The sequence below is a fragment of the Cryptosporangium arvum DSM 44712 genome (assembly GCF_000585375.1).
Lineage (GTDB): Bacteria > Actinomycetota > Actinomycetes > Mycobacteriales > Cryptosporangiaceae > Cryptosporangium > Cryptosporangium arvum.
Map to the genome: position 1 here is coordinate 4,315,018 of NZ_KK073874.1, position 225,277 is coordinate 4,540,294.

Consider the following 225,277-nt stretch of genomic DNA (forward strand, 5'->3'; position numbering starts at 1 on the left):
GTCCAGCGGCGTGCCGCGGAACGTGACCGCGCCGGTCGTCAGCGGCAGCAGCCCGGCGATGCACATCATCAGCGTCGTCTTGCCGCAGCCGGACGGGCCGACGACCGACACGAACTCGCCCGGCCGCACGTCGAACGTGATGCTGCGGACGGCGGGCACGTCCCCGGCGCGGGAACGGTAGGACTTGCCGAGGCCGGCGACCTCGAGAACCGCGGATGTCATCGACTTCTCCCCTCCGATGGTGGCGGTCATCGCGACTCACCGCGGGCCGCGTGGTGCCAGCGCAACGCCGACCGCTCCAGGGCGGCGAACGCGGCGTTGGCCAGGATTCCGATCAGCGCGATCAGCAGGATCGCCGACCACAGCTGCGGGAACCGGAACAGCCGCTGCTGCTGGGTGAGGTAGTACCCCAGCCCGGACGTCGCGGCGTACAGCTCGGAGACGACCATCAGCACCATCGCGGTGCCGACGCTCACCCGCATGCCGGCGACGATCGCCGGGCTGGCCCCGGGCAGCAGGACGTTGAGGAAGTACCGGCGCCGGGACAGCTGCATGCTGCGCGCGGTCAGCGTCATCGTGCCGTCGATCCCGCGGGCGCCGTCGTAGGCGTTGATCAGGATCGGCCACAGGCAGCCGAGCGCGATCAGGAACACGTTCATGCTGTTGGTGATGCCGAAGACGACGATGGCCAGCGGCAGCAGCGCGGTCACCGGCACCGACATGCCGAGCCGGATCAGCGGATTGAAGAACGCGCCGGCCGGGCGCCAGACCCCGAGCAGGATGCCGCCGCAGATCCCGGCCACCGAGGCGATCGCGTAGCCGGCGGCGATGCGGCCGATGCTCGGCAGCACGTTGGTGCGGAACTCCTCGCTCAGGAACAGCGTGGACGGGGTCGCGGCGAACCAGCTGTCGCCGAACGTCCGCAGGATCTCGCTGACCGGCGGGACGAACAACGACCGGGTGACCGTCCGGGTGAGCAGTTCCCAGACCAGAAGCACGACGACGAGCAGCCAGACCCACTGCAGCGGGCGCAGAACGCGTCTCATCGGGCCCCTCCTCGCTGGGCGTTCGCCCACGGCAGCAGGGCGCGTTCGGCGAACGTGAACGCGTAGTACACGACGACCCCGAGCAGGCCGGTGAGCAGGATCCCGGCGTAGACGAAGTCCGGGCGCTGGGCCTGCTGGTAGGTGGTGATCACGGTGCCGATGCCGGTGGTGGCGCCGAGCAGCTCGGTGGAGAGCACCACGATCAGCGCGATCGAGCTGGCCACCCGGATGCCGGTCGCGATCGCCGGCGCCGCCGAGGGCAGCACGATCCGGGTGAGCAGCCGGTAGCGGTTCCAGCCCATGCTGCGCCCGGCCGTGAGCATCTGCGGCTCCGCGTCCCGGACGCCGTACATCGCGTTGAGCAGGATCGGCCAGAAGATCGCGTAGATCGCCAGCGCCAGCTTCATCTGGAAGCCGAGCCCGAACATCAGGATCGCGACCGGCAGGAACGCCGTCGACGGGATCGAGCGGGCCGCGTGCACGACGGTGGACGCGGGCCGGTAGAGCGTCGCGAAGTAGCCCATCAGCAGACCGAGGGGCACCGCCACCGCACCGGCCAGCGCGAGCGAGGCGAACCAGGCCCAGAGCGTGTGCCCGGTCTGGGTCAGGAACTCACGATCGACGAGCAGGTTCCCGGCCCGGGCGAGCATGGCCGCCGGGTACGGGAGAGAGTCCTCCGAGACCGCGCCGGTGCGGACGGCGAGGTCCCAGACGACGAGCAGGGTGACCGCCCCGGCGGCGCCGAGCACCCAGTCGGGGACGGGACGGCGCCGCCGGCGCACCCGGGTGGGTGCGCCGACGGGCCGAACGGGGGTCTCGGTCGTCATGACCGGGCGAACCCGGGGACGAACGCGTCGAGGTCGGGCTTCTTCGGCAGGATCTTCTGCTCGACCATCTGGTCGGCCATCGCGTTCAGCGCGGTGAGGTCGACCGACGGCGAGAGCGCGTTCTGCGGCTGGGCCTTGAGCACGTCGGCCGGCACCTTGTTGCAGGCCGAGAGGAGCGCGAACGACTCGTCGGTGTTCGCCGGCTCACCCAGCGCCGCCATGGTCTCGACCATCGCGTCGTGGAAGCGCGAGGCGGTGTCGCCCTTCGCGACGAACGCCTTGGACGCCACGTAGGTGGCGATGTAGACGGTGCCCGCGGTGGCGAACGGGTCGGCGAGGCTGCGCACCTTGCCGTTGTTGTCGCCGAGGAGCGAGTAGCCGAGCTGGGCGGCGTCGACCTTGCCGGAGAGCAGCGCGGGGACCTGGTCGGAGAACGGCAGCGCGACGAACCGGACGCCGGAGACGTCGACACCGTTCTGCTTCAGCCAGGTGGACGTGACGATCTGATTGAGGCCGTTGAGCTCGTTGACCGCGATCGTCTTGCCCGCGAGGTCCTTCGCGGTCTTCAACGGGGAGTTCGTGCCGACGAAGACACCCTGCGCGGGCTTCGCCGGCGGCAGCGCGTTCGTGTTCGCGCCGGCGACAATCTCTATCGGGAAGCCGGTGTTGTACGCGTTGATCGCCGAGAACCCGTTGACGTACCCGAGGTCGGCGGCGCCGGAGAGCACCGCGGCGACCGCGGCGGACCCACCGGTGGACTTGACCAGCTCGACCTTCAGGTCGTGCTTGGCGAACACACCCTTGGCCTCGGCCCAGGTGTTCCAGATCTCGCAGCCGAACGACGTGACCTTGATCGTGGCGGGACCGCTCGCGGTGTCGGTACCGCCGTCACCGCACGCGGTGGCGGCGAGGGTGAGGACGGTGAGGGCGGCGGCGAGTCCGAACCGGCGTCTGTTCATGACGATTCTCCGTAGTCGTGCAGTGGGGGAGCCCCGGCCGGCGGTGCCCGGCCGGGTGGGATCGGTGGCGGTGCTGGTTACTGGCCCCAGTCCTGGCGGGGGACGACCGCGTCGGCGATGTGGAAGTGGCCCCGGGAGTCGTCCTCGGTGCGGGCCTCCTCGCGGCCGGCCACGACGTGCTTGCCGAAACCGGGTACGAGCGGGCGACCGACGTCCCGCTGGAGCCAGAGGCGGAGCAGGTGGCGGCGTCGTCCGGGTTCGGGGTGGTCGACGAACGACGTCCGGGAGTGCAGGGCCGCGTAGTTGAGCAGCCACTGGACGTCGCCGGGGCGGAAGTCCATGTCCAGCGCGATACCGGGCTCGTGGGTGATCGCGTCGAGCAGGTCGAGGGCCTCGTTCTGCTCCGGGCTCAGCGCCGGTACGCCCTCGTGGCGCTGCGCGGAGCGGATCATCGACGTACCGGCGTACATGCTGAAGACGCCGCCGGTCCAGCTGACGATCGGCGAGGTGTAGTAGTCGGCCGGGGCGTCCGGGTCCTGTTTGCGCCAGTCGAAGTACCAGGGCTCGAGCAGCAGCGCGGCCAGGTCCGGACGCCGGGCGAGCATCTCGTTGACCAGCGTCGCGCCGCTGACCAGGCTGCTCGCGCCGCCCGCCTTCGCCGCACGCAGGCACATCAGCGCGACGACGTCGGAGGAGTCGGAGTGGAAGTCCAGCCGGTCGCGGACCCGGGAGGGCAGGGCGTCGGCCTCGGCGAGCGTCTTGTCGGACGTGGCGATGACGTGGTCGAGCAGGTCGCCGAGCTCGTTCTGGCGCATCGGGACACCGAGGTGCAGGCCCATCACGTAGAAGATCGCGCCGGCGAGCGCGTCGTCGTAGGTCTCGGTGGGCAGGCCCCGGACCAGGACGAACCCGCGGCCGCGGTCGAGCGCGTCGCCGAAGGCCGCGACCGCGTCCGCGCAGTGCGGGAGCGGGTAGTCGGTGGCGGTGACCGTGCGGAGGTCGGGGTCGTCCTCGACGAACCGTTCGCCGACGCTCCGGAGCTCCTCGACCTGGGCCGCGGTGAGCTCGACGATCCAGTCTTTCCGTTCCGCCAGGTCCGAACCCCGCCAGGCGAACGGGCCGTCGATCGGTTGCATGGGTCTCTCCTCCTGGGTGTGCGTGAACGGCAGGGCGCACGCCATGGGCGGAGACGCGGACGGGCCCCGGCACGCATGGCGTGGGCGGGGCGTGCGTCCGTCAGCGGACGACGACGGACAGACTTCGGCCCCGCGGCTCCGGAGCCGGCTACCAGCGGCAGGTGGTCTTGCCCGCCGCGGTGCCGAGGCGCATCGAGCGGTGACGCGGCTCGGGCGCGAGACGGACCGAGCGCTCGAACACGGCCGAAGCGCCGCAGGCGGCGTTCTCCGTGGTCATGAGGGCTCCCAGGGTCCGTAGGACGTCGTTTGGGAGAATGTAAGGACCGGCGACCGTCACGTCAATAGAGATGCCGTTTCTTATCGCGGAACGTTACAGCCGCGAAACGACCACCCCGAGCAGGTACTCGGCGTGCACGTAGCCGAACTGGCGGGAGTCGGCGCTGGCCGCGACGTTGTCGCCGAGCAGCAGGAACCGCCCGGGTGGCACCTGCAGGTCGGCCACCTTCGCGCCGATCGTCTCCGGCACCGGGTCGCCCGGGCCGGCCACCATCCGCTTGACGACCCACGGGTCGATCGTCGGCGGCTCACCCGCTACCGGCTCCTCGATCACCAGCGGGCGCGGCCCGCCCGGCACCGGCGTGCCCCAGGCCGCCACCACCACCTGACCGGTACGCGTCCGCGCGAGCGGCGCCCGGCGCACCAGCACCCGGTCGCCGTGCGCGAAGGTCGGGACCATGCTCTCGCCGAGCACGGTGACGACGACGTAGCGCCGGCGCGCCCAGTACGCCGCGAGTCCGATCGCGACCCCGGCGGTGACGAGCGCGACGAGCGCGGCGCTCATCCCTCGGACCCGGTGCGGGTGTAGCCGCTGGCCTGCAGGGCGAACAGCCGGGCGTAGGTCCCCCGGGCGGCCATGAGTCCGGTGTGGTCACCCTCCTCGGCGACGACGCCGTCGCGGAGGACCACGATCCGGTCGGCGTCGGCCACCGCGCCGAGCCGGTGGGAGATGAGCAGGCTGGTGCGCCCGGCCCGGTGCGCGCGCAGGCGGGCGTGGATCTCGTGCTCGGCCTCCGCGTCGAGACCGGCGGTCGGTTCGTCGAGGACGAGCAGGTCGCGTTCGCCGCGCATGAGCGCCCGGGCCAGCGCCACCCGCTGCCACTGCCCGCCGGACAACATCGTCCCGGTCTCCGGGTCGTCGGGGTCGTCACCGACGGCGAAGATCTGCGAGAGCATCGTGTCGTAGCCCTGGGGCAGCCCGGCGAGCAGGTCGTCGATGCCGGCCAGCCGCGCGGCCCCGGTGATCCGGTCCCGGTCGTGCCGGGCGGCCAGGTCACCCAGCCCGATGTTCTCGGCCGCGGTGAGGTCGTACTCCATGTAGTCCTGGAACACCGTCGCGATCCGCCGGCGCAGGTCGTCGATCGGCACGTCACGCAGGTCGACGCCGTCCCAGTGGATCGTGCCCATGGTCGGGTCGTACAGGCGGCACAGCAGTTTGACGATCGTCGTCTTGCCGGCGCCGTTGTGTCCGGCGAGAGCGACGCTCAACCCGTGCGGGATCGTGAACGTGACCCCACGCAGGACCCACGGTTTGTCGTCGGCGTAGCGGAACCAGACGTCACGCAGTTCGATGCCGCGGTGCAGGACGGGCACCGGGCGCGGCGCGACCGCGAGCGGCAGGTCCGGAGCGGTCGCGAGTACCGCACGGTGGTGCGCGAACAGCAGCGCCGACGCGTGGGCGCCCGCGAACGAGCTGACCAGCCCCGCGAGCGCGGCCTGCAGGCCGGCGACGGTGACGACGAACATCGTGACGTCGCCGACGCCGAGGCGGCCGTCGCGGGCGGCGAACACGGCCCAGATCAGGCCGCCACCGGCGACGCACGCGCCGAGCAGCGCGAGCCCGCCCTGGGTGGCCAGCGCCCGCCGGTCGACCCGGCGCTGCGCGACGTCGATCGCGCGGTGCTCGGAGAGCATCCGCTCCCGCAGGAACCCGGCCAGGCCGAACAACCGGACCTCCTTGGCCGCGACCGGGTGGCCGAGCAGCTGGCCGAAGAAGAACTCACGCCGCGCGGCCGGGCTCATCCGCCACAGCACCGCCGCCCGCTGCCGGGCGAGCGTCAGCTCCATCACCAGCACCGGTACGGCGGCGGCGAGCACGACGACGGTCATCAGCGGGCTCACCAGGGCCAGCGCCGCGATCAGGCCGACGGCGCCGAGCAGGCCGGTGCCTGCGCCCAGCACCGCGCCGCACAGTTCGCCGGGTGCCCGCCCGCCCGAGCCGGCCATCCGCAACCGGTCCAGGAACGGAGGGTCCTCGAACCTGCGCAGCCCCACCTGACGCTCGACGGCCCGGTACAGCTCGTCGAGGGCGTGCACGGCGCTGCGCCGGCCGAGCTCGGCGCGGGCGTAGGTGGCCGCGTGCGGCAGCACCCCGACCGCGATTCCCGCCGCGGCCAGCCCGCCGACCAGCGCGAGGAGCTCGCCGGCGCCGGCCCTGGCGATGATGCCGTCGACCGTCGCCCTGGTCAGCCAGGCCGTCGCGGCCGGCGCCGCCGCGCTCGCCGCGGCCACGGCGACCGCGCCCGCCAGGTACCGGGGTGCGGCCCGCCCGGCCAGCCGGAACGCGGCGCCGACGGTCGTGCGCACCGGTTCGGCGGAGGTCGTGCTCATGCCGCCGGAACGGCCAGCCGGTCCACCGACGCGTCGCTGAGCAGGATCCGGCCCTCGCCGTCGAGCTGGAACACGGCCGGGTAGCCGGTGACCGCGAACGCCGCGGCCACGACACCCTGGCCGGGCTCCTCGACGACCACGCGAGCGACCGGGGCGAGCAGGGAGACGTACTCGGCCGTCTCCGACGGCGGACCCACGACCACGGCCACCACCCCGTCCCGGCCGCCGGGCCGGGACTCGGCGTGCGCCACGAACTTCGGCCGGAGCACCTCGCACGGCGCGCAGCCGGGGCTGAAGAAGGCCACCACGGCACCGTCGGGCAGCGCGTCGCGAGCCAGCGTGCGCCCGTCGGTGTCGGTCGTGGTGAACGCCTCGATCGGGGTGCCGACCGGCAACGACGCCGGGCCGGGCCGCCCCGGCGGGACGGGATTGTTCTGCTGTTCACGCAGCCGCCGGATGACGCCGAAGAGCAGCAGCAGGTTCAGGAGGGTCAGGACGTTCGTGACGACGAGCGCGGCGACGACGTAAGCCATGTCCGGAGTTGCCTTCCACTCGGTGGGAGACGAAGAGGCAGGCCCGGCCGGTGCCGCCCGCGGACACCACCGGCCGGTGGGTTCAGCACGCCGCGAACTTGCATTCACCCCGGTACCACGGGCTGCAGCCGCTGGAGCAGTAACGCCAGTCCAGCCGGGTGTACGGCGAGCCGCAGCTCTCGCACTTGTACTCGTAGCCGGCCATCGCGGTGGTGCGCGGTGCGACGGCCGACAGCAGGCGGTCGGCCAGTTGTCCGATGGTGCGGATCATGAGCCTCTCCCCTCTCAGCAGGTCCCGCACGTGTCGCAGTACCAGGGACCGCAGTTGCCGAAGCAGTACTGCCGGCACAGCGCGTTGGTGCCGCCGCACGGCGTGCACTTGTACAGGACCTCGGCGGCCGCGGTGGTCTGCGGCACGAAGGCGGACAGCAGGCGGTCGGCCAGCTTTCCCATGGTTCGAGTCATCGGGGGTCTCCCATCGACGATCCACTTAGTCCGGACCGGATCGACACTGGCAGGGGAATTGCGGAAATGTCAACGAAATCTTCCGTACACACCGTCCACAAAGGCGTACTGTCCGTCATGCGGCCGTCGCCGGGTACGGGGCCCGGCGTCGCACCGTTGCGCCGTGCCTCCGCCCCGGGATGGGACCGGCTGATGCGCGTCGCGGTGGTGGGCCTGATGGCCGCGCTGGTGGTGGTTTTCGGAGTCTCCGCGTTCGGCAAGGCGCGGAGCCGGGCGGCGCTGCGCGGCTTCACCGCGTCGCTGCGGGGCTGGCGGGTCGTGCCGGGGCCGCTCGTCGCCCCGGTGGCGGTGGTGGTCGTCGGGCTCGAGGTCACGATCGTGGCCGGTGCCCTGGTCTCGCTCGTCGTGCCGGGCGCGGCCGGGCGTGTGTGCGCGGCCGTCACCTCGGGGCTGGCCGCGGTCCTGCTCGCGGCACTGAGCGTGGGCATCGCGCTGGCTCTGCGCCGCGGCCCCGGCGCGACCTGCGCGTGTTTCGGCGCGACCGAACGCCCGTTGACCCCGGGTCATCTCGTCCGCGACGTGGTGCTGGCCACCGCCTGCGCCGCCGGGGTCGCGCTGGCGCTCGCGGCCGGGGACGCCCCGGCCGAACCGGCGGGCGTGGCGGTCGCCGTCTTCGCCGGCGCGGTGGCCGGTCTGCTGGTGGCCCGCCTCGACGACCTGATCGACCTGTTCAGCCCCCGACCGGCCGGACGGGGGCGGTGAGCACGGCGCGGCCCCGGCGCGGGGTGACCGCGGGCCGCGTGCGCGTGGGACGGTGAACCCATGCTGAGCACGCGTGCGCTCAACCGCGCGACCCTGGCCCGTCAGCTGCTCCTCGAGCGGGCCGACGTTCCCGTCCTTGACGCCGTCGCGCACCTCGGAGGGCTGCAGGCGCAGGAGCCGCAGGAACCGTTCATCGGGCTCTGGTCGCGGCTGCGTGGCTTCGACCCGGCGGCGCTGTCCGGGCTGCTCGTCGACCGGCGGGTGGTGCGCACCCACCTGATGCGGCGCACCGTGCACCTGCTGCCCACCGACGACGTCCTGGCCTGGCGCTCCCGGTTCGACCCGATGCTCCGCCAGCGGCTGCTCGGGGTCTACCGCCGCGACCTGGACGGGATCGATCTCGACGCGCTCGCCGCCGAAGGCGCGCGGCTCCTGGCCGACGGGCAGCCGCGCACGACGGCCGAGGTCGGCCGCCTGCTGTCCGAGCGCCGCCCCGGCCCGGCCCCGGGCGCGGCTCCGAGCCCGGCCCCGGCCCCCCGGATCCTGGGAGAGACCGTCGTCACCGTGCTGGTCCCGACCGTGCAGCTACCGCCACGCGGGCTGTGGGGCGCCACCGGCGGCGTCCGTGTCGTTCCGCTGGAAACCTGGGTGGGCCGGGCCGTCGCCCCGGACACCGAGGCGGTCGGGGAGGCGCTGATCCGGCGCTACCTGGCCGCGTTCGGCCCGGCCGCCACGGCCGACCTCCGCGCCTGGTGCGGCCTCGCCGGCCTGCCCCGCGCGGTCGCGGCGGTGCGGGACGCGCTGGTCTCCTTCCGCGACGAGCGCCGCCGCGAACTGCTCGACCTGCCCGACGCCCCGCGGCCGGACCCGGACACCCCGGCGCCGGTGCGGTTCCTGCCCGCGTTCGACAACGCGATCCTCGGCTACGACGACCGCACCCGGATCGTCGACGACGCCCACCGCGGCCTGTCGGTGGCCGGGGAGCGCGCGGTGCTCGTCGACGGGCGGGTCGCCGCACTGTGGACGGCTCGGGACGCGACCGTGGAGGTCACCCCGCTGCGCCGGTTCTCCCGCGCCGAACGGACCGCGGTCGCCGAGGAAGGACGGCGGCTGGCCACGTTCCTCTCCGGTGGGAAGAGCTCCCGGGTGCGGGTGAACGCCTCACCCCGCTGAGCGGGGCGGCGCGAGCAACTGGGCCAGGTGCACCGACGGGCGGTCGCGCAGGTCGGCGACCTGGGTGCGGCAGGAGAAGCCGTCCGCGAGGACCACGGCGTCCGGGTCGGCGTCCAGGGCCGGCAGCAGCTGCTGCCCGGCCACCGCGACCGACACGTCGTAGTGGCCGAGCTCCACGCCGAAGTTGCCGGCCAGGCCGCAGCAGCCGGACAGGGTCCGGACCGTCGCGCCGGTACGGGCCAGCAGCCGCGCGTCGGCCTGCCAGCCCAGCACCGCGTGGTGGTGGCAGTGCGGCTGCGCGACGACCGTCGTGCCGGTCAGGTCCGGCGGGGTCCACCCGGGCGTCCGGTCGAGCAGTTCGGCCAGCGTCACGGTCGCCCCGGCCACCGCCTCGGCGTCCGCGGAGCCGAGCAGCTCCAGCGCGTCGGAGCGCAGGACCGCGGTGCACGACGGCTCGACGCCGACGATCGGGATCCCGTCGCGCGCGGCCGCGGCGAACCGGCTGACCGTGCGGCCGAGTATCCGCTTGGCCGCGTCGAGCTGGCCGGTGGTGATCCAGGTCAGGCCGCAGCACGTCCCCGGGTCGGGCAGCGTCGGCTCGTACCCGGCGTCGCGCAGGACGTCGACGACGGCGCGCGCGGCCTCGGGTGAGAACGCGTCGGAGAACGAGTCGACGAACAGCAGCACGGGGGTGCGGGTGCCGGCGACCGGGCGCTGCCGGCTCCACCAGCGGCGGAACGACGTCGACGCGAACTCCGGCACCGAGCGGCGCGCGTCGACCCCGGCCAGCGCCAGCGAGAGCCGCTTGAGGCCCGGCAGCCGGGTCGCCGCGTTGGCCACCCGGGCGGTGAGCGCCGACCGGCCGGCCAGGCGGGCCCAGCGCGGCAGCCACCCCAGCGTGTAGTGCGACCGCGGCCGCACCCGCCCCCGGTAGCTCTGGTGCAGCGCCTCGGACTTGTAGGTGGCCATGTCGATGCCGGTCGGGCAGTCCGAGGCGCAGCCCTTGCAGGACAGACACAGATCCAGCGCGTCGTGGACGCCGGGCGCGCGCCAGTCGAGCTCGCCGCGCACCACGTCCTGCAGGACCCTGGCCCGGCCGCGAGTCGAGTCCTTCTCCTCGCGGGTGGCCAGATAGGACGGGCACATCACGCCGCCCGAGGCGGAGTTGTCGGCCCGGCACTTGCCGACCCCGGTGCAGCGGTGCACGGCCTCGGCCAGGTCACCGCGGTCGTGCTGGTAGAGAAAGGCCAGCTCCCTGCGGTAGCTGACGCCGGCCGGCCGCACGTCGGCGTCGAACGGATCGGGGTCGACGAGCACCCCGGGGTTGAGCAGATCGCCCGGGTCGAACGCGTGCTTGACCGCGCCGAACAGCGCGATCGCGTCGGGGGAGTACATCAGCGACAGCAGCTCGCCGCGGGCCCGGCCGTCGCCGTGTTCGCCGGAGATCGAACCGCCGAACTCGGCGACCAGCCCGGCCGCCGCGGTGAGGAACGCACGCAGCACGTGGGTGCCGTCGGCCCGGTCGAGCGGGAAGTCGAGCCGGACGTGCATGCAGCCGTCGCCGAAGTGCCCGTACGGCGCCGCGGTCATGCCGTACTCGGCGACCAGCCCGTCGAACCTCGCGAGGTACGCGCCGAGCCGCTCCGGGGGCACCGCGGCGTCCTCCAGGCCGGGCCAGGCCGGGCGACCCGACGGGGCCCGGCCGGCCAGACCGGCGCCGTCCTCGCGGATGCGCCACAGCCGGGCCTGCGCGGCCGGCTCCTCGACCAGCAGGGACTCCACCCCCAGGTCGGCCGCGGCCAGGCGGCGGGACCGGTCGAGGACGTCGGCCCTGTCGTCGCCGGCGATCTCCACGAACAGCCAGGCGCCGCCGCGCGGCAGGGGCGGCACCGCGGCGTCCCCACGCCGGTTGCGCAGCACGTCGACGAGCCGCTCGTCCATGCCCTCGCACGCGGTGGGGGAGAACGTGACGACCGTGGGCGCGGCCTCCCCGGCGGCGACGATGTCGCGGAAGCCGATCGCGACCAGGATCCGGTGGGCCGGGTCGGTCACCAGCCGGACCGTCGCCTCGGTGAGGACGCCGAGCGTGCCCTCCGAGCCGATCAGCGCCTGGCCGACGTCGAACCGCTCGGGCAGGAGGTGCTGCACGGCGTAGCCGCTGAGCTGGCGGCCGAACCGGTCGAACTCGGTCCGCGCGCTGGCCAGGTGGCGCCCGGTGGCGGCGCGGAGGTCGGTGAGCAGCTGCGCGGGGCCGTCGACGGTGGGCGCGCCGGCGGCGTCGTACCCGGTGCGCAGTGTCTGGCCGTTCGCCAGCAGATGGGTCATCGCGAGCACGTTGTCGGAGGTGCGCCCGTAGCCCAGCGCCCGGTTGCCGCACGCGTTGTTCCCGATCATGCCGCCGATCGTGCAGCGCGGATGGCTGGACGGGTCGGGGCCGAACCGCACGCCCAGCGGCAGCGCCGCCTTCTGCAGGACCGCGTGCACGGTGCCCGGCTCGACGACGGCGCGCCGCGACCCGGCGTCGATGTCGAGGACGCGGCCCAGGTGGCGGCTGAAATCGACGACGATGCCCCGCCCGATCGCGTTGCCGGCGATCGACGTGCCGCCGCCCCGGCTGGTCAGCGGCACCCCGAGCGCGCGCGCGACCTCGAGCGTCGCCGCCACCTCGTCGACGTGGCGGGGGCGGACGACGGCGAGCGGCGGGATCCGGTACAGCGAGGCGTCGGTGGAGTACATCGCCTTGGTCGCCGCGTCGTCGCGGAACTCCAGCCCGGCACGCGTCAGCGCCCCGGCCACGTCAGTCATCTGGGCAGTCACATGTAGCATGCTACTCATGCTCGAGCGCGCGCCGCTGTTGGCCGACAGTGTGGTCACCGAGGTGCGCGACCGCATCCGCACCCACCGCCTGGTGCCGGGGCACACGTACTCGGTCTACCAGCTCGCCGACGAGCTCGGCGTGTCACGCAGCCCGGTGCGTGAGGGCCTGGTGAAGCTGGCCGAGGCCGGCGTCGTCCGGTTCCGGCGCAACCGCGGGTTCCAGGTGCTGCTGCCGGAGCCCCGCGACATCGCGGAGATCTTCGCGGTCCGGGTGGCGCTCGAGGTGCCGGCGGCGCGGCGCGCGGCCACCCGTGGGAGCGACGACGCGCTGACCGCGATCGCGGAGTGCATGAGCGAGCTGGAACGCACCACCGACCCGGCCCCGTTCTGGGAGCGGGACCGGGCGCTGCACCGGCTGATCCTGCTCGCGTCCGGCAACCGGCGCGCCGCCGCCACCGTCGACGAACTGCGCGCGATCACCAGCCTCCTCGACGCCCCGACCGACCGCACCCGCGCCGCGGTCTGCGCCGAGCACCGCCCGATCGTCGACGCGCTCGTCGCCCGCGACGCCGGCGCCGCCGCCGCGGCGATGCGCGCCCACCTGAGCTCCACCGCTCTCCTGCTGATGGCCAGGGCCGCCCCCGGCGACCCGGCGATCACGACCGTGTGGGCCGACCTCAGCGCCGAAGACGGTCGTTGACGATCGACTCGAACACCGGGCGGAACGGTGTCGCCTGGTCGTCGGCCCGGTCGTGGAGCACGGACAGCTGCACCATGGTGTGGCCGATGACGACCCAGGTGATCGTCAGGTAGCCGTCTCCGGTGACCGTGTACCGCACGGCGAACTGCTTCTCGCCGACCGGCGGCGGGGTCAGCCGGTCCAGCGTCACCGGATACCCCTTGCCGACGCCGTCGTACGCGACGAACGACCGGCACCGGTCGACGAGAGCGGCGGTCTGGTCCAGGTCGAGCCGGTCGGCGACGTTCGGCCAGGAGGCGATGAAGAACTTGGCGTCGAGGGCCTGGGGATCCTTGGTGCGGTACGTGACGGTTTCCAGGACGTCCGGCACGCCGGCCTGGACGAGCGGGCCGCGGTGCCCCACCTGGCCGCACTCCTCCGGCTTGGTGGGAGCGACGGGATCCTCCCGGCTGGGAGGCGACTCCCAGTTCCTCCCGGGCAGCGACGATTCGTCGGGAAGCGCGGCCCTGGCCTCCTCGGCGGTCAGGTGCCGCCCGGGCTCGACGGTGGGAGCCACCGGCGGAGCCGACCCGGTCGAGGACGCGGACGGCTCGGCGCCGGCGACCACCCGCGTCACCACCGGTAACTGACCGTCGCACCCGGCCAGGACGAAGCTCAGGGCGACCAGCAGGGCGATCCCGGTCCGGCGCATGCCCCGAGCCTCCCACGGGCGACACCCCGGTCAGGCGGCGGGCACCGACTCCTCGGCGGCACGCCCGGCGCTCTTCTCCGCGGCGAGCAGCGCGTCGATCTGCCCGTGCCAGCCGCTGCCGGGCACCGCGAGCACCGGCACCGGCCGGGCGGCGGCCCGGCGGCGCACCGTGCGGCGGTGGAACTCGCTGAGGATCGTGCGCAGCACCCGGGCGCCGTCCCGGAACGTGTTGAGGTTGCTGGTGCCGTGGATGCGCAGGTGCTCGATGCTGGAGACCTCCTTGACCCGGACGCCGCTGTCGGCCACCCGGATGTTGATGAGCGTCTCGATCTCGAAGCCGTCGCCCCACCGCTTCCTGCCGTCGGCCCGGGCCGGCAGGTCGGTGGAGGGCAGGTCCATCACCGGCACCATCCGCCGCCAGAAGGCGTTGTAGCCGTAGCAGAGGTCGGTGAACCGGGTCTTGAACAGCGTGTTGACGACCAGGTTCAGCCCTTCGTTGCCCACCCGGCGCAGCGGCGTGATGTCCTTGCTGTGGCCGCCCGGACCGAACCGCGAACCCTTGGCGAAGTCGGCCCCGGTGATCAGCGTCTCGACGAACCGGGTGATCTCCGCCGGATCGGTCGACCCGTCGGCGTCGATCATCACGATCGCGTCGCCGGTGCAGGCGGCGAACCCGCTCGCCAGCGCGTTGCCCTTGCCCGTGCGGGTCTGCCGGACGACGACCACGTCGGGCCGCAGCCCGCGGGCGACCTCGACGGTGTCGTCGGTCGAACCACCGTCGACCAGGACGACCTCGTGCAGGCCGGCCGGCAGCGCCGCGAACACGTGCGGCAGGTTCAAGGCCTCGTTCAGCGTCGGAATGACGACACTGACGAGGGGCGCGCGCCGCGGCGCGCCCCGCGGGGTGCTGCGGCGGTCGCGGGGACCGGCGGTCTGCGGTGCGACGCGGCGCTCGGAGCGGTCTACCGGCATCGGGGGTGCCTTTCGTCGAGAGGACTCGAACGATGCTGTCGGCCGCCGCGCGCCCGATCTGAGAACTGCCGCTGCGTTAGCTCGCTAACACCAGCCGTTGCGCTCCGTCGCTAGAGTCGCCCTCGTTTCGACACTTTCCGACCTATGCGGACAGCGAGGGTCAGGTTGGCGACTACATACCGCATTCATCCGGCGATCGGCGTCGCGCGGCTGGGCAACAGCCCCGACGCCTACTTCGTCGGCCCCGAGCGGCCCGGCGAACGGCCGTCTCCGGGCACGTTCAAGGACGAGCAGTTACGGATCAAACGGCAGGCCGCCCGGTTCCGGATCTTCGCCCACCACGACGACGGGAGCACCGAGGAGATCACCTCGGCGCAGGCCCGGATCGGCTGGACGGTCCACCTGGCCAACCGGAAGGCCACGAACCCCGCGGCGCGCAACGACGAGCCGGACGCCGACCTGGTCATCGACCCGGGCCCGCGCACGGTCGAGGGCCCCGACCAGCGGGCCGCGTTCGACACCGGCGTGATCCGGTTCGCCGGCCAGCGCCCGGCCACCGTGCCGCTGGGTGAGGTCCGCACCGAGCCCGACGGCCGGTTGCTCGTGCTCGGTGGCTCCGGCACGTCCGCCTCGCCGGGCGGCAACCTGGTCGGCTCGCTGTGGAACCCCGGCTGGTACGACGACGCCGCCGACGGCCCGGTCACCGCGACGCTCACGCTGCCCGACGGTTCGACGCCTCCGGTGGAGGGCGCGTGGGTGATCGTCGGGCCGCCGAAGTTCGCCCCGCACCAGGACAGCGTGGTCTCGCTCTACGACCGGCTGCTCTCCCGGATGGTGGCGCTGAACCTCGTCCCGGCCCCGGCGGCGACGTCCTACACCGCCGACATCTACCCGATTCTCCAGCGGGCCGCCGACGTCCGGTGGGTGCAGAGCGTCGGGCGGGCCCACGGCTGGGCGCACCCGGTCACCGAGCAGCGCCTGGTCGACCGGATCGTCGGCCGGCTCCGCCCGGCCGGAGACATGCCGCTGCTGGCCGGGGACGACTCGGCGCTCACCGACGTGCAGACCGCGCACGTCGCCCGGTGGAAGTCCGGTCAGTACGCCAAGGACTGGAACGGCGTGCCCGCGGTGGCCGCCGAGGTGACGCCGGACGGGCTGGACCGCGCGGCGCTCGAGGCCTGCGTCGGCGGGGCGTTCGCGCCCGGCATCGAGGCCGGCGGCGAGAACGACCAGCCGATCCTGCTCTCGACGTACACGGCGGCGTTCCGGCTCGACCACACCACGCTCGCGCCCGGTGCGCTCACCGTCGGCATGTCGCTGCCCTGGCAGGACGACTTCAGCGCGTGCGGCCAGAACTGGTGGCCCGCGCCGCGGCCCAACGACGTCTTCGAGCGGGTCGGCGCGACCGCCGCGGTGCCGTGGGACCGGGAGGTCGGCAGCGGCGACGAGATGGTCGTGCACTGGCACACGCTCGGCTTCGTCGTCCCGCAGGGCGACCAGCAGGTGGAGACCGAGCACACCGACGCCCCGGCGATCACGCTGCTGACCCCGCACCTCGACTTCGCCGACGTCGAACAGGGGCTGCTCGGCATGATCCGGGAGGAGGTGCTCCCGATCCGGTTCTCGGTACGCACACCGACGACGCTGGTGCTCACCGCCCCGGCGCACCCGCAGCTCACCGCGGTGGTCGCCGAGGTCACGGTCGACCCGGAGCAGGACCCGACCGCCGAGTTCCCGATCGCCTACCGCACCGGCGTCGCGCCCTCGGCGGTGCCCACCCAGACCTTCACCGTCACCGAACCCTCCACCGGGCGGACCTGGCCGATCAGCGTCGACGCGAACACGGTGGCCCGGCGTCCGGCCGCGACCGCGCTGGTGCTCGACCGGTCGGGCAGCCTGACCGCCGCCGGCCGAGGCACCCAGCTGCGCAAGGCCGCCCAGTCGCTGGCCAACCTCCTGCCGGACGGCGACGGCGTGGGGATCGTCGGGTTCGCCGCCGACGCCGAGGTGCTCCAGCCGGTGCTCCCGCTCGATGCCGCGACCCGGGCCGCGAGCCTGGGCGTGCTCACCGGCCCGGGCCTCGACCCGAGCGGGAAGACGTCGGTGGGCGACGGGGTGAGCGCCGGGCAGAACCTGCTGGAGGCCGCGACCGGCTTCGGCCCGAAGGCGCTGGTGCTGCTCACCGACGGCGTCGAGAACGCGCCGAAGCCGGTGGAGGACGTCATCGGCGAGACCACCGACCCGGTCCACGCGATCGAGATCGGCCCCCCGAACTCGATCGGGGTGCCGGTGCTCGGCGCGCTGGCCGGCAACACCAACGGGACGTTCCGCACCAGCACCGACACCGCGCTGGGGGCGTCGACGATGCAGGTGCTGGCCGAGGTGACCGGGAGCCAGCCGGTGACCACCGCGAACGGGCGGCTCGCGCCGGGCGCGGTGCGGCGGATCCCGTTCCAGCTCACCGAGGCCGACAGCGGCATCGACGTCCTGCTGCTCACGCCGACGCCGGACGCGGTCGACTTCCGGCTGCAGACGCCGATCGGCGAGCTGATCGAGCCCTGGCAGGCGATCGCGGCCCCGAGCATGCGGTTCGGGATCGCCGGCGGCGTCACCTGGTACCGGCTCGCGCTGCCGGTGCAGCAGCGTCCCGGCCGGTTCGAGCGGGCCGGGACCTGGCACGTCGTGATCACGCCCGGCCGGCCTCGCACCGAGCCGGCGCCGGGCACGGACCGCTCGGTCCTGCGGGGAGCAACGGCCACCCGCCGGACGGCGATGGCGGCCGTACCCGAGCCGGCCTACCGGTCCGAGCTCGAGCGGGCCTTCGCGGTGATCTCCGCCCCGGTGGCGACCCAGCGCGCGGCCGTCGCGCCCGCGCCCGGTCTCGCGTACGCGCTCCGGGTGCACGCCTGGTCGTCGCTGTCGCTGCTGGCCGACGTCACCCAGTTCGAGTTCGCACCCCGGTCCCCGGTGGAGCTCTCGGCGCGGCTGACGCAGTCCGGCCGGGTGCTGAGCACCGGGGTGAGCGTCTCGGCCGAGATCACCCCACCGACCGGCGCCGTGACCCGGACCGCCCTGACCGGGGACGGCGGCTTCTTCACCGGCAACTTCACGGTCACCGCGGCCGGGTCCTACCAGGTGCGCTTCGTCGCCCAGGGCAAGGCGGCCAACGGCCAGCCGTTCACCCGGGAGCGGCTGAGCAGCGCCGCGGCCTGGGTGGGGGAGACGAGGCCGCCGGCGGAGGGCTGAGCGCCGGCGGCCGTCGCCGGATCACACCGCGGTGAACGCGTTGTCGACGAAGAGCTGCGCGCCGTTGACGAACGAGGCCTCGTCGCTGAGCAGGAAGAGCGCCGCACTGGCGACCTCTTCCGGGGTGCACATCCGCCCCTGCGCGGCGGCGATGGCCTCGTCCGAAACGTCCACACCGTACTTCGTCAGCAACGCGACCTCGTTCCGGCCGTGCGGGGTGTCGATGAAACCGGGGCAGACCGCGTTGCAGCGGATGCCCCGGTCGCGGAACTCCACCGCGACGGCCCGGGCGAACTGGTGCACGGCGCCCTTCGTGACGTCGTACAGCACCTCGGCCGGCGTCGCCGCGACCGCCGAGATCGACGAGGTGCAGACGATCGCACCCCGCCCCGCCCCGAGCATCCCGGGCAGCACCGCCTGGGTCATGACGAACATCGAGCGCACGTTGACGTCCATCAGGAAGTCGTAGTCGTCCATGGTGGTCTCCAGGAACGGCTTCACGACGAGCGTGCCGGCGTGGTTGAACAGCAGGGTCGGCGGGCCGAGGGCGGCGGTGCCCGCGGCGACGGCGGCCCGGACCTCGTCGGGCCGGCCGACGTCGGCCCGGGCGAAGAAGCCGCCCACCTCGTCGGCCAGGGCCCGGCCGAGCTCTTCCTGGCGGTCGACGACGATCACCCGCGCGCCCTGCTCGGCCAGGAGGCGCACCGCGGACGCGCCCGCGCCACCGGCCCCGCCGGAGACCAGCGCCACCCGCCCCGCGAAGCGGCTCACGCCTTCTCCCCGACGGCTTCCTCGGCGGCCCGGATCGCACCCTCGCGGGCCGCGATGATGTCCCCGGTCGGCGGGCCCTGGAACCGGCGTCGCTCGACGGCGAACCAGATGACCAGCGCCAGCACGACGAACCCGATCGTGATCTCGAGCGCGTAGTCGTTGGGCGGCTGCACGCCGATGAAGAACAACAGCGCCATCGCGACGATCGACAGCACCGCGACGATCCGGTAGCGCGTGATCCCCATGTTCCACGGGCCCATGTGCGGCCATTTCCGGCCACCGATCGCGACCAGGCCGAGCGCGATCGGCACCGTGAACGACAGGAACAGGAAGATCACCGTGCACGAGACGACGATCGAGTAGGCGGGCGTGCCCTTGATCGTGATCGACGAGGTGAACCAGACGAACAGCGTGGCCAGCGTCGCGGCGACCCAGATCGACCCGATCGGGACCCGCCGCCTGGGGCTCACCCGGGCCAGGACCTTCGAGGCCCCGGGGATGCCGCCGTCGCGCGAGAACGCGAACAGCATCCGGGAGACGCTGGTGACCGTGGCCAGCCCGCACAGGAACTGGCAGACGAAGATCAGCACGTAGAGGACGTCGCGCACGACGCTGTTCATCCGCTCGTCCATGGCCCAGAAGAAGACGTTCCAGCCCTGCCGGGCCGCGTCGTCCATGTCGGGGATCATCAGCACGAACGCCGAGAGCATCACCCAACCGGCCAGACCCGACCACAGCACCGAGGACACCATGCCCGACGGCACGTGGTGGGCGGCCTTCACGGTCTCCTCGGACGTGTGCGCGGACGCGTCGTACCCGGTGATCGTGTAGACCGGCAGCAGCAGGCCGAGCAGGAACGCCATGCCGATGCCGACGGTCTTGGGCCAGACCGCGTCGGAGCCTTCACCGCCGGTGTAGTCGTGGAAGGTCCACAGCCGGGTCACGTCGATGTCGCGGGCGGCGACCAGGCACGCGATCGTGAGCGCGATCGCGGTCGCGAAGATCAGGTAGCCGGACAGGTCGGTGAGCTTCGCGGTCAGGCCGATGCCGAAGTGGTTGATCAGCGCCTGCACCCCGGTGATCAAGGCCATGAAGAGCACGCGGGTGGTCAGCGTGTCCTCGATGCCGAGGCGCTCGCCGAAGGCGCCGAACACGAAGTAGAACGTGCCGATGTTGATCGCGCCGAGCACCGTGACCAGGCCGAGCAGGTTGAGCCAGGCCGAGAGCCAGCCGGTGAACCGGTTCCCGAGGATCGAACCCCAGTGGTAGAGCCCGCCCGCGGTCGGGTAGGCCGATGAGATCTGGGCCAGTCCTAACGCGAACACGCCGGAGATGAGCACGCCGATCGGCCAGCCGATGCCGATCGCGGCCCCGCCGACGCCGGACGTGGCCTGCCCCAGCGAGTTGATGCCGCCCGAGACGATGCAGATGATCGAGAACGAGATGGCGAAGTTGGAGAACTTGCTCATCCGGCGCTCGAGCTCCTGGGCGTACCCCATTCCGTGGAGCGCCTTGGTGTCCTCGTGCCGGTCGTCGTCGGTGTATTCCGTGGTGGCGGGTTTTCTGCGACGTGTCGATGCCATGCGCGCGCTCCCCAACGAATGGTCAGACCATTGAGGGATCGTTTTAGAATGCGACATGCCCGCTGTCAAGGGTCGAGAAGGTGTCCGGTCGGGTGCCCGTCGCGCGCGCTCGTTCGACGACGTGGTGGACCGGGTGCGCGGCGCGATCCTGGCGGGCTCGATCCCCGCCGGTGAACGCCTGCCGAGCGAACGTGAGCTCGCCGAGCAGTTCGGGGTCAGCCGGGCGACGCTCCGCGAGGCGCTGCGCGCGCTGGAGGCGCTCGGGCTGATCGAGATCCGGGTGGGGGCGCACGGGGGCGCGTTCGCCACCGAGGGCGGCTCCGGGCGCACGGCCGACGTGTTGCGCCATGCGTTCGACGTCGAGTTCGCGACCCGGCCCCGCCACGCCCGGCAGTACCGGGCGGCGGCCCACGCCGACAGCGTCACCTGGGCCGTGCCGGACCAGGAGCGGCTCGAGCGGCTGCGTGCGGCGATCGAGCGCGGCGAAGCGGCGTTCCTGCGTGCGCTGGCCGAGGCCACGGGGTCGCCGGTCCGCGTCGCGGTGGCGGTGGCACTCGAGTCCGGCCACGCCGCCGGGGCGCGCCCGTCGCTGGAGCCGGACGACATGCGCGAAGTGCTCGACCTGCTGCAGCGCGGCGAGCGCGACCGGGCCCGCGCGCTGCTGCACCAGCGCCTGGGCGGTACGGCCTAGCGGTTCACTTCGCCAGCATGCCCGCGTCGACGGGGATCGCACCCCCGGTCAGGTACCGCGCGTCGTCCGAGCAGAGGAACAGGACCAGGTTGCTGACGTCCTGCGGCTCGATCCATCCGACGTCGAGCAGGTGGATGTCGCCGTAGCTCGCGCCGGCGTCCGCGAACGTCGGGTGGTCGAGGTCGGGCCGGAACATCTTCGCCACGCCGTCGTTCGTCAGCATCGGGGTGTTGCAGTTGCTCGGGTGGATCGAGTTGACCCGGATGCCGTGCGGTGCGAGCTCGTTCGCGAGTGCCTTGGCCAGCCCGGTGACCCCGTGTTTCGCGGCCACGTAATGGCCGATCGCGTTGAGGTTGCGCAGGCCGGCGGTGGAGCTCGTCAGTACGATCGAGCCACCGTGGCCGGCGTCGATCATCGCGCCGACGCCCGCGCGGACGGTCTTCCAGACGCCGGTCAGGTCGATGTCGATCATCTCCTCGAACTGCTCGACGCTCATCGTGGCCAGGTCGCCGTAGCTGCAGACGCCGGCGTTGCCGAGGATGATGTCGAGTCGGCCGAACTCGGCGACGCCGGCCTGGACCGCCGCGGTGAGAGCCGCCAGGTCGCGGACGTCGGCCACGCGGCTGACGATCCGGCGGTCTAGGGCCTCGACGAGCGCGACGGTCTCGTCCAGATCGGCCGGGGTGGCCATCGCGTAGGGCGCCGAGCGGACCGGGGCGCAGAGGTCGACCGCGATGATGTCGGCGCCCTCCTTCGCCAGCGTGACGGCGTGCGACCGACCCTGACCGCGCGCGGCGCCGGTGATGAACGCGACTTTTCCGTCCAGCTTGCCCACGGTGCTCTCCTTCAGTCGGGCGGGGGTGGAGCCTCGGTGGGGGTCTCGCCGTAGACCAGGCGCAGGATCGCGTCGGTGAGCGTGTCGAGCAGGGCGTCCTCGTCGTACCCGCCGGGATCGGCGTAGACCTCGGCGAACATCGTGCTGCGCAGGCGGACGGCCAGCTGGGCGATCAGGTCGGGTGGACCGGCCAGTGCCCGGCCGGCGCGCGCGTCGCGCTCGATGCGTGCGCTGAACAGGTTGCAGCCCTGATCGATCAACCGGTCGCGGACGTGGGCGACCTCCGGCCCCGGGTCGGGCGTGATGAAGGCCTCGCGCAGCCAGCGCCCGTCGACCTTCCAGCGCGCGAGCCCCGCGGCCAGACCCCGGCGCAGCTCGGCCCGGCCGAGCCCGTCGGCGGCGAGCCACTCGGACATCTCGACGTCGGCCTCGGCGATGCCCTGGTCGACGACCGCGGCCAGCAGCGCCTGCTTGGACTCGAAGTAGAAGTAGAACCCCGAGCGCGCGATACCGGCTGCCCCGGCGAGCTCGTCGATCGTCACCTGGCTGATCGGCCGGTCCCGGAAGACGACCCGGGCGGCGTCGATCAGAGCCTGCTCGCGCTGGTCGCCTTTCGTGGGGGCTCGACGGCTCCTGATGGCTGGCACGCGACCCACCGTAACAGCGTTCGACGCCACGTCGCTGATTTTTGACACGGTGTTGAAAATTCTCGTCGGCGCGTCTACGTTCGGGTCCATGTCCTTCCGAACGCGCCTGGCGTTACCCGTCGCCTGCTACGTGGTGTTGCTCGTCTCGGCGCTGCAGACCCTGGTCGTGCCGGTCGTCGCCGACATCCGGGCCGACCTCGGGGTCTCGACCAGCGCGGCCAGCTGGGTGGTCACCGCGAACCTGCTCGCGGCCGCGGTGCTCACCCCGGTGCTCGGCCGGCTCGGGGACCTCTACGGCCGCCGCCCCGTGATGCTCGGCGTGCTGGGCGTCGTGCTGGCCGGCTCGGTGCTCGCCGCCGCCACCTCCAGCCTTCCGCTGCTGCTCGCCGGCCGGGTCGCCCAGGCGGCCAGCTTCGGGCTCTTCCCACTGGCCATCGGCATGCTCCGGGAGGAACTGCCCCCGCGGCGGCTGACCGGGGCGATGGCCCTGGTCAGCGGGATGCTGTCGGTCGGAGCCGGGTTCGGTCTCGTGGTCACCGGCCTGCTGATGCGCGGCGGTGGCGACTACCACCAGCTGTTCTGGCTGGCCACCGCGATGGCGGCGATCGGGCTGGCCGGGGTGTGGCTGCTTCCGCGCCGTGCGGGCGCGGCGACCGGCCGCCTCGACTGGGCCGGCGCGGGGCTCCTCGGCCTCGGCCTCGTGCTGCTGATCCTGCCGCTGGAGGAGGGCAACGGCTGGGGCTGGGGTTCGGCCCGGGTGATCGGTTCGCTGGTCGCCGCGGTCGTCGTGCTCGGTGCGTTCGTGCTCCTCGAGCGGCGGATCACGCATCCGCTGGTCAGCCCGCGGATGCTCACCTACCGCCCGATCGTGCTGGCCAACGTCGTCGGCCTGTTCCTGGGCTTCGCGATGTTCGCGGTGTTCCTGGCCGTGTCCGCCCTGGTGCAGACCCCGCCCGAGGTGGCCGGTTACGGCTTCGGCGCGTCCGTGCTCGCGGCCAGCCTGGTCTACCTGCTGCCGGGCACGGCCAGCGGTGTGCTCACCGCGCCGCTCGGTGGTCGGCTCGTCGTCCGCTTCGGGGCGAAGGCGACGCTGCTGATCGCGGCGGTGCTGGCCGCCGCCGGGTTCGGGATGCTCGCGGTGCTGCACGCGGCCACCTGGCAGATCGTCGTCGGGGCGCTGGTGGTCAACACCGCGGTGACGTTCGGCTACGCGGCGCTGCCCCCGCTGCTGATCGCGAACGTCGCGCCGGCCGAGACCGGCATCGCCAACGGCGTCAACTCGATCGCCCGCTCGGTCGGGATGTCGCTGGGCACCGCGTTCGTCGTCACGATGATGACCCGCAACCCGATCCCCGGGGCGGTGCCGCTTCCGCGCGAGGCGCAGTTCGTCACCACGTTCGTGGTCGGTGCGGTGCTGGCCGCGGTCGCGGCGGCGCTGATCGCCGTGGCGCTGCCCCGGGAGCGCGCGGCCGGGCTCACCCCGGCCGAGGTGGCGGCCGACGACGTGCTCGGGGCGGCCGGACTGCCGGTCCCGGCGCCGCGCTGACCGATCGGCCGCGCGCGGCCGGACGCCCCGCCGCCCGCGCGGCCCGGAGGACAGCGGACGGCGGGTGGCGGTCAGGTGACCAGGATGCCACCGTCGACGTACAGGTCGTGGGCGTTCATGCCGGTGTTGCGCAGGAGGAACTCGGTCGCGTCGGCGATCTCGGCCATCGTGACCAGCCGCCCGATCGGCGTCCGGTCGGCGTGCGGCGGGTTCGGCACGTCACGCCACTTCGGACTGTCCCCGATCAGCCCGGAGTGCAGCGCGTTGACGCGGTGCGGCGCGATCTCGATCGCGAGCGTGCGCACCAGTCCGGTGATGCCGGCGTTGAACGTCGTGACGACGGTCGAGCCGGGATACGGCCGCTCCTTGGCCAGGCCGCCGAACAGCACGACGGCGGCGCCCGGGGTGAAGCGGTCACGCAGCACCCGGACGGTCTCCGCGTAGCCGACGAGCTTCATCGTCACGGCCGCGATCGCGTCCGGCACGTTGAGGTTCGCGAGCGTGTTGGGGGCCTGGCCGACCGCGGTGATCACGAGGTTGTCGACCGCGGTCACGCCGGCCAGCGCGGCCTCGATCGTCTCCGGCCGGGCCAGGTCCAGCGCCAGCGTGCCGGTGCGGGGCCCGACCTCGGCCGCGGCCTCGTCGGCGCGCGCCTTGTCGCGGCTGGTGATCACCACGTCGTCGCCGCGCTCGGCGAACCGCCGGGCGATGACGCGGCCGACGCCGCCGCTTCCACCGATGACGAGCGTGCTGGTCATGAACCGAGACCTTTCAGGGTGGCGCGAGCCTGCTCGCGCAGGACGGGGACGGCGGCGAGCGCCTCGGGCGGCAGGTTGGCCGCCACGGCGGCGAGTTCCTCCGGGGTGCCCACCCGCTCGAAGAAGCCGAAGTTGAGGTGGAGCCCGACCGGTGGGGCGGAGGCGATCACCGCGCTCGAGAACGCGGCCCACTCCTGGTCGCTCAGGTGCGCGGCCAGCGCCGGGAAGAGCACCGGCTCCTCGTGGTCGAGGTGCTGGTGGACGAGGTCGCGGACATCGGCCGCCGCCGCGGCCAGCTGCGGGCCCGGGACGGCCGCGGCGGCGAGCCGGTCGAGCGCGGCGTCGAGGACGTCGTGCTCGGCGCTGAGATCGGCCAGCGGGGCTCCGGCGGCGGCCAGGCGCGGCCAGAGCACGTCGTCCTCGCTCTCGTGGTGGTGGCGCAGCGCCGCGACGAGGAAGTCGCGCAGCTCGGTGAGCGCGGCCGGCGCGCTGGTGTCCCGCGTCGCGGCCTCCGCCAGCAGGGAGGTCGCGGCGCGGTGCATCGTGTGCAGTAACCGGGTCTCGGCGATCGCCACCGGCTCCGGGGTCATAGTGGTCTCCCGTGTGTTCGTTAATATCCAGCTGGATATTAACTCTACTCCAGGAGCGACGATGAGCGAGGTGCGGCGCCGGAACCGCCGTGATCCCGAGGGCCACCGGGCCGCGATCCTCGCGGCCGCGCGGGAGGCCTTCGGTGAGCGCGGTTACGCCGGGACGACGCTGCGCGAGATCGCGCGCCGCGCCGGGGTCACCCACGGGCTGATCACGCAGCAGTTCACGTCCAAGGAACAACTGTTCCTGGCGGCCGTCCCGGGCAACAGCGACCTGGCGGCCGTGGCCGCCGGCGACCCCGCCACGCTGCCGGAACGGATCGCGAGCGCGTTCGTGCGCCGGATGGAGGCGGGTGCGAGCGGCGACCCGCTGATCATCCTGCTCCGCAGCACGGCCTCGGACGAGCGGACCGCCACCACCCTGCTCGCCGCGATGCAGCAGCACAGCATCGACGTCTACCGCGACGTGCTCGGGCCGGACCTGGCCGACGACCTCGACACCCGGGTGACGCTGGTCGGGGCGCAGCTGATCGGCGTCGCGTTCATCCGGTACATCGCCAGGGCCGAGCCGCTGGCATCGATGCCGCCGGAGGAGCTCACCGGCCACGTCGCCCGGATCCTCCGCCACATTCTCGTCGACTAGTGTCAGGATCCGAGATGGCGTCTTGACTTACGCGATGACACGGGTCGAGTATCGCGCTCATGAAGATCACGTCGGTCTCGCCGCTCCCGGTGACCGTGGAGCTGGGGCGCGAGCCCATGTCCTTCTGCTTCCTGCGGATCGAGACCGACGAGGGACTCGTCGGCTACGGCGAGGCCTGCGACAGCTTCGGCGCCAGCTACGCCGGGGTGATCGGCGAGATCGTCTCCCAGGTGCTCGCGCCGCTGCTGATCGGTCGCGACCTCGTCGCGGCCGAGCCGCTGGCCGAGCACCTGCGCCTGTCCACCCGCCGCCGGCTCGGCGACAAGGGTGTCGCGGCCCAGGCCCGCAGCGCCGTCGAGATCGCCCTGCAGGACCTCGTCGCGCAGGCCGTGGGCCGGTCGGTGAGCGCGCACCTCGGCCAGGTCCGGGACCGCGTCCGGATCTACGCCTCGTCGACGTTCCTGGACGAGGGTCCGGCCGGGTTCCACGCCGACCTGCTCGCGCCGCTGCTCGAGCGCGGGGTGCGGCTGGCGAAGGTGCGGATCGGCCCGGAGTGGCAGCAGGACCTGCGCACGCTGACCGAGCTGCGCGGCCTGCTCCCCGACGACGTGGAGCTGATGATCGACGGCAGCGACACGTTCACCCTCGCGACCTCGATGCCGATCGCCGCGCGGCTGGGTGAGCTCGGCGTGCGCTGGTTCGAGGAGCCGATCCCGCAGGCCAACCGGGCGGCGATCGCCGCGCTGTCGGCGCGGTCGGCGGTGCCGATCGCCTACGGCGAGCACCTCTACGGGCGGGAGGACTTCCTCGACGCGCTCACCCACGACGGCATCTCGGTCGTGCAGCCGGACGCCGCGACCGCCGGCGGCATCGGTGAGTCGCGGGCCATCGCCGGGCTGGCGACCTACTACGGGGCGCGGGTCGTGCCGCACGTCTGCGCGGGCCCGATCGCGCTCGCCGCGAACGTGGCGCTGGCCGCGACGGTCCCGACGATCAACCTGATCGAGTACCCGCTCTTCCTGGCGCCCGCGTGGGAAGCGCTCGGAGCGGGCGACCAGTTCGGGATCCGGGCGATCGAGGACGGCGCGCTGCCGGTTCCGTCCGGGCCCGGGCTCGGCGTCCGGCTGGCCGACGACGTCGCCACCCGGCACCCGTACCGGCTCCCGGGCGCGCGGATCGCCGGCACCGTCGGCGGTGTGCTCGACCGCTTCGTCGGCGACCGCTAGCCGGCGGGGGAGGCCGCCGCGTCGCCGTCCTGGTAGGCCGGGGCCCGGCGGGGAGCCGGCCGCGGTGCGCTCTCGAGCAGCGGCAACGCCCGCGGCGCCACGACCACGGACAGGATGACGACGCTCGTCGAGCGGCTGACGCGCGCCGACTGGTTGATCGTCAGCAGGTGCCGCTGCAGGTCCTCGTGGGAGGACGCGACGAGGCGGCAGATCACGTCGGCCGACCCGGTCGTGGCGTAGGCCTCGACGACGGCCGGGTGGGCGGTCAGCTCGGCGGTCACCTCGTCCAGCGCGCCCTGCGCGATCTCGAGCGTGACGAACGCCTGCACGACGTACCCAGCGACGGCCAGATCGACGTCCGGACCGTGGCCGGTGAGGACACCGGCGCGTTCCAGCCGGTCCAGGCGGGCCTGGACCGTTCCCCGCGCGACCCGGAGCGTGCGCGAGAGCTCGAGAACCCCGACGCGGGTGTGATCGCGCAACGCGGAAAGCAGGTCGACGTCGAGCGCGTCGAGATCGATGGCCATGTGAGCAGACTGTATAGCTGACCCGCGATCCCGGTGACGGGAGATGGACATCCGGACGAGTTCAGATGCGCGCGATTGCCATCCGGGCGCGATCGAGGTGTCCTCGGTGGCAGCGATATCCGGATCCGGGAGGCACTCGTGAGCATCGACGAACTCGTCGGCCTGGTGGAACACGACGCGAAGAACGACCCGTTCCCCGTCAACGGCTGGGACGCGGTGGTCTGGTCGGTCGGCAACGCGACCCAGACCGCGCTGTTCTACCAGCTCGTGTTCGGCATGGAACTCGTCGCCTACTCCGGGCCGGAGACCGGCAACCGGGACCACCACGCCTACGTCCTGCGCTCGGGCGGCGTGCGGTTCGTGTTCAAGGGCGGGGTGGACCCGGCCAGCGCGCTGCTCGACCACCACCGCCGCCACGGCGACGGCATCGTCGACATCGCGCTGGAGGTTCCCGACGTCGACCGGTGCGTGGAGCACGCCCGGGCCGAGGGCGCGACGATCCTGGAGGAGCCGCACGACGTCTCGGACGAGCACGGCACGGTCCGCGTCGCCGCGATCGCGACCTACGGCGAGACGCGCCACTCGCTGATCGACCGGTCGGCCTACCGCGGCCCGTACCTGCCCGGCTACGTCGCCCGCACGTCCGGCCACCCCAGCCCGAAGCGGGTCTTCCAGGCGCTCGACCACGTCGTCGGCAACGTGGAGCTGGGCCGGATGGACGAGTGGGTCGCGTTCTACAACCGGGTCATGGGCTTCACGAACATGGCCGAGTTCGTCGGCGAGGACATCGCGACCGAGTACTCGGCGCTGATGAGCAAGGTCGTGGCCAGCGGCAACCACAAGGTGAAGTTCCCGCTCAACGAACCCGCCGCGGGCAAGAAGCGCTCCCAGATCGACGAGTACCTCGACTTCTACGGCGGCCCTGGCGCGCAGCATCTCGCGCTGGCGACGAACGACATCCTGCGCACGGTCGACGCCCTCCGGGCCCGCGGCGTCGAGTTCCTCGCGACGCCCGACTCGTACTACGAGGACCCCGAGCTGCGCGCCCGCATCGGTGAGGTGCGGGTGCCGATCGCCGAGCTGCAGTCGCGGGGGATCCTCGTCGACCGGGACGAGGACGGCTACCTCCTGCAGATCTTCACCAAGCCGCTGGGGGACCGCCCCACGGTGTTCTTCGAGTTCATCGAGCGGCACGGGTCGCTGGGCTTCGGCATCGGCAACTTCAAGGCCCTGTTCGAGGCGATCGAGCGGGAACAGGCCCTCCGCGGCAACTTCTAGGGTCGCCGGCTGCGGTCACTCCGGCGGCCGGTACTCGCTGATCAGCGTGCGGACGTCGTCCACCGGCTGGTCGACCGCGGCCCACTTGGCGCGGATGCGGGTCAGGTACGAGCGGACGGTCGGGATCGTCACGCCCATGCGGCGGGCGGTCGCGGCCAGCGTGCTGCCGGTGCCGTAGAGGTAGAGCGCGCGTTCCTCCTGCGGGGACAGCTCGGGCGGGTCGTCGTTGATGAGGCTCATCAGCTCGGCGGTCAGCGCGGGCTGCCCGTGGTGGACGCTGCGGATGGCGTCGGCGAGCTTGCCGGCGTCGTCGTCCTTCACCAGGTAGCCGCCGGCGCCGGCGCGCACGGTCGCCCGGACGTCACGGCGTTCGCCGTGCACCGAGATGACCAGCACGCGGACGCCGGCGCGGCGCAGCCGGGCCACGTTCGCGGCGGCGTCGGTGCCGTCCTCGAGCCGCAGGTCGAGCAGGACGACGTCGGCCGGGGGCGCCGCGGCGAGGTGCGCGTTGACGGTGGTCGCGGCGTGCTCGACCCGGATGTCGCCGGCCTCGGCCAGCAGGGCGCGCAGGCCGGCCGGCACCAGCTTGTCGTTGTCGATGATCGCGACCCGGATCACGCCGGCCACCGCAGGTCGACCCGGGTGCCCTCGCCGGGGTGACTGTCCACGCTGGCCGCGCCGCCGACCTCCACCATCCGCGCGGTGATCGACTGCTGGATGCCGTACCCGAGCGCGGTCGTCTCCGGGTCGAAGCCGGTGCCCTGGTCGACGACGGCCACCGTCACCGCGGCGGACGGACGGTCGGCCAGCGCGGTCAGCCGCACCCGGCTGCTCCCGGCGTGCCGGGCGACGTTCGCCAGGGCCTCACCGGTCGCATGGCGGAACGCGTGCAGCACGTCGGACGGCAGCGTGTCGGGCAGGTTCGCGAAGTGGTACTCGACCCGCAGGCCCTGGGCCGCGCTGTCGTTGCCGGCCTCGATGAGCGCGAGCGAGAGTTCGGTGAGGGTGCCGTCGGCGTCGTCGGGCGTCACCCCGCGCAGCACGTTGGCGCTGATCGCGGCCTGCCGCCGGACCCGCTCGTCGGGGTGGCCCGCGGGGCCCTGCCCGGCGATCGCGGTCAGCAGGCGCAGCGGACCGTCGTGCAGCGCGCGGTGACGGCGCAGCTGCTCCTGGAAGTGGCGGATGCGTTCCTCGTTCTGGCTGCGCCGGGCGGCCAGCCGTTCGCGGGCGGTGATCACCTGCTCGGTGGCCGTGTCGACGGCGTCCGCGACCGCGCGCAGCCGCCGGATGAACAGGCAGCAGCAGGCGGCGGTGACGACCTGCCAGCCGATGATGTTGGCCGTGGACGCCAGGTCGGGGTAGTCGTGCGGGGTGGGCAGCGCGTAGCCGGCCGCCAGTGCGGTGCACCCGCCGACCGTGGCCGGCCAGGACGCGCTGGCGAGGGCGACGGCCACGCCGGAGGAGACGGCGACCGGTTCGAAGTCGGGCACCGCCACGGTGGCGAACGCCTCGGCGGTCAGCGTCCAGGGCAGCACCGCCGCGGCGGCCGAGGTCACCGCGACGTCTCCGGCCAGCACCGCGCGGGGGATCGGCTCGCACCGGGCGACGGCGGGCAGGAACACCACGTTCCACCCCGCGACGACGAGGTAGACCGCGGTGGCCAGCGGCCGGTTCACGAACCCGTCCGCCTGCGCCAGCGACGCGATGCTCAGCGCCACCATCACGAGCGTGCCGAGCCGGGCGAGCAGGATCACGCCGGTGGTGATCGCCCTGATCCGCCGGTGCAGATCGACCGCCAGCGCGCTGTCCACGCCCGCAGTCTGGCACGGCCCCGGAGGCCGGTCCATGCCGCACCGATGCGGCATGGACGTGCTCCGATCTCGACTCCCACACTCGCGGTGAACACCGTCTGCCGACGTCGAGGAGGCGTTTCACCGTGCACGACGCCACTGTTCGGAACCGTCCCGAGTCCACCCGGCCGCGCCGAGCGACGCTGTCGTCGGTGCTGATCCCGTTCGTCGGCGACTCCACCGATCACGGCCTCCGATCGTGCTGAGCCCGCTCGCCGACGAGGTGCGCTCGCGGTGCGACCGATGACCCCGCACGGGTACTTCGGGTACGTCCTGACGCACGGAGACCGCGGCCTGCTGTTCCGGAGCGACGGAGCCGACCGGGAACCCGCCCGCCCGCGGCCGGCGCCCCGCCGGCGCCGTCGAAAATAACAAGCCCAGACGGCGGAGCCGGTCGGCCGGGCACGCGCCGACCGCGCCGACGTGGACCAGCGCCGATCCCGCTGTTCCGCGCCGAAACAAACCAGCGCCGAAGCGATCCGAACGGAGCGGTGCGGAACGGAACGGAGGAGCGGACCCGCTCGGAGATCCGAGCGGGCCGTCGGTCGTGGTACGAGCGCGGCGCGCTCGTCAGTTCAGGCGGGTGACCGCGGCTTCGACGTCGGCTTCGGTGATCGGGAAGCCCGGGAAGCGGGAGAGCCGCTGCAGCGGGATCGCGCGCAGCATCTGGCCGTTGCGCTCGTCGAAGAGGAGCGCGCCGAACCCGTGGTCGCCGAGGGCCCCACGGAGCCACTCGCCGCCCGACGGGTGCGCCAGCCAGGCGTCCACGGTGGACTCGGTCGTCACCGGCGGGGTGATCGCGTCGCCCTTGAGCTCGACCGTGGCCTCGCCCCGGATGTCCCGGGACGACGCGCCGACGCGGACGCCGAACACCCCGCCCTCGACGACCCAGTCGCCCGCGGCGACGTGCCAGAAGGCGAACGCGCGCCGGTCCAGCGTGAGGCTCACCGGTGCGCTCAGCCCCGGCTCGAGCGTCACCGTCGCGAACGCGCGCAGCTCCTGGTCGGGCCGGTAGACGGTGGCCTCCGGGTCGGTCACGTAGACCTGCACGGTCTCCCGGCCGGCGTGGCCGCCGGTGTTGGTGACCGTGAGCCGCACCTCGACCGTGTCGCCCTCGGCGGTGACCGACAGGTCGTCGTAGGCGAACGTGGTGTAGCTCAGGCCGTGGCCGAACGGGTAGGCGACCGGCAGGCGGTGCGCGTCGTACCAGCGGTAGCCGATCAGCAGGCCTTCCCCGTACCGGACGTGCCCGTGCTCGCCGGGGAACGCGCCGAGCGCCGGGTTGTCCTCGTAGCGCACCGGGATCGTCTCGGCGAGCCTGCCGGACGGGTTCGCCGCGCCGAGCAGCAGATCCGCGGTCGCCGAACCGCCGGCCTGGCCCAGCAGCCAGCCCTCCAGCAGCGCCCGCGCGTCGTCCTGCCAGTCCGCGACCGACACCACCGAGCCGTTCGACAGCACGACGACGACGTTCGGGTTGGCGCCGGCGACCGCGCGCAGCAGCTCGAGCTGGTGCGCGGGCAGGTTCATGTGCGCCCGGTCGTAACCCTCCGACTCGTACGAGGGAGGCAGGCCGAGGAACACCACGGCTACCTCGGCCGCTGCGGCGGCGCGCACCGCCTCGGCGATCAGCGCCGGGTCGGCGCTCTCCGACTCGACGACGAACCCGGCCGCGAACGTCACCTCGCGACGGCCCTCGAGCGCCGCGCGCAGTGCGTCCAGCGCCGAGTCGACGCGGGTCGGGTTGACCTGCGAGGAACCGGCGCCCTGGAAGCGGGGCGAGCGGGCGAACTCCCCGATCACCGCGATCGCGCCCCCGGCCGAGGGATCGAGCGGCAGCAGCCCGCCCTCGTTCTTGAGCAGCACGGCGCTCGCGACCGCGGCCTCGCGGGCCAGCGCGTGGTGGGCGTCGACGTCGAACGAGCCGCCCTCGGCGAGCGCGGGCAACGAACGGTCGACGAGCGTCAGCACGCGCGTGACCGCCCGGTCGACGTCCTCTTCGCTCAGCTGGCCGGCCGCGACCGCGTCCAGGATTCGGCGTGTCCCGCCGCCTCCCGACGAGGGCATCTCCAGGTCCAGGCCGGCCGCCACCGCGGCCTCGCGCGCGTTCACCGCGCCCCAGTCGGAGACGACCAGGCCGTCGAAGCCCCAGTCGCCGCGCAGGACGTCGGTGAGCAGCCACGGGTCCTCGGAGGCGTAGACGCCGTTGATCCGGTTGTAGGAGCACATCACGGTCCAGGGCTGCGCCCGGGTGACCACGCGCTCGAACGCGGGCAGGTAGATCTCACGCAGCGTGCGCTCGTCGACGTCGGCCGAGACCGTCATCCGGTCGGTCTCCTGGTTGTTCGCCGCGAAGTGCTTGAGCGACGTGCCGACGTCGTTCTCCTGGATCCCGTCGACGAGGGCGACCGCGAGCTCACCGGCGAGCAGCGGGTCCTCGGAGAAGTACTCGAAGTTGCGCCCGCACAGCGGCGTGCGCTTCATGTTGACGCCCGGGCCGAGGAGCACCGAGACGCCGGACGCGCGGCACTCGGCGGCGAGCGCGGAGCCGACGCGGTGCAGCAGCCCGGTGTCCCAGGTCGACGCCAGCCCCGCGGCCGGCGGGAAGCAGGTCGCGGGGACGCTGGCGGTCAGCCCGAGGTGGTCGCTCTCCTGAGCCTGTTTACGCAGGCCGTGGGGACCGTCGGTGACCATGATCGCCGGAACGCCGAGCCGTTCGACCGGCTGGGTGTGCCAGAAGTCCGACCCGTCGAGGAGGGAGGCCTTCTCCTCCAGCGTCAGCGCGGTGAGCACAGCGGGCACGTCCAGCCGGTTCGTCATCCGTTCACGGTACCTTCGAAAACCGAGTGCACCTTAGGTATTGAGGAACCGCTCCAGCTGGGTGACGACGAACCGGTGGTCCTCGACCTGGGGCAGCCCGGAGACCCCGACCGAGCCGATCGCGCCGCTCCCGGCCACGATCAGCGGGAATGCGCCGCCGTGGGCGGCGTACTCCCCGGTGTCGAGCCGTGAGTCGACGTCGAAGTCGCCGCCCTCGGCCCGGAACCGGCAGCCCACGTAGTACGACGAGTGGCCGTACCGCTCGACGACCGCGGCCTTGCGACGCAGCCAGCCGTCGTTGTCGGCCGACGCCCCGGGCAGCGCGGTGTGGAACAGCAACGCCGCGCCGCGCCGGATCGCGATCGCCACCGGCAGCCGCTCGGCCAGCGCGGCGGCGCGCAGGGCACCGCCGAGCTCCCAGGCGGTCTGCTCGTCGAAGCGGGGGAAGACCAGCCGGTCCTCCTGCGCCAGCAAGGTCTCGAGCGCCTCGTCGCTCATCGGGGCTTCACCTCCACGATCGCGCCGGTGCCGGCACTGGTGCGGGCCGCGTCGAGCACGACCGCGGTCGCGATCGCGTCGGCCGGGTGGACCGGTGGGGAACCCTCGCCCCGCACGGCCGCGGCGAAGCGGGGATAGAAGGTGTCCCAGCGTCCGCGTTCGGTCGGATGACGGCGCGCGGAGCCGCCTGCGTACACGGTGCCGTAGTTCTCCTCCGGTTCGGTTCCCCAGGTGTCGGCGCCGGCGACGAGCTGCTCCTCCTGGCTGTCGCCCGCCGCGACGACGTAGGTGCCCTCGGTGCCGGTCACCCGCCACCGGGGACCGGGCGCGGACTGGCTCCAGCTGCCCCACAGGTGCGAGCGGGCACCGGACTCGTGGGTGAGGGCGAGGAACACGTCGTCGTCCAGCCCCGATTCGCGCTCGCGCCACTCCGCGTAGACCGCGCGGACCGGCCCGAGCAGGAACAACGCCTGGTCGACGAGGTGGCTGCCGAAGTCCAGCAGCGTGCCGCCGCCGGAGCGCCCCGGCCCGTCCTGCGGGGCGTAGCGCTCGAACCGGGACTCCAGCCGCGTCACGGTGCCGAGCACACCCTCGTCGACCAGGGCCCGCACGGTGCGGAAGTCCGAGTCCTCCCGGCGGTTCTGGTACGGGCTGAGCACCAGCCCGAGCCGCGCGGCCAGCTCCACCGAGGCACGCGCGGCCGACGCGTCGAGCGCGAACGGTTTGTCGCAGACCACCGCCATCCCCAGCCCGAGCGCCTCCTCGGTCAGCGCGCTGTGGGTGTCGGCCGGGGTGGAGATCGCGACCGCCTCGACGCCGAGCCCGGCCAGCTCGGCCAGGCTCGCCACCGTCGCCGCGCCGGGCACCTCCCGCTCGACCAGGGCCCGGCGCTCGGGCGCGGACGTGAGTACCGCGACCAGCTCGCACTCCGGCGCGGCCCGGAGCAGCGGCGCGTGGAAGTACCGCCCTCCGAACCCGTACCCGACCAGGCCGAACCGCACAGGTGTCGTCATTCGCCTGATTCAACCAGGGTGGTCGCGCCGGTCATGATCGCGACCGCCTCCGACATCGAGTGCGAGTCGGGGGTGATCACGCCCGCGCACCGGCCCAGGCGCTGGATGTGGATGCGGTCGGCGACCTCGAACACGTGCGGCATGTTGTGGCTGATCAGGATCGTCGGCAGCCCGCGCGAGCGGACCTCCCGGATCATCCGGAGCACCTGGTTGGACTCCTTGACCCCGAGGGCGGCCGTGGGCTCGTCGAGCACGATGACCTTGCTGCCGAACGCGGCGGCCCGCGCCACCGAGACGGCCTGGCGCTGGCCGCCGGAGAGCGTCTCGACCGGCTGCGCCATGTTCTGCAGCGTGCCGATCCCGAGGTCGGTGAGGGCCTTGGCGGCGTCGTCACGCATCCCCGGCTTGTCCACCATCCGCAGCACGCTCCCGAGGAACCCCGGGCGGCGGCGTTCGCGGCCGAGGAACAGGTTGCTGGCGATGTCGAGCGCCGGCGCGACCGCGAGTGTCTGGTACACGGTCTCGATCCCGGCCTCGCGGGCGTCCTGCGGGCGGCGGAACTGCACCGGCTGCCCGTCGACGTGGATCTCGCCCGCGTCCGGCACCAGTGCCCCGGTCAGGCACTTGATCAGCGTCGACTTCCCGGCGCCGTTGTCCCCGATGATCGCCAGCACCTCACCGGGGTACAGGTCGAGATCGACGCCGTCCAGCCCGACGACGCGCCCGAACGTCTTCACCAGCCCTCGCGCGGAGAGCACCGGATCAGTCATGCCTTCACCCTCCGGATCCACTGGTCGACACCGACCGCGACGATCACCAGGAGGCCGACGGCCAGCACGCGGTACTGGTCGTCGACGCCGGCCAGCGACAGGCCGCTGCGGAACGCGCCGACGATGAGCGCGCCGAGCAGCGTGCCCAGCAGCGCCCCCCGGCCGCCGAAGAGGCTGGTACCGCCGATGACCACGGCCGTGATGCTCTCCAGGTTGGCGTCGGTGATGGCGTTGGGGCTGGCCGCCCCGGCCCGGCCGATCAGGATCCAGGCGGTGAGGCCGTAGATCGCTCCGGCGACCGCGTAGACGCTGAGCAGGACGCGGTCGACGCGGATGCCGGCCAGGCGGGCGGCCTCCTTGTCGTCGCCGACCGCGTAGACGTGCCGGCCCCACGCGGTGTTGGCCAGCGCGAAGCCGACCCCCAGGTAGAGCAGGACGACGATCACCACGCCCCAGGTGATGCGCCACCGGCCGACGCCGAACGACTCGCCGGTCCAGTTCAGCAGCGCCGGGAGTGCGTCGGCCTGGACGCTCTGCCCGCTGGTGTAGAGCAGGCCGATCGCGGTGAAGACGCTCAGCGTGCCGAGCGTGACGATGAACGGCGGGAGCGAGATCCGGGTGACCAGCGCGCCGTTGATCAGCCCGGCGACGACGCCGAGCGCGAGCGCGACGAGCACCGCCAGGACGCCGGGGATCCCGCCGTCCTCGGCGAGCTTTGCCGCGACCATCATCGCCAGGATCGTGACCGCGCCGACCGACAGGTCGATTCCCGCGGTGAGGATGATCAGCGTCTGGCCCACCGCCAGCGCACCGATGACCGCGACCTGCTGCAGCAGCAGGGAGAGCGACGCGGGCTGGGCGAAGCGGGGGTTGAGCGCCGAGAACACGGCGAATGCGATGACCAGGACGATCAGCGGGCTGAGCGAGGGGTGGCCGTGCAGCACGTGCTGCACCCGTTGCAGCGGGGACTGCCGGCGCCGCGCGAACTCCTCGGCGGCCGTCGTGGTGGCTATCCCCAGCACAGCTCGGCGCCCTTGGTGGTGTCGATGCTCTCGACGCCGTCGGCCGGCTTGTCGGTGACCAGCGCGACGCCGGTGTCGAAGAAGTCCTTGCCGCCGGTGACCGACGGCTTCTTCCCGTCGGTCGCGATGTCCTTGATCGCCTTCACGCCGAGCTCGGCCATCTTGACCGGGTACTGCTGGGAGGTCGCGTTGATGATGCCGTCCTTGACCTGCTTCACGCCGTCGCAGCCGCCGTCGACCGAGACGACGAGCGCGTTCGTGATGCCCGCGGCCTTCAGGGCCTTCTGCGCACCGACCGCGGCCGGTTCGTTGAGCGTGTAGACGACGTTGATGCCCGGGTTCTTGGTCAGGCAGCGTTCCATCGCGGTCCGGCCGCCGTCCTCGGCGCCCTGCGTGGGCTCGTTGCACACGATCTGGTAAGTGCCGCCGGAGTACCGGCCGGTCTTCGCCTCGTCGCCGTTCTTCATCTTGTCGCCGGTGGGGATGCCCATGCCGGTGAGGAAGCCCTGGTCGCGGTTGTAGTCGACCGAGACGATCTTGTCGTTGAACAGGTCGAGCAGCGCGATCGTCGCCGGTTTCCCGGCGAGCTGCACCGCGGTCCACTTGCCGATCAGCTCACCGGCGCGGAAGTTGTCGGTGGCGAACGTGATGTCGACCGTGTCGGCGGGGTCCGGGGGAGTGTCCAGCGCGATGACGTAGAGGCCGGCGTCGCGCGCCTTCTTGATCGCGGAGTTGACGCCGGGTCCGTTCGGGGTGATCAGGATGCCCTTGTCGCCACGGGCGATCGCGTCCTCGATGGCCTGCACCTGGGTCTGCTCGTCGCCGTCTTCCTTGCCGGCGGCCAGGGTGAGCTTGACTCCGTTGTCGGCCGCGGCCTTCTTCGCGCCGTCCTGCATCGTCACGAAGAACGGGTTCGTGGAGTTCTTGGTGATCAGTGAGACCGAGACCGAGTCGCTGCTGCCGCTGTCACCGCATCCGGCGGCGGCCAGGGCCAGCGCGACCGCGGTGAGAACGCCTAAGACTCTGCGCTTGTTCATCGCCTGCTCCTTTGCTGACAACGTTGTCGGGGAGTGTTGACCCTCTGAACCGATGGAGTCAATAGCGGGCCGGAGATGATGCAGACTCGTTGACAACGTTGTCGAAGTTGGGACAGGATCCAGCCCATGAGCCGGGCGACGCTGCGTGACGTGGCGCTGTTGGCCGGCGTCAGCCCGAAGACCGTCTCCCGGGTGGTCAACCGCGAACCGGGGGTCACCGAGGCGAAGGTCACCGCGGTCACCGCGGCCATCGAGAAGCTGGGCTACCGCCCGAACTTCACCGCGAGCAGCCTCCGGCGCGCCGGCGGCCGTACGGCGACGATCGGCGTCGTGCTCGAGAACGTGGCCAACCCGTTCTCGTCGAGCCTGCACCGGGCCATGGAGGACGTCGCCCGCGAGCACGGCGTCTCGATCCTGGCCGGCAGCGTCGACGAGGACCCGGCCCGCGAGCGCGACCTGATCAACATCTTCGCCGGTCGGCAGGTGGACGGGTTGGTGGTCGCCCCGGCGAGCGGCAACCAGGGGTACCTGACGACCGAGCTCCTCGCCGGCACCCCGGTGGTGTTCGTCGACCGGCCGCCGGTGGGGATCCAGGCCGACACCGTGGTGATCGACAACCGCGCGGGCGCCCGGCGGGCCGTCGAGCACCTGATCGCGCACGGCCACCACACGATCGGCTACCTGGGTGACCTGCGCTCGATCGCGACCGCCCGCGACCGTCTGCAGGGCTACCGGGACGCGCTGGCCGACCAGGGCATCCGGCCCGGACCGGTGGTGGAGGACGTCCACACCGAGCGCGAGGCCGAGCAGGCCGTCCACCGCATGCTCGCCGGCAGCCGGCCGCCGACCGCGCTGTTCACCGCCCAGAACCTGGTGACGATCGGCGCGATCCGCGCGCTGCGCGCACTACGTCGCCAGCACGCGGTGGCGCTCGTCGGCTTCGACGACTTCCCGCTCGCCGATCTCCTGGAACCCGGCGTGACCGTCGTCGCGCAGGACCCGACGGCGATGGGGCGGCTCGCGGCGTCGCTGGTGTTCCGGCGGCTGGCCGGCGAATCCGGGGAGCCCGCGGTGCACGAGATCCCGACCCGGCTCATCCCCCGGGGGTCGGGGGAGATTCAGAACGTCGTGTAACCGCCGTCGACGACGAGCACCGAGCCGGTCATGAACGACGACGCCGGGCTGGCCAGGAACACCACGGCCGGCGCGATCTCGTGCGGTTCCGCGGCCCGCCGCATCGGGGCGTCGCCGATCCAGTGGGCGGCGAACTCGGGGCGGTCGATCGGGGTCATGTCGGTGCGCACGTAGCCGGGCGCGACGGCGTTGACCCGCACCCCGTGCGGGGCCCACTCGGCGGCGAGCGACTTCGTCAGGTGGTGCACCCCGGCCTTGGACGCGTTGTAGGCCGGCTGCCACTGGGGCCGGTTGACGATCTCGCCGGACATCGAGCCGACGTTGACGATCACCCCGCCGCCGGCGCGCACCATGCCCGCGCCGAACGCCTGGCAGCCGTACCAGACCCCGGTGAGGTTCACCGAGATCACCTCGTGCCAGTCGGCCTCGGTGACCTCCAGCGCGGGCCGGTGGATGCAGGTGCCGGCGTTGTTGACGAGCACGTCGACCGGCCCGAACGCCGCGGTGATCTCCTCGGCCGCGGCGAACACGGCCGCGCGGTCGGCCATGTCGGCGGTGAACGCGGCCGCGCGGACGTTGCTGGCCGCCAGCTCGGCCACCACGCGGGCGCTGGCCTCCGCGTCACGTGCCAGGATCGCCACCGACGCCCCGGCCTCACCGAGCGCGTGCGCGAACGCCCGGCCCAGGCCACGATTGCCGCCGGTGACGACGGCGACCTTCCCGGGTAGCGCGAACGTGTCCAGAACCGTCATGGCACCGATCCTCGCAGAGCCACCCACACGAGCACTGAACAATCCGTACACCCCGGAGTTACGCCGTCCGGGTATGCCTCTGTTCGACCAGATCAGCGCGACGCTCACCGGCGTCGCCGACGACCGGCCGCCCGTGGTGCTCGTGCACGGGCTCACCTACGACCGGCGGCAGTGGGGACCGCTCACCCGCGAGCTGGACGCCCTGGACCCGGGCCGCCGGACGTTCGCCCTCGACCTTCCGGGCCACGGCCAGTCGCCGCCCCGCGACGCGTACGGCAGCGACGAGACCGCCGAGGTGCTGCACCGCGCGATCACCGCGGCCGGGCTGGACGCCCCGGTCGTGGTCGGGCATTCGCTCGGCGGGATCCTCGCGACCGTCTACGCCGCCCGCTACCCGACGCGGGGAGTGCTCAACCTCGACCAGCCGCTGCGGCTCGGCCGGTTCGGCGCGGTGGTACGCGACGTCGAGCCGGTGCTGCGCGGGCCGGACTGGCGGGCGGTCTGGGACCGGTTCGTCGCCGGGATGGGCACCGACGGGCTCGCCCCCGACGCGCGGGCGCTGGCCCGGGACGCCTCCGCACCCCGGGCCGACCTGCTCCTCGGCTACTGGGCCGAGATCCTGGGGTCGACGGACGAGGAGATCGACGCCCGGCGCGCGCGGGAGCTGGCCGAGATCGCCGCCCGTGGCGTCCCGTACGTGCTCGTCACGTCCACCGAGCCCGAGGTGCGGCTCCCCGGCGTGGAGCAGGTCGTGCTCCCCGGCGGCGGGCACTTCCCGCACCTCGCGCACCCGCGTGCGGTCGCCGAGCTGCTGGCTCAGAGCGTCCAGCGGGTAGGGCCGCCGGGAGCCGGCTGGTAACGCAGGAACCGGCCGGTGCGCAGCGACGCGCCCAGGTGCGCACCGGCCAGCGGGGCCTGGGCCGCGATCCGCGCGACCGTCGCGCGGAGCGCCCGGGTGGTGTTGACCCGGGCGCGCTCCGCCTCCGCCGCCGACGTGCGGGGACGCCCGCCGAGGCCGGTGGCGGCGCGCAGCTCGGCGACGAGCGCGCTCCGCTCGGCGTCGGCACCGGCCGCCGCGTCGGCGTCGCCGGCACGGTCGGCTTCGGCGAGTGCGGCGTCCAGTTCGGCCAGTCGTCGCCGGTAGGCCCGGCGCGCGTCGGCGTCGAGGATCGGCTCGGCCGCGCCGACGACCAGCCCGGCGCCGCCGGCCGCCAGGTCCAGCGCGGCGATCTCCTGCCCGGGAGCGGCCAGCAGGGCCCGGAGAAAGTCCACGCCCCGCCCGTTCCGGAGCCGGGCGGTCTCCGCTCCGGCGCGCAGTACCCAGTCCTCGCCGTCGCGCACCAGCGTCCACCCGGGGTCGGCGGGGGCCGATCCCAGCCTGCCGGTGATCGCGGCGGCGCGCTCGGCGTCGCCGGGTGCGTTCCGTCCGGCCAGCGTGGCGGCGAGCCAGGGCAGCGCGCCGAGCCGCTCCTCGAGGGCGATCGCCCGGTCGAAGTGCCCCGCGGCCTCGGTGGTGCGGCCGAGGCGGGTGGCCAAGCGGCCGAGCACGTCGTCGACCGGGCCGGTGACCGTGTTGGCACCGCCCCAGACGACCAGCCGCCCGGAGAACGGTCCCAGCGTCTCGTACAGCGCCTCGACCGCGGGACGCTCACCCACGCGCGCGGCGACGACGCCCAGGTCGGCCACCGCGCCCAACCAGCGCGGCCCGCCGCCGGCCAGCACCGACGGCAGCGAGCGGGTCAGCTCCAGCGCCGCCTCGGCCTCGGCGCCGCTCTCGACCAGCACCCGGGCCGCGGTCGCCTCGAAGTACTGGCCGGGGATGCGCCGGGCCAGCGCCCGCAGCCCGGTGACGTCCGGGTCCGCCGTACCCCGCACCAGCGCCAGGTTCCCGGCCAGCGTGGCGACCAGCCGATCGGTGTCGGGCAGCCCCGCCGCCCGCCCCCGCTCCGCGACCAGCGCGGTGAGCTCCTCGGCGAGGTCGAAGCGCCCGCGGACGAGCGCCAGCACGGCCTGCCGGGAGAGCACGACGACCGCTGCTTCGGCGTCGCCGGAGAGCTCCGCGGCCCGGCCGTAGGCCACCAGCGCCGCCTCGGCCGCGTCCAGGTCGGCCAGCTCCACCAGCGCGGTGAAGCGCCAGAACAGGCCCCGCAGCTCGGTCGGCAGGTCACCGGCCCGGCAGGCCTGCGCGACGATTTCCGCCGCGACCTCCAGACGTTCCCCGGCGGCGGCCGGATCCCAGAGCGCGTGCAGCCGGTCGTCGAGCACCGCCGCGATCGTGCCGGGATCGTCGCTCGCGCGGGCCAGCACCAGGGCCCGATCGGCCAGGTCGCGGCGGTGCGCGGCGGCCGAGGCGTCGCCGAGCAGCGCACGCGCCAGGCGGGCCACGGCCCGGGCCCGCAGCGCGGTGGGGAGCGGGCGCTCGGCGGCGTCGCGCAGCAGCCGGACCAGCCCGGCGTCGAGCTCCAGGAACCCGGCCCGCGACGGGGTGGCCAGCGCGGCCCGCACCACCGCGTCCAGGTCGGTGCCGTCGAGCCCGGCCGCGAAGTCCAGCGCCGGGCCGGGAAGCCCGCCGGAGACCAGCCAGACGGCGTGCGCGGCGTCGGGGGAGAGGCCGGGCAGGAGCGGAGCCAGGTCGGGTTCCGACAGACCGCCCAGGTGTACCTCGGGCGGGAGACCGAGCGGAGCGGCGGCGGTGATCAGCACGGCGGCGCCGTCGGCGGAGAGCCGCGCGACCAGGTCGGGGAGCGGGTCGGCGCCGTCCAGCACGACCAGGCGGGGCGACCCGGGACGGTCGGTCGGCGTCCGGGTGACGGGCAGCCCGCGGGCTGCGGCAAGCGCCGCGGCGGCGTCGGCGAGCGCCGTCTTGCCCGCACCGGCCGGCCCGGTGACGACGAGATGCCCGCCGACGCCGGCCGTCGCGCCGTCGAGCAGCCGGGCGACCGCGCCGAGCTCGCGCCGCCGCCCGGCGAGCGGCGGGCGGGCGATCGGGGGCCCGGTCACATCGAGGTGACGCCGCGGACCCGGTGGCCGACCGCGATCGACTCGCCGGAGATCGCGCCCGCGCGCGGTGACACCAGGAACGCGACCAGGTCCGCGATCTCCGTGGGGCTCGACTCGCCGGGCCGGCCCGCCTCGACCGCGGTGGCCGGGGCCGCCGCCACGATCCCCGGGCTGACCGTGTTGATCGTGACGCCCGTACCCGCGACGCCGTCGGCGAGGTTCTTGGCCGCGACGATCAGCGCCGCGTTGCGCACCGACCCGGTGACCGAGCCGGTGAGGAACGCGTTCTGGCCGCTCACGCCGACGATCCGCCCGTACCCGGCGCCGGTCATCACCGGCAGCACCGCGTTCACCAGACGCAGGAACGACAGCGCTTTCGCGTCGATCGCGTCCAGCACCTGCTCGGGGTCGGCGTGGCGCGCCGGGTCGAGCGTCCGCGCGCTCGGTGCGGCCGCGACGACGAGCGCGTCGAGCCGGCCGTGCGTGTCGAGCACGGTGGCCAGGCCCGCGGCCACCGAACCGGGGTCGCGGGCGTCGAGCGGAATGCCGTCGTCGACGGTGCGCGCGGCGGCGATCGCGGTCGCGCCTTCGTTCCGGAGCCGCTCGACGATCGCCCGGCCGATGAAGCCGGTGCCGCCGACCACCAGCGCGATCCGTCCGTTCAGTTCAAGGTCCACGGGTGGAGAACTTACCCAGCCGCAGCAGCAGGAGGACCTGGAGCAGGCCCAGCAGGTAACCGCCGACGCTGTCGGTGAGCCAGTGCCAGGCCAGACCGGTGGTGCCGACGAAGACGAGGACGCCCGGCACCCAGCGCAGGAGCTGCCGGGCGAGCGGAGGCAGCACGCCCGAGAGCAGGACCGCCAGCACCGCGTAGTACACCAGCCCGTTGCTGACGTGCCCCGACGGGTACTCCACGGCGGGATCACCGCTGAACATCTCGATCGACCCGTGGTGCGGCGCGCCGCGCGACGTCCACCGCTTGAGCACCTCGACGACGACGCTGTTCACGCCCGCGGCCACGACGGCCAGCACGAGGGGACCGACCGCGCGCCGGCGGACCGCCAGCACGCCCGCCACGACCAGCACCAGCGGCAACACCAGCGCCCGCTGCCCGAGCAGATCGAACCCGACGAGGACCGTGTGCAGCCACTGCGGCCGGTGCGCGTCGCACCAGTCCCGCACCGCGCGGTCGAGGTCGAGCAGCGGAGGCCACCAGACGAGCGCCGCGGTGAGCGCGACGAAAGCGGCCGCCAACGACGCCTCGGCCCACCAGTTCCGCAGCACCCGGATCACCGGCCGACGCTACCTCGCCCGCCGATCGAATTTCGTCATGCTCCCGTAATACTGTCCACAGTGGCGTACCGTGCGCTTGTACGGTTTTAGTCGGTTACGGGGCCCGACGTCGTACCGGTTCGTGCTGTTTTCGCCTCGTGATTCGCCACCGTTACCCCATCGAAGGGACTGTGCGATGACCAGGGCATTCGAGAAAATGGCCGACCGGTTCGTCTCCGCGTTCGTACCGAAGACGACAGCCGGCGCGTGCGAGTGCAACGACTGCTACTACACCGGTTGCACGAACGGGTACTGCAAACGCTGCTGCACCAACTGCCACTGCACCTCCACGACGTGCTCGTCCTGCACGTACCGGCCGGAGTACTGCTGACCCGACCGCATCGCGACACCGATCGCCGTCGTGGCGGGCGCACCGCCCGCCACGACGGCGGCGGTGCCGACTCGACTCACAGACGGGGAGCATTCATGGCTGTCTTGGTGGCCGCGGTCGTCGTGGTCGGAGCGGTGGCTCTGGCCAACCTGGTGTTCACGTTCGGCGTCGTGCGCCGCCTGCGTGAACACACCGAACTTCTCAACCGTCTCGGGGAGGGTGGCCTCAGCGGCCGGAACCTCCTCGGCCCGGGCCGGCAGGCCGGTCCGTACACCGCGACGGCGGTGGACGGCACCCGGGTGTCCGGCGACGGCCCGGACTCGCCGACGCTCGTCGGCTTCTTCTCGCTCGGCTGTGAGCCGTGCACCGTCAAACGCCCGCTGTTCGCCGACGCCGCCCGCGAGCACCCCGGCGGCCGGGACCGGGTACTCGCCGTCGTGGTCGGCGACGACGGGGACGGCGACGTGTCCGCCTACCTGGACGAGCTGACGCCGGTGAGCCGGGTGGTCCGCGAGCTGCCGACCGGCGAGCTGCCCACCGCGTTCCGGGTCGACGCCTACCCGGCGTTCGCGCTCGTCGACGCGGACGGGACCGTGCTGGCCAGCGGGTCGGCGGTGCCGGACGCAACCGCGATCGGAACCCAGGTCTGACGTGCCGGCCGACGGCGCCGGAGCGCGGCGCACGCTCGGCAACGCCGGCCGCGCGATCCGGCTCGGAATGCGTGCCTCCCGTCCGTGGCTGATCGGCGACGTCGCGGCGATGCTCGTCGCCGCGGTCGTGCCGGTCGCCACGGTCTGGTTGCTCAAGACCGTGCTCGACGCGGTGGCGGGCGGTCGTGGTCTCGCGGCGGCGACGCCCGCCGTGGCCGGGCTCGTCCTGACCGGGCTGGCGGCGGCCGCCCTGCCCGCGCTGTCGGACTACTCGCACCAGGAGATCGGGCGCCGGGTCGGGCGCCGGGCACAGTCGGAGATCTACACGGCGATGGCCCGGCTGCAGGGCCTGGGGCGGCTGGAGGACCCGGTCTTCCACGACCGCCTGCGGATGGCCCAGGCCGCGGGGCGGTCGAGCCCGGGCCAGGTCATCAACGGGGTGCTCGGTACCGGTCAGCTGGCGATCACGTGCGGCGGGCTGGTCGTCGTGCTCGCGACGATCAGCCCTCCGCTGGCCGCGGTGAACCTGCTGGGGCTGGTTCCGGCTCTGCTGGCCGAGATCCGGCTCAGCCGGGTGCGTGCGGACATGGTGTGGCGGATCAGCCCGCACGAGCGGCGCGAGTACTTCTACGCCGAGCTGCAGAGCAGCCTGCCCGCGGCCAAGGAGATGCGGCTGCTCGGCCTCTCCGAGCTGTTCCGGCAGCGCATGCTCGACCAGCTCGCGGTCTCCGACGAGCACCGCAGGCGCGTCGACGGCCGGCAGGTGCGGGCTCAGCTCGGGCTCAGCGTGCTGTCGGCGGGCGTGCTGGCCGGGGGACTGGTGTGGGCGGTCGGGGCGGCGACCGGCGGGCGCCTCTCGGTCGGGGACGTGGCGGCGCTCGTCGCCGGGATCGCGGCGTTGCAGGGGACGCTCGCGTCACTCGTGGGCCGGGTGTCCTCGATGCACCACGCGCTGCTGATGTTCGACCACTTCCGCGCCGTGCTGGAGGCCGAGCCGGACCTTCCGGCGGCCGCCGACCCGAGGCCGGTCCCGGCGCTGCGTCGCGGCATCGAGCTGCGCGACGTATGGTTCCGCTACGCCCCGGACCAGGACTGGGTGCTGCGCGGGGTGAACCTGCACATCCCGCACGGCACGTCGGTGGGGCTGGTCGGGGTGAACGGCGCCGGCAAGAGCACGGTCGTGAAACTGCTGTGCCGGTTCTACGACCCCGACCGCGGCGCGGTGCTGTGGGACGGCATCGACCTCCGTGAGCTGGACGTCGCCGCCCTGCGCGCGCGGATCGGCGCGCTGTTCCAGGACTACATGAGCTATGACCTGTCCGCCGCCGAGAACGTCGGCCTCGGCGACGTCGCGGCGCTGGACGACGAGGAGCGGATCCGGGCCGCCGCCCGCCGGGCCGGCATCGACGCGGCGCTGGACGGGCTGCCGCACGGGTACCGGACGATGCTGTCGCGGACGTTCTCCGCCGATCCGGACGACCGGGAGGACACGGACGACCGGGAGGAGGCGGGGGCCACCACCGGGGCGCTCCTCTCCGGAGGCCAGTGGCAGCGCCTCGCGCTGGCCCGCACCTTCCTGCGCGACCGCCGGGACCTGCTCGTGCTCGACGAACCCAGCTCCGGGTTGGACGCCGGGGCGGAGTACGCCGTCCACCACGGCCTGCGCGAGCACCGCGCCGGTGCGACCAGCCTGCTGATCTCGCACCGGCTGGGCGCGATCCGGGACGCCGACTGCATCGTCGTCCTCTCCGGTGGGGTCGTCGCCGAACGCGGCACCCACCGGCAGCTGCTGGCGACCGGGGGTACGTACGCCGACCTGTTCCGGATGCAGGCCGACGGCTATCGCGACGAGGAGCTGCCCGCGTGAGGGCGGTGCTCACCGGCGTGGCTGTCGCCGGGGCGGCGGCCGGTGCGGGGTGGTGGGTGCTGCGTCGCGGGTTCGTGGTCGTGGCCGTGTCCGGCGAGAGCATGCTGCCGACGTTCCGGCCGGGCGACCGCGTGCTGGTCCGGCGCCGTCCGCTGCACCGGGTCCGGCGGGGACAGGTGGTCGTCCTCGCGCCACCGGCCGAGCTGCGCGCGCTGCCGGGGAACCCGCCGTGGCTGATCAAGCGCGCGGTGGCGCTGCCCGGTGATCCGCTCCCGGCCGGCGTCGGCACGCCGGCCGGGCATCGCGGCGACCGGGTGCCGCCCGGCCGCTTCGTGGTGCTGGGCGACAACGCCGGGCACAGCTACGACTCCCGCCGGGCCGGGGCCTTCCCGGCCGGGAGCCTGCTCGGGGTCGTACTCCGCGTGGTGCGTCATTGACGTGTCCTCGTCGAGCGACGAACGTGGAGACGCAGCTGAGTACATGAAACAAGGGAGTCTCATGTCTCGAACGGCGTCCGACACGATCACCGACTGGCTCAACGACTTCGAGAGCGCGCTCGCCGCCCGCGACGCGGACCGCGTGGCCGGGCTGTTCGCGCCGACCAGCTTCTGGCGCGACATCGTCGCGTTCAGCTGGAACATCACCACCGTGGAGAACCGCGACGGTGTGCGTGGCCTGGTGGCCGCCACCGCCGCCACCACGGACGCGTCGAACTTCCGGGTCCGTGAGGAACCCGAGGAGGCCGACGGCGTCACCACCGCCTACTTCACGTTCGCGACCGCCGTGGGGCGCGGGTCCGGCCTGTTACGGCTCACCGGAGAAGGCGCCTTCACCCTGCTCACCACGCTCGACGAGCTCACCGGTCACGAGGAGAAGCGGCCCAAGGGCGTGGAGCACGGCGCCCGCCGGGACCGCGTCACCTGGAAGGAGCGGCGGGCGGCCGAGATCGCGGACCCCGACCCGTACGTCGTGGTCATCGGCGGCGGGCAGGGCGGGATCGCGCTCGGGGCCCGGCTGCGTCAGCTCGGCGTCAACCACGTGGTGCTGGACACCCACGAACGCCCGGGTGACCAGTGGCGCAGCCGCTACAAGTCGCTCTGCCTGCACGACCCGATCTGGTACGACCACCTGCCCTACCTGCCGTTCCCGGACAACTGGCCGGTGTTCGCGCCGAAGGACAAGATCGGCGACTGGCTCGAGATGTACACCCGGGTGATGGAGGTGAACTACTGGGGTTCGTCGACGGCACGCAGCGCCACCTGGGACGACGTCGCGAAAGACTGGACGGTCACGGTGGACCGGGCCGGCGGGGAGGTCGTGCTGCGTCCGAAGCAGCTGGTCTTCGCGCTCGGCGTGTCCGGCAAGCCCAACGTGCCGGTCATTCCCGGCCAGGACGTGTTCGCCGGCGAGCAGCACCACAGCTCGCAGCATCCCGGCCCGGACGGGTACAAGGACTCGACGGTCGTCGTCATCGGGTCGAACAACTCGGCGTTCGACATCTGCGGTGCGCTCTGGGAGGTCGGGGCCGACGTCACGATGGTGCAGCGCAGCTCGACGCACATCGTCCGGTCGGACTCGCTGATGGAGATCGCGCTCGGCGACCTCTACTCCGAGCGCGCGGTGGCGGCCGGCGTCACCACCCACAAGGCCGACACGATCTTCGCGTCGCTGCCCTACCGGATCCTGCACACGTTCCAGATCCCGGCCTACCAGGCGATCGCCGAGCACGACAAGGATTTCTACGCCCGCCTGGAGAAGGCCGGCTTCCGTCACGACTGGGGGGAGGACGGGTCCGGCCTGTTCCTCAAGTACCTGCGCCGCGGCTCCGGCTACTACATCGACGTCGGCGCGGCCGACCTGGTCGCCGACGGCGAGATCACGCTCGCGCAGGGCCAGGTCGTCGAGCTGACCGAACACGCGGTGCGCCTGGACACCGGGGAAGAGCTACCGGCCGACGTGGTCGTCTACGCCACCGGCTACAGCTCGATGAACGGCCTGGCCGCGGACATCGTCGGGCAGCCGATGGCCGACCGGGTCGGCAAGGTGTGGGGGCTCGGCTCCGACACCACGAAGGACCCGGGCCCGTGGGAGGGCGAGGAACGCAACATGTGGAAGCCCACCCAGCAGGAGGGGCTCTGGTTCCACGGCGGCAACCTGCACCAGTCGCGGTACTACTCGCTCTACCTCGCGCTGCAGCTCAAGGCCCGCCAGGAGGGCATCCCGACCCCCGTGTACGCGCTTCAGGAGGTGCACCACATCAGCTGAGCGCCGCCAGCGCGGTACGCAGCTTGTCCCGGAACTCGGCGACGCGCGCGAGCTTGATGTCCTCGTAGCCGCGGACGACGTCGGCCAGGTCGGCGACCTCGACGACCTGGTCGGCGTTGCCGGCGTCCAGGTGCCGGACGGCCCGGTGCACGGCCGACCGGTACTCGGCGACGAGCTCCCGTTCGACCCGGCGCACGTGGGCGTACCCGAAGACGTCGAGCGGGGTACCGCGCAGCCGGCGCCCGGCGCGCAGGGCCAGGAACGCGGGCCGGGCGGTGCGGCGCAGCCGGATCTTGCGGTTCACGCCCAGCGCGCGGAGCACCGGCGGGTGCAGCAGCACCGACACGTCGGCGTCGGCGCCGAACTCGGCGTCGCGGCGGGCCTGCTCGACGGTGTCGAGGTGCAGCCGGGCGACCTCGTACTCGTCCTTGTACGCCATGAACCGGTGCAGGCCGCGGGCGTAGGCGAGCCCGATCCGCTCCCCGGCCGCGGCGCCGGCCCGCTCGGTGGCGGCGGCGGTGATCCGGCGGACGTCGTCGGAGTAGCGCTCGGCGTACCCGGCGTCCTGGTAACCGGTGAGGTCGGCGACCCGGAGCGCGAGCACCTCCTCGAGCGAGGTGGCCTTGGGGGCCGGCCGGGTGGTGGTGAGCGCGGCCAGCACCGCGGCGCGGTCCACGACGGCCGCGCGTCCCCACCGGAACGCGGCCAGGGTCGCCTCGACGGCCGACCCGTTGAGCCGGATCGCGTCCTCGATCGCCTCGGCCGAGATCGGGAGGCAGCCGTGCTGGTAGGCGGCCCCGAGCAGCAGCATGTTCGCCGGCATGTGGTCTGCGAACAGCGCCTCGGCCAGGCCCAGCGCGTCGACGTGCACGTTCGCCTCGGACCGGGTCACCGACGCGATGCGCTCCAGCGCGTCGGCGGGGCTGTCGGGCAGCACCACCCGGCCGGTCACCATGTCCGCGGTCGGCACGATCGCGGTGTTGAGCACGGCGATCGTGTGCCCGGCCCGCGCCGTGTCGAGGTTCGGCTGCGCCGCCGCGCCGAGCAGGTCGAACCCGATCAGTACGTCGACGGTGCCGCGCGAGGCCCGCAGCGCCCCGGTGAGCGGCGTCTTGGACAGCCGCACGTCGCTGACGACCGGCCCGCCCTTCTGCGCGAGCCCGGTCTGCTCGAGCCCGGCCGCGTGCCTGCCGTCGAGGTGCGCGGCCATCTGCAGGATCTGCGACGCGGTGACCACGCCGGTGCCCCCGATGCCCGGCATGCGCAGCAGGACGTCGTCGCCGCCGAAGCGCCGTTCGGGTTCGCTCAGCGCGACCGGGAGGTCCGGTACCGCGCGTCGCTCCGGCGTGCCCGGCTCGACCAGCAGGAACGACGGGCAGTCGCCCTTCAGGCAGCTGAAGTCGGAGTTGCAGGACGCCTGGTGGATGTGGGTCTTGCGGCCGAACTCGGTGTCGACCGGCTGCACCGAGAGGCAGGTGGACTGGTCCCCGCAGTCGCCGCAGCCCTCGCAGACCCGCTCGTTGATCACGACCCGCTCGGCCGGGGTGGGCAGCTGCCCGCGCTTGCGCAGCCGGCGTTCCTCGGCCGCGCACCGGTCGTCGTGGATGAGGACGGTGACGCCGTCGACGGCGGACAGCGCGCGCTCGACGTCGGCGAAGTCGTCGCGGTGGCGTACCGAGGCGATCGGGTCGAGCCGGACGGTCCGGTAGGAGCCCGGGTCGTCGGTGGTGACGACGACGCTGCGCACGCCCTCGGTGGCCAGCCAGCGCGTCAGCGTGGGGATGTCGAGCCGGCCCTCGGCGCGCTGCCCGCCGGTCATCGCCACCGCGTCGTTGTAGAGCAGTTTGTAGGTCATCGTGACGCCTGCGGCCACCGCGGCGCGGATCGCCAGCGACCCGGAGTGGTGGAACGTCCCGTCCCCGAGGTTCTGGACGAAGTGCCGGTCGTCGGTGAACGGGGCGAGCCCGATCCACTGTGCTCCCTCGCCGCCCATCTGGGTGAGGCCGACCTGGTTGCCGCGGCCGTCCGGGGCCAGCGCGACCATCGCGTGACAGCCGATGCCGACGCCGACGAGCGTGTCGTCGCCGGTGCGGGTCGAGGTGTTGTGCGGGCAGCCGGAGCAGAAGAACGGGGTGCGCGCCGAGATCGTCGGCAGCGCCAGACGTGGGCGGCCGGCGGTCGCGGTCTCCCGCGGCGGCAACCCGGTCCGCAGGGCGAGGGCGCGGGCGACCTCGTCGGCGCCGAGCGTCCCCCGGGCGGTGAGCAGCGGGCGACCGGCCTCGTCGAACCGGCCGACGACCACGGGTGCGTCCGCGCGCCGGTACAGCGCCTGCTTGAGGTGGCCCTCGAGGAACGGGTACTTGTCCTCGACGACGAGGACCTCGTCGAGCCCGGCGGTCAGCTCGGCGAGCATCTCGTGGTCGACCGGGAACGGCATCGCCAGCTTGATCAGGCGCAGGCCGAGCGCCTCCTGCGCGGCCTCGTCCAGGCCCAGGTCGTCGAGGGCCCGCTGCACGGCGGCGAAGCTCGTACCCGAGGCCAGGACGCCGAGCTTCGCCTCCCGGGCGCTGAACACGACACGGTTGAGCCCGGCGGCGCGGGCGTACTCGCGCGCCAGGTTGAGCCGGCGGGTCAGCATGTCGTGCTCGGCGTCGAGCGACGCCGGGCCGACCAGGGCCGGCGACGCGGCGCGGGGTGTGCCCGGCGGCACCGGCACGCCCGCGGACAGGCCGGTCACGTCGACGGTCGCCGAGGCGTCGGCCACGTCCGCGACCACCTTCAGGCCGACCCAGAGGCCCGACGCGCGGCTGAGCGCCACCGCGTGCAGCCCGTACTCGACGATCTCGGCGACGGTGCCGGGCGCCAGCAGCGGCATCGACAGGTTCTCGCACATCGGCTCGCACGAGCTCGGCACGGTCGAGGACTTGCTGCCGGGGTCGTCGCCGATCAGCGCGACCGCGCCGCCCAGCGTCGTCGTCCCGGCGACGTTGCTGTGCCGGATCGCGTCGGCGGCGCGGTCCAGGCCCGGGTTCTTGCCGTACCAGAAGCCGACGACGCCGTCGTGGCGCGCGCCCGGCACCCGGCCGAGCATCTGGGTGCCGGCGACCGCGGTGGCGGCGAGCTCCTCGTTGAGGCCGGGCCGGAACACCACGCCGGCCGGGTCGAGGAAGCGGTGGGCGCGCCCCATCTCCAGGTCCAGGGTGCCCAGCGGGGAACCCTGGTACCCGCTGACGAAGACCCTCGTGTCGAGGCCGCGGACGTCGTCGAGACGGCGCTGCTCGAGCATCAGGCGGACCAGCGCCTGCACACCGGAGATCAGCACGCGACCGTCGTCGGCGGTGTACTTGTCGTCCAAGGTCACCGTCACGGACCTCTCCTCACCGCTCGGAGCCGGATAGAACCCAGGAGACCTGCGTCACTGGTTCGAAGCAAGCACGTTGCGGGAAAGACGCTTCAGAACGCAAAATCTTGCGGCAACATCGACGTCGAGCTGCGTTCATTTGCGTTGGGGAGTGGGCCGGATGACTGTCGACGACATCGACCAGGAGCTGCTCCGGCTGCTGTCGGCCGATGGGCGGCGCACGTTCTCGGAGATGGCCGGCGAGGTCGGCCTCTCGGTCGCGGCGGTCAAGCGACGCGTCGACCGGCTGCGTGAGATCGGGGTGATCACCGGCTTCACGGTCAAGGTCGACCACACCAAGCTCGGCTGGGGCATCGAGGCGTTCACCGAGCTGCGCTACGCCGGCGCCACCCCGGTGAGCGCGATCATCACGTCCGCGTTCGCGGTGCCCGAGGTGCAGGCCGTGTACGCGATCGCCGGGGACCCCGACGCACTGGTGCACCTGCGGGTACGCGACATCCGGCACCTCCAGCAGGCGATCGACCGGATGCGGCGCACCGGACCGGTGGTCGGCACCAAGACGCTGATGGTGCTCGGGTCGTGGAACCGGGACGACCCGGCGCCGGGCCCCGTCAGCGACGAGCGGTGAGCGCCCGGCTCACTGGCGGCGCCACCGCTGGTAGTCGCCGTCGTTGGCGTCGAACGCGTACACCTGGCCGTCCCCGTTGCTGTCGAGCACGAAACCGGTGGCCTTGTCGGTGAGGTTGAAGAACGAGTCGCCGTTCTCGGTCACCGACCAGACCTGGTAGTCGCCCTCGTTGCACGGCATCGCGTAGACGTTGCGGGCCGGGTTGCTGTCGAGGCAAAGGCCGGTGGCCTTACTGGTGAACGTGAAGCCGCCGTCGACCTCCTTGGGGATCCACTTCTGGTAGTCGCCGTCGTTGCACGGGAACGTGTAGACATTGCCTTCGGCGTTGCCGTCCAGGCAGCGTGACGTGGCCTTGTCGACCCAGGTCACCGTGGCGGCGCCGGCGGGGTCGGGGGACTCCGAGGCGGCCGGGGTCGCCGGGTCGGGGGAGTCCGGCGCCGCCGGGGACGCGGCGGCGCTCGCGGTCGCGGAGGGGGTGGGGACGGCCGCGCTCGGGCCCGGGACGGCGGCCTTGGTCGTGGTGTCCTCGTCGGAGCCGAGAACGGAGAACGCGAACGCGCCGCCACCGAGCAGGACGACGAGCGCGAGGACGGCCGCGCCGACGATGAGGGCCACCCGGCCCCGGCGCGGGCCGGGGCCGTTCGGTGCCCCGGGGCCGTTCGGTACCCCGGGCCCGTTCGGCGGTCCGAACGAGGGCGGTACGCCGTGGGGGCCACCGAACGCGGGCGGGGCGCCGAAGGCCGGCGGTGCGCCGAACGCGGGCGGCCCGGAGTGCGGGGCAGCCGAGTGCGGGGCAGCCGAGTGCGGGGCACCGGAGTGGGGCGCGCCGGACACCGGTGGGCGGGGCGGGGCGGGGACCGCGCTGACGACCTCGGTCGGTGCGGCCGGGGCGCCGCCCACCGTCGGCGCGGTCGCGGTGCCGGAGAACGGGGTCGGGTACGTCGGCGCCGTGGTCGGCGCGGGGGGACCGCCCGGCGCCGGGGGCGCGCTCGTGACCGCGGTGACCGCGCCGGCGTCGACGGGTTGGAAGGCGGGGATCTGCGCCCGGCAGGTCTCGATGATCTGCTCGGGGGTGGGCCGGTACCCGGGCTCCACCGCGACGCACGCCCGCAGGAGCTCGGCCAGCCGCGGCTCGACCCCGGACAGGTCGATCTCGCCGCTCATCGACCGCATCATGATCACCGCGCCGGTGCCGTCCCCGAACGGCTTGCGTCCGGTCACCGCGAACGTCGTCGTCGCGCCGAGTGCGAACACGTCCGCCGGCGGCGCGACCTCGTTGCGTGAGAGCACCTCGGGGGCCGCGTACCCCGGCGACCCGATCGCCGCCCCGACCTGGGTCAGCGCGACGTGCTCGGTGCCCCGGGCGATCCCGAAGTCGATCAGCTGCGGCCCGGTCGAGGCCAGGATGACGTTCTGCGGCTTGATGTCCCGGTGGCAGATGCCGTGCTGGTGGATGTCGGTCAGGCCCTCGGCGAGCGCCGCGAGCAGCCGGTACCCCCCGTCCGGAGGTAACGGGCCGCGCTGGGCGATCGCGTCGGCGAGCGTCGGCCCGGGTACGTACTCGGTGGCGAACCAGTACGGCGGCTGCTCGAGCTGGCAGTCGATGAGCGCGGCCGTGTACGCACTGCGGACCGTCCGCAGCACCTCGACCTCGCGCCGGAACCGCGCGAGCGAGTCCGAGTTGATGCCGAACCGCTCGTTGATGACCTTGATCGCCGCGGGCCGCCCACCCGGTGACTGACCGAGGTAGACGATGCCCATGCCGCCGGAGCCCAGTCTGCCCTGGATGCTGTAACGGCCGATCAGCTGAGGGTCACTGGGCAGGAGGGGCGTCACCACGTCGCAAACATTAGCGTCCATAAGCCACTCGGTCCTCAGGGCTCCGCGATGTCGAGCCTGACCGTGGAGAGTGGGCAGCTCACGCAGGCCAACACGTAGCCGTCGGCCCGCTGCTGCGGGGTGAGGCAGTTCGGCTCGCTCTGGGCCACGTCGCCGTCGACGAGTCGCACCAGGCAGTCGCCGCAGTTACCGACCGTGCAGGAGTGCGGCATCGCGAAACCGGCGTCGAGCCCCGCCTCGAGCAGCGTCCGGCCGGGCGCGACCACCACCGAGCCGACCGGCCGCCCGTCGTTCTCGACCACGAGCTCCTGCGGCCCGGTCGCGACCGTCGGGTCGGCGCCGCTGCGGAAGCGCTCGCGCCGGACCCGTCCGGCCGGCACGCCGAGACCGGCGACCACCGCGTCCATCAGCGGCTCGGGGCCGCAGACGTAGTACCCGGCGTCCTCGGACGGGGCCACCGCGCTGATCCACCGGCGTACCCCGGCCGCATCGAGCCGGCCGTCGCGGGCGGTCAGGACGTGGGTGACCGACAAGTGGTCCGGGTGCCGCGCCGCCAGGCGGTCCAGCTCGGCGGCGAAGATGACCTCGTCGGCGGTGCGGCTGCTGTAGAGCAGCGAGATCCGGCCGGTCCCGAGCGTCGCCCGGATCATGCTCATCATCGGCGTGACGCCGCTGCCCGCCGCGACGAGCACCAGCTCGCCCGGCTCGGCGTGGAACGACCCGGACGGGCCGCGGAGCTCCAGCCGGTCGCCGACCCGCAGGTCCCGGTGCACGAACGCGGAGAACCGGCCGCCCTCGACGCGCTTGACCGTGACCTCCAGCCGGGACGTCCCCGGCGCCGACGACGCCGAGTAGGCGCGCCGCAGCGGGCGTCCGTCGACGTCGGCGACGAGCGTGAAGAACTGGCCGGGCCGGAAGTCGAACGGCGCCCCGTCCTCGAGGACGAGCGTGACCGCGCTCGGCGTCTCCCGGCGGATCCCGGTGACCCGGACGCTCCGGAGCGGGTTCGCGGCCTCGCCCCCGACCGCGAACGAGACGTCGTCGTAGCCCTCCTTGCGCAGGCCGGACCGGTAGGCGCGGTTCATCACCCCGCGCAGCACCCGGCCGAGCCCCGGCATCGCGGCGACGGCACGCAGCAGCGCGGACGGTGCTCCCCCGGTGCCGGCGGCCAGGTGGCGGCTCCCGATCGCCGCCAGGTCCGGTGCCGTCCGGCGGTCGAGGTGCGTGCCGGGCGACCAGAGCCGCGCCCGGGTGAGCACGCCGCTGCCGACGAGTCGCGCGTCCTCGACGTCGACGACCAGCGCCAGGTGCGGGGGCATCCCGCGCAGCGCCATCGTCGCCAGCAGCGCGGGATCGTCGGTGATCAGCGCGCGACCGCGCACGTGCAGCACCGCGTCGCGGCCCGGGACGAGCGCGGCCAGCGAGAGGCGGTCGTCGCGCAGCAGGTTGTGGAGCGTGTCCGCGCGCCTGTTGCCCTTTCGGTCCGGGATGACGAGCGTGCGGGCGTCCCGGATCCGCGCCACCGCTCCCCGGTCCCCGCGCGGGCTCGTGTCGCTCCCGCCGTCGGCGTCCCAGGTGGACAGCGCGAGGAACGGCGCGGCGGCCAGGAACCCGGCGACCCCGGGCCGGGCCAGCGGACCGTCGCCCGGCGCACCGTCGCCCGGTACGGCGTCCGCGTCGACCGGCGGGGCCGGCGGCTGCCACAGCCGCGACCGGAGCACGGCCTGCGCGCAGTGCACGTAGGCCTCGGTGACCTCGACGACGACCCGCCCACCGGTCCGGGCGACGACCGAGCCGTTCACGCGTAACAGCTCACCGACGCCGGGCAGCAGGAAGAACAGCGACGCCGGGCCGTGCGGCGCGCCGGGCTCGGAGAACCCGAACGAGATCCGCGTCGGCGTGTGCACCCGGGCGAACCCCGGGCGGCCGCCGACGAACGTGGTCCGGCTCGCCCCCTCGGCGTCCCGGTAGCCGAACGCCGCGACCGGGCTGGCTCCGAGGATCGTCCGGCAGCCGTCGTCGAGGGCGCCGAGTTGTTTGAGCATGATCACCGCGGCCGGCTTCCCGACCGCCCCCTCGACGTCGGCGACCGTCGTCAGGACATTGTTTTTGCTGCTCACAGCGCTATTGTGAGGGATAGCTCAGTTCTTTGACTACTCGCTTCCGGGAGCGCAGCCATGCCGTCGGCCGACCGTCGTCTCCAACCACGTCGCAGGCCCCGGCAGGTGCGCGCGGAGCTCACCCGCGAGCGCATCCTCACCGCGGCTGCTCACGTTTTTGTCGAGTTCGGGTACGCCGCCGGCACCACGAACCGCATCGCCGAACGCGCCCGGATCTCGATCGGCTCGCTGTACCAGTACTTCCCGAACAAGGACGCCGTCCTGGCCGAGCTGCTGATCCGGCACGTCGACCGCGGGGTGTGGCGGGGCGCCGACCAGCTCGACCTGTCGCCGGGGAGCCTGGAGGCGACCGTGCGGGCGCTGGTCCGCGACGCGATCGACAACCACCAGGACGATCCGCAGCTGCTGCGGATCATGATCGAGGAGGCGCCGCTCTCGCAGGAGCTGCTCGACACGATCGCCCGGCACGGGACGCAGCGGGTCGCCCAGGTGCGCGACGTGCTCGCCCGCCACCCCGACGTCGGGGTGGCGGACCTCGACACCGCGGCGGAGCTGATCCTGACCACGGTGGAGCTCAACACCCACAAGGTGATGGCCGACCCGCGCACGATCGGCGTCGACGCGCTCGAGCGGGAGCTGGTCGGCATGGTCACCCGCTACCTGCGCGGCGACTGACTACCGCAGCAGCGGCCCGCTCCCGCCGTCCACGTAGACCCAGCGGCCGCCGACCCGGCTGAACGTGCTGCGCTCGTGCTGGACGTGCCGCTCGCCGCCGGCCGTGCGGGCGACCGCCCGGAACTCGACGATCCCGGAGTCGTCGCCCGGCCCGCCGTCCACGGTGTCGACGATCTGCAGGGCCCTCCAGGTGATGCCCGGGTCGAGCTCCAGCTCGCCCGGGCGGGTGCGGGGATGCCAGGTGCTCAGCAGGTACGGCGCGAGCCCACGGGCGAAAGCGCTGTAGCGCGAACGCATGAGCGCTTCCGCGGTGGGCGCCGCGCCACCGCCGTGGAACGGCCCGCAGCACTCGTCGTAGGTCCGGCGGGAACCGCACGGGCAGACACTCACCCGGGCAGGTTACGTGTTCTCCCTCGCGACGCGGCCACCCCCCGTCACCTCCTCGTCCTTCGCGACCCGGGCCCCGGCGCCGACGAGGACGACGTCGTCGGTGCCGTCGAGCGAGGCGCCCGCCCCGATCTCGGCCCCGGTGTCGACGATCGCGCCGCGCACCCGCGCCCCGCGCCGGACCACCGCACCGTGCAGCAGCACCGAGTCGGTCACCGAAGCGCCCGGCTCCACGATCACGCCGGGGGAGAGCACCGACCGCTCGACGCTCCCGGCGACGTCGCACCCGGCCGAGAGCAGCGAGTCGGCGACCTCGGCACCGCGGGCCAGCCGGGCCGGTCCGTGGTGGCCGCCCCGAGTCAGCATCGGCCAGGCCGGGTCGTCCAGCCGGATCGCCGGGTCGTCCCCGACCAGCTCGAGGTGCGACTCCAGGTACGCGGGCACCGTGCCGACGTCACGCCAGTAGGCGTCGAACCGGTACTCGCGCGCCGCGCCCGCGTCGACGAGCTGCGGGAGCGCGTGGTCGCCGAGGTCGCCGCCGTCCTCCTCCAGCGAGCCCAGTACGTCCAGCAGCGCCGAGGGCCGGAAGACGAAGACCTCGTTGGCGATCAGGTCGGTGGCCGGTTCGTCGGGCTTGTAGACGTAGTTCGTGATCCGGTCGCCGTCCCCGGTCTCGACGACGCCGTACCGGCCGGCCTCCTCGATCGGGCGCCGGGTGGTGACCATCGTGACGTCACCGCCGCCCTCGGCGTGCGCGGCGACCACGGTGTCGTAGTCCAGCGCGTAGATGGCGTCCGCGCTCACGACGACCAGGTGGTCGGGGTCGAACTCGCGGATCAGCGGAGCCTGCCGCCAGAGCGCGTCGGCGGTGCCCTGGTGCCAGCCCTCCCGCTCGGTGCCCAGGTGCGGGTGCAGGGTGAGCAGGCCGCCGTGGGTGCGGTCGAGGTCCCAGGGGCGTCCGTTGGCGAGGTGGTCGGTGAGCGAGACCGGGTGGAACTGCTCGATCACCCAGACGTCGTCGATGCCGGAGTGGTGGGCGTTGGAGAGCGACACGTCGATCAGCCGGTAGGAGCCGCCGTACGGCACGGCGGGCTTGGCCCGGTGGTCGGTCAGCAGCTCCAATCGCCCACCGGCGCCTCCGGCGAGAACGAGAAGCAACGTGCGTGGCCTGGCCATGGGTCCTCCTGGGCGAACGTCGTCGTCCACAGAGAGGTCCCCAGCCGCAGGATCGGCAACCCTGGCCCTCAGCGTGCTCTCAGCCGCCCGCGGTCAGACCCCCGGGACGGCACCTCCGGCCGACGACCTCACGGGGCTCCGATGTCGGCGGGGGGCAGGAGGGCGCGCGACAGGGCCTCGGTGAGCCAGGCCTCGGACTCGTCGAGCGACCAGCCGAGGTCGTCGGTGCGGATGAAGTACGCGGAGTTGCACAGGTGCAGCCACAGGAGGTCGGTGGCCTTGGCGACGTCGACGTCGGCACGCAGGGCCCCGAGCGTCGCGAGCCGGCCGGCGGTCACCGACAGCCCGTGGCGCATGCCGGCGTGCGCGATCTCCTGGATCTCCCGCACGGTCGGCTCCTGCGGGGCGGCCGCGGCGACCTGACGCATCAGGTCCGACCACTGCGCGAACTGCTCACGCGTGGCCCGGACGACGAAGCGGATCAGGTCGCCCGGGTCGCCGGCCTCGGTGATCCGGGCGAGGATGCGGGGCACGTCCTCGGAGTTCGTCCCGGACTCGATGAGCGTCCGCAGCAGTCCGTGTTTGCCCCCGCCGACCGCGTAGACCGTGGCCGGTGCGACCCGCGCCGCCCGCGCGATGTCGTCGACCTTCGTGCCGAAGTAGCCCTTCTCGACGAACAGCGTGCGCGCCGCGTCCAGGATCGCCTCGCGGGTGCGCTGGGCGTACTCGGCCCGCCGACTGGTCTGCACAGGCTTCGACACGCTCGAGATGGTACGTGGCCCGACCGGCCACCTCCTGCCGATGCTTCCGCTCGCCCGGGCGGTCGTCGACGACCTGGAACTGCTGCGGTCGGCCGTCCGCGCGAAGCGGTGTGGGCGACGCTGTGCGAGGCCCGCGCCGGGAGGTAGCCCGCCCGACGAGCCGGTCCCGCTCGCGCCATCCGGCCGCGACCATCGCGGCGGAAGCCCGGCCGCGCCTCGTCCGAGCTGGCATCATTCGGCAGATGACGGACGTGGTTCGGGTCACGGTCGACGTGGACGGCGGGATCGCCGACGTGCGGCTGGCGCGGCCGGAGAAGCGCAACGCGCTGGACCCGGCGATGTTCGAGGCCCTGGTGCGCACCGGCGAGCGGCTGCGTACCGAGCCCGGGCTGCGCGCGGTGGTGCTCTCCGGCTCCGGCCCGGACTTCTGCGCCGGGCTTGACCTCGGGGCGATGAGTGCGCTGGGCCGCGGGGACCGGCTCACCGCGGTGGTGGACCTGCCGCCGGGTGACGGTCCGGCCGCGGCGCTGGGGCAGCGGGCCGCGTACGTCTGGGCGCAGGTGCCGGTGCCGGTGGTCGCCGCGGTGCACGGGAACGCGCTCGGCGGCGGGTTGCAGATCGCGCTCGGGGCCGACATCCGGATCGTGGCGCCCGACGCGGTGCTCTCGGTGATGGAGGTCCGCTGGGGGTTGGTGCCCGACATGACCGGCACCCAGCTGCTGCCCCGCCTCGTCGGCCCCGACACCGCGCGGGAGCTCGTGTTCACCGGCCGGACGGTGACCGGCACCGAGGCGGCGGCGATCGGTCTGGCCACCCGCACCGCCGACGATCCGCTCGCGGCGGCGTTCGCGCTGGCCCGCGAGATCGCCACCCGCAGCCCCGACGCGGTCCGGGCGGCCAAGCGGCTGCTCGACCTCGCCGAGCGGGTGGATCTGGCGACCGGTCTCGCGGCCGAACAGACCGAGATCGCCGCGCTGATCGGCACGCCCAACCAGGCCGAGGCGGTCGCCGCAGGCCTGGGGAAACGCGCCCCGAACTTCACCTGACCGGGGTCCGGTCCGTCGCGATGCCGGCGCAGAGCAGCCGGATGCTGGTGCGGAACAGCGTGTCCGGGTCGGAGCCGGCCCCGGCCACCGTCATCGGGTAGCGCTCGGCCAGGTCGGCCGGAGGCTGCACGTCGGCCGGTGGTGCCTGTTCCTGCAGTACGAAACCGGTGACGTAACTGAGCAGCGTGTCGGCGGCGACCGGACGCGTGTCCGGGGCCACCCCGGCGGCGTCGAGAGTCCGCAGCAGACGTTCCATCAGCGCGAGCGCGGCCGGGCTGAGCACCGCCGGGCTCGCGGCGAGCAGCGCGGGGGCGCCGGTGCGGGCCAGGAGGCTCGCGCGCAGGGCGACGAGCTGGGCCTCGATCCGCTCCTCCCACGATGCGGCCGGGGACAGCGCGCCCAACGCGGCCGTGCCCGCGTCGTAGGCCTCGCCGGCCACCCGGTCGGCCAGCAGCGCCAGCAGCTGCTCCTTGTTCTTCACGTGGTAGTACAGCGACCCGGCGTGGACGCCGAGCGCGTCGGCGATCTGGCGCATCGACAGCCCGACGTAGCCACGCTCGGCGAACGCCCGCATCCCGGCGTCGACGATCAGCTCTCGGTTCAGCTTCACCCCCGCAGCCTAACTCCCTCTTGAACGGTGTTCGAATCCGAAGTACCGTTTTGAACATCGTTTGAATCGAGGGAATCATGGCGGTGATCCTGTACAGCGTGTCCACCGCGGCGCTGTTCGTGTTGCTCGGCAAGGTCGGGAGTCTCTTGGTCGCCGAGCGTCGATCGGTGCCCTGGCTGGCGATCGCCGGCGTCGCGGCCCTGTTCGGCGGCCTGGTGCTGCAGGCGGTGTGGGGTGGGGCCGAGGCCGCGCTCGCGCACGACCCTGCGCGATCGGGGTGGTGGCGCCCGTTCACCAGCGTCCTCCTGCAGAACGGGGGCCCGTTCGGCGACGTGTTCAATGTGGTCACCGCCGCGATCGCGCTTGCGCTGGCGCAGTGGCACTGGGGCGTCCGGCGGGCACTCGTCCTCGTGGTCGCCGCGGTGCTGGTGCCCGACGTGCTCGACCTGATGGTCGGCGGCGGCGACCTGGGCGGGCAGGCGCGGAACTACGTCGGCAGCTCCGGGGTGGTGTATTTCCTGGCGGCGACACCGGCCGGGGCGCTGCTGCTCGCGGGTCCGGGCGTGCGGCGGCGGCTGCTCGCGTCGGCGGTGCCGGTGGCCGGTCTGGCGCTGTGGTTCCTGCAGTCCAACGGGCACGGCCTGGTGAGCGCCGAGGGGTTCGTCGTCGGTGTGCTGGCGGCGCTGGTGTCGAGCCGGGTCAGCGGCGGCGCAGGCCGTCGAGCAGGAGTGCGAGCATGCGTGGCGCGCGGTCCTCGGGCTCGGTGGCGGCGCGCCAGAGCGCGGCGGTGAACTGGAGGAAGTCAGCCGGGTCGGCGTCCACCCGGACGACGCCGGTCCGCTTGCCGGCGTCGAGGAGCTGGGTGATCGCGGCGATCACCGGGCCGTAGGACTGCTCGGCGATCGCCTGGTGCGCGCCGGGGCTCAGCGCGTCGCCGAGGCCGTGCTTCTGACGCATCGCGTCGACGAGGTCCAGCGTCCACCGCTGGAGCGCCTCGATCGGAGGGTGCGCGGCGAGCAGCGCCGGCACGGTCTCCAGGATGCGCTCGAGCTCGTGCTGGTAGACGGCGAGCACCAGCGCCTCGCGCGTCGGGAAGTTGCGGTAGAGCGTGCCCGCCCCGACCCCGGCCCGCTGCGCGATCTGGTTCATCGACGGGTCGCCGTCGCCGGCGAACGCCTCGCGCGCCGCGGCGAGGATGCGGACCCGGTTCTCCCGGGCGTCGGAACGGACCATGGGACCTCACTAGCTAAATGGAGAACTCTCCATTACTGTAAATGGAGAATTCTCCGCTTACTCTAGAGGAGCGTCATGCGCTACATCAAGCTCGGGACGACGGGTCTGGACGTGTCGTCGATCGCCATCGGCGCGATGACCTACGGCGAGCCCGACCGCGGACACCCGGTCTGGTCGAAGGGCGAGGAGGACGCACGGCCGCTGATCAGGCACGCGCTCGAGGCCGGCATCAACTTCTTCGACACCGCGAACATGTACTCGAACGGGTCGAGCGAGGAGATCCTCGGCCGGGCGTTACGGGACTTCGCCGACCGCGACGAGGTCGTGATCGCGACGAAGCTGCGTCACCCGATGCGCCTGGGACCGAACGGCCGGGGCCTGTCGCGCAAGGCGGTGCTGACCGAGGTCGACCATTCACTGCGCCGGCTCGGCACCGACTACATCGACCTGTACCAGATCCACCGCAACGACCGTTCGACCCCGTGGGAGGAGACGCTCGAGGCGCTCAGCGACCTCGTGACCGCGGGCAAGGTGCGTTACCTGGGCGCGTTGTCGATGCACGCGTGGGAGTTCGCGAAGGCGCTGCACCTGCAGAAGCGTCACGGGTGGGCGCGGTTCGTGTCCATGCAGGACCACTACAACCTGCTCGCCCGCGAGGAGGAGCGCGAGATGATCCCGCTCTGCCTGGACGAGGGGGTCGGCACCGTGGTCTGGTCGCCGCTGGCCCGGGGCCGCCTCGCCCGCGCCTGGGACGACGCGCGCGCGACCGCACGCTCCGCGACCGACGGGTCCTACGCCGACCTGCTGTACCCGCCGCTGGAGGAGGCGTCCGACCGGGCGATCGTCGACGCGGTGGGCCGGGTGGCCGGCGCGCGCGGCATCCACCGGGCCCAGGTCGCGCTGGCCTGGCTGCGGCATCAGCCGGTCGTGACGGCTCCGCTGGTCGGTGCCGGCTCGATCGCCCAGATCGACGACGCCGTGGCCTCGCTCGACGTCGAACTCACCGACGACGAGGTGCGTGCCCTGGAGGCTCCGTACACACCCCGCCACGACTGGCAGGGAATCTCCGACGAGGCCGAGCTCGAGGCCGTCCGCCGACGCGTGCCCGGTATGGCGCTCAGCGCACGCGGTTAGGGGCGAGCAGCAGGTACGTCATCAGCAGCAGGATGGCGGCGATCGCGAGCCACTTCGCCGGTGGGAGCACGATCCCGTTCGCGACCCGGTCCATCACCACGACGCCGACCTGCAGGATCACGATCCAGCCCAGGGTGACGGTGGCGAGCTCGGCGTACTCGAGGCTGGCCGCGTAGACCGCGAACAACACGACCATGCCGGCCGCCCCGGCCGACCACCATCCCCAGTGGCCGGTACGCAGGTAGCGCACCGCGCAGTAGGCGGCGGCCAGGTCGAGCACGGCGAGCGCGAACATCGCGCCGACGCCGACCAGCGAGAGCCCTCGCGCCGGTCCGGTCGCGATCGGATCGTGGGTGAGTAACTCCATCGGTGACGAACCCCCGTACGTCGTGTGACCCCCGAGGGTAGGAGCGTAACTACGCACGGTGACTCTCACTGTCCGTAATCCGATGATCCGACAAATCTGTCGCCATCCCGACGAGCCCGTCCATAGTCGAGTGATCTACTCCCGATGCACCAAAGAGAACATCCATCTGGGGGAGAGATGACCGACATAGAACCGGTTCTGGAACAGACCCGCGGCTTCCGGTGGGGCGAGGTGCCCGCCGACCGTCACCGGCGGCGGGCCGCCGTCGAGATCGCCGACCCGGACCTGGGTGGCATCGCCGGATTCCGCGGCACGTTCCGCGGGACCGGCCTGAACACGATCTTCCGGCCGCAGAACTTCGGGGCGACGCCGACGCCGCTGCTGAACCCCGCCAGCGGTCCCGACGACAACGTCCTCGAGATCAACCTGACCGAGGAGACCCTGTCGTTCTCCCAGCCGCTCGGGTCGATCCCGAACCGCGGCATGGTGCAGGGCGACATCTTCCTCAACGGCATTCCGTACCTGCAGTCGATCAACGACGTCACCGACCCCGGCCAGGCGGTCGGCATCCACTTCGAACCGGGGATCTGGCTCAGCGTCCCGGCCACCACGGTGCCGGCGCTGCCGCCCACCGTCGCCCGGATGGCCTCGATCCCGCACGGCACGACGATCGAGGCGCAGGGGACCACGTTCACGGTCGCCGGTGGCCCGACCATCGCCCCGGTCGACATCACGCCGTTCCCGGTGGGCTCCCCGGGGACGCCGATCAAGTTCCCCAGCCAGACCGCGGCGGCCACCGACACGTTCCGGATCCCGCAGGACCTGAGCCCGTTCATCGCCGCCGGCACGATCACCCAGGAGATCCTCGACAACCCCAACGTCGTCCTGACGAAGCGGGCCGACGCGCAGACGATCACCTCGACCACGGTGATCGTGGTCAGCACCGACCCGGCCAGCCCGGTCTTCGGCGGCGGCGCGGACAACATCGCGTTCCTGAAGGGCGACACGGCCGGCCGGAACCCGAACGCCGACGCCGTGACGATGTCGTCGATCTTCTGGGTCGAGACCGTCACCGAGACGATCACGGTCCGGCCGCCCGGCGCCGGGTTCCCGGTGATCGTGCGGGGCAGCGGCCCGGACCCCGCGCCGTCGTTCCGGGTGAACTCGGCGGCACCGATCACCCGGGAGACGACGGTCGAGGTCAGCTACGTCCAGATCCAGTACACGCAGACCGTCCTGCTCAACTTCAACGGGCTGAGCTGGCCGCACGTCTCGGTGGCGACGCTGGTGCCCGCCGAGCCCGTCCCCGTCACGATCTGACGGGTCACTTCGCAGCCGGGAAGGACCGGACGCCGGAGCCGCCGGTCGGCGGCTGCCCGATGCCGACGTACTCGTTGACGACCATCGGCGCGAGACCCGGCGACACCTCGCGGTCCTTCCCGGAACGCGCGTCGAGCACCACCGGGCCGTTGTCGGTGCGGCCGTAGACCGCGCCGTGCCAGACGGCGGTGACCACCGGTGCCACCCGGGTGTTCGCCTGGTCCGGCAACTCCCACAGCGTCTTGCCGGTGGTCGCGTCCAGCCCGGCCGCCCAGCCGGGCCGGGCGCAGACCGTCACGTCCTTGTCGTCGAACCGGCACCGCACGTCGGTGTAGTCGGCGGTGGACTGCTCCCTCGCCTTGCCGGTGGCGACGTCGAGCACGGCGACCTTGCCGGTGCCCGACGCGATGAGCGCGGTGGGCCCCAGGCGGGAGACCGACGTCAGCTGCGGCGCCGTCCACCGCTGCTTGCCGTCGGCGAGGTCGAGCGCCAGCACGGCCGCGGTGTCGGAGCCGACGACGACGCCGGAGCTCACCACGTCGGGCCGGAAGTCGGCGCGCGACCACAGGGCCTTGCGGGCCGGCAGGTCGACCGCGATCACACCGTCGCTGCTCTGGTAGCTGACGCCGACGGCCAGCGTGGTGCCGTCGATGCCGACCGGGTTGGCGGCCAGCCCGGCGAAGCCACCGTCGAGCCCGGCCGGCACGTCGACCTGGGCCGTCCACAGCGACTTGGCGGTCTTGGCGTCGACCGCGACGACCTCGACCGCGCGGCCGGCCTTCTGCGTCCCGCTGGCCGGCTTGTCGACGACGAACGTGGCCAGGATCGTGGCCCGCCCGTTGTCCGACCAGAGGACCGGGGCCTCGGCGGGGTTGGTGCCGACCCACGGGCTGTCCGGGGTGGTGCCGGGCGCGCCGACCGTCGGGGTGATCGTCGCCAGCGTGCGGCCGGTCCCGGTGTCCACCGCCAGCAGCGACGCGGTCGAGGCGATGAACGCCGTGGTCCCGTGCAGCGTCACCGGGAGCGGCTCGGTGTTCGTGCCGCCCGCGCTGATCTTGTTCTCGCTGGCCTCCGGCGGGAGTGCGACACCTTGCGCGGCGAACCGCGTCGGCGGGTCGAACGCCGGTCGGGGCGCGGCGGCGCTGGGCGCGGCCGACTTCGGGGCCGACGGCGACGGTGACTTTTCCGGCTTCGCGTCACCGTCGTTGCTGCACCCGGCGAGCACCAGTAGGGAGACCGCTCCGATGGCGGCGTAGCTGCGAAGCAACGAAACTCCCTTGTGGACGAGGCGAACTACGCCAGCGGCAGCACGACGGTCACCTTCGTGCCCTCGCCGATCTCGCTGCAAACCTGGAGCGTCCCGCCCATCGCCTCGGTGAGCCCGCGGGCCAGCGGGAGACCGAGCCCGACGCCCTCCTCGGAGTCCGCGCCGAGCCGGTCGAACGGGACGAAGAGCCGGTCGAGGAACTCGGGCGCCAGGCCCGGCCCGGTGTCGTCCACGGTGATCGCGGCGCGTCCGCCGTCGAGCGCCCACCCGATCCGGACCACGCCGTCGGCCCGGTTGTAGCGCACCGCGTTTCCCACCAGGTTCAGCAGCACCTGCCGGAGACGCCGTTCGTCGGCGAGCAGGTCGGCCGGGCGGCCCGCGAGCACGTGCAGGCGGACCCGCTCGGCGCTCGCGAGTGGATCCAGCATCGCGAGCACGTCGTCCACCACCGGCGCGAGCGCGACCGGGGCCACGGTGAGCGGCAGCGCGTTCGCCTCGATCCGGGCGACGTCGAGGACGTCGTCGACGATCGCCAGGATGTGGTCGGCGGCCGCGCCGATGTGCTCCAGCGCCGCCGCCCGGCGATCGCGGTCCAGCTCCAGCGTGCCGAGCAGCTCGGTGAACCCGGTGATCGCCTGCAGGGGCGTGCGCAACTCGTGCCCGAGCGCGGCGACGAAGTCGGTCTTGGCCCGGTCGGCGGCCTCGGCGGCCTGCTGCGCGAGCTCGGCGTCGACCCGCCGGCGGCGTTCGCGTTCGGCCCCGTCGTGGTCGATCGCCACCGCCGCGAGGTGGGTCAGCCGTTCGACGAGATGGCGCTCGCGTGACGTCGGCCGGTGCGGGGCGGGGTGGTACACGGCGAACGTGCCGGTGACGCCGTCGCGCCCACGGATCGGCGTCGACCAGCAGGCCCGCAGGCCGAACCGGTCGGCGAGCGAGCGGTAACGCTCCCACCGGGCGTCCACCCGCACGTCGACGGCGACGACCGGCCGGCCGGTGTAGGCCGCCGTGCCGCACGACCCGGCGCTGGCGCCGATCGTCAGCCCGTCGATCGCGTTCAGGTACTCGGCCGGCAACGACGGGGCCGCGCCGTGACGCAGCGTCGCCGCGTCGGGGTCCACCAGCAGCACCGAGCAGCAGCAGCCCGGCACCAGGTCCTCGAACGTGGTCGCGATGCCGGTGAGCACGCCGGGCAGTGTGACCCCCGTGGTGATCTGCTCGAGGATCCCGGTCTGCCGGTCGAGCAGCGCGACGACGTCCGCGTGGTCGAGGCTCATGGTTCCAGCCGGTAGCCGACGCCCCGCACGGTGACCAGGAACCGATGGCCGAGCTTGTGGCGTAACCGGTGCACGTGCTCGGTGACCGTGGCCTCGCTCTGCCAGGCCTGCGAGCTCGACCAGACCTGCTCGAGCAGCTGGGCCCGGGTGAACACGTGCCGGGGGTGCCCGGCCAGGAACGCGAGCAGGTCGAACTCGCGGGCGGTGAGCGGCACCGGCTCGCCGTCGAGCTCCACCTCGCGGCTGGCCGGATCGATGCGCAGACCGGTGCGCGGCGCCGGGGCGACCGGCGCCGGGCCGGTGCGCCGCAACACCGACCGCACCCGCGCGGCCAGCTCGCCCGGGGAGAACGGCTTCACCAGGTAGTCGTCGGCGCCGAGGTCGAGGCCCAGGATGCGGTCACCCTCGCCGCTACGCCCGGAGAGCACGACGACCGGTGTCCGGTCGCCGTTCTCGCGCAGCCGCCGGAGCAGGTCGAGCCCGGACAGGCCGGGCAGCGACAGGTCGAGGACGACGAGGTCGGGGCGCTGCTCGACGATGCGGCGCCAGGCCGTGGCGCCGTCCGCGGCCACCTGGACCGCGTACCCCTCGGACTCCAGCTGCCAGGAGACGACCGTGCGCACCCGGCTGTCGTCGTCGACCACGAGTAACATGTCGGCTCCCAGTGCCGGTGCGGCCTCGTTGCCGCGTCGAGGCGAACCTAACCCGGCGGCGCGGCCGGGAACAGGGCCCTGACCTCGGCGGGTTCCGGGCCGCCGGGGTCGATGAGCACGACCGCGTCGTCGAAACCGGCCTCCGCGTAGCCCCGCAGCGCGGCGGCGGTGGCCTCGAGGTCGGTGGTCGGCACCGCGCACACGATCGCGCGCCCGCCCCCGGCCGCCCGGAACCGCTCGTGCGCGGCCCGGATCTGCCCGGCCGTGCGCCGGTAGCCGGACGCGAGCCACCCGTCGTAGTCCCGGGCGGCCCGCTCGACGTTCGCGCCCCACGACCCGAGCAGGAACGGCGGCCGCTCGGCCAGCAGCTCACGCAGCCGCGCGACGTCGCGGTGCAGGGTCGTGAACCGGCTCCCGAAATCACGGTCCAGCAGCGCGAAGTCGGTGGCCGTCGACCCCGGGCTCACCCCCAGCGTCAACCGGTTCCCGCAGACCGCGAGCAGCGACGCGACCCGGTGGGCCAGCTCCGCGGGGTGGTGCAGCGGCACCTGCACGGTGGCGGTCCCCAGCTCGACGCCCTCGGTCGCGGTGGCCGCCACCGCCAGCGTGACGAACGGGTCCGGCACGAACGACCCGCGCCCGATGATCTCGGGGGTCCACAGGCTCTCGAACCCGGCGGCGACCAGGCGCTCGGCCCAGCGGGCGACGTCGCGCGGGGGAGCGTCGGACCAGTGCGCCAGCGTGGCTCCCAGGCGCACGGCTCAGCCCCGCCGCTCGGCCGCGAAGCGCTCGTACCAGCGCAGCACCGCCGGATCGTCGACCGAGGCCGGGTTGGCCGCGCGCTCCAGCGGCGTGCCCCGCAGCAGTTTCTTGACCGGCACCTCGAGCCGCTTGCCGGTCAGCGTGTGCGGCACGCCCGGTGCCTCGACGATCTCGTCCGGTACGTGCCGCGCGGTCAACCGGGTGCGCAGCGTGGCCACGATCGTGCGTTTCAGCGCGTCGTCGAGCGTGTGGCCGGGCGCCGGGACCACGAACAACCCCAGCCAGTAGCCGTCGTCGGGTTGCTCGACGCCGATCACCAGCGTCTCGGCGATCTCCGGCAGCGCCTCGAGGACGTCGTAGAAGTCGCCGGTGCCGAGCCGGACGCCCTGCCGGTTGAGCGTCGAGTCGGAGCGGCCGTGGATCGTGACGCCGCCGTCGGAGTGGAACGTCACCCAGTCCCCGTGCCGCCAGACCCCGGGCCAGGTCTCGAAGTACGACTCGGTGTACCGGGTGAAGTCCGGGTCGTTCCACAGGTGCACCGGCATCGAGGGCATCGGCTGCAGGACCACCAGATCACCCACGTCGTCGACGACCGGCACGCCGTCCTCGTCCCAGGCCGCGCAGTCGACGCCGGCCAGACGCCCGCCGATCCGGCCCGGCCGCACCGGGCTGTCGTCGTTGGAGCCGACGAACGCGCCCGAGACGTCGGTGCCCCCGCTGGTCGAGTCGATCCGCACGTCGGCGCCGACGTGCTCCCACACCCACCGGTAGCCCTCGCGCGGCAGCGCCGATCCGCTGACCAGCAGGTGCCGGAGCCGGCGCAGCGGCCGCGGCGGCGGCACCGACGCGGTGATCACGGCCGCGCCGAGCATCATGACGTCGGCCCGGGTGCGCTCGGCGATCTCCCAGACCACCCCGGCCGGGCTCCCCTCGTACAGCACGATCGTCGCGCCGTGGCTCAGCGCGCCCAGCTGCATGTTCCACAGCGCCCAGCCGGTGGAGGTGTAGGTGAACATCCGCTCACCCGGGCGCAGGCCGCAGTACAGCCCGGCCCACTTCAGCCCCTCCAGCGTGATGCCGCCGTGGCCGTGCACCAGGCCCTTGGGCAACCCGGTGGTACCGGAGGTGAACAGCACCCAGAGCGGGTGGGAGAACTCGACCGGCGCGAACTCCGGCGGCGCGTCGGTGGCGAGCAGCTCCTCCCACGGGGTGGCGCCGGCCGGGACCGGGTGGCCCAGGTAGGGCACGGCCACGAACCGGCGCAGCGTGGGCAGCGCGGCACGCAGCCGTTCGACCACCTCGCGCCGGTCGATCTCCCTGCCGTTCCAGTGGTAGCCGTCGGCCGCGACGAGCACGGTCGGCTCGAGCTGGGCGAGCCGCCCGATCGTGCCGTCGGCGCCGAAGTCGGGCGTGCAGCACGACCAGACCGCGCCGACCGCCGCGGCGGCCAGGCAGGCGATGACCGCGTGCTCGGTGTTCGGCAGGTACGCGCCGACCCGGTCGCCCGGCCGCACGCCCTCCCGGCGCAGCCAGGCGGCGGCCGCGGCCACCGACCGGCGGAGCTCGGCGTAGGTGAGCACCCGCGGGTCCGCGCCACCGCCTTCGGAGACGCACAGCAACGCGGGATCGCCGTCGGCGCCCCGCCGCAGCGCGTGCTCGGCCCAGTTCAGCCGGGCCCCGGGGAACCAGCGGGTGCGGGGCATCGGCTCGGCCGACCGGACCTCGCTCCACCGTGCGGAGAACGCGACGTCGTAGTACTCGGCGATCGAGAGCCAGAACCGGTCGAGGTCCTCGACCGACCAGGCCCACAGCGCGTCGTGGTCGCCGAACCGGCGGCCTTCGCGCTTCTCCAGCCAGTCGAGGTAGGCGCGGAGAGCGGTCATGCGCCGAACGTAGCGGCGGGGACCGACAGAACCGCACGGTTGAGCGAGCGTTGATGCTCAGGTGTGAGCGGGTTGAGCAACGACCACCACGGTGAGCGTATGAAGCTCGCTCTGTACCTCCCGAACTTCCGCGACCACGTGACGCTCCCGGAGCTCGAGGACCTCACCGCGCTGGCCGAGGACCTCGACTTCGACTCGGTGTGGACGCTCGACCGGATCGTCGTCCCGGAGGCCTCGGACCGTGCCGAGCTGCAGTTCCCGTTCGGCATGATGACCGAGTTCCCGAAGGGCATGCCGGTCGTCTCGCGCGGCAAGTGGTTCCAGGGCATGACGCTGATCCCGTGGCTGGCCGCGAAGACCACCCGGTTGCGGATCGGCATGAGCATCATCGACACGCCCTACCGCGCCCCGGCCGTGCTCGCCGCCGAGCTCGCCACCCAGGACCACCTCGCCGGCGGGCGGCTCAACGTCGGCGTCGGCTCCGGCTGGATGCCCGAGGAGTTCGCCGCCGCGAGCGTGCCGCACCTCTTCGCGCGCCGCCACGGACACGTGCGCGAGACGATCGAGATCATGCAGGGCATCTGGTCCAACGAGCTGTTCGAGTACCACGGGGAGTTCGCCGACTTCCCGCTCTCCGGCTTCGGGCACAAGCCGATCCAGCAGCCCGGCCCGCCGATCTACTTCTCCGGCCTGAAGGATCCGCGCCGGTCGGCGAAGCGCATCGCGAAGTACGGGCTCCAGGGCTGGATCGGCATCCAGGACACCCCCGAGGAGATCGCGCGCTGGCGCGGCGAGATCGAGCGCGAACTCGGCGAGCTCGGCCGGGGCTTCCCCGACGGCTTCGACGTCTGCAGCATGATCTGGTTCGTCATCACCGACGAGCCGATGGACCAGAGCCCGGCCGGCAAGGGCACGAACCTCCTGGCCGGCACCGCGCAGCAGATCGAGGACATGCTGAAGCGCTACCGCGACGCGGGGCTCACGATGCCGCTGCTGTGGCCGCCGTTCCGGGACGTCCCCACGGCCAAGACGCTCGACGACCTCAAGCGCCTGCGTCACGAGATTCTGCCGAAGATCACCTGACTCCTCAGATCGGCGCGGCGACGGCCGATCGGGTCCGCGGTGAGAAGTCTCGGCGACCTGGTGACCCGGCGCTCGCTGCGCCCGTCCGTGGTGGCGACGCGACGCGCGATGGCGGTGACCGCCGCGGTCGCCTGCACGGTCGGCGGTCTGATCGGCCTGCTCGGCATGCTGGTGCGCCCGAGCAACGAGACCGACGACGTGATCCGGCTGGCCTCGGTGGCGTCGATGCTCGCCGGTCTGGCGCTGGCGAAGTGGGGCCAGCGGCTGCCGCCGCTGGCCTTCTACCTGCTGGCCGAGAGCGCCGCGCTGCTGATCGCGGTCAGCGTGTGGCTCCAGCGCGACCGGCCGGACGCCGCCGCCGTCGCGGCTCTGCTGCTGCTCGTCACCGTGTTCTTCTTCGCGTTCTTCGATCCGGTCGCGTCGTTGCCGGGGCTGGTCACGGTCCTGGGTGCGCTGGCGGTCATCCAGGTCGGGTGGGGCGCGCTGCCGTGGAGCACGGTGCTGGTGCTGGCCGGGCTCAACCTGCTGATCGCGGCCGTGGTGGGCTGGCTCGTCCGCGCGGCCGCCGACTCCGGTCTGGACGTTCTCACCGGCCTGCCGAACTGGCGCGGGCTCGAGCGGGCCGGCCACGCCGCGCTGCAGCGCGCCCGGCACCGCGGGCAGCCGCTCACCGTCGCGCTGCTGAACATCGACGGGTTCGCCCGGATCAACTCCACCAGCGGGATCGCCGAGGGAACACGCATCCTGCGGGCGTGCGGACAGGCCTGGGCGACCGCGGTCGCCCCACCGGCCGTCCTCGGCCGCACGGCCGGGGACGACTTCGTCCTGCTCGTGCCGGGTCTGGGCCTGGGGTCGGTCGGGCCGCTGCTGGACGCGCTGCGCGCGGTCGCGCCGCCGTTCGTCCGCTTCTCGGTCGGCGTCGCCGGCTACGCGCCCGGCGACGCGGTCCGCACGCTGCTCAACCGGGCCGACGGCGCGCTGCGGCTGGCCAAGGCCGGGGGCGGCGACCGCACGGTCTACGCCCGCGACGACTCGGCCGACGCGCAGGCGTTGGTCTCCGGCCTGGACGCCGACGAGTTCCGCGTCCTGTACCAGCCGATCGCGGACGCGCGCACCGGCCGGGTGACCGGCGCCGAAGCGCTGGTCCGCTGGGTGCGTGCCGGACACGGCCCGGTACCGCCGGACGAGTTCATCCCGCTGGCCGAGCGCTGCGGCTTCATCACGACGCTGGGGGAGTGGGTGCTGCGCACCGCGTGCCGGGACGCCGCGGCCTGGCCCCGCACGCTGCCGTCGAAGGTCACGGTGAACGTCTCCGGCCAGCAGATGCAGCGGCCGGACTACGCCGACCACGTGCTCTCGGTGCTGGCCGAGACCGGACTCCCCGCCGACCGGCTGGTCCTCGAGGTCACCGAGAGCACGCTGCAGGCGGACTCGCCCTGCGCGATCGACGCGCTGCGTGCGCTGCGCGAGGCCGGGGTCCGGATCGCCATCGACGACTTCGGCACCGGCTATTCGTCGCTGAGCCGGCTGCAGCACCTCCCGGCCGACATCCTGAAGATCGATCAGTCGTTCGTCGCCGCGCTCAAACCGGAGGACCACGCGGCGCCGCTGGTCGCGGCCGTCACCGCGCTCGCGCACGCGCTGGGGCTGCGGACGGTGGCCGAGGGCGTCGAGGAGCACTACCAGACCGTCCTGCTGGCCCACCACGGCTGCGACGAGGTGCAGGGCTGGCTGCACGGACGCCCCGGCGAGCCGGCCCGCATCGGCGAAGCGCTCGCCGAGCAGGAACGGTCGGCCCGGGCCGCGCCGACGGCGGTCGAAATCTAGCTTGCGACGGGTGGGCAAGCTCGGGGCGTGACCACTCGGCTTGATCTTCGTCTGCTCGGGCCGGTGAGGCTGGTGGGCGCCGCGGGCGAGCACGCGGTCAGCGGGGCCAAGGGCCGGGCGGTCCTCGCCGCGCTCGGCTTACGGGTCAACCACGTCGTGCCGGTCGACCAGCTGATCGACGACCTCTGGGCCGACTCGCCGCCGGCCACCGCGCGCAACACCGTGCAGGTGTACGTGTCCGCCGTGCGCCGCGGCCTGGAGGCGGCCGGCTCCGCGCTCCGGCTCGACCGGCTGCCGGCCGGGTACCGGCTGGCCGGGCGGCGTGAGCAGATCGACTGGCACCTGTTCGAGACCCTCAGCGTGCAGGCGCGCCGCTGGACCCGCGACGGCGACCAGCCGACCGCCGCCGAGCTGCTCCGCCGGGCCCTCGCGCTGTGGGACGGCACCCCGCTGGCCGACGTCGGCGCCGGCCCGCTGCACGACCTGTTCGTGCCGCGGATGGAGTCGGCGCGTGTCTCCGCGCTCAGCGACCGGCTCGCGGCCGACCTCGCGCTGGGCCGTGGCGGCCTGGTCGGCGAGCTGACCATGCTGGTCCGGGCCCACCCGCTGGACGAGCGGTTCGCCAGCCAGCTCATGCACGCGCTCCATCAGGACGGCCGGCGCGCCCAGGCGCTCGCGGTGTACCGCGAGACGCGTGACCGGCTGGTCGAGGAGCTCGGGGTGGAGCCGGGCGAGCGGCTGCGCCGCATGCACGCGGCGGTGCTCGCCGACGACCGCGGGCTCCGGCCCGAGCCCCGCGACCAGCCCGGCGTGCTCGGCGCGACCTGGTCCGGCGAGTTCGTCGGACGCCACGCGGAGCTGACCGAGCTGGTCGCGCTGCTGGCCCGGCCCGGGCTCGTCACGCTGACCGGGCCGCCCGGCGTCGGCAAGTCGCGGCTGGCCGCCGAGGTCGTCACCCGGGCGCGCGCGGTGCGGGTGGTCGTCGTCCGGCTGGAGGGCACCGCCACCGGCGGCGAACTGGTGGCGAAGGTCGCCGACGCGGTGCGCGCGACCGACACGCCGATCGTCGACCGGCTGCTGGGACAGTCGGTGCTGCTGGTGCTCGACAACTGCGAGCACCTGGCCGAGGCGTGCGCGCAGCTCGTCGACCAGCTGCTCGCCGGCGCCGACGACCTGCGGGTGCTCGCCACCTCGACGGTCCCGCTCCGGGTCCCGGGCGAGTCGGTGCACCGGCTGGCGCCGCTGACGCTGCCGGGCGAGGTCGCCGGCGCCGCCGACGCGCTGGCCAACGACGCGGTCGCGCTGTTCTGCGCCCGGGCCCGCGCGGTGCGCCCGAGCTTCGAGCTCTCCGACGCGATCGCCCCGGCGGTCGCCGAGATCTGCCGGGCCGTCGACGGCCTGCCGCTCGCGCTGGAGCTGGCCAGCGCCCGCACCGCGGTGCTCAGCCCGGCCGACATCGCCACCCGCCTCGCCGACCAGCTGCGGGTGCTGCGTCCCGTCGGGGGCGCGACCGGAGGGCGCCACGGCTCGCTGGCCGCCGCGCTGGCCGCCGCGGTCGACCGGCTCACCCCGGCCGAGCGCGTGTTGTTCGCCCGGCTGGCGGTGTTCGCCGACACGTTCCCGCTCGCGGCCGCGGAGGCGGTCGGCGGGCCGGAGGCGCTCGACGTCGTGCACCGGCTGGTCGACGCCTCGCTCGTGGTCGCCGACGTCACCGGGCCGGAGACCCGGTTCCGGATGCTGGAGTCGGTGCGTCAGTACGGCCGGTCGCTGCTCGATCCGGCGGACGCGCTCGACCGCCGCGACGAGTACCTGGCCCGGTTGGCGGCCGACGCTGTCGCCGAGCAGTCCGGGCCGGACCGCCTGCGCTGGCAGCGCCGTCTCGACGCGGCCCGGCCCGACCTGCTGAGCGCGCTCGACCGGACGCTGCGCGGCGGGCGGCTCGAGCTCGGCCTGCCGATGATCGCGGACCTGCGCTGGTGGTGGAGCAACTCCCCGCGCGCCGGGCTGGAGTGGTACCGGCTGGCGCTGCGGGCGGCGTCGTCGGGCACCGTACCGGCGGAGCTGCTGTTGCGGGTGCAGCTGACCGCGGCGGTCGTCGCCTCGTACGTGACGCTGCCGGAGGCGATGGAGTACGCGGCCGCCGCGAGCGTCACCGCCACCCGGCTCGACGACCGGCCCGGCATGGTGCGCGCCGCGCAGCACGTCTCCGACATCGCGCTGGAGCTGGGCGACCTGGAGACCGCGCGCCGGACCGGCGAGCTGGCCTGGCGGCTGGCCGGCGAGAGCGGCGACTCGTTCGCGATCGGCCGGTGTGGACTGTCCGTCGCCTACAACCACTTCGCCGACGCCGCCCTGGACGACGCCGAGCGCTGGGCGGACGAGGCGGCGGCCGTGTTCGCGCGCGACGAGGACGAGGCCGGTCAGGCCGACGCGCGGTTGCTGGTGGGGGAGATCCTGCTCGAACGCGGGGATCTGGACCGGGCCGAGCCGGTGCTGAGCCGGGTGCTCGCGACGTTCCGCCGGCACGAGAGCTTCGAGCAGGCGGCGCGGGCCGCGGTGCTGCTCGCCGCGGTCGTCGGCCGGGACGGGCGGCACTCGGACGCCGCCGACCTGGTGCGCGAGGCGTTCGACCGGCACGGCGCGATCGCCCACCCGTGGGCGGTGGCCCACGACCTCGAGGTCGTCGCCGCCGAGGTCGCCGCCGGGGTGGCTCGGGGCGGCGCCGGCGAGGCGCGGCGGGCCGCGACGTTGCTCGGGGCGGCCGGAGCCGTGCGCGCGGACGCGGGGCTGGTGCCGCTGCCGCGGGACCGGCGGGTACGCGCCGAGGTGGAGGCGCGCAGCCGCACCGTGCTGGGCGACCGGGCCTACCGGGCCGCCGCGCTGGCCGGCGCCGCTCTCGACCTCCCCGGCGCGATCAACCTGGCCCGCGCCGTCGACTGAGCACACCGCCGACTGAGCGGCGGGATGGTGCGTCGGCCGACGGCCCCCGCAGGTCGGCCGACGCGAGGGCCACGCTACGCACCGGGTGGCCGGGCCGGTACACCTCGAGGTCTTCAGGAAAACTTCAGGGCCACTTGTTCGGGTTGCCGTGCTGGTCGTCGCACCACTTCGTCGGATCGGCGCCGGGCGGCATCGGCACACCGCAGTCCGGCGGCGGCATCGTGGCCGCGGCGGACGCGCCGCCGGGAGCGACCCCGAACGCCAGCAGTACTCCGAACCCGGCGGCCACCACCAGCCGCGCCCCTCTCCGGCCAACCATCCGCACTCCTCACTCTTCAGGAAACCTTCAGCGCGGCCGGCCACGATGGCGCGACCTACGACGAAGGAGTTCGGTCATGACCAGGACGCTCCAGCGGATCGCGCTCGTCCTCGCCGCCGCCGCGGTGGCCGCCGCCGCGGCCGCCCCCGCGTCGGCCGCCGACGACGCCACCATCCAGAAGCCGGTACGCCTCTACTAGGGCCACTTGTTCGGGATGCTCTGGTCGATCTCGCACCGAGGCTCGACGTCCGGAGGAAGCGGAAGGGTGTAGCGCACCCCGTCGCAGACGATCTCCGGTGGCACCCACGCGCGTGCGGCGGTGGCATCCACGCCGAGGAGCGCGAGCCCTCCGAGCACGACGACCAGAGCCACCCGCCGTAGCCGAACCATGTGTTCTCCCCGTAGCTGAACCGACTTGGCGTGGCCACGCTACGCAGCGGGGGCGTGCGCCGGAACGCCTCGGAGCCTTCAGGAAGCCTTCAGGGTGGGGCGACAGGGTGCGGCCGTGCGAACGATTCGAGAACTCGGTCAGCTGTCGGGGGTCGTCGGGCGGCGGGCCGCGCTGAGATACGCCGGGCTCGGCCTCGCCGCCGCGGCGCTCGGCGCGTGCGGCGTCGACCTGCCGGGCCGCCACCCCCGGGCCGCCCTGGTCACCGCGTTCGTGAGGGGCACCTGGCGAGTCACCGCCGACGGCGGCGCCGGCTTGCTCACCATCGGCGACGACACCTGGGCCCTCTCCGGCGGCACCCCGCCGCCCGGCCGGAAACACGGCCTGCTCACCGACGCGAGGAACGGCACCTACCGGATCGACGCCGGTGTCCTCACCGTCGAGGTGGCCGGCGAGGGCGCCCCCGACCGCGGCACCGCGATCGCGCTCCCGGCCGAGGTGTCCGGCCACGAGGACTTCAGCGCCACCTGGAGCTACCGCGGCGACGCGTTCACGGTGCCGGTGGCCTGGGACGGCACGAAGCTCGTCGTCCAGATCGTCCACCCGCGCCACGGCGGCCTGATCCTCTACACCGCCGAACGCGCCTAACCGATCACGCCCTCGGAGCGCAGTTGTTTCTGGGCCTTGCGGAGCGTGCGGGTCGCGAAGTCGGCCAGCTCGGGGCCGTTCGGGTGATCGTCGATGAAGTCCCGCCGGCCGATGGCCCAGCCGGCCGTCGCGCTGAGCCCCGGCCGTGACGACTCGAGGGACAGGAACTTCCGGAACGCCTCCCCGACGTCGTCGCGCCGGTTCATCGACAGGTCGCCCGCCCGTTCGGCGACCGCCCGGAACCCGTGCTCGACCACGATGATCGCGTCGCTGCCCGGGAACGTGACGTCGTCGAACTCCATGCCGTCGAACTCGGCGTAGCGCAGGTTGTCGGAGAAGAACGACACCCCGCGCAGGACGGCGGGCGCGCGGTCGTCGCGGGTCTGGCGGCCCAGGAAGCGCACGCCGGACAACCCGCCGAGGAACCGGCACCGCTCGAACGAGCAGCGCGTGAACCCGACGCTCGCCAGCGCCGGGAACGTGGTGTGGGTGAACGTGACGCGCTCGGCCGCGAAGTACGCGAACTTGCTCCCGACCAGGTCGACCGACTCCCACGAGGAACCGGCCACGGACGTGTCGCGCAGGTCGGCCCGGCGCACGGTCGACTCGGCGAGCGACCCGCCGACGATCACCGCGGCCGACAGGTCGACGCTGTCGAAACGGCACTGCCTCCATTCGACGTCGGTCAGGCGCGCCTCGGGGAGCGAGGCGTAGCTCAGATCGAGCCCGGTGAGGCGCGCCCCGGTGACGACCAGCCCGGCCGCGGGTAATCCCCGCAGGTCCAGCAGGCCGTCGACGGTCGCCAGCCCCAGGTCGTCGAGCGAACGTCCGGCGGCTAGCCGTTCGACGACGTGGCGTGCGGACTCGGAATGCCAACGGCGCACGCACGGCAGCATGCCAGCTCCGCGCGCGGGTCGCCGCTCAAACCGTGAGATAGCGACCGGAGAGCAGCAGCATCACCTGGAGCTGAATGGTGTCGCCGTAGTAGTTGCCGCGTTCGACGTCGTTCTCGGCGAGCTTGGTCCAGAGCGCGTCGAGCCAGCGCTGGCCGCCCGGATCGGTCATCGCGCTCACCGCGAGCGGCGCCCAGAACGCGTTCGACTCGTCGGCGTCCTCGCGGGTGCCGTCGAGGCGGTAGCCCGAACCGACCCGGCCGGGGTCGCCCCCGGTGGTGGACCGGAACCAGGCATCGATCGTCCGGGCCGCGGACGTGGACGACGCGTCGCCGGTGAGCAGGGCGTCGGTGCCGAGACGCCACGGGACCCGGCACGCGTTGAACGAGTAGTCACCGTCGTTCGCGGTCTCCAGCACCTTGCCGGTGACCGGCTCGATCCCGTCGCCGCCGGTGCGGGCGAAGTCGGGCAGCAGGCCGGTGTCCGGATCGCGCAGGTCGGCGACCGCGCTCCGGTGGGCGTCGGCGATCGCCGACCACGCGGTGTCGCCGGTCGCCTCCTGGAAGACCCGGAAGTAGTACGGCATCCAGTCCGAGGTCCTGGTCGTGGCGTAGAGCTGCGGGTCGACGGTCGTGTCCCAGTCGCCCAGCAGCATCAGCTCCGACGAGGGGTTCACGGTCTTGTCCTTCACCGCCCGGATCCGTTTGACGGCCAGGTCGCGGTAGTCGACGTCGCCGTCGCTGCCCCACAGCCGGTCGGCGAGGAGCAGGCCGTAGGCGACGTCCATGTCGCCGTCGGTGGCCGAGTCGCCGCCGGCCTTGTCGACGCAGTCGGCGTCCTGCTCGGCGGCCATCAGGTCGGGCGTGCGGGTGGACGGGTGGTCCAGCACGTAGGTGAGGAGCCCGTCGAAGAGGTCACGCGCGTCCGGGTCGGCCCCCGACATCATCGCGGCGATCGTCAGCCCGTACCCCTGGGCCTCGGAGACGAACGGGTACGCCGCGTCCGGCGAGTAGATCTGGTAGGCGCCGTCGCCGCAGTCCTCGTGGACGTACTCGTCCTTCCACGCCCGGTAGAAGTCGATCAGGGCCCGGTCGCGGTCGTCCTGCGAGGCGGACGGCCGGACCGCCGCGTGCGGGAGCGCGGTGGGCTCGCCGGAGAACGACAGCTCGGACTCCGAGGAGGAGCAGGAGACGACGGCCGCGAGCAGCACAGCGACCAAGATCCGGATACGAAGGGATGATCCGGCCACGCGTGCAGACTACGGTACGACCGTCCGTTCGTCGGAGCCGACTACCCACCCCTGTGAACTCGTCGGCCACGACGAACAGCTGGCCCGCGAGTGTGCCTAGCATCACCGCGCATGGGCGATCTAGACGACATCCAAAGCTGGCTCAACGACGAGCTTCCTTCGATGCTCGCGAAGTACGAGGTACCCGCGGCGAACTGGGCCGTCGTGCGTGGCGACGAGGTCGTGGACGGCGCCGCCGGTGTGCTCAGCAAAGCCACCGGCGTGGACGCCACCGCGGATTCGGTCTTCCAGATCGGGTCGATCACCAAGCTGTGGACCAGCACGCTGGTGCTGCAGCTGGTCGACGAGGGGAAGGTCGGCCTCGACCGGCCGATCCGCGAGTACCTGCCGGACTTCCGGATCGCCGACGAGCAGGCCGCGCAGACGATCACCGTGCGCCACCTGCTCAACCACACCGCCGGCTTCGAGGGCGACATCTTCGTCGACACCGGCTTCGGCGACGACTGCGTCGAGAAGTACGTCGCGGCACTGCACGACGTGCCGCAGCTGTTCCCCCCGGGCGAACAGTTCTCGTACAACAACGCCGGCTACTGCGTCCTCGGGCGGCTGATCGAGGTCCTGCGGGGCACGTCGTTCGACGCCAGCCTCCGCGAGTACCTGATCACGCCGCTCGGGCTCACCCACGCCGCGACCGACGCCTACGAGGCGATCAAGTACCGCGCCGCGATGGGCCACGTCGAGCCGGAGCGGGGCGAGGGTTACCAGCCGGCTCCGGTCTGGGCGATGTACCGGTCGAACGCACCGGCCGGCGCGATGCTCTCGATGCGCGCCCGGGACCTGGTCGCGTTCGCCCGGATGCACCTCGACGACGGCCGCGTCGGCGAGCAGCAGGTCCTGGCCCCGGGCACCGCCGCGCTCATGCAGGAGCGGCAGGTCGATCTACCCGACCTCGGCCTGATGGGCACCTCCTGGGGCCTCGGCTTCGAGCGGTTCGACTTACCGTCCGGCGCGATCGTCGGCCACGACGGCAACACGATCGGGCAGGCCGCGTTCCTGCGGATGGTGCCGGGCACGGGGGTCGCGGTCGCCCTGCTGACCAACGGCGGCGACGCGCTGTCGCTCTACAAGGACGTCGTCGGGGGCGCCCTGAACCGGCTGACCGGGGTCGAGCTGCCCGCGTCCCCGGTTCCACCGGCCGAGCCACCGACGATCGACGCCGAACGGTTCCTCGGCACCTACTCCGCGTCGGTCTACGACCTCACGGTCAGCCAGGACGACGATCGGCGGATCTGGATCGAGCAGACCCCCAAGGGTTTCCTCGAGGAGATCGGCGGGCGGGTCGAGCGCACCGAGCTCGTGTCCTACCGCGACGACATGCTGATCCCGGTCGAGGCCGACCGTGGCATGTACATGCCGCACGCGTTCCTGGGCGACGACGGCACGGGCCACGCGCTGTACCTCCACCTCGGACGCGCCATCCGCCGCGCGGGAACGGACGAAGAATGAAGCGCACCAGGATGGCCTCCTACGGCCTCTGTCTGACGCTGGCGCTCGCCGGTTGCTCGGGCGCGGCGAACAACGGCGCCGGCGACGGCGCTCCGGTCGTCGACGGCGGCACGTTCACGCTGGGCCTCTCCTCCGACCCCGGTGCCCTGGACCCGCAGATGGGCGCGGGCACGTCGCTGTTCACCGTTACCCAGTTCGCCTACGACCCGCTGGTCAGCGTCGACGGCGAGAGCGGCGAGATCCGCTCGGCGCTGGCCACGTCGTGGAAGGCCGAGGGCACGACCGTCGAGCTGACCCTCAACGAGGGCATCACCTGCGACGACGGCAGCGCGCTCACCGCGACCGCGGTGGCCGACAACCTCAACTTCGTGGCCGACCCGAAGAACAGCAGCCCGTTCCTCGGCGTCTTCCTGCCGGCCGGGGTCAAGGCCGCCGGCGACGACGCGAGCCGGGTCGTCACGCTGACGCTGGCGCAGCCGGCGCCGTTCGTGCTCAACGGGCTGGCGAGCCTGCCGATCGTGTGCCCGAGCGGCCTGAAGAACCGGGCCGCGCTGACCAAGACGACGTCCGGCACCGGGCCCTACAAGCTCGTCGAGGCCGCCCCCGGCGACCACTACACCTACCAGGTCCGCGACGGTTACACCTGGGGTCCGGACGGCGCGACGACCGCGACCAAGGGCATGCCCAAGACCGTCGTCGTGAAGATCGTGGAGAACGAGTCGACCGCGGCGAACCTGCTCGTCTCCGGCGGGCTGAGCGCCGCCCAGGTGGCGGGGCCGGACTCGGCCCGGCTGGAGAAGGCGGGCCTGTTCACCGCCGAGACCCCCGCGCTGAGCGGGGAGCAGTGGTACAACCACGCCAAGGGCCGCGTCACCGACGACCCGCAGGTGCGGCTGGCGCTGACCCGGGCGCTCGACCTGGCCCAGCTGCAGAAGGTGCTCACCTCGGGCAAGGGCAGCGCGGCGACCGTGCTGGCGACGAACGCCCCCGCGGCCTGCCCCGGGGACTCGGTCTCCAAGTCGCTGCCGTCGCACGACCCGGCCGCCGCCGGTGCGCTGCTCGACCAGGCCGGCTGGACCAAGGGCGCCGACGGGACGCGCGCCAAGGCCGGCAAGCCGCTCAAGCTCACGTTCCTGTACCAGAACACGAGCGGCAGCGGCGGCAACGCGGCCGCCGAGCTCGCGGTGAAGCAGTGGAAGGCCGTCGGCGTCGACGCCACCGCGAAGAGCCAGAACGAGACGACGCTGACCGGCACGATCTTCGGCGCCGGTGACTGGGACGTCGCCTGGGTGTCGCTCAACGTCAACAGCCCGGACCAGCTCGTGCCGTTCCTCTCCGGCCCGGCCGCGCCGAAGGGCACGAACTTCGCCGCGATCGCCGACGCGGACTACACCGAGGCCGTCACCGCGGCCGCCGCGCTCCCCGGCGCCGAGGGCTGCGACAAGTGGCTCGCGGCCGAGTCGGACCTGATCAAGAAGGCGTCGATCGTCCCGTTCGCCAACACGACCGTGCGGACGTTCGGCAAGGCGTCGAAGTTCGAGACACCCGGCCAGCTCGTCCCGACCAGCATCCGGATGCTGGCGAAATAGCATGTCGGCCACGATCACCCTCCGACCCCTGCCCACGGCCAGCCCGTGGGTGGGGTTCGGCGTGCGACGCGTGGGGCGGCTGATCGTCTCGCTCTGGGTCCTGGTGACCGCGTCGTTCGCGATGATCCACCTGATCCCGGGCGACCCGGTCCGGGGCGCGCTCGGCCCCACCGCGCCGGCCGAGCTGGTCGAGGCGCGCCGCGAAGCGCTGGGGCTCAACGACCCGCTGCTGCTCCAGTACCTGAACTACCTCAAGGGCCTGTTCACCGGTGACCTGGGCACGTCGCTGACCTCGCGGCTGCCGGTCTCCGAGGTCGTCGCCCAACGTCTGCCCGCGACGCTCCTGCTCGCCGTGCTGGCGTTCGTCGTGGCCGTGCTCATCGCGATCCCGCTGGGCGTCGCGATGGGCGTGCTGACCCGGCGCGGCCACGGCCGGCGTTCCGAGGTCGCGTTCACGACGACGAGCACGATCGTCGCGACGATCCCGGACTTCCTGATCGGTGTCGCGCTGGTGTACCTGTTCGGTATCCGGTTCGCCTGGTTCCCGATCGCCGGGAACGACACCCCGGCCTCGTACGTGCTGCCGGTGGTCTCGCTGGCGATCGGCCCGGCGGCGATCCTCTCGCGGATCGTGCGGGTCGAGATGTCGGCGGTGCTGGAGGCCGACTTCGTGCGCACGGCCAGAGCCAAACGGCTGCCGGCCCGGACGGTCTACCTGGGCCACGCGCTGCCGAACGCGGTCACCGGCGCGCTGACGCTCGGCGGCCTGCTGCTCAGCGCGATGGTCGCCGGCACGGTCCTGGTCGAGAACGTGTTCGCGTGGCCGGGGCTGGGCAGCACGATCGTCCAGTCGATCCTCGCCAAGGACTACCCGGTCGTGCAGGCGATCGTCCTCGTGTACGGCGTCGGTGTGCTCGTCACGAACCTGGTGGTCGACGTGATCCTCGCCCTGCTCGACCCACGCTCGACGATCCGGGAGGGCTGAGCGATGCGTTGGCTACGAGTGGCACGCAGCCCGCTCGGTCTGACCGCGACCGTCCTGATGGTGGTGATCCTCGCCCTGGCCGCGTTCGGCCCGCTGGTGTGGGGCTCCGACGCGGACGTCGTCGACACCGACCAGATCCTCGCGCCGCCCTCGGCCGAGCACTGGGCCGGCACCGACAACCTCGGCCGGGACATCCTCCTGCGGGTGCTCGTCGCCGCGCGCCTGTCGATCGTGCTCGCGCTGCTGGCCACCGTGCTCGCCGTCGTCACCGGGGCGCTGCTCGGCGCCGCGCCGTTCCTGCTCGGCAAGCGCTCCGGCCGGATCGTGACCGCCGGCGTCAACATCGCGGTCGCGTTCCCCGGCATCCTGCTGGCGCTGTTCTTCGCGGTCGTGTTCGGCGTGGGCGCCACCGGCGCGGTGCTGGCGATCGGCCTGGCGGGCGCGCCGTCGTTCGCGCGGCTCACCCAGACGCTCGTCGCCGAGGTCGAGGCCCGGGACTACGTCGCGGCCGCCCGGACGGTGGGCGTCGGCCGGTTCCGGATCCTGTTCCGCCACGTCCTGCCGAACATCGCCGAGCCGCTGGTCGTGAACGCGACGATCGGCGCGGGCGGCGCGCTGCTGTCGTTCGCCGGGCTGTCGTTCCTCGGCCTCGGCGTGCAACCGCCCTCCTACGACTGGGGCCGCCTGCTCTTCGACGGGATCGGCACGCTCTACGTGAACGCCGCCGCGGCGCTGGCCCCCGGTGCGGCGGTCGTGGTCGCCGGGCTGGCGTTCAACTTCTTCGGCGAGTCGGTCGCCAAGGGGCTGGGCGTCCCGGCCGACGCCCGGCTGCGCCCCCTCGTCCGGAAGAAGCGGGTGAGCGCGCCCGAGCCCGACCCGGACGTGGTGCTCGACGTGCGTGACCTCGAGGTCACGCTGGCCGGGCCGTCGGGGCCGGTCCGCCCGGTCCGCGGCGTCACGTTCCAGGTGCGCCGCGGTGAGGCCGTCGGCATCGTCGGCGAGTCCGGGTCGGGCAAGTCGATGACCGCGCTCGCCGTCACCAAGCTGATCGCCGACCACGGCCAGGTCGACGCGGCCCGGCTGGAGTTCCTCGGCGACGACCTGCTCGGGCCGCGCACCGCCCTCCAGCGGCGCACGCTCGGCACGAAGCTGGCCATGGTCTTCCAGGATCCGATGACCGCGTTCAACCCGACCCGCCGGATCGGCGCCCAGCTCGCCGAGGTCGCGACCCACCACCAGAAGATGACGCGCAAGGACGCGATGACCCGGGCGGTGGACCGGCTCGGCGCGGTCCAGATCCCGGACCCGGGCAACCGCGCGCGTCTCTACCCGCACGAGTTCTCCGGCGGGATGCGCCAGCGGGCGATGATCGGCATGGGGCTGATGAACACCCCGGCGCTGATCGTGGCCGACGAGCCGACCACCGCGCTCGACGTCACCGTGCAGCAGCAGGTGCTCGACCTGCTCGCGACGATCCGTGAACAGGACGGCGCGGCGCTGATGCTGATCAGCCACGACGTCGCGGTGATCGGCGACGTCTGCGACCGGGTGCTGGTGATGTACGCCGGCCGGATCGTCGAGGAGCTGCCGACCGGCGTCAAACCGCTGCACCCCTACACCCGGGCGCTGATGGACGCGGTGCCCGACATGGCCACCGACCTGGGGTTGCCGCTCGCGACGATCCCGGGACGCCCGGTCGACCCCGCGGACGTGCCTCCCGGCTGCGCCTACGCGGCCCGGTGCCCGCTCGCCGACGACCACTGCCGGACCGTGGACCCGCCGCTGGCCGAGCACGGCACCGCACACCGGGTGGCCTGCTGGCACGCCGGCGAGGAGCTGCCGGCGACCGAGCGCGGCGAGGAGGCACCGTGAGCGAGTTGCGCTTCGAGGACGTGACCGTGCGGTACGGGCGGCACACCGCCGTCGACGGCGTCAGCCTGACCGTGCCGGACGGCGCCGTGATCGGGCTGGTCGGGGAGTCCGGGTCGGGCAAGTCGACGCTGGCCCGCGCGGCGGTCGGCCTGGCCCCGCTGGCCGGTGGCCGGATCACGCTCGACGGGGCGCCGATCCCGACCCGGGGGCGGCGTCCACTGCAGATGGTCTTCCAGGACCCGTACTCGTCGCTGGACCCGCGGATGACGGTCGGCGCCACGATCGCCGAGGCCATGCCCCGCGGCGCCGACCGGAAAGCCGGTGTCGCGCACCTGCTCGAGCAGGTGCACCTGGACCCCTCGACCGCCCGGTCGCTGCCGTCCCGGCTCTCCGGCGGCCAGCGTCAACGCGTCGCGCTGGCCCGCGCCCTCGCGGCCGACCCCCAGGTCATCATCGCCGACGAGATCACCTCCGCCCTCGACGTCTCGGTGCAGGGCGCGGTGCTCAACCTCGTCCGCGAGCTCCAGGGCCTCTCGATGCTGTTCATCTCCCACAACCTCGCGGTCGTCCGGTACGTCGCCTCGCACGTCGCGGTGATGCGCAACGGCCGGCTCGTCGAGCACGGCCCCACCGCCCAGGTGCTGGCCGAGCCCGAGCACGACTACACCCGCGAACTTCTCGCCGCCGTACCCGGCCGAAGGAGCAAGCCTTGAACATCGCCGATGTGGTGGTCCCGTCCCAGCCGGCGCTCTCGGCGGACGGCACCCGGATCGCCTACGTACTGCGGACCCTCGACACCGACCAGGACCGCAACGTCGACCAGCTGTGGCTGGTCGGCACCGACGGGGGTGCACCGCGGCGGCTCACCCGGGGGCCCTCGGACACCGCGCCGAGCTGGTCGCCCGACGGCCGCCGGCTCGCGTTCCTGCGCGACGGGCAGATCGCCCTGCTCGACCTCGACGGGGGAGAGCCCGACCGGGTGACCGACCTGCCGCTGGGCGCCGGTGCGCCGCGCTGGAGCCCGGACGGCACCCGCCTCGCGTTCACCGCGCCGGTCGGCGACACCGGCGGCCCGATGGTCAGCGACGGTCTCGACTACCAGGCCGACGGCTCGGGCTTCCACGGCGCCGTGCGCAGGCACCTGCACGTCGTCGACCTCGGTAGCGGTGACGTGCGGCAGCTCACCGACGGCGGGCACGACGTCGGCGCGGTGGCCTGGTCGCCGGACGGGACGACGCTGGCGTTCACCCGGAAGCACGGCGCCGACAGCGACCTGCGTCACCGCACGCCGGTGTTCCTGCTCGAGGTCGACGCGCCGCACGCCCGGCCCCGCCTGCGCGCGTTCGCCGACGGCGTGGCCTCCGCCGTGGACTGGGCCGGCTCCGCGCTGCTGGTCACCGGCTGGACCGGCGACCCGCGCGGACACGCCCGCCTGTACCGCGTCGACGACGAGGTGACCGAGCTCGCCGCCGACGTCGACCGCAACGTCATGCCGGGCGCGCCGGCCTACCCCGGCGGGCTGCCCCGGGAGGCCGACGGCCAGGTCTACTTCTGTCTGCGCGACCACGGCTGCACCCACCTCTGGGCGGTCGGCCTCGACGGCGCCGACGCCCACGCGGTCGTCGCCGGAGCGGGCCGCGTCGTCTCCGGGCTCTCGATCGCCGCCGGCCGCGCCGCGATCACGCTGGCCACCCCCACGTCGTTCGGCGAGATCGTCGTCGTGGACCTGGCCACCGGCGCCGAGACCGTGCTCACCGGCAACCAGGTCGAGCTGCACCGGCGCGAGGAGCGGTGGTTCACGATCTCCGACGGCACCCGGGTGCAGGGCTGGATCATGCGTGACCCGGCCGCGAGCGGTCCGCGGCCGCTGGTGCTCGACATCCACGGCGGCCCGCACAACGCGTGGAACGCCGCCGCCGACGAGATGCACCTCTACCACCAGGAGCTGGTCGACCGCGGCTGGGCCGTGCTGCTGATCAACCCGCGCGGCAGCGACGGCTACGGCGAGGCGCTCTACGACAGCATCAACGGCGGCTGGGGCCTGGCCGACGCGGCCGACTTCCTCGAGCCGATCGACCAGCTCGTCGCCGAGGGCTTCGCCGACGGCGACCGGCTCGCGGTCACCGGCTACAGCTACGGCGGGTACATGACCTGCTGGCTGACCGCCCACGACTACCGGTTCGCGGTCGCGGTGGCCGGTGGGACGGTCAGCGACCTGGTGAGCATCAGCGGCTCCAGCGACGACGCGCACTTCCTGAGCGTCTACGAGCTCGGCGGCCCGCCCTGGCAGAAGCCGGCCGAGTACGCCGCGATGTCGCCGCTCACCCACGTCTCCGACGTCCGCACGCCGACGCTGCTGCTGCACGGCGCCGACGACCTGACCTGCCCCGTCGGCCAGGCCCAGCAGTGGCACACCGCGCTGCGCCAGCTGGGCGTCCCGACCCGGCTGGTGGTGTACCCGAAGGCGTCGCACGCGTTCGTGCTGCTCGGCCCGCCGTCCCAGCGGGTCGACTACGGCCGTCGGCTGGTCGACTGGATCTCCGAGCACACCACCGGACGCGCCCGCGTCGACGCCGCGCACTGGCAGGACCGGCTGGCCCGGCTCGCCGATCGGCACCAGGTCCCGGGCGCGCAGCTCGGGATCCTCTCCGGTGACCAGTTGGTCGAGCTCGCCCACGGCGTGCTCCACACCGGCACCGGCGCTCCCGTGCGTACCGACTCGGTGTTCCAGATCGGTTCGATCACCAAGGTCTGGACCGCGACCGTGGTGATGGGGCTGATCGACGAGGGCGCGCTGACGCTCGACACCCCGGTCGCCGAGATCGTGCCGGAGCTGCGCCTGGCCGACCCCGAGGTGACCAAGGCGGTCACCGTGCGGCACCTGCTCACCCACACCAGCGGCATCGACGGCGACGTGTTCACCGACACCGGCCGCGGCGACGACTGCATCGAGAAGTACGTCGAGCAGCTCGAGGAGGTCGGGCAGAACCACCCGCTCGGGGTCACGTTCTCGTACTGCAACTCCGGGTACTCGCTGCTCGGCCGGGTGATCGAGAAGATCACCGGTCTGAGCTGGGACCAGGCGCTGCGCGAGCGGCTGTTCACGCCGCTCGGGCTGACCGGCACCAGCACGCTGCCGGAGGAGGCGCTGCTCTCGTCGGCCGCGGTCGGTCACCACGACGGCAAGCCGGTCGGTACCTGGATGCTGCCCCGCGCGATCGGGCCCGCCGGGCTGGTCAACTCCACCGTCGCCGACGTGCTCGCGTTCGCGCGGGCGCACCTGACCGGGGGGCTGATCAGCGCCGACAGCGCGGCCGCGATGGCCGCCTTCCAGGCCGACCTGCCGGACAAGCAGATCCTCGGCGACTCGTGGGGCCTCGGCTGGATCCGCTTCGACTGGGACGGCCACCGGCTGATCGGCCACGACGGCACGACGCTGGGCCAGGCCGCGTTCCTGCGGATCCTGCCCTCGCACGGGCTGGCCGTCGTGCTGCTCACCAACGGCGGGCACGGCCGCGATCTGTACGAGGAGCTGTTCCGGGAGATCTTCGGCGAGCTCGCCGGCGTCGCGGTGCCGCGCCCGTTCGCGCCGGGGTCCTACGACGGCGACGTGACGCCGTACGTGGGCACCTACCAGCGGGCCGGGGTGCGGATGGAGGTCGAGGCCGACCCGCCGCTCCTGCGCACGACGATCATCGGCCCGCTCGCCGAGCTGGAGCCGAACACCGTCGACGAGTACACGCTGGTCCCGTCGGGCCCCGGCGTGTTCGCGGTGAAGCCACCGGAGGCGGAGAACTGGATGCCGGTCACCTTCTACTCCCTGCCCAGCGGCGAGCCGTACCTGCATTTCGGCGTGCGGGCGACCCCGAAGGTCAGCTGATGGCCGACCTCCGGGACATGCTCGCCGACGCGCGTGCGCTGATCGAGTGCGAGTCGCCCTCCAGTGACCTGGCCGCCGTCGGGCGGTCGGCCGACGTCGTCGCCGAGGTCGGCGCCGGCATCCTCGGTGCCGCGCCGGAGCGGATCGTGATCGACGGCCGGACGCACCTGCGCTGGCGGCTCGGTGAGTCCGAGCCCCGCGTGCTGCTGCTCGGCCACCACGACACGGTCTGGCCGATCGGGACGCTCGCCGGCCGCCCGTTCGCGGTCGAGAGCGGGATCCTGCGCGGACCCGGCTGCTTCGACATGAAGATCGGGCTGGTCATGGCGTTGCACGCCGCCGCCGGTCTGGACGGCGTCACGCTGCTCGTGACCGGCGACGAGGAGATCGGCTCGCCGAGCTCGCGCGCGCTGATCGAGGAGGAGGCCAAGGCGGCGGCGGCCGCGCTGGTGCTCGAGGCGTCCGTCGACGGGCACGTCAAGTGCGAGCGCAAAGGCGTCTCGCTGTACGAGGTGCGCGTGGCCGGACGCGCCGCGCACGCCGGCCTCGAACCGGAGCGCGGCGTCAACGCCACCGTGGAGCTCGCCCACCAGGTGCTGGCGGTCAGCGCGCTCGCCGACCCGGCGACCGGAACGACGGTCACCCCGACGGTCGCGCGCTCCGGCGTCACCACGAACACGGTTCCGGCCGAGAGCACGTTCGCGGTCGACGTGCGGGCCGGGAGCGTGACCGAGCAGGAACGGGTGGACCGCGCGATGCGGTCGCTGTGGACGGTCGACCCGCGGGCCCGGATCGAGACGGCCGGCGGCGTGAACCGGCCGCCGCTGGAAGCGTCGGCCTCGGACGGGCTCTACGCGACGCTGTGCCGGATCGCGGTGGCCCGCGGCCTGCCGGTGCCCGGGCGCGCCGCGGTCGGGGGCGCGTCCGACGGGAACTTCACCGCCGGCGTCGGCACCCCCACCCTGGACGGGCTCGGCGCGGTCGGCGGCGGCGCCCACGCCGACGACGAGCACGTCGTCATCGGTGAGATCACCCCCCGGACCGCGCTGCTGCGCGCTCTGGTCGAGCACCTGCTGGTCTCCCAATGACGAGGAGCGAGAACGCCGTGACCGATCACCCGACGCAGACGGCGGAGGCCGCCGCGCACAAGGCCGGCGTCGTGGTGCGTGAGCTCACCGACATGGTCCGCATCACCGAGGCGGTCGACCTGCTCGCGTCCATCTGGGGCCGCGCGGCGAACCCGCCGGTGACCGCGGAACTGATGCGCGCCTTCAGCAAGGCCGGCAACTACGTGACCGGCGCGTTCGACGACGACCGGCTGATCGGCGCCTGCGTCGCGTTCTTCCACGAGCCGGCCGGCAGCGCGCTGCACAGCCACATCGCCGGGGTGTCGCGCGACGCGGCCGGCCGGGGCGTGGGCTTCGCGCTCAAGCTGCACCAGCGCGCGTGGGCGCTGCAGCGCGGGGTCGCCGACATCGTCTGGACGTTCGACCCGCTGGTGGCCCGCAACGCCTACTTCAACATCGCCAAGCTCGGCGCCCGCCCGGCCGAGTACCTGCCGAACTTCTACGGCGCGATGTCCGACGCGATCAACACCGGCGAGGACTCCGACCGGCTGCTGGTGCACTGGCGGCTGCGTGAGTACGACGACGAGCGGCCCGGCACGCCGCCCGGCGCGGGGGTGTCGCTGGCCGTCGGTGCGGACGGCGGCCCGCTTCCGTCCCCGGTCGACGGCCCGGTCCACCTGGTCGCGGTCCCTCGCGACATCGAGGCGATGCGGGCCGATGACCCGGCGCTGGCGCGGCGCTGGCGGATCGCCGTGCGCGAAGCACTGACCGGCCAGATCGAGGGCTTCGACCCGGCCGGTTTCTACGTGGTACGGAGGGAATCGTGAAGCTGACCGGCGTCCAGTTGCGGCGCATCTCCATGCCCCTGGTGGCCCCGTTCCGGACGTCGTTCGGCACGCAGACCACCCGGGAGCTCCTGCTCGTCGGCGTGATCGGCGACGACGTGGAGGGCTGGGGCGAGTGCGTGGCGATGGCCGACCCGCTGTACTCACCCGAGTACCTCGACGCGGCCGCGGACGTGCTGCGCCGCTTCCTGGTGCCCGCCGTACGCGCCGCCGGTTCGCTCGCCGCGCCCGACGTCGCCCGGCTGCTGGCGCCGTTCAAGGGCCACCAGATGGCCAAGGCGGCGCTCGAGATGGCGATCCTCGACGCCGAGCTGCGTGCCGCGGGCCGCTCGTTCGCGCGTGAGCTCGGCGCGGTGCGCGACCGGGTGCCGTGCGGAGTGTCGGTCGGCATCATGGACAGCATCCCGCAGCTGCTCGACGCCGTCGGCGGCTACCTCGACGAGGGCTACGTCCGGATCAAGCTCAAGATCGAACCGGGCTGGGACGTCGAACCGGTCCGCGCGGTCCGCGAGCGCTTCGGCGACGACGTGCTGCTGCAGGTCGACGCGAACACCGCGTACACCGTCGGCGACGCGCGTCACCTGGCCCGGCTGGACCCGTTCGACCTGCTCCTGATCGAGCAGCCGCTCGACGAGGACGACATCCTCGGGCACGCCGAGCTCGCCCGGCAGATCAGCACGCCGGTCTGCCTGGACGAGTCGATCACCTCGGCCAGGGCCGCGGCGGCCGCGATCCGGCTGGACGCGTGCCGGATCGTCAACATCAAGCCGGGACGGGTCGGCGGCTACCTCGAGGCGCGGCGGATCCACGACGTCTGCGTCGCGCACGGCGTACCGGTCTGGTGCGGTGGCATGCTCGAGACCGGTCTGGGCCGGGCGGCGAACGTCGCGCTGGCCGCGCTGCCGGGCTTCACGCTGCCCGGTGACACGTCGGGCTCCGGGCGGTACTACGCCGCCGACGTCACCGAACCGTTCGTGCTGCGCGACGGCCACCTCGACGTGCCCACCGGCCCCGGGCTCGGTGTCGTGCCGATCCCGGACCGGCTGGACGAGGTCACGACCTCGATCGAGTGGCTCCCGGGTTAACGTGAGCACGTGCGCCCACGCGTGAACCTCGGACGGGTCGTCGACGATCTGGGTGCCACGCTGCTGGAGCACGCGTACGGCGAGGTCGATCGGCCGGAGGAGATCGCCGCCGTGGTCTTCTACGACGTGCTCGACCAGCCGGTGCTGCCGGCCGACGCGCTGGTGCTCGGGATCGGCGTCGACGCCTCGCCCGGGCTCCTGCGCGCGCTGGGGGAGCAGAAGGCGGCCGCGCTCGTCGTCCGCGCGCCGGTCGAGGTGACCGACGAGCTGCGTGCCGCGGTCGACGACACCGGGGTCACCGTGCTGGGCCTGCGCCGTGGAGCGTCCTGGGGTCACTTCAGCGACCTGCTGCGGTCCCTGCTCACGCCCGGCGCCGACGACGGGCCGGCCGACGAGGCCCTGCTCGGCGGCCTGCCCGCCGGTGACCTGTTCGCGGTCGCCAACGCGATCGCGGCGCTGCTCGACGCACCGGTCACGATCGAGGACCGCAGCTCCCGCGTGCTGGCGTTCTCCGGACGGCAGGACGAGGCCGACTCGTCGCGCGTCGACACGATCCTCGGGCGGCAGGTGCCGGAGCGCTACGCCCGGATGCTGCACGAGCGGGGCGTCTTCCGGGAACTGCTCCGCGGCGACCAGCCGGTCTACGTCGAGCCGATCCCGGACCGGCACAACGGGTTCAGCATTCCCCGGGTCGCGATCTCGGTGCGCGCCGGCGACGAGGTGCTCGGCTCGATCTGGGCCGCGGTCCCCGGCCCGCTCACCGACGAGCGCAGCGCGGCGCTGCGGGAGGCCGCCACCCTGGTCGCGCTGCACCTGCTGCGGATCCGCGCCGGGGCCGACGTGCAGCGCCGGATGCGTGCCGACCTGCTCAACACCGCGCTCGAGGGCGGGCACGGCGCGCGCGAGGCCCTGGAGCGTCTCGGCCTGTCCAGCCAGCCGCTGCTCGTGCTCGGCGTGGCGCTCGACGAACGCGACAACGCCGACAGCGCGGGCGTCATCCAGGACCGGCAGGGGCTCAGCGACGCGTTCGCGCTGCACCTCAACGCGGTGCACCCGCGGGCCGTCGCGGCGGCGATCGGGGCGGTCACGTACGGGCTGCTGCCGATGACCGGGGTGCCGGAGCGGGCCGAGACCCGGGCCGTGCGCATCCTGCAGGGGTTCGTCGACCGGGTCGGCGGCCGGCTGCCGTCGATCACGGCGGTGGGGCCGGTGGCCCGGGGGCTGTCCGACGTCGCCCGCAGCCGGTCGAGCGTCGACCGGGTGCTCCGGGTGCTGCGCGACGGGCGGCCCGACCGGCGGATCGGCCGGTTCGACGAGCTCCAGGGCGAGGCGCTGGTCTCCGAGCTGCGTGAGCTGGCCGCCGCCCGGGGCGAGAAACCGGCCGGTGCGCTGGCGCGCCTGGCCGACTACGACCGCGAGCACCGCGGCAACCTGGTGGAGACGCTGCGCGCGTGGCTCGACGCGTTCGGCGACTCGGTGCTGGCCGCGGAGGCGGTCGGCGTGCACCAGAACACGTTCCGGTACCGGCTGCGGCGGGTGGCCGAGGTCGGCCAGTGCGACCTGAACGACCCCGACCAGCGCTTCGGCCTGATGGTGCAGGTGCGTGTGCTGGGCGGCTAATTCGTCGCGTAGTGGCGCACGACGTACCGCTCGATGCGCGCCGCGAGGCCGGCCAGCGCGGGCGCGGCCGGGTGCCCCGGGTCCCACGCGCACGCCAGCCGGACGCTGACCGGCGTGCCGTCGGTGGCCACGACCGCGAGCGGCACCAGGTCGTAGCGCGGGTCGTCGGACACCACCGCGACGCCGCGCCCAGCGGCCGCGAGGGCCTGCGCGACCGTGCCGTTGCTGGCCTCGATCGTGGCGGGCACCCCGATCGCCCGGTCGAAGGCGTCCCGGGCCGGGTGCCCGGCCGGAAGCAGGATCAGCGCCTCCCCGACCAGCGCAGCAGCGTCGAGCGAGCCGCCCGGGCCGCCCGGGCCGGTCGCGGCGGCCGCTCCGAGTGGTCCCGGTGGCGCCAGGGCGTGGCCGGGCGGCACGTAGGCCCAGACCGGGAGCGGAGGCAGCGGGTGGAAGCTGCGGCGCCGGTCCGGCGGCTCGGCGGTGATCACCAGGTCGGCGCCCCGGCGCAACGCGTCGTCGACCGTGTTGCCGTCGGAGACGAACACGGCGGGCACCGGGTCGTCGGGCGTGAGCGTCACCAGGAACGGCGAGACGACGTCGGTCAGCGTGGTCGTCGGTGCGGCGATCGTGACGTGCGTGAGCCGGCCCCGGACCTGCAGTTCGGCCGCGGCGCGCAGGGCGTCGGCCCGGGCCAGCAGCTCACGGGCGTACGGCAGCAGCGCGCGCCCGGCGGGGGAGAGGCGCAGCCGCCCGTGGGCGCGGTCGAAGAGGTCGACGTCGAGGTCCTGTTCGAGCGCGCGGAGCTGCCGCGAGAGCGAGGGCTGGGCCACCCGCACGGCGTCGGCGGCCGCGCTGACCGTGCCGGCCTCGGCCACCGCGACGAAGTACGCCACCCACCGAAGCTCCAGGCTAGGCCTCATGGGCATGAAGACTATGGGAATCAAGTATTGGACAACATAGATGCCGCTGCTGAGCATGGAAGGATGTCTGATCTGATCGACGTCCTGGACCCGTCGCGCGGGCTGCTGATCGGTGCGGAACGCCGTCGCGGTGGTGCCGGTCTCTTCGACGTGCGGGACCCGGCGTCCGGCCGGGTCGTGGCGTCGGTCGCGGACGCCGACTCCGCCGACGCGACCGCCGCGGTGGACGCCGCGGCGGCGGCCTCCGAGGGCTGGGCCGCGCTCGCGCCCCGGGCCCGGTCGGAGATCCTGGCCCGCGCCCACGCGCTGATGCTGCGCGACGCCGACGACCTGGCGACGCTCATCGCGCTGGAGAACGGCAAGTCGCGCAGCGACGCCCGCGGCGAGGTCGTCTACGCGGCGGAGTTCTTCCGCTGGTTCGCCGAGGAGGCCGTCCGCACCGGCGGCGACTACGGCTCCTCGCCCGCCGGTGGCACCCGCACGATCGTCACCCACCGCCCGGTGGGGGTGGCGGCGCTGGTGACGCCGTGGAACTTCCCGGCCGCGATGGCCACCCGCAAGATCGCGCCCGCGCTGGCCGCCGGGTGCACGGTGGTGCTCAAGCCGGCCGCGGAGACCCCGCTGACCGCGATCGCGGTCGTGCGGTTGCTCGTCGAGGCCGGGGTGCCCGACGGCGTCGTGAACCTGGTGCCGACGACCGACGCCGGGGGTGTCGTCGGCACCTGGCTGGCCGATCCGCGGATCCGGAAGATCTCGTTCACCGGATCGACGCGGGTCGGGCGGTTGCTGCTGCAGCAGGCCGCGGACCGGGTCGTGAACGCGTCGATGGAGCTCGGTGGCAACGCCCCGTTCGTCGTCACGGCCGACGCGGACCTCGACGCGGCGGTGGACGGCGCGATGATCGCGAAGTTCCGCGGCGGCGGGCAGGCCTGCACGGCCGCGAACCGGTTCTTCGTCCACGCCGGCGTGGCCGAGGAGTTCGCCGCGCGGTTCGGGGCCCGGGTCGAGGCGCTCACCGTGGGGCCGTCGGACACCGGGGCGGAGATCGGCCCGCTGATCTCCGCGGCGGCGGTCGCCAGGGTCACCGCGCTCGTCGACGACGCGGTCGCGGCCGGGGCCCGGGTGGCCTTCTCGGCTCCGGCCCCGGAGCAGGGCTGGTTCGTCGCCCCCACCGTGCTCACCGGCGTCCCCGCCGACGCCGCGATCCTCGACGAGGAGATCTTCGGCCCGGTCGCCCCGATCGTCACCTGGACCGACGAGGCCGACCTGGTCCGCAGGGTCAACGCCACCGAGGCCGGCCTGGCCGCCTACGTCTACGCCGGCGACCTCGGCCGCGCGCTGCGCCTGGCCGAGCGGATCGACGCGGGCATGGTCGGCGTCAACCGCGGCCTGGTCTCCGACCCGGCGGCTCCGTTCGGCGGCACCAAACAGTCCGGCCTCGGCCGCGAGGGCGCCCGCGCGGGCATCGAGGAGTTCCGCGAGACCCAGTACTTCTCGGTGGCCTGGTGACCGTCACCTCGCCGGGGGGCGGACGGTGGCGCGCCAGCAGGTGATGTCCCAGGAGTCGGCGCCGGTCGCGTCGCGGAAGCCGTGGCCGAGGCCGGTGGCGAACGTCAGCGTGCGCTGGTCGGTGAGGTAGTACCAGATCCGCAGGATCGCCCGCTCGGGCACCGGGACGTAGTACTGCACCCGGCGCAGCGACTCCGGCGCGCTCGCCGAGAACGGGTCCTCCAGCAGTTCGCGGGCCTGCGGCGGAAGGTACTCGCGCAGGTCGATGACCTCGGTCCGGCGGCGGTTGTGCGGGGGCGCCGGCTCCGGGTTCTCGACCACCCGCGCCCGCTGGATCGACGCCGGGTCGAGCGGCACCGTGGTGAGGCGGTTCGCGAGCCGGCCGTCCGCGCCCATCGTGGGTTCCGCGACGATCAGGGCGTTGGTGCCCAGCACCGTCACCGCCGGCCGCCGGTCCGCTCCGGGCGACGCCCACCATTCGAGGATGGTGCCCGCGCGCACGTTGATCCGGGCTTTCACGCTCTCGCCCAGCCGGTCCCAGAGCTGTTCCGGCGTGGCGACCGCCGCCACGCCGAAGTCAGGCATGTTTCGTGACACTAACTTCTCCCCGTGTGTCGTCCGGGCCGCACGGCGGCCCGGACGCACAGTATCCACACAGGAAAGCCGGTCCTCGCGGGACGCGACCCCGGCCCCTCCGCCGCCGTGCCGACGAACGATGGCATTGTGTTCGCAACACAGCGGGCCGCGATTCTCTGAATTCTCAGCACATTGTCCGGTGGGTCACACCTTCCTAGCCTCAGTCCATGGCCTCGGCCCCCACGAGGCCAGTCGACCCGAAGGACGACACATGACCAGGAAACATTTCCGGGCGTCCGCGGTGGTCGCCCTGTCGGCGGTAGCGGCGGTGACGCTCGCGGCGTGTGGTGGCACCACGGCGACGAACGACGATCCGGCCAACTTCGTCTCGGGCGGCACGTTCACCATCGCGCTCAACGAGGATCCGGGCAGCCTGTCGCCGCTCACGGGCGTGTCGCTCGTCCAGCGCGCGCTCGTTCCCTACGCCTACGACTCCCTGGTGGCCCTGAGCAAGGACGGCGAGGCCAAGCCGTGGCTCGCGGAGAGCTGGAAAGCGACGCCCACCTCGATCACCTACACGCTCAAAGACGGCGTGACCTGCGCGGACGGCAGCACGTTCACGGCCGGGACCGCGGCCAACAACGTCAAGTACCAGGCGAACGCCAAGAACGGCACGTTCTGGCACGGGTCGACGATCACCGCCGACATGACCGCGACATCGAGCGGTAACACGCTGACGATCACCAGCAAGTCGAACAACCCGTTCCTGCTCACCTCGACCGGCACGATCGAGATGGTCTGCCAGGCGGGGCTCGACAAGCCCGACTCGCTGAAGAACGCCACGAACGGCACCGGGCTGTTCAAGCTGACCTCGGTCAAGGGCGGCAGCGAGTACACCTACACCAAGCGCACCGACTACAAGTGGGGCCCGGACGACGTCACCAGTGACACCAAGGGGCTGCCCGACAAGGTCGTCGGCAAGGTCGTGACGAGCGAGTCGACGTCGGCGAACCTGCTGCTCTCCGGTGACCTCAACGCGGTGACGATCGCCGGCCCGGACCGTGACCGCGTCGAGGCGGCCGGCAAGAAGTCGCAGGGCGTGCCGAACCCGCTCGGCGAGATGCTCTTCAACGAGCGCCCCAACCGCCCGACGGCCGACCTGCGGGTGCGCCAGGCCCTGACGCTCTCCCTCGACCGGGCCGCGGTCGGCGAACTGGTCACCAACGGCCACTACGACGAGATGAAATCGCTCGTCGTCCAGTCGCCGCAAACCTGCGTCGAGGGTGGCCCGAAATGGACCCTGCCCCCCGCGGACGCGGCCAAGGCCGGTCAGCTGCTCGACGCGGCCGGGTACCCCAAGGGCACCGGCGGAATGCGGGCCAAGGACGGCAAGCCGCTGGTCATCCGGTTCCTTTACGATGCGGGCACACCGAGCCACGCGGCCGCGGCCGAGGAGGTCCAGGCCCAGTGGAAGAAGATCGGCGTCGACACGAAGCTGGTCGCCGAGGATCCCAACGGCTGGTCGACCGACCTCTACCAGACCTACGACTGGGACACCGGCTTCATCCAGCTGGCCCCCGGCACGCCGGTCGTGCTCAGCCTGTTCTTCCTCGGCGCCACCAGCGAGAAGGGCGGCTACAACTTCATGAACGTGCAGAACGAGAAGTACAACGGCATCGCGCGCCAGGCGATGACCGCGGCCGACCCGGAGACCGCGTGCGGCCTGTGGCAGAGCGCCGAGAAGGAGCTCATCGACCGGGTCGACGTCTACCCGCTGGCGCAGACCGACTCGCCGATCTTCTTCAGCGGCGCGACGGCCGAGGTTCTGTGGGGCATCCGGCCGACGTCGATCCGGATGCTGGGCTGAGCCGATGACCCTCCCCCCGAGCCCGAGCGTGACGACGGTCGAGGAGAAGGACACCCGGGGGGAGGTTCTGCGCTCGTTCGTCTCCTCGCCCCGGCTCACCTTCGTGCTGCGAAGGCTGGGCCGGGCCGCGATCTCCTTGCTCATCGTGCTCGTCGCGTCGTTCTTCATGGTGCAGTTCGTGCCGGGCGACCCGGTGCGCGCGGCGCTCGGCCCCACCGCCCCGGTCGCCACCGTCGACGCGCTGCGTGACCAGCTCGGCCTCGACCAGCCGCTGTGGTCGCAGTTCACCCACTACGTCAGCGGGCTGCTGCACGGCGACCTCGGCACGTCGATCACCTCCCAGCGCTCGGTCGCCGAGACCCTCGGGGAGCGGCTCCCGACCACGCTCACGCTCGCGTTCCTCGCGTTCGTCGTCGCCGCGGCCGGTGCGTTCCCGATCGGCGTCGCGACGGCTGTCTCGGCGCGCGCCGGCCGTCGCCGGGTCGTCGACCTCGGTGTGTCCGGGCTGCTCGGGGTGCTGATCGCGATCCCGAACTTCCTGCTCGCGGTGCTGCTCGTCGCGGTGTTCAGCATCGGGCTGCGGGCGTTCCCGCCGGCCGGCTGGGGTGAGCCGAGCCAGGCGGTGCTGCCGGTGCTCGCGCTCGCGGTCGGCCCGCTCGCGTACCTGGCCCGGATCGTGCACGTCGAGATGCTGCGGGTGCTCGACGCGCCCTACCTGACCACCGCCAGGAGCAAACGGCTGCCCGGCCGGCTCCTGTACCTGCGTCACGCGCTGCCGAACATCGTCGCGGCGACGCTCACCGCGGGCGGTGTCGTGCTGGTCGGGCTGGTCGCGGGCACGGTCCTGGTCGAGACCGTGTTCACGGTGCCGGGGATCGGTTCGACGATCGTCTCGTCGATCACGGCCAAGGACTACCCGCTCATCCAGGGGCTCGTGCTGGTGTACGCGCTCCTGGTGCTCGGGGTGAACCTCCTGATCGACCTGGCCCTCGCGGTGCTCGATCCGCGCTCGACGATCGCGGAGGCGTGAGCATGCCGCGTACCTTCCGGAGCCCGCAGGGCATCGCGGTCGTCGTCGGCCTGCTCGTCGTGGTGCTCGCGACGGTGCTCGGGCCTACGCTCTCCGGCGACGCCGCCACCGCCCGCGACATCGCGAACCGCCAGGCGCCGGCGAGCCTCGCGCACCTCTTCGGCACCGACCCTCTCGGTCGTGACCTGCTCGCGCGCACGGTCGTCGCCACCCGCCTCTCGGTGCTGCTCACGCTGGGCGCGGTGGGGATCTCGGTCGGCGGCGGGGTGGTGCTCGGCGTGATCGCGGCCGTGCTGCCGAGGTTCCTGCGTCGGCTGGTCACCGCGTTCATCGACATCCTGCTGTCGTTCCCCTGGCTGCTGCTCGCGCTGTTCTTCTCGGTCATCTGGGGCGCGACGTCGACCGGCGCCATGCTCGCGATCGGGTTCGCCGGCATCCCGGTGTTCGCGCGGCTGGTGTCGACGCTGGCGTCGTCGGTCGCGAACACCGACTACGTGCACGCCGCGCGCCTGCTGGGCAGCTCGCCGCTCCGCACGGCGGTCCGGCACGTGCTGCCGAACATCCTGCCGCCGATGATCGTCAACACGGCCGCGCACGCGTCGGTCACGCTGCTCTCGTTCGCGGCGCTGTCGTTCCTCGGCCTGGGGGTGCAGGCGCCCGAGTACGACTGGGGCCGCCTGCTCAACGAGGGCTCGAAGCAGATCTACGTGGAGCCGATGGCGGCGATCGGTCCGGGCATCGCGATCGTGCTCACCGGGGTGCTGTTCTCGCTGCTCGGCGAGTTGCTGAGCGAGTCGGGCCCGCGGCGCGTCCGGGCGGCCCGCCCGGCCGGGGTGGCCGAGGCCACCGGCGAGGACGAGAACGCGGTCGTCGACGTCGAGCAGTTGCGGGTCTCGTTCCGAGGCGAGGACGGGGCGCTGATCGAACGGGTCCACGGCGTGGATCTCACGATCGCGCCCGGCGAGGTCGTCGGCATCGTCGGCGAGTCCGGTTCCGGGAAGTCGGTGACCGCGATGGCCGTGGCCGGGCTGCTCGGCCCGGAGGCGCTGGTCGAGAGCGAGCGGCTGCGCTTCCGCGGCATCGACATGCGTACCCGCCCGTCCGCGGCCGAGCGTCGCACGCTCGGGCTGGAACAGGCGATGATCTTCCAGGACCCGCTGTCGTCGCTGAACCCGGCGCTGACCGTCGGGCGGCAGCTCACCGAGGCCAGCGAGGTGCACGCGGGGCACAAGCGGGGCGCGGCGACCAAGCGGGCGCTGGAGGCGATGGCGCTGGTCCGGATCCCGGAGCCGGCGAAACGGATCAAGCAGCTGCCGCACGAGTTCTCCGGCGGCATGCGCCAGCGCGCGATGATCGCGATGGGGCTGATGGGTTCGCCCCGGCTGATCATCGCCGACGAACCGACGACCGCGCTCGACGTGACCGTGCAGCGCCAGGTGCTGCGCGCGCTCGCCGACGCCCGGGAGCGCACCGGCGCCGCGATCCTGCTCATCTCGCACGACATCGCGTTGGTGAGCGGCTTCTGCGACCGGATCGTGGTGATGCGTGACGGCGCGGTCGTCGAGCAACTCGCGGTCGCCGACCTCGACCGGGCCGAACATCCCTACACCCGGGGCCTGATCGACTGCGTCCCCGACATGACGACCGACCGGGCCCGCCCGCTCCCGGTGATCGGGGTCGCGGCCGAGGAAGAGGTGCCGGTGTGAGCGAGTTGGTGTTCGACCACGTCACGGTGCGGTTCCGCGACCACACCGCGGTGGACGACGTGTCGCTCGTCGTGCGGTCCGGGACCACGCACGGGCTGGTGGGTGAGTCCGGCTCCGGGAAGTCGACGATGGCGCGGGTCGCGGTCGGGCTCGAACGCGCCGCCACCGGGACGGTCCGGCTGGACGGCGTCGACCTCGCCCGGGCCACCGGCGCCCGCCGCCGTGTGCAGATGATCTTCCAGGACCCGTTCGCGGCGCTCGATCCCCGCATGCCGGTCGGCGCGTCGGTGGCCGAGGGCCTGCTCGCGACCGGCCGGAAGTGGAGCCGGGCCGACCGCGTGAAACGCGTCCGCGAACTGCTCGACCTCGTGCACATCGACCCCGGGCGGGCGGGCGAGCGGCCGGCCCGCTTCTCCGGCGGGCAGCGGCAACGCCTCACGATCGCGCGCGCACTGGCCGCCGAACCCGCGGTGCTGGTCGCCGACGAGATCACGTCCGCGCTCGACGTCAGCGTGCAGGGTGTCGTGCTGAACCTGCTGCGTGAGCTGCAGGCCGAGCTCGACCTGACGATGTTGTTCATCTCCCACAACCTCGCGGTCGTGCACTACGTGAGCGACGACGTGACGGTCCTGCGCGGCGGGCGCGTCGTGGAGCGCGGCTCCACCGACTCCGTGCTCGCCGACCCCGCCGACCCCTACACCCGCGAACTGCTGCGGTCGATCCCGGTCCTGGGTCAGCCGCTCGACCTGGAGGCCTGATGCCGACCCTGACGACCGCGGCGGGCATCACGATCTACTACGAGACCGACGGGGACCCGTCCGGCCGCCCGCTGGTCCTCGTGCACGGCGGCGGTGCCCAGCTGATCGGCTGGCCCGACGAGTTCGTCGCCCATCTCGTCGGCGCCGGCTTCTTCGTGGTGCGGCCCGACAACCGCGACGTCGGCCTCTCGCAGCAGACCGGCGGCCCGGACGACCTCGCCGCGACCTACGACATCTCGGACATGGCCGCGGACGTGGTCGCGCTGCTCGACCACCTCGGGATCGAGCGGGCGCACCTGACCGGCATGTCGCTGGGCGGCTACATCGTGCAGCTGGTCGCGATCGAGCACCCGGGGCGCGTCGCCAGCCTCGGGCTGATGTCGACCTCGCCGTCGAGCGAGCCGGAGTTCCTCGTCGGCACCCACGGCGACGGGCAGCCGGTGACGACCCCGCCCGAACGGCTCGACCGGGACGCGTACATCACGATGTTCGTGAACGGGCAGCGTGGCTGGCACTCGCCGGGCTTCCGGTTCGACGAGGACGAGTCGAGGGCGCTCGCCGCCCGCTACTACGACCGCGTCTACCGGCCCGACGGGCTGGTCCGGCAGTGGAACGCGATGCTGAACGGGCCGCTGGAGCGCCGGGAGGAGCTGCGCGCGGTCGACGTCCCGACGGTCGTGATCCACGGCCGGGGCGACGGGACGCTGCACTGGCGCGCCGCGACCGCGTTCGCCGAGATCATGCCCCAGGCCGAGGTGCTCCTCTTCGAGGGGATGGGTCACGACGTGCCCCGGGAGCTGTGGCCCGACTTCGTGCGCGGCATCGCCCGCGCGGCGTCACGCGCTCAGTAGGCGCACCCGGCACGCCAGCTCCACCGCGAACCGGGTGTCGGGGTCGTCGAGGTCCAGGTGCAGGACCTCGCGGACCCGCTTGAGCCGGTACCCGACCGCGTTCGGGTGCAGGTTGAGCTCACGGCCGGCGTGGGCGAGGGAGTTGCGGTGCGCGAGGTAGGCGAGCAGCGTCTGCACCGCGGTGTGCGCGCGCTCGGGCCCGAGCGCGTCCAGCGGGTGCAGGATGTCGGTGAGCAGGCTGCGGCTGGTGGGGGAGGCGTAGACGTCGAGCAGCACCCGGCGCAGCCCGGTGACGTCGGTCAGCTCGACGCCGCCGAACCGGCCGGCCGCGATCGCCGACTCGGCCGCGATCCGCGCCTCGGCCGCCGAGGAGCGCAGCCCGGTCGCGCCGCTCTGCGGGGTGCCGAGGCCGAGCGTGTACTCCCAGCCGTCCCCGGCCAGCGAGCGCGCGTACTCCTGGATGCGCTCGGCCACCCCGCGCAGCCGCCGCTGGTGGTCGCCGGCGCCGTGGTCCTCGGTGCTGACCAGGATCAGGTCGTCCTGCACGAACGCGACGTGCCACATCTCGTCCCGCCCGTCGACGAGCTGCAGCGCGAACAGCTCCAGCGCCGGCTGCAGGCTGCGCGGCGCCCGCGCCTCCGGGTTGGCCAGCCCGACCGGGATCAGCCAGGCGGCGACGTGCGAGAGCTGGAGCGGGAGCCCGAGCCGCGCGGCCTGCCCGACGAACCCCTCCACCCGGGACGACTCGGCCAGCACCAGCTCGACGATGAGGTCGGCCCGGGACTGGGTCGGCGCGAACCGGTCGGTGATGCGGCGCTGCGCGACCCGGGACAACAGCGAGGCGATGACCGGGAGCGCGAGCGCCGAGGCCGGGTCGGACGCCCCGACGAGCCGCCCGATCGGCACCTCGCCCACGCACACCGCGTCGGCGGCCGACCACGGGACGCTCGCGTCCTCGACCAGCCTGAGCTCCGCGCCGAGCGCCCGGTTCGCGGCGGCCAGGATGCTCTCCGGCGTGCAGTCGTTCCGCGCGGCCGCCTCGGTGGCCTTCTCGATGCCGTGGGTCGCGCGCATGATCGCTTCCGGCGCGCCCCCGGACAGCAGCCGGTCGACGGCGAGCGCGAGGTCCGCCGGTTTCGTGCCGGGAGCGGCGAACACCGGGACGCCACCCCGCTTGGCCAGCGCGACCGCGGTCTCCGGCAGCGCCAGCGCGGTGGTGAAGACGAGGCCGGCCAGCCGGCGGGCGCTCGCCTGGCGCAGCGCCACGTCGAGGCGGTACGGCGCGGGGTGCGCCTCGCCGGGCACGATGACGAGGGTGTCGGCCGGCATCGTGCTCAGCAGGTCCAGCGGCGTCACGTCGACACGCGCGACCGTCCGCTCGTCGGCCGGGCCGGCGCTGTGGCTCAGCCCGAGCCGCTCACCGTGTCCGAGGAGGTCGAGGACCGTCAGTTGTGCCATTGGCACAGTGTCACCAGATTCTCTGGGTCAGCGGACCATTTCTGCGATTCTCGGCCGGCCATATCGTGAGCGCATGGCGCTCATCACTGACCGGGTCACGGCCGTCGCGGTCACCGACGTGGCCGCGCTCGCGGCCGGAGCGGCGATCTTCGGCACCGGAGGCGGCGGGGCCGTCTACACGACCCAGATCGTCGCCGAAGCCGCGCTGGCCGACAACGGGCCGGTCGAGCTCGTGACCGTCGGCGACCTCGGCCCCGACGACCTCGTCATCTCGATGTCGGGCATCGGCGCGCCGACCGTCGGTATCGAGATGCTCTCCTCCGCGGGCCAGATCGAGCTGCTGGTTCGTGAGGCGGAGCGGGCGGCCGGTCGTCCGATCACGACGCTCATGGCGGCCGAGATCGGCGGCAGCAACGGGGTCGGGCCGGTGGGCTGGGCGTCCCGTCTCGGGCTCAAACTCCTCGACGCGGACGGCATGGGCAGAGCCTTCCCCGACGCGGCGATGGTCGCGATGAACGTCGCCGGGGTGCCGTGCGACTTCTCGGTGCTCAGCGACGTCGTCGGCAACGTGTCGGTGATCAAGACCGTCGACCTGCACTGGCTGGAACGCCACGCGCGGGCCCTCACCGTCGCCAGCGGCTCGATCTGCCTGGGCGTGCACTACCCGCTCACCCACGAGACGGCGCGCGGCGCGGTCATCGAGGGCACGGTCAGCGCCGCGATCCGGGTCGGCCACGCGCTGCTCTCGTCGCCGGAGCCGGTGGCCGCCGTCGCCGCGGCGCTGGACGGGAAGATCCTGCTCACCGGTAAGATCGCCGACCTCGACCGGCGCACCGAGGGTGGGTTCGCCCGCGGCTCGGTGACGATCGCCGGCACCGGGGCCGACCGCGACCGGCTGCAGCGCATCGAACTGCAGAACGAGAACCTGATCGTGCTCGAGGACGGCGAGGTCCTGGTGAGCGTGCCGGACAACGTGACGATCATCGACGCCGAGACCGGCCACGCGATCACGACCGAGATGCTCCGCTACGGGCAGCGCGTCTCGGTGCTGGCCTGGGCGTGCGACCCGATCTGGCGCAGCCGGCGCGGCCTGGAGCTCGCCGGGCCGCAGGCGTTCGGGTACGACCTGACCTACGTCCCGTTCGGAGGCGGTCTCCAGTGAATCGCGATCTTTCCCTCGGCGTCGACGTCGGGGGCACGAACACCGACGCGGTCGTGATCGACGGCGCCGGCGCGGTGCTCGCCCACACCAAGCAGGCGACGACCGACGACGTCACCGGCGGCATCCGCGCCGCGATCGCCGCGGTGCTGGCGGCGCTCGGCGACGACCGCTCGCGGGTCTCCCGGGTAATGCTCGGCACCACCCACGCGACGAACGCGATCGTCGCCCGGCGCCACCTCGACCGCGTCGCGGCGATCCGCCTCGGCGCCCCCGCCGCCACCGAGTACCCCCCGCTGCTCGGCTGGCCCGCCGACCTGGCCGGACTGGTGTTGGCCGGCTCCGCGATGGTCGGCGGCGGCCACATGGTCGACGGGACGCCGATCGCTCCGCTGGACCGCGACACGATCCTGCGGTTCCTGGACCGGAACCAGTTCGACGCGGTCGCGGTCACCGGCATCTTCAGCCCGTCGACGCCCGACCAGGAGCTGGAGGTCGCCGACCTCGTCCGCGCCCACCTCGGCCCGGACGCGCGGATCTTCCTGAGCCACGACATCGGCCCCACCGGGCTGCTCGAACGCGAGAACGCCACCGTGCTGAACGCGGCCCTCTACAGCGTCGCCCGCGCGGTGACCGAGGCGCTGCTGACCGTCGTCGCGGAGGAAGGCCTGGACGCGGTCACGTTCTTCGCGCAGAACGACGGCACGCTGATGTCGCTCGACTACGCCGCGCAGTACCCCGTGCTGACGATCGGGTCGGGACCCGCGAACTCGATCCGCGGCGCCGCCTACCTGTCCGGCGCCGCCGACGCGATCGTCATCGACGTCGGCGGCACCACGTCCGACCTGGGTGTCGTCGTCAACGGCTTCCCGCGTGAGTCCACGCTCCCGCGCGAGATCGGCGGCGTCCGGACGAACTTCCGGATGCCCGACGTGGTGAGCCTCGGCGTCGGCGGCGGCACCACGGTGGACGTGGCGACCGGTGCGGTGGGGCCCGGCTCGGTCGGGTACCGCATCGCCTCCGAGGCGCTACTGTTCGGCGGCGGCACCCCGACGCTCACCGACGCGGCCGCGCTCGCGGGCGCGTCGATCGCCGGGCGGTCGCTGCCCACGCAGCCGGCCGCGGTCCGCTCGGCGCTGCGCGCCGCGCTCGACACCGCACGCACCCGCCTGGCCGACGCGGTCGAGCGCCTGTCGCTCGGGCGGGCCGACCTGCCGCTCGTGGTGGTGGGCGGCGGCGGGTTCCTGGTGCCCGACGACCTGCCGGGAGCCGGCCCGATCGTCCGGACCGAGCACGGCGACGTGGCCAACGCGGTGGGCGCGGCGATCTCGCTGGCCGGTGGCCGCGCGGACCGGATCGGGGTGCTCGACGACCGCGAGGCGACGATCGCCCAGGCCTCCGAGGCCGCGATCGCGAAAGCCATCCAGGCCGGCGCCGACCCCCTCGAAGTCGCCGTCGTCGACGTGCTCGAGGTGCCGGTCACCTACACCGACCGGCCGACCGTGAAGGTGTCGGTGAAGGCCGCCGGGCCGCTGGCCCGGCTGGGGGAGCGGGCCGGGGCGCGGTCGGCATGAGCGGCGACCTGGTCGCGTTGCGGCGGGCGCTGCACGCCTCGCCGGAGGTGGGGCTGCACCTGCCGGGCACGCAGGCGGCGATCCTCGACGCGCTCGACGGGCTCGGTCTTCAGATCGTGGTGGGGCGCGGGCTCAGCTCGGTGACCGCGGTGCTGCGCGGCGGGCGGCCGGGCCCGGTGGTGCTGCTGCGCTCGGACATGGACGCGCTGCCGATCGTCGAGGCGACCGGGCTGCCGTTCGCGTCGCGGAACGGCGCGATGCACGCGTGCGGTCACGACCTGCACATGGCCGGGCTGGTCGGGGCGGCCCGGCTGCTGGCCGCGCGCCGGGCCTCGTTACCCGGCACGGTCGTGTTCATGTTCCAGCCCGGCGAGGAGGGCTACGCGGGCGGCCGCCTGATGATCGACGAGGGTGTGCTCTCCGCGGCCGGCGAGCGTCCGGTCGCGGCCTACGCCGTGCACGTCGACTGCGTGACCCCCGGCGGGCAGCTCGTCACCCGGCCGGGGCCGATCATGTCGAGCGCCAGCGCCCTGCGGGTGCGGGTGACCGGGACCGGAGGCCACGCCGCCTACCCGCACCACGCGGTGGACCCGGTTCCGGTGGCCGCGGAGATCGTTCTCGCGGTGCAGTCGTTCGCCGCCCGCCGGGTGCCGGTCTCCGACCCCGCTGTGCTGTCGGTGACGCGCCTGGCGTCGGACTCGGCCGCGAGCAACGTGCTGGCCGGCGCGGTCGACCTCGAGGTGAACATCCGCACGCTCTCCCGGGAGACGCTCGAACTCGTCCGCTCCGGGCTGCCCGCGCTCGTCACCGGGATCGGCGAGGCCCACGGGTGCGCGGTCACCGTCGAGTACGTCGACTCGTACCCGGTGACCGTCAACGACCCGGCCGAGACCGAGCGGGTGCTGGCGCTGCTCGACGAACGCTACGGCGACCGCGTGGTGCGCCTGCCGTTCCCCGGGATGGCGTCCGAGGACTTCGCGTACGTCCTCGACGAGGTGCCCGGCAGCCTGGTGTTCTTCGGCGTCCGGCCGCCGGAAGGATCCACCGGCGGAATGCACTCCGACCGGGCCACGTTCGACGACTCCCACCTCGACGAGCACGCCGCGTTGCTCGCCGAACTGGCCGTCCGGCGCCTTCAATGAGGTATGTCTGACGCCACCCTGTTCCTGATGGTCGGGCTCCCGGCCGCCGGCAAGACCACACGCGCCCGTGAGCTCGCCGCCGCGCACCGGGCGCTGCGCCTGACGCCGGACCACTGGATGATCCCGCTGTTCGGCGACTCGATGGCCGACGGCAAACGCTGGGTGCTGGAAGGCCGGCTCGTCTCGGTCGCGCTGCAGGCGCTGCGGCTCGGCACGAGCGTGGTGCTCGACTACGGGCTCTGGGGGCGGGACGAACGCTCCGCGCTCCGCTGGCTGGCCCGGTGGTGCTCGGCGACCTGCCAGGTGGTGTATCTGCCGGTGGAGAAGGAGATGCAGCTCGCGCGCATCGCCGCGCGCCGGGAGACGGCGGCGCACGAGACGTTCCCGATGACCGAGGCCGATCTGGACGGGTGGCGCCCGCAGTTCGAGGTGCCCGATGCCGCCGAGCTCGGTGGGGGTGAGCTCCCGGAGCCGCCGCCGGGGTGGGGGAACTGGGGTGAGTGGGCCGCGGACCACTGGCCGTCGTGTCTCGACGGTTAGCCCGACTTGACCTCACGTCGGCTTCAGCTTTTACCGTGCTGACCATGACGAACGAACCGCCGTACTCCACCACCACACTCGACTCCGACGACGAGGAGGCGATCCGCGGGATCGTCCGGGACGTCGAGGAGGGCTTCAACCGGAACGAGCCCGAGCTGCTCGGTGTCCACCTGGCTCAGGACGCCGTCGTCGGCAACGCCCTCGGCGTCTGGTCGGAGGGCCGGGCCGCGATCGACGAGGCGAACCGGGTGGGACTGGCCGGGTTCCTCCGGGACGCGACCGCCCACTACGAGGTGTCCGGCGTGGCCGCCCTCGCGCCCGACGTCGCGGTGGCGCAGAAGCGCGCGTGGTCGACGCACACGGCGGCGGACGCCGGTGAGGAACCGGAGATGATCGCGCTCTACGTCTTCGTCCGGCGTGACGGACGCTGGTGGATCGCGCGTCGGCAGAACACGTTGGTGGCCCCGCGCGCCTAGCCGAGCTGCGCGCCTGACCGAGCTGCGCGCCTAGGGCCTGTTTGAAAAGCTGGTCACCGTAGCCATTCGTTGATCGCGGCGATGTGCAGCGTCGTGAGAAAGCGGACGGCGAGTTTGTCGTAGCGAGTCGCGACCGCCCGGTAGCGCTTGAGGCGGTTGATCCCGCACTCGACCGCGTGGCGCTGCTTGTAGGTCTCGGCGTTGAACGTCGGTGGGCGGCCGCCGGCGCTGCCGCGACGTCGGCGGTGGGCCAACCGGTCGGCTGGTTCGGGGATGGTGGCGCGGATTCCGCGTCGGCGCAGGTAGACGCGGTTGGCGCGGGATCCGTAGGCCTTATCGGCTAGGACCCCGCGCCGGCCGTGTCCTGGGCCTGCCGACTCGACCGGGGACACCGATCGCGTCGATCACCGGCTGGAACTGCGGCGCGTCTCCGGCCTGCCCGGCGGTGACCAGCAGCGACAGCGGACGCTGTCCGCCCTCGGCCGCGAGATGGATCTTGGTGCTCAACCCGCCGCGTGACCGTCCCAGACCATGGTCGTTGGGCTCTGCGGTGCACCCTCCCGGCGGTTGTTTCTGATCGACCCCCTTTTACGGGCGCCCGCGGCGTGCTGGTGAGCCCGGACCACGGTGGAGTCGACGGACACGTCCCAGGTGATCAGCCCCCGGGCCTGGGCGCGGGACTGCAGATCGGACACGATGCGCGCCCAGGTCCCGTCCCGCTGCCAGTCCCGGAACAGCGCATACGCGGTCTCCCACGGCCCATACCGTTCGGGCAGGTCCCGCCACGGCGCCCCGGTCCTCACCCGCCACCGGATCCCATCAATGACCTGCCGCCGCGAACGCGGCGGCCGACCACCCGGCTTAGCCGACGGCAACACCGCCGACAAGACTTCCCACTCCGCATTCGTCAGATCACCACGAGCCACGCATCACCCAACGAACGAAGCGCTTTTCAAACACGCCCTAGTCGAGCTGCTCGGCCAGGGCGACGAGGATGCCGGCGGGGCCGCGGAGGTAGCAGAGCCGGTAGCTGTCGCCGTACCGGATCAGGTCGCCGAGCAGCTCGGCGCCGTGCGGACGCAGGCGGTCGAGCACGGCGTCGAGGTCGTCGACGGCGAACATGAGGCGGTGGGCGCCCAGCGTGTTCGCCGGGGCGCGCGGATCGTCGGCAGGGGTGTCCGGCGAGTGGTACCTGGTCAGCTCGACCCGCGCGTGGCCGTCGGGGGTACGCATCATCGCGATGTCCGACCGGACGCCCACCAGCCCGACGAGGCGATCCACCTCGCTGCCCTCGACCGTCGCCTCACCTTCCAGCTCCAGCCCGAGCGCACCGAAGAACGCCTTCGCCGCCTCCAGGTCGTCGACGACGATCGCGACGTTGTCCAGTCGTTTCAGTCCGGTCATACCGTTCAGCCTTCCGCACGCACCGCGATTTGTCGGCCCGGAGCGGTCAGCCGATGCGGAACGTCTTCGTGGACTTGGTGCCACCCGCGTACCAGACCTCGAGCACGGCCTTGTCGATCGAGCCCGGGTCGACCGTCGGAATACTCGCCTGCACGGTGCGGCCGGTGGTGCAGGACGTCGCGGTGGAGGACGTCTTCACGACGGAGTTCGACGGCGTCCGGTACACCACGCGCGCGGAGATGCACTTCGAACCGGACGTCTTCTTGGCCGTGACGAACCCGGTGAGCACGTACGGGCTGTCGTCGGACTGCGAGACCTTCGTGTAGCCCTGACCGCCGAGAATGGAGTGCGTGCCGGTCGCGACGACACGCGCCGCCTGCGCCGCGGGCGCGAACGCCAGGGCCGCCACGGTGCTTGCTGCGGCCGTGGCGATGACCAGGTGCGAGGTGCGCATGAGGCTCCGTTCGTCGTTCCCGTGGCAGTTCCCGGCGGATGGTAGGACACCGCGGCGAGCGGCAACCGGTCGTCGGCGTGCGCTCCAGACCGTCGGTGGCCCCGGGCGAGGGCCGGAACCGCGGACCCAGCCGTTCGGCCCAGGGGCGGGTCCACCCGACGGCTCTTGGCGAGGTGCGGTGAAAGCGCCGTGACCGCGCCCGAGCGCCTCCGTTGTGCCGGGAGCCGGACGAAGGTGATTCGGCTGATCGGAAACTCTTGGGGGGATTCCATGAACAGCAAAGCAGCACTAGCGGCGGCGGGGCTGGCATCGCTCGGTGTACTCGCGGTCCCGCAGACCGCGTCGGCCGCTCAGCCGGCGGGATCACGGACCGCTGTTCCCGCCGCGGTCTCCTGCGGCAACCCGGAGACCCATCGGGTGACGAGCCGCCTTCGTACGGTGGGCCGTTCGGAGCGGCGGCGCTGCTATTCGGGCAGCAGCGTCCGGGTCAACGGCTGGGTCGACGACACCAATACCGGCGACGGTCGGTGCGTCACCGTGGACCTGTACTGGAGCAGCGGCGCGCACGAGTGGGCGCAGGCGTGCAACGGCGAGACGAAGCAGTTTCGCTCGTCGTGGCAGGGCGGCACCGTGCGGGTCACCATCCGCCGGGGCGAGTAGGCGCGTCGTGCGGGTGGCCGGGCGCCCGCTCCGCGGTCGCCTCGACGCCACCGTGACGGGTGGGCCGGCCACCATGGCGACGTGGGCCGCGGTCGATGGGGAGCGGTGCGCTAGCGTGCGCTCATGAGCGCGAACGACCCCGGGCGACGTGCGGGCGGACGCGATCGCGCCGCCGGGCTGGTGTTCGCCGCCGCGGTGGGGGCGTTGGCCGGCGCGTCGGTGGTCCGGCGCCGCCGGGGCCGCGCGGCGCTGGCCGGTGCGGTCGCGCTCGCGGCGACCGAGGCGGTGGCGCGCACCCGGCAGCAGCCCGGTGAGGTCCCGCCGTGGTGGTCGCGGGTCGTGATGAGCGGCGCGGTGGCGGCACCGGTGGGCCGGCTCGGCGGGCGTCTCACCGACGCCGGTCCGGTGGCGGTGGGCACGGTGGCCGGTGCGGCGGCGGGCGCGCTCGGGTTGCGTCCGCAGAAGGTGGCGCTCGGCCCGGTGGTGGGCGCCGCGGTCGGGTGGGCCTGGCGCGCGGCCGGCGGCCGGGAGCCCGGCGCGGTCGCCGCCACCGCCGTGGTCGGCTTCCGGGCGCTGTCCGCGTTGCTGTTCCGCGACGCCCAGGTGAGCCTGCTGGCCGAGGGCGTGCCGGCCGGGCAACTGCCGTTCGTCGTGCCGCTCGAGGCCCGGACGCGCTACGTCGGCACCGGCTACGTCCGCGACCTCGCCGCGGTGATCGGCGGCGAGTACCGGGCCGACGCCCCCGACGTGGGGATCGTCGCCTCGCTCGACGACCTGTCCGGCCCGGAGTTCGACCCCGCCGACGTCGAGCCGCTCGTCCGCGAGTTCTACGAGCACACCACCCGCTTCCGGCTCGACATCGTGCCCGAGTGGCGGCTCTGGGTGCGTCCCGGTTACCTGCTCTACCGCACGCTCGTGGCACGCCCGGTGGGCCAGGCCAACGTGCCGATGAACCAGCGCGAGACCGTGCGTGGCGTCCGCAGCCGTATCGACACGATCACCCCCGACGGCACCGACGTGATCGGCGTCCGGGGCTGGATCCGTTCGTTCGCCGACACCGATGAGCCCATCTACGTGGGCATCTACACCACCTACCGGCACGAGGGCCGCGGCTACGTCAGCGTCGGCTTCCCGGTGCCCCAGGGCAGCTTCACCGCCACCCTGGAGCCCCGCTCCCGCCCCGACCGCGGTCTGGTGCTGACCAGCCGCAGCCCGCGGCCCCACCCCGGCCACTACCTGACCTACATCGACCCCACCACGCGCGCGCTCACGACCCTGAGCGTCGCGGGCTTCGCCGAACGGCTGGACGTGTACTCGGCGGGCGGCGAGCTCCGCGCCGAACACGCCTTCTCCCTGTACGGCTTCCCGTTCCTCGTCCTGCACTACACGATCCGCCGCAAGTAGCCGGACGACCGGGGTCCGGATCCGGCGCCGTGAAGGCCGCGCTCACAGCGGAAACAGTTCCAGGAAATCCGCGATGAACAGGCTCAGGCCCGCGGCCACGAAGAATCCGGCCACGATCCAGAACCGGGCGACGATCGTGGTCTCCGGCCAGCCGGCCAGTTCGAAGTGGTGCTGCAGCGGCGCCATCCGGAACACCCGCTTGCCGGTGCTGCGGAACGAGATGATCTGGATGACGACCGACATCGTCACGATGACGAACAGCCCGCCGAGGATCAGCAGCAGCAGCGTGGTGCGGGTGGTGAGCGCCAGGCCGGCGATCAGGCCGCCGATGCCGAGCGCGCCGGTGTCGCCCATGAACAGCCGGGCCGGGGGCGCGTTCCACCACAGGAACCCCGCCAGCGCGCCCGCGGCCGCGGCGGCGACCAACGCGATGTCGAGCGGGTCGCGGACCGTGTAGCAGGCCGGGCCGCCGACCTCGGCGCAGATGTGCCGGTACTGCCACAGCCCGATCAGGACGTAGCTGAGCAGCACCATGATCGACGGGCCGGTGGCCAGGCCGTCCAACCCGTCGGTGAGGTTGACGCCGTTGGCCGCCGCGATCACGACGAAGACGAAGAACAGTGCGGCGCCGACCTGGGTCAGCTGGGCCCAGTCGAGGTCCCGGGTGAACGAGAGCTTCTCCGACGCGATCGGGTAGCCGTTCCCGTCGGGCAGGTTCAGCGCGAGAACCGCGAATCCGGCCGCGACGACGGCCTGGCCGATCAGCTTGCCCCGCTTGTTCAGGCCGAGGCTGCGCTTCTTGCGGATCTTGATGTAGTCGTCGACGAAACCGACCGCGCCCATGCCGACGAAGAGGCCGAGCAGCGTCACCGCGGTCGGGCTGATCCGGTGGTCACCGACCACGACGTCGGTGACCAGGTACGCGATCACGGTCGCGGCGATGAACACGATGCCGCCCATCGTCGGCGTGCCGCGTTTGGACTGGTGGTGCCTGGGACCCTCCTCGCGGATCTCCTGCCCGAACTTCAGGCGGCGCAAATGGCCGATGGCGACCGGCGTGCTGAAGATCGAGACGACGAACGCCACGAACCCTGCCGCCAGAACACTTCTCACGTGTGGCCCCCGCTCACTCCGGACTTCGCGCGAGGGTACGGCCGGCCGCCAACACGACGTCCGCCACACTGGCCCGTGATGAACACCTACCTGCACACCGAGCGTCTGATCCTGCGCCGATTCACCGCCGACGACGCGGACGCCCTGATCGAACTGGACAGCGATCCGGAGGTCATGCGCTACCTGACCGGTGGTGCCCCGACCGCGCCGGACGAGATCCGCGAGCGTGACCTGCCGGGCATCCTCGCCGGCTACGAGAGGTGGGGCGGCGACTTCGGGGTGTTCGCCGCCGAGACCAAGGACCGCGGGGTGTTCGTCGGCTGGTTCCTCCTGCGTCCCGAGCCGGGCGGCCCGGCCGACGAGGCCGAGCTCGGCTACCGGCTGCGCCGGGCGGAGTGGGGTAAGGGCTACGCCACCGAGGGTTCGAGGGCGCTGCTCGACAAGGCGTTCACCGAACTCGGCCTCCGCACGGTCTGGGCCGAGACGATGACCGTGAACCGGAGCTCCCGCAACGTGCTGGAGAAGCTCGGGATGACGGTGACCGGCACCCTCGACACCCCGCCGGACATGCGGTCGATCGAGGGCGCCGAACACGGCGGCGTCCGCTACGGGATCACCCCGCGGGACTGAACGCGGAGATGTCGTCGGTCGTCGCCCCGTCCAGCGCCAGGTCGGCGAGGATCCGGCCGATCGCCGGGGTGAACTTGAACGCGTGCCCCGCGCCCAGGGCCACGATCACGTCGGGGTACCCGGCCAGCGGGCCGAGCACGAACTCGCGGTCGGCGGTGAGCGCGTACTGGCAGGTCACCGTGCGCAGCGCGGAGCCGCTGCCGGGGATCGTCGCGTGCATGAACTCGGTGAGCTCGGACAGCAGCGCGGCCGACGGCTCGAACGAGCGCTCGTCCGGGGTCATGTAGTTGTTCGAGACGTCACGCGCGGCCTTGATCGTCGGCTCGCCGTACGTCGGGAAGCCGTAGTAGCAGTGGGCGTCGAGCCAGACCCAGAGCGGGAAGCGCGCGGGGTCGTAGGCCGCGGGGTCGGCCGGCTTGAAGTACGTGACCTGCTCCTGCATGGTCACCAGCGGGATCTCGGCGCCGAGCGGGGCGAGCAGTTCGTTGGTCCACGCGTCGGTGGCGAGAACGACCTTGCGTGCGCGGACCGGACCCGACGCGGTCTCCAGGAGCACGCCGTCCGGGCCGGGCCGGACCGCGGTCACCGGGGTGTTCGCCCGGAGCTCGGCCCCGGACACCCGGGCCTGGAGCTGGAGGACGGCGACCGTGCGCGCGGCGTGCACGATCGCGCTGTCCCCGGTCCAGATCGTCTCGACGCCGGCCGGGATCCGGAACTGCGGCCAGCGCGCGTGCACCTCGTCCGGCGTGAGCTCCTCGTACGGCACGCCGGTCTCGGTCAGCGACGACACGAACGCGCTCGCCGAGTACGGGCCGCCGGCCGGGGCGAAGATCAGCCCGCCGGTGGTCGTCACCAGCTTCTCGCCGGACACGGTCTCCAGGTCGGCCCAGTCCCGGTACGCCGACTGGGCGAGCCGCACGTACCGGGTCTCGCCGTAGGAGGTCCGCAGGATGCGTGACGTGTCGTGCGACGCCCCGCGCACGTGCCCCAGCTCGAACCGCTCGAACGCGACGACGTTCACGCCCCGTCGCGCGAGCTGGTAGGCGGCGGCGCTGCCGAGGGCGCCGAGGCCGACGACGGCGACGTCGAAGCTCTGAGTCATGGCGGTGACGCTAGAGCGCGCGGACGGCGCGGCCACTGTCGTCACCTCCCGATCCCCGGTGGCCGTCTTGTGCCGGCGCACAAGCAAGTCGGGGCTGCGAACCGTTGTGCGACGCCCACCCCGGCCGCGACGCTCGAGGAGAACCCCGAGCCCGGAGGTAACCATGGCTGATCAGCGCGGAATGGCCGTCGGTACGCACTTGAAACTGGCGGCACCGCCCACGTTCGACTCCGTCGACGACGAACGCGCCCACCGCAAGGCCGTGCTGGCCGCGGCGTTCCGGATGTTCAGCCGGGCCGGCCTCGACGAGGGCGTCGCCGGGCACATCACGGTGCGCGACCCCGGCGAACCCGACACGTTCTGGGTCAACCCGTTCGGGATGCACTTCAGCCTGATCAAGAGCAGCGACCTGGTGCGGGTGGGGCACGACGCGCAGGTCGTCGAAGGCGACCGGGCCGTCAACGGGGCGGCGGTGGCGATCCACACCGCGGTGCACGCCGCCCGCCCGGACGTGCTGGCCGCGGCACACGCCCACGGCCCGGCCGGCAAGACGCTCTCCGCCCTGGACATGACGATCGAGCCGCTCACCCAGGACGCCTGCGCGTTTTACCAGGACATCGGCGTCTTCGACGACTACACCGGCGTGGTGCTCGACCCGGCCGAGGGCAAGCGGATCGGCGAGGCCCTCGGCCCGCACAAGGCCGTCATCCTGCGTAACCACGGCATGCTCACGGTGGGAGCCAGCGTCGAGAGCGCGGCCTGGTGGTTCCTCACCCTGGAGCGCACCGCGCAGTGCCAGCTGCAGGCCTACGCGGCCGCGGCCGGCCACGGATCGAAGCCGCGGCTGATCCGTCCCGAGGAGGCCGAGGCGACCCGAGGGCAGGTGGGCGGCGAGTTCGCGGGCTGGTTCCAGTTCCAGCCGATCTGGGAGCGGATCAGCGCCGATCACCCGGATGTCTACGCGTGAGGTCCAGCGCGACGGCCTCCAGCGCGAACAGCAGCTCGGCGGCCTCGCGGGGACGGTCGACCGAGCGGCCGGTGAGGGCCTCGACCCGGCTGAGCCGGTAACGCACGGTGTTGCGGTGGCAGAACATCGCCGCCGCCGCGCGTGTCGTCGACCCGTCGGCGTCGAACCAGGCCCGCGCGGTACGCAGCAGCGCGTCGCGGTCGTCGGCGGGCAGCTCCAGGAGGCCGCCGGGGACGCGGCGGGCCAGGTCGTCGGCCGTCCCGGGGTTGTCGGCGATCACGGTGGCGATCGGACGCTCGCCGTAGTGGCAGACGCCCGCGGTGCCGGGCGGCACCGCGGCCAGGGCGAGCCGGGCGAGCCGGAGCGCCTCGGCGCTCTGCGAGAGCGGCTGGTAAGGCGGGCTGACGCCGAACCGGCTGCCGCGCAGCGACGGGAACGCGGCGCCGTCGGGCCGGGGGAGGACGGCCAGCAACCTCCCGGTAGACCGCGCACAGCGCCTCCGAGACCTGTTCCAGCCGGTACGCAGTTGTTCCGCGCAGACCGCGGCGAGGTCCTCGGGCGGCACGACGTCCAGTTCCCGCTCGGCGAGGCGCACCCGGGCCGCGAGTTCCCCGGCGAGCACGTCGACCTTCGCGAGCAGGCTCTGCCCCAGCGCGGTGAACGTGGCGTCGGCCATCCACCGATTATTCGACGGCGACCCGCTCGGTGAGCGGATAACTGACGCACAGCAGCGCGCGGTCCCCGACGACGGGGCCGTCGACCGCGCCCTCGAGCACCCGCGCCTCGCAGGTCCGGCAGGTGCCGGCCCGGCAGTCCGAGGGCCGGTCGAGCCCGGCGGCTTCGGCCAGTTCGAGCAGGGTCTGCTCCCGGTCGGCCGGCCACCGGACCTCGTGCCCGCCGAACCGCACGATCGCGTCGGTGCGCCGGCGCGGGCCGGCGGGGGGCGACGCGGCGGCGACGAAGTCCTCGGCGAAGACCAGGTCCGGGTTCGCGCCGAGCGCGATCAGCCCGTCGCGGACCTCGGTGGTGAACGCGAGCGACCCGCAGACGTAGACGTCGCTCTCGAACCAGGGGACGTCCCCGGCGCCGGGCAGGTAGTTCCCGCGCATCACCTCGACCACCCGCTCGGCGGTCAGCGGCGCGTGGAAGTAGCGCAGGTGCAGGTGCTCGTGCCGGGCGAACAGCTGGTCGAGGTACGCGCCGAACGCGGTCCGCTCCGCGCGGGTGCGGTAGAGCAGCCAGAGCGGCGGGACGAACCCGTTGCGGTCGAGGTGCGCCTGGATCATCGCGATCATCGGCGTGATCCCGATGCCCGACGCGACCAGCACGACCGGCCGGAAGCTGCCGCGGTCGAGGTGGAATCGCCCGGCGGGCGAGCGCAGGTCCACGGTCGAGGCGGCTGCCAGCGCGGTGCTGCCCGCGCCCCGGCGCTTCACCGTGATCCGGTAGTGGTCGGTGCCGTACGCCGACAGGCTCCAGGTGCGGACGACGTCGCCGACCCGGACGACGACGTGCTGGCCGGCCCGGAACCCGGGGAGCGCGCCGGCGTCGACCGGCCGCAGGACGTACGAGTTCACGTCCGGGGTCTCCGGCACGACCTCGTCGACCGTGAAGCGCCGCCACCCCCGCCACCCGTCGGCCGCCGCGTCCCGGGCCAGGTTCGCCATCTTGAGCGTCAACGTGCCCCGGACGCCGTCGCTCAGGTCCGGGCAGGCCAGCGCCCGGTCGATGACCTCCCGGTCGGCCGCGGTGATCGCCGTGCCGGAGTCGCAGAGCCGGGACAGTTCCGCGACGGTCGGGGCGCCGGGATCCCCGGACACCGGCACGAGCGGGTCACCGGGTTCCACGACGCCGGGGGACACCACGTTGAAGTACGCCCCCGAGCGTCCGGACAGCCGGAACTCACGCATGAACGTCTTCGGCCGTCCCAGCCGCCAGGTCAGCTTCCAGCAGGGGATGCGCGGGCCGGTCACGACGACGACCGCGGTGCCGACACGGAACCGGTCGCCGACCCGCAGCGCCGACTGGTCCAGGACGTCGAGCGTGAGGTTCTCGGCGAAGAGCCCGTCCTCGGCGGAGGCGTACCCCCAGTGCCCGTAGCTCTCCCGGTCGATCGCGTACAGGTGGTTGGTGTGCACCGCGACCTCGTCGCCGTCCGCCCCCGCGGCGGTGATCGTCCAGGGCGCGGCGACCGGCGACTTCAGGTACGCGGTCCGGACCTCCTCGCCGTCGATCCGCTGCGTCCGGACCTTCCCGGCGTTGCACCCGAGGACCTTCACCGCCGGTAGGTGAAGTCGCCGCCCACGAGCGTCGCGAGCACGATGGTGCCGCGCAGCGACTCCTCGGACGCGGCCGACGGGTCCCCGGCGACGACGGTCAGGTCGGCCACCGCGCCCACCTCCACCGAGGCGCGCCCGGCGCACGCGGCGGTGATCGCCACGTCCAGCGGCAGCGCCTGCTCCGGGTGCCACGCGGGCCGGCCGTCGTCGCTGCGGTGGACCGCGTCGGCGATGGCCTGCCACGGGTCGAGCGGGCTGACCGGGGCGTCGGAGCCGAGTTCGAGGCGGGCCCCGGCGTCGTGCAGCGTCCGGTAGGCGAACGCGCGGTCGGTGCGGCCGGCCCAGAGCCGGTCGGCGACGTCGCGGTCGGTGACCGCGTGCTGCGGCTGCACCGACGCGACCACGCCGAGCTCGGCGAAGCGGGGCACGTCGTCGAGCGCGACCAGCTGGGCGTGTTCGATCCGGCCGGTGCAGCCGATCCGCGCGAAGACGTCGAGCACGGCGGTGTTGGCCCGGTCCCCGATCGCGTGGATCGCCGGCACCAGCCCCGCCGCCCATGCCCTGCTCATCAGCGCTTCCAGCTCGTCGGCCGGCACCAGGCACAGCCCGTGGGAGTCGTCCGGGTAGGGGTCGGCGCACCAGGCCGTGCGGGTGTTGAGCGAGCCGTCGCTGACGATCTTGTACGGCCCCACCCGCACCCGGCCGGAGGTTCCCTCGACGACCTCACCGGTCCGCCGCCCGGCGGCGATCGCGGCGTCCAGCCACGGCGTCCAGATCCCGGCGTGGACGCGGACCGGCGGCGCTCCGTGGGCCGCGACGCGGCGGGGCCAGGCGGCCAGGTTGTCGCTGAACTCCAGGTCGATCAGGCCGGTGAGCCCGAGGGACGGCAACTCCGCGAGCGCTTCGGCGATCCACCCGTCGACCTCGGCGGCGGGCGTGAGCTCGCTCAGGCGATGGTTCGCCTCGATCGACTCGGTCTCGCGCAGCACACCGGTCGGGTGGTCCGGAAGGCCGACGAGCGCCAGCGCCGCGCTGTTGAACCAGGTCGTGTGCAGGTCGATGCTGCGGACCACGACCGGAACGTCGCCCAGTTCGCCGTCGAGGAAACGCTTGTGCGCGGGGGTGTCCCAGAGCGCGGGCACGATGTCGCGGCCGCTGAGCCACTGACCGGGCGCGGGTGCGGTGGCGCGCAGCGCCCGCGCCGCCTCGGCCGGCCCGGTCGCGGCCGACAGGTCGACGCTGCGCCGGTGGCGCACCCACTGTTCGACGTGGACGTGCCCGTCGACCAGCCCGGGCAGGACGGTCGCGTCGCCGAGCGACACGACCTCGGTCGCGTCCAGGCTGCCGGCCGGTCCCACCGCGGTCACGGTCCCGTCGTCGATCCGGACGTCGGACGCCGCACCACCGAGGCCGAGGCGCCCCCCACGCAGCAGGACGCTCATCGCGGACCCCGCATCGCGGCGGCGAGCGCGGGGTTGGCGTGCAGATCCATCGGGTCCTCCAGACCGTGCAGTACCCCGGCCACGTCCTCGGCCGGCTTGTCCTGGCTCAACTTGCGCTTGGCCTCGACCCGGCTCGGCACCAGCCGGAACCCGGTGACGTACGGCGTGAGCTTCGCGGCGTAGCCGGCGACCCGCGCGGTCAGGTACGGGTCGGGCCGGCCGGATTCGAAGTGGTCCTGGGTGCGGGTCAGCACGTCGAGCGTCTGTTCCGGGCCGAGCGCCGACGGCCGGCCGTGCAGGTGGGCGACGACGTAGTTCCAGGTCGACACGCTCGGGCCGTGGACGTACCAGCCCGCGCTGACGTACCCGTGCGGCCCCGCCACCACCAGCACCGTGTCGACCCGGCCCAGCCGGTGCTGCGCGGCGTCGGAGGCGGACAGGTGACCGAGCAGGGTCAGCCGGTCGGCGGTGTGGTCGACGACGATCGGCAGGTGCGAGACGACGAGGCCGTCGCTGATCATCGTGACCCACGGGTGGGCCTCGACGAGACGCGCCAGCTCGGCGTCGTCCGCGGGCCACGCGTAGTCGGCGCGCGTGTGCATGCCGACGACGTTAGGCGCCGGGATCCGCGCGCCCACTGTCGTCAGACACCGATCGCCGGGTGTCCGCTTGTAGCCGCCGACAGGCGTTGCGCAGCTGCAGCCAGGTCACGAGCGTCTCGTCACCGGCGCCGAGCTCGATGCCGAACCGCTCGGTCAGGCGGCGCACCCGGTAGCGGGCGGTGTTCTCGTGGACGTTGAGCGCCTGGGCGGTGGCGGTGATGTTGCCGAACGTGCCCAGGTAGGTCAGCAGTGTCGCCGCGTAGTCGGTGCCCTGGGTGGCGTCGTGCTCGAGCACGCTGCGTACCGGCGCGAGCCGCAGCGCCTCGTCGTCGTCGGGCAGCGCGGTCAGCACGAGCTCGCTGCGGACGTCGTCGAGGACGGCGACCGGCCGCCCGGCGAGCAGGACCCGCTCGGCGAGCTGCCGCGACCGGCGGGCCTGGTCGAGTCCGGACACTTCCGGGCCGAAGCCGACGCGCAGCGCGATCCCGGCCGAGCGGCGGGCCGCGGTCGCCAGGTCGGTGCCGAGTTTGCGCAGCCGGGGCGTGGACGCCGGGCCGGGGAGCAGCAGCAGGAGGTCGTCGCCGTCGAGCACCGAGGCCGCGCCGGAGTGCCAGTACTCCCCGTGCAGGGCGACCAGGTCGGCGACGCGCGCGGCGTGCAGGCCCGGCTGCGTGACCGGGCGGACCACGCCGACCACCACCGGCGTGGCCTCCGGCAGGGCCAGCGCGGCGGCCGCGGCCGGAGCGTCGAGGGTGTCGGCGAGCAGGCCGCGTAGCGCCTCCCCGCGGCGGGTGCGGTCGGGGTCGTGCGAGCCGCGCCGGCGCAGCAGGTGCATCGCGGTCGTGCGGGCGGCGTCGATGAGCACCCGGTCGGCGTCCTCGACGAGCTGCGGGCGGCCGCACAGCACCCAGATGACGCCGAGCACCTGGTGGCCGGCGCGGACGGCGACGGCCAGCCGATCGGCGTAGTCGGGGTGCGAGCTCTCGAAGAACACCGGGCCCGGGGCGGTCAGCACGGCCTGGTACTCCACCGCGTTGGTGGGCCGTTCGGGGGTCTGGCGGCCGAGGATGGCCAGCCGCCGGATCGGGTCGATGTCCTGCCCGGGCAGGTTGGAGTAGGCCATGATGCGGCCCGTCGTCTCCTCGATCGTCACCGGCCCGCCGAGCGACGCCGCGATCGCGTTGGCCAGGCTGAACAGGTCGCCGCTGGGCTCGTTCACGGCCGAGCCCGGGAGGCGGGCCGTGGTGATCAGCGCGTCGAGGTGGCGCCAGGCCATCTCGTCGGGAGTGCAGAGCAGGGTGAGCCCGTGATCGTCGCCGATCTCCTGTTTCCAGGCTTTGAGCACGACCGTGTGACCGCCGGCGGCGGCGATCCGGCGGAGGGCCTCCGGCTGCCCGGCCCGGGCGCCGGTGACGAAGACGATGCTGTCGCCGACGTCGGGCAGCGGCTCGCCGGGGCCGTAGATCAGTGGTTCGCCGATCGGCTCGTCCAGGCGCTGCCCGGCCACCAGGCGCAGTGCGTGCGGACCGAGGGCGCCGAGGAGCTCGCGCAGCGTGACCGGGCGCGGCTGCGGGTTCGGCGGGGGCAGGATCGTCGTTGATCTGGCGACCACGTCCCCCGGTTCCATCAGGTCAGCCTACATGCGTGCCTTGATATTCATATGAATGGCTGGTAATACTTGCGTCGTGGACGGTTTCACGGTCATCGCCGAGCCGACGCGGCGCGCCATCGTCGACCGTCTCCGGGTCGCCGAGAGCGACGTCGGGGCGCTGGTCGGCGCACTGGAGCTGTCCCAGTCGCTGGTCTCCAAGCACCTGCGCGTGCTGCGTGACGCCGGCGTCGTCGAGGCCCAGGTCGTCGGAAAACGCCGGGTGTACCGCCTCGCGGCGGACCCGCTGCCCGACGTGGTCGCGTGGGTGCAGCCGTACCTGCGCACCTGGGCCTCGAGCTTCGACCGGTTGGCCAACGCACTCGACGAGGAGGACGCTCATGACACGTGACGACGTGGTGTTCGGGGAGATCCAGGCCCCGGTGGACGCCGTGCTCGAGCGCGACGGGGAACGCTGGACGCTGGTGCTGCGCCGGCGGTTCCGGCACGACGAGAAGCGCCTCTGGGAGATGCTCGTCGACCCCGCCCACCTGCGCCGGTGGTCCCCGGTGGTGCCCGAACGGCCGCTGACCTCACCCGGCCCGGCCACCTGCCGGGAGAACCCCGGCGACGAGCCCAACGACGCCGAGGTGCTCGTCGTGGAGCCACCGCACACGCTCGTGCACCGCTGGGGCGACGACCTGCTGCGCTGGACGATCACGCCCGCGGAGGGCGGCGCCGTGCTCGAACTGCGGCAGACCTTCGACGACCGCGCGGCGGCGGCGAGCTACGCGGCCGGCTGGCAGGTGTGCCTGGGGCGGCTCGCGGCCGAGGACGACAGCCCCCGTGAACGGGTCACCGGCCCGCGCGCGCTGGACTACGGCTGGCCGGATCTGCGCGAGCGCTACGACGCGGCGTGGCGGTGACCGCGTACGGCGGTGACCGCGCGCGGACCGACGCGGTGTTCGGTTGCCCCGTTACCGTCGGATCATGACTCTTCCGCTGACCGGGCTGCACGTCGTCGACCTGTGCACCTATGTGGCCGGTCCGTCCGCGTGCATGACGCTGGCCCAGCTGGGCGCGGACGTCGTGCGGATCGACCCGCTCGGCGGTGCGACCGACACACGGCGGCTGCCGCTGGCGCCGGGCGGGCAGAGCCTGTACTGGGCCGGGCTCAACCGCGGCAAGCGCTCGATCGAGGTCGACCTGCGCGGCGAGGGCGGCCGGGACGTCGTCCGCCGGCTGCTCGGGGTGCCCGGCGAGGGGCACGGCATCCTCGTCACGAACGCGGTCGGGCAGTCGTGGCTGCGCCACGAGGAACTGCTCGCGGTCCGGCCCGATCTCATCCAGATCCGGATCGGCGGGCGGGCGGACGGACGCCCGGCGGTGGATTACACGGTCAACTGCGAGGTCGGGCTGCCGTGGGTCACCGGTCCGGTGGACGCGAGCGCGCCGGTCAACCACGTCCTGCCGGCGGGGGACCTGATCACCGGGGCGCACGCGGCGCTGTCGGTGGTGTCGGCGGAGCGGTTGCGGCGCGCGACCGGCGCGCCCCAGTACGTCGAGATCAACCTGGCCGACGTCGCCGTGGCGACGATGGCGCACCTCGGGTTCGTCGCGGACGTGGTGGTGAACGGGTCGCAGCGGCTGCGCGAGGGCAACTACCTGTACGGCTCGTACGGCTGCGACTTCGCGACCGTGGACGCGCGGCGGGTGATGGTCGTCGCGCTGACCAACCGGCACTGGAACGCGCTGATCCGGCTGACCGGCACCGCGGACGTGCTGGCCGCGATGGAGAAGGCGCTCGGTGTCACGTTCGCCGAGGAGGAGGCGCGCTACCGGTACCGGGACGTGATCTCGGCCCTGCTCCGCCCGTGGTTCGAGCAGCGGACGCACGCCGAGGTGGTGGCGTCGCTGGAGACCGCGAAGGTGCTGTGGGGTGACTACCGCACGATCGAGGAGATGACCCGGTCGTCGGACGGGCTGCTCGCGGCGAGCGGGTTGTTCACCGAGGTCGACGACCCGGCGCTGGGCCGCTACCCGGTGCCGGCGCCGGTCGGGCGGCCGACCGGGTGGACACCGCCCGCTCCGGCGCCGGCCCCCGCGGTGGGCGCCGACACCGGCGACGTGCTCACCGACTGGCTCGGTCTGCCTCCGGCCGAGATCGAGGCCCTCGCGGCGGACGGCGCCATCCGGCGCTGACCCGCGCGGGTCAGGCGAACAGGGCCCGGAAGCGCCAGTCGAGCACGGGGCGGCCGGTGGAGTCCGCGACCTCGCTGCGGAGCGTCACCAGCGAACCGCCGGCCCACGCCGGGACGATCCCCTCGACGGTGACGACGCTGTGCAGGGTGTCGCCCTCGTGCACCGGGCCGACGTGGTCGCAGCTGTCCCAGCCCACCACGGTCACCAGCTCCGGCAGCGCCCGGCCGACCTGGCTGAGCGCCAGCCCGATCGTGTGCCCGCCGTACACCAGCCGCCGACCGCCACCGGCGTCCGCGTCGTGGTGCACGCGGGCGACGTTCAGCGTGAGCCGGGCCAGCTCGGGTGCGCTGGTGACGACGTCCCCGCCGATCACCTCGATCCTCGACCCGACCTCCCGGTCCGGTCCGGCCGGCACGCGCTCCCGCCACGCGTCCAGGTCCCAGCCCGCCACCCCACCGCGGCCCGCGTCGGCGGCCGGCGCGACCTCGAGCGCGTCCAGGTCGTCGCGGTGCCCGGTGTCGGCGTCGGAACGCAGCAGCAGCATCGCGCAGCGGTAGAAGTCGAGGACCGACCGGCCCTCCTGGTCGACGGTCACGATCCGCAGCGCTGCCAACCCGGTCGGCGGACGCCCCTCCCGCCGGGTGTTCTGACGCAGCCCCGCCACCGTCGTCACGGTGTGCAGCGTGTCACCGAGCGCGGGCAGCCGGTGCAGGGCCAGGTTCCGGTAGAACAGGTTCGCCCGCACGTGGTGCGTGACCACCGTCGACTGCCCGATCGCGACGTCCCAGACGAACGCCGGGTGCGCCAGGGCGCCCCGCCCGGCCACGGCGTCGGCCAGCCCGGAGTCGAGCGGCAGCCGCAGCCGGTCCCCGAGGATCGCCTGGTGGGCGGCCGCGCGCCCGGACGTCAGCGTGTACGCCGGCGCGCCGGCGAACTCCTGCCCGACGCTCAGCTCGTCGAAGTAAGGGCCTTCCGCCCGCATGGTGCCCCCTAGGTACGGCGCAGGACCGAGACGACCTTGCCCAGGATGACGGCGTGGTCGCCGTCGATGTCGGCGTAGGCCGGGTTGCGCGGTTCGAGGATCACGTGGCCGCCGCGCCGGCGGAACACCTTCACGGTGGCCTCGTCGTCGATCATCGCGGCCACGATCTCGCCGTTGTACGCCTCCGGTTGCTGCTTGACGACGACGATGTCCCCGTCGCAGATCGCGGCGTCGATCATCGAGTCGCCGCGCACCCGCAGGCCGAACAGCGTGCCCTTGCCGACCAGGTCCCGGGGGAGCGCAAGCACCTCGTCCGAGGTCTCCTCGGCCAGGATCGGCGTACCGGCGGCGATGTCGCCGAGCACCGGGACGCCGATCGTGCCCGGGTCCTCCCGCGGCGCGGCGACCGGCTCCAGGAACATCCGCACGTCGATCGGGCGGGTGGCCCGCCCCCGCCGTAAGAAACCCAGCTCCTCCAGACGACGCAGGTGCCTGCTCACCGTGGAGGCCGACGCGAGCCCGACCGCGTCGGCGATCTCACGCGTCGACGGCGAGTAGCCGAAACGCTGCGCCGACCTCTGGATGACGGCGAGGATCCGGCGCTGCCGTTCGCTCAACACCGACGTGTCCAGGTCCTCGTTCATGCCCGCATCCTGCCGCAACGCCGAAACCGGCCGGCCGGAGGGTGACCACCGCCGACGCGCGTCGCCGGTCCGCGAGTGACCGGCGACCGACGTGGGTATGACCCGCGCCACGCTTCGCTGCGCACCGGGAGGTCACGATGGGTCAGGCCGTCTCGTCGGAACAGAAGAACGATCGGCTCACCGGGTCGGTCGTCGTCGTCGCCCTGGTCTCCGCCATCTCGGGGCTGCTCTACGGCTACGACACCGGCATCATCTCCGGGGCGTTGCTCCAGATCGGTGACGACTTCGACATCGGACACGTCTGGGAGCAGACGATCGCGGCGTCGATCCTGGTCGGCGCGGTCATCGGTGCGCTCACCTGCAGCCGGCTGGCCGAGCGCCGCGGCCGCCACGGCACGCTGCTGCTCATCGGCATCGTCTTCGTCGTCGGTGCGGTCGCGGCGGCGCTCTCCCCGGAGCCGATCACGCTGTCGCTGAGCCGTCTCGTGCTCGGCTTCGCGGTCGGCGGCGCGACGCAGACCGCGCCGGTCTACGTCGCCGAGCTCGCCCCGTCCGCCTACCGCGGGCGGCTGGTGCTGTTCTTCCAGATCGCGATCGGCGTCGGCATCGTGATCGCCACCATCGTCGGCGCGGCCGAGGTCATCGACTGGCGGGTCTCGATCGGCCTGGCCGCCGTCCCCGCGGCGATCATGTTCGTGCTGATGCTGCGGCTGCCGGAGAGCCCGCGCTGGCTCGCCCGCGAGGGCCACGACGACCGCGCCCGCGAAGCGCTGGCCCGGGTGCGTCACCCGGAGGCCGATCTGACCCGGGAGCTGGACGAGATCCAGGAGAACGTCCGGGCCGAGCGGGAGGCCAGCACCCGCGGCTGGGCCGGCCTCAAGGCCGCCTGGGTCCGTCCGGCGCTCGTCGTCGGCTGCGGTCTCGCGATCTTCACGCAGCTGTCCGGCATCGAGATGATCGTGTACTACACGCCGACGATCCTGACCGACAACGGTTTCACCGACTCGACCGCGCTGCGGGTGTCGGTCGCGCTCGGCCTGACCTACCTGATCGCGCAGCTGATCGGGCTGGCGATCATCGACCGGGTCGGGCGGCGCCGCCTGACGCTGGTCACGCTGCCGTTCGCCGCGCTCTCGCTGATCGTGCTGGGCTGGTTCTTCGTCTCCGGCAACGACGGCAAGTCGATGATCCCGTGGATCATCGCGACGCTGATCGCGTTCATGGCGTTCACCGCCGGGGGCATCCAGCTCATGGGGTGGCTGACCGGCTCGGAGATCTACCCGCTCGCGACGCGGGCGGCCGGTGCCGCGGCCCAGTCCGCCTCGCTGTGGGGCACGAACGTGCTGATCACGCTGACGCTGCTGAGCACGATGAAGGCGATCGGCACCGGCCAGACGTTCTGGATGTACGCCGCGTTCAACATCGCCGCGTTCGTGTTCCTGTACGTCAAGATGCCCGAGCTGACCGGGCGCAGCCTCGAACAGATCGAGGAGCACCTGGCCGACCGCAAGTTCAAGCCGGCCGACTTCCGCTGATCCCCGCCGGGTCGGTGCGCCACGCCGCCCGACGGCGATGGTCACCGCCCCGGTTTGTGCACTGTGGAGCGGTTCGAACGCCTAGGGTGTGCTCGACCGGTGCGTCACGGGGGCGTCCGGCGGTAGGAGAGGGACGCGGATGTTCCGACGTGTCATCATCACGGTCTTAGTGGCGGCCGCCTCGGTGCTGTTCGTGACGGGCCCGGCCCAGGCGTTCCCGGCGACGGCGTGCGACCGCACCGCCGGGCCCGAAGGCCGGCCCGGGGACTACAAGGACTACACGAGCCCACTCGACCGCACCGTGTGGACCCACAACATGTACGCCTGCCAGTGGCTCGACAACGGCAAGAGCTGGACGTTCTACAAGGGCACCGCGACCCTCCGGATGGTCAACGGCGACCTCGGCGTCTACAACAAGGCCGGCGTGCGCAAGTGGCACACGAACACCGCGGGGTCCGGGGCCACCCAGATGCTCTTCCAGCAGGACGGCAACCTCGTCCTCTACACGTCCGGCTACGGGCGGGCGGTCTGGTCGAGCGGCACCTACAACAAGTGCGACCGCTACTCCGAGTTCCCGATCCTGGCGACGCAGAGCGACAACAACCTCGTCATCTACTGCGGCATCGCCGGCACCAAGGCGATCTGGGCGACGCACACCGCGGGCATCTAGGCCGCAGCCGAGCACGGATTCGCAGGACACGGCCTAGCTCCAGGCCGGTTTGCCCCCGGCCGCGGTCGACGTGATCTCCGGGCCGACGAGGAGGAACTTCACCTCGTCGTCGGCCCGGGGACAGTGCTCGACGCCCCGGGGGATCACGAGCAGGTCGCCGGGGGAGAGCTCGACGTCGCCGTCGCGCAGCTGCACGGTGAGCGTCCCCTCGAGGAGCAGGAACGTCTCGTCCTGGTCGTCGTGGCGGTGCCAGGTCGTCGAACCGATGCCTTTGGCGACCTTGAAGAGGGTGCCGTTGCCCTGCGCGAGCACCCGCTGGGACCAGAACTCGGTCAGCCGGTCGGCCTCGGGCAGCAAGGAGATTTTCTCGATCACGTGTCGATCCTGACCGCGTGGCGACCGCGCCGACAGTGTTAGAAATGATGCATGTCGAAAGGATCCTGCGCCACGCGCACGGTGGCGCTGATCGTCGACGAGCACTCGAACCCGTTCGAGGTCGGCTGCGCGACCGAGATCTTCGGCATCAGCCGGCGCGACGCGATCGGCTTCGAGCCGTACACGCTCACGGTCGTCACCCCCCGCCCCGGTGTCCGCATGCGTGACGGGTTGTTCCAGGTCAGCGCGGAGGGACGGCTGGCCGACGTGGTCTCGGCCGACCTGGTGATCGTCCCGAACCGGCCCGCGGTGGAGCTGACGTCGAGGCCGGCGGTGCTGCGGACGATCCGGCGCGCGCACGAGCGCGGCGCCCACCTGATCGGCCTGTGCACGGGCGCGTTCACGCTGGCCGAGGCCGGGGTCCTGGACGGCAGGCGGGCGACCGTGCACTGGCAGCTGGCGGCGGAGTTCCGGCGCCGGTTCCCGGCCGTCCACCTGGAACCGGACGTGCTCTTCGTCGACGACGGGGACGTGCTGACCTCGGCGGGCAGCGCGGCGGCGCTCGACCTCGGGTTGCACGTCGTCCGCCGGGATTTCGGGGCCGAGGTCGCCAACCACGTCGCGCGCCGGCTCGTATTCGCGGCCGTGCGCGACGGTGGACAGCGGCAGTTCGTCGAGCAGCCGCTCCCGCCGCCGACGGTGAACTCGCTGGCGCCGGTGCTGGAGTGGGCGTCGGCGAACCTGCACCGGCGGCTGGCCGTGGACGACCTGGCGCGGCGGGCGCGGCTCACGCCGGGCACGTTCCACCGCCGGTTCCGCCGCGAGGTCGGCAGCACGCCGGTCGAGTGGCTCACCGCGCAGCGGGTCGCGCTGGCCTGCCGGCTCATCGAGCAGGGCGCGAGCGGCGTCGAGTCGGTGGCGCACCACGCCGGCCTGGGCACCGGCGCCAACCTGCGTTCGGTGTTCCGCCGTCACCTGGGCGTGACCCCCAGCGAGTACCGCAGGAGGTTCGCGGTCCGACCGGGTCCGGCTCAACCTCGGACAAACGTCCAGGGTTGACGCTAGGGTGCCGCATGACCGTCACCGTCGCCACGATCGGCGTCCACGTCCTCGACACCCACGTCCTCGGCATCCAGTCGATCCCGGAGGGTTCCGAGGGGCAGTTGGTCGAGTCGATCCGCATCTCACCGGCCGGTACCGCGGGTGGCACCGCCGTGGTGCTCAGCCGGCTGGGCGTGACCGTGCGCAGCCAGGGCGCGGTCGGCACCGACCCGCTCGGCGACGCCCTGCTCGGCGCGCTGAGCCGGGAAGGCGTCGACGTCAGCGGCATCGTGCGCACCGACGCCGCGCAGACCTCCTCGTCGGTCCTCCCGGTGCGCCCCAACGGCGACCGCCCGGCCTGGCACTGCATCGGCGCCAACGGAGTGTTCACGCTCGACCACGTCGACCGGGCCGCGCTCGAGGGCGCGGCCCACCTGCACCTGGGCGGCCCGGAGTTCCTCGGCGGCGACGCCGCCGGCGAACTGCTGGCCCACGCCAGGGGCCTCGGCCTGAGCACCTCGATCGACCTGCTCGCCCCCGGCGACCCGGGGATGCTCGAGTGGATCGCGGCGGCGTTGCCGCACACCGACTACTTCCTGCCCAACGACGAGCAGGTACTCGGCTTCACCGGCGCCGACGACCTCGTCGCCGGCTCGCGGGCGCTGCTCGGAGCAGGCGCCGGCTGCGTCGCGACGACCCGGGGCAAACAGGGCGCCCTGGTCGTGACGCCCGACGAGGTGATCGAGGTGCCCGCGTTCCGGATCGACGTCGTCGACACCACCGGGTGCGGTGACGCGTTCTCGGCCGGCTTCGTGCTTGGCCGCGCCCAGGGCCGTTCGCTGGCGGACGCCGCCCGGCTCGGGTGCGCGGCGGCGGCCCAGGTCGCGCAGGGCGTCGGCACCGACGCCGGTTCCTACGACCTGGCCTCGGTGGAGGCGTTCGCGGCGTCCACACCGACGTGGTGACCAAGCGGTACACCCGCGGGGAGCTGCGCCGGGCGCAGCTCCTCGACGCCGCGGTCGCGGTGATCGCCGAGCACGGGCTGGAAGGCGTCACCCATCGCGCGATCGCCGCCGCCGCCGGTGTCCCGCTCGCCACGACGTCGTACTTCTTCTCGTCGCTGGACGAGCTCGTCGGCGCCGCCGTGACCCGCGTCGCCGACGGCATCCTGGAGTCGGCCGACGTGCTGGCCGAGGGCGCGCCGGTGGAGCACACCATCGACCTGCTGGTGGAGGTGGTCACCGCGCCGACCGTGCTGGTGCAGTTCGAGGCCTACCTGGGCCGGTCGCGCCGCCCCGAGCTGGTCGAGCCGGTGCGTCGCATCGTCGAGGCCTACGAGAGCGCCGCGACGACCGTGCTGCGCTCGCTCGGCGCGCCCGAACCCGCGCGGGCCGCGCGTCATCTCATCGCCCTGCTCGACGGGTTCGCGCTCCAGCGCATCGCCCACCCGCGTCCCGACGACCGCGACGTGCTCCGGGACGCGGTGCGGCTCTTCGCCCGGTCGTACCTGCCGGCTCAGTGAGCCTTCTTCCTCCGCTTCGCGACGAGCGTCATGACGACGACGACCAGCGCGCCGACGATCAGCCCGAGGATCGCGCTGAACACGGTGTTGACGATCCAGCCGACGACCCCGCCGAGCGCGCCGGTGGCGTCGTGGGCGGCTTCCTCGACGTGGTGCACCGCGCCGTAGAGGGCGTGCAGGCCGAGCTCGTCGGTGCCGACCAGCAGGATGTGCCCGCCGACCCAGAGCATCGCCGCGGTGCCGATGATCGTCAGCGCGGTCAGGACGATCGGCATCGCCTTGACCATGCCGCGGCCGAGCGCGGCGACCGCACCGGGGCCCTGCGCGAGGCGTAGCCCGGCGTCGTCCATCTTGACGATCAGCCCCACCGCGCCGTAGACGACGACGGTCATGACCAGCGCGACCACGGCCAGGATCGCCAGGCGGGACCAGAACGGCTGGTCGATGACCTCGTTCAGCGTGATCACCATGATCTCCGCCGACAGGATCAGGTCGGTGCGCACGGCGCCGGAGATCAGCGTCTTCTCGTCCTTGGCGCCCTCGTCCTCCTCGGCGTGGGCGCTGCCGCGGTGGGCGACCTTGTGCCAGACCTTCTCCGCACCCTCGTAGCAGAGGTACGCGCCGCCGACCATGAGGATCGGCGTCAGCAGGACCGGCAGGAACTGGCTGAGCAGCAGCACCACCGGCAGGATGATCAGGAACTTGTTCCGCAGCGACCCGATCGCGATGCGTTTGATGATCGGCAGCTCACGCTTGGCCGCGAGGCCGCGCACGTACTGGGGCGTGACCGCCGCGTCGTCGATGACGACGCCGGCCGCCTTGGTTCCCGCCTTCGCCGCCGCCGCACCGATGTCATCGATGGAGGCGGCGGCCGTGCGGGCCAGTACCGCCACGTCGTCCAACAGGGCAACAAGTCCACCGGCCACGGGTAGTCCTCCACAGGGCTCGAGCAGTGTCCGCGCTGGTCATTGTCGCAAGCGCGGCCCGACTGCCGGTTGGTTGCTGCGAGCATCGTCTTGACATAAGCATAGACTTATACGTCATGACGGTGACCGAGGTGCTGGCGGAACTGCGCGCGCTGGAGGACCCGAAGGTCCGCGCGGTGAACGAGAAACACGGTGACGACCACGGGGTGAACCTCGGCCGCCTGCGCGCGGTCGCGAAGCGGCTCACGACCCGGCACGATCTCGCGCGCGAACTCTGGGCGACCGGTGACAGCGCGGCGCGCCTGCTGGCCCTGCTGATCTGCCGCCCGAAGGCGTTCGACCACGACGAGCTGGACGCGATGCTCCGCGCGTCGCGCACCCCCAAGGTGCAGGACTGGCTCGTCAACTACGTCGTGAAGAAAAGCCCTCATGCCGACGCCCTGCGCGAGCGGTGGTGGCACGACCCCGATCCGCTCGTCGCGAGCGCGGGCTGGGCGTTGGTCACCGAACGGGTCGCGAAGAAGCCGGAAGGCCTCGACCTCGCCGCGCTCCTCGACGAGCTCGAGGCCGGGATGAAGGACGCGCCGGACCGCCTGCAGTGGGCGATGAACCACTGCCTGGCCCAGATCGGGATCGAGCACGCCGGGCACCGGGCCCGGGCGATCGACATCGGCGAACGCCTGGAGGTGCTCAAGGACTACCCGACGGCGCCCGGCTGCACGTCCCCGTTCGCGCCGATCTGGATCACCGAGATGGTCGGCCGCCGCGACGTACCGGTCTAATAGGACCATGAAGACGAAGCTGAGCTGCCCGTGCGGCGAATGGATCGAAGGTGTCGACGAGGACGACCTCGTCGCCAGGACCCAGGCCCACCTCGCGGCCGCCCACCCCGACCTCGACTACTCCCGCGACGAGATCCTCTTCCTCGCGTACTAGAACGGCGGGGTCGGCGACCAGCTGCCCCCTCCCGGCGTCGCTCGGGCGGCGGGCGGGGGCGCGACGTCCTCGCACGCGGCGACCACCTCCAGCGCCGCGTGGGCCACGGTGAGGTCGGCGTCGGTCCGGAACGCGTCCATGGCGTCGCGCACCCGCGGTCGCCTCGCGAGGCAGGCGTCGACGTCGGCGGGATGGCCGGCTTTCCAGCGGGCCGCGTCGAGCACCGAGGTCAGCCAGCGCAGCAGCGCCACCCGCATCGGGTCGGCGCGCGGATCGCCCAGGATCGTGAGCACGTAGTCCACCGCCGGAGCGGTGGCCCCGTACACGGTGTCCTGGTGGTGCAGCGCGCCGTACAGGTACCCGAGTGCGTCGGCCCGGGTCGTGGCATCGGCGCTCAAGACTCCGGGGAGGATGTCCGTTGCCGCGAACGCGACGCCGAACGCGTCCTCGAAGTTCGACCAGTCGGGTGTCATCCGAGCTGGAACAGCGCCCTCTGCTGGGCGCAGGTGGCGCGGAAGACCCCGGCGAGGTCGGCGTCCTCGCCGTGGTGGCGGCGGATGGCCCAGTCGTCGAGCGCGGTGTTCAGGGCGACCGCGAGGGTCTCGACGAGCAGGCGGGCGTGCATGTCGCCGCCGAGGTGCCGCTGGCGCTGACGGCACTGCTCGGCGTCGAGCAGCAGCGCGCGGTGGCGCAGGTTGGCGTCGTGCTCTCCGAGACAGCGCACCCGCACCATCCGGTGCAGGAACGTGGCGCTGAACGACTCCAGGGCCTCGGCGGTGGCCCCGGCGAGGTCGTCGAACCCGATCGCACCGGGCGGGATGCGCTCGCTGACCGCCGCGTAGAAGTCGCGCTTCACGCCGAGGACCGCGTCCTCCTTGGTGGGGAAGTAGCGGAAGAACGTCCGCGGGGAGACGCCGGCCGCCGCGGCGATGTCGTCGACGGTGGTGTGTTCGGACCCGCCGCACGCGAACAGTTCCAGCGCCGCGGCCTCGATCTCGGCCGCGGTGGCCAGCCGGCGGCGCTCCCGAAGACTGGTGATGTCGGTCACGGACCCGATGCTAGCGCGTGCCGACATGGCAGTCACTGCCACTAAGCTGGGCCCGTGACCCTCGCTGCCGACGCCCCTCGGACCGCCCCCTCGACGGAGCAGCGGCTCAGCCCCGCTGACCGCAACCTCATCGGCCTGCTGGTCATCTCGACCTTCGTCGTCATCTTCAACGAGACCGTGATGTCGCTGGCCCTGCCCCGGCTGATGAGCGACCTGAACGTCTCCGCCGCCACCGGCCAGTGGCTGACCACCGGCTTCCTGCTCACGATGGCGGTGGTGATCCCCGCCACCGGGTTCGTCATGGAGCGGTTCAGCGTCCGCCAGGTGTTCGTCGCCGCGATGGGGCTCTTCAGCACCGGCACGCTGATCGCCGCGGCCGCTCCCGGCTTCGGCGTGCTGCTGCTCGGCCGGGTCGTGCAGGCCGGCGGTACCGGCGTGATGATCCCGCTGCTCATGACCACCGCGATGAGCCTGGTCTCGCCGGGTTCGCGGGGCCGGATCATGGGCGTCATCTCGATCGTCATCTCGGTGGCCCCGGCGATCGGCCCGACCGTGTCCGGCCTGGTCCTCTCCCGGCTGAGCTGGCGCTGGCTGTTCCTCGTCGTCCTGCCGATCGCGCTTCTCAGCCTGGCGCTGGGGGCCTGGAAGGTCCGGAACGTGACCACGCCCCGGCGTGCCCACCTCGACGTGCTCTCGCTCGTGCTCTCCGCGGCCGGCTTCGGTGGCCTCATCTACGGCCTCGCCGGCCTCGGCGAGAGCGGCGGCCACGCCCCGGTCGCCCCGTGGATCCCGGTCGTCGTCGGCCTGGTCGCGCTCGTCCTGTTCGTCCGGCGCCAGCGGGCCCTGCAGCGCGGCCGCGGCCCGCTGATGGACCTGCGTGTCTTCGCCCAGCGCTCGTTCACGGTCTCGGTGCTGGTGATGATCGCCGGCTTCATGTCGCTGTTCGGCGCGCTCATCCTGCTCCCGATCTACCTGCAGAGCGTCCACGGTCTGAGCACGCTCGCGGCCGGTCTGCTCGTGCTGCCCGGCGGCCTCGCGATGGGCACGCTCTCACCGCTGGTCGGGCGCCTCTACGACCGGTTCGGCCCGCAACCGCTGGTGCTCCCGGGCACGGTCGTGCTCAGCGCCGCGCTCTGGCTGCTCGCCACCGTCGGCCCGGAGACGTCGACCGCGCTCGTGGTGCTGTTCCACGTCATGGTGATGTCCGCGCTGGCCCTGATGCTCACGCCGCTGATGACCTCGGCCCTGGGCAGCCTCCCGGCCGACCTCTACGGCCACGGCAGCGCGGTGATCAGTACGTTGCAGCAGGTCGCCGGAGCGGCCGGCACCGCGCTGTTCGTCACGGTGCTCTCCCGCACGACCGCCGCCGGGCTCGCCGGCGGCGCCGACACCGTGACCGCGACCGCCGACGGGGTGCAGGCCGCGTTCGTCTGGGGCGGGGTCATCTCGCTGGTCGCCGTCGTGGCCGCGCTGTGGGTCCGGCGCACGCCCGCCGTCCCCTAGGGTCTGGTGAATCGGTCCCCGGATCCACTATGTACGGCGTTCGGTAGGGTGCGGCATGCTCGCGAAGTTGCCGCTCGACAGTCCGCTCTGGCTCGAGTTCGATGCCTCGTTCTCGACCGAACAGGCGCTCGACGCACTCCGTGAGGTGCTGACCCGGCGGCAGCTCGGCGAGTCGTGGGACGAGCTCCGGTCCGAGCTGCTGCACCAGGGAACCGTGTACGACATCACGTCGGCCGCGATCCCGCACCTGGTCGACCTGGCGCCCGCGCTGTCGGTCGAGGAACGCGCCGAACTCTGGACCGAGATCGGCTTCTGGGTCACCGCGGGAGCGGACTACTACGAGGGCCCGGTCGCCGACGGCCTCCAGGAGAGCCTGACCGCGGCGCTCGCGGTGGCCGAGGCCGGCGCGCTCGAGCTGTTCCGCGAACGCGCCGGCCTCGGCGACAGTTACTTCGCGCTCGCGTGCGTGACGCTCGCCGGGCACCCGAGCGGCGGCGCGATGTGGTCGTTCCTCTCGCCCGGCGAGGGGTACGTGACGCTGACCTGCCCGACCTGCGAGGAACAGGACGAGGTGGACGGGTTCGGCGATCCGCTCGGGCCGCCCGGCGCGCCGCCGGCGGTTCCGGACCTGCGTGCGGACGCCCGCGACGTGCCGGGCTGGGCGTCGCTGGCCGACGAGATCGAGGCCGCGCCCGACCTGTTCGGCCCCGGCTGGGACGGTTTCGCCCGGGTCGCGGTCGCGGTCGCCCGGGCCGGTGTGCCGGAGACGGCGCCGCCGGCCGCGGTCTGGTGCCTGATCGCGGCGATGGTGGCGCTGCGCGGCGACGTCGCCTGGGCCCGCACGATCACCCGGCTCGCCGGGCACTACCAGTGCGTGAGCTGCCAGGACGTGTACTCGATCGGGGACCTGATCGCGGAGGACGAGTTCGCCGAGCCGATCGTCCCCGACGGGCTCGACCCGGCGACGTTCGCCGACGCCGGCGGGTTCCGCCCGGCGCCGGGCGGGTGGCCGGTCGTGGCCGGACCGACCGTCGCGACCCGGTGGCGCGCGTCGACCGGCCCGGTGGACACGCTCACGGTGGCGACGCTGCCGACCGGGCAGTCGATCGTGGCCGGTGTCGGACCGTCGGGTCTGCACCGCTGGGACCTGGGGACCGGGGCGCCGCTGCCGGTCGCGGCCGGGGGAGCCGTGCGCTCCTCGGCGGTGGTGACGGCACCCGACGGCCGCACCTACGTCGTCGCCGGCGGTGACCGGCTCCACCGCTGGGACGCGCTGACCGGCGACCCCCTGCCCGCGCGGCCGGCCGCGGTCCGGGCGCTGGCCCCGGCCGTGATCCCCGCCCCCACGCACGGACGCCACCCGGAGGACCCCGGGTGGCTGGCCGGGCTGCGCGACGGCCGGACCGTGCTGGTCACCGGCGAGGAGGACGGTGCGGTGCGGCTGTGGGACCCGCTCACCGCCGAGCCGCTCGGCGAGCTCTACCGCACCGACGGGATCGGCGCGATGACGTCGGTGCCCGACCGCTCGTTCGGCGACCAGGTCGTCACGCTCTCCGGTGCGCTCACCGTCGACGTCTGGAGCTCCGCTGCGGTCACCGGCCGGCGCTCCTCGATGGCGCCCCCGGCCACCCGGCTCGCCGCGCTCGGCCACGAGTCGCTCGTCGACGTGACCGGCGCGCCCGGCGGGATCCTGCTCGCCGACGCCGGCGGCCTGGTCTCGCTCTGGACGACGTTCGGCGTCCGCCTGGGCGACCCGCTCCCTCCCGACCCCGGCCACACCGGGGTCGTCGCCGTCGCGGCCGTGACCACCACCGCCGGCCCGCTCGTCGTCGCCACCGCGAGCGCGGCCGACGCGACCCTGCGCCTCTGGACCCCGTCGACCGGCGGCGTCACGCTCGTCGACCTGGACGCGCCCCCGCGCGCCCTCCACGCCACCGGCCCGCTCCTTCTGGTCGCCACCGACACCGGCGTGCTCGCGCTAACCCTCGAGTAGCGCGGTGAGTTCACGCACCGCGACGCCGAGCTGCGCGGCGAACGCGGCCATGCCGTCCTCCACCGCGCGAGGCGTGCTGAGGTGGATCGCCACCCGGTCCGGCAGCAGCACGTAGCCGACGCCGATGCACGTGCTGCTCGTCGACCCGAACCCGAAGTAGTCGATCGACGTCGACGGAGCCGAGCTCGTGCTCAGGTAGTCGTCGCGCATGATCAGCCAGCCGGGCGTGGAGAACAGGGCGGGCTCGGTGTCGACGCCGAGCTCGGCGCCGCGCCGCCGCTGGATCAGCTGCAGCTCCCAGAGGTGCTGCTCCGGGGCCCGCCCGAGCCGGCACTCCGTCGCCCGCCGCACGTGGGCCTCGGCCGCCGCACGGAACGCGTCGCGCTTCCGGGCGTCCCCGGCGGCCGGATCCTCCATCGTGTCGACGAACGCCACGGCCTCCGGGGTGACCACCCGCATGGCCTCGGTGCGGCCCCACTGGTACTGCCGGGTGCCGATCGACTCGTAGGTGGCCCCGGTGACGCCCTTCGCGCGCCGATGGGCCAGCTGATAGGTCATCTGCAGGAACGCGTCCGGCGACATCCGCAGGCTCTTGGCCCGGTCGGAGCCGAAGTCGGTGAACGTCAGCACGGTCGTCGCGGTGGCCGCGGCGTAGTCGGCGAACGAGGCCGCCGCGTCGCGCACCGCCGCGCGCTGCGCGTCGTCCAGCGCGAACTCGAGCGGACGCGCGACCGGGACCCCCTGCGGCGTCTCCGCGTAGTCGTCCGGCGCGTAGCTCAGCACGAAGTCGGTGAACCCGAGGATCGTGGTGCCGTCGAGCTCGCAGTGCTCGACGTTGATCCCGGCCCGGCCGTCGGCGAACACGACGAACGACACCGCTTTGTCGAACCAGCGGTTGCCGCTGTCGCCGTGCAGCAGCTGGTCGGCCGCCTCCAGATCGGAGGCCGGCGTCAGGTCCTCCAGGCAGACGCAGAACAACGCGCTCTCGACCTCGTCCAGCAACGCCGGGTCCAGGGCCCGCCGGTCGGCCGCCCACTCGGCGCGGGCCTTCGTCGTGAGGTGCCCGACCGGGTACTCGGTCCGCCGCCCGCCGGCCAGCACCGCGCGCAGACCGGCGGCGATCTCGTCCAGGGTGTGCCCGACGACGTCGAGCCGGTAGATCGTGCCGCGGTGGAGCACCAGGATGTGCCGGGCCGTGGACGGGCCGTCCCACCCCTTGCCGTACGGCCCGCGGACGGTGTCCTGCACCGCGCCGGGGATCCGCGTGGTCGAGAACAGGTACTTGTTCTGCTCCATGGTCTGCGGCACCCCACGCACGACCGCGGGTGGCAGCTCCTCGGCGTCGACCGCCTGTTTGAACGCCAGGGCTCCGGCGATGAGCGCGGTCGCCCGCTCCACCTGGCCGAGCGGGGCGTCGCGGAAGAGGAAGAAGAAGTTGGCGTTGAGCGCGATGCGGTCGCGCCGGCCCAGGTAGCGGTAGGGCCAGAAGGTGTCCAGCCAGCTGTGCACGCCTTCGCTCGCGTCGTACTTCTCCAGCGCGGCGTGGAGCGTGCGCCCGGAGCCGCCCAGGAACTCGGTCACCGACGCCTCGGTGGCCGCGCGCTGCTCCGCGGTCAGCAGCGGCGCGCACCAGTCCAGGAACCGGGCGCAGCTGTCCTCCAGCGTGGGCAACGGCGAGCGGGGGAGGTGATCCTCGTTGGCGAAGGTGCGGGTCACGGCTCTCTCCGGGGGCGCGAGATGTGCAGCTGGGCGTAGAACCAACCGTCGGTCTCCCGGCCGGCTGGGTCGACGCCCAGCTCGGACAGGCGGTCCAGGACGGACGACCGCTCGTCGGCGGTGGCGAACCTCCGCTGCCGGACCGGTTCGCCGATCGGCGCCGTGTCGTACCCGAGGTCGTCGAGGTGACCGGCGATCGCATCGTAGGGGAACATCCGCAGGCAGTAGTGCGCCATCCACGGCCGACGGTCCCCGGCCGCGTCGACGATCCGCAGCAGCGTCTTCTCGGTCACGTAGCCGATGCAGCCGGTGGAGATCACCAGGTCGGTGCCGGCGATCCGGGCCCGCTGCGCCTCCTCCGGTTCACCGGCCTCCAGGTCGGCGTGGACCGCGTCGTCGAGGAAACCGGCGGCGACCGCGTACTCGAGCGCCGGGGCGGACGGGTCCAGTCCGGTGAACCAGGCCCGCTCCGGCCGGGGACGCGACCGCACGAGCGCCCGGTCGGCGGCCAGCAGCGCGGCGCGGGTCCCGCCGACCGCGGTGTATCGGTCATACAGCTCGGCGAGCGTGACGTCGCAGCGCAGCAGAGCGGCGTTGACGCCGTACGAGCACCCCAGGTCGAGCACCCTCGGGGTGGCGACGTCCCGCGCGGCGCGGTACTCGGCAAACAGGCGGGCGAACCGCGGCGCGGCCACGCCCGGGATGCCGTACTCGAACTCGCGCAGCGTCCGGAAGAACGGCCGCGGGTCGGGACGCGAGTAGATGTGGTCGAAGGAAACTTTGCCGGTCTCGTCGCTCGTCACCAGCGGAGGCCTCTCAGTCGAGTAACTGGTCACCGCGGACGGTCGCGCCGGCCTCGTGGGCGGCCAGCGTGCGGCCGAAGAGCTGCCGGGTGCGCGCCGCGCTGCCGATGACCCCGGGACGCTCGGTGTAGGAGAAGATCGCGGTGTGCCGTGGCCGGGTGCCGGTCACCGTGGTCACCCGGTGCATCGCGAACCGCCCGCGGAACAGCTGCAGGTCCCCGGGGCGCAGCGTGAGCCGGCGCGGCGGCCGCCCGCGGCCCTCGATGACCGCGCGCACGTCGCCGAAGTTCTCGGCCCGGGCGGTGCGGATCTCCGGGCAGTACTCGAACACGCCGCCGCCCTCCGGTGCCTGGGTGAGCAGGCTGACCGCGAACTCGTTGGTGTCGAAGTGCCACGGATGGCCCCGGCCGGGCGCCACCACGTTCAGGCACAACCCGGCCAGCGGGTCCGCGAGCTCGTGGATCCGCGGCTTGCCGAAGCAGGCCGCGAGGAAGCGCTGGAAGTCCGCGTCGGTGTAGAGGCGCTGGATGAGCGCGTCGGGCGGGATCAGGTCGCGGGCGGTGAACGCGTTCTCCCGGCGCATCGGGATGCGCGCCGGGTGGTCGGCGGGCAGCGACTCGTCGAGCGCGATGTTGTAGACGTTCACCGTCTCGACGTCGTAGTGGGCGAGCGGCGCCACCGACGCGCCCTCGGCCCGCAGGGTCTCGTGCAGCTCCGGCCGGACGAAATCGGGGAGCACGCTGCAGCCGTGCGCGGCGAGCTCGGCGTGGACCGTGCTGATGACGTCCCGCCAGCTCGCACTGCCGGGTTCGTGCAGGGGATAACGCTCGGTGTCCCACACAGGCGCCTCCTCGGATTCCGCGTCGAATCCCGTCGAAGGCGTTCAGAGTAAGCACATGCGTCGCAATGGGACCTTTGCTTCGTAACGGCTGTGACCCTTCGCACGCCTACGCTCACGCGCGGAGGCCGGCCGTTCAGCACCTTCTCCCCGGCGCTGCGGCCCGCCTGGCGGGGCTCGGGCCGCTGACCCGAGCCCCGCCCCTGCTAACGCTCGGTGGTCACCGCGTCGAGGACCGGCTCGGCGCCGTACTCCAGCGGGAGGACGCCGCTCTCGCGCAGCTCGGCCTCCTCCCGGCGGCGCGCCACCACCACGGCGACCGCGGTCGCCGACACTCCCAGTGCCGTCAGGAACAGAACCGTCTTCAGACGCCGACGCTTAGCCATGCACAGACGGTAGCGCTCCGGTGCCACTGATCCTCTGTGGACCTCGCGGTCCCCGGCCCAGGTAATGTGCCCGCTGTCCGGTTCGGCGAAGGGACTGACGTGGCCGCCAAGGAGTACGGGATCTTCCTGCCGATCGGCAGCGGCGGCTGGATGCTCTCCACCACCGCTCCGCATCCGGAGGCCACCTACGCCTACAACAAGCGCGCCGCGAGGCACGCGGAAGCCATCGGGCTCGACTTCATCATGTCGATGGCGAAGTGGCGCGGGTTCGGCGGCACCACCGACCACTGGGGCGAGAGCCTCGAGTCGATAACGATGATGTCGGCGCTCGCCGAGGCCACCGAGCGCGTCAAGATCTGGGCGACGGTGCACGCGAATGTCCACAACCCGGGCATCGCCGCGAAGATGTTCACCACGCTGCAGCAGATCTCCGGGGGTCGCGCCGGGATGAACATCGTCAACGGCGCCTATGCGGCGGAGTTCGTCCAGTACGACCTGTGGAGCGACCTCTCGAAGGAGGATCGCTACCGGATGACCGCCGAGTGGACCGAGGCGGTGCTGCGGCTCTGGTCCGAGCACAGCGTCACGCTCGACGGCGAGTTCTACACGCTGCGTGACGCCGAGTCCCGTCCGCACCCCGAGGTGCGCCCGACGATCATCAGCGCCGGCCAGTCCCCGGCCGGACGGGCGTTCCAAGCCGCGTACGCCGACGGCGCGTTCCTGTCGGCGAACTCGCTGGAGGACATGCGCGACTTCTCCCGCGACGTCCACCGGAAGGCCGCCGACGCCGGGCGGGACGTGAAGACGTACTCGATGCTGATGGTCGTGCAGGACGAGACCGACGCCGGCGCGGCCGAGAAGGTACGCCGCTGGAGCGAGGGCCTCGACCGCGAGGCGCTCGCCGCGATGCGTGAGTCCTGGGGCTTCCCCGAGGACCGGGCCCGCGCCTGGGCCGAGGGCGCGACCGGCTCGGCCGTGTTCCAGACGCCGTACGTCAGCGGCTCCGCCGACACGGTCGTCGAGCACATCCGCACGATCGTCACCGAGGCCGAGCTCGACGGGCTGATGCTGATCTTCCCGGAGTACGACCAGGACATGCTGCTCTTCGGCGAGACCGTTCTGCCCGTGCTCCGGAAACTCGACGCCGACTAGCTCCCGGCCGGCACCGTGCCCGGGACGTCGTCGTGCCACGCCGAACCGGCGTGGCCCGGCATCGGGCCTCGGAGACGCCGGCGCACGGGCCGGTGATGAAGGGTCGGTCGCGGCGGGTGGGCCCCGGCCGGTGGTCAGGGGTGCGGTCCCGCGGTCCGGCGCGCGTCCTCGGGCGTCGAGATCATGGGCGTCGAGCTCTGCGCGTCGGTGGCGTACCGCGGGACGTCCGGCGAGGAGGACCAGGCGGCCTGGGACGACGTGCTCGGGGTGAACCTCACCGGGGGTGGGCTACGGCGCGGGCCGTGATCCCGCACCTAGTCGCGGCGGTGCGATCGTGCTCACCGGCTTCATCGCCGGACCGCGTGGGGCACGGGTGGGTGCGGCTACGGTGACGCGACGCACGGGGTGGTCGGGATCATGGTGGTCCGGCCAGCGACCTGGCCGCGCATCGGGTGAATGGCTATTGACGCGGTGCCGGGAGCGAGCCCGCCCGACGACCTCTCCGTGAACCGCCTCGGCGGGCGAGTGTCCTGCCGGCCATCGGAACCGGAGCGCGATCGCGGCGAGGATGAGTTCGGGTGGCCAGGACGCGGAACTGTTCAAGCCGGTTGAAGCAGCGTTCGACGACGGTGGGTTGCTCATGTGACCGCGGGTTGAAGGACGGCGGACGACCGCCCGCCGAGCTGGTCGCGGCGGGCTCTTCCGGCGCAGCAGCTCGGGGCGCGAGCGCAGGCACGGAGCACGGAGCACGGAGCACGGAGCACGGAGCATGGCGTGGGGCGGGTCCCGCTGTCGCATGGCCCGAAGCACGGCATGGCACGGCGCGGGACGCGGCACGGCACGGCACGGGGCGAGGCGGCCGGCACGGGGGCGGCACGGCACGGTGCGGTGCGACACCGCACGAGGTGGCGCGGCACGGCGCAGCGCGGGGCGGCGCGGCCCGGCACGGCATGGGGCGGTCCGGCACGACACGACACGACACGGGGCGGCGCGGGGCGGGGCGGCCCGGCACGGCACGGCACGCGCGGCACGGTGCGGCACGACACGACACGACACGACACGGGGCGGCGCGGTGCGGGGCGGCGCAGTGCGGCGCGGGGCGGCGCAGTGCGGTGCGGCATGGGGCGGCCCGGCACGGCACGCGCGGTATGGGGCGGCCCGGCACGGCACGCGCGGCATGGGGCGGCCCGGCACGGCATTCGCGGCATGGGGCGGCATGGGGCGGGGCGGGCCGGCACGGGGCGGCACGACACGACACGGCGCGGGGCGGGGCGGCGCGGCACGGGGTGGCGCGGCGCAGCGCGCTGCGGCATGGGGCGGCGGTGCGGGCCGGGGCGGAGGCGGGCGGCGCGGAAGCGGGCACGGTAGTGCCCTGACCACGAATGCCGGGCGGGTTCGCGGCCTGGCACCGACGAGTTTCGGAGGGCTCGAACGCGTTCTCGGGCCTACGCGGGCTGCGGTAGCGCCGGGAAGTCGGCGTAGGCCCGGGAAGAGGTCGGTGCAGGCTGTCGTCGGGCCGAGAAACAGTGCCACCCGCGCCCTAGAAACCGTTGCCCTCGAGTGGGAAGCGCACTAGCGGGCGTCCGGTAAGTCATCAGAGCCGGAGCACGATCGCGCCGCTGGTCGAAGGCCGGTCGGCGGCCACCGGTCCAGCCTCGAGCCGCCCTCCACCCAACCTGGCCGGACCGTGCAGGACAAATGTTGCGGAGGGCGGATCCTAGGCACTAAGCCGTGTCCGCGATCACCCGGACCGAGCGGGTACGTATCCGGCCCGATCCCCGCGACCCGGATCCAGCGAAGCAACGGCCGCCCACGCCCGATCCACGACCCACTACTGCCAGGTCATCCGCTAGGCCACCGCCTCCGTGGGCGGACCCGGGGTGATGCCGCAGCGGATCGCGGTGGTGGCGATGTGGTCGAAGGTGGCGCGGGCGGACGCGACCGCCTCGTCGCGTTCGGCGGCGGTCCAGGGGCGGGCGGCCAGCGCCACCCGGAAGTCACGCCACTCGCGGCCGGGGTTGCGGCCCTCGCGCCGGAAGAAGCGGGTCGCGTCGGGGGCGCCCGGCCCGAGCACCCGCCGGATCTCCGGCGCGAGCACCTGCCCGCCCAGCGCGCTGCCGAGCAGCACGTACCGGGCGCCGACCGCGGCCGGGAGCGAGCCGAACGGCGGGCTCGGCGCCGGGGGGAGCTCCGCGCCGCCCACCGCGCCGAGGTCGGCGCGGAGCAGCGGGGAGGACGTGCCGAGGTCCGCGGGCAGACCGAGCGACCCCCAGCCGGGAGTGGCGGCGAGCGAGGCCTCCAGCGGCTCCCAGGCGGCCAGGAACGCGGCCAGCACCGCACCGGCGTCGCCCGGCGTCCGGATGCGGCCGGGTAGGTCGAGGTGCTCCTCGAGGCGGTGGTGGTGGTCCCGGGTCCCCGTCCGCAACGCCTCGATGATGCTCATGACTGAGGCTTACCTAATTCGGCGTCGGGGTCAAGGCGGGCCCAGCCGGTGACGATGAGCGCCAGCGCGGCGATGTAGGTCACCATCACCAGCAGGTCCTGGCCCGGCACCGTGATGTCGGCCGCCCCGAGCCCGATCAGGAAGTCCGACACCAGGAACAGCGCACCCCCGGCCGCGACCCGCCGGGAGATGCCCGCTGCGGTGGCCGCCATGACGCTCAGCGCCAGGCTGTAGACCAGCACGGGCACGCGCAGGTCGCCCAGCCGCTCCCACAGCGCGGCGTTCGCGCCCGCCCAGAGCACCGCGTACCCCGCCAGAGCCCCGCGCCGCAGCCGTCCCCGCCGGGTGAACACGCTGATCAGGCACGCCTGCGTCCCGAGGAAGAACGCCATGCCGACGAGGAACGCCCGCTCGTCGTCGATCAGCAGAGCGACGTCCCCGGCGGTGGCGAACCCGAGCGCGACGACCACCGGACCGAACCCCCGCCGCCGCAGCAGGTAGATCGCCAGCAGGGGCGCGAGCAGCGGTTTGGCGACCCACTGCAGCACCGCGACGTCGAACGCGACGCCGATCAGTTCGAGCCCGGCGGCCACCGCGAACAACGTCAGCATCGCCGGACCCTATCCAGCGGTGACTAAGACCGACCCCCGAAGTGCCGATCGGTGCAGGTGTGACCCGAGTGCTCGTGCCCGAGCGCACCGGCTCCGTGCTTCCGGTGCGGCCGGGCGCCCCACCGCGCGGCGTCCGTGCCGGGTCGTGGGCGCTGACCGGCGCCGCCGCGGCCGGCCTGCTGGTGGTCGGGTTCGGGCCCGAACCGCTGCGAGGCCCGGTGGGGCTGGCCGGCGTCCTGGTCGGGCTGGCGGCGTTGGGCTTCGGCACGGCCCGGGTCGCCCGGCCCGGCGACCGGGCGCCCTGGCAGCACATGTGCGTCGCCGGTCTGCTGTTCCTCACCGGGATCGCCATCCGGATCATCGTTCCGGAGACGGCCGTCTCGCCGCCGACGCCGATGGCGATGATCCCGAACGTCGTGGTCATCCCCGGCTACCTGATGAGCGCGTACGCGTTCGCGGGTCTGCTGCGGCGGCGCCGGGCCGACGAGGACGACCCCGCCTGGGTCGACGCGGTGCTCGTCGGCGTCGCCTCGGCGTTGCTGGCGTGGACGTACCTGGTGCAGCCCTCGATCGAGCGGACCGGGCTGCCGCTGATCCAGCTGGCCAACTCGTTCTTCCCGGTCATCGATGTCGTGCTGGTCGTGCTCGTCGCGCAGCTCGCCCTCGCCGGTGGGGTCCGCGCGCCGACGCTGTGGCTGCTCATCGTCGGTTCGGCGAGCCTGTTCGGCGGCGACTTCCTGTACAGCGTCCGCGACGGCAACCTGGCCGACCTGCCCGCCCACTACGTCGACGCCCTCTACACGGCCGCGTTCCTGCTCTTCGGCGCCGCGACCCTGCACCCGTCGATGCGCACGCTCACCGAGCCGCAGCAGATCGTCGTGCGTGACCTGTCCCGGGCCCGGACCGTGGTGATCGCGGTGGTGCTGCTGATCCCGATCGGGGTCATGACCGCCGAGCCGGTCGGCGGGGCGCTCGACCGGTGGGTGCGCGCGGTGCTCTGCAGCCTGATCGTCCTCGCGCTGCTGTTCCGGGTGGTCCGGTCGAACAACTCCCGGGCCCGGGCCGAGGACGCGATCCGCCGCCGCGCCACGCACGACGCGCTCACCGATCTCCCCAACCGGGAACTGCTCAGCGAGACGATCGCGACCTGGGGCGACCGGGCCGTGGCCGACGGCCAGGAGATCAGCCTCCTGTTCATCGACCTCGACCGCTTCAAGATGATCAACGACCACTGGGGCCACCGGGTCGGCGACGAGCTGCTCTGCGCGGTCGCCGGCCGGCTCTCGGCCAACCTCCGCGGCACCGACCTGGTCTGCCGGACCGGCGGCGACGAGTTCGTCGTCGTCCTGGCCGGCCCGTCCGCCCGCACGCTCGCCGAGGCGACCGCGGGACGGGTGCTCGACCTGTTCTCCCGTCCGTTCCTGCTCTCGGTCGGCGAGGTCGTGACCTCCGCGTCGATCGGGGTGGCCAGCGCCGTGAGCGGAGCCGAGGCCCTCGAGCTCATCCGCGACGCCGACACCGCGATGTACGAGGCGAAGGCGACCGGCCGCAACACCTACGCCCGGTTCGACACCCGGATGCGCGACGACGTGCGCGACCGGATGACGCTCGAGCAGGAGCTGCGCGGCGCCCTCGAACGCGGCGAGCTCTACCCGACCTATCAGCCGATCGTCGACCTGTCGACCGGCGAGCTGGACGGCTACGAGACGCTGATGCGCTGGCGGCACCCGACGCTGGGCCTGATCTCGCCGTTGCGGTTCGTCCCGATCGCCGAGGAGACCGGCCTGATCGTCGACGCCGGCGCCTGGCTGCTGCGTGAGGCGGCCACCCAGCTCGCGACCTGGCGGGCCGAGCGCGGCCCCGGCGACCGGCCGCTGCACATCTCGGTGAACATCTCGGTGCGCCAGCTGCGTGACCGGGAACTGGTCGCGATCGTGCGCGACGTGCTCGACGAGACCGGCCTCCCGCCCGACGCGCTCTGGCTGGAGATCACCGAGTCCGGCGTCATGGAGGACCTGGAGACCGCGCTCGCCACGCTCGACGAGCTGCGCGGGCTGGGCGTCACGCTCGCGGTCGACGACTTCGGCACCGGCTACTCGTCGCTCAGCTACCTCAACCGGCTGCCGGTCGGCATCGTGAAGCTGGACCGGTCGTTCGTCTCCGAGGTGGGCGAGCAGGGCGCGAACGAGTCGATCGTGCGTGCGGTGCTGGCGATGGCCGGTGCCCTCGACCTGAAGGTCGTGGCCGAGGGCGTCGAGACCGACGTGCAGCGCGACTGGCTGCGTGACCAGGGCTGCGACCTGGGGCAGGGCTGGCTCTACGGCAAACCGGTCCCGGCGTCAGAGATCGGGTAGCCAGTTCCCGTGGAACCCGGTCGGTATCCGTACCGGCAGGTGGACGGCCGCGACCGGATCCAGGGTCTCGGCGTCGAGGACCGCCAGCTCGGTCGTGTCGTCGGCCAGCCGGGAGACGAAACCCAGCAGGTAGCCGTGGCCCTCCGGGGCGTCGGGTGACGCGGGCTCGAACACGAACTCGCCGATCGCGGTGCCGGGGCCGAAATCGCGGCTCCGGGTGGCTCCGCTGACCAGGTCCTGCCGGAGCAGCGTGGTGTTGAGCGTGGACGCGCCCGGTGTCAGCGCCATCGTGTAGCCGTAGCGGTGCCTGCGCCCGGCGAACCGCTCGTCGATGCGGGGGAACTCCTGGTGACGGTCGTCGAGTGCGGTGCACGTGACGGTGCCGGCGCGCAGGTCGACGGTCCAGCGCTCGAGGGTGCTGATCGTGCCGTCGACCTCGTCGTCGGCGTCGAACTGCTTGGGGTGGCGGGCGAGGTCGATCACCAGCCGGTCGCCGGACTCGTAGGCGTTGAGCGTGTGGAAGACGAAGCACGCCTCGATGTCGAACCAGCGCACGTCGGCGTCGCCGCCCTCGCGGGGGAGCACGCCGATCCGCGTCCGGTAGCCGGGTTTCCAGCTGTAGGGGATGCCGGGCTCCCCGGACATCGCCCGGTCCAGGTCGAACGTGACCGGCAGGTCGTAGAGCACGACGTAGTTCTCGGTCAGGGAGAAGTCGTGCATCATCACCGGGCCGCCGACCGTGACGTCGACCGTGCGGCGGGCCCGGCCGTCGACGCCGATCACCGAGTACTGCACCTGGTCGCCGCGGGCGAACGAGTACGACACCGCATGCAGCTCACCGGTGGCGGGATCGCGTTTGGGGTGGGCGGTGTAGCCCCCGGTCAGCGTCCCGTCGAAGTCGCACGGCCCGACGGTGTCGAGGTCGTAGTCGAGCTCGAGGTTGGTGATGCCGCCCTCGGTGAGCGCGAGCGTGCGCCCGGCGTAGGCCAGCACGTTCGTGTTGGCCCCGGCGAGGTCCATCCCCGCCTCGCCGGAACCCGGCCGCTCCGCCTCCCCGAGTTTCGACGCGGCGAGCGGGCCGCGCACCCAGCGGTTGCGGTACCACTCGGCGCGTCCCGCACGCAGCCGCACGCCGTGGACCATGCCGTCGCCGGTGAACCAGGAGTAGGTCTCCGGGTCGATCTCGCCGATCGGGTTGGGCCCGTTGCGGAGGTACCGCCCGGTGAGGCTCTCCGGTAGCGCGCCGGTGATCGTCAGGTCGGTGAGCGTGATCTCGCGGGAGACCGGGGCGTGCGCGCCGGCCAGATACGGATTTGGCATCGGTTCTCCACCGTGCGAACGACAGTTCACTTACGATCACAGAATTGCGCCGAGGTTTCCCCACTATTTCGGGAGACGCCCGTGGTCGATTTCAACCTGGCTCAGGTCTTCCAGACGGTCGCCGACTCCATTCCCGACACCGAGGCCGTGGTGTGGCGAAACCGCCGCCTCACCTACCGCGAGCTGAACGAGCGCGCCGACGGCCTCGCGCGCTACCTGGCCGGGCGCGGGCTCGGCGCCCGGCGGGAGCGTGCCGGGCTGCGCGGGCACGAATCGGGGCAGGACCACGTCGGTCTGTACCTGCGTAACGGCCCCGAGTACGTGGAGGCGATGGTCGCCGGGCACCGCGCGCGGCTCGCGCCGTTCAACGTCAACTACCGGTACGTGGCCGAGGAACTGCTCTACCTGCTCACCGACGCGGCCGCCCGGGCGCTGGTCTACCACGCCCAGTTCGCGCCCCAGGTCCGCGAGATCCGCGACCGGCTGCCTGCCCTGGACGTCCTGATCCAGGTCGACGACGACAGCGGCAACGCGCTGCTGGACGGGGCGGTGGCCTACGATTCGGTCGTCGGCACGCCCGGCGACCTGCCCGCGACCAGCGGCGACGACCTGCTCATCCTCTACACCGGCGGCACCACCGGGATGCCGAAGGGTGTCATGTGGAGGCAGGACGACATCTACGTCGCCGCGATGGGCGGCACGCCGTTCGGCTCGCCGGACCCGTACCCCTCCTACGAGGCGATCGCGGCCGCGGCGACGGCGAACCCGGGCGGCCAGCGGGTGCTGATGATCCCGCCGTTCATCCACGGCGCCGCGCAGTGGAGCGCGTTCTACACGTTCACCAACGGCGGGACGGTGATCCTGCTCGACGACACCCGGCACCTGTCCGGGGCCGAGGCGCTGCGGCTGATCGTCACCGAGGGCGTCGTCTCGGTGCCGGTGCTCGGCGACGCCGTCGTGCTGCCGGTCGTCGAGGAGATCGAGCGCGCGATCGCCGCCGGGCAGCCGTACGACCTGTCGGGCCTCGCGGTGATCTCCAACGGCGGCGCGCCGCTCTCGCCCGGCATGCGCGAGCGCCTGATGCGCGCGCTCCCGCACCTCATGCTGCTCGACGCGGGCGGGGCGTCGGAGACCGGGATCCAGATGAGCGCGCTCTCGGCGTCCGGGGCGATGACCGAGGCCGGGGTGTTCGACGCGCACGAACAGACCGCGGTCATCGACGACACGCTCACCCGGACGCTGAAGCCGGGCGAGGGCGAGGGGTGGCTGGCCCGCCGGGGCCGGATCCCGCTCGGCTACCACGGGGACGCGGAGAAGACCGCGCGCACGTTCCCGGTCGTGGACGGGGTGCGCTGGTCACTGCCGGGCGACCGGGCCGAGCTCCGGCCCGACGGGCGGGTGCGGCTGCTCGGGCGCGACAGCGCGACGATCAACACCGGCGGGGAGAAGGTGTTCGCCGAGGAGGTCGAGCGGGCGCTGCTGGCCCACGAGGCGGTGCGCGACGTGATCGTCGCCGGGCGGCCCTCCGCGCGGTGGGGGAGCGAGGTGGTGGCGATCGTCGAGCTGAACGAGCCGGTCAGCGACGAGGAGCTGATCGCCGAGAGCGCCCGGCACATCGCCCGCTACAAGCTCCCGAAGGCCGTGATCCGGGTGCCGGAGATCGTCCGGTCGCCGTCCGGGAAAGCCGACTACCGCTGGGCGAAGGAGCAGGTCACGCTGCGATCGTGAGGTACTGCGCGAGGGCGCGGGCGGCGTCGCGGCCGGCCCGGTTCGCCCCGACGGTGGACTGCGAGGGGCCGAAGCCGATCAGGTGGACGCGGGGCTCGCCGGCGACCTGGGTGCCGGTCATCGTGATGCCGCCGCGCTCGTTGCGCAGGTGCAGCGGGTCGAGGTGGGCGAGCGCGGCCCGGAAGCCGGTGGCCCAGAGGATCGCGTCCACCGGGGTGAACCCGCCGTCGGCCTCCCGGACGCCGCCCGGCTCGAGCGCGGTGAACATCGGCCTGCGCTCCAGCACGCCCCGCTCCTCGGCGGCCCGTGCGTACGACGTCCAGGTCAGCCCGGTGTAGGAGACGACGCTGCCGCTGGGCTCACCGGCCTCGACGTCGGCCGTGACCGCCGCGATCGTCCGGCGCCCGGCCTCGGGGTCGAACTCGCCCGAGCGGAAGACCGGCTCCCGGCGCGTGTACCAGAACGTCGTCGCGAACCGGCTGATCTCCTCGAGCTGCTGGAGCGCGGAGATCCCGCCGCCGACCACCGCGACGCGCAGGCCGGCGAAGTCCTCGGCGCGGACGTAGCCGGAGGTGTGCCGCTGGATGCCGTCGAAGTGCCCGGGGTAGCGCGGGAGCACCGGGTTGGTCCAGGTGCCGGTGGCGTTGATCAGCGCGTCGGCCTCCCAGGCGCCGTGGTCGGTCTCGACCAGGAGCGTCGCGCCGGAGTCGCGGACGGCGGTCACCGTCACCGGCCGCCGGATCGGCAGCGCGAACTCCCGCTCGAACGCGGCGAAGTACCGCGGCACCGCGGTGCGGCTCGGCTCGTCCGGCTCGATCGGCGACTTCGGGAAGCCGGGCAGGTCGAAGATGCCGTTCACCGTCGCCATCCGCAGCGACTCCCACCGGTGCTGCCACGCCCCGCCCGGCGCGGCCTCCGCGTCGAGCACGACGAAGTCGATCCCCCTGCGCCGGAGGTGGTAGGCCGCCGACAACCCGGCCTGCCCCCCGCCGACGACCACCACGCTCACTCGCTGCACGTGGGGGCAACGCCGCCGGTCAGGTGCGTATGCCCCAGCCGTAGGGGAAGAGCGGGTGGTAGCTCCGGTCGCCGACGTTGATCGGCACCTGGGCCGTGGTGCGGGGCCAGGTCACCGGGAGCCGGCCGGTGAACGGGCGCTTCCCGAAGAGCACGTCGGCGACCCCGGCTCCCTCGCTACCGGGCAGCCACGACGCCACCAGGGCGTCCATCACCGGCAGTTGATCGGTGACGACCTGCGGACGCCCGGAGACGAGCAGCACCACGCAGGTGCCGGTGGCCGCGCAGACCTTGTCGACGACCTTCTTGTCGCCGGGCTGCAGCGTGAGGAGCTTCTTCTCCTTCTGCGCCGCCGTGCCGGTCGGCCAGGGCGGTGCGCCCACGTCGCCGAAGCCCTCGGCGTACGGGGTCTCCCCGACGACGACCACGCCGACGTCGTCCTTCCCGATCGGGGCCGATGCGTCGGCGCTGTAGGTCACATCCGGCGCCACCGCGCGGATGCCCTCGAGGATCGTGGTGCCGGGGATCGTGTCCCGCCCGGAACGGCCCTGCCAGTCGAGGGTCCAGCCGCCGGCCTGGTTGCCGATGTCGTCGGCGTTGCGCCCGGCCACGTAGAGACGCGAGTCGGTGCGCAGCGGCAGCGCGTGGCCGGTGTTCTTCAGCAGCACCTGCGACTTCGCCACCGCCTCCCGGGCCAGCGCCCGGTGCTCCGCGGTGCCGACCTCGCCGGCTTCGGCGTACGGGTGCTCGAACAGGCCGAGCCGGAACTTCGTGCGCAGGACGCGCCGGACCGCGTCGTCGATCCGGGCCATCGGCACCCGCCCGGCGGTGACCTCGGCCTTGAGCAGCGTGACGAACCGCGGCGCGCTGGTGGGCTCCATGAACAGGTCGATGCCGGCGTTGACCCCGGTGCGGACCTGCAGCGGGGTGGGGCGCGGCGCGGTGGCCGGCACCGAAGGGTCGGGGAGCTGGTGGATGCCTTCCCAGTCGGTGACGACGAGCCCGTCGAAGCCGAGCCGGTGTTTGAGGTAGCCGGTGATCAGTTCCTTGCTCGCGTGCATCTTCACCGGGTTGCCGACGCCGTCCTCGGTCCAGTCGACGCTGGAGAACGAGGGCATGACCGCCCCGACGCGGTGCTCGCGGACCGCGGAGACGAACGGCGCCAGGTCGACGCGGGCGAAGTCCTTCCGGCTGGTGACCGTCACGCCCTGGTCGATCGTGAAGTCGCCGTTGCCGGTGCCGAACTCGGTGTCGCCGTCACCCGCGAAGTGCTTCGCGGTGGCGAGCACGCCGTTCTCCTGCAGCGCGTCGATCGCGCCCTCCATCTCGATGACCAGCGACGGGTCCTCGCCGAAGCTCTCGTAGGTGCGCCCCCAGCGCTCGTCGCGGGTGACGCAGACGCAGGGCGAGAAGTTCCACGGCACGCCGCTGGCCGCGGTCTCCTCGGCGGTCGCCGCGTAGACGTCGCGCACCAGGCCGCGGTCGCGGGTGGCGCCGAGCCCGAGGTTGTGCGGGAACACGGTCGCCCCGAGCAGGTGGCCGTGACCGTGCACGGCGTCGACGCCGTAGAGCAGCGGGATCTTCAGCGGCGTGGCCAGCGCGGCCTTCTGCAGCGTGTTGACCGTCTCCACCCAGGCCGCCGGCGTGTTCGGGGTGGGCGCGGAGCCTCCGCCGGACAGCACCGAACCGAGGCGCAGCTTCGTGACCATCGACGGGTCGGCGCTGGCCGGTGCCCGCTCGGCCTGCGTCATCTGGCCGATCTTGTCGTCGAGCGTCATGCGCTTCAGGAGGTCGGCGACCCGCTGCTCGACCGGCGCCCCGGCGTCGAGGTACCGCGGTGGCGCCGCCGACGCCGGGCCGGCGACCGGGGCCGCCGTCAGCGCCGCCGCGAGCAGAACGATGACCACGGGTAACCGCATGGTGACCTCCTCGACGGTGAGGTGACGTCGATTGTGGTCCATTTCGGAGCGCTTCCGGGCGATATCCACAGATCGGCTTGTAGTGAACCGCCGTTCGCAGGGCGCGGAATCCCTACCGTGGCGGCATGGGCTTCTCGAACCGCGTGACGCGGGCGCTGGGCGTCGACGTGCCGATCCTGTCGGCTCCGATGGGCTGGGTAGCCCGGCCCGAGCTGGTCGCGGCGGTGTCGAACGCCGGCGGGATGGGGCTGGTGCCCGGCTCGCTGCCGCTCGAGGAGGTCCGCGGGGACATCCGGCGCGTCCGCGACCTCACCGACAAGCCGTTCGGGATCAACGTCCCGATCCTGGTCGCCCGCGACCCCCGGGTCGTCGACATGATCGTCGAGGAGCGGGTCGGGTTCGTCACGACCTCGGCCGGCCCACCGGCCCGGTACACGCCGCTGCTCAAGGACGCCGGGCTCACCGTCTACCACGTGGTCCCCTCGTTGCGGGCCGCGCTCAAGGCGGTCGACGCCGGCGTCGACGGGCTGATCGTCGAGGGCAACGAGGGCGCCGGGTTCAAGAACCCCCGCGAGGTGTCCACGATGGTGCTGGTGCCGCTGGTGGCCCAGCGCTGCGGGCTGCCGGTGATCGCGGCCGGGGGAGTCGCCGACGGGCGCTCGCTGGCCGCGGCGTTCTGCCTGGGCGCGGAGGGCGCGCAGATGGGCACGCGGATGCTCGCCTCGGCGGAGTCGGCCGTCCACGACAACCTGAAACAGGCCGTGCTGGCCGCGACCGAGACCGACACCGTGCTGCTCGACGGCGCTCTCGGCCGCCCGATGCGGGTCCTGCGCACCGACCTGGTCGACTCGCTGCTCGACCTGCCGGACCCCGACGCGTTCGCCCGGCTGGCCCACGTCACGACGCTCTACCACGAGGGTGACCTGGCGGCGTCGCTGGCGCAGCTGGGCCAGGTCGCCGGGCGGGTGGACGAGATCCTGCCGGTCGCCGAGATCTTCCGCCGCACGCTGAAAGAGTTCGACGAGGTCGTAGGAGGGCTGCCCCGATGACGTCAGCGGCACTGGCCGGCTGGTTCGCCGAGAACGACATCCCGCTGGAGGGCGAGCCCGAGCTCGCGCTGATCGCCGGGGGGCACTCCAACCTCACCTACCGCGTGAACGACACCTACGTGCTGCGCCGGCCGCCCCGGGGCCACGTGCTGCCGAGCGCCCACGACGTCGGCCGCGAGCACCGCGTCATCCGCGCGCTCGAGCCGACCGCGGTGCCGGTGCCGCACTCGTTCGGGCTGTGCGGGGACGCCACCGTGCTCGGCGCGCCGTTCTACGTCATGGACCTGGTGCCGGGCACCGTGGTGGCCGGCCACGACGACGGCGCCGCCTACCCCGCGGACGCCCGCGGGCCGGCCTGCCGCGACCTGGTCGGCGTGCTGGCGGCGATCCACGACGTCGACGTCGACGCGGCCGGCCTGGGCGAGCTGGGGCGCCGGGCCGACTACAGCGCCCGCCAGCTGCGCCGCTGGAAGCGCCAGTTCCACGCCGCGTCCACCCGCGAGCTGCCGCTGGTGGACGAGGTGCACGACCGGCTCGTCTCCGCGATCCCGCCGCAGCGCCGGACCGGGCTCGTGCACGGCGACTACCGTCCCGGCAACGTGCTGCTCGCCGCCGACGGCCGGGTCAACGCGGTCCTGGACTGGGAGCTGGCTACGCTCGGTGACACGATGGCCGACCTCGGCTGGCTGACCGCCACCTGGCGCGAACCGGGCGAGGAGGAGCTGATCGAGTCGCCGGCCGCGAATCCCGGCTTCTGGAGCCGCGCCGATCTGATCGCCGAGTACCACCGCGCCACGCGCTACGACGTGTCCGACATCGCCTGGTATCAGGCGTTCGCGCTGTGGAAGCTCGCGTGTATCGCCGAAGGTGTCTATGCCCGGTACCGGGCCGGAGTGATGGGTGTGGACGGAGTGGACGTCGAGGCCCAAGGAACACGGGTCGAGCGGCTGGCCGAAGCCGCCGCAGCCGCACTGACCACTCTCGACTGAAGCCACTCTGCATACGGTCGACCGAAAGGTAGCCAGCCCCGACATTCGTACCTAGAGTGAGGCTGCAGTTCTGTTACAGCGACGAAACTGAAGGTGACGGACCAAAGGCGGTCTACCACCATGCACTACGGATCCGTGTACGCGGCCTGGGAACAATTCATCCGGGGTGACGACCACGTGCTGGGCGTCAGACCCGAAGTGGCGATCTCCTGGCACCGGTGCCGGGAGCAGTACCGGGTCGATCCGCACCTCACCGAGGCGCCGATCGCGGTGGCGGAGATCGACCACACCCCCGAGCACGACGTCGTCTTCGCCGAGCTCGGCTTCCGGGCGGCGTCGCTGGCGCACGACGTCAGCGTGGCCGGTGGGGTCGTGACGATCTGCGACGCGACCGGCCGGATCCTCGCCGAGTGGGGCGACCCGGCGACGGTCGAGCGCGCCGAGCAGGCCAACCTCGCGCCCTGGTTCTGCTGGTCGGAGGCGGCGGCGGGCACGAACGGCATGGGGATGGCGCTCGAGGCGCACGGCCCGGTGCTGGTGCGCGGCGCCGAGCACTGGTGCCGGGCCTTCCACGACTGGGTGTGCGCCGGCGTCGCCGTGCGTGACGTGGTGAGCCGCGAGCCGATCGCGGTGCTGAACATCTCCTGTTTCCGCAACCAGCTCCCGGCGATGGCCGGCAGCTGGCTGGCCAACGCGGCCACCAAGACGCAGTGCCTGCTGCGCGGCCGGGCCCGCGACAGCGCCGCCGAGCTGGTCGCGGCGTACACGCAGGCCCGGGCCGGTTCCACCGAGGCGCTGGCCGCGGTGGACACAGCCGGCAAGGTGGTGATCGCCGACGAGACCGCGAGCGCGCTGATGGGGGTGCCGGCCCGGGTACCCGCGCTCGACCCCACGGTCCGGTGGACCCCCGGCCTGCCCGAGCTGATCGGCGCGGCCCGGTACGCCGCCCGGCAGGCCTCCCGCAACCCCGACTACATCGGCTCCACCCAGGTGTTCACGTATCTCACCGACGAGCCGACGCCGATCACCCTGCGCCCGGTCTTCCTGTCCAGCCAGCTGATCGGCATGCTCGTGTGCTTCGGCGGGTCGGAGGAGCCGCAGCCCCCGGCCGAGCCGTCGACCCGGAATCTGCCCCGCCGGGTGGTCGCGACCCGCGAGAACCGCACCGTGCTGCTGCGGCTGCCGGAGGTGTCGTTCGCCGAGTCGGAGGGCAACGAGGTCTGGCTCTCCACCGACCAGGGCCGGCTGCGCTCGGCGTCGTCCAGCCTGGACAGCCTCGGCGACGAGCTGGCCCCGGCCGGGTTCCTGCGCGTGCACCGCCGGTACGTGGTCAACCTCGGCCGGATCCGCGAGGTCGAGCGGCGGCGGGGAGGTGAGCTCTTCCTGGTCATGGACGACGACGCCGTGGACGGCATGGTCCCGGTCTCCCGCCGGAACGCCTCGGCGGTGCGTCGAGCACTGGACATCTGAACGGAGCAGCGCGTGCCCGAGCCCCACGGGGGAGGCCTCGGCCTCCCGGCCCCGACCCCGAGTTACTACGCCTCGGTGGAACGTCCCTACTCCGCTTCGCTCGAGGCCCGCCCGGCCCGGGCCGCCGAGGAGCGTCTCGACCTCCGCGTCCTGCAGAAACGCCCCGACCCCCTCGGCGACGACTTCGACTACCCGGCCGCGTTCGGCTCGCTCGACCTGGACGAGCTCGCGCACGACGTCGACGCCGTGCTCACGACGTCGCAGGACTGGTGGCCGGCCGATTTCGGTCACTACGGGCCGCTCGTCGTGCGGATGGTGTGGCACTGCGCCGGCACCTACCGCGTCGGCGACGGGCGGGGCGGAGCGTCCGCGAGCCTGCAGCGGTTCGCGCCGGTCGACAGCTGGCCCGACAACCGCAACCTCGACAAGGCACGGCGGCTGCTCTGGCCGGTCAAGAAGAAGTACGGCCGCCGGATCAGCTGGGCCGACTTGATGGTGTTCGCCGGCAACCGCGCACTGGAGACGATGGGCTTCCGGACGTTCGGGTACGCCGGTGGGCGCGTCGACGTGTTCCACCCCGACGACGTCGACTGGGGGCCGGAGGCCGGCTGGCTCGGCGACGAGCGGCACACCGGCGTCCGTACCCTGGACGAACCGCTCGCGGCCGACCAGCTGGGGCTGATCTACGTCAACCCGGAGGGCCCGAACACCGTCCCGGACGCGGTCGCGTCGGCCCGTGACATCCGCGTCACCTTCCGCCGGATGGGCTTCGACGACGAGGAGACCGTCGCGCTGATCGCCGGCGGCCACACGTTCGGCAAGACCCACGGGGTGGCCGACCCGAAGTACCACCTCGGCCCCGAACCGGCCCGAGCCGACCTCGCGCAGCAGGGCCTGGGCTGGGCGAACAGCTACGGCACCGGGAACGCGGGCGACACGATCACCAGCGGGCTGGACGGCGCCTGGACACCGACGCCGACGCAGTGGGACAACAGTTACCTGGAGAACCTGTTCGGCTACGAGTGGGACGTGGCGCTCAGCCCGGCCGGGCTGTGGCAGTGGGTGCCGAGGGGCGGGGCCGGGGCGGGCACGGTGCCCGACGCGCACGATCCGGCGAAGACCCACCCGCCGACGTTCCTGACCACCGACCTGGCGCTGCGCTACGACCGCGCCTACGGCCCGATCGCGCGACGGTTCCGGGACAACCCCGATCAGCTCGCCGACGCGTTCGCCCGGGCCTGGTTCAAGCTGACCCACCTCGACCTGGGGCCCCGTGAACGGTACCTGGGCCCGCTGGTGCCGCCGGAACCCCTGATCTGGCAGGACCCGGTGCCGGCCGACGCCGGGGCCGCCCCCGACGTCGCCGCCCTGAAACAGCGCATCCTCGACTCCGGGCTGACGATCCCCGAGCTCGTGGAGACCGCCTGGGCGTCGGCCTCCACCTTCCGCGACAGCGACAAGCGCGGCGGCTCCAACGGCGGCCGTCTCCGGCTCGAACCCCAGCGGAGCTGGGCGGTGAACAAGCCTGACCAACTCGACCGCGTGCTGCGCACCCTCGACGCGCTCCGGCACGGGATCTCGATGGCCGACCTCATCGTGCTCGCGGGCTGCACCGCCGTGGAACGGGCCGCCGGTGTTCCCGTGCCGTTCACCCCCGGGCGCACCGACGCCGCTCCGGAGTGGACCGACGTGGCCTCGTTCGCCGCGCTCGAACCGCTCGCCGATGGGTTCCGCAACTACCTGGACCCGCGCGCCCGCCGCCCCGCCGAACACCTGCTCGTCGACAAAGCCAGGCAGCTGACGCTGACCGCCACCGAGATGACCGTGCTGGTCGGAGGCTTGCGCACGCTCGAACACGGCGTGCTCAGCAACGCGTTCTTCGTCGATCTGCTCGACGGGCCACCCGACACGGCGACCCGCGTCGACCTGGTTTTCGGCTCCCACGGTGAGTTGCGCGCGTTCGCCGAGGCCTACGCGTCCGATGACGCGGCCGAGGGTTTCGTCCGCGACTTCGTCGTTGCGTGGGACAAGGTGATGAACCTCGGTCGGTACTGATTCCGGTCTGAACGGTGGCCCCGCGCGGACGAACGGCACCCTCTTCTTGACCCGTTCCAATCGGCGTAGTTTCCCCGTCCACGGTGACTTCGACGGAGAACAGGTGAGGTCGATGACGATCGCGCAAGACCGGGACCTACTACTGGACAAACTCGGGCTCAACGCACAGAACAGCGCCGCACTCGGCAAGGTGCTCAACACCGGCAACATCGGCCAGGCCACGGAGCGGGCCGACGGCACGATGGAAGCGACGATCCGGATCAAGCCCGACGAGATCTGCTGGGATCCGTCGATCCTGGTCCTGCCGCACGGCGGCGACCTCGAGCTGACGCTGATCAACGACGACCTGAACACGCACTGCGCGCTGCTGCCCAGCAACGGCGACCGCAAGTTCATCTGGCTGGTCAACCACTCGAAGGGCCTGGCCAGGCTCAACCTCGACGGCCCCGGCTACTACTGGTTCAGCTCGCCGACCGGCAACGACGAGGGCCGCGGTCTCACCGGCACGATCGTCGTCCTCGGCGACGTGCCGCCGGAAGCCCGCCTCGACCGTCCCGACCAGCCGCGTCCGTAAGGGAGGAGTTTCCCGATGACCATCGAATATGTGGACGCGGGCGAGGCCGTCGACCAGGCCAGGCTCACGCACAAGGTCGCCGGCGGCGAAGTCGCGCCGCCGGTCACCGAGAACGTGACCTACGAGCGCATCCTCGAGGCCCGCTCCGAGCCGGAGAACTGGCTCACCTACTACGGCGCCCACGACGGGCAGCGCTACAGCCCGCTCGACCAGATCACCACCGAGAACGTCAGGCGCCTGGCCCCCGCCTGGGTGTTCCAGGCGGGAACGAGCGGCATCATCGCCGGCGCGTCGACGTACTCGTTCGAGGCCACCCCGATCGTCGTCGACGGGATCATGTTCCTGTCCGGCTGGGACGGCTGGGTCTGGGCCCTGGACGCCAAGACCGGCACCGAGATCTGGCGGTACAAGCACGCGGTGCCGTTCGACGTCTCGCTCTGCTGCGGCAACGTCAACCGCGGGGTCGCGGTCGCCAAGGGCAAGGTCTTCTTCGTCACCGCGAACGCGCACCTGATCGCCCTCGACGCCACCACCGGCAAGAAGATCTGGGACAAGGTCAAGGGCGACGTCCGCGCCGGGGAGAGCGCCACCAGCGCGCCGATCGTCATCAAGGACATGGTCATCACCGGCAGCGCCGGCGGTGAGTTCGGGGTGCGCGGCCACCTCGACGCGTTCGACCTGGAGACCGGCGAGCACCGCTGGCGCTCCTACATGGTGCCGAAGCCGGGCGAGCCGGGGGCGGAGACCTGGCCGTCGGACGGCGAGGCCTGGGCGCGCGGCGGCGGGAACCCGTGGCTGGTCGGCACGTTCGACCCGGACACGAACCTGATGTACTGGGGCACCGGCAACCCCGCCCCCGACTTCGACGGCGGTGTCCGCGAAGGCGACAACCTCTACACCGACAGCATCGTCGCGATCGACGTCGACTCCGGACAGATCCGCTGGCACTACCAGTGCACCCCGCACGACGTGTGGGACTACGACAGCATCTCCGAGTGCATCCTGTTCGAGCGGGACGGGCGCAAGCTCCTCGGCCACTTCGACAAGAACGGGTACTTCTTCGTCCTCGACCGCACCAACGGCGAGCGGATCTCGATCACGCCGTTCGTCGACCGGATCACCTGGGGTGCGATCACCCGCGACGGCCAGGTCGCGGCCAAGGTCTACCCCGACGAAGAGGGCGTCCCTGTGCACTTCTACCCGGGCCCGGCCGGCGCCAAGGAGTGGACGCACGCGTCCTACAGCCCGCGCACCGGGTGGTTCTACGTCCCGGTGCAGGACGTCGGGGCCACGGCCACGCGCCGGCGCCGGGAGTTCAAGGAGAGCATCCCGTACTGGGGCGCCGGCGTTCAGGTCGACATCGAGGAAGCAGTCGGCTACGTCAGCGCGTTCGACGCCGACGGCGAGGAGAAGTGGCGCTGGCGCAACGAACTGCCGATGTGTGCCTCGACGCTGGTCACCGCCGGCGACGTGGTGTTCGCGGGCGAGCCGTCGGGTGAGTTCAACGCCCTCGACGCCCGCACCGGCGAGCAGCTGTGGCAGTTCCAGTGCGGCAGCGGTCACCACAGCAGCCCGGTGACCTACGCGATCGACGGGCGGCAGTACGTGGCCGTGCCGGTCGGCTGGGGCGGCTGGGCCGAAGGCTTCCTGCCCGGCATGCTCGGCGCAGGCCACGGCAGCGCGCTGATCGTGTTCGCCCTGCCCGAGGACTAGGAGAGGAGGAAAATCATGGCTGAATGGGAGACCCCGGAGTTCGTCGAGGTCGCCGTCGCCCCCGAGGTGACGATGTACATGGGCACGCTGGAGCCCTGACGTGATCGCGCGGGTGCTCGGCTCGGCCGCCGGCGGCGGATCGCCGCAGTGGAACTGTCACTGCACGGTCTGTACCGCCGTGCGCGCCGGGGCCGGGCCCCCGCGCACCCAGTCGTCGATCGCGGTGACCCTCGACCGCGACGACTGGTTCCTGTTCAACGCTTCACCCGACGTCCATCGGCAGATCGACGGGCTGACGGTGGCCGCGGTGCTGCTCACCGATGCCGAACTGGACCACACCGCGGGGCTGCTGCTCCTGCGTGAGGCCCGCGCGCTGCGGCTGTACGCGACCGCGGCGATCCAGCGGACGCTGCGCGACGGCTCGGGGCTGCTGCCGCTGCTCGAGCGGTACTGCACGGTCGAGTGGATCCCGGTCGAACTCGGGGTGCCGTTCCCGCTCACACCTGGTCTGACCTGCGAAGCCTTCGACGTCCCCACGACTAAGAAGGACCGCTTCGGGGTAAATGTCAGCGAGGGCAGGGTCGTGGGGTACCGGCTCACCGACGCCGGGGGCACGCTCGTCTACCTGCCGGGCGCCCAGTCGCTGCCGGAGTTCGGCCCCTGCGACTGCCTGCTCCTCGACGGGTCGTTCTTCCGGGACGACGAGCTGTCCGCGACCCGGACCGCCCGGGACATGGGGCACCTGCCGATCGTCGACAGCATGCCGTCGATCAAGGCCCCCCGAACGATCTTCGTGCACATCAACAACACCAACCCGATCCTTCTCGACGACTCGCCCGAGCGGCGCGTCGTCGAGGCGAACGGCATGGAGGTAGCAATGGACGGCCTCGAGGTGGAGCTATGACGGCGGTACTCGGCACGGATTTCGTCGCCACGTTGCGGGCCCACTCCCAGCGCTATCACCATCAGCACCCGTTCCACGTCCGGATGAACGCCGGTGAGCTGAGCCCCCGGCAGCTGCGGGGCTGGATCGCGAACCGCTTCTACTACCAGGAGAACATCCCCCGCAAAGACGCCGCGATCCTCTCCAACTGCCCCGACGTCGAGGTGCGCCGGCGCTGGATCCGACGCGTCACCGACCACGACGGCACCACCGGCACCGAGGGCGGCATCGAGGCGTGGCTGCGCCTCGGCGAGGCCGCCGGGCTCCCGCGCGAGGAGATCCTCGACCATCGGCACCTGGTGCCCGGGGTGCGCTTCGCGGTGGACGCGTACGTCAACTTCACCCGCACCCGCCCGTGGGTGGAGGCGGTCGCTTCGTCGCTCACCGAGCTGTTCGCCCCCGACCTGATGGCCGCACGGCTCGCCGCGTTCGAGCGGTACTACCCGTGGATCGAACCCGAGGGCCTCGCGTACTTCCGCAACCGGCTCCACCAGGCGCCCCGCGACTGCGAGCACGCGCTCGAGATCGTCACGACCCACTGCCTGTCGGCCGAGTCCCAGGCCGCCGCGATCGACGCGCTGTCGTTCAAGTGCGACGTGCTGTGGAGCCAGCTCGACTGCATCGACGCGGCGTACCCGCGATGACCCGCCCGAAGCTGGCCCGGCACTGCCGGTTGGGCTTCGACCGGACCCGCCAGCGGCCGATCCTGTTACTCCCCGAGACCGTGGTCGTGCTCAACACCACCGGCGCGGCGATCCTCGAACGCTGCGACGGGCGGCGCACCGTGGACGAGATCGTCACCGACCTGGGGGAGGCCTACCGGGAGGTCCCGGGCGCCGAGGTCCAGCGGTTCCTGAACGGCATGCTCGAACGTCGCTTCGTGGAGATGGTCGATGGCTGACCCGTTCGGGCTGCTCGCCGAGCTCACCTACCGCTGCCCGCTGTCCTGCGCCTACTGCTCGAACCCGCTGAACATGGCCGAGTACACCGACGAGCTCACGCTGCCGGAGTGGCAGCGCGTGTTCACCGAGGCCCGCGACCTCGGGGTGCTGCAGTGCCACCTGTCCGGAGGGGAACCGCTGCTCCGGCGCGACCTCGTCGCGCTGGTGGCGTCGGCGAACGCTCTCGGTCTGTACACGAACCTGGTGACCAGCGCGATCGGCCTCACCCGGCCGAAGGCCGAACAGCTCCGGGACGCCGGTCTCGACCACGTGCAGATCAGTATCCAGGCCGACGCGCCGTCGCTCTCCGACTCGATCGCCGGCCTCCCGTCCTTCCGGCGCAAAGTCGACGCGATGCGCGTGGTGAAGGAGCTGGGCTGGCCGCTCACCGTCAACGTCGTGCTGCACCGGCAGAACATCGACCGCGTCGCCGAGGTGCTCGACCTGGCCGAGGACGTCGGCGCCGACCGGGTGGAGCTCGCGAACACCCAGTACTACGGCTGGGCCTGGCGCAACCGCGACGCGCTCCTGCCCAGCCGGGCCCAGCTGGAGGCGGCCGAGCAGGTGGTGCGCGCTGCTCGCGATCGGCTCTCGGTGATCTACGTCGTGCCGGACTACTACAGCGACTACCCGAAACCGTGCATGGGTGGGTGGGCCGCCCGGCAGCTGACCGTGACACCCAACGGGGACGCGCTCCCGTGCCCGGCGGCGCAGTCGCTGCCGTTGCCGACGGCCAGCGTGCGCTCCGATTCGCTGGCCCGGATCTGGAACGAGTCGCCGGTGTTCACCGCGTACCGCGGTACCGGCTGGATGCCCGATCCGTGCCGGAGCTGCGACCGGCGTGAGGTGGACTTCGGCGGATGCCGCTGCCAGGCGTTCCAGCTCACCGGCGACGCCGCCCGCACCGACCCGGTGTGCCATCTCTCCCCGGACCACGCGGTGGTGACCGACGCGGTCGCGGCGGCCAACTCCGTGGTCGACCTCCAGCTGGTTCCTCGCCCACATCGTTGACCGGGGGTGCGGTATGTCGATCTTGATCTTCGTCGTCGGAGCGGCGTTACTGGTCTACTGCGCCGAGAAGCTGGTCGTGTATCTCGTGGGTGCCGCCCACGGCCTGCGGATCTCGGTGTTCCTGCTCGCGATCATCTTCACCGGGATCGAGTTCGACGACCTGGCGCTCGGCGTGGCGCTCAACGCCGAGGACCTCGGCGGGGTCGCGCTGGGCACGGTGTTCGGTACGGCGATCTCGATGACCGGGATCGTGCTCGCGCTGGCCGCGATCGTGTGCCCGACCCGGGTGCACATCCCGCGCAGCTATCTGGCGCTCTTCGCCGCGTCGCCGCTGATGATGGTGCCGTTCGTGCTGTCGGCGCCGTTGACCGCGGCCGACGGCGTCGTGCTGGTGCTGTTGTTCGTCGCGTTCATCGCGTACATCGCGACGAGGGAGCTGCAGAGCTCGACGCCGATCTTCCGGAACGCCGAGATCCTGGAACGGATCGGCGCCGACGGGCCGGGCGCCGGTGAGCACGGGGCCGGGGGATCGGGCGCCGGTGGGGTGGGCGCCGGTGGGGTGGGCGTCGCTGGGGTGGGCGGGGGGCGGCCGGGGGATCGGCCGCCGTTCGTGGTGACGATGCCGTTCACCAAGGACCGGCCGTTACCGAGGTGGGGCGGGATCGGGCTGGCCGTGCTGGCCCTGCTCGGCCTGATCGTCGCGGCCACGATCACCAGCGCCGGGATCGACGGCATCCTCGACGACTACGCGATCGGCGGCACCCTGTTCGGCGCGACGATCGCGACCCTCGTGCTGTCGCTGGAGGACATCTTCCTGACCGTCGAACCCAACCGCCGGGGCGCGGCCGAGATCGGCATCGGCAACGTCATCGGCAGCGTGGTCTTCGGCGTGACCGCCAAACTCGGCATCATCCTCCTCACCGGCGGCGCCATCCTGGTCGGCGACGACGTCCTCGCCTGGCACCTGCCGGTCCTGGTCGTGATGACCGGCCTGTCGGCGTACTTCATCTCCACCGGCCGCCTACGCCGCTGGCACGGCTTCGTGTTGCTGGCCCTCTACCTCCTGTACTGGGCCGTCAGCTGGTCGATGTTCGGCGAAGTTCCGATCGATGCCGACTGACCGGAGCCGGCCACCCGCGACGAGGGCGCCGGTCACCGGACCCGCCCCGGCCGCCTCGGAAATTGCGCCGCTGGGGCGGGGTGGTGCTCAGCCGGTAGCGGGGCCGGTGCCGGTGAAGCGGCCGCCGCTGGGGCGGGTGGTGCTGAGCCGGTGGCCGGGCCGGTTCCGGTGGAGCGGCCGCCGCTGGGATGGGGTGGTGCTCAGCCCTTAGCCGGGCCGGTTCCGGTGAAGCGGCCGCCGCTGTGGCGTGCGAGGGCGGCGGCCAGGCGCCGTGCCGGAAGGCCACGGGCGTCGAGGTAGCGGGGCGCGGGGTTGGCCGGGTTGGCCGGGTTGGCCGGGACGACGGTGAGGGTGCGGCGGCGGAGGGGGCCGCGCCGGGTGAGGGTGACCGTGCCGATCCCGCGCCAGGACAGGACCTCCTCGCGGCCGGCGGGGAGGATGCTGCGTGCGCTGATGATCGCGCCGACGATCAGGCCGAGGACGGCGAGGAGGACGGCCAGGCCGCTCACCGAGTCGGCTCGTTGGGGCCAGCTGTACTGGAAGATCAGCGCGGCGAGCAGCAGGAGCGGCGACGGAACGATCCAGCCCAGGCCACGCAGCCGGCGTTCGGCTCCGGGGTTCCCGGTGAGCACGGTGAGGCCGAGGTCGTCGACGCGGAGGCCGGCGCCTCGGCGGAGCCGCGCGAGGCGATAGGCGGCCCACGTGATCAGCAGGAGGCTCGGCACGCTGCCGCCGGCCAAGGCGAGCCAGGTCAGCGGGGTGTACTGGTCGCCGTAGGACAACGTCTGGAGGATGACCGGCACCGAGATCACGAACAGGACGAACCCCACCGGCGCGGAGATGAGCGCCGGCAGCACCAGGCCGGCCGCACCCGCCCCGAAGGTCTCCGGCGGCAACGCCGACGGCAGGAACGGTCCAGCCGCCGACGCCCCACCCTGTCGACCGGGCCCCTCTGCTGCGGACAGCGGGGCGGCCTGCTCGAGCGCCCCCGCCTCCGTTTCCTCCGACGGTCCCGGCGGTGCGGACGGTCCTGACGGCCGGAACGGTCCTGACGGTCCTGACGGCCGGGACGGTCCCGACGGCCGGGACGACGGGCCTGACGGGCGAGACGGTTCTGACGGCCGAGACGATCCCGACGGTTCTGACGGCCGAGTCGATCCCGACGGTTCTGACGGCCGAGACGATCCCGACGGTTCTGACGGCCGAGTCGGTCCTGACGGCCGGGACGATCCCGATGGTTGGAGCGATCCCGACGGCCGAGACGGGCCGTACGGTCCCGCTGGCGCAGCACCCCCCGCCGCCCCGGTCACCGACCCGGCCGGCGCGGACCCCCCATCCCCTCCCCCCTCCGCCGGATAGGGCGGGGGCTCGGGCAGCGGCCCGAGATCGAGCAGCGGCGGCGCCACCGGAACCGCACGGCCCGGTGTCCCCTCCGCCACCACCCACCGCAGCGCCCCCTCCGCCACCACCAGCTCGGGCTGGTCGAGCACCGTCGGCGCGATCCCGGTCGCCCGGTGCAGCAGCGTGCCGATCAGCGGCATCCGCGACCCACCCCCCACCAGGAACACCCCGCTGACCTGGTCCACCGGCACCCGCGCCTCGCGCACGCACTGCAGCGTCACGTCGATCGTGTCCGCGAGCCGGGGCCGCGCCGCGAACTCGAACTGCTCCCGGCTGATCAGCACGTCCCGCTCGAGCAGCGGCACGACGAGCGTCGCCGACGACCGCGACGACAACGCCTCCTTCGCCTCCGACGCGTCGCTCCACAGTCTCCGGAAGGCCCGCTGCTCGGTCACTGTCCGCGGCGCCCGTAAGGGCGCGAACCCGTCCCCGATCACGTCGGAGGCGATCGACACCACGAGCGCGTCGAGGTCGAGGCTGCCGAACGTGTCCAGGCCCCGGTAGGCCAGCGGCTCGGACGTCGGGCGCACCACCGACACGTCGAAGGTGCCCGCGCCGAGGTCGTACACCACCAGGCAGCCGTCCGGCGGCAGCCGCCCCGCGAACTCGGTCGCGTAGTACGTGGCCGCCGCGACCGGTTCGGCCAGCACGGCGACCTCCGGTAACCCGGCCTGTCCGGCGGCGGCGAGCAGCACCTCCCGCCGGGCCGGCCCCCACGCCACCGGGCACGTGATCACGATCCGCTCCGGCGGCTCCGGGAGCGTGCGGCGCACCTCCTGCCACACCCGGTTGAGCGTCGCCGCGATCGCCGTGACGACCGGCACGTCCCGGCCGCCGAGCAGCAGCTCCAGCTCGTCGATCCGGCGTTTCGGGTTCGGCTCGTAGGACTGCGGCGACACCCGCCCGGCGCGCTGCGCGGCCCGTCCGGACAGCAGCTGCCCGTCGGGTTCCAGGCCGACCCCGGACGGCAGCAGCGGCGACCCGTCGAACAACAGCGGGCGGATCCGACCGTCCGGCCACGCGAGCATCGCGACGGTGTTCGACGTTCCATAGTCGACGGCGAGCGCGGTCACGGCGGAAACCTACCGTCACCGCGCGAACCTTGACGCCGCCTATCAGACACCCTAACTTATAGGCAATTGATATATCAGAATCGAGCGGAGATCGCGATGTCTGACCTGCATCGTCCCCTCGCCGAGATCGACCCCGATGTCTCCGCCGCGATCGGCGCCGAGCTCCGCCGCCAGCAGACCACGCTGGAGATGATCGCCAGCGAGAACTTCGCCCCGATCGCCGTCCTGCAGGCGCAGGGCTCGGTGCTCACCAACAAGTACGCCGAGGGCTATCCGGGCCGCCGCTACTACGGTGGCTGCGAGAACGTCGACGTCATCGAGCAGCTCGCGATCGACCGGCTGAAAGCCCTGTTCGGCGCCGAGTTCGCGAACGTGCAACCGCACTCCGGAGCCCAGGCCAACGCCGCGGCGATGGCCGCGCTGCTGCAGCCCGGCGACACGATCCTGGGCCTCGACCTCGCCCACGGCGGTCACCTGACCCACGGCATGAAGCTGAACTTCTCCGGCAAGCTCTACGACGTCGCCGCGTACCACGTCGACCGGGAGTCGCACCGCGTCGACCTGGCCGAAGTGGAGCGGTTGGCGCACGAGCGGCGTCCGAAACTGATCGTCGCCGGGTGGTCGGCCTACCCGCGCCAGCTGGACTTCGCCGAGTTCCGGCGGATCGCCGACGCGGTCGGCGCGTACCTGATGGTCGACATGGCGCACTTCGCCGGCCTGGTCGCGGCCGGCCTGCACCCGTCGCCGGTACCGCACGCGCACGTGGTCACGTCCACCACGCACAAGACGCTCGGCGGCCCCCGCGGCGGGTTCATCCTGGCCACCGCCGACCTGGCCAAGAAGTTCAACTCGGCGGTCTTCCCCGGCCAGCAGGGCGGCCCGCTGGAGCACGTCGTCGCGGCCAAGGCGGTGGCGTTCAGGCTCGCCGCCACACCGGCCTTCCGGGAGCGGCAGGAACGCACGCTCGCCGGGGCGCGCCTCCTCGCCGAGCGCCTCCTCGCCGACGACTGCCGCGCGGCCGGCGTCGGCGTGGTCAGCGGCGGCACCGACGTCCACCTGGTCCTCGTCGACCTGCGTGACTCGCCGCTCGACGGCAGGCAGGCCGAGGACCGTCTGCACGACGTCGGCATCACGGTCAACCGCAACGCGGTGCCGTTCGACCCGCGCCCGCCGATGGTCAGCTCCGGCATCCGCGTCGGCACGCCGGCGCTGGCCACCCGCGGCTTCGGCGCCGAGGACTTCACCGAGGTCGCGGACGTCGTCGCGGTCGCGCTGCAGCCGTCGCCGGACGTCGAGAAGCTGCGCGAACGGGTCACCGCGCTGGCCGGGAAGCACCCGCTCTACCCGGAAGGGGTCTGATGCCTCCGCCCCCCAACCATCCGCGCAGCCTCTGGCGCAACCCGGAGCCGAAACGCGCGTACGACGTGGTGATCGTCGGCGGCGGCGGGCACGGCCTGGCCACCGCGCACTACCTGGCCGAGAACCACGGGATCACGAACGTCGCGGTGCTGGAGAAGGGCTGGCTGGCCGGCGGCAACATGGCCCGTAACACCACGATCATCCGGTCGAACTACCTGTGGGACGAGAGCTCGGCGATCTACGAACACGCGCTGAAGCTCTGGGAGGGCCTGGAGGAGGACCTCGGCTACGAGATCCTGTTCAGCCAGCGCGGAGTGCTCAACCTGGCCCACACGCTGCAGGACGTACGCGACAGCGTCCGCCGGGTGGAGGCCAACAAGCTCAACGGTATCGACGCCGAGTGGCTCGACCCCGACGAGGTCCGCAAGGTCTGCCCGATCGTCAACACGTCGAGCGACATCCGGTATCCCGTCCTCGGAGCCACCTACCAGCCGCGGGCCGGCATCGCCAAGCACGACTACGTCGCCTGGGGCTTCGCGCGCCGCGCCGACGAGGCCGGGGTCGACCTGATCCAGGACTGCGAGGTCCACGGCTTCGCAACCACCGGCGATCGGGTCACCACGGTCCGGACGACGAGAGGCGACATCGCGGCCGGGAAGGTCCTCCTCTGCGCGGCCGGGCACACCTCCACGCTCACCGACCGGCTCGGCTTCCGCGTCCCCGTGCAGAGCCACCCCCTCCAGGCGCTCGTCTCCGAGCTGCTCGAACCCGTGCACCCGACGATCGTCATGTCCAACGCGGTGCACGTGTACGTCTCCCAGGCGCACAAGGGCGAGCTGGTGATGGGCGCCGGCGTCGACTCGTACAACGGCTACGGCCAGCGCGGCGCGTTCCACATCGTCGAGCGCCAGATGGCCGCCGCGGTCGAGCTGTTCCCGGTCTTCGCCCGCGCGCACCTGCTGCGCAGCTGGGCCGGCATCGTCGACGTCAGCCCGGACGCGTCACCGATCGCCGGCCGGACGCCGTACGAGAACCTCTACCTCAACTGCGGCTGGGGCACCGGTGGGTTCAAGGCCACGCCCGGCATCGGCTGGTGCCTGGCCGACACCGTCGCCAACGACGAGCCGCACCCCTACGTCGCGCCGTTCACGCTCGACCGCTTCGTCTCCGGCGCTCTCGTCGACGAGCACGGCGCCGCCGCCGTGGCCCACTAGGAGCCGACATGCAACTGATCGACTGCCCCTTCTGCGGCCCGCGCGAGGAAGCCGAGTTCTCCTACGGCGGCCAGGCCGGCGTGGCCTACCCGGCTGATCCGGCCGCGCTCACCGACGAGCAGTGGGCGCACTACGTCTTCTTCCGCGACAACCCGAAGGGCCGCTTCGTCGAGCGCTGGTACCACGCGATCGGCTGCCGACGCTGGTTCACCGCCGTCCGCGACACCGTGACCTACCGTTTCGAGGGCAAATGAGGGCCCGCACCGGCGGCCGGATCGACCGCGGCCGCACGCTCACGTTCACGTTCGACGGCGAGACCTACACCGGCCACCCCGGTGACACGCTCGCCTCGGCGTTGCTGGCCGCGGGCCGGCACACGATCGCCCGGTCGATCACGTTCGGCCGGCCCCGGGGCATCACCGCGGCCTGGGCCGAGGACTCCGGCGGCCCGGTGCAGATCGAGGAACCGTTCCCCGAGCCGATGCGGCCGGCCACCACCGTCGAGCTCTACGACGGCCTGTCGGCCCGCAGCCTGGCCGGGCGCGGCCGGCTGGCCGACGTCCCCGACACCGCCCGCTACGACGCCAAACACCACCACGTCGACGTTCTGGTGGTCGGCGCGGGCCCCGCCGGGCTGGCCGCGGCCCGGGACGCGGCCCGGGCCGGGGACCGGGTCGCGCTCGTCGACGAGCAGTCCGAGGCCGGCGGTTCGCTGCTGAGCGAGCCCGAGACCCCGGGATGGGTCGCCGACACCGTCGCCGAGCTGGCCGCCCACCCCGACGTGCTCCACCTCCAGCGCACGACCGCGTTCGGCACCTACGACGACGGGTTCGTGCTCGCCCTGGAACGACGCACCGACCACCTGGGCGCGGCGGCCCCGAAGAACGTCTCCCGTCAGCGGGTCTGGCGCCTGCGGGCCCGGCGGATCGTGGTCGCGACCGGCGCGCACGAGCGGCCGATCGTGTTCGCCGACAACGACCGGCCCGGCATCATGCTGGCCGGTGCGGCACGCACGTTCCTCAACCGGTACGGCGTGCTCCCGGGGCGCGCGGCGGTCGTCTTCACGACGAACGACAGCGCGTACGACGCCGCGTTCGACCTGCACCGCGCCGGGGTGCGCGTCCGGGCGATCGTCGACGCGCGCACCGAGATCCCGGCGCACCTCGCCGAGGCCTGCGACCGGGCCCGCATCTGGCTGGTGCGGGGCGCGGTCGTCACCGGCACCCGCGGCGAGGACCGGATCACCCACGCGCTCGTCGGCCCCGACCCGATCGCCTGCGACCTGCTCCTGGTCTCCGGGGGCTGGAACCCCGCGGTGCACCTGTTCAGCCAGGCCCGCGGCCGGCTGCGCTACGACGGGACGCTCGGCGCGTTCGTGCCCGGTGAACCGGTCGACGGCCTCACCGTGATCGGGTCGGCCGCCGGTGAGGTCGTCGCCTCGAAGACGCTGTGGCGGGTGCCGGGCCCGGCCGAGTTCCAGTTCGTCGACCTGCAGCGCGACGCCACCGTCGCCGACCTCCGGCACGCGGTCGGCGCCGGCCTGCGCTCGATCGAGCACATCAAGCGCTTCACGACGATCGGCACCGCCCACGACCAGGGCAAGACCTCCGGCGTGCTGACGACGGGGATCGTCGCCGAACTGCTCGGCGTGCCGGTCGAGGCCGTCGGAACGACCACGTTCCGCCCGCCCTACACGCCGGTGGCGTTCGCGGCGCTGGCCGGGCGCGACCGCGGCCACCTGTTCGACCCCGAGCGCTACACCGCGCTGCACGACTGGCACGTCGCGGCCGGTGCGGTGTTCGAGGACGTCGGCCAGTGGAAGCGCCCGCGCTACTACCCGCGGCCGGGGGAGGACATGCCGGCCGCGGTGCTGCGTGAGTGCGCCGCCGCGCGCACCGGCGTCGGCCTCCTGGACGGCTCCACGCTGGGCAAGATCGACGTCCGCGGCCCGGACGCCGGCGTGCTGCTCGACCGGCTCTACACGAACCTGATGAGCAGCCTGAAACCCGGGATGGTGCGCTACGGCGTGATGTGCGGCGTCGACGGGATGGTGATCGACGACGGCACCGTGCTGCGCCTGGCCGACGACCACTTCCTGGTGATGACGACGACCGGCGGCGCCGCGAAGATCCTCGACTGGATGGAGGAGTGGCTCCAGACCGAGTGGCCCGAGCTGCGGGTGCACCTCACCTCGGTCACCGATCACTGGGCGACGTTCCCGGTGGTCGGCCCGCGGTCACGCGACGTCGTCGGGGCGGTGTTCCCGGACGTCGACGTCAGTAGGGAGGCGTTTCCGTTCCTGGCGATCCGCGAGACCACACTGGACGGGGTACCGGTCCGGCTGGCCCGGATCAGCTTCTCCGGTGAGCTGGCCTACGAGGTGTACGTCAGCTCCTGGTACGCGGTGGCGATCTGGCAGCGGCTCCTGGACGCCGGCCGGCCGCACGGCCTCACGCCGTACGGCACCGAGACGATGCACGTGCTGCGGGCCGAGAAGGGCTACCCGATCATCGGCCAGGACACCGACGGCACGGTGACGCCCCAGGACCTCGGGATGGCCTGGGTCGTCTCGAAGAAGAAGGCGGACTTCGTCGGCAAACGGTCGTTCGCGCGGGCCGCGAACCTCGACCCGCTCCGCAAGCACCTGGTCGGGCTGCTGCCGCTCGACCGGCGCACCGTGCTCCCGGAGGGCTCGCAGATCGTCGAGCGGCTCACCGAGCCGCCGGTCGCCATGCTCGGGCACGTCACGTCCAGTTACCGCAGCGCCGAGCTCGGCCGCCCGTTCGCGCTCGCGCTGGTCAAGGGCGGGCGGGAGCGGGTCGGAGAGGTCCTGCAGGTGCCGGTGGACGGCACCCTCGTCCCCGTCGAGGTCACCGGCCCGGTGCTGGTCGACCCGGAAGGAGCCCGTCGCGATGGCTGAGCTGCTGCGGACGCACGCGCTGGAGTCCCGCGTCGAGGCGCTGGCCGCCGCCGGGATCGTGGTCGAGCCGTACGTCGCGATGACGAACGTGCGGGGCGCGGACGCGCCGCCCGCGGGCATCCGCCTGGGCCCGGACGAGTGGCTCGTGGTCGGCGCCGCCGGCGAACCCGGCGGGTCGGTCACCGACGTGTCCGCGCAGTGGATCACGCTGCGCCTGACCTCCGGCCACGCCCGGGACGTGCTGGCCACCGGCTGCGCGATCGACCTGCACCCCCGGGCGTTCCCGGAGGGCACGAGCGTGCAGACCCGGCTGGCGCAGGCCGGCGTGATCCTCACGTCGCTGGGCGCCGGCGGCTATCGCGTGCTCGTGCGGTCCACGTTCGCCGGCTACCTCGCCGACTGGCTGCTCGACGCGACGAGCGAGTTCAGATGACCGCGCGGATGGCCCGCTCGAAGCCGAGCACGTGGTCGCGCGCCAGCACGTCGGCGCGGTCGGCGTCGCTCCCGGCGATGGCGTGAAGCAGCGCCACGTGCTCGGCGACGACGTTCAGGTCCGTGCTCTTCAACCGGTCGAGGAAGACGCAGTGGATGCGCGTCACCAGGTTGTCGTAGCGGATCAGCACGTCCTCGAGGTGCGGGTTGTTCGCCGCGCGGTAGATCGCCCGGTGCACGGTGAGGTCCCAGCGCATGACCTCGCTGCGGTCGGAACGCTCGACGTCGAGCTGGCCGGTGAGGTCGGCGAGCTCGAGGATCTCCGCGCGCTGCGCCCCCGACGAACGCTCGGCCGCCCGGCGCGCGGCCAGCGGCTCGAGCTGCACCCGGAGGTCGGAGATGTGCGCGAGGTCGGCGATGTCGAGGGCGGTGGCGAACGTGCCGCGGCGCGGGAACGAGACGACCAGCCGGTCCTGCTCGAGACGCTTGAGCGCCTCCCGGACCGGGGTACGTCCCATTCCGAGCTGGGTCGCCAACTCGTCGTCGTCGATCGGCTCGCCCGGCCGGATGTCCAGGAGGATCAGCCGGTCACGCAGGGCGAAGTAGGCACGTTCGGCCATCGACGCCGGTGCGGGGCCGACCGCAGCAGCACGCATGACACTAATATATCAAGGATGAGCTCATGACGATCAGCGCCTTCGACCTGTTCAAGGTGGGGATCGGTCCGTCCAGTTCGCACACGGTCGGGCCGATGCGGGCCGCGTGGTCGTTCGCGGAGCGGCTGCGCCGGAGCGGTGCGCTGACCCGCGTGGCGCGGGTGCGCTGCGAGCTGTTCGGCTCCCTCGGCGCGACCGGGCACGGCCACGGCAGCGTGCCTGCCGTCGTCCTGGGGCTGGAGGGGGAGCGGCCGGAACTCGTCGACCCGGTCGCCGCCGGCCCCCGGGTCGAGGCCGTGCGCGAGATCGGCAAGCTCACGCTCGCCGGTGAGCACCCGATCGAGTTCACGCTCGACGACGTCGTGCTGCACCGCCGCCGGCGCCTGGACTTCCACTCCAACGGAATGCTGTTCCTGGCGTTCGACGCGTCCGGGGCCGAGCTGGACCGGCGCGAGTACTACTCCGTCGGCGGCGGGTTCGTGCTCGACGAGGACGAAGCGGGGCGCCCGGCGATCGTCGAGGACGCCACGCCGGTGCGCTACCCGTTCACCACCGGCCGGGAGCTGCTCGACCACACCGACGCCACCGGCCTGCGCATCAGCGACGTCATGCTGGCCAACGAGCTGTCCTGGCGCACCGAGGACGAGGTGCGCGGCGGCCTGCTGCACCTCTGGTCGGTGATGCAGGAGTGCGTCGCACGCGGCACCCACACGTCCGGGGTGCTCCCCGGCGGGCTGAAGGTCCGGCGCCGGGCCGCCGCGCTCCACACGCAACTCGACGAACAGCGCGACCACGCCGACCCGCTGCGCGCGATGGAGTGGGTCACGCTTTACGCGCTGGCCGTCAACGAGGAGAACGCCGCCGGCGGCCGGGTGGTCACCGCGCCGACGAACGGCGCCGCCGGCATCGTCCCGGCGGTCCTGCACTACTACCGCGACTTCGTGGAGTCCTACGACGAGGACGGCGTGGTGCGCTTCCTGCTCACCGCGGCCGCGATCGGGTTGCTGTTCAAGGAGAACGCGTCGATCTCCGGCGCCGAGGTGGGCTGCCAGGGCGAGGTCGGGTCGGCCTGCTCGATGGCGGCCGGCGCGCTCGCCGAGGTGATCGGCGGAACCCCCGAGCAGGTGGAGAACGCCGCCGAGATCGGCATCGAGCACAACCTCGGCCTGACCTGCGACCCGGTCGGCGGCCTCGTGCAGATCCCGTGCATCGAGCGCAACGCGATCGGGTCGGTCAAGGCCATCACCGCCGCCCGGATGGCCGTGCGCGGCGACGGACAGCACCACGTGACGCTCGACAAGGCGATCAAGACGATGCGCGAGACCGGCGCCGACATGAAGGACAAGTACAAGGAGACGGCCCGGGGAGGGCTGGCCCTCAACGTCGTCGAGTGCTGATGCCCCTGTCCGGCCGGGCTCGTGGAGTGGCCCGCCGCGAGGACGTCGCGGTCGCTCAGGTGTCGTAGAGGCCCAGCAGGGCGCGGGACGCGGCGGCGACGATCTCGTCGGCGGTCGCGTCGACGGTGCCGTCCAGCCAGGCGGTGACGAGCTCGGCCATGCCGCCGATGAACAGGAGCCCGGCCACCTCGTCCACCCGGGCCCCGAGCAGCCGCTGCGCCTCGATCGCGGACTGGTGGGCGAGGTAGCGCAGCAGCTCGGTGCGGCGCTGCCGGAGCTTCGGCACGGCCACCGACTCCACGATCGCGACGCGGCCCTTGCGCGGATCGTCGAGCAGGAGTTCCACGAACGCCCGCACGGCGGCGTGCACCCGCTCGGCCGGGCCACCCTCGGCGGCCTCCGCGGCCCGGCGGCTCGTCGTCTCGATCTCGGCCGCGATGTCGTTCATCACGGCCTCGAGCAGCGCGTCGAGCCCGGTGAAGCTCTCGTAGAAGTAGCGCTCGCTCAGGCCGGCCTCGGCGCAGACGGCGGTCATCGTCGTCCGGACCCCGGGGTCGGCCCAGATCGTCAGGCCGGCCGCGAGCAGCCTGGTACGGCGCTCGGCGACCCGGTCGGCGGCGCTGACCCCGCGGTAGACCCCTGCGCGCACCGCCATGGACCGATCCTAGCGAGCTAATTGACAGGGAGCCCTTCCTGAATCACGCTGGGACGGCCTGGGGAGGTGAGCCAATGACGGCTGAAGCCCTACCGATCCCGCCGTTGCGACGGGACGACCGCGGTCTCCCGTTCGTCGGGCGGGTGCTCGACTACGCCAAGGATCCGGTCGGCCTGTTCCGCCACCACTACGAGCGCTACGGCCCGGTCGCGCCCTGGTACGCGCTCGGGCGCACGTCGGTGATGCTGCTCGGCCCGGACGCGTGCGGCGAGGCCCTCCAGAACCGCGACAAGGCGTTCGCCAACGGTCCGGCCTGGTCGCAGCTGGTCGGGCCGTTCTTCCGTCGCGGCCTCATGCTGCTCGACTTCGACGAGCACAAGGGGCACCGCCGGATCATGCAGGAGGCCTTCACCCGGCCCCGGCTGGAGAGCTACACCCGCCGGCTGCACCCGGCCATCGAGACCGGCCTGGCCGGCTGGAACGCCGACCGGGAGTTCCCCTCGTACTGGCGGCTCAAGCAGCTCACGCTCGACATCGCCGCCGACCTCTTCATGGGCGGCGCGCAGGACACCAGCCGGGCCGAGATGGACCGGGTGAACAAGGCGTTCATCGCCTGCGTCCAGGCCGCCGCCGGCATCGTCCGCGCCGACGTGCCGTTCACCCGCTGGGGCAAGGCCTACCGGGGCCGGAAGGTGCTGGAGAAGTTCCTGCGCCACTACCTGCCGGTCAAGCGGGCCCAGCAGACCGACGACATCTTCTCGGTGCTGTGCCACATCGAGACCGAGGACGGCGACCGCTTCTCCGACGACGACGTCGTCAACCACATGATCTTCCTGATGATGGCCGCGCACGACACCTCGACGGTCACGACCTCGACGATCCTGCAGTACCTCGGGCAGCACCCCGCCTGGCAGGAACGCTGCCGGGAGGAGTCGCTCGCGCTCGGCCCGGAGCCGACGATGGCCGAGCTCGAGGGCCTCGTCGCGCTGGACCTGGTGATGAAGGAGGCGCTGCGCCTGCGGGCACCGGTGCCGGTGCTGGTCCGGTACACGGTCCGGGACACCGTCGTGCAGGGCGTCCGGATCCCGGCCGGGACCAGCGCGGCGCTGGGGCTCCAGTTCACCCATCTGATGGAGGACTACTGGAGCAACCCGACGGCGTTCGACCCCGAGCGGTTCACGCCCGAGCGCCGCGAGGACCGGTCGCACCGGTTCGCCTGGGAGCCGTTCGGTGGCGGCGTCCACAAGTGCATCGGGCTGTACTTCGCCGGGCTGGAGGTCAAGGCGATCATGCACCGGCTGCTGCGTGAGCACCGCTGGACGGTCGACCCGGCCTACGAGCCACCGCTGGACAACCACTCGCTCCCGTTCCCCAAAGACGGGCTGCCGATCGCGCTAGCCTAGCGAGAACTCGTTCTAGTTCTCGGAGGTGCGCGTGGACGCGGTGCCGGCGGTGGGTGCGCACGAGGTGAGCGCGTGGTCGGACGAGGTCGACGTGCTCGTCGTCGGGGCGGGCATGGCCGGCGTCAGCGCCGCGATCGACGCGGCCACCGCCGGTGCCCGGGTACTCGTCGTCGACCGGGGTGGGCGTCTGACCTGCACCAGCGCGATGTCGGGCGGGCACTTCTACCTCGGCGGCGGCACCGCGGTGCAGCAGGCCACCGGCTGGGAGGACACCCCGGCCGACATGGCCGCCTACCTGCGCGCGATGTCGCCGTCGTGCGATCCGGAGAAGATCCGGCTCTACGCGGCCGACAGCGTCGAACACTTCGGCTGGCTGGAGTCGCTCGGGTTCGCGTTCGAGCGCTCCTACTACCCGCACAAGGCCGTGGTGCAGCCCGGGACGCAGGGCCTGATGTTCACCGGCAACGAGAAGTGCTGGCCGTTCACCGAGATCGCCCGGCCGGCGCCCCGGGGCCACAAGCCGCCGTTCGAGGGCGACATGGGCGGCGGGGGCTTCGTCGTCGAACTGGCCTTGGCGAAGCTCGACGCGCTGGGCGTGGAGGTCCGGTACGACACCGGTGCGACCGGGCTGGTGGTCGACGGCGACGCCGTCACCGGCGCCACCTGGCGGCGGTTCGACGAGGCCGGGGCGATCCGGGCCCGCAGCGTCGTGCTCGCGGCCGGCGGGTTCGTGCTCAACCCCGCGATGGTCGAGACCTACGCGCCGCGGCTCGGGGCGCTCTTCGCCCGGGGCATGGCCCTCGGCAACACCTACGACGACGGGCTGGGCATCCGGCTCGGCGAGTCGGTGGGCGGCGTGGCCGACCACATGGAGGGCGCGTTCTTCACCGCGCCGTTCTATCCGCCCGAGGGCAACGTGCGCGGCGTCGTCGTCAACGCCGCCGGCCGCCGGTTCGTCAACGAGGACGCCTACCACTCGCGGGTGGCGGCCTACGTGTTCGACCAGCCCGGCCAAGCCGCGTACCTGATCCTCGACGCGGCGACGATGGAGCGGCCCGGCTACGGCTTCCAGCCGCTCGTCGACGGCTGGGAGACGATCCCGGAGATGGAGGCCGGGCTCGGCCTGCCCGCCGGTTCGCTGGTGGAGACCCTGGGCGCGTACAACGCGGCCGCCCCGGAGGACCCGGCGTTCCACAAGGCCTCCGAGTACGTCGTCCCGCTCGACCAGGGCCCCTGGGGGGCGTACGACCTCACGCCCGGCGCGTGTTTCTACTCCGGGTTCAGCTGCGGCGGCCTGCGGGTGACACCGGACGGCCAGGTGCTGCGCTCCGACGGCTCGGTGGTGGCCGGCGCCTACGCGGCCGGGGCGTGCGCGTCGAACATCGCGGTGGACGGGCGCGGTTACTCCTCGGGCACGCAGCTGGGGGAGGCGTCGTACTTCGGCCGGCGTGCCGGACGTCACGCGGCCCTTGCCCGCGCATGAGAACACGTTCTATTTTGGGGTGGTGCTGGACTTCGACCCGTACGACCACCGGCTCCAGGACGACCCCTACCCGGTCTACGCGCACCTGCGGCGCGAGGCCCCGCTCTACCACCACGCCGAGCACGACTTCTACGTCCTGTTCCGGCACGCGGACGTCGACGCCGCGCTGCGCGCCGACGGGGTCTACAGCAACCGGATGGGCGTGACGCTCGACGCCAGCGCCTGGAACCCGCACGCGCACCTGGTGATGTCGTTCCTCGCGCTCGACCCGCCCGAGCAGACGCGGCTGCGCCGGCTCGTGTCCCGGGGCTTCACGCCGCGGCGGGTCGCGGAGCTCGAACCGCGGATCCAGCGCATCACCGAGCAGTACCTCGACGAGCTCGACGGCTCGTTCGACTGGATCGCCGACCTCGCCGGCCGGGTGCCGATGGACGTCATCTCGGAGATGCTCGGCGTCCCGGAGTCCGACCGGGCCGAGGTGCGCCGGCTGGCCGACCTGCTCGTGCAGCGGGAGGACGGTCTGCGTGACGTGCCGCCGGCCGGTATCGAGGCCTCGTTCCAGCTGCTGGAGTACTACCGGGACCTGGTCGCCGCGCGCCACCGGCGGCCCGCCGACGACCTCACGTCGGCGCTGATCGCGGCCGAGTCCGACGGCGACCGGATGACCGACGACGAGGTCGTCGCGTTCCTGTTCCTGATGGTCGTGGCCGGCAACGAGACGACGACGAAGCTGCTGGGCAACGCGATCTACCACCTCCGGGACGACACCGGGCGGGTCTTCGCCGACCCGGGCCTGATCCCCGGCTGGATCGAGGAGACGCTGCGCTACGACACGTCCACCCAGCTGCTGGCGCGGTACGTGGTCGCGGACGTGACCCTGCACGGCGTCACGGTTCCGGCGGGGTCGCAGCTGCTCGTCGCGCTGGGGTCGGCGAACCGCGATCCGGCGGTCTTCACCGCACCCGACTCGTTCGACCTCACCCGGGGCCGCGACGAGCTGTCGAAGATCCTCAGCTTCGGCGGCGGCCGGCACTTCTGCCTCGGAGCGAGCCTGGCCCGGCTGGAGTCCGCGGTCGTGCTCCGCGAGGTGGTGCGCCGCCTGCGTACCGTCGAGGTGGACCATGAGAACTGCGTGCGGTTCTACTCGTCGAACGTGCGCGGGTTCGCCGCCGTGCCGGTGACGGCCGGTGCCCGATGACGGCCGGTGCCCGATGACGGCCGGTGTCCGGTGACAGCGCCGGTGGGGTTCGTCGGGCTGGGCTCGATCGGGGCGCCGATGGCGCGGCGCCTGCTCCGCTGGCCCGGCGGGCTGGTGGTCCACGACGTCGATCCGCGCGCGTGCGCGGCGGTGAAGGGCGCGGAGGTGGCCACCGGCGTCGCCGAGTTGGCGTCCCGCGTCGGCTTCGTGTCGGTGATGGTGCGCGACGACGACCAGGTGCGTGACGTGGTCGGGCAGATCGTCGCGTCGGGGGCGAGGCCGCTGGTGGCCGTCCACTCGACGGTGGCCCCGCCGACGCCGGCCGCGCTCGCGTCCGCGGCCGGTCCGCGGATCCTCGACGCGCCGGTCAGCGGCAGCGTGATCGGCGCCGACGCCGGAACGCTGGCCTTCATGGTCGGCGGCACCGCCGAGGACTTCGCCGCCGCGAAGGACGTGCTGGCGTTGATGGGAACCCGGATCGTCCACGCCGGACCGGTCGGCGCGGGCACCGCGATGAAGCTGGCCCGCAACCTCCTCCAGTTCGTCTCGTTCACCGCCGCGTTCGAGGCGCAGCGGCTGGCGTCGGCCGCGGGCCTGGACGTGCGGGCCCTGGGCGAGGTGGTCCGGCACACCGACGCGGTGACCGGCGGGCCCGGCTCGGTGCTGCTGCGGGGCTCCAGCGAGCCGCTGACGCCCGACGATCCCTGGACCGGCGTCTTCACGCACGTACGCACGCTCGGTGAGAAGGACCTCGGCTTCGCGGTGGAGCTCGCGGCCCAGCTCGACGTCGACGTTCCGCTCGCGCGGTACGCCCTCGCCCATCTCGGCCGTGCGCTCGGCCTCCCGGAGGTTGCCCCGTGACCGACGACCGCCGCCGCGGCCTGGAAACCATGGCCCAGGTGTACGGCTTCGAACTCCAGGACGGCGACGGGGACTTCTGGCGCTACACCGTCGACCACCTCTTCGCCGACATCTGGAACCGGCCGGGCCTGAGCATCCGCGACCGCCGGCTGCTGATCATCGGCGCGCTCGCCGCGACCGGCACGCTCGACGTGCTGGGGATCCAGCTGCCGGCTGCCTACCGCAACGGCGAGCTCACCGAGGAACAGCTGCGCGAGATCGTGATCTTCCTGAGTCACTACGTCGGCTGGCCCACCGGCGCCAAGCTGAACACGCTGGTGGAGCAGGTGATCACGGGTCACGCCGGCTGAACGCCGCCGCCGCCAGAGCCCGCGTGGCGGCCGTCGTGACGCCCAGGACGCCGAACCCGGCCGGCGGCGACAGCCCGCCGGGGTTCACCTGAGCGATCCGCTGACCGGCGGCCGTCGGCCACCAGGTGATCCCGGCCTACGAGTCGCGCCTGGTCGAACCCGGCTGGAGAGCCCAGCGGTACCGGCTGGTGGGGACGAGGTCCAGGCCCTGGTCGGCGCCGAAGCGGGCGCAGCTGGCCAGCAGCTCGGTGGTGCGGCGGCGCAGCTCGGCCTCGTCGCCGCGGCTGTCGTAGAACGCGTGCGGATCGGTGAGCGCGTCCATCGGGAAGTGCTCCTCGACGATCGCGGCGACCGGCGGCGAGGCGGCGGTCAGCGCCTCCTCGACCACGTTCTGGACGTAGCAGACCGTGCCCTGCGTCCGGATCGCGATCGGCGTGTGGTGCACCATCCAGTACTCCAGGTACTGCTCCCGCGTCATCGACGCCGGCCGGCGCAGCAGCGCTACCTGCGCGAGCACGTCGGCACGCTCCCCGTCGGGCACCGGCGCCGGATCGAGCCGCACGCGTTCGCTCACCCGGTACGCGTGCGGCTCCGCATCACCGGCCGCGGCCGCCACGGTCGCCACGACGGCCCCCGGATCACCGTGGGTCCAGACGCTGACGAGCGCGGTGATCGGCGCCCCAGGCCCGAACCGCAACGCGGGCGCGACCGCCTCGTCGTCGACGTTGACCTGCAGCGCCGTAGCCCCGACGGACCCGAGCGCTTCGCGGAGCGTGTGGGCCGACAGACGCGGACCGGGATCGGCGCCGTGCACCGCGACGATGAGCTTCCGCACCTCGCGAACCTAGCAACAGTGATGCGCTTTCGTACCACATTGGAGGCAAAGGCTTCCTGTCGGTCTGACAAAAAGCTAGCCTGGCTGCGTGAACGCCGAACAATGGCAGCCCCCGCCGGTCCTTCTCGCGGTGGACCTCCTCATCCTCACCCTGCGTGACTCGCGGCTCCAGGCGCTGCTGGTCGAGCGTGGCGTCGATCCGTTCATCGGTCGGATGGCCCTACCCGGCGGCTTCCTCCGTGACGCGGGCGAGGGCCTCGGCGCGGCTGCCGAGCGTGAATTGCGGGAGGAGGCGGGGCTCGACGCCGGGGCCCTGCACCTCGAACAACTCGGGGTCTACGGCGAACCTGACCGGGATCCGCGCGGACGGGTTGTGTCCGTGGCGTACCTGGCGATCACACCGCGGTTGCCGGATCCGATCGCTGGGTCGGATGCGGCGGAGGCGCGGTGGTGCTCAGTGGACGAGATCGCGCGTGGCGACATTCCACTCGCTTTCGACCACGCGGACATCCTGGCCGACGGCGTCGACCGGGCCCGCTCGAAGATCGAATCGACAGCACTCGCCACCGCCTTCTGTGGCGACGAGTTCACGATTCCTGAGCTGCAGCAGGTCTACGAGGCGGTGTGGGGAGCGCCCGTCGATCCACGCAACTTCTATCGCAAGGTCAAAGCCGCGGCGGGTCTTCTTGCGCCGGCGGACACGTCACCGCGAAAGCCCGAGACCGGTCGACCGGCGCGCTTGTACCGCGCAGGTCCGGCCACCGTGATCCATCCGCCGATCCTGCGTTCGGTGGCACTCGCGTAACCGGAGGGAGCGACCCATGAGCACATCGCCGGTGGTGATCCTGACCGCGCTCGACGTGGAGTACGAGGCAGTGCGGGCCCATCTGATCGGTCCACGATCCTATCGGAGCGTCACCGACACCGAGTTCGAGGTCGGCCGCACCGCGGGCGGCCACCAAGTCGTGCTGGCGCTCGCAGGACGAGGGAACCAGGCGGTCGCCGTGATCGGCGAACGGGCCATCAATGCGTTCCATCCGGCTGCGATCCTGTTCAGCGGTATCGCCGGTGGTATTCAACCGCAGCTGAGTCTGGGCGACGTGGTCGTGGCCACCCACGTGTACCCCTACCACGGTGCCACGAGTGCTGGGAGCGGGCTGCAAGCGAGACCGCACACGCTGCAGATCCAGCACGGCGCCGACCAGGTCGCTCACCGGGTGGCCCGCGCGGGCACATGGGCGAATCCGAAGCTCAGCGGTAGGCCGACGGTGCGATTCGGTCCGATCGCCGCCGGGGAGGTCGTGCACTACGCCAGCGAGTCCGACCAGATGCGCTGGATCCGGCAGCACTACAACGACGCGGTGGCCGTCGAGACCGAGGGCGCCGGGATCGCCCAGGCCGCCCATCTCACCCGGTCGCTGCCGGTCGTAGTGATCCGCGGTATCAGTGACCTCGCCGACGACACCAAGCAAGCGACCGACCGCGCCGGTTGGCAGGCCGTGGCTGCGGCGAACGCGGCTGCGTTCACCCTCACGCTGGCCGACGAACTCGCGCGACGCCGCACCGACCGATCGGCCATCTCGGAGGAGCGTTCCATGAACCTGTCGAACAAGAACATCGCCAAGAACAGCACGGTCGGCATCTAAGGCCAGGTGGTGACGAATGCCCAGGTGGCCTTGTCCCACTCGGGGAGCGACGTCCGCGAGCAGATCACATCGTTGAGTGCCGGCCTCCGAGCGGCCCACGAGCAGGGCCGGCTGGACGACGACCTGTACGAGGCCGCACGAACCGAAGTAGGCACGGCCGACGCGGCCGCGAAAGACGGCCCGACCGGCCGCGGTCGGCTCGTGATCGCGCTGAAGCGGCTGAGCGGCCTGGTCTCCGGTTTCACGGACCTGAGCACCGCGGTGGCCGCGGTCATCGCGTTGGCCGAGAACCGGCCGTGAACACAAACGTCGCCAAGGACTCGCTCGTCGGTGTGCAAGCGCAGAACATCTACGCGGAGGATGTCGAAGCGACGGTCGTCCACGGTGACTTCAACCGGTACGAGCTCGGTCCGGACGATCCGCCCGAGAAGGAATTCGGGATCGGTGTCGCCCAGCTCGACGACGGCACGCCGCACACCGCGCTGGACACCATCTCGCGAGCACGCGCGCGCGGCTTACTGAACAACTCCGTGCGATTCCATTGGCTACTCGCGTTCTTCAGCGGCCGGACGGTCCACCAGCTGGATGAACACGAGGTGCGACGACTTCAGCTGGCGCAGGAGTGGATTCAGCCGGAGGGCGACGACGAATGGGCGGAGGGCCTCCGCACGATCGAGAATCTGTTGAACAATCCTGGCGACCGCGCCTGTGCGGCGAAGGAGATCGAGACCCTGCCGGACGTACCGCGCCGCAAGATTCTGCGGCACCTCGAGCTTCTACTGGAAGGGGCGAGCCGCGACGCCCTGTGGGAGGCGACGGCCGCGCAAGCCAGAGCGGATCAATTCGCGAACGACCGGACCGAACGCGTCTGGAAGTTCTTCGAAGCGGATCCGGTGCGACCGCGACCCGCGCCCATGGAGCCGGGACCTGCGCGGATTGCGCTCGTGAAGGCGGCGGCCGCGTGCGCGTTGTTCACCAGTGGAGCCGGGTATCTGGCGTGGATCGCGCTTCGAACGCAGCCGTGGAGCGCGATCCTGCCGATCCTCGCGGTCGCACTGGGGGTCTTCGCCTACGCCTCCGGAACGGCCGACTGGCGGATTCATCGCACCCGACCGGACGTGCGCGCGGCACAGTACCGATACCGCCCGCGGACCGAAGTGGAACTGCTGCCCGAGCTCACGCGCGTGGGCTTCACCCGGCAGATCGACCGCTACTTCGCTCAGTACTTCCGCGAACACATGCCGGCGGACGCGGACGCATCGCACTGGTCGAGCAGGACCGCAGCGGTGCGGCGGAAGATGCGCAACGACATCGTGCGGCAGTACCGCGAGTCCCGGGTGTCGGCGGAGCGGTTGCGGTGGCTCGTCGAATTCCGGGCTGAGGACGTCGCTCGGCGCTACCGAGACGGCACCCTACCGGGGTACGCGAAACGATTCCGCGCGATCACCGCACTTGCTCTTCTCCTGCTGGGCGGTGTGCTGCTGGCCTTCGGCGGAGGCCTGTTGATCTGGCTCGCCGTGTCCGGAGAGCCCCTGCGCGGTCTGGTCGCCGTGCTGTGCGCCCTTGGCAGTGGGGTGCTCGCGGCTCGATGGGGAATCCGGGTCGCGGTGGACAAAAGGCTGGTGGCCGCGGAGAACGCCGAGGCGGTGGCGCAGTTCGCTCGTGACCTCGTGGAGTACCGCAGGTGGAACGACGTTCTGCGGGATCGTCCGACCGATCCGGAGATGGCCGCCTGGCTGGACTGCGACCGCAAGCTGCTGATCACGGCGGCGCTGGAGCGGTACAAGCTCCTTCCCAGCCAGGTGATCGCCCACGCGGTACTCGAAGCGAAGGCGGAATCGTCGCGCCGGCGGGCCCGGATGCGTCGGGGGACGTGGCGGTACGAGCGCTACAGCGTGCGTGTCTTCCTGCTCACACATGACGGCGTGCGCCAGGTCGCCGCGGAGATCGACCTCGCGAGAGCGACCCGCCGCACCCGTCAGCGGGCGAACTATCGTTTCGACGCGATCGCGTCCGTGCAGGTGACCGAGACCGATGCGCGGGGCCAGATCTTCGAGTTGACGCTAATCAACGGGGACCCGATCAAGGAGGAGGTGGTCGCCTCGGAGGTTCCCGACGAGGACCACCTGGACGCGGACATCGCGCGCGAGTTGACGTTGGATTCCGCCGGCTTGAACAACACTCTGCACGTATTGGAAGGTATCGCTGCAGAAGGCAAGGAGTGGGCGCGCCAGCGCAGCCGGGGCACGTACCGCAATGACGCTCTCCGGAGTCTCTTCGGAAGCGCAGAAGGCTAGCGCGGGGCGTTGACTTCGAGCGCGCTCTAGGTCGTAGCGTCGGTGCCATGATCGAACTCGGACTGCACATCGCTGACTTCACCTGGGACTCCGGTCCGGCGCAGCTTCGTCGCGCGCTGGCCGAGCACGTGCGGGAGGCCGAGGCGGCCGGAGTCACGCGGATCACGGTCATGGACCACTTCTGGCAGATCCAGGGCGTCGGCCCGGCTGAGCACGAGATGCTCGAGGCGTACACCACGCTGGGCTTCCTCGCGGCGCACACCGAGAAGGCCCGGCTCTCGACGCTGGTCACCGGCGTCATCTACCGCGAGCCCGCGCTGCTGGCCAAGCAGATCTCGACGCTCGACGTGCTCACCGGCGGGCGCGCCGGGCTGGGCATCGGCGCCGCCTGGAACGAGGACGAGTCGCGCGGACTCGGGTTCGCGTTCCCCTCGGTGACCGAGCGGTTCGAGCGGCTCGAGGAGGCCCTGCGCATCTGCCTGCAGATGTGGTCGGACTCCGAGGAGCCGTTCGACGGCAAGTGGTACCAGCTGGGGCGCACGCTCAACTCGCCGCAGAACCTGCAGTCGCGCCCGCCGATCATGATCGGCGGCGGGGGCGAGAAGCGCACGTTGCGGCTGGTCGCCCAGTACGCCGACCAGTGCAACATCGCCGGCGACGCGGAGACCGTGACCCACAAGCTCGACGTGCTGCGCCGCCACTGCGACGACGTCGGCCGCGACTACGACACGATCGAGAAGACCACGATCTTCGGCATCGACCCCACCACCACCGCCGACGACATCGTCCGCGACGCGAGCGCGATGCGCGACCTCGGTTTCACGGCCGCGTACGGCTACGCCCACGACGTCACCGACCGCAAGTCGATAGTCGACCTGTTCGCGACGGCCGTCCCGAAGCTCTCCTAGGACCGGGCTCACCGTCGACGCCTCCCGCGCCGGGCAACGCCCCGGCCGGCGGGCCACCCGCGGGGCGGCGTCGTCGGTGGGACGGCTGAGGCGGCTGAGTCCGCTAGGGCCTGTCCTCAAAGTGGGTGCTGCTGAGTAGTGGTGCTGGCTGGTTGGATGTCGGTTTGTGGTGCGTAGGCATGAGCTGCCTGACGAGCAGTGGCAGGCGATTGCTGCGTTGTTGCCGGCGTCGGGTGCGTCGGGTCGTCCGCGCGTGGACGACCGACGGGTGATCAACGGGATGTTGTTCAATGCCAAGACCGGGGTGGCGTGGCGGGATCTGCCGGAGCGGTACGGGCCGTGGAAGACCGTCCACAACCGGTTCTGGCGGTGGTCGCGCAACGGCGCTCGACGGCGTTGCGGCGGCGGTGGGCGACCCGGTCGAAGACTGGTGGCCGCCCACCGGTCCGGCCGCGGTGCTGTCGCAGGTAAGCATGGATCGCGCGGCTGGAGTAGCCCTGTCAGCCAGCACCCGGATCGGCCGGGCTGCGGAAACGACACACCCGTCATCACCTGCTCGAACACAGTGCAATCATTGACGTTCCCGCCGGTCAAACACCACCGTCAGCGGCTGGCGCGCCCGTCGCAGGCGCATGCAGCTTCGTCGAAGCCCCGCCGCGGGACCGGTCGATGGCATGGTCTCCTGGCTCGCTCTGCCCGCGGCCGCTCACACGGGCCCCCGCGCCGGGCAGATCCGGCCGCACCCGGCTGGCTCGGCGCGGGGGAGATCCGGCCGCACCTGTCGCGCCCGGCGGCGTGCTGATGAGCACGCACGATGCTGGAATCGACCGACACTTCACGGTCGAGTTCGACGGTAGCCCCTCCCGAACCCCCTGCACGAGCAGCGTGAGGGCAGGTCCTAGGGGCGGTTGAGGCAGCTGTGGCGGGTGGGACGTACAGGGCCGAAACGGCTAGGTACCAGTCGCTAGGCGTGCGGCATTCGGCCTGGCCCTCCGCCCTCAGCGGCTCCGATCGGCCGCTGACGACTTCCCGGACGGCCTCCCGAGCGGCGCTCCTGTCGCGCAGCACTCGGCTGACTGCCGCGCCGGCGCCGGCGCCGACGCCGAGTTCGGGCATCGCCCACTACGCCCATTACGGCGGCAACCTCGCCGAGCAGATCGGCGAACACAGTGGCTCCCTGGAGAACCACGCCGATCCCGCCGCTCCCGGCCGTCAACGCTCCGGCCGTCAACGCACCGGCCGTCAACGCACCGGTGGCCCCGAGCGCGATCACGCGGCGCCACCCCGATGCACCCCGATCACCACCAGGCCGCGGACACCCGGATCGATCCCGTCGAATACCGCCCCGACCGGCCAGGACCTCGCCGCCTCGCGAACCCCCGACGTCGCCACGATCGACGAAAAGCCCACAAACTAGGCGCGGTGATGCGCGGCTATGTGGTTACGGAGCACGTCGTCGCCGAAGTCGCCTTCCGGATCCCGCCACACCGTATGGATGTGGTTCGCGTCGCGTTGTGTGTTGTCGTACTCGGCGAGCAGCCGCGGCCCCTGCAGGCGGTAATAGTGCGGCTGCCGGCGCTCCGTGCCCCCGGCCCACGCGAAGTGCACGGCCCCCAGCCGGTCACCGGCGAACTTCGCTGCTTCCCGCTCCGCCAGCTCGGCCGGGATCCGGTCGAGGAAAACACCAAGCACACGACGCAGCTGGTCGCGCTGCGGCTCCGTTAACGCCGTCGCGGGCAGGCCCTTCGCGAACGGGGTGAGGCTCAGCGGATCGGCGCCGGCGAAGCGCACGCGGGGCTGGTTGCGGCTGACGATGTCGTCCGGCGCCACGGTGGTGAGCAACGCGCGCGCGAACTGTTCCTCGTCGAGGGAGCGCACGAGGTCGCGCGCGAGATCCTCGGCCGCGCCGAGCGGCCGGAGGAGGTGCCCGCCGAGCAGCGGCGAGTCGGCCGGGTTGGCCCCGAGGAAACACGGCGTGCTGGCCCGCACCACGCCGTCGACGACCAGGTGGTGCACGGACACGTGGTGGCCGCCGAAGCGCCACGACCACGGGCCGGACCCGCCCGGCTCACCGAACACACGCACCCAGTACAGCTGCGGATCGCGCCGGCGTCGCGAGCCCCGGGTGACCACCCACCCTTCGTCGCGGTCGAGCAGGTTCTCCAGGCTGATGATCGTCGACGCGGTCGCGTACCCGGCGTCCGACAGCCCGGTGGCGAGCAGCCGCATCGCGAGGCTCTGCTGGGCCGCGCTCATCCGGCCCAGCGGCAGCCCTCCGTGGTCCACCGGCGTGTAGAACCACCGGTGCCGGTCCTCCTCGGAGGGCCACGGCAGCGCGGCCTGGGCCCGCTGCGTGTCGTCGAGCGAATCGAGCCATTCCTTCGCGGCGCTCACCATGCGTTGCACGGTCACCTATTCTGCGCGAGACCCACCGGCCAATCCACATCGTGCACCCCGGCGAGGATGGCGCGCACCTCGCCCAGCAACTGCTCGTCGAGCGGCCCGGTGGCCCAGCGCACGTTGCGGCGCACGGACTCGGGGTCGGCGGCGCCGACGATCGTCGAGGCCACCCCGGGCAGACCCACGGCGAAACGCAACGCCAGATCGACGATCGTCGTGCCCCGTTCCCGGCAGTGCGCCGCGGCTTCGGCGCAGGCGGCACGGACCGCCGCGGGGGCGGGGTGCCAGCCGGGCGGGCCGGCGTCGGTGAGCAGCCCCATGCTCAACGGCGAGGCGTTCAGCACGTCGACGCCGCGGTCGGCGAAGAACGGAAGGCGCTCGCCGAGCGTCGAGTTCTGCAGGGTGTAGTGGCAGTAGGAGAGGACCGTGTCGACGGGGACGCGCCCGGCGACCGACACCAGGGCCGGCAGCGGGTAGCCGGTGATCCCGACCGCCCCGACCAGGCCTTTCTCCTGCAGGCCGCGGAGCGCGGGCACGGTCTCGGTGACGATCCGGTCGAGGTCGCCGAACTCGATGTCGTGGCACTGGATCAGGTCGACGTGGTCGGTGCGCAACCGGCGCAGGCTCTCCTCGACGCTGCGCACGACCCGCTCCGCGCTGAAGTCGAACTCGTCGACGTCGTAGCGCCCGGCCTTGGTGGCCAGTACGTACGCGTCGCGGGGGACCCCGCGCAACGCGTCGCCGAGTACGGTCTCGGCGGCGGTCCGGCCGTAGTACGGCGAGACGTCGATGAGCGTGATGCCCTCGTCGAGCGCGGTGCGGACGGTGGCGTGGGCGACCGCGGTGTCGATCGGGCCGTACTCGCCGCCGAGCGCGGCCGCGCCGAGACCCAGCGCGCTCAGCGGGAGGTCCGTGTTCATTCCTGGGCCCGGCCGCTGGTGATCCGCGAGATGATCAGCGCGCAGAGGATGATCGCGCCGTTGAGCGCGGCGATCCACTGGGCCGGGACACCCGCGAGCGTCAGCACGTTCTGGATGACGTAGAGCAGCAGGATGCCGGTGAACGCGCCGAACACCGTGCCCTTGCCGCCGTTGAGGCTGACGCCGCCGATCACCGCGGCGGCGAAGACCGTGAAGATCGCGCCGTTGCCCTGGGCGGCGGCCACCGACGCCAGCCGGCCCGAGAGCATGAGCCCGCCGAGCGCGGCGAGCACGCTGGCCAGCACCAGCACGATCCAGAGGACGCGGTCGGTGCGGATACCGGCGGCGCGGGCCGCGTCGGGGTTGCCGCCGATCGCGTAGAGCGAGCGCCCGACCCGGGTGTACCCGAGGGCGGCGATGCCGACCGCGAACAGCGCGAAACAGACGTAGACGCTCACCGGAACGCCCAGCCACACCGTGGAGCCGAGGTACATCATCGACGGCGGGAGCCCGAAGAACGTCTGGCCGCCGGAGATACCGGTGAGCAGGCCGCGCAGCACGATCAGCATGCCGAGCGTGACGACGAAGCCGTGCAGCCGGAACCGGACGATCAGCAACCCGTTGATCAGGCCGATCACCGCACCGGCGGCGAGCGTGATCGGCACCCCGGCCCAGTCCGGCACGGCGCCGAGGCCGTGGGTGACGCCGGGTTCGACGACGAGCCAGGCGGCGAGGCCGGGCGCGAGCCCGAACGTCGACTCCAGCGACAGGTCCATCTTGCCGGCGATCAGCACGAGGGTCTGGGCCAGCACCAGCAGGCCGATCTCGGCCATCGTCTGGAGGATGTTGACGAGGTTCGTCGAGCTGAGGAAGACCGGGTTCACGAAGTAGCCCACGATCGCGATCGCGATGATCGCGGGCACCAGCGCGAGATCACGCAACCGCGCGATCTGGAGCCTCCGCGTGCTCGCGCCGGGCCCGCCGGACTTCGGTGGCCGCGCGGGCGCGCCGGCCGAAGCGGCGGCGGCGGATGTGTCACTCGTCATCGAGGTCTAGCCCTTCCATCGCGGCGACCAGGTCGTGGTCGCTCCAGTCGCTGCCGAACTCGGCCACCTGCCGGCCCTGGAACAGGACCAGCACGCGGTCGCAGGTGCGCAGGTCGTCGAGCTCGTCGGACGCGACGAGCACACCGGCGCCGCCCTCCCGGACCCGGTCGACGACGCCGAGCAACGTCTCCTTCGAGCGGACGTCGACGCCGGCCGTCGGCTGGATCAGCACCAGCAGCTTCGGGTCGTTGGCCAGCGCCCGGCCCATCACGACCTTCTGCTGGTTGCCTCCGGAGAGCGCGGACACCGGCAGCTCGGGGCCGGGTGTCTTGACCGCGAGGTCCTCGATGAGCACGGAGGCCACGCGGTCGCGCCGCGTGCGCGAGATCATCCCGAACCGGCCGAGGCGGCGGGGGATCGTCATCGTGAGGTTCTCGGCGATCGACAGGTCGGACACGAACCCCTCGGTGTGCCGGTCCTGGGGGACGAGGCCGACGCCGGCGGCGAGCGAGGCGGGCACGCTCCCCGGTTTGAGCGGCCGGCCCGCCACCTCGATCGTGCCCGCCGGGGCGCGACGCAGCCCGACGACGGTCTCGGCGATCTCGCGTTTGCCGCTGCCGCCGCCCCCGGCGAGGCCGACGACCTCCCCGGCCCGGACCGTGAACGACACGCCGTCGAGGTCGCGGACCTCCAGCACGGCCGGGGTGTGCTCGGGCAGCGGCGGCCGCGACGGCCGTTCGGTGAGCGACGTCGCGTCGCCGGTCATCGCCGCGACCAGCTCGGTCGGCGCCACCTCCGAGACCTTCGCGGTGACGATGTGCTGAGCGTCGCGGAACACCGTCACCTCGTCGCAGACCCGGTAGATCTCCTCCAGGTGGTGGCTGATGAACAGGAACGTGATCCCGCGCTCCTGCAGGCCACGCATGCGGTCGAACAGCCGGTTGATCGCCGGGCCGTCCAGCTGCGCGGTCGGCTCGTCCAGGATGATGAACCGGGCGTCGTAGGAGAGCGCCCGCGCGATCTCGACCAGCTGGCGCTGCTCGACCGTGAGGTCACCGGCCGGCCGGGTGACGTCGACGTCGACGTCCCAGGTGGCGAGCAGCTCGGCGGCGTCGCGGCGCAGCGTCGGCCACTTGATCAGGCGGCCGGGCTGCCGGTTGAGGAACAGGTTCTCGGCCACGGTCAGCGTCGGGATGATCGTCGACTTCTGGTAGACGCAGGCGACGCGCTGCCGCCAGGCGTCGCGGTCGGCCAGCGCCGGTGCGGGCTCACCCGAGAACCGCACGGTCCCCGTGTCCGGTGCCTGGAGCCCGGTCAGGATGCTGACGAGCGTCGACTTGCCGGCGCCGTTGCGCCCCACGAGGGCGTGCGTGGCGCCGGCCCGCACGACGAGCCCGGCGTCACGAAGCGCCACGGTGGTCCCGTAACGCTTCGTGATTCCGGCGGCCTCAACTAACACTGTTGCCCCAGAGCGTCTTGTCGTCGAACTTCAGCGTCTTCTCGCCCGCGATCGTGGCGCCGTCGCGGGTCACCAGGGGCGCGGCCAGCTGGTCCTCGAGCACACCGTCGCGGACCTTGATGATCGTGCTGTCGTGGTCGGTGGGGCCGGGCTGGAACTTCTTGCCGGCGATCGCCTGCTGCACGTAGTAGAGGCCGTACTTCGCGTAGAGGTCGGCGGGCTGGGAGACCGTGGCGTCGATCTGACCGGCCTCGATGTCCTTGAGCTCCTCCGGGATACCGTCGTTGGAGACGATGAAGACGTGCTTCGGGTCCTCCGGGGCCACCAGCAGGTTGCGCTGCTTGAGCACCTGCAGGGTGCCGGAGAGCGCGAAGCTCGCCTGCATGTAGATGCCCTTGATGTCCGGGTGCGCGGCCAGCCGCGTCTGGAGCTGGTTGGCGGCGGTGGCGCCGTCCCACTTCGACGGTTCGGCGAAGACCGTGATGCCGGGGAAGTTCTTCTTCATGCACTCGTCGAAGGCCTCGGTGCGGTCCCGCCCGTTGATCGAGGCGACGTCGCCCATCAGCTCGACGACCTTGCCCTTACCCTGCAGCTTCGTGCCGAGGAACTGGCAGGCCTTCTCGCCGTAGGCGCGGTTGTCGGCGCGCACGACCATGAACACGTTGCCGGTGTCGGGCCGGGTGTCGATCGTGACGACCGGGATCTTCTTCGACTCCAGCTGCTGGAGCGTCGGGGCCACGGCCGCGGTGTCCTGCGGGGCCATGACGATGCCCTTCGCGCCCTGGCTGAGCAGGGTCTGCACGTTCGCGGTGAGCTTCGCGACGTCGTTCTCGGAGTTCGTCGTCTTGAGGTTCTTGATGCCGAGCTTCTCCGCCTCCTGCGGGCTGTAACGCACGTAGGCGTTCCAGAAGTCGGTGTCCGATCGGGGGTAGTCCGAGCCGATGACGGGATCGGTGCTCGTTCCGCCGCTGGAGGAGTTGCAGGCGGCGAGCACGGTCGCGGCAGCGGCGACGGCTAAGAGACGAAGCATTCGCACGGGTGACTCCTTCGTCGGTGCGATCAGGTCCAGGCGGGGCCATCGGGATAGGTGAATTCGGTGAGCGAGGACTCGTGGATGCGCGCGCCGATGCCGGGAGCGACCGGGGCGACGTAGTGCCCGCCGCGGATCTCGACCGGGTCGACGAAGTGCTGGTGCAGGTGGTCGACGTACTCGATCATCCGGTCGTCCCGGGTGCCGCTCACCGCCACGAAGTCGAACATCGCGAGGTGCTGCACCATCTCGCAGAGGCCGACGCCGCCGGCGTGCGGGCACACCGGCACCCCGAACTTCGCGGCCAGCAGGAGGATCGCGACGTTGTCGTTGATCCCGCCGACCCGGGTCGCGTCGATCTGGACGACGTCGATCGCGCCGGCCTGGAGCAGCTGCTTGAACAGCACCGGGTTGGCGCCGTGCTCGCCGGTCGCCACCCGGATCGGGTGGACGGCCTCGCGGATGCGGGCGTGGCCGAGGATGTCGTCGGGGAACGTGGGCTCTTCGATCCAGTAGGGACGGTACGGCGCGAGGTCGGCCATCCACTCGATCGCCTCGCCGACGCCCCAGACCTGGTTGGCGTCGACCGCGATCGGCAGGTCGGGTCCGACCGCGTCGCGGGCGATGCGCAGGCGGCGCAGGTCGGCCTCGCGGTCCCCGCCGACCTTGAGCTTGATCATCGCGAAGCCGTCGGCGACGGCCTCCTTGGAGAGCCGGGCGAGCTTCTCGTCGTCGTAGCCGAGCCAGCCCGGGGTGGTGGTGTAGGCGGGGTAGCCCTCCCGGAGGAGCTGGGTCGCGCGCTCCTCCCGGCCGGGCTTGCGCAGGATCTCCAGCGCCTCCTCCGGGGTCAGCGCGTCACGCAGGTAGCGGAAGTCGACGAGGCCGACGAGTTCCTCGGGGGAGAGGCTCGCGAGCAGCTGCCAGAGCGGCTGGTTCGCGCGCCGGGCCCGCAGGTCCCAGGCCGCGTTGACGAGGGCGCCCGCCGCCATGCCGATGACGCCCTTGTCGGGGCCGAGCCAGCGGAACTGGCTGTCGCCCGCGAGCCGGCGCGAGAACGCTCCGAGGTCGTCGAGGACCTCGTCCACGTCGAGCCCGACCACCAGCGACGCGAGGGCGCGGACCCCGGCGACCTGCACGTCGTTGCCCCGCCCGACGGTGAAGACGAGCGAGTGGCCCTCGTCGCCGTCGCTGGTCCGCAGCACCACGTACGCGGCCGAGTAGTCGGGGAACGGGTTCATCGCGTCGGAACCGTCGAGGAAGCGGGAGGTGGGGAAGCGCACGTCGTACGTGTCGACCTCGGTGAACGTGGCTGTCACAGGCAATCCTCCGAGCGATTTCTGGAAACGCGGCCTTTGCTGCGTGACCTGCCTCTCAGGCAGCGGTGAGCCATCCGAGGTTTACACCATCCCTCGGAGCGATGGAACTGTTTCCGCGGCCTTTTCTGCTCTAAGTTCGTTCCGGGCGCTGTAGCCCTAGGATGTTTGACGTGGGAGGTGGGGGAGCTGTCGCTGACCGATGACGCGATCACCCGGATCCGCGGGTTGATCCAGTCCGGCGAGCTCGTGCCGGGCAGCCGGCTGCCGCCGGAGAACCAGCTCGCGGCGGAGCTGGGGATCTCGCGCAACTCGATGCGCGAGGCGGTGAAGGCGCTGCAGTTCGCCCGGGTGCTCGACGCGCGCCCCGGGGACGGCACATACGTGACGAGCCTCGCGCCGCACCTGCTGCTGGCCGGCCTGGGCTCGGCCGTGGACCTGCTCCGGGACGACACGCTCCTGGAGGTCATGGAGATCCGGTCGATGCTCGAGCCGGCGGCGACGTCCGCGGCCGCGCTGCGGATCACGCCGGACCAGCTCGCGGAGCTGGAGTTCCTGCTCGGGCAGATGCGTGCGGCGGCGTCCGACGCCGAGGAGCTCGTGCGCTACGACATGGACTTCCACCGGACCGTGGTGGCCGCCACCGGCAACCAGTCGCTGACGTCGGTGCTGGACGGCCTGTCGGGGCGCACGGCGCGGGCGCGGGTGTGGCGCGGCCTGTTGAGCGCGGACGCGGCCGCGAACACGCTCGCCGAGCACCAGGCCATCTACGACGCGCTGGCGAGCGGCGATCCGGAGCTGGCGCGGGCCGCCGCGCTCCTGCACGTCAGCTCGTCCGCGCGCTGGCTCAAACAGGCCCTGGAGCAGGGGCGGTAGCGGGGAAGAGCCGTTCGACGGCGGTGACGATCGCGGCCCGGCGCGCGGCCAGGTAGGCGGCGCGTTCCGGCTCGGGCACCGCGGCGACGAAGTCGGGCTGGTCGGCCCAGGTCATCGCCATCTGGTTGATCAGCATGAGGACGTCGACCGGGTCCCAGGCCGGATCGAGCCGGCCGGCCTCCTGGGCCTTGCGCAGCTGCCCGAGCTTGCCGGCGACGGCCCGCCGCAGCGGATCGCCCTCGGTCGTGCCCAGTTCCAGCCGTCCCCAGGCCAGCAGCCGGGCCCGCTCGGGGTGGGTGGTGAAGTAGTCGTGCACCCGGCCGGCGTACCCGGGCAGGTCGGTGACGTCGATCCGGGTGGCCCGCGCGATCGCTCCGAGCTCTTCCGCGGTGATCAGCCGGTATAGGTCTTCCTTGCTGCTGAAGTACGCGTAGACGCGTTCCTTGCTGGTCTTCGCGTTCGCGGCGATCCGCGCGACCCGGGCCCCGGCGATGCCGTACTGCGCGAACTCGGCGCGCGCGGCCGCGACGATGCGCTCACGGGTGGAGTCGGACATCACGGTGGCAGCCTACCGAACCGTTCGGTTTGGCGGTCGGTGCCATCGGGGGTACGGTCAAACCAAACCGTTTGGTTTGACGCCCGGGAGGCATCATGCAGCAGCGTTCACTCGGTACCCAGGGGCTCACCGTCTCCGCGCTCGGCTACGGCGCGATGGGGGTCTCGATGGCGTACGGCCCTAGTGACGAGCAGGCCAGCATCGCGACGATCCGGCGCGCCCACGAGCTCGGCGTCACGTTCTTCGACACCGCGGAGCTCTACGGCTGGGGCGAGAGCGAGCAGATCGTCGGCCGGGCGGTGAAGGACTTCCGCGACGACGTGGTGATCGCGACGAAGTTCGGCTACACGCGCGAGTTCGGCTACGACAGCCGCCCGGACCACATCCGCGAGGTCGCCGACAACAGCCTGCGCCACCTCGGCGTCGACACGATCGACGTGCTCTACCAGCACCGGGTGGACCCGACCGTGCCGATCGAGGACGTGGCCGGCACGGTCAAGGAGCTCGTCGACGCGGGCAAGGTGCGGTACTTCGGTCTGAGCGAGGCCGGGCCGCGGACGATCCGCCGGGCGCACGCGGTGCAGCCGGTGTCGGTGCTGCAGACCGAGTACTCGGTCTTCGAGCGCGACGTCGAGCCGCTGTTCGCGACGCTCGAGGAACTCGGGATCGGCTTCGTCGCGTACTCGCCGCTCGGGCGGGGCTTCCTGACCGGTGCGGTCAAGCCCGCGAGCGAGTACGACCCGACCGACATGCGCAACGCCCTCGACCCGCGGTGGCAGCCGGGCAACTACGAGAAGAACCTCGAAGCCGTGCAGACGCTGCGTGCGCTGGCCACGTCGAAGGGCGTCACGGTCGCTCAGCTCGCGCTGGCGTGGCTGCTCGCGCAGCGCGGCTACGTGGTGCCGATCCCGGGCACGCGCAGTGTCTCGCGGGTGGAGGAGAACGCGGCGGCCGCCGAGCTGGAGCTCACCGCCGAGGATCTCGCCGCCGTCCGCGCCGCCCTCCCGAACGGGAGCTTCGGGGCCCGCTACGGCCGCGGGATGGTTCCGGCCTGGGACTGACCCGGCCGCGCGCCGGGGTCAGTCGCCGATGCGCAGGACCGTGCTGAGGCGGTGCGTGCGGCGGGCCGCGGACTCGGCGGCCACGACGGACGCCAGCGCGCCCAGCAGGACGAGGGCGAGAGCGCCCAGCAGCCACCACGGCACCGTGGTGAGCGGATCCGCGGGCTGGCCGGTCAGCGAGCGCAGGGCCAGCGCGCGGAACGTCAGCTCCACCAGCAGCAGCCCGAGCACCGGGCCGCACACGGCGGCGACGAGCACCGGTGGCAGCAGCTCCGCCGCCGCCACCCGGTGGGTGTCGCGGGGACGCAGGCCGAGCGTGCGCAGGCGCGCCAGCGTGACCCATCGCTCCGGCGCGCTCGCCGCGGCGCCCAGCGCGAAGCCGAGCAGGCCGAGCACCAGCAACGTCGCGGCCGCGGCCCGGTCCAGCAGCACCATCCCGGCGGTGAGCGGGGCCGTCCGGCGATCCTGGAGGACGGCGGTGCGGGTGAGCACGCGTCCCTCGGCGCCGTCCATCGCCCGCGCCGCACCGGGCCCGTTCGCCCACACCGTGTTCGGCGTGAACGGCTCCGGGGCCGTCCGCGCGTCGAGCACGATGACGGTCTCCTCGCCGTTGATCGCCGGTGCCTCGCCGACCGCTTCGAGCTCCAGCGGCGTCGTCCCCGGCCGGATCAGCTGGACGGCCATGCCGGGACGCAGGCTGCCGTCGGCCGAGCGCACCAGCGCCGGGATCCGGCCGGTGCCGCGCAGCCGGGTCAGGTCGGGTGCGTCCGGCAGCGGGTTTCCGGCCAGCAACCGGGCGAACGCCGGTGCGTCGAGCACCGCGAGGCTCGGCGTCGTCTGGTCACCCCCGGCGATCACCCGGACGCCGTCGTCGATCTGCGCGGTCGCCACCCCGGTGACGCCGGGCGCGGCGGCGATCCGGGCCGCGATCCGCGCGGTCGACCCGGTCGCTTCGGGCGCCACGTCGAGGCGGGCGTCGGCGCCGACCGTGCGCCACGCCCCGTCCCCGGTGCCCCGGGACGTGGTCGCGTCGAGCGTGAGCGCGAACGTGACGAGCGCGGTCGTCGTCACCAGTACCAGCAGCGGCAGCGCACGGGTCGCGGTCGCCGCCGCGCGCGCCGCGCCGAACACCGCCAGCGGCCGCCGCGAGCGCAGCGACTGACGCAGCACCAGCCCGGTACCGACCGGCATCAACCGCAGCAGCAGCATCGTCGCCGCGAGCACACCGAGCGCGGGCGCGGCCGCGGCCAGCGTCCCGCCCTCGACGCCCCGCTGGCGCAGCGCCACGACCGCACCGGCCGCGGCGGCCACGAACGCGACGTCGACCGCCGCCCTCCGCAGCTGACGGGTGCGTTCCTGCCACCGCCGCGCGGCCCGGTTCGCGGGCACCCGACGGTCGCGGGTGGCCCTGGCCGCGACGAGCGTCCCGGACGCCGGCCCGGCGAGCAGGGCCGCCAGCACGACGACGAGCGCGCCGGGGACGGCCACGCCACCGGCGAGGACCAGCGACAGCAGCAGGCCGAGCGCGGCCGCGGGCAGCGTCACCGCCGCCGCCTCGAGCCCGAGCTCCAGCGCGACGCCGGGCAGCGAGGCGCCACGCTCGCGGGCCGCGGTCAACGCGGCCGACCGTCGCCGCGCGAGCAGTTCCGCCGCGAGCAGCAACACCAGCACCGCTCCGGCCAGCACCGCGATCAGCAGCACCGACGCCTGGGCCTGCGCGGCGGTCACCTGGTCGCGCACGTCGCGCAGCACGCCGTCGAGCTGCGTGTCGAACTTCAGCGTCGTGTCGGTCTGCGCCGACGACCCGGAGCCGGCCTTCAGCGCGGTGACGGCACCGGCGAGACGCTGCGCCGAGGCCCAGGTCAGCTCGTCCGGGTCGGGCCGGAAGTAGACCGTGCGGCGCAGCTGGTCGGGGAGCAGCGCGAGGCGGCCGTCGGGCAGGGAGTCCGGGGAGAGCAGGCCGCCGAGCCGGGTGCTGCCCGCGCCGTCCAGCCCCGCCGTCGGCCGCAGCACCCAGGGCACGAGTTCCCACGCCGGATCACCGGGATCGACCGGCTTGAAGACGCCACTGACCAGCACGTTGTACGGGTTGCGCTGCTCGTCCTTGAGCGCGATGTGGTCACCGGGGCGCAGCTTCAGCGCCGCGGCGGCGGCCTCGGACAGGCCTACCTGGGCCTCCCACGGCGGCCCGGCGTACGGCGTCTCGACGTCGCCGTCCTCGGTCTTGCCCGGTGCGCGACCGGCGACCCAGGTCACGGCCGGACCACCGTGGTCGTCCTCGACGTAGTTGAGCTGGAAGCGCCGCTGCACGCTGCCGTCGGTGACCAGCAGCGAGACGCTGGTGACGACGGTGACCGGCGCCCGCAGCGTCCGGCGGAGCTCCGGGTCGAGCTTGTCCACCGCCACCCGCTGGACGTTCCTGACGTCGTCGGCGAGGTCGTCGTCGCGCAGGCGCCCGCCGTTCGGCCCGTAGTCGTCCGCCCACAGCGCCTCCACCTGCACGGCGGCCTCCGGGCCGGCGCGCCGGATCGCGTCGCGCGCGGCGTCGTCGGCGGTGGCGCGCATCAGCGGCGGGAGCGCGGCCGCGAGCAGCGTCACGACCAGCACGACGGCCGCGACCAGCGAGAGCGGTCCCCGGTCGGCCCGGGCACGGCCCCGGACGCTCGGCCAGTGCACCGCGGGCATCGTCAGCGACGGCCTTCTCATGACGCCACCCGCAGGTGAGCGGCGTCGGCGCGCCGCGCCTGGACGGTGACCACCGCGGCCACCGCCAGCCCGGACCCGACGACGAGCAGCGCCAGCAGCCCACCGATCCCGAGCCAGGGCCAGTGCCCGGCCACCGGGGGCACCGGCGCCGCCCCGGCGTCGGACCGGATCATCAGCGGCGCCACCGCCCAGGTCGTGGCCGCTCCGACGAGGGCGCCCGCGGCCAGCACCGGCAGCAGCACGGCCGCGTGTTCGAGCAGCAGCGTCGAGCGGATGTCGCGCCGGGAGACGCCCAGCCCGCGCAGCCGGGCCACCTCCAGGGCGCGCAGCTGGACGTCGTAGGCCACGTGCAGCACCACGCCGCCGAGCAGCAGCAGCACCGAGGCGGCGACGAGCACGTGCAGCACGGCCGGCAGCGAGGCACGCAGCGGGCCGCTGGAGAGCCGCTCGGTCTCGGCCACCCGCGTCGTGACGTCACCGATGTGCAGCTTGGCGATGGCGTTCTCCGCGCCGGCGCGCGGACCGCCCACCCACCAGGCCGTCACCGGCGGCTCGGCGTCCCCGCGCGCGATCAGCACCCGGGAGAGCGCGTCCACATCGGCCAGCGCGGCCGCGGCCCCGGGCTCGGACGGCACCCGCGCCACGATCCGGGTGACGACGGCCTCGACCGGCGTCGTCCCGACCGAGAGGTTCAGCGTCGAACCGGGGCTCGCCTTCACCGCGCGCGCGAGCCGTTCGGAGATCGCGAGCGGCAGCGGCCCGGGCTCCGGGAACCCGGTGAGGACGAGCGTGCGGCTCGCTTCGTGCGGGTCGGTGAAGTTCACGATCGCCTTCAGGCGGAGCTCGGGGCCCGACGGGACGAGCGACTTGCCGGACACCTGCCCGAAGCCCGGCGACGCCACCCCCATCCGCCAGGCCGGCGGGAAATCCCCGCCGGACAGGCGCACGGTGGCCTCGATCGCGCTCAGCGCTCCCCGCTGCGGCAGTCCGGTGACCGGAAGCGACACCGCCACCAGGCGCAGGCCGGCGACCGGCGCGCAGCCGGGCACCACGTGCGGGCGGCCGTCGAGCGGTGCCGGTGGGCCGTCGCAGGCGGTCCGGAGCCCGGTGGAGTCCTCGAGCACCAGGTGGGGAGTGACGACGATCGGCCCGTCGGTGGCGGTGCCGGTGACGGTCAGGGTCGCGCCCTCGGGCAGCTGCGGCCCGGTGGCCGGCGACGTCGGCCGCAGCCCGCTCCACTGCCCGCCCGTGCGTCCCCGGATCACCGCGTCGGCGCGCCGGGTGTCCAGCGCGACCAGCCGCGGAGCGTCGCCGGGGCCGCCGAGGAACTGCCCGACGGCGACGTTGCGGATCGCGACCGGGCTGACCACACCACCGGTGGCGGACCGGACCCGGTCCGTCTGGCCGGCCGCGGGCGGCCCGGTGAGCGCGACCGCGAGGTCGGTGCCCACCGACAGGTCGGCCTGGTCGTGCTGGGACGCCGTCCAGGTGGCCCCGAAGGCCGTCCCGAACGTCGCCGCGGCGCAGGCCAGCCCGATCAGCAGCCCCGCGGCGAACGCCTGGGGCCTGCGTGCGGCCTGGAACGCCGCCAGCGGGACCACCAGACCGCGGGCCCGCGCGGCCAGACTCTCGGCCCGGCGCAACGCCGGTGGCAGCAGCCGCAGCGCGACCGCGACACACGCCACGAGCACCAACGCCGGGGCGAGCACCCGCACGACGTCGGCCCGGGTGTCGGCGGCGGCCGACTGTGCCCGCAGCTGCCACCAGCCGACCGCCGCGAGCACGCAGAGCAGCACGTCGGCGCCGGACCGCGCGAGCAGTTCGCGGCGGGTGCGCCGGTCACCGCTGTCCGGTGCGCGCCGCACCGCCAGCACGACGTGCAGCACCGCGAGTGCCAGCGCCCCGGCGACGACCGCCGCGACCTGCGCGAACGTGACGAGCGGCGAGGTCGAGAGCCCGGCGTCGGTGAGCGGCGACGCGTGGGTCAGCGCCGCGTGCAGCAGCGACGACGCCGGGACCGAGATCACCGCGGCCAGCGCCGCGAGCACGACCGCTTCGATCGCCGCGAGCACGGCCAGCTGCCCGGGGCCGGTCCCGAGCGCGGTGAGCAGCGCGTCCTCCTCGGCACGTACGCCGGTGGCCAGCCGCCCGGCCAGCGCGAGCGCGATCGCGGTGAGCAGCACCCCGATCAGCGCGAACGCGAGCACCGATCCGGCCACCAGCTGCTGCTGGCGCCGGGCGTCGAGGAGCAGGTCGGGGATCGGCGAGGTGGCGCGCACGTACTGGACGCGGTCGCCGACCGTGCCGGAGAGACGGCGGTCGACGCCGAGCACCGAGCGGGACAGGCGGTCGAGGTCACGGCCGGTCGGAGCGGAGAGATCGGGCCGGGCGGTGACCTCCAGCCGGTCGAGCGAGGGACCGCCGGAGAGCAGGTCGTCGAGCGTCACCAGGACCGGTCCGTATGCGTTGACCTGCGGGGCGTAGCGCACGTCGGCCGGTGAGGGGTCGAAGCCCTCGCCGCCGAGCGGGTCCCGGTCCCAGCCGGCGTCTGGCCGCGGGCGGACCAGCCCGACGACGGTCAGGTCGACCGGCCGCGCCGCCTGCCGACCGATCTGCGGACCGAGCCGGAGGGTGCGGCCCACCTCCAGCCCGAGCAGGCGGGCCGTGGTGTCGAACAGCACCGCTTCGCCCGCGCCGGACCGCGGCCAGCGGCCGGCCACCAAGGTGGCGCCGTCCTCGAGGTCGTCGACGCCGGACAGGTAGGCCTCGCTGAGCAGGCCGCGGCTCTCGTCCGAGGCGGCCGGGATCCGCTGCATCACGCCGGACGCGCGCGTGGTCGTCGTCGCGGCGAACGGGGCCATCGCGTCGGTGAGCACGGTGCGGGCGTCGGCCGCGACCGACCGGGCGTCGGCGGCCGCGATCGTCACGGTGTAGGCGGTCGCCCGGACCTCGGCCGGGTCGGCCCGCGACGCCGCCACCTCGACGGCTCGTTCGGAGGTGCGGGTGGTGAGCAGCGTGCAGGTGCCGAGGAGGGTGGCACCGAGGGTGAGGACGGTGAGCAGGCTGAGCAGGAGGGCCCATTGGGCGCGGGCCCGGCGGGTGAGTAGTGCGGTCACGACGTGAGGTGTCCGTCGGTGATGTGGAGGGTGTGGTCGGCGAGGGCCATCAGGACGGGGTCGTGGGTGGCGACGAGGGCGGTGACGCCTTCGGTCTGGACGATTCCTTTGAGGAGGGCCATGACGGCGAGGCCGGTTTCGGCGTCGAGCTGGCCGGTGGGTTCGTCGGCGATGAGCAGGCGGGGGGAGGCGGCGAGGGCGCGGGCGATGGCGACGCGTTGTTGCTGCCCGCCGGAGAGTTCGCCGGGTCGTTGCCGGGCGTGGTCGCCCAGGCCGACGAGGTCGAGGAGCAGGTCCACCCGCTTGTCGCGGTCGTGGGGGTTGGTGCGGGTCAGGCGGAGGGGCACGCTGATGTTCTCGGCGGCGGTGAGCACGGGGATGAGCCCGAAGGTTTGGAAGATGTAGGAGACGGTGTCGCGCCGTAGGGTGGAGAGGCCGTTTTCGTCGAGGGTGGTGATGTCGGTTCCGTCGATGGTGACGGTGCCCTGGTCGGGGCGGTCGAGGCCGCCGACGATGTTGAGGAGGGTGGTTTTCCCGGAGCCGGAGCGGCCGACCAGTGCGACCAGCGTGCCGGGTTCGATGCTGAAGGTGATGTTGTTCAGCGCGTGGACGGTGCCGAAGTGGCGGTGCACGCCGGTGACGGTGAGCAGGGTCATGCGTCGGGCCGGATCGTGACGTGGTCGGTTTCGAGGGCGAGGCGCACCCGGCGGGTCAACGCGAGGGCGTCGCGGTAGTCGCGGGGGATTTGGATGCGTCCGGCGCGGTCCATGACGGCGTATTCCTCGGCGGTGAGGGTGTCGCCGTCGGTGCGGCGCAGGACTTCGCTGCTGGTGCGTCCGTCGCGGATGGCGATGGTGCGTTCGACGTGTCCGCTGACGGTGGGGTCGTGGGTGACGACGACGACGGTGACTCCGAGGTTGTGGTTGACGTGGCGTAGGGCGGCGAACACTTCGGCGGAGGTGGTGGTGTCGAGTTCGCCGGTGGGTTCGTCGGCGAAGAGCACGGGGGGTCGGTTGGCCAGTGCGACGGCGATGGCGACGCGTTGCTGCTGGCCGCCGGAGAGTTCCGCCGGTCGCCGGTCGGCGCAGTCGCCGACACCCAACGTGTCGAGCAGTTCGAGGCTGCGGGCCTTGCGGGTGGCGGCCGGAACTCTGGCGGCCGTCATCGGCAGGTCCACCATCTGGCGGGCGGTCAGATACGACACGAGGTTGGAGGCGGTCTGCTGCCGGACGAACCCGACGGTGTGGCGGCGGTAGGTGACCCGGTCTGTGCGGGTCATGGCGAGCAGGTCCCAGGTGTCGACGCGGGCGCGGCCGGCGGTGGGGGCGTCCAGGCCGGCGAGGATGGAGAGCAGCGTGGATTTGCCGGATCCGGACGCTCCGACCACGGCGACCATTTCGCCGCGGTGCACGAGCAGGTCCAGGCCTTGGAGGGCTTGGACTTCGACCGGTCCGGTCTGGTAGATGCGGACCAGGCTTTCGCAGACGATCAACGCGTCCGCGCCGAACTCCGGCGCCTTCGGCCCAGGAGTGGGAAGCGACAGCGACAAACTACCCTCCTGGCCCCGGTGACAGCGCTCACAGTACGGCTCGCGCGGAGTAAGCTCGCACGCACCCTCGGCTGGGAGGAATGTGGCGATGACGCAATTCCTGGACCCGACGTTCTACCGCAGCGCGGCCGACGCGGCGGCGGCCCCCGCCGAGGAACTGGCCTACGTCGCGGTGTTCGACCGGGCCGCCGAACAGCACGACGCGATCGCCGTCCTCGACGTGAACCCCGCCTCGCCGGAGTACGGCCGGGTCGTCGGCTGGAGCGAGGTCTCCGGCCTCGGCGACGAGCTGCACCACTTCGGCTGGAACGCGTGCTCGAGCGCGCTCAAGCACGAGGGCCACGACATGACCGGCCTGGCGCGCCGCAACCTGCTGGTGCCCGGCCTGCGCTCGTCGACCATCTACGTGTTCGACGTGCAGGCCGACCCGCGTGACCCCCGGCTGGTCAAGACGATCGACGCCGGGCAACTCGCCGCGAAGGCCGGCTACTCGCGTCCGCACACGCTGCACTGCGGCCCCGACGGGGTGTTCCTGACCTGCCTGGGCGGCCCACCGGAGGACCCCGACGGGCCGGGCGGCATCGCGCTGCTCGACCACGCCACGTTCGACGTCGTCCGCGCCTGGGAGACCGACCGCGGCCCGCAGCACTTCCACTACGACGCCTGGTGGCACCTGAACCGCAACGTGCTCGTGTCCAGCGAGTGGGGCAGCCCTTCGATGATCGAGGACGGCCTGGTGCCCGAGCTGCTGCTCGGCGGGAAGTACGGGCACTCGCTGCACTTCTGGGACCTCGCCGAGGGGCGGCACCTCCGGAGCGTCGATCTGGGGGCCGAGCAGCAGATGGTGCTGGAGGTCCGCCCGTCGCACGACCCCGAGGCCACCTGGGGCTTCGTCGGCGTCGTGATCTCCACCGCGGACCTCTCGGCGTCGGTCTGGCGCTGGTTCCTGGACGGGTCGGAGTGGAGGGTCGAGAAGGTCATCACGATCCCCGCCGAGCCCGCCGACCCGGCGCTGCTGCCGCCGCTGCTCCAGCCGTTCGCGGCGGTTCCGCCGCTGGTCACCGACATCGACCTGTCGGTCGACGACAAGTTCCTGTACGTGTCCTGCTGGGGCACCGGCGAGCTCAAACAGTTCGACGTCAGCGACCCGGCCCACCCGGTCGAGACCGGCTCGGTGCGCCTCGGCGGCATCGCCGGGCGCACCCCCCACCCGGCGCGCCCCGACCTGCCGCTCGCGGGTGGCCCGCAGATGGTCGAGGTCAGCCGGGACGGCCGCCGGGTGTACTTCACGAACTCGCTCTACGGGGCCTGGGACGACCAGTTCTTCCCCGACGGCGTGGGCGCCTGGATGGCCAAGCTGGACGCCGACCCCGCCGGCGGGCTCCGAGTCGACCCGGCGTTCTTCCCCCAGGGTGAGGAGTTCCGCGGCCGCCGCGTGCACCAGATCCGCCTGCAGGGCGGCGACGCCTCGTCAGACTCGTACTGCTACCGGTGACGGTTCCTCGGCCACGGTGAGCCGCGCTCCTTCCACGTCGACGTTCGGCAACCACCGGTCGAGCGGGCGGGGGAGCCACCAGGCCGCCCGGCCGAGCAGCGAGAGCACCGCGGGCACGATCGTCATGCGGACGACGAACGCGTCCACGGCGACGCCGAACGCGAGCGCGAAGCCCAGCGACTTGATGATCGGCTCGTCGCTGAGCACGAACCCGGCGAAGACGCAGATCATGATGATCGCGGCCGCGCTCACCACCCGGGCGCCGTGGCTGACCCCGCTGATCACGGCGGCGTCCGGGGTGGCGCCGTGCACGAACTCCTCGCGGGCCCGGGTGACCAGGAAGACCTCGTAGTCCATCGCCAGCCCGAACAGGATGCCGATCAGGAAGATCGGCATGATGCTGACGATCGGCGCGGTCGTGTCGACGCCGAGCAGGCCCGCGAGCCAGCCCCACTGGAAGACCGCGACGGTCGCGCCGAACGTCGCCGCGATCGAGAGCAGGAACCCCACGGTCGCCTTGAGCGGCACGGCGAGGCTGCGGAACACCAGCATGAGCAGGAGGAACGCCAGGCCCACGACGACCGTGAGGTACGGAACGAGCGCGTCGGTGAGCTTGTCGGAGACGTCGATGCCGAGCGCGGTCGGGCCGGTCACCGCAAGCGTCGCGCCGGGTGGGTCGGGCTGGGCGCGGATCGTCTCGACGAGCGCCGTCGTCTCCGCCGCACTGGGGCCGCTGCCCGGCACCACGGTGAGCAGAGCGGTGTCACCGGCCGGGTTGACCGTGGGCGGGGTGACCGCGACGACGTCGTCGAGGCCGCGCAGGGTCGCACCGGCCTGGTCGGCGGCGGCCGCGGCCCGCCCCGGCTCGGCCTCGACCAGGACGACGAGCGGACCGTTGAAGCCGGCCCCGAAGCCCTCGCTGAGCTGGTCGTATGCCGTGCGCTGCGTGGTGCCGACCGGGGCCGTGCCCTCGTCCGGCAGCGCGAGCCGCAGGTCGAGCGCCGGCAGCGCGGTCAGCACCAGCAAACCGGTCGCGGCCAGCACCACCCCGACCCGGTGGGTGACCACCGACCGCGCCCACCGCTCCCCGAGCGGACGCCGTCCCTCCGGTCCGGCCGGCGGCCGCCCGGTGCGGGCGCGGCGGGGGAGGACGCGGTTCCCGGCGAAACCGAGAAGGGCGGGGAGGAGCGTCAGGCTGATCAGGACGGCGACGGCGACGGTTCCGGCGGCGGCCAGCCCCATCGACGTCAAGAACGAGATGCCGACGACGGAGAGCGCGGCGAGCGCGATGACGACCGTGAGACCGGCGAACACGACCGCGGACCCGGCGGTGCCGATCGCGTGCCCTGCTGCGTCCTCGCCGCTGCGGCCCCGCCGGAGCTCGTGCCGGTAACGCGACAGCACGAACAGCGCGTAGTCGATGCCGACCGCGAGCCCGAGCATCAGCGCGAGCGTCGACGTGGTCGCGCTCAGGTCGAAGAACCCGGTCGCGATCCGGATGCCGAGCATCCCGAGCCCGACCCCGATCAACGCGGTGAGCAGCGGCAGCCCGGCCGCGACGAGCGAGGAGAACGTGAGCACGAGCACGAGCGCCGCGACCAGGACGCCGAGCACCTCACCGGCCGGGGTCTCGCCCGCTTCCTGGGCGGCCGACCCGGAGAACTCCACCCCGATCCCGGCCGGCTCCGCGGAACGACCGGCGTCGATCAACTGCTCGCGGGCGTCGTCGGCCAGATCGGTGACCGGGACGTCGTACGCGACGGTCGCGTACGCGGTCCGCCGGTCCTCGGCGACGACGAGGTCGGACACCGCCGCGACGTCGGGGAGCGCACGCAGCTCGGTGAGCGCGCCCTCGATCGCGGTCCGGGGCCCGGCACCGGCCAGGTCGCCTGCGGTGAACACGACGTTCGCCGACGCGGTGTCCCCGGACCCGGTGTTCATCTTCGCGCTGATCACGTCCATCGCCCGGGACGACTCGGTGCCGGGGATCGAGAAGCCTTCCTCGCTGGGGCCCGACATCGTCGCCGCGCCCACGCCGAACAGCACCACCAACACGACCCAGGCCGCGGTCATCCGGCCGCGACGCCGATAGGAGAACCGGCCCAGCCGGTACAGGAGAGTAGCCACGGATCCGACGATCGCCGGGTGGGCGTCCCGCGTCGTCGTGCCGCTGCAGGCCGGGGACTACCACGGTCGTGGTACCGACGCCGCCGGCCGCTACCACGACCGGACGAGGTAGCCCGCGACCTGCTCGTTTACTGTCGATCTCGATGATGTCGAGAGTCCGCGCGCACCAGGCCCTGCTCACCGACCTGCTGCTGGCGGGGGTGACGGGGTTCCTGAGCCTCCAGGCCGAGCAGACCGTCGAGCTGCCCTGGCGCGTGCCGCTCGCGGTGATCGGCGTCGGGTCGATCCTGCTGCGCCGCCGCTACCCGTTGCCGGTGCTGGTGTTCGTCACGCTCGTCGTGGCGGGCGGGGTGGTCTCCGGGTTTCTGTTCCCGGCGCTGGCCCTCGGGATGGGCGTGCTGATGTACTCGGTCGCGCTCGACCTGGAGGGACGGCGGCCGTGGGGGTACGCGGCCCTGGTGTCGGCGGCGGTCTGCGTGCCCGGGCTGATCCTGCACTTCGACATGTGGTGGGGTGTGAACTCGTTCGCGGTGCCGGTGTGGATCTTCGGGGGAGCGGCGATCGGGGACTCGGTCCGGTCGCGGCGGGCCTACATCGCCGAGGTGACCGAGCGTGCGCGGCAGGCCGAGCTCACCCGCGAGGAGGAAGCGCGGCGGCGGGTGATCGACGAGCGGCTGCGGATCGCCCGGGAGCTCCACGACGTCGTCGCGCACCACATCGCGGTGATCTCCGTGCAGGTGGGCGCGGCGACGCACGTCCTGCGACGCGACCCGGAGCAGGTCTGGCCGGTGCTGACGCACATCCGGTCGGCCGCGGACACGGTGCTGACCGAGATCCAGTCGGTGGTCGGCGTGCTGCGTGATCCGAACGAGGTGACGAGCACCGAGCCGACGCCCGGGATGGACCGGTTGCCCGCGCTGCTGGAGGACCTGCGGGCGATGGGCTTCGCGGTGTCGTTCGCCGAGCACGGAGAGCACCGCGCGCTGCCGGCGATGACCGACATCACCGCGTACCGGATCCTCCAGGAGGCCCTCACCAACGCCCGCCGCTACGGCGACGGGTCCGCGTCGCTGTCGGTGGACTTCGGTACCGAGGAGGTCCGGGTGACGGTGGAGAACCGGATCCGCCCGTCCGCCGCCGCGGGGTCGGGGTTCGGCCTGCTCGGTATGCGTGAACGGGCCACCGCCGCCCACGGCACGCTCGAGACCGGCCCCACCGCCGACGGCTCCTTCCGGGTGCACGCCGTGCTCCCGCTCCGCGCGGAGGTGACCGCGTGATCCGGGTTCTCCTGGTCGACGACCAGGCGCTGATCCGGGCCGGGTTCCGGATGATCATCGACGCCGAGCCCGGTCTCGAGGTCGTCGGTGAGGCGGCGGACGGCCGGGCCGCGGTCGACCTCGCCTACTCCGCGATGGCCGACGTCGTCCTGATGGACCTGCGCATGCCGACGATGGACGGCATCGAAGCGACCCGCCGCATCGGCGCGGACGACCGGCTGGCCGGCGTCCGGGTCCTCGTCCTCACGACGTTCGAGGAGGACGACAACGTGGTGCTCGCGCTGGAGGCCGGGGCCAGCGGGTTCCTGGGCAAGAACGTCGACCCCGACGACCTGGTCGCGGCGATCCGGGTGGTCGCGGACGGCGAGGCGCTGCTCTCCCCGCGCGCCACCCGGGGTCTGGTCGCGCGTTTCATCGCCCAGCGCCGCCCGGAGGCCACCGACCACCCGGGTCTGCGCTACCTCACCGACCGCGAGCGCGAGGTGCTCGTGCTGGTGGCGCACGGTCTGTCCAATGAGGAGGTCGCCGCCCGCCTCACGGTGTCGCCGCTGACCGCGAAGACCCACGTGAACCGCGCGATGACCAAACTCGGCGCCCGCGACCGGGCCCAGCTCGTCGTGGTGGCCTACCAGAGTGGCCTGGTGCGACCGGGCGACGCCCTGCCCTAGCGGCCGGTGCGGTGCGACTCGGCGTCACCGGGGGGTGCCGCCGGGGTGTCGCCGGTCGCGTAGGCGCGGAGGCGGTCGGCGAAGGCGGCGACGAGGTCGCGCAGTTCGGCCGGGCGCTCGACGGTGAACGGGGCGTCGAGGGAGGCGAGGACGGCGGGGAGCCAGTCGAGGCTCTCCACCCGCAGCTCCACGTCGAGGTGATCGCCTCGGTCGTGGACGAGCGCGAGGCCGGGTGGAAGCCGGCGGCGGACCTGGGCGGGGGTGGCGTGCACGCGCAGGCGGACGTGGTGGCGGTAGGGCACGGTCGCGAGCCGGTGGAGCAGGTGCTCGGCCGGGTCGCGGTGCTCCGGCGGGGTGAACGTGCCCGGCCCGGTACGCACGCTCGCGATCCGGTCCAGGCGCAGGACGCGGTCCTCGCCGTCCGCGGCCCCGGTGACGTACCAGTGGTCGTTGTGGACGACGAGCGCGTGCGGATGGAGCGTGCGCTCGCTCCGGCGGCCGTCGGCGGTGGTGTACGCCAGCCGGACCGGGAGGTGGTCCCGGACGGCGGCGGCCAGGGGGAGCAGGATCTCGCTGTCCGGCGTGGGTGCGGCCACCGGCGCGGTCCACGACACCGAGTCCAGGACGGCGGCCAGCCGTCGCGCGAGCGGGGCCGGCAGCACCCGGCGCAGCTTGGCCCGCGCGGTCTCCTGGGCGGTGTCGCCCGTGCGTGCGGTGGCCAGGCTCAGCAGCACGGCCAGCGCCTCGTCCTCGCTGAACATCAGCGGGGGCAGGCGGTGCCCCCGGGCCAGGCGGTAGCCGCCGTACCGGCCGCGGACCGACTCCACCGGCACGTCGAGGTCGACCAGGTGCTGCACGTACCGCCGGACCGTCCGCTCGTCGACGCCGAGTCGTCCGGCCAGCTCACCGACCGTGCGCACACCACCGGACTGGAGAAGTTCGAGGAGCGAGAGCACACGAGCGGTCGGCCGGGCCACACCGCCGACGATACCGGGCGGATCCTGTCCGGTATTGCTCCTAGCGTGCGGGCATGAACTTCGTTTCGATCCGTGTCATCACCGCCGACGTCGCCCGCCTCGTCGGCTTCTACGAGAAGACCACCGGGCTGACCGCCACCTGGGCCACGCCCGAGTTCGCCACGTTCACGACCGGCGCCGCGACGCTCGCGATCGGCGGTGAGCGCACCGTGCCGGTGGCGAGCCCGGCCGCGAACCGCTCGGTCATCGTCGAGTTCCTGGTCGACGACGTCGACGCGCTCCACGGCACGCTCGACGACGTCGAGGTGGTCATGCCGCCGACGACGATGCCGTGGGGCAACCGGTCGCTGCTGGTCCGCGATCCCGACGGCAACCTCGTCAACTTCTTCAAGCCCTGACCCGGACCCGGTGGGGCGGGCACCGCCCCACCGGACCCCGCTGGTCAGCGGTCGGACAGCGCGACGTAGTCGCGTTCGGTCGCGCCGGTGTAGACCTGCCGGGGACGGCCGATCTTGGTCGCCGGGTCGTTGATCATCTCGCGCCACTGCGCGATCCAGCCCGGCAGCCGGCCGAGGGCGAACAGCACCGTGAACATCCGCGGCGGGAAGCCCATCGCCCGGTAGATCAGGCCGGTGTAGAAGTCGACGTTCGGGTACAGCTTGCGCTCGACGAAGTAGTCGTCCGACAGCGCGATCTCCTCGAGCTGCAGGGCGATGTCCAGCATCGGGTCCGGGTTCGGCATCGCGTCGATGACCTCGCGCGCGGCCTTCTTGACGATCGTCGCCCGCGGGTCGTAGTTGCGGTAGACGCGGTGGCCGAAGCCCATCAGGCGGGTACCGGCCGACTTGTCCTTGACCGCGCTGACGAACGAGCCGACGTCACCGCCCTCGGCGTCGATCTTGCTGAGCATGCTCAGCACGGCCTCGTTCGCCCCGCCGTGCAGCGGCCCGAACAGCGCGTTCACGCCGGCCGACACCGACGCGAACATGTTCGCCTGGCTCGAACCGACCAGCCGCACCGTCGAGGTGGAGCAGTTCTGCTCGTGGTCGGCGTGCAGCACGAGCAGCATGTCGAGTACTCGCGAGTGCAGCGGGTTGACCTCGTACGGCGTCGTCGGCAGGCCGAACGTCATCCGCTGGAAGTTCTCGACGTACGAGAGCGAGTTGTCGGGGTAGAGCGTCGGGTGCCCGATCGAGTTCTTGTACGAGTGGGCCGCGATCGTGGGCAGCTTCGCGAGCAGCCGCACCGTGGAGATCTCGACCTGGTCCTTGTCGAACGGGTCGAGGCTGTCCTGGTAGAACGTCGAGAGCGCGCTGACGCCCGAGGACAGCACGGCCATCGGGTGCGCGTCGCGCGGGAAACCGTCGAAGAAGCGGCGCATCTCCTCGCGGATGAGCGTGTGCTCCTTGACGTCCTCGGTGAACCGGCTCAGTTCCGCCTCGGTCGGCAGCTCACCGTGGATGAGCAGGTGCGAGACCTCGAGGAACGACGATTTCTCGGCCAGCTGTTCGATCGGGTAACCGCGGTAGCGGAGAATGCCGGCGTCGCCGTCGATGTACGTGATCGCCGACGTACACGACGCCGTGTTCACGAAACCGGTGTCGAGGGTGACCTTGCCGGTCTGCTTGAGCAGCGGCGCGATGTCGAGGCCGCCGGAGCCCTCGGAGGCTTCGCGCACCGGCAGCGGCAGGCTTTCGTCCCCGTACTGCAGGACGAAGTCGTCCTTGCGCTCATCGGTCATGCTCTTCCTCCCGGATGTCGACGTGCAGGGGTGCGCGGCCGCGGACCCATGTTCCGGACGGGTTTCGCCCGAGGGTCCTGTATCCACCCATCGTTACAGCCGTGAGTCGGAACTCGGGTGCGGGACAGGTCACAGTCCGGATATCTCGCCTGCTGGACGGCAGTGCGCTATGTCCGGAGCAGTCCGTAGCAGCAGGATGACGGACCGACGCTCAGCGCCCTCGCCACGCCGGGTAACAACCGGACGGCGAGCCCCAGAGGTGATGATTACCACGAATGCCCGCGACGTGTGCGGTGAACAGGGGGCGTGGCGGCCCCGGGGACTCCGTACGATGCCCCGGAGAAACCGACCCCCCGGGAGGTGCAGTGAAGCCCCGCGCGGCCCCGCTGCTGGTCGGGCCGCTCGCCGGACTGCTCGCGTTCGTCTGCGGCCTGCCCTACTGGCGTGAGCACGTGCCGGCGGCGCTGATGACCTGCCTCGGCTGCGCCGGGTTCGCCGCCGCCGGTGGCCTGTTGGCCGGGAGCGCCGACGGCCGTCGCCGGTCCGGGACCCTGCTCGTGACCGGCGCGTTCTGCGTGGCGCTGGCCTGGGTGGTGACCTGGAACAGCGGTATCTGGCCGCTGGTCTCGTTCCTCGCGCAGGGCTCGGCCTACGTGCTCTCGGGCGCGGCGGTGCTGCTCTACCCCGGGGGCCGGCTGACCGGGCGGGCCGAACGGGCGTGGGTGGTGTGCGCGGTCGTGGTCCTGATCGGCGGTCAGGTGGTCGTCGGTCTCGTGTCGCGTCCGGAGTGGAACGGCCTGCACCCCGACGTCGTGTGGCCGAACGTCGCGTCGCAACGCCGGGTCTTCGACCTGACCGTCGAGATCGTGATCGTCGCCCAGCTGTTGCTCGTCGTCTGGTACCTCGTGGTGCTCGTCCGCCGGGCCCGTCGCCTCTCCGAGCTGGAGCGCTCGGCGATGCTCCCGCTGCTGCTGGCCACCGGATTCTTCGGCGTGGGCGCCGCGGTGCTGACGACCGGTTCCGACGCGTGGACCGAGCTCGACGCGCTGCTCTCCTTCTACGTGGTGGTGAACCTCCTCGCGATGGCGGTGCCGCTGGCGGTGCTGTCCGGCGCACTGCGCGAGCGGTGGCGTGAGGTGGATGCGCCGCATCGGGTGGTGCGGATGACGTCGTCGACGTCGTCGGTGGGGTCGGTGCGTGATGCGTTGGCGGCGGCGTTGCGTGATCCGCGTCTTCGGTTGTTGTTCTGGGTGCCGGCGGAGCGGAGTTATGTGGATCGGTGGGGGCGGTTGGTGGGGGTTCCGCGGGCGGCGGCCGGGCGGTGGTGGGCGGAGGTGCGGGTGGAGGAGGGGCAGCCGTTGGCGTTGGTGGAGCTGGACGAGGGTTTGCGGGGGCGTGCGGGGGTGGTGGAGGCGGTCTTGCGGGCGGGTTCGCCGGCGTTGTTGACCGCGCAGTTGCAGGCGGTGGTGACCGCGCAGTTGGAGTTGGTGTTGGCGGCGCAGGCGCGGGTGGAGGAGCGGGGGCGCGCGGAGCGGTGTCGGTTGGAGGCGGATCTGCGGGAGGGGGCGCAGCGGCGGTTGGTGGGGTTGGTGTCGCGGTTGGAGGGGTTGGAGGGGTTGCCGGAGCCGGTGGGGTCGGTGGTGGTGTCGTGCCGGTCGGAGGTGGTGGGGGCGATCGCGGAGTTGGAGGCGTTGGCGCGGGGTTTGCATCCGTCGGTGTTGCGGGCGGAGGGGTTGGGGGTGGCGTTGGGTGAGGTGGCGGAGCGGTTGGGGTTGGTGGTGCAGCTGGCGGTGGAGGTCGGGCGTGCGTCCGAGGCGGCGGAGGCGACCGTGTACTTCGCGCTCTGCGAGGGCCTGACGAACGTCGCGAAGTACGCTCCCGGCGCGCGGGTGCGGATCGAGGTGACCGAGGCCGGCGGGTGGGTGCACGGGGTGGTGGCCGATGACGGCCCGGGTGGGGCGCGGGTGATCCCCGGGGGCGGGCTGGCCGGCATCGATGCCCGCGTCCGGGCGCTGCACGGACGCACGCTCGTCGAGAGCGAGGCCGGCGCGGGCACCCGGCTGCGGGTGAGCCTCCCCAGCGCCTGACCTACCCCGGCCCACCCTCCGCGCGCCCGAATCCGCCGCCCCTCGGCCCGCGCGCCCGAATCCGCCGCTCCCCGTCCCGCGCCCCCGACCCGCGTCAGGTGGCCCCGCGCCCCCACCCCGCGTCAGGTGGCCCCGCGTCAGGTGGCCCCGCGTCAGGTGGCCCCGCGTCAGGTGGCCCCGCGTCAGGTGGCCCCGCGTCAGGTGGCCCCGCGTCAGGTGGCCCCGCGTCAGGCGGGCCGTGTCGTGGCGGGCGCAGCCGCGGCCGCGGGTACGGACGGGGAAGCGGACGCGGCGCGGCGGGCGCGGCGGGTCGCCCGGGCGCAGCGCGCGAGGTAGAGCGGCGACGGCGGGAGCCAGCCCAGCTGCATCGCCATCGACTGGTCGTCACGCACGGCCCAGTGCTCGACGACCAGGCCGTCACGCACCCGCTGGAAATGCGCGTGCCGTACCTCGAACCGCCGCCCGGTCGGCGCGAACGCGCGCTCCACCGCACCGGCCGCGGTCCAGACCACGAAATCCCCGGTCTGGCGCCCCGACATCCGGCCGTACGTGACCACCAGGTCGCGTTCGACGACGCTCTCGTCGACCGTGAACGCCAGCTCACTGAAGCCCGTACGCAACCAGAGCGCGGTGGCCCAGAACGCCTCCGGCCCCGTGCCCCGGCAGGCCGGCGGCTCCGCGACCGCCTCGCGGTTCGTCGCCCCGGGGTGCACGACCTCGCGGAGATCGTCCAGGGTTCCCGCCATCATCAGGTGAATCGCGCGTTCGGCCACGTCGGGCATTCCGTCCTCCGATTTCGATACATGATGCTGTACACAACTCAGGACAGTAGGCTGTATCGAACTTGGCCGCAACGGTGTTCCGGAGATCCATGCCCTACGACAACCGCACGCGGGCCGCGGCCGCCCGCGAGACCCGCGCGGCCGTCCTCGCCGCCGCCCGCGAGTCCTTCCTGACCAGCGGTTACGCGGCCACCACGATCCGCGGGGTGGCCGAGGTCGCCGGCGTCTCCCAGGAGACCGTCTACAAGCGCTTCGGTGGCAAGGCCGGGCTGCTCAAGTCCGTCTACGACATCGCGATGGCCGGCGACGACGAGGACGTCCCGATCGCCGGGCGGCCGCAGTCGCTCGCCGTGCACCGCGCCACCACGCCGCGGGAGACCACCCGCGCCTACGCCGCGCTGGCCCGGTGGCTGATGGAGCGGGCCGGCGCGGTGCTGCGGATCGTCGTACCGGCGCGGGGGAGCACCCCCGAACTCGACGCGTTCATGCACACGATCGACGGGGAGCGGCTGATCGGCACCCGGATGGCGGTCACCGCCTGGGACGAACACGGCTGGCTGCGCCCCGGCCTCGGCCGCGACCGGGCGGTCGACATCGTGTGGACGCTCAACTCACCGGCGGTCTGGCTCCTGCTCGACGAACGCGGCTGGACCGGCGAGGACTACGAGCGCTGGTTGCGCGAGACCCTCGACGCGACCGTGCTGAGCTGACTCAGGGCGCGCGCGAGCCGCGGGCCCGCTCTTGCTCGACGAGCGCGTCGAGGTCGTCGAGGCGGCGCAGCCCACGCAGCGGCTGACGCATCCGGTGGTTACCCTCGAGCGCCTCCTCGTGGCGCGCGAGGAAGCTCCAGTACCCGGCGGTGTACGGGCAGGCGTCGTCGCCGGTGCGGTGTTTCGGGTCGTAGCGGCAGCCCCCGCAGTAGTCGCTCATCCGGTTGATGTAGGCGCCGCCGGCCGCGTAGGGCTTCGTGCTCATCCGCCCGCCGTCGGCGAACTGGCTCATGCCGATGACGTTCGCGGTCATCACCCACTCGTAGCCGTCGACGAAGCAGCGGTGGAACCAGTCGGAGACCGCACCGGGCCGCCAGCCGCGCTGCATCGCGTAGTTGCCCAGCACCATCAGCCGGGGGATGTGGTGCACCCAGCCGCGATCGCGCACCCCGGCGAGCACGTCGGACAGGCAGCGCGCCTCGACCGCGTCGGCGTCCAGCGAGGCGAACCACTTCGGGAGCTCCCGGCGCGCGTCGAGCGCGTTCGCGGTGCGGTAGCGGGGCTCGAAGTACCAGTACAGGTGCCAGACGAAGTCGCGCCAGCCGAGGATCTGCCTGGTGAAGCCCTCCACGCCGGCCAGCGGCGCGGCGCCGGACCGGTAGGCCCTCTCGGCCCGCTCGACGACCTCGCGCGGATCCAGCAACCCCAGGTTGATCGCCGCGCTGAGCAGGCTGTGCGCCATCAGCGGGTCGTTCGCGAGCATCGCGTCCTCGTAGGGCCCGAACGCGGCCAGCCGGTGCTCGACGAAGTGACGCAGCCGCGCCAGCGCCTCGGTCCGGGTCACCGGGAAGAGCCGCGGCCCGTCGTTGCCGACGAACTCGATGCCCTCGTCGTGCTGCCACCGGTCGAGGTCGGCACGCACCTCGTCGTCGATCGCGTCTTCCCGGATCTCCGGCGGCGGCGGGACGTCGAGCGTCGAGGTGCCCCGCGGCGGCGGCTCGCGGTTGTCCGCGTCGTAGTTCCACTGCCCCCCGGCCGGTTCGTCCCCGTCCATCAGCACCTCGTGCTGACGCCTGGCGAAGCGGTAGAAGTCCTCGAGGCGCAGCTGCTTCTTCCCGTCCGCCCAGGCCACGAAGTCCGGCGGTGCGGTGACGAACCCGCGCGGTGGCAGCATCTCGACCCCGTCCAGCCGCTGGACGAACGCGCGGGCGGCCCGCGAGGTCGGGTGACACACGCTGACCGGCTCGGTGAGCGCCTCCGCGTACGTCTCGGCCCGGACGAGGCGCACGTCGTCGCCCTCGGCCTCCCGGTGACGCAGCGCCGACAACACCAGGTGGGCCTTCTGCCGGTGGAACACCCGCCGCCGGAACACCCCCTTCGACTCGACGAGCAGCACCGGCTGATCCGGCGCGTCGAGGAAGTGCGGCCCCAACTGGTCGGCGAACAGCCAGCGTCTCTCCACCCGCACGAGGCTATTTGCCCGCCCGTAGGATCGAGGGATGACGGTGCGTGTCGGGCTGGTCGGAGCAGGTCCCTGGGCGACGAGTTTCACCGGGCCGCTGCTCGCGGCCGGGCCGGGCACCAGCCTGGCGGCGGTGTGGGCCCGCCGCCCCGAGGCCGCGCGGACGCTGGGGGTACCGGTGGCCGGCAGCTTCGACGAACTGCTCGGCACCTGCGACGCGGTGGCGTTCGCGGTCCCGCCGGACGTGCAGGCCGAGCTCGCGCCGCGCGCGGCCGCGGCCGGGAAGCACCTGTTGCTGGAGAAGCCGGTCGCGTTCGGCCTCGAGGCCGCCGAGCGCGTCGCGGCCGCCGCCGACGAGGCCGGGGTCGTCACCCAGCTGATGCTCACCAACCGCTGGTCGGCGGCCGTGCCGGAGTTCGTGGAGCGCGTGCGCGCGGCCGGCCCGCGGGTCCTGCGCGCCGAGTTCGTCGGCAGCGGCGCGATGCCCGGGTCGTTCTTCGCCACGCCCTGGCGGCAGCCCGAGGCCGCGCTCCAGGACGTCGGCCCGCACGTGTTCGACCTGCTCGAGTCGGCGGCGGGGCCGGCCAGGGTCGTGCACGCCCGGCGGGCGGGCGCGGTCACCGCGGTGACGTTCGAGCACGCGAGCGGCGCGGTCAGCTCCGCGGTGCTCTCGATTGCCACGCCGGGCGCGCACGGCCCCATGAAGTGCGAAGCGATCACCGACGCCGGGCGCGTCGAGCTCGCCGACCCCGGCGCGGAACCCCCGGCCACCGTGCAGCAGCGCATCGCCGCCACCTTCGCCGAGGCGGTCACCAGCGGGAAGAGCCCGTCGCCCGACGTCCACCGCGGTGTCGAGCTGCAGCGTCTGCTGGCCGCCGCCGAGGCCGCGCTCTGACGTCGAAGAGTTGAACTGGTCCAGAGCAGAACTTGATCTGGTCCAAAAAAGTGCACTAGGTTCGAACCCGTGACGCCCGACTTCGTAGCGCAGCTGCGGACGGCCGAGCTGCGCGTGACCCGTCCGCGTCTCGCGGTGCTGGCCGCGCTGCACGACCACCCGCACGTGGACACCGACTCCGTGTTCGCGCTGGTCCGGGAGGAACTGCCGACGGTCTCCCGGCAGGCGGTGTACGACGTGCTGCACGCGCTGACCGCCGCCCGGCTGGTGCGCCGGATCGAGCCGGCCGGTGCCACCGCCCGGTACGAGTCCCGGGTGGGCGACAACCACCACCACATCGTGTGCCGGTCCTGCGGCACGATCGCCGACGTCGACTGCGCCGTCGGCCATGCCCCCTGTCTCACTGCCTCGGACGACCATGGTTTTGTGGTGGATGAGGCGGAGGTCGTCTTTTGGGGTGTCTGCCCCGAATGCTCGACACGTCGTAGTGCTCAGTGAACAACCCGCAGTTCGGAAGGATGCAGATGAGCTCCCCAGACAACGCTCCCTCCAGCGCGCAAGGCGTCGGGGGTTGCCCGGTCGCCCACGACTCGGTGACCTCCCACGGCAGTGAGAGCGAGAACCCGGCGATCGACTCGCCGAAGCCCAAGACCGGTGGCCGCCCGCACACCAACCGGGACTGGTGGCCCAACAGCCTCGACCTGACGGTGCTGCGCGCCCACTCGTCGAAGGTCAACCCGCTGGGCGAGGACTTCGACTACGCCACCGAGTTCGCCAAGCTCGACGTCGACGCGCTCAAGCGCGACATCACCGAGGTCCTCACCACGTCGCAGGACTGGTGGCCGGCCGACTTCGGTCACTACGGCGGCCTGATGATCCGCCTGAGCTGGCACGCCGCCGGCACGTACCGCACCGGTGACGGCCGCGGCGGCGCCGGCGACGGTGGCCAGCGGTTCGCGCCGCTGAACAGCTGGCCCGACAACGCCAACCTCGACAAGGCCCGCCGCTTGCTCTGGCCGGTCAAGCAGAAGTACGGCCAGAAGATCTCCTGGGCCGACCTGCTGGTGCTCGCCGGGAACGTCGCGCTGGAGTCGATGGGCTTCAAGACGTTCGGCTTCGGCTTCGGCCGCGCCGACACCTGGGAGCCCGAGGAGATCATCTGGGGCCCCGAGGACGCCTGGCTGGGTGACGAGCGCTACGTCTCGGACTCCGAGATGGCCGAGGACGTGGGCGCCACCGAGATGGGGCTGATCTACGTCAACCCCGAGGGCCCCCGCGGCAGCGCGGACCCGATCGCCGCGGCGCACTTCATCCGCGAGACGTTCGGCCGCATGGCGATGAACGACGAGGAGACCGTCGCCCTCATCGCCGGTGGTCACACGTTCGGCAAGACCCACGGCGCCGGCATCGCCGACGACCACGTGGGCGCCGAGCCCGAGGGCGCGCCGATCGAGGCCCAGGGCCTGGGCTGGCTCAGCACCTACGAGAGCGGCAAGGGCAAGGACACGATCACGTCCGGCCTCGAGGTCACCTGGACCGACAAGCCGACCCAGTGGAGCAACCGCTTCTTCGAGATCCTGTACGGCTACGAGTGGGAGCTCACCACGAGCCCCGGCGGCGCCAAGCAGTACGTGGCGAAGACGTCCGACGAGATCATCCCGGACCCGTTCGACCCGAACAAGAAGTACCGCCCGACGATGCTCACGACGGACCTGTCGCTGCGCATGGACCCGGAGTACGACAAGATCTCGCGTCGGTTCCTCGAGAACCCGGACGAGTTCGCGCTGGCGTTCGCCAAGGCCTGGTACAAGCTGCTGCACCGTGACATGGGTCCGGTCAGCCGCTTCCTGGGCCCCTGGGTCGCCGAGCCGCAGCTGTGGCAGGACCCGGTGCCGGCCGCCGAGGGCCAGCTGGTCAGCGACGCCGACGTGGCCTCGCTCAAGGCGACGGTGCTCGACTCCGGCCTGAGCGTCTCCGAACTGGTGCGGACGGCGTGGGCGTCGGCCGCGAGCTTCCGCGCCACCGACAAGCGCGGTGGCGCCAACGGGGCGCGCCTGCGCCTGGAGCCGCAGCGCAGCTGGGCCGTCAACGAGGGCACCGGCGCGGTGATCGAGAAGCTCGAGAGCATCGCGTCGGAGTTCAACGCCGCCGGTGGCGCGCGGATCTCGGTCGCCGACCTGATCGTCCTGGCCGGCAACGCCGCGATCGAGAAGGCCGCGAAGGACGCCGGTGTCGAGGTGACCGTGCCGTTCCGGCCGGGCCGCACCGACGCCACCCAGGAGCAGACCGACGTCGAGTCGTTCGCGGTGCTCGAGCCGCGGGCCGACGGTTTCCGCAACTACCTGCGTCCCGGCGAGAAGGTCCAGCCCGAGACGTTGCTCGTCGAGCGCGCGTACCTGCTGAACCTGACCGCGCCCGAGATGACCGTGCTGGTCGGTGGTCTGCGTGCGCTCGGCAACAACGCCGGTGGTTCGACG

At 72.8% G+C, this 225,277-nt stretch carries 204 protein-coding genes and 4 pseudogenes (2 of these 208 running past the window's edge); 107 read left to right on the top strand and 101 right to left on the bottom strand.

The genetic code is table 11. The annotated features are described in order from the left end of the window. From CRYAR_RS19355 to CRYAR_RS47420, 11 genes are all read right to left on the bottom strand, one after another. Positions 1-252, bottom strand: the beginning of a protein-coding gene (locus tag CRYAR_RS19355; protein WP_063725732.1) for an ABC transporter ATP-binding protein. It extends 588 nt beyond the left edge of the window; the window shows 252 of its 840 coding nt (coding positions 1-252); the start codon lies at positions 250-252; its stop codon lies off the left edge, out of view. Then, positions 249-1,046: an ABC transporter permease gene (locus CRYAR_RS19360; RefSeq protein ID WP_035852686.1), complete on the bottom strand. Its 798-nt coding sequence runs from the start codon at positions 1,044-1,046 to the stop codon at positions 249-251. The genes CRYAR_RS19355 and CRYAR_RS19360 overlap by 4 nt, the downstream gene beginning before the upstream one ends. Further along, positions 1,043-1,873, bottom strand: coding sequence for an ABC transporter permease (locus CRYAR_RS19365; protein WP_051570654.1), 831 nt, complete (start codon positions 1,871-1,873; stop codon positions 1,043-1,045). Before CRYAR_RS19365 ends, CRYAR_RS19360 begins: the two co-directional genes overlap by 4 nt. Further along, positions 1,870-2,832 (bottom strand): ABC transporter substrate-binding protein, encoded by a 963-nt coding sequence (locus CRYAR_RS19370; protein WP_035852687.1) that lies wholly within the window; start codon positions 2,830-2,832, stop codon positions 1,870-1,872. Before CRYAR_RS19370 ends, CRYAR_RS19365 begins: the two co-directional genes overlap by 4 nt. 77 nt (positions 2,833-2,909) lie before the next feature. Then, a complete protein-coding gene (locus CRYAR_RS19375; protein WP_035852688.1) occupies positions 2,910-3,968 on the bottom strand; it encodes a TauD/TfdA family dioxygenase in 1,059 nt (352 codons plus the stop codon). Between the two features lie 148 nt (positions 3,969-4,116). Continuing rightward, entirely contained in the window at positions 4,117-4,245 is a 129-nt protein-coding gene (locus CRYAR_RS50240; RefSeq protein ID WP_281174610.1) for a hypothetical protein, read from the bottom strand. A 93-nt stretch (positions 4,246-4,338) separates the two neighbouring features. After that, on the bottom strand, positions 4,339-4,809 hold the full coding sequence (locus CRYAR_RS19380; RefSeq protein WP_035852689.1) for a S26 family signal peptidase: 471 nt from the start codon (positions 4,807-4,809) through the stop codon (positions 4,339-4,341). After that, positions 4,806-6,635 (bottom strand): ABC transporter ATP-binding protein, encoded by a 1,830-nt coding sequence (locus CRYAR_RS19385; protein ID WP_035852690.1) that lies wholly within the window; start codon positions 6,633-6,635, stop codon positions 4,806-4,808. The genes CRYAR_RS19380 and CRYAR_RS19385 overlap by 4 nt, the downstream gene beginning before the upstream one ends. Beyond that, a complete protein-coding gene (locus CRYAR_RS19390) occupies positions 6,632-7,168 on the bottom strand; it encodes a TlpA family protein disulfide reductase (RefSeq protein ID WP_035852693.1) in 537 nt (178 codons plus the stop codon). Before CRYAR_RS19390 ends, CRYAR_RS19385 begins: the two co-directional genes overlap by 4 nt. 82 nt (positions 7,169-7,250) lie before the next feature. Further along, entirely contained in the window at positions 7,251-7,439 is a 189-nt protein-coding gene (locus CRYAR_RS19395; protein ID WP_035852700.1) for a hypothetical protein, read from the bottom strand. A gap of 14 nt (positions 7,440-7,453) precedes the next feature. Next, a complete protein-coding gene (locus CRYAR_RS47420) occupies positions 7,454-7,633 on the bottom strand; it encodes a hypothetical protein (protein WP_157017906.1) in 180 nt (59 codons plus the stop codon). Positions 7,634-7,750: 117 nt separating this feature from the next. Here CRYAR_RS47420 and CRYAR_RS19400 point away from each other — a divergent pair, with 117 nt between their 5' ends. After that, on the top strand, positions 7,751-8,395 hold the full coding sequence (locus tag CRYAR_RS19400; protein WP_169745059.1) for a MauE/DoxX family redox-associated membrane protein: 645 nt from the start codon (positions 7,751-7,753) through the stop codon (positions 8,393-8,395). A 60-nt stretch (positions 8,396-8,455) separates the two neighbouring features. Further along, a complete protein-coding gene (locus tag CRYAR_RS19405) occupies positions 8,456-9,568 on the top strand; it encodes a winged helix DNA-binding domain-containing protein (protein ID WP_035852703.1) in 1,113 nt (370 codons plus the stop codon). Here the strand turns inward: CRYAR_RS19405 and CRYAR_RS19410 are convergent. Next, a complete protein-coding gene (locus CRYAR_RS19410) occupies positions 9,557-12,394 on the bottom strand; it encodes an FAD-binding and (Fe-S)-binding domain-containing protein (protein WP_342673834.1) in 2,838 nt (945 codons plus the stop codon). The genes CRYAR_RS19405 and CRYAR_RS19410 overlap by 12 nt on opposite strands. Before the next feature lie 7 nt (positions 12,395-12,401). Here CRYAR_RS19410 and CRYAR_RS19415 point away from each other — a divergent pair, with 7 nt between their 5' ends. Further along, the gene (locus CRYAR_RS19415) at positions 12,402-13,085 is read left to right on the top strand and encodes a GntR family transcriptional regulator (RefSeq protein ID WP_211247541.1); all 684 of its coding nucleotides are present in this window, start codon (positions 12,402-12,404) and stop codon (positions 13,083-13,085) included. Here CRYAR_RS19415 and CRYAR_RS19420 read toward each other — a convergent pair. Together CRYAR_RS19420 and CRYAR_RS19425 are read right to left on the bottom strand one after the other, a co-directional pair. Then, positions 13,063-13,776 (bottom strand): hypothetical protein, encoded by a 714-nt coding sequence (locus CRYAR_RS19420; RefSeq protein WP_035852706.1) that lies wholly within the window; start codon positions 13,774-13,776, stop codon positions 13,063-13,065. The two genes, CRYAR_RS19415 and CRYAR_RS19420, sit on opposite strands and share 23 nt — an antisense overlap. A gap of 30 nt (positions 13,777-13,806) precedes the next feature. Continuing rightward, positions 13,807-14,748: a glycosyltransferase family 2 protein gene (locus CRYAR_RS19425; protein WP_051570655.1), complete on the bottom strand. Its 942-nt coding sequence runs from the start codon at positions 14,746-14,748 to the stop codon at positions 13,807-13,809. A 165-nt stretch (positions 14,749-14,913) separates the two neighbouring features. Here CRYAR_RS19425 and CRYAR_RS43310 point away from each other — a divergent pair, with 165 nt between their 5' ends. Further along, positions 14,914-17,994: a LodA/GoxA family CTQ-dependent oxidase gene (locus CRYAR_RS43310; protein ID WP_051570656.1), complete on the top strand. Its 3,081-nt coding sequence runs from the start codon at positions 14,914-14,916 to the stop codon at positions 17,992-17,994. A 21-nt stretch (positions 17,995-18,015) separates the two neighbouring features. Here CRYAR_RS43310 and CRYAR_RS19435 read toward each other — a convergent pair whose 3' ends face one another. Together CRYAR_RS19435 and CRYAR_RS48995 are read right to left on the bottom strand one after the other, a co-directional pair. Beyond that, the gene (locus CRYAR_RS19435) at positions 18,016-18,765 is read right to left on the bottom strand and encodes an SDR family NAD(P)-dependent oxidoreductase (RefSeq protein ID WP_035852708.1); all 750 of its coding nucleotides are present in this window, start codon (positions 18,763-18,765) and stop codon (positions 18,016-18,018) included. Next, positions 18,762-20,348 (bottom strand): amino acid permease, encoded by a 1,587-nt coding sequence (locus CRYAR_RS48995; protein ID WP_035852710.1) that lies wholly within the window; start codon positions 20,346-20,348, stop codon positions 18,762-18,764. The genes CRYAR_RS19435 and CRYAR_RS48995 overlap by 4 nt, the downstream gene beginning before the upstream one ends. A gap of 55 nt (positions 20,349-20,403) precedes the next feature. Here CRYAR_RS48995 and CRYAR_RS49000 point away from each other — a divergent pair, with 55 nt between their 5' ends. Continuing rightward, positions 20,404-21,039, top strand: coding sequence for a FadR/GntR family transcriptional regulator (locus CRYAR_RS49000; protein ID WP_051570658.1), 636 nt, complete (start codon positions 20,404-20,406; stop codon positions 21,037-21,039). A 4-nt stretch (positions 21,040-21,043) separates the two neighbouring features. Here CRYAR_RS49000 and CRYAR_RS19450 read toward each other — a convergent pair whose 3' ends face one another. Then, positions 21,044-21,874, bottom strand: coding sequence for a mycofactocin-coupled SDR family oxidoreductase (locus CRYAR_RS19450; protein ID WP_035852714.1), 831 nt, complete (start codon positions 21,872-21,874; stop codon positions 21,044-21,046). Between the two features lie 11 nt (positions 21,875-21,885). Further along, a complete protein-coding gene (locus tag CRYAR_RS19455; RefSeq protein WP_211247542.1) occupies positions 21,886-22,521 on the bottom strand; it encodes a TetR/AcrR family transcriptional regulator in 636 nt (211 codons plus the stop codon). 88 nt (positions 22,522-22,609) lie between these two features. Between CRYAR_RS19455 and CRYAR_RS19460 the strand changes: the two genes are divergently transcribed. Next, on the top strand, positions 22,610-24,067 hold the full coding sequence (locus CRYAR_RS19460; protein WP_035852717.1) for an MFS transporter: 1,458 nt from the start codon (positions 22,610-22,612) through the stop codon (positions 24,065-24,067). Positions 24,068-24,138: 71 nt separating this feature from the next. Here the strand turns inward: CRYAR_RS19460 and CRYAR_RS19465 are convergent, their stop codons facing one another. Continuing rightward, complete coding sequence (locus tag CRYAR_RS19465; protein ID WP_035852718.1) at positions 24,139-24,825, bottom strand: SDR family oxidoreductase; 687 nt, start codon at positions 24,823-24,825, stop codon at positions 24,139-24,141. Beyond that, positions 24,822-25,415 carry a hemerythrin domain-containing protein gene (locus CRYAR_RS19470; protein ID WP_035852719.1) on the bottom strand — a complete coding sequence of 198 codons (594 nt, stop codon included), beginning with the start codon at positions 25,413-25,415 and terminating at the stop codon, positions 24,822-24,824. Before CRYAR_RS19470 ends, CRYAR_RS19465 begins: the two co-directional genes overlap by 4 nt. A 61-nt stretch (positions 25,416-25,476) precedes the next feature. Between CRYAR_RS19470 and CRYAR_RS19475 the strand changes: the two genes are divergently transcribed. Together CRYAR_RS19475 and CRYAR_RS19480 are read left to right on the top strand one after the other, a co-directional pair. Further along, positions 25,477-26,058 carry a TetR/AcrR family transcriptional regulator gene (locus tag CRYAR_RS19475; RefSeq protein ID WP_035852720.1) on the top strand — a complete coding sequence of 194 codons (582 nt, stop codon included), beginning with the start codon at positions 25,477-25,479 and terminating at the stop codon, positions 26,056-26,058. A gap of 59 nt (positions 26,059-26,117) precedes the next feature. Next, positions 26,118-27,284: a mandelate racemase/muconate lactonizing enzyme family protein gene (locus CRYAR_RS19480; protein ID WP_035852725.1), complete on the top strand. Its 1,167-nt coding sequence runs from the start codon at positions 26,118-26,120 to the stop codon at positions 27,282-27,284. Here CRYAR_RS19480 and CRYAR_RS19485 read toward each other — a convergent pair. Further along, positions 27,281-27,811: an Lrp/AsnC family transcriptional regulator gene (locus CRYAR_RS19485; RefSeq protein WP_035852727.1), complete on the bottom strand. Its 531-nt coding sequence runs from the start codon at positions 27,809-27,811 to the stop codon at positions 27,281-27,283. The two genes, CRYAR_RS19480 and CRYAR_RS19485, sit on opposite strands and share 4 nt — an antisense overlap. A gap of 138 nt (positions 27,812-27,949) precedes the next feature. On the opposite strand from CRYAR_RS19485, the gene hppD reads away from it, so the two are divergent. Beyond that, complete coding sequence (hppD, locus tag CRYAR_RS19490) at positions 27,950-29,089, top strand: 4-hydroxyphenylpyruvate dioxygenase (protein WP_245620481.1); 1,140 nt, start codon at positions 27,950-27,952, stop codon at positions 29,087-29,089. A gap of 15 nt (positions 29,090-29,104) precedes the next feature. Here the strand turns inward: hppD and CRYAR_RS19495 are convergent, their stop codons facing one another. The 8 genes from CRYAR_RS19495 to CRYAR_RS19530 all read right to left on the bottom strand — a co-directional run bounded on the left by CRYAR_RS19495 (position 29,105) and on the right by CRYAR_RS19530 (position 38,096). Then, positions 29,105-29,707, bottom strand: a complete 603-nt coding sequence (locus tag CRYAR_RS19495; RefSeq protein ID WP_169745060.1) for a response regulator transcription factor — start codon at positions 29,705-29,707, stop codon at positions 29,105-29,107. Then, the gene (locus CRYAR_RS19500) at positions 29,704-30,900 is read right to left on the bottom strand and encodes a sensor histidine kinase (protein WP_035852729.1); all 1,197 of its coding nucleotides are present in this window, start codon (positions 30,898-30,900) and stop codon (positions 29,704-29,706) included. Before CRYAR_RS19500 ends, CRYAR_RS19495 begins: the two co-directional genes overlap by 4 nt. A 609-nt stretch (positions 30,901-31,509) precedes the next feature. Continuing rightward, complete coding sequence (locus CRYAR_RS19505; protein WP_035852731.1) at positions 31,510-33,756, bottom strand: glycoside hydrolase family 3 C-terminal domain-containing protein; 2,247 nt, start codon at positions 33,754-33,756, stop codon at positions 31,510-31,512. A gap of 33 nt (positions 33,757-33,789) precedes the next feature. Beyond that, on the bottom strand, positions 33,790-34,254 hold the full coding sequence (locus CRYAR_RS19510; protein WP_035852732.1) for a heme-degrading domain-containing protein: 465 nt from the start codon (positions 34,252-34,254) through the stop codon (positions 33,790-33,792). Next, entirely contained in the window at positions 34,251-35,267 is a 1,017-nt protein-coding gene (locus CRYAR_RS19515) for a Gfo/Idh/MocA family protein (RefSeq protein ID WP_035852733.1), read from the bottom strand. The genes CRYAR_RS19510 and CRYAR_RS19515 overlap by 4 nt, the downstream gene beginning before the upstream one ends. Next, a complete protein-coding gene (locus CRYAR_RS19520) occupies positions 35,264-36,037 on the bottom strand; it encodes an ATP-binding cassette domain-containing protein (protein WP_051570663.1) in 774 nt (257 codons plus the stop codon). Before CRYAR_RS19520 ends, CRYAR_RS19515 begins: the two co-directional genes overlap by 4 nt. Beyond that, positions 36,034-37,056 (bottom strand): ABC transporter permease, encoded by a 1,023-nt coding sequence (locus CRYAR_RS19525; protein WP_425389396.1) that lies wholly within the window; start codon positions 37,054-37,056, stop codon positions 36,034-36,036. The genes CRYAR_RS19520 and CRYAR_RS19525 overlap by 4 nt, the downstream gene beginning before the upstream one ends. Next, a complete protein-coding gene (locus tag CRYAR_RS19530) occupies positions 37,047-38,096 on the bottom strand; it encodes a substrate-binding domain-containing protein (protein WP_035852740.1) in 1,050 nt (349 codons plus the stop codon). Before CRYAR_RS19530 ends, CRYAR_RS19525 begins: the two co-directional genes overlap by 10 nt. 126 nt (positions 38,097-38,222) lie before the next feature. Here CRYAR_RS19530 and CRYAR_RS19535 point away from each other — a divergent pair, with 126 nt between their 5' ends. Then, positions 38,223-39,230: a LacI family DNA-binding transcriptional regulator gene (locus tag CRYAR_RS19535; RefSeq protein ID WP_035852741.1), complete on the top strand. Its 1,008-nt coding sequence runs from the start codon at positions 38,223-38,225 to the stop codon at positions 39,228-39,230. On the opposite strand, the gene CRYAR_RS19540 is transcribed toward CRYAR_RS19535, so the two are convergent. Continuing rightward, complete coding sequence (locus tag CRYAR_RS19540) at positions 39,215-39,982, bottom strand: SDR family NAD(P)-dependent oxidoreductase (protein WP_035852744.1); 768 nt, start codon at positions 39,980-39,982, stop codon at positions 39,215-39,217. The genes CRYAR_RS19535 and CRYAR_RS19540 overlap by 16 nt on opposite strands. A 73-nt stretch (positions 39,983-40,055) precedes the next feature. Here CRYAR_RS19540 and CRYAR_RS19545 point away from each other — a divergent pair, with 73 nt between their 5' ends. Further along, positions 40,056-40,841 (top strand): alpha/beta fold hydrolase, encoded by a 786-nt coding sequence (locus CRYAR_RS19545; RefSeq protein ID WP_051570664.1) that lies wholly within the window; start codon positions 40,056-40,058, stop codon positions 40,839-40,841. Here CRYAR_RS19545 and CRYAR_RS19550 read toward each other — a convergent pair. The 4 genes from CRYAR_RS19550 to CRYAR_RS19565 all read right to left on the bottom strand — a co-directional run bounded on the left by CRYAR_RS19550 (position 40,799) and on the right by CRYAR_RS19565 (position 44,725). Next, entirely contained in the window at positions 40,799-42,982 is a 2,184-nt protein-coding gene (locus tag CRYAR_RS19550) for a P-loop NTPase family protein (protein WP_035852745.1), read from the bottom strand. The two genes, CRYAR_RS19545 and CRYAR_RS19550, sit on opposite strands and share 43 nt — an antisense overlap. Beyond that, positions 42,979-43,659 carry an SDR family NAD(P)-dependent oxidoreductase gene (locus CRYAR_RS19555; RefSeq protein WP_035852747.1) on the bottom strand — a complete coding sequence of 227 codons (681 nt, stop codon included), beginning with the start codon at positions 43,657-43,659 and terminating at the stop codon, positions 42,979-42,981. The genes CRYAR_RS19550 and CRYAR_RS19555 overlap by 4 nt, the downstream gene beginning before the upstream one ends. Continuing rightward, positions 43,649-44,275, bottom strand: a complete 627-nt coding sequence (locus CRYAR_RS19560; protein ID WP_051570666.1) for a phosphatase PAP2 family protein — start codon at positions 44,273-44,275, stop codon at positions 43,649-43,651. The genes CRYAR_RS19555 and CRYAR_RS19560 overlap by 11 nt, the downstream gene beginning before the upstream one ends. Before the next feature lie 267 nt (positions 44,276-44,542). Continuing rightward, a complete protein-coding gene (locus CRYAR_RS19565) occupies positions 44,543-44,725 on the bottom strand; it encodes a hypothetical protein (RefSeq protein WP_035852748.1) in 183 nt (60 codons plus the stop codon). Positions 44,726-44,740: 15 nt separating this feature from the next. Here CRYAR_RS19565 and CRYAR_RS19570 point away from each other — a divergent pair, with 15 nt between their 5' ends. From CRYAR_RS19570 to CRYAR_RS19585, 4 genes are all read left to right on the top strand, one after another. Further along, positions 44,741-45,295, top strand: a complete 555-nt coding sequence (locus CRYAR_RS19570; protein ID WP_063725733.1) for a thioredoxin domain-containing protein — start codon at positions 44,741-44,743, stop codon at positions 45,293-45,295. Position 45,296: 1 nt separating this feature from the next. Further along, positions 45,297-47,162 carry an ABC transporter ATP-binding protein gene (locus CRYAR_RS19575; RefSeq protein WP_035852750.1) on the top strand — a complete coding sequence of 622 codons (1,866 nt, stop codon included), beginning with the start codon at positions 45,297-45,299 and terminating at the stop codon, positions 47,160-47,162. Further along, complete coding sequence (locus tag CRYAR_RS19580; protein ID WP_035852751.1) at positions 47,159-47,599, top strand: S26 family signal peptidase; 441 nt, start codon at positions 47,159-47,161, stop codon at positions 47,597-47,599. The genes CRYAR_RS19575 and CRYAR_RS19580 overlap by 4 nt, the downstream gene beginning before the upstream one ends. Positions 47,600-47,660: 61 nt before the next feature. Beyond that, a complete protein-coding gene (locus tag CRYAR_RS19585) occupies positions 47,661-49,427 on the top strand; it encodes a flavin-containing monooxygenase (protein WP_035852752.1) in 1,767 nt (588 codons plus the stop codon). Here CRYAR_RS19585 and CRYAR_RS19590 read toward each other — a convergent pair. Then, positions 49,420-52,788: an indolepyruvate ferredoxin oxidoreductase family protein gene (locus CRYAR_RS19590; RefSeq protein ID WP_051572115.1), complete on the bottom strand. Its 3,369-nt coding sequence runs from the start codon at positions 52,786-52,788 to the stop codon at positions 49,420-49,422. The two genes, CRYAR_RS19585 and CRYAR_RS19590, sit on opposite strands and share 8 nt — an antisense overlap. Before the next feature lie 160 nt (positions 52,789-52,948). Here CRYAR_RS19590 and CRYAR_RS19595 point away from each other — a divergent pair, with 160 nt between their 5' ends. Continuing rightward, entirely contained in the window at positions 52,949-53,416 is a 468-nt protein-coding gene (locus CRYAR_RS19595; protein WP_035865088.1) for an Lrp/AsnC family transcriptional regulator, read from the top strand. Positions 53,417-53,425: 9 nt separating this feature from the next. Here the strand turns inward: CRYAR_RS19595 and CRYAR_RS43320 are convergent, their stop codons facing one another. Next, positions 53,426-55,255: a serine/threonine-protein kinase gene (locus tag CRYAR_RS43320; protein ID WP_169745061.1), complete on the bottom strand. Its 1,830-nt coding sequence runs from the start codon at positions 55,253-55,255 to the stop codon at positions 53,426-53,428. Positions 55,256-55,290: 35 nt separating this feature from the next. After that, positions 55,291-57,300, bottom strand: a complete 2,010-nt coding sequence (locus CRYAR_RS19605) for a 2Fe-2S iron-sulfur cluster-binding protein (RefSeq protein WP_084701949.1) — start codon at positions 57,298-57,300, stop codon at positions 55,291-55,293. Positions 57,301-57,432: 132 nt separating this feature from the next. On the opposite strand from CRYAR_RS19605, the gene CRYAR_RS19610 reads away from it, so the two are divergent. Beyond that, positions 57,433-58,050, top strand: a complete 618-nt coding sequence (locus CRYAR_RS19610) for a TetR/AcrR family transcriptional regulator (protein ID WP_035852761.1) — start codon at positions 57,433-57,435, stop codon at positions 58,048-58,050. Here the strand turns inward: CRYAR_RS19610 and CRYAR_RS19615 are convergent, their stop codons facing one another. From CRYAR_RS19615 to CRYAR_RS19625, 3 genes are all read right to left on the bottom strand, one after another. Then, a complete protein-coding gene (locus tag CRYAR_RS19615) occupies positions 58,051-58,440 on the bottom strand; it encodes a YchJ family protein (RefSeq protein ID WP_035852765.1) in 390 nt (129 codons plus the stop codon). Between the two features lie 9 nt (positions 58,441-58,449). Next, positions 58,450-59,613: a glucose-1-phosphate adenylyltransferase family protein gene (locus tag CRYAR_RS19620; protein ID WP_035852769.1), complete on the bottom strand. Its 1,164-nt coding sequence runs from the start codon at positions 59,611-59,613 to the stop codon at positions 58,450-58,452. A 128-nt stretch (positions 59,614-59,741) separates the two neighbouring features. After that, a complete protein-coding gene (locus tag CRYAR_RS19625; RefSeq protein ID WP_035852771.1) occupies positions 59,742-60,374 on the bottom strand; it encodes a TetR/AcrR family transcriptional regulator in 633 nt (210 codons plus the stop codon). Between the two features lie 242 nt (positions 60,375-60,616). Here CRYAR_RS19625 and CRYAR_RS43325 point away from each other — a divergent pair, with 242 nt between their 5' ends. Further along, entirely contained in the window at positions 60,617-61,420 is an 804-nt protein-coding gene (locus CRYAR_RS43325; protein WP_051570677.1) for a crotonase/enoyl-CoA hydratase family protein, read from the top strand. On the opposite strand, the gene CRYAR_RS19635 is transcribed toward CRYAR_RS43325, so the two are convergent. Then, entirely contained in the window at positions 61,413-62,030 is a 618-nt protein-coding gene (locus tag CRYAR_RS19635) for a TetR/AcrR family transcriptional regulator (protein ID WP_035852776.1), read from the bottom strand. The genes CRYAR_RS43325 and CRYAR_RS19635 overlap by 8 nt on opposite strands. Before the next feature lie 77 nt (positions 62,031-62,107). On the opposite strand from CRYAR_RS19635, the gene CRYAR_RS19640 reads away from it, so the two are divergent. Continuing rightward, positions 62,108-62,821 (top strand): hypothetical protein, encoded by a 714-nt coding sequence (locus CRYAR_RS19640; RefSeq protein ID WP_051570680.1) that lies wholly within the window; start codon positions 62,108-62,110, stop codon positions 62,819-62,821. Here CRYAR_RS19640 and CRYAR_RS19645 read toward each other — a convergent pair. Beyond that, positions 62,730-63,263, bottom strand: a complete 534-nt coding sequence (locus tag CRYAR_RS19645) for a TetR/AcrR family transcriptional regulator (RefSeq protein ID WP_035852777.1) — start codon at positions 63,261-63,263, stop codon at positions 62,730-62,732. The two genes, CRYAR_RS19640 and CRYAR_RS19645, sit on opposite strands and share 92 nt — an antisense overlap. 75 nt (positions 63,264-63,338) lie before the next feature. On the opposite strand from CRYAR_RS19645, the gene CRYAR_RS19650 reads away from it, so the two are divergent. Then, on the top strand, positions 63,339-64,397 hold the full coding sequence (locus CRYAR_RS19650; RefSeq protein ID WP_035852780.1) for an aldo/keto reductase: 1,059 nt from the start codon (positions 63,339-63,341) through the stop codon (positions 64,395-64,397). Here CRYAR_RS19650 and CRYAR_RS19655 read toward each other — a convergent pair. Continuing rightward, on the bottom strand, positions 64,381-64,764 hold the full coding sequence (locus CRYAR_RS19655; protein WP_035852781.1) for a hypothetical protein: 384 nt from the start codon (positions 64,762-64,764) through the stop codon (positions 64,381-64,383). The genes CRYAR_RS19650 and CRYAR_RS19655 overlap by 17 nt on opposite strands. Positions 64,765-64,941: 177 nt before the next feature. Here CRYAR_RS19655 and CRYAR_RS19660 point away from each other — a divergent pair, with 177 nt between their 5' ends. Further along, complete coding sequence (locus tag CRYAR_RS19660; protein ID WP_035852785.1) at positions 64,942-66,084, top strand: heme-binding protein; 1,143 nt, start codon at positions 64,942-64,944, stop codon at positions 66,082-66,084. A gap of 4 nt (positions 66,085-66,088) precedes the next feature. On the opposite strand, the gene CRYAR_RS19665 is transcribed toward CRYAR_RS19660, so the two are convergent. From CRYAR_RS19665 to CRYAR_RS19685, 5 genes are read right to left on the bottom strand one after another with little or no spacing between them, the layout of a single operon-like run. Next, positions 66,089-67,351 (bottom strand): outer membrane protein assembly factor BamB family protein, encoded by a 1,263-nt coding sequence (locus tag CRYAR_RS19665; protein ID WP_084700724.1) that lies wholly within the window; start codon positions 67,349-67,351, stop codon positions 66,089-66,091. 26 nt (positions 67,352-67,377) lie between these two features. Further along, entirely contained in the window at positions 67,378-68,625 is a 1,248-nt protein-coding gene (locus CRYAR_RS19670; protein WP_035852790.1) for a GAF domain-containing sensor histidine kinase, read from the bottom strand. Beyond that, positions 68,622-69,278 carry a response regulator transcription factor gene (locus CRYAR_RS19675; protein ID WP_035852792.1) on the bottom strand — a complete coding sequence of 219 codons (657 nt, stop codon included), beginning with the start codon at positions 69,276-69,278 and terminating at the stop codon, positions 68,622-68,624. The genes CRYAR_RS19670 and CRYAR_RS19675 overlap by 4 nt, the downstream gene beginning before the upstream one ends. Positions 69,279-69,325: 47 nt before the next feature. After that, the gene (locus CRYAR_RS19680) at positions 69,326-70,036 is read right to left on the bottom strand and encodes an LLM class flavin-dependent oxidoreductase (protein ID WP_035852794.1); all 711 of its coding nucleotides are present in this window, start codon (positions 70,034-70,036) and stop codon (positions 69,326-69,328) included. A 3-nt stretch (positions 70,037-70,039) separates the two neighbouring features. Continuing rightward, complete coding sequence (locus CRYAR_RS19685) at positions 70,040-71,923, bottom strand: acetoacetate--CoA ligase (RefSeq protein WP_051570682.1); 1,884 nt, start codon at positions 71,921-71,923, stop codon at positions 70,040-70,042. A 99-nt stretch (positions 71,924-72,022) separates the two neighbouring features. Between CRYAR_RS19685 and CRYAR_RS19690 the strand changes: the two genes are divergently transcribed. Genes CRYAR_RS19690 through CRYAR_RS43330 form a run of 3 tightly spaced genes read left to right on the top strand, consistent with a single transcriptional unit; the run spans position 72,023 to position 77,773 of the window. Next, complete coding sequence (locus CRYAR_RS19690; protein ID WP_035852797.1) at positions 72,023-73,006, top strand: LLM class flavin-dependent oxidoreductase; 984 nt, start codon at positions 72,023-72,025, stop codon at positions 73,004-73,006. 39 nt (positions 73,007-73,045) lie between these two features. Then, positions 73,046-74,833, top strand: a complete 1,788-nt coding sequence (locus CRYAR_RS19695; protein WP_157017910.1) for a putative bifunctional diguanylate cyclase/phosphodiesterase — start codon at positions 73,046-73,048, stop codon at positions 74,831-74,833. Between the two features lie 27 nt (positions 74,834-74,860). Next, positions 74,861-77,773, top strand: coding sequence for an AfsR/SARP family transcriptional regulator (locus tag CRYAR_RS43330; RefSeq protein WP_084700726.1), 2,913 nt, complete (start codon positions 74,861-74,863; stop codon positions 77,771-77,773). 124 nt (positions 77,774-77,897) lie between these two features. Here CRYAR_RS43330 and CRYAR_RS47430 read toward each other — a convergent pair whose 3' ends face one another. After that, positions 77,898-78,092, bottom strand: coding sequence for a hypothetical protein (locus CRYAR_RS47430; RefSeq protein WP_157017912.1), 195 nt, complete (start codon positions 78,090-78,092; stop codon positions 77,898-77,900). A 76-nt stretch (positions 78,093-78,168) separates the two neighbouring features. Here CRYAR_RS47430 and CRYAR_RS50245 point away from each other — a divergent pair, with 76 nt between their 5' ends. Continuing rightward, entirely contained in the window at positions 78,169-78,291 is a 123-nt protein-coding gene (locus CRYAR_RS50245; RefSeq protein ID WP_281174611.1) for a hypothetical protein, read from the top strand. Here CRYAR_RS50245 and CRYAR_RS19705 read toward each other — a convergent pair. After that, entirely contained in the window at positions 78,288-78,482 is a 195-nt protein-coding gene (locus CRYAR_RS19705) for a hypothetical protein (RefSeq protein WP_035852801.1), read from the bottom strand. The genes CRYAR_RS50245 and CRYAR_RS19705 overlap by 4 nt on opposite strands. A gap of 115 nt (positions 78,483-78,597) precedes the next feature. Here CRYAR_RS19705 and CRYAR_RS19710 point away from each other — a divergent pair, with 115 nt between their 5' ends. Continuing rightward, entirely contained in the window at positions 78,598-79,128 is a 531-nt protein-coding gene (locus CRYAR_RS19710) for a hypothetical protein (RefSeq protein ID WP_035852802.1), read from the top strand. Here the strand turns inward: CRYAR_RS19710 and CRYAR_RS19715 are convergent. Together CRYAR_RS19715 and CRYAR_RS19720 are read right to left on the bottom strand one after the other, a co-directional pair. Beyond that, positions 79,125-80,024 (bottom strand): pentapeptide repeat-containing protein, encoded by a 900-nt coding sequence (locus CRYAR_RS19715; protein WP_035852804.1) that lies wholly within the window; start codon positions 80,022-80,024, stop codon positions 79,125-79,127. The two genes, CRYAR_RS19710 and CRYAR_RS19715, sit on opposite strands and share 4 nt — an antisense overlap. A gap of 25 nt (positions 80,025-80,049) precedes the next feature. Beyond that, a complete protein-coding gene (locus CRYAR_RS19720; RefSeq protein ID WP_051570688.1) occupies positions 80,050-81,231 on the bottom strand; it encodes a family 8 glycosyl hydrolase in 1,182 nt (393 codons plus the stop codon). A gap of 150 nt (positions 81,232-81,381) precedes the next feature. Here CRYAR_RS19720 and CRYAR_RS19725 point away from each other — a divergent pair, with 150 nt between their 5' ends. The 10 genes and pseudogenes from CRYAR_RS19725 (at position 81,382) to CRYAR_RS19770 (ending at position 95,719) form a co-directional block, all read left to right on the top strand. After that, positions 81,382-82,776, top strand: a complete 1,395-nt coding sequence (locus tag CRYAR_RS19725) for a serine hydrolase domain-containing protein (protein ID WP_035852811.1) — start codon at positions 81,382-81,384, stop codon at positions 82,774-82,776. Continuing rightward, complete coding sequence (locus CRYAR_RS19730) at positions 82,773-84,365, top strand: ABC transporter substrate-binding protein (protein ID WP_035852814.1); 1,593 nt, start codon at positions 82,773-82,775, stop codon at positions 84,363-84,365. Before CRYAR_RS19725 ends, CRYAR_RS19730 begins: the two co-directional genes overlap by 4 nt. A 1-nt stretch (position 84,366) precedes the next feature. Beyond that, positions 84,367-85,350, top strand: coding sequence for an ABC transporter permease (locus CRYAR_RS19735; protein ID WP_051570690.1), 984 nt, complete (start codon positions 84,367-84,369; stop codon positions 85,348-85,350). Between the two features lie 3 nt (positions 85,351-85,353). Then, entirely contained in the window at positions 85,354-87,222 is a 1,869-nt protein-coding gene (locus tag CRYAR_RS19740; RefSeq protein ID WP_035852817.1) for a dipeptide/oligopeptide/nickel ABC transporter permease/ATP-binding protein, read from the top strand. Continuing rightward, a pseudogene (locus CRYAR_RS19745) lies at positions 87,219-87,914 on the top strand (ABC transporter ATP-binding protein); the annotation flags it as partial. The gene CRYAR_RS19740 and the pseudogene CRYAR_RS19745, both read left to right, overlap by 4 nt. Positions 87,915-87,931: 17 nt before the next feature. Then, a complete protein-coding gene (locus CRYAR_RS19750; protein WP_035852822.1) occupies positions 87,932-91,102 on the top strand; it encodes an LpqB family beta-propeller domain-containing protein in 3,171 nt (1,056 codons plus the stop codon). Further along, positions 91,102-92,190, top strand: coding sequence for a M20/M25/M40 family metallo-hydrolase (locus CRYAR_RS19755; protein ID WP_035852826.1), 1,089 nt, complete (start codon positions 91,102-91,104; stop codon positions 92,188-92,190). The genes CRYAR_RS19750 and CRYAR_RS19755 overlap by 1 nt, the downstream gene beginning before the upstream one ends. Before the next feature lie 17 nt (positions 92,191-92,207). Further along, complete coding sequence (locus tag CRYAR_RS19760) at positions 92,208-92,996, top strand: GNAT family N-acetyltransferase (protein WP_211247543.1); 789 nt, start codon at positions 92,208-92,210, stop codon at positions 92,994-92,996. Beyond that, positions 92,993-94,099, top strand: a complete 1,107-nt coding sequence (gene menC, locus CRYAR_RS19765; RefSeq protein ID WP_035852833.1) for an o-succinylbenzoate synthase — start codon at positions 92,993-92,995, stop codon at positions 94,097-94,099. The genes CRYAR_RS19760 and menC overlap by 4 nt, the downstream gene beginning before the upstream one ends. Before the next feature lie 9 nt (positions 94,100-94,108). Further along, positions 94,109-95,719: a PucR family transcriptional regulator gene (locus CRYAR_RS19770; RefSeq protein WP_035852838.1), complete on the top strand. Its 1,611-nt coding sequence runs from the start codon at positions 94,109-94,111 to the stop codon at positions 95,717-95,719. Here CRYAR_RS19770 and CRYAR_RS50250 read toward each other — a convergent pair. Then, positions 95,716-96,639: a LysR family transcriptional regulator gene (locus tag CRYAR_RS50250; RefSeq protein WP_211247544.1), complete on the bottom strand. Its 924-nt coding sequence runs from the start codon at positions 96,637-96,639 to the stop codon at positions 95,716-95,718. The two genes, CRYAR_RS19770 and CRYAR_RS50250, sit on opposite strands and share 4 nt — an antisense overlap. Before the next feature lie 63 nt (positions 96,640-96,702). On the opposite strand from CRYAR_RS50250, the gene CRYAR_RS19780 reads away from it, so the two are divergent. Continuing rightward, complete coding sequence (locus CRYAR_RS19780; protein WP_035852840.1) at positions 96,703-98,148, top strand: NAD-dependent succinate-semialdehyde dehydrogenase; 1,446 nt, start codon at positions 96,703-96,705, stop codon at positions 98,146-98,148. 3 nt (positions 98,149-98,151) lie between these two features. Here the strand turns inward: CRYAR_RS19780 and CRYAR_RS19785 are convergent, their stop codons facing one another. Next, a complete protein-coding gene (locus tag CRYAR_RS19785; protein WP_035852842.1) occupies positions 98,152-98,733 on the bottom strand; it encodes a hypothetical protein in 582 nt (193 codons plus the stop codon). A 262-nt stretch (positions 98,734-98,995) separates the two neighbouring features. Here CRYAR_RS19785 and CRYAR_RS19790 point away from each other — a divergent pair, with 262 nt between their 5' ends. Genes CRYAR_RS19790 through CRYAR_RS19810 form a run of 5 tightly spaced genes read left to right on the top strand, consistent with a single transcriptional unit; the run spans position 98,996 to position 104,936 of the window. Further along, positions 98,996-100,591, top strand: a complete 1,596-nt coding sequence (locus tag CRYAR_RS19790; protein WP_157017921.1) for an ABC transporter substrate-binding protein — start codon at positions 98,996-98,998, stop codon at positions 100,589-100,591. A gap of 4 nt (positions 100,592-100,595) precedes the next feature. Beyond that, positions 100,596-101,621: an ABC transporter permease gene (locus CRYAR_RS19795; protein WP_084700730.1), complete on the top strand. Its 1,026-nt coding sequence runs from the start codon at positions 100,596-100,598 to the stop codon at positions 101,619-101,621. A gap of 2 nt (positions 101,622-101,623) precedes the next feature. Further along, on the top strand, positions 101,624-103,327 hold the full coding sequence (locus tag CRYAR_RS19800) for a dipeptide/oligopeptide/nickel ABC transporter permease/ATP-binding protein (protein WP_051570691.1): 1,704 nt from the start codon (positions 101,624-101,626) through the stop codon (positions 103,325-103,327). Further along, the gene (locus CRYAR_RS19805; protein ID WP_035852848.1) at positions 103,324-104,085 is read left to right on the top strand and encodes an ABC transporter ATP-binding protein; all 762 of its coding nucleotides are present in this window, start codon (positions 103,324-103,326) and stop codon (positions 104,083-104,085) included. Before CRYAR_RS19800 ends, CRYAR_RS19805 begins: the two co-directional genes overlap by 4 nt. Continuing rightward, complete coding sequence (locus tag CRYAR_RS19810) at positions 104,085-104,936, top strand: alpha/beta fold hydrolase (protein ID WP_035852850.1); 852 nt, start codon at positions 104,085-104,087, stop codon at positions 104,934-104,936. The genes CRYAR_RS19805 and CRYAR_RS19810 overlap by 1 nt, the downstream gene beginning before the upstream one ends. On the opposite strand, the gene CRYAR_RS19815 is transcribed toward CRYAR_RS19810, so the two are convergent. Continuing rightward, positions 104,922-106,394, bottom strand: a complete 1,473-nt coding sequence (locus CRYAR_RS19815) for a PucR family transcriptional regulator (RefSeq protein ID WP_211247545.1) — start codon at positions 106,392-106,394, stop codon at positions 104,922-104,924. The genes CRYAR_RS19810 and CRYAR_RS19815 overlap by 15 nt on opposite strands. Positions 106,395-106,467: 73 nt before the next feature. On the opposite strand from CRYAR_RS19815, the gene CRYAR_RS19820 reads away from it, so the two are divergent. Genes CRYAR_RS19820 through CRYAR_RS19840 form a run of 5 tightly spaced genes read left to right on the top strand, consistent with a single transcriptional unit; the run spans position 106,468 to position 111,285 of the window. Further along, on the top strand, positions 106,468-107,556 hold the full coding sequence (locus CRYAR_RS19820; protein WP_035852853.1) for an S-methyl thiohydantoin desulfurase family protein: 1,089 nt from the start codon (positions 106,468-106,470) through the stop codon (positions 107,554-107,556). Continuing rightward, the gene (locus tag CRYAR_RS19825; RefSeq protein WP_035852856.1) at positions 107,553-109,127 is read left to right on the top strand and encodes a hydantoinase/oxoprolinase N-terminal domain-containing protein; all 1,575 of its coding nucleotides are present in this window, start codon (positions 107,553-107,555) and stop codon (positions 109,125-109,127) included. The genes CRYAR_RS19820 and CRYAR_RS19825 overlap by 4 nt, the downstream gene beginning before the upstream one ends. Further along, positions 109,124-110,269 carry a M20 metallopeptidase family protein gene (locus CRYAR_RS19830; RefSeq protein WP_035852858.1) on the top strand — a complete coding sequence of 382 codons (1,146 nt, stop codon included), beginning with the start codon at positions 109,124-109,126 and terminating at the stop codon, positions 110,267-110,269. Before CRYAR_RS19825 ends, CRYAR_RS19830 begins: the two co-directional genes overlap by 4 nt. A 3-nt stretch (positions 110,270-110,272) precedes the next feature. Continuing rightward, positions 110,273-110,809 (top strand): P-loop nucleotide/nucleoside kinase family protein, encoded by a 537-nt coding sequence (locus CRYAR_RS19835; protein WP_035852860.1) that lies wholly within the window; start codon positions 110,273-110,275, stop codon positions 110,807-110,809. A gap of 44 nt (positions 110,810-110,853) precedes the next feature. Then, positions 110,854-111,285, top strand: a complete 432-nt coding sequence (locus CRYAR_RS19840) for an SgcJ/EcaC family oxidoreductase (RefSeq protein WP_051572117.1) — start codon at positions 110,854-110,856, stop codon at positions 111,283-111,285. Between the two features lie 53 nt (positions 111,286-111,338). Here the strand turns inward: CRYAR_RS19840 and CRYAR_RS45870 are convergent. The 3 genes and pseudogenes from CRYAR_RS45870 to CRYAR_RS19860 all read right to left on the bottom strand — a co-directional run bounded on the left by CRYAR_RS45870 (position 111,339) and on the right by CRYAR_RS19860 (position 113,143). Further along, positions 111,339-112,211: pseudogene (locus CRYAR_RS45870) on the bottom strand (IS5 family transposase). Between the two features lie 37 nt (positions 112,212-112,248). Continuing rightward, positions 112,249-112,689 (bottom strand): VOC family protein, encoded by a 441-nt coding sequence (locus CRYAR_RS19855; RefSeq protein WP_211247546.1) that lies wholly within the window; start codon positions 112,687-112,689, stop codon positions 112,249-112,251. Between the two features lie 46 nt (positions 112,690-112,735). Next, on the bottom strand, positions 112,736-113,143 hold the full coding sequence (locus CRYAR_RS19860) for a hypothetical protein (protein ID WP_035852862.1): 408 nt from the start codon (positions 113,141-113,143) through the stop codon (positions 112,736-112,738). A gap of 270 nt (positions 113,144-113,413) precedes the next feature. Between CRYAR_RS19860 and CRYAR_RS47435 the strand changes: the two genes are divergently transcribed. Both CRYAR_RS47435 and CRYAR_RS19870 read left to right on the top strand, forming a co-directional pair. Further along, complete coding sequence (locus CRYAR_RS47435) at positions 113,414-113,803, top strand: hypothetical protein (protein ID WP_157017923.1); 390 nt, start codon at positions 113,414-113,416, stop codon at positions 113,801-113,803. A 123-nt stretch (positions 113,804-113,926) separates the two neighbouring features. Further along, entirely contained in the window at positions 113,927-115,207 is a 1,281-nt protein-coding gene (locus CRYAR_RS19870; RefSeq protein WP_211247547.1) for a hypothetical protein, read from the top strand. Between the two features lie 42 nt (positions 115,208-115,249). Here the strand turns inward: CRYAR_RS19870 and mraY are convergent, their stop codons facing one another. After that, positions 115,250-116,320: a phospho-N-acetylmuramoyl-pentapeptide-transferase gene (gene mraY, locus CRYAR_RS19875; RefSeq protein ID WP_035852866.1), complete on the bottom strand. Its 1,071-nt coding sequence runs from the start codon at positions 116,318-116,320 to the stop codon at positions 115,250-115,252. Positions 116,321-116,398: 78 nt separating this feature from the next. Here mraY and CRYAR_RS19880 point away from each other — a divergent pair, with 78 nt between their 5' ends. Next, a complete protein-coding gene (locus tag CRYAR_RS19880) occupies positions 116,399-116,950 on the top strand; it encodes a GNAT family N-acetyltransferase (RefSeq protein ID WP_035852869.1) in 552 nt (183 codons plus the stop codon). On the opposite strand, the gene solA is transcribed toward CRYAR_RS19880, so the two are convergent. Beyond that, positions 116,934-118,052, bottom strand: a complete 1,119-nt coding sequence (gene solA / locus CRYAR_RS19885; protein WP_035852871.1) for an N-methyl-L-tryptophan oxidase — start codon at positions 118,050-118,052, stop codon at positions 116,934-116,936. The two genes, CRYAR_RS19880 and solA, sit on opposite strands and share 17 nt — an antisense overlap. Before the next feature lie 163 nt (positions 118,053-118,215). Between solA and CRYAR_RS19890 the strand changes: the two genes are divergently transcribed. Next, positions 118,216-119,019, top strand: a complete 804-nt coding sequence (locus tag CRYAR_RS19890) for a class II aldolase/adducin family protein (protein ID WP_051570692.1) — start codon at positions 118,216-118,218, stop codon at positions 119,017-119,019. Here the strand turns inward: CRYAR_RS19890 and CRYAR_RS43335 are convergent. The 5 genes from CRYAR_RS43335 to CRYAR_RS19915 are packed head-to-tail and all read right to left on the bottom strand — an operon-like array spanning position 118,988 to position 124,969. Beyond that, on the bottom strand, positions 118,988-119,695 hold the full coding sequence (locus CRYAR_RS43335) for a PucR family transcriptional regulator (RefSeq protein WP_051570693.1): 708 nt from the start codon (positions 119,693-119,695) through the stop codon (positions 118,988-118,990). The genes CRYAR_RS19890 and CRYAR_RS43335 overlap by 32 nt on opposite strands. Positions 119,696-119,702: 7 nt before the next feature. Continuing rightward, entirely contained in the window at positions 119,703-121,298 is a 1,596-nt protein-coding gene (locus tag CRYAR_RS19900) for an MOSC domain-containing protein (protein WP_035852884.1), read from the bottom strand. Then, positions 121,295-122,740 carry an amidohydrolase gene (locus CRYAR_RS19905; protein ID WP_035852886.1) on the bottom strand — a complete coding sequence of 482 codons (1,446 nt, stop codon included), beginning with the start codon at positions 122,738-122,740 and terminating at the stop codon, positions 121,295-121,297. The genes CRYAR_RS19900 and CRYAR_RS19905 overlap by 4 nt, the downstream gene beginning before the upstream one ends. Then, a complete protein-coding gene (locus CRYAR_RS19910; protein WP_035865200.1) occupies positions 122,737-123,342 on the bottom strand; it encodes an FMN-binding negative transcriptional regulator in 606 nt (201 codons plus the stop codon). Before CRYAR_RS19910 ends, CRYAR_RS19905 begins: the two co-directional genes overlap by 4 nt. 10 nt (positions 123,343-123,352) lie before the next feature. Then, on the bottom strand, positions 123,353-124,969 hold the full coding sequence (locus tag CRYAR_RS19915) for a helix-turn-helix domain-containing protein (RefSeq protein ID WP_035852889.1): 1,617 nt from the start codon (positions 124,967-124,969) through the stop codon (positions 123,353-123,355). 58 nt (positions 124,970-125,027) lie between these two features. Here CRYAR_RS19915 and CRYAR_RS19920 point away from each other — a divergent pair, with 58 nt between their 5' ends. The 3 genes from CRYAR_RS19920 to CRYAR_RS19930 all read left to right on the top strand — a co-directional run bounded on the left by CRYAR_RS19920 (position 125,028) and on the right by CRYAR_RS19930 (position 127,132). After that, positions 125,028-125,342 (top strand): ArsR/SmtB family transcription factor, encoded by a 315-nt coding sequence (locus CRYAR_RS19920; protein WP_035852891.1) that lies wholly within the window; start codon positions 125,028-125,030, stop codon positions 125,340-125,342. Further along, on the top strand, positions 125,332-125,856 hold the full coding sequence (locus tag CRYAR_RS19925) for an SRPBCC domain-containing protein (protein ID WP_051570694.1): 525 nt from the start codon (positions 125,332-125,334) through the stop codon (positions 125,854-125,856). The genes CRYAR_RS19920 and CRYAR_RS19925 overlap by 11 nt, the downstream gene beginning before the upstream one ends. A gap of 64 nt (positions 125,857-125,920) precedes the next feature. After that, complete coding sequence (locus CRYAR_RS19930; protein WP_035852893.1) at positions 125,921-127,132, top strand: CoA transferase; 1,212 nt, start codon at positions 125,921-125,923, stop codon at positions 127,130-127,132. A 10-nt stretch (positions 127,133-127,142) separates the two neighbouring features. Here the strand turns inward: CRYAR_RS19930 and CRYAR_RS19935 are convergent, their stop codons facing one another. Both CRYAR_RS19935 and lexA read right to left on the bottom strand, forming a co-directional pair. Further along, positions 127,143-128,114, bottom strand: coding sequence for a hotdog family protein (locus tag CRYAR_RS19935; protein WP_035852895.1), 972 nt, complete (start codon positions 128,112-128,114; stop codon positions 127,143-127,145). Positions 128,115-128,122: 8 nt separating this feature from the next. Then, complete coding sequence (lexA, locus tag CRYAR_RS19940; RefSeq protein WP_035852897.1) at positions 128,123-128,758, bottom strand: transcriptional repressor LexA; 636 nt, start codon at positions 128,756-128,758, stop codon at positions 128,123-128,125. 137 nt (positions 128,759-128,895) lie between these two features. On the opposite strand from lexA, the gene CRYAR_RS19945 reads away from it, so the two are divergent. Together CRYAR_RS19945 and CRYAR_RS43340 are read left to right on the top strand one after the other, a co-directional pair. After that, positions 128,896-130,293: a sugar porter family MFS transporter gene (locus tag CRYAR_RS19945; RefSeq protein ID WP_051570695.1), complete on the top strand. Its 1,398-nt coding sequence runs from the start codon at positions 128,896-128,898 to the stop codon at positions 130,291-130,293. A 139-nt stretch (positions 130,294-130,432) separates the two neighbouring features. After that, complete coding sequence (locus CRYAR_RS43340; protein ID WP_051570696.1) at positions 130,433-130,963, top strand: hypothetical protein; 531 nt, start codon at positions 130,433-130,435, stop codon at positions 130,961-130,963. 33 nt (positions 130,964-130,996) lie between these two features. Here the strand turns inward: CRYAR_RS43340 and CRYAR_RS19955 are convergent, their stop codons facing one another. After that, the gene (locus CRYAR_RS19955; RefSeq protein WP_051570697.1) at positions 130,997-131,338 is read right to left on the bottom strand and encodes a cupin domain-containing protein; all 342 of its coding nucleotides are present in this window, start codon (positions 131,336-131,338) and stop codon (positions 130,997-130,999) included. Positions 131,339-131,389: 51 nt separating this feature from the next. Between CRYAR_RS19955 and CRYAR_RS19960 the strand changes: the two genes are divergently transcribed. Genes CRYAR_RS19960 through CRYAR_RS19970 form a run of 3 tightly spaced genes read left to right on the top strand, consistent with a single transcriptional unit; the run spans position 131,390 to position 133,901 of the window. Continuing rightward, positions 131,390-132,397 carry a GlxA family transcriptional regulator gene (locus CRYAR_RS19960; protein ID WP_035852899.1) on the top strand — a complete coding sequence of 336 codons (1,008 nt, stop codon included), beginning with the start codon at positions 131,390-131,392 and terminating at the stop codon, positions 132,395-132,397. A gap of 14 nt (positions 132,398-132,411) precedes the next feature. Continuing rightward, positions 132,412-133,344 carry a carbohydrate kinase family protein gene (locus CRYAR_RS19965; protein WP_035852901.1) on the top strand — a complete coding sequence of 311 codons (933 nt, stop codon included), beginning with the start codon at positions 132,412-132,414 and terminating at the stop codon, positions 133,342-133,344. Continuing rightward, positions 133,341-133,901: a TetR/AcrR family transcriptional regulator gene (locus tag CRYAR_RS19970; protein ID WP_169745062.1), complete on the top strand. Its 561-nt coding sequence runs from the start codon at positions 133,341-133,343 to the stop codon at positions 133,899-133,901. The genes CRYAR_RS19965 and CRYAR_RS19970 overlap by 4 nt, the downstream gene beginning before the upstream one ends. On the opposite strand, the gene CRYAR_RS19975 is transcribed toward CRYAR_RS19970, so the two are convergent. Beyond that, a complete protein-coding gene (locus CRYAR_RS19975; RefSeq protein ID WP_035852908.1) occupies positions 133,895-134,827 on the bottom strand; it encodes a DUF808 domain-containing protein in 933 nt (310 codons plus the stop codon). The genes CRYAR_RS19970 and CRYAR_RS19975 overlap by 7 nt on opposite strands. A 116-nt stretch (positions 134,828-134,943) precedes the next feature. Here CRYAR_RS19975 and CRYAR_RS19980 point away from each other — a divergent pair, with 116 nt between their 5' ends. Continuing rightward, entirely contained in the window at positions 134,944-135,609 is a 666-nt protein-coding gene (locus CRYAR_RS19980) for a DNA alkylation repair protein (protein ID WP_035852916.1), read from the top strand. Positions 135,610-135,616: 7 nt separating this feature from the next. Next, positions 135,617-135,763 carry a hypothetical protein gene (locus tag CRYAR_RS44575; RefSeq protein WP_063725734.1) on the top strand — a complete coding sequence of 49 codons (147 nt, stop codon included), beginning with the start codon at positions 135,617-135,619 and terminating at the stop codon, positions 135,761-135,763. Here CRYAR_RS44575 and CRYAR_RS43345 read toward each other — a convergent pair. Together CRYAR_RS43345 and CRYAR_RS49005 are read right to left on the bottom strand one after the other, a co-directional pair. After that, complete coding sequence (locus CRYAR_RS43345; RefSeq protein WP_051570698.1) at positions 135,760-136,236, bottom strand: hypothetical protein; 477 nt, start codon at positions 136,234-136,236, stop codon at positions 135,760-135,762. The genes CRYAR_RS44575 and CRYAR_RS43345 overlap by 4 nt on opposite strands. Further along, complete coding sequence (locus CRYAR_RS49005) at positions 136,233-136,811, bottom strand: TetR/AcrR family transcriptional regulator (protein WP_051570699.1); 579 nt, start codon at positions 136,809-136,811, stop codon at positions 136,233-136,235. Before CRYAR_RS49005 ends, CRYAR_RS43345 begins: the two co-directional genes overlap by 4 nt. Positions 136,812-136,865: 54 nt before the next feature. Between CRYAR_RS49005 and CRYAR_RS19995 the strand changes: the two genes are divergently transcribed. Both CRYAR_RS19995 and CRYAR_RS20000 read left to right on the top strand, forming a co-directional pair. Next, a complete protein-coding gene (locus CRYAR_RS19995; protein WP_035852919.1) occupies positions 136,866-138,314 on the top strand; it encodes an MDR family MFS transporter in 1,449 nt (482 codons plus the stop codon). A gap of 55 nt (positions 138,315-138,369) precedes the next feature. Beyond that, a complete protein-coding gene (locus CRYAR_RS20000; RefSeq protein ID WP_035852927.1) occupies positions 138,370-140,307 on the top strand; it encodes a WD40 repeat domain-containing protein in 1,938 nt (645 codons plus the stop codon). Here CRYAR_RS20000 and CRYAR_RS20005 read toward each other — a convergent pair. The 4 genes from CRYAR_RS20005 to CRYAR_RS20020 all read right to left on the bottom strand — a co-directional run bounded on the left by CRYAR_RS20005 (position 140,293) and on the right by CRYAR_RS20020 (position 144,050). Further along, positions 140,293-142,023, bottom strand: coding sequence for a choline/carnitine O-acyltransferase (locus CRYAR_RS20005; protein ID WP_035852932.1), 1,731 nt, complete (start codon positions 142,021-142,023; stop codon positions 140,293-140,295). The two genes, CRYAR_RS20000 and CRYAR_RS20005, sit on opposite strands and share 15 nt — an antisense overlap. Further along, positions 142,020-142,826 (bottom strand): class I SAM-dependent methyltransferase, encoded by an 807-nt coding sequence (locus tag CRYAR_RS20010; protein WP_035852935.1) that lies wholly within the window; start codon positions 142,824-142,826, stop codon positions 142,020-142,022. The genes CRYAR_RS20005 and CRYAR_RS20010 overlap by 4 nt, the downstream gene beginning before the upstream one ends. Positions 142,827-142,839: 13 nt before the next feature. Beyond that, a complete protein-coding gene (locus CRYAR_RS20015; RefSeq protein WP_035852938.1) occupies positions 142,840-143,667 on the bottom strand; it encodes a HalD/BesD family halogenase in 828 nt (275 codons plus the stop codon). A gap of 203 nt (positions 143,668-143,870) precedes the next feature. Next, positions 143,871-144,050 (bottom strand): hypothetical protein, encoded by a 180-nt coding sequence (locus CRYAR_RS20020; protein WP_035852945.1) that lies wholly within the window; start codon positions 144,048-144,050, stop codon positions 143,871-143,873. A 99-nt stretch (positions 144,051-144,149) separates the two neighbouring features. Between CRYAR_RS20020 and CRYAR_RS20025 the strand changes: the two genes are divergently transcribed. Then, positions 144,150-145,202, top strand: a complete 1,053-nt coding sequence (locus CRYAR_RS20025) for an LLM class flavin-dependent oxidoreductase (protein WP_035852948.1) — start codon at positions 144,150-144,152, stop codon at positions 145,200-145,202. 183 nt (positions 145,203-145,385) lie between these two features. Beyond that, entirely contained in the window at positions 145,386-145,508 is a 123-nt protein-coding gene (locus tag CRYAR_RS50255) for a hypothetical protein (protein ID WP_281174612.1), read from the top strand. 1,543 nt (positions 145,509-147,051) lie between these two features. Here CRYAR_RS50255 and CRYAR_RS43350 read toward each other — a convergent pair. Together CRYAR_RS43350 and CRYAR_RS20035 are read right to left on the bottom strand one after the other, a co-directional pair. Then, on the bottom strand, positions 147,052-147,645 hold the full coding sequence (locus tag CRYAR_RS43350) for a biliverdin-producing heme oxygenase (protein ID WP_051570700.1): 594 nt from the start codon (positions 147,643-147,645) through the stop codon (positions 147,052-147,054). Then, positions 147,642-148,256 carry a lysoplasmalogenase gene (locus CRYAR_RS20035; RefSeq protein ID WP_035852949.1) on the bottom strand — a complete coding sequence of 205 codons (615 nt, stop codon included), beginning with the start codon at positions 148,254-148,256 and terminating at the stop codon, positions 147,642-147,644. Before CRYAR_RS20035 ends, CRYAR_RS43350 begins: the two co-directional genes overlap by 4 nt. Positions 148,257-148,315: 59 nt before the next feature. Here CRYAR_RS20035 and CRYAR_RS20040 point away from each other — a divergent pair, with 59 nt between their 5' ends. Further along, positions 148,316-150,610, top strand: coding sequence for a putative bifunctional diguanylate cyclase/phosphodiesterase (locus CRYAR_RS20040; protein ID WP_211247548.1), 2,295 nt, complete (start codon positions 148,316-148,318; stop codon positions 150,608-150,610). On the opposite strand, the gene CRYAR_RS20045 is transcribed toward CRYAR_RS20040, so the two are convergent. Next, positions 150,596-151,930, bottom strand: coding sequence for a carotenoid oxygenase family protein (locus tag CRYAR_RS20045; RefSeq protein ID WP_035852952.1), 1,335 nt, complete (start codon positions 151,928-151,930; stop codon positions 150,596-150,598). The genes CRYAR_RS20040 and CRYAR_RS20045 overlap by 15 nt on opposite strands. A gap of 81 nt (positions 151,931-152,011) precedes the next feature. On the opposite strand from CRYAR_RS20045, the gene CRYAR_RS20050 reads away from it, so the two are divergent. Then, a complete protein-coding gene (locus CRYAR_RS20050) occupies positions 152,012-153,658 on the top strand; it encodes an acyl-CoA synthetase (RefSeq protein ID WP_035852954.1) in 1,647 nt (548 codons plus the stop codon). Here CRYAR_RS20050 and CRYAR_RS20055 read toward each other — a convergent pair. After that, positions 153,642-154,676 (bottom strand): FAD-dependent oxidoreductase, encoded by a 1,035-nt coding sequence (locus CRYAR_RS20055; RefSeq protein ID WP_035852958.1) that lies wholly within the window; start codon positions 154,674-154,676, stop codon positions 153,642-153,644. The genes CRYAR_RS20050 and CRYAR_RS20055 overlap by 17 nt on opposite strands. A gap of 19 nt (positions 154,677-154,695) precedes the next feature. Further along, entirely contained in the window at positions 154,696-156,594 is a 1,899-nt protein-coding gene (locus CRYAR_RS20060) for a glycoside hydrolase family 3 protein (protein ID WP_035865296.1), read from the bottom strand. Between the two features lie 125 nt (positions 156,595-156,719). Between CRYAR_RS20060 and CRYAR_RS20065 the strand changes: the two genes are divergently transcribed. The 12 genes from CRYAR_RS20065 (at position 156,720) to CRYAR_RS20115 (ending at position 168,459) form a co-directional block, all read left to right on the top strand. After that, positions 156,720-157,643 (top strand): NAD(P)H-dependent flavin oxidoreductase, encoded by a 924-nt coding sequence (locus tag CRYAR_RS20065; protein WP_035852960.1) that lies wholly within the window; start codon positions 156,720-156,722, stop codon positions 157,641-157,643. Beyond that, positions 157,640-158,632 (top strand): phosphotransferase family protein, encoded by a 993-nt coding sequence (locus tag CRYAR_RS20070; RefSeq protein ID WP_035852962.1) that lies wholly within the window; start codon positions 157,640-157,642, stop codon positions 158,630-158,632. The genes CRYAR_RS20065 and CRYAR_RS20070 overlap by 4 nt, the downstream gene beginning before the upstream one ends. A 120-nt stretch (positions 158,633-158,752) precedes the next feature. Further along, positions 158,753-160,102: a DNA-binding protein gene (locus tag CRYAR_RS20075; RefSeq protein ID WP_051570701.1), complete on the top strand. Its 1,350-nt coding sequence runs from the start codon at positions 158,753-158,755 to the stop codon at positions 160,100-160,102. Between the two features lie 75 nt (positions 160,103-160,177). Beyond that, complete coding sequence (gene katG / locus CRYAR_RS20080) at positions 160,178-162,157, top strand: catalase/peroxidase HPI (protein WP_051570702.1); 1,980 nt, start codon at positions 160,178-160,180, stop codon at positions 162,155-162,157. A gap of 112 nt (positions 162,158-162,269) precedes the next feature. Then, a complete protein-coding gene (locus CRYAR_RS20085; RefSeq protein ID WP_035852965.1) occupies positions 162,270-162,731 on the top strand; it encodes an MSMEG_3727 family PQQ-associated protein in 462 nt (153 codons plus the stop codon). A gap of 15 nt (positions 162,732-162,746) precedes the next feature. Continuing rightward, complete coding sequence (locus CRYAR_RS20090) at positions 162,747-164,444, top strand: PQQ-dependent dehydrogenase, methanol/ethanol family (RefSeq protein WP_035852968.1); 1,698 nt, start codon at positions 162,747-162,749, stop codon at positions 164,442-164,444. Positions 164,445-164,459: 15 nt separating this feature from the next. After that, positions 164,460-164,543 (top strand): pyrroloquinoline quinone precursor peptide PqqA, encoded by an 84-nt coding sequence (gene pqqA / locus CRYAR_RS50820; RefSeq protein WP_063725736.1) that lies wholly within the window; start codon positions 164,460-164,462, stop codon positions 164,541-164,543. 1 nt (position 164,544) lies between these two features. Then, entirely contained in the window at positions 164,545-165,348 is an 804-nt protein-coding gene (gene pqqB, locus CRYAR_RS20095; protein ID WP_084700738.1) for a pyrroloquinoline quinone biosynthesis protein PqqB, read from the top strand. Continuing rightward, positions 165,345-166,031 (top strand): pyrroloquinoline-quinone synthase PqqC, encoded by a 687-nt coding sequence (gene pqqC, locus CRYAR_RS20100; protein WP_035852970.1) that lies wholly within the window; start codon positions 165,345-165,347, stop codon positions 166,029-166,031. The genes pqqB and pqqC overlap by 4 nt, the downstream gene beginning before the upstream one ends. Further along, entirely contained in the window at positions 166,028-166,288 is a 261-nt protein-coding gene (gene pqqD / locus CRYAR_RS20105) for a pyrroloquinoline quinone biosynthesis peptide chaperone PqqD (protein WP_035852971.1), read from the top strand. Before pqqC ends, pqqD begins: the two co-directional genes overlap by 4 nt. Continuing rightward, complete coding sequence (pqqE, locus tag CRYAR_RS20110) at positions 166,281-167,339, top strand: pyrroloquinoline quinone biosynthesis protein PqqE (protein WP_035852972.1); 1,059 nt, start codon at positions 166,281-166,283, stop codon at positions 167,337-167,339. The genes pqqD and pqqE overlap by 8 nt, the downstream gene beginning before the upstream one ends. 13 nt (positions 167,340-167,352) lie before the next feature. Beyond that, entirely contained in the window at positions 167,353-168,459 is a 1,107-nt protein-coding gene (locus CRYAR_RS20115; protein WP_051570703.1) for a sodium:calcium antiporter, read from the top strand. Positions 168,460-168,659: 200 nt separating this feature from the next. On the opposite strand, the gene CRYAR_RS43355 is transcribed toward CRYAR_RS20115, so the two are convergent. Beyond that, on the bottom strand, positions 168,660-170,933 hold the full coding sequence (locus CRYAR_RS43355; protein ID WP_051570704.1) for an Hsp70 family protein: 2,274 nt from the start codon (positions 170,931-170,933) through the stop codon (positions 168,660-168,662). 96 nt (positions 170,934-171,029) lie between these two features. Between CRYAR_RS43355 and glyA the strand changes: the two genes are divergently transcribed. The 5 genes from glyA to CRYAR_RS20145 are packed head-to-tail and all read left to right on the top strand — an operon-like array spanning position 171,030 to position 176,859. Further along, the gene (glyA, locus tag CRYAR_RS20125) at positions 171,030-172,292 is read left to right on the top strand and encodes a serine hydroxymethyltransferase (RefSeq protein ID WP_035852979.1); all 1,263 of its coding nucleotides are present in this window, start codon (positions 171,030-171,032) and stop codon (positions 172,290-172,292) included. After that, positions 172,292-173,506 (top strand): sarcosine oxidase subunit beta family protein, encoded by a 1,215-nt coding sequence (locus CRYAR_RS20130; RefSeq protein WP_035852980.1) that lies wholly within the window; start codon positions 172,292-172,294, stop codon positions 173,504-173,506. The genes glyA and CRYAR_RS20130 overlap by 1 nt, the downstream gene beginning before the upstream one ends. An 8-nt stretch (positions 173,507-173,514) precedes the next feature. Continuing rightward, a complete protein-coding gene (locus tag CRYAR_RS20135) occupies positions 173,515-173,760 on the top strand; it encodes a sarcosine oxidase subunit delta (RefSeq protein ID WP_035852981.1) in 246 nt (81 codons plus the stop codon). Continuing rightward, positions 173,757-176,426 carry a 2Fe-2S iron-sulfur cluster-binding protein gene (locus CRYAR_RS20140; protein WP_051570705.1) on the top strand — a complete coding sequence of 890 codons (2,670 nt, stop codon included), beginning with the start codon at positions 173,757-173,759 and terminating at the stop codon, positions 176,424-176,426. The genes CRYAR_RS20135 and CRYAR_RS20140 overlap by 4 nt, the downstream gene beginning before the upstream one ends. Next, positions 176,419-176,859, top strand: coding sequence for a sarcosine oxidase subunit gamma (locus CRYAR_RS20145; RefSeq protein ID WP_035852983.1), 441 nt, complete (start codon positions 176,419-176,421; stop codon positions 176,857-176,859). Before CRYAR_RS20140 ends, CRYAR_RS20145 begins: the two co-directional genes overlap by 8 nt. Here CRYAR_RS20145 and CRYAR_RS20150 read toward each other — a convergent pair. Next, entirely contained in the window at positions 176,852-177,514 is a 663-nt protein-coding gene (locus CRYAR_RS20150; RefSeq protein ID WP_035852985.1) for a GntR family transcriptional regulator, read from the bottom strand. The two genes, CRYAR_RS20145 and CRYAR_RS20150, sit on opposite strands and share 8 nt — an antisense overlap. A 26-nt stretch (positions 177,515-177,540) precedes the next feature. Between CRYAR_RS20150 and CRYAR_RS20155 the strand changes: the two genes are divergently transcribed. Then, positions 177,541-178,911 carry an L-serine ammonia-lyase gene (locus tag CRYAR_RS20155; protein ID WP_035852986.1) on the top strand — a complete coding sequence of 457 codons (1,371 nt, stop codon included), beginning with the start codon at positions 177,541-177,543 and terminating at the stop codon, positions 178,909-178,911. A 55-nt stretch (positions 178,912-178,966) separates the two neighbouring features. On the opposite strand, the gene CRYAR_RS20160 is transcribed toward CRYAR_RS20155, so the two are convergent. Further along, positions 178,967-179,566, bottom strand: a complete 600-nt coding sequence (locus tag CRYAR_RS20160) for a TetR/AcrR family transcriptional regulator (RefSeq protein WP_035852988.1) — start codon at positions 179,564-179,566, stop codon at positions 178,967-178,969. A gap of 74 nt (positions 179,567-179,640) precedes the next feature. Between CRYAR_RS20160 and CRYAR_RS20165 the strand changes: the two genes are divergently transcribed. From CRYAR_RS20165 to CRYAR_RS20185, 5 genes are read left to right on the top strand one after another with little or no spacing between them, the layout of a single operon-like run. Further along, positions 179,641-180,969 (top strand): cytochrome P450, encoded by a 1,329-nt coding sequence (locus tag CRYAR_RS20165; protein WP_035852989.1) that lies wholly within the window; start codon positions 179,641-179,643, stop codon positions 180,967-180,969. Between the two features lie 25 nt (positions 180,970-180,994). Further along, entirely contained in the window at positions 180,995-182,452 is a 1,458-nt protein-coding gene (locus CRYAR_RS20170; RefSeq protein WP_211247550.1) for an FAD-binding protein, read from the top strand. 22 nt (positions 182,453-182,474) lie between these two features. Next, positions 182,475-183,650, top strand: a complete 1,176-nt coding sequence (locus CRYAR_RS20175; RefSeq protein WP_245620482.1) for a cytochrome P450 — start codon at positions 182,475-182,477, stop codon at positions 183,648-183,650. A gap of 30 nt (positions 183,651-183,680) precedes the next feature. Continuing rightward, complete coding sequence (locus tag CRYAR_RS20180) at positions 183,681-184,511, top strand: NAD(P)-dependent oxidoreductase (RefSeq protein WP_035852991.1); 831 nt, start codon at positions 183,681-183,683, stop codon at positions 184,509-184,511. Beyond that, a complete protein-coding gene (locus CRYAR_RS20185; RefSeq protein WP_035852993.1) occupies positions 184,508-184,861 on the top strand; it encodes a carboxymuconolactone decarboxylase family protein in 354 nt (117 codons plus the stop codon). The genes CRYAR_RS20180 and CRYAR_RS20185 overlap by 4 nt, the downstream gene beginning before the upstream one ends. Before the next feature lie 136 nt (positions 184,862-184,997). Here CRYAR_RS20185 and CRYAR_RS20190 read toward each other — a convergent pair whose 3' ends face one another. Continuing rightward, on the bottom strand, positions 184,998-185,696 hold the full coding sequence (locus CRYAR_RS20190; RefSeq protein WP_035853003.1) for an EthD domain-containing protein: 699 nt from the start codon (positions 185,694-185,696) through the stop codon (positions 184,998-185,000). A gap of 88 nt (positions 185,697-185,784) precedes the next feature. On the opposite strand from CRYAR_RS20190, the gene CRYAR_RS20195 reads away from it, so the two are divergent. The 6 genes and pseudogenes from CRYAR_RS20195 to CRYAR_RS49680 form a co-directional block, all read left to right on the top strand. After that, on the top strand, positions 185,785-186,501 hold the full coding sequence (locus tag CRYAR_RS20195) for an NUDIX hydrolase (protein WP_035853005.1): 717 nt from the start codon (positions 185,785-185,787) through the stop codon (positions 186,499-186,501). 34 nt (positions 186,502-186,535) lie between these two features. Next, positions 186,536-187,342, top strand: a complete 807-nt coding sequence (locus CRYAR_RS20200; RefSeq protein WP_211247551.1) for a 5'-methylthioadenosine/S-adenosylhomocysteine nucleosidase family protein — start codon at positions 186,536-186,538, stop codon at positions 187,340-187,342. A gap of 9 nt (positions 187,343-187,351) precedes the next feature. After that, positions 187,352-187,642 carry a hypothetical protein gene (locus tag CRYAR_RS49010; RefSeq protein WP_211247552.1) on the top strand — a complete coding sequence of 97 codons (291 nt, stop codon included), beginning with the start codon at positions 187,352-187,354 and terminating at the stop codon, positions 187,640-187,642. Continuing rightward, on the top strand, positions 187,639-189,639 hold the full coding sequence (locus CRYAR_RS20205; protein WP_051570706.1) for a hypothetical protein: 2,001 nt from the start codon (positions 187,639-187,641) through the stop codon (positions 189,637-189,639). Before CRYAR_RS49010 ends, CRYAR_RS20205 begins: the two co-directional genes overlap by 4 nt. 50 nt (positions 189,640-189,689) lie before the next feature. After that, the gene (locus CRYAR_RS20210) at positions 189,690-190,547 is read left to right on the top strand and encodes a TIGR03560 family F420-dependent LLM class oxidoreductase (protein ID WP_035865385.1); all 858 of its coding nucleotides are present in this window, start codon (positions 189,690-189,692) and stop codon (positions 190,545-190,547) included. A gap of 169 nt (positions 190,548-190,716) precedes the next feature. Then, positions 190,717-190,932, top strand: a pseudogene (locus CRYAR_RS49680) (transposase); the annotation flags it as partial. A 161-nt stretch (positions 190,933-191,093) separates the two neighbouring features. Here the strand turns inward: CRYAR_RS49680 and CRYAR_RS51335 are convergent. From CRYAR_RS51335 to CRYAR_RS20240, 7 genes and pseudogenes are all read right to left on the bottom strand, one after another. After that, positions 191,094-191,221: pseudogene (locus CRYAR_RS51335) on the bottom strand (transposase); the annotation flags it as partial. Positions 191,222-191,960: 739 nt separating this feature from the next. Continuing rightward, on the bottom strand, positions 191,961-192,944 hold the full coding sequence (locus CRYAR_RS20215; protein ID WP_035865398.1) for a DUF3500 domain-containing protein: 984 nt from the start codon (positions 192,942-192,944) through the stop codon (positions 191,961-191,963). Between the two features lie 11 nt (positions 192,945-192,955). Continuing rightward, entirely contained in the window at positions 192,956-193,867 is a 912-nt protein-coding gene (locus CRYAR_RS20220; protein WP_035853007.1) for an aldo/keto reductase, read from the bottom strand. After that, the gene (locus CRYAR_RS20225) at positions 193,864-194,913 is read right to left on the bottom strand and encodes an ABC transporter permease (protein ID WP_035853010.1); all 1,050 of its coding nucleotides are present in this window, start codon (positions 194,911-194,913) and stop codon (positions 193,864-193,866) included. Before CRYAR_RS20225 ends, CRYAR_RS20220 begins: the two co-directional genes overlap by 4 nt. Continuing rightward, the gene (locus tag CRYAR_RS20230; RefSeq protein ID WP_035853015.1) at positions 194,903-196,372 is read right to left on the bottom strand and encodes a sugar ABC transporter ATP-binding protein; all 1,470 of its coding nucleotides are present in this window, start codon (positions 196,370-196,372) and stop codon (positions 194,903-194,905) included. Before CRYAR_RS20230 ends, CRYAR_RS20225 begins: the two co-directional genes overlap by 11 nt. Beyond that, entirely contained in the window at positions 196,362-197,402 is a 1,041-nt protein-coding gene (locus CRYAR_RS20235) for a sugar ABC transporter substrate-binding protein (RefSeq protein WP_035853019.1), read from the bottom strand. Before CRYAR_RS20235 ends, CRYAR_RS20230 begins: the two co-directional genes overlap by 11 nt. A 29-nt stretch (positions 197,403-197,431) precedes the next feature. After that, positions 197,432-198,718, bottom strand: coding sequence for an enolase C-terminal domain-like protein (locus CRYAR_RS20240; protein ID WP_245620485.1), 1,287 nt, complete (start codon positions 198,716-198,718; stop codon positions 197,432-197,434). Positions 198,719-198,904: 186 nt separating this feature from the next. Between CRYAR_RS20240 and CRYAR_RS20245 the strand changes: the two genes are divergently transcribed. After that, a complete protein-coding gene (locus tag CRYAR_RS20245) occupies positions 198,905-199,591 on the top strand; it encodes an FCD domain-containing protein (protein WP_035865408.1) in 687 nt (228 codons plus the stop codon). Here the strand turns inward: CRYAR_RS20245 and CRYAR_RS20250 are convergent. Then, entirely contained in the window at positions 199,563-200,147 is a 585-nt protein-coding gene (locus CRYAR_RS20250) for a TetR/AcrR family transcriptional regulator (RefSeq protein WP_035853022.1), read from the bottom strand. The genes CRYAR_RS20245 and CRYAR_RS20250 overlap by 29 nt on opposite strands. 95 nt (positions 200,148-200,242) lie before the next feature. On the opposite strand from CRYAR_RS20250, the gene CRYAR_RS20255 reads away from it, so the two are divergent. Beyond that, positions 200,243-201,208 (top strand): aldo/keto reductase, encoded by a 966-nt coding sequence (locus CRYAR_RS20255; protein WP_035853023.1) that lies wholly within the window; start codon positions 200,243-200,245, stop codon positions 201,206-201,208. 18 nt (positions 201,209-201,226) lie between these two features. Here CRYAR_RS20255 and CRYAR_RS20260 read toward each other — a convergent pair whose 3' ends face one another. The 4 genes from CRYAR_RS20260 to CRYAR_RS20275 are packed head-to-tail and all read right to left on the bottom strand — an operon-like array spanning position 201,227 to position 208,579. Next, positions 201,227-203,914: an FtsX-like permease family protein gene (locus tag CRYAR_RS20260; protein ID WP_035853024.1), complete on the bottom strand. Its 2,688-nt coding sequence runs from the start codon at positions 203,912-203,914 to the stop codon at positions 201,227-201,229. Then, entirely contained in the window at positions 203,911-207,030 is a 3,120-nt protein-coding gene (locus CRYAR_RS20265; RefSeq protein ID WP_035853025.1) for an FtsX-like permease family protein, read from the bottom strand. The genes CRYAR_RS20260 and CRYAR_RS20265 overlap by 4 nt, the downstream gene beginning before the upstream one ends. Next, positions 207,027-207,686 carry an ABC transporter ATP-binding protein gene (locus CRYAR_RS20270; RefSeq protein WP_035853027.1) on the bottom strand — a complete coding sequence of 220 codons (660 nt, stop codon included), beginning with the start codon at positions 207,684-207,686 and terminating at the stop codon, positions 207,027-207,029. The genes CRYAR_RS20265 and CRYAR_RS20270 overlap by 4 nt, the downstream gene beginning before the upstream one ends. After that, the gene (locus tag CRYAR_RS20275) at positions 207,683-208,579 is read right to left on the bottom strand and encodes an ABC transporter ATP-binding protein (protein ID WP_211247554.1); all 897 of its coding nucleotides are present in this window, start codon (positions 208,577-208,579) and stop codon (positions 207,683-207,685) included. Before CRYAR_RS20275 ends, CRYAR_RS20270 begins: the two co-directional genes overlap by 4 nt. Before the next feature lie 88 nt (positions 208,580-208,667). On the opposite strand from CRYAR_RS20275, the gene CRYAR_RS20280 reads away from it, so the two are divergent. After that, positions 208,668-210,074 carry a selenium-binding protein SBP56-related protein gene (locus tag CRYAR_RS20280; protein ID WP_035853029.1) on the top strand — a complete coding sequence of 469 codons (1,407 nt, stop codon included), beginning with the start codon at positions 208,668-208,670 and terminating at the stop codon, positions 210,072-210,074. On the opposite strand, the gene CRYAR_RS20285 is transcribed toward CRYAR_RS20280, so the two are convergent. Then, entirely contained in the window at positions 210,051-212,201 is a 2,151-nt protein-coding gene (locus CRYAR_RS20285; RefSeq protein ID WP_035853032.1) for an MMPL family transporter, read from the bottom strand. The genes CRYAR_RS20280 and CRYAR_RS20285 overlap by 24 nt on opposite strands. A gap of 143 nt (positions 212,202-212,344) precedes the next feature. Here CRYAR_RS20285 and CRYAR_RS20290 point away from each other — a divergent pair, with 143 nt between their 5' ends. Beyond that, complete coding sequence (locus tag CRYAR_RS20290; RefSeq protein ID WP_051570707.1) at positions 212,345-213,478, top strand: histidine kinase; 1,134 nt, start codon at positions 212,345-212,347, stop codon at positions 213,476-213,478. Next, positions 213,475-214,146: a response regulator gene (locus CRYAR_RS20295; RefSeq protein ID WP_035853035.1), complete on the top strand. Its 672-nt coding sequence runs from the start codon at positions 213,475-213,477 to the stop codon at positions 214,144-214,146. The genes CRYAR_RS20290 and CRYAR_RS20295 overlap by 4 nt, the downstream gene beginning before the upstream one ends. On the opposite strand, the gene CRYAR_RS20300 is transcribed toward CRYAR_RS20295, so the two are convergent. Then, positions 214,143-215,123 carry a helix-turn-helix transcriptional regulator gene (locus tag CRYAR_RS20300; protein ID WP_051570708.1) on the bottom strand — a complete coding sequence of 327 codons (981 nt, stop codon included), beginning with the start codon at positions 215,121-215,123 and terminating at the stop codon, positions 214,143-214,145. The two genes, CRYAR_RS20295 and CRYAR_RS20300, sit on opposite strands and share 4 nt — an antisense overlap. A gap of 53 nt (positions 215,124-215,176) precedes the next feature. Between CRYAR_RS20300 and CRYAR_RS20305 the strand changes: the two genes are divergently transcribed. Further along, positions 215,177-215,521, top strand: a complete 345-nt coding sequence (locus tag CRYAR_RS20305) for a VOC family protein (RefSeq protein WP_035853038.1) — start codon at positions 215,177-215,179, stop codon at positions 215,519-215,521. Between the two features lie 44 nt (positions 215,522-215,565). Here the strand turns inward: CRYAR_RS20305 and CRYAR_RS20310 are convergent, their stop codons facing one another. Continuing rightward, complete coding sequence (locus CRYAR_RS20310) at positions 215,566-216,864, bottom strand: citrate synthase (RefSeq protein WP_035853043.1); 1,299 nt, start codon at positions 216,862-216,864, stop codon at positions 215,566-215,568. 365 nt (positions 216,865-217,229) lie between these two features. Between CRYAR_RS20310 and CRYAR_RS20315 the strand changes: the two genes are divergently transcribed. Continuing rightward, positions 217,230-218,951, top strand: a complete 1,722-nt coding sequence (locus CRYAR_RS20315) for a sensor histidine kinase (RefSeq protein ID WP_035853044.1) — start codon at positions 217,230-217,232, stop codon at positions 218,949-218,951. Between the two features lie 227 nt (positions 218,952-219,178). Here the strand turns inward: CRYAR_RS20315 and CRYAR_RS20320 are convergent, their stop codons facing one another. After that, the gene (locus tag CRYAR_RS20320; protein WP_051570709.1) at positions 219,179-219,733 is read right to left on the bottom strand and encodes an ester cyclase; all 555 of its coding nucleotides are present in this window, start codon (positions 219,731-219,733) and stop codon (positions 219,179-219,181) included. A gap of 89 nt (positions 219,734-219,822) precedes the next feature. Here CRYAR_RS20320 and CRYAR_RS20325 point away from each other — a divergent pair, with 89 nt between their 5' ends. Then, entirely contained in the window at positions 219,823-220,443 is a 621-nt protein-coding gene (locus CRYAR_RS20325) for a TetR/AcrR family transcriptional regulator (protein WP_035853049.1), read from the top strand. 1 nt (position 220,444) lies between these two features. Here the strand turns inward: CRYAR_RS20325 and CRYAR_RS20330 are convergent, their stop codons facing one another. Beyond that, positions 220,445-221,905 (bottom strand): cryptochrome/photolyase family protein, encoded by a 1,461-nt coding sequence (locus CRYAR_RS20330; protein WP_035865452.1) that lies wholly within the window; start codon positions 221,903-221,905, stop codon positions 220,445-220,447. A 37-nt stretch (positions 221,906-221,942) separates the two neighbouring features. On the opposite strand from CRYAR_RS20330, the gene CRYAR_RS20335 reads away from it, so the two are divergent. The 3 genes from CRYAR_RS20335 to katG (CRYAR_RS20345) all read left to right on the top strand — a co-directional run. After that, positions 221,943-222,800 carry a Gfo/Idh/MocA family protein gene (locus tag CRYAR_RS20335; protein ID WP_035853051.1) on the top strand — a complete coding sequence of 286 codons (858 nt, stop codon included), beginning with the start codon at positions 221,943-221,945 and terminating at the stop codon, positions 222,798-222,800. Positions 222,801-222,869: 69 nt separating this feature from the next. Further along, positions 222,870-223,298, top strand: coding sequence for a Fur family transcriptional regulator (locus CRYAR_RS20340; protein WP_035853054.1), 429 nt, complete (start codon positions 222,870-222,872; stop codon positions 223,296-223,298). Between the two features lie 26 nt (positions 223,299-223,324). Next, on the top strand, positions 223,325-225,277 hold the 5' portion of the coding sequence (gene katG / locus CRYAR_RS20345; RefSeq protein ID WP_035865459.1) for a catalase/peroxidase HPI. 300 nt of this gene lie beyond the right edge of the window; 1,953 of the gene's 2,253 nt are visible here — the first part of the coding sequence; it begins with the start codon at positions 223,325-223,327; its stop codon lies beyond the right edge, outside the window.

Excerpts from the sequence above, each read along its gene's own strand:
- CRYAR_RS19510 (WP_035852732.1), bottom strand. The coding sequence starts at position 34,254 with ATGAGCGACGAGGCGCTCGAGACCTTGCTGGCGCAGGAGGACCGGCTG.
- CRYAR_RS20075 (WP_051570701.1), top strand. The coding sequence starts at position 158,753 with ATGCACTACGGATCCGTGTACGCGGCCTGGGAACAATTCATCCGGGGT.
- CRYAR_RS44575 (WP_063725734.1), top strand. The coding sequence starts at position 135,617 with ATGAAGACGAAGCTGAGCTGCCCGTGCGGCGAATGGATCGAAGGTGTC.
- CRYAR_RS19980 (WP_035852916.1), top strand. The coding sequence starts at position 134,944 with ATGACGGTGACCGAGGTGCTGGCGGAACTGCGCGCGCTGGAGGACCCG.
- CRYAR_RS20085 (WP_035852965.1), top strand. The coding sequence starts at position 162,270 with ATGACGATCGCGCAAGACCGGGACCTACTACTGGACAAACTCGGGCTC.
- CRYAR_RS19420 (WP_035852706.1), bottom strand. The coding sequence starts at position 13,776 with ATGCGCCGGACCGGGATCGCCCTGCTGGTCGCCCTGAGCTTCGTCCTG.
- CRYAR_RS19390 (WP_035852693.1), bottom strand. The coding sequence starts at position 7,168 with ATGGCTTACGTCGTCGCCGCGCTCGTCGTCACGAACGTCCTGACCCTC.
- lexA (WP_035852897.1), bottom strand. The coding sequence starts at position 128,758 with ATGAACGAGGACCTGGACACGTCGGTGTTGAGCGAACGGCAGCGCCGG.
- CRYAR_RS19620 (WP_035852769.1), bottom strand. The coding sequence starts at position 59,613 with ATGGCCAGGCCACGCACGTTGCTTCTCGTTCTCGCCGGAGGCGCCGGT.
- CRYAR_RS19645 (WP_035852777.1), bottom strand. The coding sequence starts at position 63,263 with ATGGTCCGTTCCGACGCCCGGGAGAACCGGGTCCGCATCCTCGCCGCG.
- CRYAR_RS19905 (WP_035852886.1), bottom strand. The coding sequence starts at position 122,740 with ATGAGCGTCCTGCTGCGTGGGGGGCGCCTCGGCCTCGGTGGTGCGGCG.
- CRYAR_RS20160 (WP_035852988.1), bottom strand. The coding sequence starts at position 179,566 with ATGGCGGTGCGCGCAGGGGTCTACCGCGGGGTCAGCGCCGCCGACCGG.
- CRYAR_RS20020 (WP_035852945.1), bottom strand. The coding sequence starts at position 144,050 with ATGGCTAAGCGTCGGCGTCTGAAGACGGTTCTGTTCCTGACGGCACTG.
- CRYAR_RS19935 (WP_035852895.1), bottom strand. The coding sequence starts at position 128,114 with ATGCGGGCGGAAGGCCCTTACTTCGACGAGCTGAGCGTCGGGCAGGAG.
- CRYAR_RS47430 (WP_157017912.1), bottom strand. The coding sequence starts at position 78,092 with ATGGTTGGCCGGAGAGGGGCGCGGCTGGTGGTGGCCGCCGGGTTCGGA.
- CRYAR_RS19925 (WP_051570694.1), top strand. The coding sequence starts at position 125,332 with ATGACACGTGACGACGTGGTGTTCGGGGAGATCCAGGCCCCGGTGGAC.
- CRYAR_RS19890 (WP_051570692.1), top strand. The coding sequence starts at position 118,216 with ATGGCTGATCAGCGCGGAATGGCCGTCGGTACGCACTTGAAACTGGCG.
- CRYAR_RS20260 (WP_035853024.1), bottom strand. The coding sequence starts at position 203,914 with ATGAGAAGGCCGTCGCTGACGATGCCCGCGGTGCACTGGCCGAGCGTC.
- CRYAR_RS20045 (WP_035852952.1), bottom strand. The coding sequence starts at position 151,930 with ATGCCAAATCCGTATCTGGCCGGCGCGCACGCCCCGGTCTCCCGCGAG.
- CRYAR_RS20255 (WP_035853023.1), top strand. The coding sequence starts at position 200,243 with ATGCAGCAGCGTTCACTCGGTACCCAGGGGCTCACCGTCTCCGCGCTC.
- CRYAR_RS19660 (WP_035852785.1), top strand. The coding sequence starts at position 64,942 with ATGACCGACATAGAACCGGTTCTGGAACAGACCCGCGGCTTCCGGTGG.
- CRYAR_RS19715 (WP_035852804.1), bottom strand. The coding sequence starts at position 80,024 with ATGCTGCCGTGCGTGCGCCGTTGGCATTCCGAGTCCGCACGCCACGTC.
- CRYAR_RS19945 (WP_051570695.1), top strand. The coding sequence starts at position 128,896 with ATGGGTCAGGCCGTCTCGTCGGAACAGAAGAACGATCGGCTCACCGGG.
- CRYAR_RS20270 (WP_035853027.1), bottom strand. The coding sequence starts at position 207,686 with ATGACCCTGCTCACCGTCACCGGCGTGCACCGCCACTTCGGCACCGTC.
- CRYAR_RS20140 (WP_051570705.1), top strand. The coding sequence starts at position 173,757 with ATGAGGGCCCGCACCGGCGGCCGGATCGACCGCGGCCGCACGCTCACG.
- CRYAR_RS47435 (WP_157017923.1), top strand. The coding sequence starts at position 113,414 with ATGAACAGCAAAGCAGCACTAGCGGCGGCGGGGCTGGCATCGCTCGGT.
- CRYAR_RS19840 (WP_051572117.1), top strand. The coding sequence starts at position 110,854 with ATGACGAACGAACCGCCGTACTCCACCACCACACTCGACTCCGACGAC.
- CRYAR_RS20290 (WP_051570707.1), top strand. The coding sequence starts at position 212,345 with ATGATGTCGAGAGTCCGCGCGCACCAGGCCCTGCTCACCGACCTGCTG.
- CRYAR_RS20250 (WP_035853022.1), bottom strand. The coding sequence starts at position 200,147 with ATGTCCGACTCCACCCGTGAGCGCATCGTCGCGGCCGCGCGCGCCGAG.
- CRYAR_RS20335 (WP_035853051.1), top strand. The coding sequence starts at position 221,943 with ATGACGGTGCGTGTCGGGCTGGTCGGAGCAGGTCCCTGGGCGACGAGT.
- CRYAR_RS19675 (WP_035852792.1), bottom strand. The coding sequence starts at position 69,278 with ATGTTACTCGTGGTCGACGACGACAGCCGGGTGCGCACGGTCGTCTCC.
- CRYAR_RS19610 (WP_035852761.1), top strand. The coding sequence starts at position 57,433 with ATGCCGTCGGCCGACCGTCGTCTCCAACCACGTCGCAGGCCCCGGCAG.
- pqqE (WP_035852972.1), top strand. The coding sequence starts at position 166,281 with ATGGCTGACCCGTTCGGGCTGCTCGCCGAGCTCACCTACCGCTGCCCG.
- CRYAR_RS19540 (WP_035852744.1), bottom strand. The coding sequence starts at position 39,982 with ATGACGGTTCTGGACACGTTCGCGCTACCCGGGAAGGTCGCCGTCGTC.
- CRYAR_RS19370 (WP_035852687.1), bottom strand. The coding sequence starts at position 2,832 with ATGAACAGACGCCGGTTCGGACTCGCCGCCGCCCTCACCGTCCTCACC.
- CRYAR_RS19360 (WP_035852686.1), bottom strand. The coding sequence starts at position 1,046 with ATGAGACGCGTTCTGCGCCCGCTGCAGTGGGTCTGGCTGCTCGTCGTC.
- CRYAR_RS20150 (WP_035852985.1), bottom strand. The coding sequence starts at position 177,514 with ATGCGTGCTGCTGCGGTCGGCCCCGCACCGGCGTCGATGGCCGAACGT.
- CRYAR_RS20135 (WP_035852981.1), top strand. The coding sequence starts at position 173,515 with ATGCAACTGATCGACTGCCCCTTCTGCGGCCCGCGCGAGGAAGCCGAG.
- CRYAR_RS19910 (WP_035865200.1), bottom strand. The coding sequence starts at position 123,342 with ATGCACACGCGCGCCGACTACGCGTGGCCCGCGGACGACGCCGAGCTG.
- CRYAR_RS19485 (WP_035852727.1), bottom strand. The coding sequence starts at position 27,811 with ATGGCCATCGATCTCGACGCGCTCGACGTCGACCTGCTTTCCGCGTTG.
- CRYAR_RS20305 (WP_035853038.1), top strand. The coding sequence starts at position 215,177 with ATGAACTTCGTTTCGATCCGTGTCATCACCGCCGACGTCGCCCGCCTC.
- CRYAR_RS49000 (WP_051570658.1), top strand. The coding sequence starts at position 20,404 with ATGCCCGCTGTCAAGGGTCGAGAAGGTGTCCGGTCGGGTGCCCGTCGC.
- CRYAR_RS20225 (WP_035853010.1), bottom strand. The coding sequence starts at position 194,913 with ATGACGAGTGACACATCCGCCGCCGCCGCTTCGGCCGGCGCGCCCGCG.
- CRYAR_RS19915 (WP_035852889.1), bottom strand. The coding sequence starts at position 124,969 with ATGGAACCGGGGGACGTGGTCGCCAGATCAACGACGATCCTGCCCCCG.
- CRYAR_RS43350 (WP_051570700.1), bottom strand. The coding sequence starts at position 147,645 with ATGAGCATCATCGAGGCGTTGCGGACGGGGACCCGGGACCACCACCAC.
- CRYAR_RS20280 (WP_035853029.1), top strand. The coding sequence starts at position 208,668 with ATGACGCAATTCCTGGACCCGACGTTCTACCGCAGCGCGGCCGACGCG.
- CRYAR_RS20165 (WP_035852989.1), top strand. The coding sequence starts at position 179,641 with ATGACGGCTGAAGCCCTACCGATCCCGCCGTTGCGACGGGACGACCGC.
- CRYAR_RS19735 (WP_051570690.1), top strand. The coding sequence starts at position 84,367 with ATGTCGGCCACGATCACCCTCCGACCCCTGCCCACGGCCAGCCCGTGG.
- CRYAR_RS50240 (WP_281174610.1), bottom strand. The coding sequence starts at position 4,245 with ATGACCACGGAGAACGCCGCCTGCGGCGCTTCGGCCGTGTTCGAGCGC.
- CRYAR_RS19640 (WP_051570680.1), top strand. The coding sequence starts at position 62,108 with ATGGCGGTGATCCTGTACAGCGTGTCCACCGCGGCGCTGTTCGTGTTG.
- CRYAR_RS19795 (WP_084700730.1), top strand. The coding sequence starts at position 100,596 with ATGACCCTCCCCCCGAGCCCGAGCGTGACGACGGTCGAGGAGAAGGAC.
- CRYAR_RS20070 (WP_035852962.1), top strand. The coding sequence starts at position 157,640 with ATGACGTCAGCGGCACTGGCCGGCTGGTTCGCCGAGAACGACATCCCG.
- CRYAR_RS19380 (WP_035852689.1), bottom strand. The coding sequence starts at position 4,809 with ATGAGCGCCGCGCTCGTCGCGCTCGTCACCGCCGGGGTCGCGATCGGA.
- CRYAR_RS19475 (WP_035852720.1), top strand. The coding sequence starts at position 25,477 with ATGAGCGAGGTGCGGCGCCGGAACCGCCGTGATCCCGAGGGCCACCGG.
- CRYAR_RS19650 (WP_035852780.1), top strand. The coding sequence starts at position 63,339 with ATGCGCTACATCAAGCTCGGGACGACGGGTCTGGACGTGTCGTCGATC.
- CRYAR_RS19830 (WP_035852858.1), top strand. The coding sequence starts at position 109,124 with ATGAGCGGCGACCTGGTCGCGTTGCGGCGGGCGCTGCACGCCTCGCCG.
- CRYAR_RS19960 (WP_035852899.1), top strand. The coding sequence starts at position 131,390 with ATGTCGAAAGGATCCTGCGCCACGCGCACGGTGGCGCTGATCGTCGAC.
- CRYAR_RS19855 (WP_211247546.1), bottom strand. The coding sequence starts at position 112,689 with ATGACCGGACTGAAACGACTGGACAACGTCGCGATCGTCGTCGACGAC.
- CRYAR_RS47420 (WP_157017906.1), bottom strand. The coding sequence starts at position 7,633 with ATGACTCGAACCATGGGAAAGCTGGCCGACCGCCTGCTGTCCGCCTTC.
- CRYAR_RS43340 (WP_051570696.1), top strand. The coding sequence starts at position 130,433 with ATGTTCCGACGTGTCATCATCACGGTCTTAGTGGCGGCCGCCTCGGTG.
- pqqA (WP_063725736.1), top strand. The coding sequence starts at position 164,460 with ATGGCTGAATGGGAGACCCCGGAGTTCGTCGAGGTCGCCGTCGCCCCC.
- CRYAR_RS19930 (WP_035852893.1), top strand. The coding sequence starts at position 125,921 with ATGACTCTTCCGCTGACCGGGCTGCACGTCGTCGACCTGTGCACCTAT.
- CRYAR_RS19685 (WP_051570682.1), bottom strand. The coding sequence starts at position 71,923 with ATGACCGCTCTCCGCGCCTACCTCGACTGGCTGGAGAAGCGCGAAGGC.
- CRYAR_RS19535 (WP_035852741.1), top strand. The coding sequence starts at position 38,223 with ATGAGCCGGGCGACGCTGCGTGACGTGGCGCTGTTGGCCGGCGTCAGC.
- CRYAR_RS19395 (WP_035852700.1), bottom strand. The coding sequence starts at position 7,439 with ATGATCCGCACCATCGGACAACTGGCCGACCGCCTGCTGTCGGCCGTC.
- CRYAR_RS20155 (WP_035852986.1), top strand. The coding sequence starts at position 177,541 with ATGACGATCAGCGCCTTCGACCTGTTCAAGGTGGGGATCGGTCCGTCC.
- CRYAR_RS19425 (WP_051570655.1), bottom strand. The coding sequence starts at position 14,748 with ATGCCGGTAGACCGCTCCGAGCGCCGCGTCGCACCGCAGACCGCCGGT.
- CRYAR_RS20320 (WP_051570709.1), bottom strand. The coding sequence starts at position 219,733 with ATGCCCGACGTGGCCGAACGCGCGATTCACCTGATGATGGCGGGAACC.
- CRYAR_RS43335 (WP_051570693.1), bottom strand. The coding sequence starts at position 119,695 with ATGGCCGACGCCACGTTCACCGCGCTGGGGCAGAGCCTGCTCGCGAAG.
- pqqC (WP_035852970.1), top strand. The coding sequence starts at position 165,345 with ATGACGGCGGTACTCGGCACGGATTTCGTCGCCACGTTGCGGGCCCAC.
- CRYAR_RS19810 (WP_035852850.1), top strand. The coding sequence starts at position 104,085 with ATGCCGACCCTGACGACCGCGGCGGGCATCACGATCTACTACGAGACC.
- CRYAR_RS20065 (WP_035852960.1), top strand. The coding sequence starts at position 156,720 with ATGGGCTTCTCGAACCGCGTGACGCGGGCGCTGGGCGTCGACGTGCCG.
- CRYAR_RS20115 (WP_051570703.1), top strand. The coding sequence starts at position 167,353 with ATGTCGATCTTGATCTTCGTCGTCGGAGCGGCGTTACTGGTCTACTGC.
- CRYAR_RS19405 (WP_035852703.1), top strand. The coding sequence starts at position 8,456 with ATGCTGAGCACGCGTGCGCTCAACCGCGCGACCCTGGCCCGTCAGCTG.
- CRYAR_RS19780 (WP_035852840.1), top strand. The coding sequence starts at position 96,703 with ATGTCTGATCTGATCGACGTCCTGGACCCGTCGCGCGGGCTGCTGATC.
- CRYAR_RS19515 (WP_035852733.1), bottom strand. The coding sequence starts at position 35,267 with ATGACGACACCTGTGCGGTTCGGCCTGGTCGGGTACGGGTTCGGAGGG.
- CRYAR_RS19415 (WP_211247541.1), top strand. The coding sequence starts at position 12,402 with ATGCTCGAGCGCGCGCCGCTGTTGGCCGACAGTGTGGTCACCGAGGTG.
- CRYAR_RS19545 (WP_051570664.1), top strand. The coding sequence starts at position 40,056 with ATGCCTCTGTTCGACCAGATCAGCGCGACGCTCACCGGCGTCGCCGAC.
- CRYAR_RS20090 (WP_035852968.1), top strand. The coding sequence starts at position 162,747 with ATGACCATCGAATATGTGGACGCGGGCGAGGCCGTCGACCAGGCCAGG.
- CRYAR_RS19595 (WP_035865088.1), top strand. The coding sequence starts at position 52,949 with ATGACTGTCGACGACATCGACCAGGAGCTGCTCCGGCTGCTGTCGGCC.
- CRYAR_RS19385 (WP_035852690.1), bottom strand. The coding sequence starts at position 6,635 with ATGAGCACGACCTCCGCCGAACCGGTGCGCACGACCGTCGGCGCCGCG.
- CRYAR_RS19520 (WP_051570663.1), bottom strand. The coding sequence starts at position 36,037 with ATGACTGATCCGGTGCTCTCCGCGCGAGGGCTGGTGAAGACGTTCGGG.
- CRYAR_RS19785 (WP_035852842.1), bottom strand. The coding sequence starts at position 98,733 with ATGCCTGACTTCGGCGTGGCGGCGGTCGCCACGCCGGAACAGCTCTGG.
- CRYAR_RS50250 (WP_211247544.1), bottom strand. The coding sequence starts at position 96,639 with ATGAGGCCTAGCCTGGAGCTTCGGTGGGTGGCGTACTTCGTCGCGGTG.
- CRYAR_RS19755 (WP_035852826.1), top strand. The coding sequence starts at position 91,102 with ATGGCCGACCTCCGGGACATGCTCGCCGACGCGCGTGCGCTGATCGAG.
- CRYAR_RS19690 (WP_035852797.1), top strand. The coding sequence starts at position 72,023 with ATGAAGCTCGCTCTGTACCTCCCGAACTTCCGCGACCACGTGACGCTC.
- CRYAR_RS19585 (WP_035852752.1), top strand. The coding sequence starts at position 47,661 with ATGTCTCGAACGGCGTCCGACACGATCACCGACTGGCTCAACGACTTC.
- CRYAR_RS20220 (WP_035853007.1), bottom strand. The coding sequence starts at position 193,867 with ATGAACACGGACCTCCCGCTGAGCGCGCTGGGTCTCGGCGCGGCCGCG.
- CRYAR_RS19375 (WP_035852688.1), bottom strand. The coding sequence starts at position 3,968 with ATGCAACCGATCGACGGCCCGTTCGCCTGGCGGGGTTCGGACCTGGCG.
- CRYAR_RS19480 (WP_035852725.1), top strand. The coding sequence starts at position 26,118 with ATGAAGATCACGTCGGTCTCGCCGCTCCCGGTGACCGTGGAGCTGGGG.
- CRYAR_RS19725 (WP_035852811.1), top strand. The coding sequence starts at position 81,382 with ATGGGCGATCTAGACGACATCCAAAGCTGGCTCAACGACGAGCTTCCT.
- CRYAR_RS19820 (WP_035852853.1), top strand. The coding sequence starts at position 106,468 with ATGGCGCTCATCACTGACCGGGTCACGGCCGTCGCGGTCACCGACGTG.
- CRYAR_RS19400 (WP_169745059.1), top strand. The coding sequence starts at position 7,751 with ATGCGGCCGTCGCCGGGTACGGGGCCCGGCGTCGCACCGTTGCGCCGT.
- CRYAR_RS19530 (WP_035852740.1), bottom strand. The coding sequence starts at position 38,096 with ATGAACAAGCGCAGAGTCTTAGGCGTTCTCACCGCGGTCGCGCTGGCC.
- CRYAR_RS19670 (WP_035852790.1), bottom strand. The coding sequence starts at position 68,625 with ATGAGCCTCGACCACGCGGACGTCGTCGCGCTGCTCGACCGGCAGACC.
- CRYAR_RS19835 (WP_035852860.1), top strand. The coding sequence starts at position 110,273 with ATGTCTGACGCCACCCTGTTCCTGATGGTCGGGCTCCCGGCCGCCGGC.
- CRYAR_RS19740 (WP_035852817.1), top strand. The coding sequence starts at position 85,354 with ATGCGTTGGCTACGAGTGGCACGCAGCCCGCTCGGTCTGACCGCGACC.
- CRYAR_RS20145 (WP_035852983.1), top strand. The coding sequence starts at position 176,419 with ATGGCTGAGCTGCTGCGGACGCACGCGCTGGAGTCCCGCGTCGAGGCG.
- CRYAR_RS19860 (WP_035852862.1), bottom strand. The coding sequence starts at position 113,143 with ATGCGCACCTCGCACCTGGTCATCGCCACGGCCGCAGCAAGCACCGTG.
- CRYAR_RS19880 (WP_035852869.1), top strand. The coding sequence starts at position 116,399 with ATGAACACCTACCTGCACACCGAGCGTCTGATCCTGCGCCGATTCACC.
- CRYAR_RS19505 (WP_035852731.1), bottom strand. The coding sequence starts at position 33,756 with ATGACGAACCGGCTGGACGTGCCCGCTGTGCTCACCGCGCTGACGCTG.
- CRYAR_RS20130 (WP_035852980.1), top strand. The coding sequence starts at position 172,292 with ATGCCTCCGCCCCCCAACCATCCGCGCAGCCTCTGGCGCAACCCGGAG.
- CRYAR_RS19705 (WP_035852801.1), bottom strand. The coding sequence starts at position 78,482 with ATGGTTCGGCTACGGCGGGTGGCTCTGGTCGTCGTGCTCGGAGGGCTC.
- CRYAR_RS19365 (WP_051570654.1), bottom strand. The coding sequence starts at position 1,873 with ATGACGACCGAGACCCCCGTTCGGCCCGTCGGCGCACCCACCCGGGTG.
- CRYAR_RS43345 (WP_051570698.1), bottom strand. The coding sequence starts at position 136,236 with ATGACACCCGACTGGTCGAACTTCGAGGACGCGTTCGGCGTCGCGTTC.
- CRYAR_RS48995 (WP_035852710.1), bottom strand. The coding sequence starts at position 20,348 with ATGGCATCGACACGTCGCAGAAAACCCGCCACCACGGAATACACCGAC.
- CRYAR_RS50255 (WP_281174612.1), top strand. The coding sequence starts at position 145,386 with ATGGGCGTCGAGCTCTGCGCGTCGGTGGCGTACCGCGGGACGTCCGGC.
- CRYAR_RS19655 (WP_035852781.1), bottom strand. The coding sequence starts at position 64,764 with ATGGAGTTACTCACCCACGATCCGATCGCGACCGGACCGGCGCGAGGG.
- CRYAR_RS20000 (WP_035852927.1), top strand. The coding sequence starts at position 138,370 with ATGCTCGCGAAGTTGCCGCTCGACAGTCCGCTCTGGCTCGAGTTCGAT.
- CRYAR_RS19800 (WP_051570691.1), top strand. The coding sequence starts at position 101,624 with ATGCCGCGTACCTTCCGGAGCCCGCAGGGCATCGCGGTCGTCGTCGGC.
- pqqD (WP_035852971.1), top strand. The coding sequence starts at position 166,028 with ATGACCCGCCCGAAGCTGGCCCGGCACTGCCGGTTGGGCTTCGACCGG.
- CRYAR_RS20235 (WP_035853019.1), bottom strand. The coding sequence starts at position 197,402 with ATGCTTCGTCTCTTAGCCGTCGCCGCTGCCGCGACCGTGCTCGCCGCC.
- CRYAR_RS43325 (WP_051570677.1), top strand. The coding sequence starts at position 60,617 with ATGACGGACGTGGTTCGGGTCACGGTCGACGTGGACGGCGGGATCGCC.
- glyA (WP_035852979.1), top strand. The coding sequence starts at position 171,030 with ATGTCTGACCTGCATCGTCCCCTCGCCGAGATCGACCCCGATGTCTCC.
- CRYAR_RS19410 (WP_342673834.1), bottom strand. The coding sequence starts at position 12,394 with ATGCTACATGTGACTGCCCAGATGACTGACGTGGCCGGGGCGCTGACG.
- CRYAR_RS19815 (WP_211247545.1), bottom strand. The coding sequence starts at position 106,394 with ATGGCACAACTGACGGTCCTCGACCTCCTCGGACACGGTGAGCGGCTC.
- CRYAR_RS20325 (WP_035853049.1), top strand. The coding sequence starts at position 219,823 with ATGCCCTACGACAACCGCACGCGGGCCGCGGCCGCCCGCGAGACCCGC.
- CRYAR_RS20215 (WP_035865398.1), bottom strand. The coding sequence starts at position 192,944 with ATGGTGAGCGCCGCGAAGGAATGGCTCGATTCGCTCGACGACACGCAG.
- CRYAR_RS19790 (WP_157017921.1), top strand. The coding sequence starts at position 98,996 with ATGACCAGGAAACATTTCCGGGCGTCCGCGGTGGTCGCCCTGTCGGCG.
- solA (WP_035852871.1), bottom strand. The coding sequence starts at position 118,052 with ATGACTCAGAGCTTCGACGTCGCCGTCGTCGGCCTCGGCGCCCTCGGC.
- CRYAR_RS20060 (WP_035865296.1), bottom strand. The coding sequence starts at position 156,594 with ATGCGGTTACCCGTGGTCATCGTTCTGCTCGCGGCGGCGCTGACGGCG.
- CRYAR_RS19870 (WP_211247547.1), top strand. The coding sequence starts at position 113,927 with ATGAGCGCGAACGACCCCGGGCGACGTGCGGGCGGACGCGATCGCGCC.
- CRYAR_RS19965 (WP_035852901.1), top strand. The coding sequence starts at position 132,412 with ATGACCGTCACCGTCGCCACGATCGGCGTCCACGTCCTCGACACCCAC.
- CRYAR_RS19465 (WP_035852718.1), bottom strand. The coding sequence starts at position 24,825 with ATGACCAGCACGCTCGTCATCGGTGGAAGCGGCGGCGTCGGCCGCGTC.
- CRYAR_RS19470 (WP_035852719.1), bottom strand. The coding sequence starts at position 25,415 with ATGACCCCGGAGCCGGTGGCGATCGCCGAGACCCGGTTACTGCACACG.
- CRYAR_RS19605 (WP_084701949.1), bottom strand. The coding sequence starts at position 57,300 with ATGCTCAAACAACTCGGCGCCCTCGACGACGGCTGCCGGACGATCCTC.
- CRYAR_RS19460 (WP_035852717.1), top strand. The coding sequence starts at position 22,610 with ATGTCCTTCCGAACGCGCCTGGCGTTACCCGTCGCCTGCTACGTGGTG.
- CRYAR_RS20310 (WP_035853043.1), bottom strand. The coding sequence starts at position 216,864 with ATGACCGATGAGCGCAAGGACGACTTCGTCCTGCAGTACGGGGACGAA.
- CRYAR_RS50245 (WP_281174611.1), top strand. The coding sequence starts at position 78,169 with ATGACCAGGACGCTCCAGCGGATCGCGCTCGTCCTCGCCGCCGCCGCG.
- CRYAR_RS19730 (WP_035852814.1), top strand. The coding sequence starts at position 82,773 with ATGAAGCGCACCAGGATGGCCTCCTACGGCCTCTGTCTGACGCTGGCG.
- CRYAR_RS20035 (WP_035852949.1), bottom strand. The coding sequence starts at position 148,256 with ATGCTGACGTTGTTCGCGGTGGCCGCCGGGCTCGAACTGATCGGCGTC.
- CRYAR_RS19570 (WP_063725733.1), top strand. The coding sequence starts at position 44,741 with ATGGCTGTCTTGGTGGCCGCGGTCGTCGTGGTCGGAGCGGTGGCTCTG.